Source organism: Moraxella bovoculi (genome assembly GCF_000988745.2).
GTDB lineage: Bacteria > Pseudomonadota > Gammaproteobacteria > Pseudomonadales > Moraxellaceae > Moraxella > Moraxella bovoculi.
In genome coordinates, this window is record NZ_CP011381.2 from 230,687 (window position 1) to 461,372 (window position 230,686).

At 45.1% G+C, this 230,686-nt stretch carries 211 protein-coding genes, 4 tRNA genes, 3 rRNA genes, 1 other RNA gene, 5 pseudogenes and 1 CRISPR repeat array (2 of these 225 cut by a window edge); of the genes and pseudogenes, 125 read left to right on the forward strand and 99 right to left on the reverse strand.

Features of this window, described 5'->3' with window-relative positions; translation table 11 throughout:
- The 12 genes from AAX10_RS01065 to AAX10_RS01120 all read left to right on the forward strand — a co-directional run.
- Positions 1 to 255: the 3' end of a pyridoxal-phosphate-dependent aminotransferase family protein gene (locus AAX10_RS01065; RefSeq protein WP_036366693.1), read on the forward strand. Its footprint begins 873 nt before the window's first position; the window shows 255 of its 1,128 coding nt (coding positions 874–1,128); the start codon falls outside the window, past its left edge; the stop codon is at positions 253 to 255.
- A gap of 245 nt (positions 256 to 500) precedes the next feature.
- On the forward strand, positions 501 to 3,251 hold the full coding sequence (gene glnD / locus AAX10_RS01070) for a [protein-PII] uridylyltransferase (protein ID WP_080946965.1): 2,751 nt from the start codon (positions 501 to 503) through the stop codon (positions 3,249 to 3,251).
- Between the two features lie 39 nt (positions 3,252 to 3,290).
- On the forward strand, positions 3,291 to 4,064 hold the full coding sequence (locus AAX10_RS01075) for a WG repeat-containing protein (protein ID WP_052585405.1): 774 nt from the start codon (positions 3,291 to 3,293) through the stop codon (positions 4,062 to 4,064).
- Between the two features lie 82 nt (positions 4,065 to 4,146).
- Positions 4,147 to 4,505, forward strand: a transfer-messenger RNA (tmRNA) gene (ssrA, locus tag AAX10_RS01080).
- A gap of 68 nt (positions 4,506 to 4,573) precedes the next feature.
- Complete coding sequence (locus tag AAX10_RS01085; protein ID WP_036366663.1) at positions 4,574 to 5,194, forward strand: DedA family protein; 621 nt, start codon at positions 4,574 to 4,576, stop codon at positions 5,192 to 5,194.
- Positions 5,195 to 5,247: 53 nt separating this feature from the next.
- Positions 5,248 to 5,338 (forward strand) — tRNA-Ser (locus AAX10_RS01090).
- A 616-nt stretch (positions 5,339 to 5,954) separates the two neighbouring features.
- A complete protein-coding gene (locus tag AAX10_RS10225) occupies positions 5,955 to 6,296 on the forward strand; it encodes a hypothetical protein (RefSeq protein WP_226997785.1) in 342 nt (113 codons plus the stop codon).
- Positions 6,297 to 6,568: 272 nt separating this feature from the next.
- Positions 6,569 to 8,980 (forward strand): DUF262 domain-containing protein, encoded by a 2,412-nt coding sequence (locus tag AAX10_RS01100; RefSeq protein ID WP_046699604.1) that lies wholly within the window; start codon positions 6,569 to 6,571, stop codon positions 8,978 to 8,980.
- On the forward strand, positions 8,968 to 11,130 hold the full coding sequence (locus AAX10_RS01105) for a DEAD/DEAH box helicase family protein (protein WP_046699605.1): 2,163 nt from the start codon (positions 8,968 to 8,970) through the stop codon (positions 11,128 to 11,130). Before AAX10_RS01100 ends, AAX10_RS01105 begins: the two co-directional genes overlap by 13 nt.
- Positions 11,123 to 11,353, forward strand: a complete 231-nt coding sequence (locus tag AAX10_RS01110; protein WP_046699606.1) for a hypothetical protein — start codon at positions 11,123 to 11,125, stop codon at positions 11,351 to 11,353. The genes AAX10_RS01105 and AAX10_RS01110 overlap by 8 nt, the downstream gene beginning before the upstream one ends.
- A 9-nt stretch (positions 11,354 to 11,362) precedes the next feature.
- A complete protein-coding gene (locus AAX10_RS01115) occupies positions 11,363 to 13,393 on the forward strand; it encodes an AAA family ATPase (RefSeq protein ID WP_046699607.1) in 2,031 nt (676 codons plus the stop codon).
- A complete protein-coding gene (locus AAX10_RS01120) occupies positions 13,390 to 13,881 on the forward strand; it encodes a DNA phosphorothioation-associated protein 4 (protein WP_080946966.1) in 492 nt (163 codons plus the stop codon). Before AAX10_RS01115 ends, AAX10_RS01120 begins: the two co-directional genes overlap by 4 nt.
- A 3-nt stretch (positions 13,882 to 13,884) precedes the next feature.
- Here the strand turns inward: AAX10_RS01120 and AAX10_RS01125 are convergent, their stop codons facing one another.
- The 3 genes from AAX10_RS01125 to AAX10_RS01135 are packed head-to-tail and all read right to left on the reverse strand — an operon-like array spanning position 13,885 to position 19,177.
- Entirely contained in the window at positions 13,885 to 14,721 is an 837-nt protein-coding gene (locus AAX10_RS01125) for a phosphoadenosine phosphosulfate reductase family protein (RefSeq protein ID WP_046699608.1), read from the reverse strand.
- Positions 14,722 to 14,733: 12 nt separating this feature from the next.
- Positions 14,734 to 18,135: a eukaryotic translation initiation factor 3 subunit J gene (locus AAX10_RS01130; RefSeq protein WP_046699609.1), complete on the reverse strand. Its 3,402-nt coding sequence runs from the start codon at positions 18,133 to 18,135 to the stop codon at positions 14,734 to 14,736.
- Between the two features lie 28 nt (positions 18,136 to 18,163).
- Positions 18,164 to 19,177, reverse strand: coding sequence for a DUF4007 family protein (locus AAX10_RS01135; protein ID WP_046699610.1), 1,014 nt, complete (start codon positions 19,175 to 19,177; stop codon positions 18,164 to 18,166).
- 114 nt (positions 19,178 to 19,291) lie between these two features.
- Between AAX10_RS01135 and AAX10_RS01140 the strand changes: the two genes are divergently transcribed.
- Positions 19,292 to 20,458 carry a cysteine desulfurase family protein gene (locus tag AAX10_RS01140; RefSeq protein WP_046699611.1) on the forward strand — a complete coding sequence of 389 codons (1,167 nt, stop codon included), beginning with the start codon at positions 19,292 to 19,294 and terminating at the stop codon, positions 20,456 to 20,458.
- 64 nt (positions 20,459 to 20,522) lie between these two features.
- Here AAX10_RS01140 and map read toward each other — a convergent pair whose 3' ends face one another.
- Both map and AAX10_RS01150 read right to left on the reverse strand, forming a co-directional pair.
- Positions 20,523 to 21,314 (reverse strand): type I methionyl aminopeptidase, encoded by a 792-nt coding sequence (map, locus tag AAX10_RS01145; RefSeq protein ID WP_046699612.1) that lies wholly within the window; start codon positions 21,312 to 21,314, stop codon positions 20,523 to 20,525.
- A gap of 87 nt (positions 21,315 to 21,401) precedes the next feature.
- Entirely contained in the window at positions 21,402 to 21,752 is a 351-nt protein-coding gene (locus AAX10_RS01150) for a protein tyrosine phosphatase family protein (protein WP_036366671.1), read from the reverse strand.
- A 201-nt stretch (positions 21,753 to 21,953) separates the two neighbouring features.
- On the opposite strand from AAX10_RS01150, the gene AAX10_RS01155 reads away from it, so the two are divergent.
- Positions 21,954 to 24,104 (forward strand): FAD-dependent oxidoreductase, encoded by a 2,151-nt coding sequence (locus tag AAX10_RS01155; protein ID WP_046699613.1) that lies wholly within the window; start codon positions 21,954 to 21,956, stop codon positions 24,102 to 24,104.
- 69 nt (positions 24,105 to 24,173) lie between these two features.
- Here AAX10_RS01155 and AAX10_RS01160 read toward each other — a convergent pair whose 3' ends face one another.
- The 3 genes from AAX10_RS01160 to AAX10_RS01170 form a co-directional block, all read right to left on the reverse strand.
- Complete coding sequence (locus AAX10_RS01160) at positions 24,174 to 24,704, reverse strand: lipocalin family protein (protein WP_046697760.1); 531 nt, start codon at positions 24,702 to 24,704, stop codon at positions 24,174 to 24,176.
- Positions 24,705 to 24,943: 239 nt separating this feature from the next.
- Complete coding sequence (gene glyA, locus AAX10_RS01165; RefSeq protein WP_046699614.1) at positions 24,944 to 26,326, reverse strand: serine hydroxymethyltransferase; 1,383 nt, start codon at positions 26,324 to 26,326, stop codon at positions 24,944 to 24,946.
- Between the two features lie 180 nt (positions 26,327 to 26,506).
- On the reverse strand, positions 26,507 to 26,959 hold the full coding sequence (locus AAX10_RS01170; protein ID WP_046699615.1) for a chorismate--pyruvate lyase family protein: 453 nt from the start codon (positions 26,957 to 26,959) through the stop codon (positions 26,507 to 26,509).
- Between the two features lie 439 nt (positions 26,960 to 27,398).
- On the opposite strand from AAX10_RS01170, the gene AAX10_RS01175 reads away from it, so the two are divergent.
- On the forward strand, positions 27,399 to 29,000 hold the full coding sequence (locus AAX10_RS01175; protein ID WP_036363470.1) for an isocitrate lyase: 1,602 nt from the start codon (positions 27,399 to 27,401) through the stop codon (positions 28,998 to 29,000).
- 92 nt (positions 29,001 to 29,092) lie between these two features.
- On the forward strand, positions 29,093 to 31,255 hold the full coding sequence (locus tag AAX10_RS01180; protein ID WP_046699616.1) for a malate synthase G: 2,163 nt from the start codon (positions 29,093 to 29,095) through the stop codon (positions 31,253 to 31,255).
- Between the two features lie 93 nt (positions 31,256 to 31,348).
- Here AAX10_RS01180 and leuE read toward each other — a convergent pair.
- The 3 genes and pseudogenes from leuE to nagZ form a co-directional block, all read right to left on the reverse strand.
- Positions 31,349 to 32,001 (reverse strand): annotated as a pseudogene (gene leuE / locus AAX10_RS10575) (leucine efflux protein LeuE).
- 11 nt (positions 32,002 to 32,012) lie between these two features.
- Positions 32,013 to 32,990: a manganese-dependent inorganic pyrophosphatase gene (locus tag AAX10_RS01190; protein ID WP_046699617.1), complete on the reverse strand. Its 978-nt coding sequence runs from the start codon at positions 32,988 to 32,990 to the stop codon at positions 32,013 to 32,015.
- A gap of 9 nt (positions 32,991 to 32,999) precedes the next feature.
- Positions 33,000 to 34,076, reverse strand: coding sequence for a beta-N-acetylhexosaminidase (gene nagZ / locus AAX10_RS01195; protein ID WP_046699618.1), 1,077 nt, complete (start codon positions 34,074 to 34,076; stop codon positions 33,000 to 33,002).
- Between the two features lie 169 nt (positions 34,077 to 34,245).
- Between nagZ and AAX10_RS01200 the strand changes: the two genes are divergently transcribed.
- Entirely contained in the window at positions 34,246 to 36,420 is a 2,175-nt protein-coding gene (locus AAX10_RS01200; protein WP_046700534.1) for a carboxy terminal-processing peptidase, read from the forward strand.
- A gap of 62 nt (positions 36,421 to 36,482) precedes the next feature.
- Here AAX10_RS01200 and AAX10_RS01205 read toward each other — a convergent pair whose 3' ends face one another.
- The 3 genes from AAX10_RS01205 to AAX10_RS01215 form a co-directional block, all read right to left on the reverse strand.
- Complete coding sequence (locus tag AAX10_RS01205) at positions 36,483 to 38,027, reverse strand: sensor histidine kinase (protein WP_046699619.1); 1,545 nt, start codon at positions 38,025 to 38,027, stop codon at positions 36,483 to 36,485.
- A gap of 58 nt (positions 38,028 to 38,085) precedes the next feature.
- Positions 38,086 to 38,808: a response regulator transcription factor gene (locus AAX10_RS01210; RefSeq protein ID WP_036363481.1), complete on the reverse strand. Its 723-nt coding sequence runs from the start codon at positions 38,806 to 38,808 to the stop codon at positions 38,086 to 38,088.
- Between the two features lie 199 nt (positions 38,809 to 39,007).
- Positions 39,008 to 40,084 carry an efflux RND transporter periplasmic adaptor subunit gene (locus tag AAX10_RS01215; protein ID WP_046699620.1) on the reverse strand — a complete coding sequence of 359 codons (1,077 nt, stop codon included), beginning with the start codon at positions 40,082 to 40,084 and terminating at the stop codon, positions 39,008 to 39,010.
- A gap of 170 nt (positions 40,085 to 40,254) precedes the next feature.
- Between AAX10_RS01215 and AAX10_RS01220 the strand changes: the two genes are divergently transcribed.
- The gene (locus AAX10_RS01220) at positions 40,255 to 40,791 is read left to right on the forward strand and encodes a cytochrome b (RefSeq protein ID WP_149038821.1); all 537 of its coding nucleotides are present in this window, start codon (positions 40,255 to 40,257) and stop codon (positions 40,789 to 40,791) included.
- Between the two features lie 60 nt (positions 40,792 to 40,851).
- Here AAX10_RS01220 and minE read toward each other — a convergent pair whose 3' ends face one another.
- From minE to AAX10_RS01245, 5 genes are all read right to left on the reverse strand, one after another.
- Positions 40,852 to 41,127 (reverse strand): cell division topological specificity factor MinE, encoded by a 276-nt coding sequence (gene minE, locus AAX10_RS01225; protein WP_036363487.1) that lies wholly within the window; start codon positions 41,125 to 41,127, stop codon positions 40,852 to 40,854.
- 1 nt (position 41,128) lies between these two features.
- Complete coding sequence (gene minD, locus AAX10_RS01230) at positions 41,129 to 41,944, reverse strand: septum site-determining protein MinD (RefSeq protein WP_046696044.1); 816 nt, start codon at positions 41,942 to 41,944, stop codon at positions 41,129 to 41,131.
- A gap of 206 nt (positions 41,945 to 42,150) precedes the next feature.
- Complete coding sequence (gene minC, locus AAX10_RS01235) at positions 42,151 to 42,903, reverse strand: septum site-determining protein MinC (RefSeq protein WP_036363494.1); 753 nt, start codon at positions 42,901 to 42,903, stop codon at positions 42,151 to 42,153.
- A gap of 127 nt (positions 42,904 to 43,030) precedes the next feature.
- Positions 43,031 to 44,137, reverse strand: a complete 1,107-nt coding sequence (locus AAX10_RS01240; protein ID WP_046699621.1) for a hypothetical protein — start codon at positions 44,135 to 44,137, stop codon at positions 43,031 to 43,033.
- 34 nt (positions 44,138 to 44,171) lie between these two features.
- Entirely contained in the window at positions 44,172 to 45,134 is a 963-nt protein-coding gene (locus tag AAX10_RS01245; protein ID WP_046699622.1) for an acyltransferase, read from the reverse strand.
- A gap of 499 nt (positions 45,135 to 45,633) precedes the next feature.
- Here AAX10_RS01245 and AAX10_RS01250 point away from each other — a divergent pair, with 499 nt between their 5' ends.
- Together AAX10_RS01250 and AAX10_RS01255 are read left to right on the forward strand one after the other, a co-directional pair.
- Positions 45,634 to 46,293, forward strand: a complete 660-nt coding sequence (locus AAX10_RS01250) for a YiaD family glycine zipper/OmpA-like lipoprotein (protein ID WP_036363500.1) — start codon at positions 45,634 to 45,636, stop codon at positions 46,291 to 46,293.
- A gap of 93 nt (positions 46,294 to 46,386) precedes the next feature.
- A complete protein-coding gene (locus AAX10_RS01255) occupies positions 46,387 to 47,040 on the forward strand; it encodes a M48 family metallopeptidase (protein ID WP_226997788.1) in 654 nt (217 codons plus the stop codon).
- 6 nt (positions 47,041 to 47,046) lie between these two features.
- On the opposite strand, the gene AAX10_RS01260 is transcribed toward AAX10_RS01255, so the two are convergent.
- Complete coding sequence (locus AAX10_RS01260; RefSeq protein ID WP_046699624.1) at positions 47,047 to 47,955, reverse strand: hydrogen peroxide-inducible genes activator; 909 nt, start codon at positions 47,953 to 47,955, stop codon at positions 47,047 to 47,049.
- 194 nt (positions 47,956 to 48,149) lie between these two features.
- On the opposite strand from AAX10_RS01260, the gene ahpC reads away from it, so the two are divergent.
- Positions 48,150 to 48,716, forward strand: a complete 567-nt coding sequence (gene ahpC / locus AAX10_RS01265) for an alkyl hydroperoxide reductase subunit C (RefSeq protein ID WP_036363509.1) — start codon at positions 48,150 to 48,152, stop codon at positions 48,714 to 48,716.
- A gap of 113 nt (positions 48,717 to 48,829) precedes the next feature.
- Here the strand turns inward: ahpC and AAX10_RS01270 are convergent, their stop codons facing one another.
- The gene (locus tag AAX10_RS01270) at positions 48,830 to 49,051 is read right to left on the reverse strand and encodes an HP1242/YdcH family protein (protein ID WP_046699625.1); all 222 of its coding nucleotides are present in this window, start codon (positions 49,049 to 49,051) and stop codon (positions 48,830 to 48,832) included.
- 288 nt (positions 49,052 to 49,339) lie between these two features.
- Between AAX10_RS01270 and ahpF the strand changes: the two genes are divergently transcribed.
- Together ahpF and AAX10_RS01280 are read left to right on the forward strand one after the other, a co-directional pair.
- Positions 49,340 to 50,896: an alkyl hydroperoxide reductase subunit F gene (ahpF, locus tag AAX10_RS01275; RefSeq protein WP_046699626.1), complete on the forward strand. Its 1,557-nt coding sequence runs from the start codon at positions 49,340 to 49,342 to the stop codon at positions 50,894 to 50,896.
- A gap of 79 nt (positions 50,897 to 50,975) precedes the next feature.
- Positions 50,976 to 51,431: a DMT family transporter gene (locus AAX10_RS01280; protein ID WP_046700536.1), complete on the forward strand. Its 456-nt coding sequence runs from the start codon at positions 50,976 to 50,978 to the stop codon at positions 51,429 to 51,431.
- Positions 51,432 to 51,465: 34 nt separating this feature from the next.
- Here the strand turns inward: AAX10_RS01280 and AAX10_RS01285 are convergent, their stop codons facing one another.
- The 3 genes from AAX10_RS01285 to AAX10_RS01295 all read right to left on the reverse strand — a co-directional run bounded on the left by AAX10_RS01285 (position 51,466) and on the right by AAX10_RS01295 (position 55,256).
- Positions 51,466 to 52,701 (reverse strand): aminotransferase class V-fold PLP-dependent enzyme, encoded by a 1,236-nt coding sequence (locus AAX10_RS01285; protein WP_080946968.1) that lies wholly within the window; start codon positions 52,699 to 52,701, stop codon positions 51,466 to 51,468.
- A 73-nt stretch (positions 52,702 to 52,774) separates the two neighbouring features.
- The gene (locus tag AAX10_RS01290; protein WP_052585271.1) at positions 52,775 to 53,410 is read right to left on the reverse strand and encodes a 2OG-Fe dioxygenase family protein; all 636 of its coding nucleotides are present in this window, start codon (positions 53,408 to 53,410) and stop codon (positions 52,775 to 52,777) included.
- Between the two features lie 175 nt (positions 53,411 to 53,585).
- Positions 53,586 to 55,256 (reverse strand): electron transfer flavoprotein-ubiquinone oxidoreductase, encoded by a 1,671-nt coding sequence (locus AAX10_RS01295; RefSeq protein WP_046699628.1) that lies wholly within the window; start codon positions 55,254 to 55,256, stop codon positions 53,586 to 53,588.
- Between the two features lie 259 nt (positions 55,257 to 55,515).
- On the opposite strand from AAX10_RS01295, the gene AAX10_RS01300 reads away from it, so the two are divergent.
- The 3 genes from AAX10_RS01300 to AAX10_RS01310 all read left to right on the forward strand — a co-directional run bounded on the left by AAX10_RS01300 (position 55,516) and on the right by AAX10_RS01310 (position 57,265).
- Positions 55,516 to 56,133 carry a DUF1285 domain-containing protein gene (locus AAX10_RS01300; protein ID WP_046699629.1) on the forward strand — a complete coding sequence of 206 codons (618 nt, stop codon included), beginning with the start codon at positions 55,516 to 55,518 and terminating at the stop codon, positions 56,131 to 56,133.
- Complete coding sequence (murI, locus tag AAX10_RS01305) at positions 56,126 to 56,989, forward strand: glutamate racemase (protein WP_046699630.1); 864 nt, start codon at positions 56,126 to 56,128, stop codon at positions 56,987 to 56,989. Before AAX10_RS01300 ends, murI begins: the two co-directional genes overlap by 8 nt.
- A gap of 102 nt (positions 56,990 to 57,091) precedes the next feature.
- A complete protein-coding gene (locus AAX10_RS01310; RefSeq protein ID WP_226997789.1) occupies positions 57,092 to 57,265 on the forward strand; it encodes a hypothetical protein in 174 nt (57 codons plus the stop codon).
- A gap of 90 nt (positions 57,266 to 57,355) precedes the next feature.
- Here the strand turns inward: AAX10_RS01310 and AAX10_RS01315 are convergent, their stop codons facing one another.
- A complete protein-coding gene (locus AAX10_RS01315) occupies positions 57,356 to 58,798 on the reverse strand; it encodes a lytic murein transglycosylase (protein WP_046699631.1) in 1,443 nt (480 codons plus the stop codon).
- Positions 58,799 to 58,924: 126 nt separating this feature from the next.
- Positions 58,925 to 60,301, reverse strand: coding sequence for an MATE family efflux transporter (locus tag AAX10_RS01320; protein ID WP_226997790.1), 1,377 nt, complete (start codon positions 60,299 to 60,301; stop codon positions 58,925 to 58,927).
- Between the two features lie 382 nt (positions 60,302 to 60,683).
- Here AAX10_RS01320 and moaA point away from each other — a divergent pair, with 382 nt between their 5' ends.
- From moaA to AAX10_RS01370, 10 genes are read left to right on the forward strand one after another with little or no spacing between them, the layout of a single operon-like run.
- The gene (gene moaA, locus AAX10_RS01325; RefSeq protein ID WP_420812467.1) at positions 60,684 to 61,688 is read left to right on the forward strand and encodes a GTP 3',8-cyclase MoaA; all 1,005 of its coding nucleotides are present in this window, start codon (positions 60,684 to 60,686) and stop codon (positions 61,686 to 61,688) included.
- A 48-nt stretch (positions 61,689 to 61,736) separates the two neighbouring features.
- Positions 61,737 to 62,438 (forward strand): MOSC domain-containing protein, encoded by a 702-nt coding sequence (locus tag AAX10_RS01330; RefSeq protein WP_046699632.1) that lies wholly within the window; start codon positions 61,737 to 61,739, stop codon positions 62,436 to 62,438.
- Between the two features lie 34 nt (positions 62,439 to 62,472).
- Positions 62,473 to 63,039, forward strand: coding sequence for a molybdenum cofactor biosynthesis protein B (moaB, locus tag AAX10_RS01335; RefSeq protein WP_046699633.1), 567 nt, complete (start codon positions 62,473 to 62,475; stop codon positions 63,037 to 63,039).
- Between the two features lie 3 nt (positions 63,040 to 63,042).
- Positions 63,043 to 63,735 carry a molybdenum cofactor guanylyltransferase gene (gene mobA / locus AAX10_RS01340; protein WP_226997792.1) on the forward strand — a complete coding sequence of 231 codons (693 nt, stop codon included), beginning with the start codon at positions 63,043 to 63,045 and terminating at the stop codon, positions 63,733 to 63,735.
- Positions 63,732 to 64,205 (forward strand): cyclic pyranopterin monophosphate synthase MoaC, encoded by a 474-nt coding sequence (gene moaC / locus AAX10_RS01345; protein ID WP_046699634.1) that lies wholly within the window; start codon positions 63,732 to 63,734, stop codon positions 64,203 to 64,205. Before mobA ends, moaC begins: the two co-directional genes overlap by 4 nt.
- Positions 64,195 to 64,464 (forward strand): MoaD/ThiS family protein, encoded by a 270-nt coding sequence (locus AAX10_RS01350; protein ID WP_046699635.1) that lies wholly within the window; start codon positions 64,195 to 64,197, stop codon positions 64,462 to 64,464. The genes moaC and AAX10_RS01350 overlap by 11 nt, the downstream gene beginning before the upstream one ends.
- Before the next feature lies 1 nt (position 64,465).
- On the forward strand, positions 64,466 to 64,954 hold the full coding sequence (locus tag AAX10_RS01355; protein WP_046699636.1) for a molybdenum cofactor biosynthesis protein MoaE: 489 nt from the start codon (positions 64,466 to 64,468) through the stop codon (positions 64,952 to 64,954).
- Between the two features lie 35 nt (positions 64,955 to 64,989).
- On the forward strand, positions 64,990 to 65,733 hold the full coding sequence (modA, locus tag AAX10_RS01360) for a molybdate ABC transporter substrate-binding protein (RefSeq protein ID WP_080947176.1): 744 nt from the start codon (positions 64,990 to 64,992) through the stop codon (positions 65,731 to 65,733).
- Between the two features lie 25 nt (positions 65,734 to 65,758).
- Positions 65,759 to 66,442, forward strand: coding sequence for a molybdate ABC transporter permease subunit (modB, locus tag AAX10_RS01365; protein ID WP_036363539.1), 684 nt, complete (start codon positions 65,759 to 65,761; stop codon positions 66,440 to 66,442).
- A gap of 3 nt (positions 66,443 to 66,445) precedes the next feature.
- Positions 66,446 to 67,057, forward strand: coding sequence for an ATP-binding cassette domain-containing protein (locus tag AAX10_RS01370; RefSeq protein ID WP_046699637.1), 612 nt, complete (start codon positions 66,446 to 66,448; stop codon positions 67,055 to 67,057).
- Positions 67,058 to 67,070: 13 nt separating this feature from the next.
- On the opposite strand, the gene can is transcribed toward AAX10_RS01370, so the two are convergent.
- Complete coding sequence (gene can, locus AAX10_RS01375) at positions 67,071 to 67,694, reverse strand: carbonate dehydratase (RefSeq protein WP_046699638.1); 624 nt, start codon at positions 67,692 to 67,694, stop codon at positions 67,071 to 67,073.
- A gap of 158 nt (positions 67,695 to 67,852) precedes the next feature.
- Between can and AAX10_RS01380 the strand changes: the two genes are divergently transcribed.
- The gene (locus AAX10_RS01380) at positions 67,853 to 68,677 is read left to right on the forward strand and encodes a Crp/Fnr family transcriptional regulator (protein WP_149038822.1); all 825 of its coding nucleotides are present in this window, start codon (positions 67,853 to 67,855) and stop codon (positions 68,675 to 68,677) included.
- Between the two features lies 1 nt (position 68,678).
- Here AAX10_RS01380 and narL read toward each other — a convergent pair whose 3' ends face one another.
- On the reverse strand, positions 68,679 to 69,338 hold the full coding sequence (gene narL, locus AAX10_RS01385) for a two-component system response regulator NarL (protein WP_036363547.1): 660 nt from the start codon (positions 69,336 to 69,338) through the stop codon (positions 68,679 to 68,681).
- Between the two features lie 81 nt (positions 69,339 to 69,419).
- The gene (locus AAX10_RS01390; RefSeq protein WP_046699639.1) at positions 69,420 to 71,396 is read right to left on the reverse strand and encodes an ATP-binding protein; all 1,977 of its coding nucleotides are present in this window, start codon (positions 71,394 to 71,396) and stop codon (positions 69,420 to 69,422) included.
- A gap of 314 nt (positions 71,397 to 71,710) precedes the next feature.
- Between AAX10_RS01390 and AAX10_RS01395 the strand changes: the two genes are divergently transcribed.
- Complete coding sequence (locus AAX10_RS01395; protein ID WP_046697788.1) at positions 71,711 to 72,973, forward strand: MFS transporter; 1,263 nt, start codon at positions 71,711 to 71,713, stop codon at positions 72,971 to 72,973.
- A gap of 222 nt (positions 72,974 to 73,195) precedes the next feature.
- On the forward strand, positions 73,196 to 74,542 hold the full coding sequence (locus AAX10_RS01400; RefSeq protein ID WP_046699640.1) for a NarK family nitrate/nitrite MFS transporter: 1,347 nt from the start codon (positions 73,196 to 73,198) through the stop codon (positions 74,540 to 74,542).
- Positions 74,543 to 74,635: 93 nt separating this feature from the next.
- On the opposite strand, the gene AAX10_RS01405 is transcribed toward AAX10_RS01400, so the two are convergent.
- Both AAX10_RS01405 and AAX10_RS01410 read right to left on the reverse strand, forming a co-directional pair.
- Entirely contained in the window at positions 74,636 to 75,778 is a 1,143-nt protein-coding gene (locus AAX10_RS01405) for a glutathionylspermidine synthase family protein (protein ID WP_046699641.1), read from the reverse strand.
- Positions 75,775 to 76,380: a hypothetical protein gene (locus tag AAX10_RS01410; RefSeq protein WP_226997794.1), complete on the reverse strand. Its 606-nt coding sequence runs from the start codon at positions 76,378 to 76,380 to the stop codon at positions 75,775 to 75,777. Before AAX10_RS01410 ends, AAX10_RS01405 begins: the two co-directional genes overlap by 4 nt.
- A gap of 210 nt (positions 76,381 to 76,590) precedes the next feature.
- Here AAX10_RS01410 and AAX10_RS01415 point away from each other — a divergent pair, with 210 nt between their 5' ends.
- From AAX10_RS01415 to ccmE, 3 genes are read left to right on the forward strand one after another with little or no spacing between them, the layout of a single operon-like run.
- A complete protein-coding gene (locus tag AAX10_RS01415) occupies positions 76,591 to 77,391 on the forward strand; it encodes a heme ABC transporter permease (RefSeq protein WP_046699642.1) in 801 nt (266 codons plus the stop codon).
- 18 nt (positions 77,392 to 77,409) lie between these two features.
- Positions 77,410 to 77,643, forward strand: coding sequence for a heme exporter protein CcmD (gene ccmD, locus AAX10_RS01420; protein ID WP_046699643.1), 234 nt, complete (start codon positions 77,410 to 77,412; stop codon positions 77,641 to 77,643).
- Between the two features lie 36 nt (positions 77,644 to 77,679).
- Positions 77,680 to 78,189 carry a cytochrome c maturation protein CcmE gene (ccmE, locus tag AAX10_RS01425; RefSeq protein WP_036363567.1) on the forward strand — a complete coding sequence of 170 codons (510 nt, stop codon included), beginning with the start codon at positions 77,680 to 77,682 and terminating at the stop codon, positions 78,187 to 78,189.
- A 103-nt stretch (positions 78,190 to 78,292) separates the two neighbouring features.
- Here the strand turns inward: ccmE and AAX10_RS01430 are convergent, their stop codons facing one another.
- The 4 genes from AAX10_RS01430 to AAX10_RS01445 all read right to left on the reverse strand — a co-directional run bounded on the left by AAX10_RS01430 (position 78,293) and on the right by AAX10_RS01445 (position 82,078).
- Complete coding sequence (locus AAX10_RS01430; protein ID WP_036365776.1) at positions 78,293 to 79,132, reverse strand: MetQ/NlpA family lipoprotein; 840 nt, start codon at positions 79,130 to 79,132, stop codon at positions 78,293 to 78,295.
- A 166-nt stretch (positions 79,133 to 79,298) separates the two neighbouring features.
- Positions 79,299 to 79,961, reverse strand: coding sequence for a methionine ABC transporter permease (locus AAX10_RS01435; RefSeq protein ID WP_226997795.1), 663 nt, complete (start codon positions 79,959 to 79,961; stop codon positions 79,299 to 79,301).
- Between the two features lie 16 nt (positions 79,962 to 79,977).
- Positions 79,978 to 81,039, reverse strand: a complete 1,062-nt coding sequence (gene metN, locus AAX10_RS01440) for a methionine ABC transporter ATP-binding protein MetN (RefSeq protein ID WP_275540220.1) — start codon at positions 81,037 to 81,039, stop codon at positions 79,978 to 79,980.
- Between the two features lie 91 nt (positions 81,040 to 81,130).
- On the reverse strand, positions 81,131 to 82,078 hold the full coding sequence (locus tag AAX10_RS01445; protein WP_046699645.1) for a D-2-hydroxyacid dehydrogenase: 948 nt from the start codon (positions 82,076 to 82,078) through the stop codon (positions 81,131 to 81,133).
- A gap of 261 nt (positions 82,079 to 82,339) precedes the next feature.
- On the opposite strand from AAX10_RS01445, the gene rapA reads away from it, so the two are divergent.
- The 3 genes from rapA to AAX10_RS01460 all read left to right on the forward strand — a co-directional run bounded on the left by rapA (position 82,340) and on the right by AAX10_RS01460 (position 87,250).
- A complete protein-coding gene (rapA, locus tag AAX10_RS01450; RefSeq protein WP_046699646.1) occupies positions 82,340 to 85,201 on the forward strand; it encodes an RNA polymerase-associated protein RapA in 2,862 nt (953 codons plus the stop codon).
- A 33-nt stretch (positions 85,202 to 85,234) separates the two neighbouring features.
- On the forward strand, positions 85,235 to 85,588 hold the full coding sequence (locus AAX10_RS01455) for a 5-carboxymethyl-2-hydroxymuconate Delta-isomerase (protein ID WP_046699647.1): 354 nt from the start codon (positions 85,235 to 85,237) through the stop codon (positions 85,586 to 85,588).
- A 162-nt stretch (positions 85,589 to 85,750) separates the two neighbouring features.
- Positions 85,751 to 87,250 (forward strand): YifB family Mg chelatase-like AAA ATPase, encoded by a 1,500-nt coding sequence (locus AAX10_RS01460; protein ID WP_046699648.1) that lies wholly within the window; start codon positions 85,751 to 85,753, stop codon positions 87,248 to 87,250.
- A gap of 31 nt (positions 87,251 to 87,281) precedes the next feature.
- Here AAX10_RS01460 and AAX10_RS01465 read toward each other — a convergent pair whose 3' ends face one another.
- Positions 87,282 to 87,956 (reverse strand): phosphoglycolate phosphatase, encoded by a 675-nt coding sequence (locus AAX10_RS01465; RefSeq protein WP_046699649.1) that lies wholly within the window; start codon positions 87,954 to 87,956, stop codon positions 87,282 to 87,284.
- A 517-nt stretch (positions 87,957 to 88,473) separates the two neighbouring features.
- Between AAX10_RS01465 and AAX10_RS01470 the strand changes: the two genes are divergently transcribed.
- Complete coding sequence (locus AAX10_RS01470) at positions 88,474 to 89,013, forward strand: porin family protein (RefSeq protein ID WP_046697802.1); 540 nt, start codon at positions 88,474 to 88,476, stop codon at positions 89,011 to 89,013.
- Between the two features lie 124 nt (positions 89,014 to 89,137).
- Here the strand turns inward: AAX10_RS01470 and AAX10_RS01475 are convergent.
- Positions 89,138 to 89,213, reverse strand: a tRNA-Phe gene (locus AAX10_RS01475).
- 181 nt (positions 89,214 to 89,394) lie between these two features.
- On the opposite strand from AAX10_RS01475, the gene AAX10_RS01480 reads away from it, so the two are divergent.
- Positions 89,395 to 90,336 carry a polyprenyl synthetase family protein gene (locus AAX10_RS01480; protein ID WP_046699650.1) on the forward strand — a complete coding sequence of 314 codons (942 nt, stop codon included), beginning with the start codon at positions 89,395 to 89,397 and terminating at the stop codon, positions 90,334 to 90,336.
- A gap of 76 nt (positions 90,337 to 90,412) precedes the next feature.
- Here the strand turns inward: AAX10_RS01480 and mutY are convergent, their stop codons facing one another.
- Positions 90,413 to 91,576: an A/G-specific adenine glycosylase gene (gene mutY, locus AAX10_RS01485; protein WP_226997796.1), complete on the reverse strand. Its 1,164-nt coding sequence runs from the start codon at positions 91,574 to 91,576 to the stop codon at positions 90,413 to 90,415.
- 133 nt (positions 91,577 to 91,709) lie between these two features.
- Here mutY and AAX10_RS01490 point away from each other — a divergent pair, with 133 nt between their 5' ends.
- The 3 genes from AAX10_RS01490 to AAX10_RS01500 all read left to right on the forward strand — a co-directional run bounded on the left by AAX10_RS01490 (position 91,710) and on the right by AAX10_RS01500 (position 93,408).
- Positions 91,710 to 92,645: a DNA/RNA non-specific endonuclease gene (locus tag AAX10_RS01490; RefSeq protein WP_080946970.1), complete on the forward strand. Its 936-nt coding sequence runs from the start codon at positions 91,710 to 91,712 to the stop codon at positions 92,643 to 92,645.
- An 8-nt stretch (positions 92,646 to 92,653) separates the two neighbouring features.
- Entirely contained in the window at positions 92,654 to 92,908 is a 255-nt protein-coding gene (locus AAX10_RS01495) for a hypothetical protein (RefSeq protein ID WP_046699651.1), read from the forward strand.
- A 128-nt stretch (positions 92,909 to 93,036) separates the two neighbouring features.
- Positions 93,037 to 93,408: a DUF2147 domain-containing protein gene (locus tag AAX10_RS01500; RefSeq protein ID WP_036365809.1), complete on the forward strand. Its 372-nt coding sequence runs from the start codon at positions 93,037 to 93,039 to the stop codon at positions 93,406 to 93,408.
- 53 nt (positions 93,409 to 93,461) lie between these two features.
- Here AAX10_RS01500 and AAX10_RS01505 read toward each other — a convergent pair whose 3' ends face one another.
- Positions 93,462 to 93,800 (reverse strand): P-II family nitrogen regulator, encoded by a 339-nt coding sequence (locus AAX10_RS01505; protein ID WP_046699652.1) that lies wholly within the window; start codon positions 93,798 to 93,800, stop codon positions 93,462 to 93,464.
- 139 nt (positions 93,801 to 93,939) lie between these two features.
- Here AAX10_RS01505 and murD point away from each other — a divergent pair, with 139 nt between their 5' ends.
- The gene (gene murD, locus AAX10_RS01510; RefSeq protein WP_046699653.1) at positions 93,940 to 95,340 is read left to right on the forward strand and encodes a UDP-N-acetylmuramoyl-L-alanine--D-glutamate ligase; all 1,401 of its coding nucleotides are present in this window, start codon (positions 93,940 to 93,942) and stop codon (positions 95,338 to 95,340) included.
- Positions 95,341 to 95,521: 181 nt separating this feature from the next.
- Positions 95,522 to 96,685: an FtsW/RodA/SpoVE family cell cycle protein gene (locus AAX10_RS01515; RefSeq protein ID WP_046699654.1), complete on the forward strand. Its 1,164-nt coding sequence runs from the start codon at positions 95,522 to 95,524 to the stop codon at positions 96,683 to 96,685.
- 46 nt (positions 96,686 to 96,731) lie between these two features.
- On the opposite strand, the gene gluQRS is transcribed toward AAX10_RS01515, so the two are convergent.
- From gluQRS to AAX10_RS01545, 6 genes are all read right to left on the reverse strand, one after another.
- On the reverse strand, positions 96,732 to 97,721 hold the full coding sequence (gluQRS, locus tag AAX10_RS01520; protein WP_046699655.1) for a tRNA glutamyl-Q(34) synthetase GluQRS: 990 nt from the start codon (positions 97,719 to 97,721) through the stop codon (positions 96,732 to 96,734).
- 3 nt (positions 97,722 to 97,724) lie between these two features.
- Complete coding sequence (dksA, locus tag AAX10_RS01525; protein WP_036365821.1) at positions 97,725 to 98,138, reverse strand: RNA polymerase-binding protein DksA; 414 nt, start codon at positions 98,136 to 98,138, stop codon at positions 97,725 to 97,727.
- Between the two features lie 260 nt (positions 98,139 to 98,398).
- Complete coding sequence (locus AAX10_RS01530; RefSeq protein ID WP_080946971.1) at positions 98,399 to 99,196, reverse strand: metallophosphoesterase; 798 nt, start codon at positions 99,194 to 99,196, stop codon at positions 98,399 to 98,401.
- A gap of 5 nt (positions 99,197 to 99,201) precedes the next feature.
- Entirely contained in the window at positions 99,202 to 100,005 is an 804-nt protein-coding gene (locus AAX10_RS01535; protein ID WP_046699657.1) for a metal ABC transporter permease, read from the reverse strand.
- Positions 100,006 to 100,011: 6 nt separating this feature from the next.
- Positions 100,012 to 100,749 carry a metal ABC transporter ATP-binding protein gene (locus AAX10_RS01540; protein ID WP_046699658.1) on the reverse strand — a complete coding sequence of 246 codons (738 nt, stop codon included), beginning with the start codon at positions 100,747 to 100,749 and terminating at the stop codon, positions 100,012 to 100,014.
- Positions 100,733 to 101,245, reverse strand: coding sequence for a Fur family transcriptional regulator (locus AAX10_RS01545; RefSeq protein WP_046697813.1), 513 nt, complete (start codon positions 101,243 to 101,245; stop codon positions 100,733 to 100,735). The genes AAX10_RS01540 and AAX10_RS01545 overlap by 17 nt, the downstream gene beginning before the upstream one ends.
- Positions 101,246 to 101,540: 295 nt before the next feature.
- Here AAX10_RS01545 and AAX10_RS01550 point away from each other — a divergent pair, with 295 nt between their 5' ends.
- From AAX10_RS01550 to AAX10_RS01605, 12 genes are all read left to right on the forward strand, one after another.
- Positions 101,541 to 102,410 carry a metal ABC transporter substrate-binding protein gene (locus AAX10_RS01550; protein ID WP_080946972.1) on the forward strand — a complete coding sequence of 290 codons (870 nt, stop codon included), beginning with the start codon at positions 101,541 to 101,543 and terminating at the stop codon, positions 102,408 to 102,410.
- Positions 102,411 to 102,642: 232 nt separating this feature from the next.
- Entirely contained in the window at positions 102,643 to 103,038 is a 396-nt protein-coding gene (locus tag AAX10_RS01555; protein ID WP_036365837.1) for an ATP synthase subunit I, read from the forward strand.
- A 393-nt stretch (positions 103,039 to 103,431) separates the two neighbouring features.
- Positions 103,432 to 104,325 (forward strand): F0F1 ATP synthase subunit A, encoded by an 894-nt coding sequence (gene atpB, locus AAX10_RS01560; protein WP_036365840.1) that lies wholly within the window; start codon positions 103,432 to 103,434, stop codon positions 104,323 to 104,325.
- A 51-nt stretch (positions 104,326 to 104,376) separates the two neighbouring features.
- Complete coding sequence (gene atpE, locus AAX10_RS01565) at positions 104,377 to 104,622, forward strand: F0F1 ATP synthase subunit C (RefSeq protein ID WP_036365843.1); 246 nt, start codon at positions 104,377 to 104,379, stop codon at positions 104,620 to 104,622.
- A 106-nt stretch (positions 104,623 to 104,728) separates the two neighbouring features.
- Complete coding sequence (locus AAX10_RS01570; protein ID WP_036365845.1) at positions 104,729 to 105,199, forward strand: F0F1 ATP synthase subunit B; 471 nt, start codon at positions 104,729 to 104,731, stop codon at positions 105,197 to 105,199.
- Positions 105,200 to 105,211: 12 nt separating this feature from the next.
- Positions 105,212 to 105,760 carry a F0F1 ATP synthase subunit delta gene (locus tag AAX10_RS01575; RefSeq protein WP_036365848.1) on the forward strand — a complete coding sequence of 183 codons (549 nt, stop codon included), beginning with the start codon at positions 105,212 to 105,214 and terminating at the stop codon, positions 105,758 to 105,760.
- Positions 105,761 to 105,793: 33 nt separating this feature from the next.
- Positions 105,794 to 107,338: a F0F1 ATP synthase subunit alpha gene (gene atpA, locus AAX10_RS01580; protein ID WP_036365850.1), complete on the forward strand. Its 1,545-nt coding sequence runs from the start codon at positions 105,794 to 105,796 to the stop codon at positions 107,336 to 107,338.
- Between the two features lie 70 nt (positions 107,339 to 107,408).
- Complete coding sequence (gene atpG / locus AAX10_RS01585; protein ID WP_046699659.1) at positions 107,409 to 108,284, forward strand: F0F1 ATP synthase subunit gamma; 876 nt, start codon at positions 107,409 to 107,411, stop codon at positions 108,282 to 108,284.
- 27 nt (positions 108,285 to 108,311) lie between these two features.
- Positions 108,312 to 109,736, forward strand: coding sequence for a F0F1 ATP synthase subunit beta (atpD, locus tag AAX10_RS01590; protein WP_036365855.1), 1,425 nt, complete (start codon positions 108,312 to 108,314; stop codon positions 109,734 to 109,736).
- A 112-nt stretch (positions 109,737 to 109,848) separates the two neighbouring features.
- Positions 109,849 to 110,265 (forward strand): F0F1 ATP synthase subunit epsilon, encoded by a 417-nt coding sequence (locus tag AAX10_RS01595; protein WP_036365863.1) that lies wholly within the window; start codon positions 109,849 to 109,851, stop codon positions 110,263 to 110,265.
- Between the two features lie 49 nt (positions 110,266 to 110,314).
- Positions 110,315 to 111,043, forward strand: coding sequence for a response regulator (locus AAX10_RS01600; RefSeq protein ID WP_046697818.1), 729 nt, complete (start codon positions 110,315 to 110,317; stop codon positions 111,041 to 111,043).
- A 71-nt stretch (positions 111,044 to 111,114) separates the two neighbouring features.
- Positions 111,115 to 112,800: an ATP-binding protein gene (locus tag AAX10_RS01605; RefSeq protein ID WP_036365868.1), complete on the forward strand. Its 1,686-nt coding sequence runs from the start codon at positions 111,115 to 111,117 to the stop codon at positions 112,798 to 112,800.
- Positions 112,801 to 112,877: 77 nt separating this feature from the next.
- Here AAX10_RS01605 and AAX10_RS01610 read toward each other — a convergent pair whose 3' ends face one another.
- Positions 112,878 to 114,284: an ATP-binding protein gene (locus tag AAX10_RS01610; RefSeq protein ID WP_046699660.1), complete on the reverse strand. Its 1,407-nt coding sequence runs from the start codon at positions 114,282 to 114,284 to the stop codon at positions 112,878 to 112,880.
- A 258-nt stretch (positions 114,285 to 114,542) separates the two neighbouring features.
- On the opposite strand from AAX10_RS01610, the gene rpsP reads away from it, so the two are divergent.
- The 4 genes from rpsP to rplS all read left to right on the forward strand — a co-directional run bounded on the left by rpsP (position 114,543) and on the right by rplS (position 116,782).
- Positions 114,543 to 114,788, forward strand: a complete 246-nt coding sequence (gene rpsP, locus AAX10_RS01615) for a 30S ribosomal protein S16 (protein WP_036365874.1) — start codon at positions 114,543 to 114,545, stop codon at positions 114,786 to 114,788.
- 125 nt (positions 114,789 to 114,913) lie between these two features.
- A complete protein-coding gene (gene rimM, locus AAX10_RS01620) occupies positions 114,914 to 115,468 on the forward strand; it encodes a ribosome maturation factor RimM (RefSeq protein ID WP_046700546.1) in 555 nt (184 codons plus the stop codon).
- A gap of 15 nt (positions 115,469 to 115,483) precedes the next feature.
- Positions 115,484 to 116,245 carry a tRNA (guanosine(37)-N1)-methyltransferase TrmD gene (gene trmD, locus AAX10_RS01625; protein ID WP_046699661.1) on the forward strand — a complete coding sequence of 254 codons (762 nt, stop codon included), beginning with the start codon at positions 115,484 to 115,486 and terminating at the stop codon, positions 116,243 to 116,245.
- A 168-nt stretch (positions 116,246 to 116,413) separates the two neighbouring features.
- Positions 116,414 to 116,782: a 50S ribosomal protein L19 gene (gene rplS / locus AAX10_RS01630; RefSeq protein ID WP_036365879.1), complete on the forward strand. Its 369-nt coding sequence runs from the start codon at positions 116,414 to 116,416 to the stop codon at positions 116,780 to 116,782.
- 73 nt (positions 116,783 to 116,855) lie between these two features.
- Here the strand turns inward: rplS and AAX10_RS01635 are convergent, their stop codons facing one another.
- Positions 116,856 to 117,407, reverse strand: coding sequence for a DUF4442 domain-containing protein (locus AAX10_RS01635; RefSeq protein WP_046699662.1), 552 nt, complete (start codon positions 117,405 to 117,407; stop codon positions 116,856 to 116,858).
- Between the two features lie 133 nt (positions 117,408 to 117,540).
- Here AAX10_RS01635 and uvrC point away from each other — a divergent pair, with 133 nt between their 5' ends.
- Both uvrC and AAX10_RS01645 read left to right on the forward strand, forming a co-directional pair.
- Positions 117,541 to 119,409 carry an excinuclease ABC subunit UvrC gene (gene uvrC, locus AAX10_RS01640; protein WP_046699663.1) on the forward strand — a complete coding sequence of 623 codons (1,869 nt, stop codon included), beginning with the start codon at positions 117,541 to 117,543 and terminating at the stop codon, positions 119,407 to 119,409.
- A 79-nt stretch (positions 119,410 to 119,488) separates the two neighbouring features.
- Positions 119,489 to 120,115: a DUF6198 family protein gene (locus tag AAX10_RS01645; RefSeq protein ID WP_046699664.1), complete on the forward strand. Its 627-nt coding sequence runs from the start codon at positions 119,489 to 119,491 to the stop codon at positions 120,113 to 120,115.
- A gap of 29 nt (positions 120,116 to 120,144) precedes the next feature.
- Here the strand turns inward: AAX10_RS01645 and ubiM are convergent, their stop codons facing one another.
- From ubiM to AAX10_RS01680, 7 genes are all read right to left on the reverse strand, one after another.
- A complete protein-coding gene (gene ubiM / locus AAX10_RS01650; protein ID WP_046699665.1) occupies positions 120,145 to 121,335 on the reverse strand; it encodes a 5-demethoxyubiquinol-8 5-hydroxylase UbiM in 1,191 nt (396 codons plus the stop codon).
- A 29-nt stretch (positions 121,336 to 121,364) separates the two neighbouring features.
- A complete protein-coding gene (locus AAX10_RS01655) occupies positions 121,365 to 121,799 on the reverse strand; it encodes a hypothetical protein (protein WP_046697823.1) in 435 nt (144 codons plus the stop codon).
- Between the two features lie 115 nt (positions 121,800 to 121,914).
- Positions 121,915 to 122,955 (reverse strand): FAD:protein FMN transferase, encoded by a 1,041-nt coding sequence (locus tag AAX10_RS01660; protein ID WP_036365896.1) that lies wholly within the window; start codon positions 122,953 to 122,955, stop codon positions 121,915 to 121,917.
- Between the two features lie 105 nt (positions 122,956 to 123,060).
- Positions 123,061 to 123,573 (reverse strand): dihydrofolate reductase, encoded by a 513-nt coding sequence (locus AAX10_RS01665; RefSeq protein ID WP_046699666.1) that lies wholly within the window; start codon positions 123,571 to 123,573, stop codon positions 123,061 to 123,063.
- A gap of 1 nt (position 123,574) precedes the next feature.
- Positions 123,575 to 124,417, reverse strand: coding sequence for a thymidylate synthase (locus AAX10_RS01670; protein ID WP_036365901.1), 843 nt, complete (start codon positions 124,415 to 124,417; stop codon positions 123,575 to 123,577).
- A gap of 9 nt (positions 124,418 to 124,426) precedes the next feature.
- The gene (lgt, locus tag AAX10_RS01675) at positions 124,427 to 125,302 is read right to left on the reverse strand and encodes a prolipoprotein diacylglyceryl transferase (protein WP_046699667.1); all 876 of its coding nucleotides are present in this window, start codon (positions 125,300 to 125,302) and stop codon (positions 124,427 to 124,429) included.
- Between the two features lie 136 nt (positions 125,303 to 125,438).
- Complete coding sequence (locus tag AAX10_RS01680) at positions 125,439 to 125,945, reverse strand: RNA pyrophosphohydrolase (RefSeq protein WP_046699668.1); 507 nt, start codon at positions 125,943 to 125,945, stop codon at positions 125,439 to 125,441.
- Positions 125,946 to 126,243: 298 nt separating this feature from the next.
- Here AAX10_RS01680 and AAX10_RS01685 point away from each other — a divergent pair, with 298 nt between their 5' ends.
- Positions 126,244 to 126,660 carry an OsmC family protein gene (locus AAX10_RS01685; RefSeq protein ID WP_080947178.1) on the forward strand — a complete coding sequence of 139 codons (417 nt, stop codon included), beginning with the start codon at positions 126,244 to 126,246 and terminating at the stop codon, positions 126,658 to 126,660.
- Positions 126,657 to 127,088, forward strand: a complete 432-nt coding sequence (locus tag AAX10_RS01690) for an MAPEG family protein (RefSeq protein WP_080946973.1) — start codon at positions 126,657 to 126,659, stop codon at positions 127,086 to 127,088. Before AAX10_RS01685 ends, AAX10_RS01690 begins: the two co-directional genes overlap by 4 nt.
- A 45-nt stretch (positions 127,089 to 127,133) precedes the next feature.
- Here AAX10_RS01690 and AAX10_RS01695 read toward each other — a convergent pair whose 3' ends face one another.
- Entirely contained in the window at positions 127,134 to 127,853 is a 720-nt protein-coding gene (locus tag AAX10_RS01695; RefSeq protein WP_046699670.1) for a type III pantothenate kinase, read from the reverse strand.
- A gap of 8 nt (positions 127,854 to 127,861) precedes the next feature.
- A complete protein-coding gene (locus AAX10_RS01700; RefSeq protein WP_046699671.1) occupies positions 127,862 to 128,704 on the reverse strand; it encodes a biotin--[acetyl-CoA-carboxylase] ligase in 843 nt (280 codons plus the stop codon).
- A 72-nt stretch (positions 128,705 to 128,776) separates the two neighbouring features.
- Between AAX10_RS01700 and AAX10_RS01705 the strand changes: the two genes are divergently transcribed.
- On the forward strand, positions 128,777 to 129,583 hold the full coding sequence (locus AAX10_RS01705; RefSeq protein ID WP_046698868.1) for a sulfite exporter TauE/SafE family protein: 807 nt from the start codon (positions 128,777 to 128,779) through the stop codon (positions 129,581 to 129,583).
- 1 nt (position 129,584) lies between these two features.
- On the opposite strand, the gene AAX10_RS01710 is transcribed toward AAX10_RS01705, so the two are convergent.
- The 3 genes from AAX10_RS01710 to AAX10_RS01720 are packed head-to-tail and all read right to left on the reverse strand — an operon-like array spanning position 129,585 to position 132,270.
- Positions 129,585 to 131,087: an RNA-directed DNA polymerase gene (locus AAX10_RS01710; protein WP_046699672.1), complete on the reverse strand. Its 1,503-nt coding sequence runs from the start codon at positions 131,085 to 131,087 to the stop codon at positions 129,585 to 129,587.
- The gene (locus AAX10_RS01715; protein WP_046699673.1) at positions 131,084 to 131,404 is read right to left on the reverse strand and encodes a single-stranded DNA-binding protein; all 321 of its coding nucleotides are present in this window, start codon (positions 131,402 to 131,404) and stop codon (positions 131,084 to 131,086) included. Before AAX10_RS01715 ends, AAX10_RS01710 begins: the two co-directional genes overlap by 4 nt.
- Positions 131,405 to 131,412: 8 nt before the next feature.
- Entirely contained in the window at positions 131,413 to 132,270 is an 858-nt protein-coding gene (locus AAX10_RS01720; protein ID WP_046697833.1) for a hypothetical protein, read from the reverse strand.
- 175 nt (positions 132,271 to 132,445) lie between these two features.
- Between AAX10_RS01720 and smc the strand changes: the two genes are divergently transcribed.
- Complete coding sequence (smc, locus tag AAX10_RS01725; RefSeq protein ID WP_046700548.1) at positions 132,446 to 136,009, forward strand: chromosome segregation protein SMC; 3,564 nt, start codon at positions 132,446 to 132,448, stop codon at positions 136,007 to 136,009.
- A 53-nt stretch (positions 136,010 to 136,062) separates the two neighbouring features.
- Here the strand turns inward: smc and msrA are convergent, their stop codons facing one another.
- Complete coding sequence (gene msrA / locus AAX10_RS01730) at positions 136,063 to 136,581, reverse strand: peptide-methionine (S)-S-oxide reductase MsrA (RefSeq protein WP_046699674.1); 519 nt, start codon at positions 136,579 to 136,581, stop codon at positions 136,063 to 136,065.
- A 71-nt stretch (positions 136,582 to 136,652) separates the two neighbouring features.
- On the opposite strand from msrA, the gene cmoA reads away from it, so the two are divergent.
- Together cmoA and cmoB are read left to right on the forward strand one after the other, a co-directional pair.
- On the forward strand, positions 136,653 to 137,432 hold the full coding sequence (cmoA, locus tag AAX10_RS01735; RefSeq protein ID WP_046699675.1) for a carboxy-S-adenosyl-L-methionine synthase CmoA: 780 nt from the start codon (positions 136,653 to 136,655) through the stop codon (positions 137,430 to 137,432).
- 6 nt (positions 137,433 to 137,438) lie between these two features.
- Positions 137,439 to 138,449, forward strand: coding sequence for a tRNA 5-methoxyuridine(34)/uridine 5-oxyacetic acid(34) synthase CmoB (gene cmoB, locus AAX10_RS01740; RefSeq protein ID WP_193550991.1), 1,011 nt, complete (start codon positions 137,439 to 137,441; stop codon positions 138,447 to 138,449).
- A gap of 17 nt (positions 138,450 to 138,466) precedes the next feature.
- On the opposite strand, the gene AAX10_RS01745 is transcribed toward cmoB, so the two are convergent.
- Positions 138,467 to 138,688 (reverse strand): DUF2788 domain-containing protein, encoded by a 222-nt coding sequence (locus tag AAX10_RS01745; RefSeq protein ID WP_046697835.1) that lies wholly within the window; start codon positions 138,686 to 138,688, stop codon positions 138,467 to 138,469.
- 261 nt (positions 138,689 to 138,949) lie between these two features.
- Between AAX10_RS01745 and AAX10_RS01750 the strand changes: the two genes are divergently transcribed.
- Positions 138,950 to 139,591, forward strand: a complete 642-nt coding sequence (locus tag AAX10_RS01750; protein WP_158580278.1) for an SPOR domain-containing protein — start codon at positions 138,950 to 138,952, stop codon at positions 139,589 to 139,591.
- Positions 139,592 to 139,648: 57 nt separating this feature from the next.
- On the opposite strand, the gene AAX10_RS01755 is transcribed toward AAX10_RS01750, so the two are convergent.
- A complete protein-coding gene (locus AAX10_RS01755) occupies positions 139,649 to 140,575 on the reverse strand; it encodes a DUF808 domain-containing protein (RefSeq protein ID WP_036365930.1) in 927 nt (308 codons plus the stop codon).
- Between the two features lie 253 nt (positions 140,576 to 140,828).
- Between AAX10_RS01755 and AAX10_RS01760 the strand changes: the two genes are divergently transcribed.
- Both AAX10_RS01760 and rpsU read left to right on the forward strand, forming a co-directional pair.
- Positions 140,829 to 141,149: a hypothetical protein gene (locus tag AAX10_RS01760; protein ID WP_046699677.1), complete on the forward strand. Its 321-nt coding sequence runs from the start codon at positions 140,829 to 140,831 to the stop codon at positions 141,147 to 141,149.
- A 221-nt stretch (positions 141,150 to 141,370) separates the two neighbouring features.
- On the forward strand, positions 141,371 to 141,586 hold the full coding sequence (rpsU, locus tag AAX10_RS01765) for a 30S ribosomal protein S21 (RefSeq protein WP_036365938.1): 216 nt from the start codon (positions 141,371 to 141,373) through the stop codon (positions 141,584 to 141,586).
- A gap of 115 nt (positions 141,587 to 141,701) precedes the next feature.
- On the opposite strand, the gene AAX10_RS01770 is transcribed toward rpsU, so the two are convergent.
- On the reverse strand, positions 141,702 to 141,989 hold the full coding sequence (locus tag AAX10_RS01770; protein ID WP_036365942.1) for a hypothetical protein: 288 nt from the start codon (positions 141,987 to 141,989) through the stop codon (positions 141,702 to 141,704).
- Positions 141,990 to 142,206: 217 nt separating this feature from the next.
- Between AAX10_RS01770 and efeO the strand changes: the two genes are divergently transcribed.
- The 5 genes from efeO (at position 142,207) to AAX10_RS01795 (ending at position 146,717) form a co-directional block, all read left to right on the forward strand.
- Positions 142,207 to 143,106, forward strand: a complete 900-nt coding sequence (efeO, locus tag AAX10_RS01775) for an iron uptake system protein EfeO (protein WP_046699678.1) — start codon at positions 142,207 to 142,209, stop codon at positions 143,104 to 143,106.
- 211 nt (positions 143,107 to 143,317) lie between these two features.
- On the forward strand, positions 143,318 to 144,574 hold the full coding sequence (locus AAX10_RS01780; protein ID WP_080946975.1) for a Dyp-type peroxidase: 1,257 nt from the start codon (positions 143,318 to 143,320) through the stop codon (positions 144,572 to 144,574).
- Positions 144,575 to 145,292: 718 nt separating this feature from the next.
- Complete coding sequence (locus AAX10_RS01785) at positions 145,293 to 145,619, forward strand: hypothetical protein (protein ID WP_149038824.1); 327 nt, start codon at positions 145,293 to 145,295, stop codon at positions 145,617 to 145,619.
- A complete protein-coding gene (locus AAX10_RS01790) occupies positions 145,522 to 146,106 on the forward strand; it encodes an FTR1 family protein (protein ID WP_149038825.1) in 585 nt (194 codons plus the stop codon). Before AAX10_RS01785 ends, AAX10_RS01790 begins: the two co-directional genes overlap by 98 nt.
- A 98-nt stretch (positions 146,107 to 146,204) precedes the next feature.
- Positions 146,205 to 146,717 carry a c-type cytochrome gene (locus tag AAX10_RS01795; RefSeq protein ID WP_036365952.1) on the forward strand — a complete coding sequence of 171 codons (513 nt, stop codon included), beginning with the start codon at positions 146,205 to 146,207 and terminating at the stop codon, positions 146,715 to 146,717.
- A gap of 57 nt (positions 146,718 to 146,774) precedes the next feature.
- Here AAX10_RS01795 and AAX10_RS01800 read toward each other — a convergent pair.
- The 7 genes and pseudogenes from AAX10_RS01800 to AAX10_RS01830 all read right to left on the reverse strand — a co-directional run bounded on the left by AAX10_RS01800 (position 146,775) and on the right by AAX10_RS01830 (position 154,061).
- Positions 146,775 to 148,048, reverse strand: a pseudogene (locus tag AAX10_RS01800) (O-acetylhomoserine aminocarboxypropyltransferase/cysteine synthase family protein).
- A gap of 125 nt (positions 148,049 to 148,173) precedes the next feature.
- The gene (gene nqrF, locus AAX10_RS01805; RefSeq protein WP_036365955.1) at positions 148,174 to 149,406 is read right to left on the reverse strand and encodes an NADH:ubiquinone reductase (Na(+)-transporting) subunit F; all 1,233 of its coding nucleotides are present in this window, start codon (positions 149,404 to 149,406) and stop codon (positions 148,174 to 148,176) included.
- Positions 149,407 to 149,415: 9 nt separating this feature from the next.
- Positions 149,416 to 150,024, reverse strand: a complete 609-nt coding sequence (gene nqrE / locus AAX10_RS01810; RefSeq protein WP_036365958.1) for an NADH:ubiquinone reductase (Na(+)-transporting) subunit E — start codon at positions 150,022 to 150,024, stop codon at positions 149,416 to 149,418.
- Complete coding sequence (locus AAX10_RS01815; protein WP_036365960.1) at positions 150,024 to 150,686, reverse strand: NADH:ubiquinone reductase (Na(+)-transporting) subunit D; 663 nt, start codon at positions 150,684 to 150,686, stop codon at positions 150,024 to 150,026. Before AAX10_RS01815 ends, nqrE begins: the two co-directional genes overlap by 1 nt.
- A gap of 2 nt (positions 150,687 to 150,688) precedes the next feature.
- Positions 150,689 to 151,498 (reverse strand): Na(+)-translocating NADH-quinone reductase subunit C, encoded by an 810-nt coding sequence (locus tag AAX10_RS01820; protein ID WP_046699682.1) that lies wholly within the window; start codon positions 151,496 to 151,498, stop codon positions 150,689 to 150,691.
- Positions 151,482 to 152,711 (reverse strand): NADH:ubiquinone reductase (Na(+)-transporting) subunit B, encoded by a 1,230-nt coding sequence (locus AAX10_RS01825; protein WP_036365967.1) that lies wholly within the window; start codon positions 152,709 to 152,711, stop codon positions 151,482 to 151,484. The genes AAX10_RS01820 and AAX10_RS01825 overlap by 17 nt, the downstream gene beginning before the upstream one ends.
- Positions 152,712 to 152,714: 3 nt before the next feature.
- Positions 152,715 to 154,061: a Na(+)-translocating NADH-quinone reductase subunit A gene (locus AAX10_RS01830; RefSeq protein WP_046697843.1), complete on the reverse strand. Its 1,347-nt coding sequence runs from the start codon at positions 154,059 to 154,061 to the stop codon at positions 152,715 to 152,717.
- A 454-nt stretch (positions 154,062 to 154,515) separates the two neighbouring features.
- Here AAX10_RS01830 and hisA point away from each other — a divergent pair, with 454 nt between their 5' ends.
- Positions 154,516 to 155,241 (forward strand): 1-(5-phosphoribosyl)-5-[(5-phosphoribosylamino)methylideneamino]imidazole-4-carboxamide isomerase, encoded by a 726-nt coding sequence (hisA, locus tag AAX10_RS01835; protein WP_036366017.1) that lies wholly within the window; start codon positions 154,516 to 154,518, stop codon positions 155,239 to 155,241.
- A gap of 43 nt (positions 155,242 to 155,284) precedes the next feature.
- On the opposite strand, the gene AAX10_RS01840 is transcribed toward hisA, so the two are convergent.
- Both AAX10_RS01840 and rnr read right to left on the reverse strand, forming a co-directional pair.
- A complete protein-coding gene (locus AAX10_RS01840; protein ID WP_052585352.1) occupies positions 155,285 to 156,520 on the reverse strand; it encodes a hypothetical protein in 1,236 nt (411 codons plus the stop codon).
- Between the two features lie 180 nt (positions 156,521 to 156,700).
- The gene (gene rnr / locus AAX10_RS01845) at positions 156,701 to 158,932 is read right to left on the reverse strand and encodes a ribonuclease R (protein ID WP_046699683.1); all 2,232 of its coding nucleotides are present in this window, start codon (positions 158,930 to 158,932) and stop codon (positions 156,701 to 156,703) included.
- A 93-nt stretch (positions 158,933 to 159,025) separates the two neighbouring features.
- Here rnr and rimI point away from each other — a divergent pair, with 93 nt between their 5' ends.
- Positions 159,026 to 159,487 carry a ribosomal protein S18-alanine N-acetyltransferase gene (rimI, locus tag AAX10_RS01850; protein WP_036365976.1) on the forward strand — a complete coding sequence of 154 codons (462 nt, stop codon included), beginning with the start codon at positions 159,026 to 159,028 and terminating at the stop codon, positions 159,485 to 159,487.
- A 97-nt stretch (positions 159,488 to 159,584) separates the two neighbouring features.
- Here the strand turns inward: rimI and AAX10_RS01855 are convergent, their stop codons facing one another.
- From AAX10_RS01855 to thrS, 3 genes are all read right to left on the reverse strand, one after another.
- Positions 159,585 to 159,944: a hypothetical protein gene (locus AAX10_RS01855; protein WP_046699684.1), complete on the reverse strand. Its 360-nt coding sequence runs from the start codon at positions 159,942 to 159,944 to the stop codon at positions 159,585 to 159,587.
- Between the two features lie 146 nt (positions 159,945 to 160,090).
- A complete protein-coding gene (gene infC, locus AAX10_RS01860) occupies positions 160,091 to 160,588 on the reverse strand; it encodes a translation initiation factor IF-3 (RefSeq protein ID WP_046697846.1) in 498 nt (165 codons plus the stop codon).
- A gap of 131 nt (positions 160,589 to 160,719) precedes the next feature.
- Entirely contained in the window at positions 160,720 to 162,648 is a 1,929-nt protein-coding gene (thrS, locus tag AAX10_RS01865; protein ID WP_036365986.1) for a threonine--tRNA ligase, read from the reverse strand.
- 364 nt (positions 162,649 to 163,012) lie between these two features.
- Between thrS and AAX10_RS01870 the strand changes: the two genes are divergently transcribed.
- The 22 genes and pseudogenes from AAX10_RS01870 to ftsZ (AAX10_RS01975) all read left to right on the forward strand — a co-directional run bounded on the left by AAX10_RS01870 (position 163,013) and on the right by ftsZ (AAX10_RS01975) (position 186,697).
- Positions 163,013 to 163,948, forward strand: a complete 936-nt coding sequence (locus AAX10_RS01870; RefSeq protein ID WP_080946977.1) for a metal ABC transporter substrate-binding protein — start codon at positions 163,013 to 163,015, stop codon at positions 163,946 to 163,948.
- A gap of 223 nt (positions 163,949 to 164,171) precedes the next feature.
- Entirely contained in the window at positions 164,172 to 165,191 is a 1,020-nt protein-coding gene (locus tag AAX10_RS01875; protein ID WP_080702217.1) for an ATP-binding cassette domain-containing protein, read from the forward strand.
- The gene (locus AAX10_RS01880; protein ID WP_275540221.1) at positions 165,188 to 166,069 is read left to right on the forward strand and encodes a metal ABC transporter permease; all 882 of its coding nucleotides are present in this window, start codon (positions 165,188 to 165,190) and stop codon (positions 166,067 to 166,069) included. Before AAX10_RS01875 ends, AAX10_RS01880 begins: the two co-directional genes overlap by 4 nt.
- Before the next feature lies 1 nt (position 166,070).
- Positions 166,071 to 166,922, forward strand: coding sequence for a metal ABC transporter permease (locus AAX10_RS01885; RefSeq protein ID WP_036365990.1), 852 nt, complete (start codon positions 166,071 to 166,073; stop codon positions 166,920 to 166,922).
- 73 nt (positions 166,923 to 166,995) lie between these two features.
- A complete protein-coding gene (locus AAX10_RS01890) occupies positions 166,996 to 168,027 on the forward strand; it encodes a threonine aldolase family protein (RefSeq protein ID WP_046699685.1) in 1,032 nt (343 codons plus the stop codon).
- 584 nt (positions 168,028 to 168,611) lie between these two features.
- Positions 168,612 to 170,142 (forward strand): 16S ribosomal RNA (locus AAX10_RS01895).
- Between the two features lie 61 nt (positions 170,143 to 170,203).
- Positions 170,204 to 170,280: transfer RNA gene (locus AAX10_RS01900), tRNA-Ile, on the forward strand.
- 9 nt (positions 170,281 to 170,289) lie between these two features.
- Positions 170,290 to 170,365 (forward strand) — tRNA-Ala (locus AAX10_RS01905).
- Positions 170,366 to 170,623: 258 nt separating this feature from the next.
- Positions 170,624 to 173,482: ribosomal RNA gene (locus AAX10_RS01910) — 23S ribosomal RNA — on the forward strand.
- A gap of 117 nt (positions 173,483 to 173,599) precedes the next feature.
- Positions 173,600 to 173,713: ribosomal RNA gene (gene rrf, locus AAX10_RS01915) — 5S ribosomal RNA — on the forward strand.
- The 16S, 23S and 5S rRNA genes sit together here with 2 tRNA genes alongside, the layout of an rRNA operon.
- Positions 173,714 to 173,847: 134 nt before the next feature.
- Positions 173,848 to 174,306: a pilin gene (locus AAX10_RS01920; RefSeq protein ID WP_036366854.1), complete on the forward strand. Its 459-nt coding sequence runs from the start codon at positions 173,848 to 173,850 to the stop codon at positions 174,304 to 174,306.
- Between the two features lie 220 nt (positions 174,307 to 174,526).
- Positions 174,527 to 175,342, forward strand: coding sequence for a 30S ribosomal protein S2 (gene rpsB, locus AAX10_RS01925; protein ID WP_036366856.1), 816 nt, complete (start codon positions 174,527 to 174,529; stop codon positions 175,340 to 175,342).
- Between the two features lie 77 nt (positions 175,343 to 175,419).
- A complete protein-coding gene (gene tsf, locus AAX10_RS01930; protein ID WP_036366858.1) occupies positions 175,420 to 176,298 on the forward strand; it encodes a translation elongation factor Ts in 879 nt (292 codons plus the stop codon).
- 137 nt (positions 176,299 to 176,435) lie between these two features.
- A complete protein-coding gene (gene pyrE / locus AAX10_RS01935) occupies positions 176,436 to 177,086 on the forward strand; it encodes an orotate phosphoribosyltransferase (protein ID WP_036366862.1) in 651 nt (216 codons plus the stop codon).
- A gap of 3 nt (positions 177,087 to 177,089) precedes the next feature.
- Complete coding sequence (gene gshB, locus AAX10_RS01940) at positions 177,090 to 178,040, forward strand: glutathione synthase (protein WP_036366864.1); 951 nt, start codon at positions 177,090 to 177,092, stop codon at positions 178,038 to 178,040.
- A gap of 211 nt (positions 178,041 to 178,251) precedes the next feature.
- Positions 178,252 to 180,366 carry a PhoX family protein gene (locus AAX10_RS01945; RefSeq protein WP_046699686.1) on the forward strand — a complete coding sequence of 705 codons (2,115 nt, stop codon included), beginning with the start codon at positions 178,252 to 178,254 and terminating at the stop codon, positions 180,364 to 180,366.
- A 239-nt stretch (positions 180,367 to 180,605) separates the two neighbouring features.
- Positions 180,606 to 181,691: an undecaprenyldiphospho-muramoylpentapeptide beta-N-acetylglucosaminyltransferase gene (gene murG, locus AAX10_RS01950; RefSeq protein ID WP_046699687.1), complete on the forward strand. Its 1,086-nt coding sequence runs from the start codon at positions 180,606 to 180,608 to the stop codon at positions 181,689 to 181,691.
- Positions 181,692 to 181,721: 30 nt separating this feature from the next.
- Positions 181,722 to 182,258, forward strand: a complete 537-nt coding sequence (locus AAX10_RS01955; RefSeq protein ID WP_046699688.1) for a GNAT family N-acetyltransferase — start codon at positions 181,722 to 181,724, stop codon at positions 182,256 to 182,258.
- Positions 182,259 to 182,489: 231 nt separating this feature from the next.
- Positions 182,490 to 182,822, forward strand: a complete 333-nt coding sequence (locus AAX10_RS01960; RefSeq protein WP_046700885.1) for a hypothetical protein — start codon at positions 182,490 to 182,492, stop codon at positions 182,820 to 182,822.
- 37 nt (positions 182,823 to 182,859) lie between these two features.
- On the forward strand, positions 182,860 to 184,299 hold the full coding sequence (gene murC, locus AAX10_RS01965) for a UDP-N-acetylmuramate--L-alanine ligase (RefSeq protein ID WP_046699689.1): 1,440 nt from the start codon (positions 182,860 to 182,862) through the stop codon (positions 184,297 to 184,299).
- A 36-nt stretch (positions 184,300 to 184,335) separates the two neighbouring features.
- Positions 184,336 to 185,253: a D-alanine--D-alanine ligase gene (locus AAX10_RS01970; RefSeq protein ID WP_046699690.1), complete on the forward strand. Its 918-nt coding sequence runs from the start codon at positions 184,336 to 184,338 to the stop codon at positions 185,251 to 185,253.
- 312 nt (positions 185,254 to 185,565) lie between these two features.
- Positions 185,566 to 186,697: pseudogene (gene ftsZ, locus AAX10_RS01975) on the forward strand (cell division protein FtsZ).
- A gap of 386 nt (positions 186,698 to 187,083) precedes the next feature.
- Here the strand turns inward: ftsZ (AAX10_RS01975) and AAX10_RS01980 are convergent.
- The 4 genes and pseudogenes from AAX10_RS01980 to AAX10_RS01995 form a co-directional block, all read right to left on the reverse strand.
- Positions 187,084 to 189,684: a prolyl oligopeptidase family serine peptidase gene (locus tag AAX10_RS01980; RefSeq protein WP_080946978.1), complete on the reverse strand. Its 2,601-nt coding sequence runs from the start codon at positions 189,682 to 189,684 to the stop codon at positions 187,084 to 187,086.
- 84 nt (positions 189,685 to 189,768) lie between these two features.
- The gene (locus AAX10_RS01985) at positions 189,769 to 191,034 is read right to left on the reverse strand and encodes a porin family protein (protein ID WP_046699691.1); all 1,266 of its coding nucleotides are present in this window, start codon (positions 191,032 to 191,034) and stop codon (positions 189,769 to 189,771) included.
- Positions 191,035 to 191,056: 22 nt separating this feature from the next.
- A complete protein-coding gene (locus AAX10_RS01990) occupies positions 191,057 to 192,283 on the reverse strand; it encodes a porin family protein (RefSeq protein ID WP_149038827.1) in 1,227 nt (408 codons plus the stop codon).
- Between the two features lie 419 nt (positions 192,284 to 192,702).
- A pseudogene (locus AAX10_RS01995) lies at positions 192,703 to 193,473 on the reverse strand (5-(carboxyamino)imidazole ribonucleotide synthase); the annotation flags it as partial.
- Positions 193,474 to 193,583: 110 nt separating this feature from the next.
- On the opposite strand from AAX10_RS01995, the gene AAX10_RS02000 reads away from it, so the two are divergent.
- The 6 genes and pseudogenes from AAX10_RS02000 (at position 193,584) to AAX10_RS02025 (ending at position 198,961) form a co-directional block, all read left to right on the forward strand.
- Entirely contained in the window at positions 193,584 to 193,826 is a 243-nt protein-coding gene (locus tag AAX10_RS02000; RefSeq protein WP_149038828.1) for a hypothetical protein, read from the forward strand.
- Positions 193,804 to 194,373 (forward strand): annotated as a pseudogene (locus AAX10_RS02005) (ATP-grasp domain-containing protein); the annotation flags it as partial. The gene AAX10_RS02000 and the pseudogene AAX10_RS02005, both read left to right, overlap by 23 nt.
- A 183-nt stretch (positions 194,374 to 194,556) precedes the next feature.
- A complete protein-coding gene (locus AAX10_RS02010; RefSeq protein ID WP_046697857.1) occupies positions 194,557 to 195,330 on the forward strand; it encodes a cell division protein FtsQ/DivIB in 774 nt (257 codons plus the stop codon).
- Positions 195,331 to 195,540: 210 nt separating this feature from the next.
- Positions 195,541 to 196,836, forward strand: coding sequence for a cell division protein FtsA (ftsA, locus tag AAX10_RS02015; protein ID WP_046699694.1), 1,296 nt, complete (start codon positions 195,541 to 195,543; stop codon positions 196,834 to 196,836).
- A gap of 39 nt (positions 196,837 to 196,875) precedes the next feature.
- Entirely contained in the window at positions 196,876 to 198,024 is a 1,149-nt protein-coding gene (gene ftsZ / locus AAX10_RS02020; protein WP_036361673.1) for a cell division protein FtsZ, read from the forward strand.
- A gap of 58 nt (positions 198,025 to 198,082) precedes the next feature.
- Positions 198,083 to 198,961 (forward strand): PHP domain-containing protein, encoded by an 879-nt coding sequence (locus AAX10_RS02025; RefSeq protein ID WP_226997800.1) that lies wholly within the window; start codon positions 198,083 to 198,085, stop codon positions 198,959 to 198,961.
- Here the strand turns inward: AAX10_RS02025 and AAX10_RS02030 are convergent.
- From AAX10_RS02030 to trmB, 3 genes are all read right to left on the reverse strand, one after another.
- On the reverse strand, positions 198,958 to 199,896 hold the full coding sequence (locus AAX10_RS02030) for a regulatory protein RecX (protein WP_046699695.1): 939 nt from the start codon (positions 199,894 to 199,896) through the stop codon (positions 198,958 to 198,960). The two genes, AAX10_RS02025 and AAX10_RS02030, sit on opposite strands and share 4 nt — an antisense overlap.
- 44 nt (positions 199,897 to 199,940) lie before the next feature.
- A complete protein-coding gene (gene recA, locus AAX10_RS02035) occupies positions 199,941 to 201,029 on the reverse strand; it encodes a recombinase RecA (protein ID WP_036361692.1) in 1,089 nt (362 codons plus the stop codon).
- 661 nt (positions 201,030 to 201,690) lie between these two features.
- Positions 201,691 to 202,515: a tRNA (guanosine(46)-N7)-methyltransferase TrmB gene (gene trmB, locus AAX10_RS02040; RefSeq protein WP_046700555.1), complete on the reverse strand. Its 825-nt coding sequence runs from the start codon at positions 202,513 to 202,515 to the stop codon at positions 201,691 to 201,693.
- Between the two features lie 94 nt (positions 202,516 to 202,609).
- On the opposite strand from trmB, the gene AAX10_RS02045 reads away from it, so the two are divergent.
- Both AAX10_RS02045 and AAX10_RS02050 read left to right on the forward strand, forming a co-directional pair.
- Positions 202,610 to 203,551: a DUF2628 domain-containing protein gene (locus tag AAX10_RS02045; protein ID WP_036361694.1), complete on the forward strand. Its 942-nt coding sequence runs from the start codon at positions 202,610 to 202,612 to the stop codon at positions 203,549 to 203,551.
- Between the two features lies 1 nt (position 203,552).
- Entirely contained in the window at positions 203,553 to 204,284 is a 732-nt protein-coding gene (locus tag AAX10_RS02050; protein ID WP_046699696.1) for a TraX family protein, read from the forward strand.
- Here AAX10_RS02050 and AAX10_RS02055 read toward each other — a convergent pair whose 3' ends face one another.
- From AAX10_RS02055 to lipA, 17 genes are all read right to left on the reverse strand, one after another.
- A complete protein-coding gene (locus AAX10_RS02055) occupies positions 204,285 to 206,567 on the reverse strand; it encodes a primosomal protein N' (RefSeq protein ID WP_046699697.1) in 2,283 nt (760 codons plus the stop codon). It lies immediately after the preceding gene.
- 43 nt (positions 206,568 to 206,610) lie between these two features.
- A complete protein-coding gene (locus tag AAX10_RS02060; RefSeq protein WP_046699698.1) occupies positions 206,611 to 206,994 on the reverse strand; it encodes a RidA family protein in 384 nt (127 codons plus the stop codon).
- 47 nt (positions 206,995 to 207,041) lie between these two features.
- A complete protein-coding gene (locus AAX10_RS02065) occupies positions 207,042 to 207,221 on the reverse strand; it encodes a hypothetical protein (RefSeq protein WP_036361702.1) in 180 nt (59 codons plus the stop codon).
- Between the two features lie 97 nt (positions 207,222 to 207,318).
- On the reverse strand, positions 207,319 to 209,520 hold the full coding sequence (locus AAX10_RS02070) for a RelA/SpoT family protein (protein WP_046699699.1): 2,202 nt from the start codon (positions 209,518 to 209,520) through the stop codon (positions 207,319 to 207,321).
- Positions 209,521 to 209,753: 233 nt separating this feature from the next.
- On the reverse strand, positions 209,754 to 210,023 hold the full coding sequence (rpoZ, locus tag AAX10_RS02075; protein WP_036361719.1) for a DNA-directed RNA polymerase subunit omega: 270 nt from the start codon (positions 210,021 to 210,023) through the stop codon (positions 209,754 to 209,756).
- 87 nt (positions 210,024 to 210,110) lie between these two features.
- Complete coding sequence (gene queE, locus AAX10_RS02080) at positions 210,111 to 210,830, reverse strand: 7-carboxy-7-deazaguanine synthase QueE (protein WP_036361722.1); 720 nt, start codon at positions 210,828 to 210,830, stop codon at positions 210,111 to 210,113.
- Between the two features lie 114 nt (positions 210,831 to 210,944).
- A complete protein-coding gene (gene dapD, locus AAX10_RS02085) occupies positions 210,945 to 211,763 on the reverse strand; it encodes a 2,3,4,5-tetrahydropyridine-2,6-dicarboxylate N-succinyltransferase (protein WP_046697869.1) in 819 nt (272 codons plus the stop codon).
- A gap of 57 nt (positions 211,764 to 211,820) precedes the next feature.
- Positions 211,821 to 212,780: an alpha/beta fold hydrolase gene (locus AAX10_RS02090; RefSeq protein ID WP_046699700.1), complete on the reverse strand. Its 960-nt coding sequence runs from the start codon at positions 212,778 to 212,780 to the stop codon at positions 211,821 to 211,823.
- 279 nt (positions 212,781 to 213,059) lie between these two features.
- Entirely contained in the window at positions 213,060 to 213,368 is a 309-nt protein-coding gene (locus AAX10_RS02095; protein WP_149038830.1) for a hypothetical protein, read from the reverse strand.
- Between the two features lie 380 nt (positions 213,369 to 213,748).
- Positions 213,749 to 214,159 carry an acetyl-CoA carboxylase biotin carboxyl carrier protein gene (locus tag AAX10_RS02100; RefSeq protein WP_158580280.1) on the reverse strand — a complete coding sequence of 137 codons (411 nt, stop codon included), beginning with the start codon at positions 214,157 to 214,159 and terminating at the stop codon, positions 213,749 to 213,751.
- A gap of 2 nt (positions 214,160 to 214,161) precedes the next feature.
- Positions 214,162 to 215,343, reverse strand: a complete 1,182-nt coding sequence (locus tag AAX10_RS02105; protein ID WP_046699702.1) for an NRAMP family divalent metal transporter — start codon at positions 215,341 to 215,343, stop codon at positions 214,162 to 214,164.
- 68 nt (positions 215,344 to 215,411) lie between these two features.
- Entirely contained in the window at positions 215,412 to 216,164 is a 753-nt protein-coding gene (gene pxpA / locus AAX10_RS02110; RefSeq protein WP_046697874.1) for a 5-oxoprolinase subunit PxpA, read from the reverse strand.
- Between the two features lie 30 nt (positions 216,165 to 216,194).
- Positions 216,195 to 217,118, reverse strand: a complete 924-nt coding sequence (locus tag AAX10_RS02115) for a 5-oxoprolinase subunit C family protein (protein WP_046699703.1) — start codon at positions 217,116 to 217,118, stop codon at positions 216,195 to 216,197.
- Between the two features lie 18 nt (positions 217,119 to 217,136).
- Positions 217,137 to 217,829 (reverse strand): 5-oxoprolinase subunit PxpB, encoded by a 693-nt coding sequence (gene pxpB, locus AAX10_RS02120; RefSeq protein WP_046697875.1) that lies wholly within the window; start codon positions 217,827 to 217,829, stop codon positions 217,137 to 217,139.
- An 8-nt stretch (positions 217,830 to 217,837) separates the two neighbouring features.
- Complete coding sequence (gene accC, locus AAX10_RS02125; RefSeq protein ID WP_046699704.1) at positions 217,838 to 219,217, reverse strand: acetyl-CoA carboxylase biotin carboxylase subunit; 1,380 nt, start codon at positions 219,215 to 219,217, stop codon at positions 217,838 to 217,840.
- 9 nt (positions 219,218 to 219,226) lie between these two features.
- Positions 219,227 to 219,700 (reverse strand): acetyl-CoA carboxylase biotin carboxyl carrier protein, encoded by a 474-nt coding sequence (gene accB, locus AAX10_RS02130; protein ID WP_080946980.1) that lies wholly within the window; start codon positions 219,698 to 219,700, stop codon positions 219,227 to 219,229.
- 478 nt (positions 219,701 to 220,178) lie between these two features.
- The gene (lipA, locus tag AAX10_RS02135) at positions 220,179 to 221,243 is read right to left on the reverse strand and encodes a lipoyl synthase (protein ID WP_046699706.1); all 1,065 of its coding nucleotides are present in this window, start codon (positions 221,241 to 221,243) and stop codon (positions 220,179 to 220,181) included.
- Positions 221,244 to 221,486: 243 nt separating this feature from the next.
- Positions 221,487 to 222,626: a CRISPR direct-repeat array (repeat unit 36 nt; unit sequence GTCTTAATCCCTTTTATAACAGGGAAGGTTTTGAAC).
- Positions 222,627 to 223,293: 667 nt separating this feature from the next.
- Here lipA and AAX10_RS02140 point away from each other — a divergent pair.
- The 9 genes from AAX10_RS02140 to cmr6 all read left to right on the forward strand — a co-directional run.
- Complete coding sequence (locus AAX10_RS02140) at positions 223,294 to 223,536, forward strand: hypothetical protein (RefSeq protein WP_046699707.1); 243 nt, start codon at positions 223,294 to 223,296, stop codon at positions 223,534 to 223,536.
- Positions 223,530 to 223,832, forward strand: a complete 303-nt coding sequence (locus AAX10_RS02145) for a hypothetical protein (protein ID WP_046699708.1) — start codon at positions 223,530 to 223,532, stop codon at positions 223,830 to 223,832. Before AAX10_RS02140 ends, AAX10_RS02145 begins: the two co-directional genes overlap by 7 nt.
- Before the next feature lie 76 nt (positions 223,833 to 223,908).
- Positions 223,909 to 225,051 carry a CRISPR-associated ring nuclease Csm6 gene (csm6, locus tag AAX10_RS02150; protein WP_046699709.1) on the forward strand — a complete coding sequence of 381 codons (1,143 nt, stop codon included), beginning with the start codon at positions 223,909 to 223,911 and terminating at the stop codon, positions 225,049 to 225,051.
- 4 nt (positions 225,052 to 225,055) lie between these two features.
- The gene (cmr1, locus tag AAX10_RS02155; protein WP_158580282.1) at positions 225,056 to 226,303 is read left to right on the forward strand and encodes a type III-B CRISPR module RAMP protein Cmr1; all 1,248 of its coding nucleotides are present in this window, start codon (positions 225,056 to 225,058) and stop codon (positions 226,301 to 226,303) included.
- Between the two features lie 10 nt (positions 226,304 to 226,313).
- Entirely contained in the window at positions 226,314 to 228,128 is a 1,815-nt protein-coding gene (gene cas10, locus AAX10_RS02160) for a type III-B CRISPR-associated protein Cas10/Cmr2 (RefSeq protein ID WP_046697880.1), read from the forward strand.
- Entirely contained in the window at positions 228,128 to 229,303 is a 1,176-nt protein-coding gene (locus AAX10_RS02165) for a type III-B CRISPR module-associated Cmr3 family protein (RefSeq protein ID WP_046699710.1), read from the forward strand. The genes cas10 and AAX10_RS02165 overlap by 1 nt, the downstream gene beginning before the upstream one ends.
- Positions 229,304 to 229,342: 39 nt before the next feature.
- A complete protein-coding gene (cmr4, locus tag AAX10_RS02170) occupies positions 229,343 to 230,221 on the forward strand; it encodes a type III-B CRISPR module RAMP protein Cmr4 (protein WP_036366567.1) in 879 nt (292 codons plus the stop codon).
- 1 nt (position 230,222) lies between these two features.
- Complete coding sequence (gene cmr5, locus AAX10_RS02175; RefSeq protein ID WP_036366568.1) at positions 230,223 to 230,579, forward strand: type III-B CRISPR module-associated protein Cmr5; 357 nt, start codon at positions 230,223 to 230,225, stop codon at positions 230,577 to 230,579.
- A protein-coding gene (cmr6, locus tag AAX10_RS02180; protein ID WP_080946983.1) for a type III-B CRISPR module RAMP protein Cmr6 crosses the window boundary here: on the forward strand, positions 230,576 to 230,686 show its start. It continues 1,011 nt past the right edge of the window; 111 of the gene's 1,122 nt are visible here — the first part of the coding sequence; its start codon is at positions 230,576 to 230,578; the stop codon falls past the right edge of the window. Before cmr5 ends, cmr6 begins: the two co-directional genes overlap by 4 nt.

The following is a 230,686-nucleotide window of genomic DNA, read 5'->3' on the forward strand; positions in this document are numbered from 1 at the left end:
GGCATCCAAAGCGTCGCCCATCCTGGCTACCAAGCACGCGGTGTTGTGGTGTGTCATGCGCCAAACGAGGCGATCCATAAAGGCACAGCATTTGCAGAGCAAGGGCTGCAAATCGCTGCTGGTACGCCGCTACAAGTTGGCGAACCTGAGGGTTATCAGAGCTTTAGAATCGGGCTGTTTGGGCTAGATAAGCTAACCGATGTTGATGGTGCGATTACACGATTTAAGGCAGCTGCTGATAAAGTATTTGGCTAATAAAATAACCCCTTGATGATTCAAGGGGTTATTGATTTGGCGGGAGTTTTTTTGCAGGAAAATTGAGTGAGCTGACCTTAAATATATAGCAACTTTTTATTTTTGGGTTTTGGAAATTTGACTACCTTTAAAACAGCCGCTCTTTTGATGTTAGGTGAAACCATAAAAATTATGCTATCATTTAAAACATACCAATCTGAAGATTGTAACCCTTCACATCAATCACCAAGCTTGTGCCAAATACTATGATAAATCTACCTCCCTTGCCATCTTTTGACCCCATCTCCTATAAAGGCTATCTGACTGAATTGAATGCTCAGATTGATCGTCGTATCACAGATTTGGGATTAGGCGCGCTTGATGTGATTGAGGATTATGTTGCACTAAGAACGCAGGCGATGGATCGGGTGCTTGCTCGTATTTTTGATGAGATGTTGTCTGATGAGCTTGGGCTATTTGCCATCGGTGGCTATGGTCGTGGTGAGCTTTTCCTATGCTCTGATGTTGATATTCTGATTCTTGCTGATGACCTTAATTCACACATCAAAGGGATTGAGCAATTCGTGGCAACTCTATGGGACATTGGCATCACCCCCGCCATCAGCGTGCGCGATGTAGCAGATACGGCGATTGCTGTGACCGATCATACGGTTGCGACTGCGCTTTTGGAGGCGCGCCTGATCGCAGGCAACGACGCACTTCGCCATATTCCAACCGAATCGGTAAAAAACGCATGGAGTGCTAAGGCGTTTTTTATCGCCAAAACTGGAGAATCCAAGGCGCGCTACCTTAATCATAACGCCACCGAATACAACTTAGAGCCAAACATCAAATCCGCCCCAGGAACATTAAGAGACTTGCACATTTTGGTGTGGTTGGCGAAGTTTTATTTTGATGATGTCAAAGAGTTAGGCGATTTATCAGGTGTGGGATTTTTGAGTCAAGACGAGCTTAACGCCCTACAAAGCGCCAAAAAATTCCTATGGTGTATTCGCCATCATCTGCACGCTCTGACAGGCCGCTGCGAGGATAGGCTACTGTTCGACCATCAAAAAAACATCGCCAAACGGCTACACCTAATACAAGATGATGCTGATGCAGGCACGCTCACCGCCGCACTTGAGGCGATGATGCGTACCTATTATCGTCACGCGATACAGGTTGCGGCGTTGTCTGAGATGCTGTGCGCCTACTATAACGAAAGTTATCTTGAGCCTGAATATGAAGCGGTCGAGATCGACGAGGATTTTCTCCAAATCACCCAAAACGAAACCCCCATCGATTCTAGCCTACATGTGGACGGCGTGGCAGAAGAGATTCAGATTCGAGATGGTAAAATCACTCGCCAAGATGCTCAGATCTTCGCCAAAGACGACGATATTTTTATCAAAAAACCTGAAAACTTATTACGCATTTTCTTGATTATGGGTCAGCACGGCATCAAAAAAATTGCCGCCAGCACTCTACGCACATTATATCTGTCAAGTCATTTGATTGATGATGCTTATCGCGCTAACCCTAAGCATCGCGCGCTATTTTTGGCAAATTTACAAGAAAATAACTACCTATATCAGCGCTTACGCATCATGAAGAGATATGGCGTATTGGGAGATTATCTACCTGCCTTTGGGCAGATCATGGGGCTAATGCAGTACGATTTATTTCATCGTTATACGGTGGATGCGCATACGCTGCTGCTGATCCGAATTTTGCACCGATTTGGCGATACGACGAATGCAGAATACAGTCAAAAATTCGACTTGGTCAGCGAAGTCTATCAAAAAATCAACCGCAAAGATTTGCTGGTCATCGCGGCATTATTCCATGACATCGCCAAAGGGCGAGGTGGAGACCATAGCCAGCTTGGTGCGCAAGATGTGTATGAATTTGGGCGTTCGCATGGGTTGGGCGATGAAGATATCGAGTTCGTGGCGTGGCTTGTGCGTGAACATCTCACCATGTCGCTAACCGCCCAAAAACAAGATATTTATGACCCTGAAGTCATCGCAAGCTTTGCTGAATTTACAGGCACCATCGCACATCTAAACCATCTGTATGTGCTTACTGTCGCTGACATGAACGCCACGAACAGCCAGCTGTGGAATACGTGGCGCGCCAGCCTTTTAAAGCAGCTGTACATCAGCACGCACCGAGTTCTTAGTCTGGGTGCATCTGCTGCCGAAATGAATGCGGTCATCGCCAATCGCAAGGAAAAAGCCAAGCAATTACTCACGGCTATCTCTACTACTGATATCGATGCGTTATGGCAAGATTTTGGTGATGATTTCTTCTTAAAGCAAAAACACCATGACATCGCATGGCAGACCTCTGAGATACTCGCCAATAAGTCCACATTGGCTGATAACAAGCCCGTCATCGCTCTGCGCGCGCATTCCGACCTTGCGCTGAACGCTGTACAATTATTCATCTGTACCTACGATCAAGACGATTTGTTCGCCGCGACTGTGGGCGTGCTTGATCACATGGGGCTGTCCGTATTGGATGCGACCATCTTGACCGCTGACATCGATGGCAAGCCTGCGGCGCTAGACTCGTATGTCGTCATCGATCGCTACGCCATCCAAGGTGCTGAACGTGATGACATCTTGACCAATGACATCAGGCGGCAGACACTCACTGCCAGGCTAATGCACGCCTTAAAGAGCGGTGAGAGCCAAATCTCTGCACGCAATTTCACCCTAGATGGCCAGCTTAAGCACTTCACTGTGCCCACGCAGGTGCAGTTTAGCGAGGCGACTTCGGTGGCGCGCACAGGTCATCACATGATGTCCTTGATCACCAAGGATAGACCGGCGTTATTGGCGCGCCTTGGGCTGATATTTAGCCGTCTGGGCATCGAGGTGCATGGCGCGCGCATCACCACCTTAGGAGAGCGTGCCGAAGACGTGTTTTATTTAAGTGATAAAGACGGTCAAACGCTAAGCGCTGACAAATTAAATACATTAAAAATTGCTGTGATCGAAGCTTTGGCATGATACAATAGTTAGATTTTTGGTTATTTTGTTCAATTTATCATGAAGTTAGCATACATTCCTTGTCTCATCGCGCTGTGCTGCACAGCTGCGATCGCCCAAGACGCGAAAACCTTCGACCTAACAGAAGAGTTTGTTTCTTGTGAAAGCAGAATCAGCTTGCCAGAAGGTTATCATTTCGCCAAAGAGAGCGAAGACTGTCAATACAACGAAAACCTAACCGTCGTCACCAAAGATGGCAAATATGGCTATGCCAACACCCACGGCAAAATCATCATCGAGCCAACGTTCGATATGGCGGAGAATTTCGATGATGGCATGGCACTCATCAAGCAAGGCAAGCGATACGGCTACATCAATCCCAAGGGCAGAATCGTCATTAAGCCGCAGTTCACTGGCGCTTGGGGGTTTTGGGAAGGTCGAGCCAAGATTGAAAGCAATGGCAAATACGGATTCATCGACAAAAAAGGTAAAGTTGTCATCAAGCCCATCTATACCGATACAGGCGACTGGTTCGAGGGTGGTCTGGTGCGCATAAAAGTAGATGGCAAATGGGGCTTTATCGATAAGAATGGTCAGCAGGTCATCGGACCAACTTATGATGTCGCTGAAGACTTCTCTGAGGGGTTAGCATCCGTTGGCATCAAAGGCGACGACGGCTATAAATATGGTTACATCAACCCCAGAGGTGATCTGGTCATCCAAGCCATCTACGACACACCTGCCAACTTTATCGAGGGAATCGCCTACGTCATCCATGATGACCACGCGCATTACATCGACAAAAACGGCAAAGAAGTCGCCTTTCGCCACTGATGAACAAGCAAAACATGGATACAAAATATAACATTGCATGCATTGCGGTTGATGGTGTTATTTGTTACAATGTTGTCATCTAGGGGATGTTCTGGCTTCGACGCTGGTGATGAAACCTAATGATGCACGTCAAGAGCGTATGCCTCTTGTAAATCAACATACATTTAAAATAGTCGCAAACGACGAAACTTACGCACTAGCAGCCTAAGGGCTACTTGGGTCGGCACAGATTGCCTTTGGTCTGGTTGCTCACCCCGATGCGAACGCACAAAGGATAGCATCTGTTAGCGTTGCGATGACAGGTGCGAAACTCTTAGCAAATCGTCCAATCCACCCTGACTGTCGGGTCGGTGCGGATTAAAGCCAAAGACAGACTCTAAGCGTGTAGAGTCATGGGCGTAGTGCTGGCGGACGCGGGTTCAACTCCCGCCATCTCCACCAATTTTATTATAAAAATTTCAATAAAACCAATCACTTAGGTGATTGGTTTTTTACTTATCGGGTGTATTATGGACACGATCAGCCAGTGGGTGCTCGTCATGATGGACAAGCTGGGTCTGTTTGGTGTGACGTTAATGATGTTCTTGGAGAATGTATTTCCACCCATTCCTAGCGAGCTTGTCATGCCTGCTGCCGGCTTTGCTGCTGCCATGGAACAAATGCATCTCATCGCTGCCATCATCGCAGGCACGTTGGGGTCGGTGCTGGGTGCGCTGCCTTTGTATTATCTGGGCACGATCTTGGATGAGAGACGTCTATATCACTTTGCTGAGAAATACGGCAAATATTTTTTGATAAAGCCCAAAGACGTTACCAGTGCACAGCGATGGTTTGATGAATATGGCAAATCTGTGATTTTCTTTGGACGTATGATCCCCGGCATTCGCTCACTCATCTCCATCCCTGCTGGCATGGCACGCATGCCAATATTGCCATTTTTGACGCTTACTGCTTTAGGTTCTGCAATCTGGACGACGCTACTTGCGTATGCTGGCTATGTGCTGGGCGCCAATTATGAAGCAGTGGCTACATTCATCGAACCCATCAGTAAAATTGTGGTCATCGTTGTGCTAGTGATCGCGGTAATCGTGATAGTCATGCGCGTCAAAAAGGTATTTTTTGCGAAATAATTTTGAATAAAATTTAGGACAAAATCCGAAAGTTTTGTTATAATAGAAAAATTGGAGACGTGGCTGAGTGGTCGAAAGCGCACGCCTGGAAAGTGTGTATACGTTAATAGCGTATCGAGGGTTCGAATCCCTCCGTCTCCGCCAGATTAATAACCCCTTGAATCATCAAGGGGTTATTTTATTGGCCAAATATTTATTAAGAGTGACCGATATTTTTAATAAGAAATTATTAAAACCCCTCCAAATCTCATAATTTCGTGGCTCTTGATTTCCGTCAAATCCGACAATCACGCGTGATTTTGCCATAAATACGCTCGTAATGTGGTGATCCCCACCTGTATCTAATAACTTGCTTGCTGTTCATGGTATTTTGGCTATATATTAATAGGTTGTACTGTTATATCGCTTGATTTGCTGTTTATGGCAATCTATCACCAAATGGACAGAGGTGGAATTATCCATGATAGAAGATCTACAACACCAATTTGTTCACAACAAATCTACATATCCTGATCAGCTTAATTTGCGCTTACATCGCGCACTAAGTTGGCTACAAAAATCACAAGAGACACAAGATGACTTAGACATGCAATTCATCAGCCTGTAGATTAGCTTTAATGTCATCTATGCTAAGGAGATGAGTGAGCGCAGCCCCGATAGAACAAATTTCTTGGAATTTTTAAACCTTATTTGTAGATTGGATTCAAAGGATATTATCTACCATATCATCTGGCAAAAATTCCCTCAAAGTATTCGTGTTATGCGAGACAACCGTTACGTTTTTCAGCCTTTTTGGGATTATCATAATGGTAAGATTAGTGAGGTGGCATGGCTTGAGGATTTTGATAAATCGAACAAAAAAGCCTACCAAGCCTTAGCGGACAAAGATACTCACGCGATACTTATTGTTGTCTTTGATAGGCTTTATACATTGAGAAATCAAATCGTGCACGGAGGTGCAACGTACAACAGCAGAGTCAATCGTAAGCAGCTACAAGATGGCTGTCAGATACTACTGGCCATCATTCCAGCCATTATCCAAATTATTTTGGATAATCCTGCCCACAGCCTAGGCAAACCATTCTACCCTGTGGTGGAGTGAGGTTTTTCCTTAATATTTGATGGTTGATATCAGTTTATAAATAGTTAGGGGTTTGCTAATTTCATTCTTATGATGAAATATGCTTGATGGTTCATCAATAGAAGGTGAGCATTCATGGAGGGATTGTAGAATAATTGTAGAGTATAAAATAAAGGTTAAGGATAGGTGTTTTACAGCTTTAACAATGAAAGTTTAATAATGGTTTCAATTAGTGTATTTTTGTTGTATATTATGTTAATTTATACTATTAATTTTCAATTGGGATCGATATCATGGCTGTAGATGCAAATTCAATTTTTAAAGCAGTTTCTAAAACTCCGCAAGAGTTATTATCTGATACTGGTTTAGGGTTATATATTCCTTCTTATCAAAGACCGTATAGTTGGGATAAGAACAAGGTATCAAGACTAATTGAAGATCTGGGACATGGTGTTAAAACATTATTAAAACACGATGATAGTTTTACTTTTTTGGGAACCGTCATTACTATTCACGACACTAATAATGTTACTGTCCAACCTATTGTTAAGGAAGATGTACCTAGCAAGGTATTAACTGTCATTGATGGCCAGCAAAGAATGACAACTTTGTTAATCTTATGTTTGGCACTACATAATCAGATCCAACTGTTTCAAAAAACATTTTTAAGAAAAATGAAACAGATTGAAAAAACGTTAAATGGAGAAGGGGAGAATCTCCTAATAAACTTCGGTGAAGAATTCTATGACGAAATAAGAGATAAGTTAGATGCTTATGAATGGCTTGATGGACAGGTAAGCGCTGTTCTTGACCTACTTTCCAAGACTTTTTATGAAAAGCAATCCTATGGAAAATGCCCGCTCTACCCTAGAATGATTCGCTCACTAGATGATCAGTGGTCAAAAAATGATAAGAATAAAAAATATGATTCCCCGGTCGCTAATCTGATATTTAACTACATTTGCACCATTAATGAAATAGACTATACCGCAGTGGAATATAAGCCAGCCAAGCGTGAAGGGAGTATTGAAGGTGAAGATGCGGTAATTGATAGATTTTTGCAATTATCTAGACTCATCGCCTCTTTGACTGGAAAAAAATCAACTAGTAGTGAAATGGAAGAAGTCCCAAGTATTGAAGAAATTTATGAATCAGAGCAATTTCAAGAAAGTCTTTTCGGTTACTCCATTCAAAAAAGATTTTTAGAATGTTTGCACAATGAGGAAAAAGCTGTTTTTGACGATATGTTAGTATTGGTATTGTACGCCAATTATGTCTTAAAAAGAGTGGTTTTAACTGTTGTGCAAGGCAAAAATGAGGATTATGCCTTTACAATTTTTGAATCGTTGAATACCACGGGTGAACCACTGACTGCATTTGAAACCTTTAAGCCTAGGGTGGTAAGCGCTGTAGGACTTGAAAATTATAGCGAATCCGAAGAAAAAAAATACATGGATGAAACCGCCAGCTACCTTAGCGAATTCAATGTTGGCGAAGGTTTGCAAAAGGCTACTAAGGAGCTTTTAATTCAGTTTTTAGGGGCATACGCTGGTGATAAAGTTTCTGGTAGATTGGCGGAACAAAGAAGTAAGTTAAAAGCGTATTTTGAGGAGTTAAGAACGCCGGAAGATAGAATGTTATTTATCCGCACCTTAACCCATTGCGCAAATTTCAAAAAAGATTTATGGCATTCCAAGCACAATTATGAAAATCTCAGCACTTATTTTGGTTCTAATCAACTTTCACAATCTGGAAAATTGTGTTTGAAATTTCTAGCGGATATCAATCACAGTGTTGTTCTTCCTGTTTTGACCATATTTTTTAAACAGGTTGTCGAGGAAAAAGATGTTGAGTTAAAAAAACAACGCTTTGATGAGTTTGAGGAAATTCTAAAAGCGATAACTGCATTTAGTTTATTGTGGCGATCGTCTCGTGAGGGAACGGCAGGTATTGACAATGAGTACCGGGAATTACTAAGCAAGAAATCGGAATTTACAGATTTTTCACCAATAGCGATTCGTTTGAATAAATATGGTAATGTAGATCCAAATAGCTTAAAGGCGGAGCTTAAATCAAGATTACAAGATTCTAATAGAAAAGGTAAAATTGGCGACAAAGAGTCTTTTATCCAAAACTCTTTTACAAGACCTATTTATAAAAAAGCACCAAAGGTTGCTAAAGTATTATTACTCGCTGCTCATCATGACAGTATTGAACCCGATGATAACTCAGGTCTTCTCGTAAAAGGTAAGATGGCCACTAACGATTGCTTAACTTATGATAATTATATCGATGACACAGCGATGTCATTAGAACATATTGCCCCTCAAAATAATGCCAAAAATTGGGATGGTGCCATTTATGAAATAGCCGATACAGTGCATGCGCTTGGCAACTTAACACTCGTTTCACACCCCTTGAATTCTGCCTTATCTAATAGAATGTGGGCGGAAAAGCAGGTCTTTTATAAGGTGATTGGAGCAAGAACACACCAAGAAGCGGCTGAAATTTTAAGACATGCTGCTGAATCTCATGGTATTAGCTTTAAAGAACATTCTCAGGAGATTTTAACAAATCATAAGTACATGCCTAATTTGGTGGCACTGGGTGATTATGCGGGAAGCTGGACAAAAGAATTTGTAGAAAAGCGATCTAAGCACCTTTATGGGCTTGCTTGGGATGAGCTTATTAAATGGCTGGAATAAAAGTGCAAGAAGATTTCTTAGGATTAAATCTAAAAACGGTATACAGAACGGGCGATGATGACTTATATCATGGTTTTTATCGCCCTGTGTTGGAACGCTCTGTTCGTTATGATAGAGCGGTTGGTTTTTTCTCATCCGAGATACTAAGCATTAATTTAAAAGGGTTATCTCAAATTCTTAGAAATAAAGGAAAAATGAGACTAATCATCGGAAATCCTCTTACTGATGACGAATACAAGGCCATCAGAAATCATGAAAATAACATTGTCGATGATTATATTGATAGATTAATTACAATGATTGATGATGAAGAAAAATATCCTCGTCTACAAATTCTTTCCTATTTGCTTTATTCTGGATCGCTTGAGATTAAGTTCGCCCTAAGACGACAAGGTATGTATCATGAGAAAATAGGTATTGCTTATGATAAAAGCAATAACTGCATTGTTTTTCAAGGTTCTGCCAATGAAACCCCTTCTGCACTCATGGAAAGCTTAAATTCTGAATGCCTAAGTGTATATAAAAGTTGGGATAATCAAGTTTTTTCAGCTTATGGAATGGAATATGTTAAAGCCTTTGATAATTTATGGCTAGACAGACAGAGAGATACCATTGTTTTAGATGTATTATCGAAGCATTATGCGAAAATACATCAATCTATCCAAAATAAAAGCAAGGAAAGAAGAAAGGCTATTGATATAGATAAAATACGCCAAGAGCTGGTAGCTCAAGAGGATATGTCTGAGATAACAATAGAAAATAGGAATACACCAACATTACCAAAATACATCAATAATTCCAAATTTTCTATTCGCAACCATCAAAAAGAAGCTTTACGTCTATGGGCTAAGAATGACTATAAGGGCATACTTCATCACTCAACGGGTTCTGGTAAGACCATTACTTCAATTTATGCCATTACTCGCCTATTTGAAGAAAAGCAAAAAAGAAATCAACCATTGATTTGTATTATCAGTGTGCCCTATATTGATTTAGCCAAGCAGTGGATTGCAGAACTTAAAAACTTTAATATCTCTCCTGTGGAATGTTTTGATGGCAAACATAAGTGGAAGGATAGTCTTGAAAGAAATCTATCATTGTTTTTTGCTAAGAGACTTAACTTTCTTTGTTTGTTGGTGGTTAATAAAACCTTAATATCGGACGATTTTCAACATCTGATCAGGCAAATACCAGCCGATCATCTATTTTTGATTGGAGATGAGTGTCATCGTCATTCTGCAAACGGCATATACCACGCATTACCTGATGCAAGATTTAGACTGGGCTTATCAGCAACTCCATTTCAAGACGATGATGATGTAGGTCAGCTATTTCCGAATATTGCTAAAGACAGATTATTAAGTTATTATGAGCAGATTGTGCACGAATATTCTTTGGAAGATGCTATCTTAGATGGTGTTTTGACACCATATAATTATCATATTACACCTGTTTACCTCACAGAAGAAGAGCAGTTAAGATATGATGAATTATCTGAGATAATTACTAAAATTATTGTAGAATCAGGTGGAAAACTATCGCAGTCAGAACAGGATAGACTGATGATTAACACTTCTGAACGTTCCCGATTATTGGGTCGTGCCAGCAATAAACTGATTAAGCTTAAAGAAATTATTTCCAAAACACCTGTGCATCAAAGAGATTTTAGTCTATTTTATGTCGGCGAAGGGAAAAGCGATGATGAAAACACTAAAGTCATCGATGAAGTGTCTAAAATACTGCAAGAACATCGATGGAAAACCGCCCAATTTATCGGACAAACTTCAGGTCTTGAAAGAAAAGAAATTTTGGAGAGCTTTAAATTAGGTATCATACAGTCATTAGTAGCTATGAAAGTGCTAGATGAAGGCATTGATGTCCCTGCATGTAGAACGGCTTATATTTTGGCAAGTAGTAAAAATCCAAGGCAATATGTTCAAAGAAGGGGGCGGGTCCTGCGTAAATTTAAAGGTAAGGATCGAGCGGATATTTATGATTTTGTCACCTTGCCTAATCCTAGCATTCATTCTGAATATGCAAAAAAATTAATCAACTCTGAGTTTGAACGGATTAGGGATTTTAAGTTTTTAGCGATGAACAAGCTTGAAATTGAACAAGTTATCAATGAATTAGGAATAAGAGATGAGTAATCTTGACGAAAATACACACACATTTGAGCACCAAAGATTAATAGAAAAAGCCTTAGAAGATGCCAAAAAGCTTTCTAACACGCCATTACGTCGGCTTGTCCGAAAAATCATGAATGAAGAAAGAAAGTATTTATTTTCTGATCAACGTTCTGGTCAAAGACGAAAGAATATTAAAGAATTTATTGATGAAGCGCGGGCATCTGGCGAAGATTTTTCTAAATAGGAGGGAATAATGAAGCTACTAACTTTAACCTTAAATAATTTTCGGCAATTTTATGGTCGTCAAGAGATAAGATTTTCTACAGATGCTGAGAAAAACATCACTTTAATTCATGCTGAAAATGGTGTAGGGAAAACGGCTTTATTAAATGCGATACGCTGGTGTTTATTTGAAGAGACAACAGATAATTTTAGAGATCCAAAAAATCTATTGAATCATGAAGCGTGTGATGAAGGAGAATACCATTATTCAGTAGAGATTGAGTTTGAAGAAGATGGTAGCAATTATTCTTGTGCAAGAGGGATTAATGCAAAGAATGAACCTTATTTTAAGGTTCTAAAAGAGGCATTAACAGGATATCAATCCGTGCCTGATGCTAGCTTATTTGTCAACAGTATCATACCAAAAAATATGGCATCTTATTTCTTTTTTCAAGGAGAAGGGGTAAGTAGCTTTGCTAGAACAACATCAGGAGCTAATCACACTGTTAAGAATGCCATTCATGATGTATTGGGTTTTAAGATTGCCCAGCAAACATTAGGTGATTTAAATATCATTAAGAGTGAATATCGCCGTGAGATCACAACCAGAGATAAAGGCGGAGAAATAGGCAAAGCCAATGAACAACTGTCTCGTTATGAGAATGAAAAACTGCAACTGTCTAAAGATATAAGCAGTTGTAGTGAAACCATATCTCTTTACGAGAGAAAAAAACAAGATGTTGATGACAAGTTAAAAAACAGCAATGCTGATGTTATTAAGCAAAATCATTTAATGCGTGCTAACCTAGAATCAAGAAAGCAAAAATTAGAAAAAGAAATTACTCAATATGAACAAAAAACTAGAAAGTTACTTGGCAAATATTTAAGCTCAATTTTTGCCAGCAAACTTGCCAGTGAGGCATTAGATTTTATTAATGAGGAGGAATTTAAGGGAACAATACCTGCCCCTTATAATGAAAATCTAGTTAGAGACATATTAGAGCAGGCAACTTGCATCTGTGGTGCAGATATTCACGAAGGTAGCCAAGCCTTTGAGAATATCCAAAAATTACTTGCTAAGGCAGCAGATCCTTTACAAGGAGATCGAGTTACACGAGCAAGAGAGACTTTAAAAGCTATTAGAATTTTAAATAAAAATGCTTATAGTGATATCAATGACAACAATAATAAGCTGTATGAAAGTAGAAATCAGTTAGAAGAAGTTAAAACAGAGTTGGCTCAGATAAGTTTTAAGATAGCCAACAGCAATATCGATGACATTAAAACACTTGAAGCTGATAGAAAGGATTATGAAAAGCATATATCTTATGAAACACGCAGACTTGGGCAACTAGAAGCCAAACTTGAAACCAATAACAATGAAAGAAGAAGGCTTGAATTAAATATCAATCAACTTAGTGCCCTATCAAAAGGTCTTGAGTCCTTGCAAGAATCTATTAGCATAATAGAAAATATAGAGAATTTGCTATCTGATACTTTAACTCGGGCAGAAAAGAGTGCTTTATTAATCTTGCCAACCATGATAAATGAAGTTCTATCTAAATATGTTAGACAAGATTATCGCGCTAAATTATCAAAGGATACTTTTAATATACAACTAATAGATAGGTCTGAAAGAGTTGTTGCTGAAAGTGATGGACAGCAGTTGCTCCTAAGCCTGACTTTTATCTCCAGTCTAATCAAATTCGCCTCTCAACGCAAGAGTGCGCAAGGTGAGATATTAATGCCTGGTGCCATTGCTCCATTTGTGATAGATGCACCCTTTGGTGTACTTGATAATGCATACAAGGGTAATATGGCAAAATACATTCCTGAATCGGCAGAACAGGTGGTCTTCTTGCTATCGTCTAGTCATTGGGAAGGTGCAGTTGAAGAGAACATCAGAAAGCGTGTTGGGGCTGAATACAACTTGGTTGCCGAAGTCAGTACAGAGCAAGGTGAGAAAGAACACAAGCCAATTATTGTTTGTGGCAAAACCTTTGAAACAGCACGCTATGGCTGTGAAAAAGACCGAACTGTGATAGAGGAGATAAGGTTATGAAAGCAAGCACTGTAAATGAAAACTGGCGTAACATACAAATTAATCGCGATAGAAAGCATGAAAACCTAGTACATCATTTGGTTGAGAATCCAAATACCGCTATTTTTAACTTTAATAAAGATTTAATGGTATTTGCCGCAATGCTAGGGTATCATTATGGAATCAAACGCCCGCTATCATCAGATACCATTCAAATTGTTTTACAAACCTACCACAGCACAGAGGATGATGGCTACATCTATCTTTTAGCCCTGTTAGAAAATAAAAACGCAACTTGTCTAAAAAATGAAAATCTCATAGAAAGTAAAAAGATTTTTGAAGAGTATTGCAATGGAGGCTTAGAGCTGTTGCAAGATTGGTTTGACAGTAATCCTGCTGATGTAGAAAAAGTTGATACACTTCAACAAAAAGTCGAAGAGCATATTCGTCAAAACCTAATCCTTAATCAGCAAAATGAAACTGCTGATTTTGGGGAGATTGACTTTTAGCCTTCATTTATGACACATCACACAAACCTTACCCACGCCATAAATATCATCCATGTCTAATTCTGGACTACCGTCAGGACGTAGCGGATTAACTTTTATCCGCTTTTTCATTTTTTCGAGACGTTTCTCATGATCAGCTTTAATTTGGGCAACACGTTCAGGCTGACTCAATTGCTCTAAAGATTCTCTCTCTGACCAGGTGAATGGAGTTTGGTTTTCTAAGGCTTCTTTCTCATAGAGCATTGCTTCATAAAATGCCTCTGGATGGCGTTCTAATAAACCTACCCATTCAATCTTTCTTTGAAAGAAGCAAAATGTACAACCACTTCTGGTTCGCCACTCATAATACTTTGGTAAGCCCACACCCGAGTTTTCAAGAATCTCCATAACTCCAGCTTTATCTATGCCGTCTTCACGAAAGGGTAACTTAATAATCAAGTTGTCATCATTGGAATCGTATCCTGTCCGATAAGGTTCATCAGCTCGAATGGCAACATAAGAGTGAACCTCGTAGCCATCATCAAGAAAAGTTTTTACCCACTCTTGAAAAGGTTTCAATTTCATCTTGATTGTACACCAGCGAGCTTGTGGCGATGGGAGGTAGTCATTATGCTGTTTAAGCCAAAAATCAAAATCTCGATCCGGGTTAATATGCTGAATGGGCTTACCTAGATAGCCTTCTAGGTAAGTTAAATATTCATAAACTTCATCTAGTTCCTTGCCTGTATCCGTAAAGAAGTACTCAACATCGATTTCTGGATAGTTATCACGCATGTAAATAGCAAGAGCAGCGCTATCTTTTCCGCCTGATACCCCTAGCACATGTTTGATCTTCTTCATAATAATAACTCCTTATACTTCATTGGCTAACTGTTGAAATAATTTAGCCAGGGTAGCTATCTTATCATTACTGTCCAGTCTTCTAAATGACTCTAATGCATTTATTTGAGCCTGAATCTTTTCGATAATCTCAAGGTTTTCTGGGACAATATGGGCATTTCTCTTTATTTGATCTTCAGTTTGAGCTTCAAAATGAGAAACTTCACTAGGTGATTTTAATATAACAGAGACTTTATAACGGTTGCTGGATGCAGATGAGCTAGTATTGACTTCTGCTTCTAAAAATTTGAAGCTTAAAGTATTTAACTGCTGTAGTGCCTTATGAATGTCTTGATCAATCCAGCTTTTTGCAGGCTTGTTGTTAGCTAAAATCCCTATTAGCCCCTCTGCTTCTGAAGGAGTGCCGCGGTAAGTACGAAGACGTGTAATAAATGGTTCGAGCAATAAATCTCCAGTTTTTTTCCAGATCGCATTGGCGCGATTGTTGATAATATCGAATAGGTTGCTATCATGAGGGTTGATGATGTCATATGACTGAACTAACTTCAAATTAATAAAAAGTTGACTATTAATTTTATCGACAAGGTCGGGATATTTTTGATGCATTTCTTTTAAGGCGCTAATAATTTTCTCGGCCTTTTGCTTATCAGTGTCTTGAATGTCAAAAAACCTCGGTAGATCGTCAAACAATAATTTGTTAGGGTCGTTGGAGTGTTTTAAAATATTACGCAATTGTTTGGTGTTTGATTCGAGTTCATTCGTACGCTGCAGCCAGCCTGGCAGTCTATCAAATACAGAAATTAGCGCCTGAGCAATTGGCAGAGGCTCATCATCAATATGATTGTTAAGCAATGTAGAAAACTCTAATAACAACCCCTCTTTTAACTCATAAATCCAAGGTTGTTGATCTTTTAAGCTTGCAACCTCTCGAATGCCGACATTTTTTGGTGATTTTAATAAATATTCAGCTAATAAATACTGTAAACTTGGCTTATACTCTCCTTCGATGTAGTTCGCTAAATCGCCACTTCTTGAAATAATGTAGGCAATATACAAAATGTCGCATAATCCGGCTTTAACACCAAAAGGCTTGGATTGCCATAACTGATAAATCTCATTAGCGGTAACTAAATCACCTTGTTTTTGAGAGATGAATTCATCGGCTTGTTTCCAGATTTGATAAAAGCTGGACTCTTTATTGGGATATGTAAAATAAAAATTGTGACCGTCATCACTGCGATGAATCCCATTATTTTTTAGTACAGACTCATAAATGGCCCTCTCTGGAGGGAACTTTTCAATACCTAGGGTCGGCTCTTTGCTGTTCTCAATCATACGTTTAACTAGTTCTCTGATTGCACCTTTAGCACTGGGTGAAGGGAGGTTTCTATTGATTAATTCATTGTGGCAATGGATAGCTTGAGAAACCTGATCTTCTGCAATGTTAGAAACTAAACTGGACAAGGAAAAACTATTTAATCTTTTTTCTTCGCCAAGTCTCTGATTGTACCATTTCGAGTTAGTTAATAGGTTTTGAAGGTATCTATTGATTTTATCTTCAAGATACAGGAGTTGATTCTCAGTTTCTTGGCGAGCAATCTTGTCATTAATTAGCCTATTATCAGATTTTAAGATTTCTTTGATGGCAAAAGAGTCCTTTAATAGGTCAATAAATGTGCTGTAATTATCGATTACAGTAACAGCTAAATTACGGTACTTGTTCACGATACTAGACAAGCTTTTGCTTATCTCTTCATACTCATCTTTATTGGTAGGCACTAATACGCAAAGATATGCAATGCAAGAGGCATTAGTATTTTCATCCAGTTCTTTTAAAGTAGCTTCAAAGTTGTTGGAATGCAAGGAGATTAATACCACTTCTGCCCATCGTAAGCTCCCTGTATATTGGTAGTGCCGCTTGGCAATTACCGGGTTCAATTTTTTTAGATTGCTAAAAGACAGCTGATCAACCTCAGGAATATATTCCTCTATGGCTTTTCTTAGGTTAAAATCGCTGCCTTCGTTCAGCATGTAGGCCTGTTTGAATTTGCTATAAAAAATTAACCCTGACGCCTCTAATTCAGACAAAGTGGTTTGTATTTTTTTGGCATCTTCTTGTAATAGCATGGATAATAGGGTGGTATCACCATGTACGCCTGTGTCATTAGATAGCAAAGAAAGCAGCGATATGATTTTTATTAATTTTACTGCCATTCCATCATTGCGCGCTTGATAGCGAGATACCGCCATTTGGGACAGCATCCAGGTTTTGGCATATTCACTTGCTAAGATCATACTACCTAAATTGCTGTCAATATATTCCCAGAATAAATCAGGCGAATAAACATCAAACTTTGATACAGGGGTTTGTTTGAGATAATCCCCAAAGCCATGAGGTTCGGCTGACATCAAAAATGAGAAGATGCTTCGTTGATTTTGCCCGAAATCTTTCTTGGATAGCTGACAAAGTAGTATGCCAACCAAAGGATGTAGAGGAAAGATATTTGTTAGTACTGAGCTAAGCTTTTTTGCATTTGTAGGTTTATTTTCACTGATATTGCTTACTAGCGCATCTATGGCAGACTGATTCTTTAGAAGTTTCTGCTTAAAAATATCATTGTTTTTATTAATTTTAATAACTCTTGATATAAGGTGTAGCTGCTCATCAACAGAAAGTGTGATGGCGCAATCTATAAATCTACCTTGGATTTTCAACCACTCATTATAAATCTGTTTTTTTGCTTGGCGTGCGTAGGCTGTGAAGGATTGGTGTAGAATGCCAATAAGTAAAATCTTGCCTTCGCTGCGATTGACAAACTCTGCGAGTTGTTGCAAAAAATAGATATCTTCGGCTTGTTCGCCGCGATTAACGGCTTCGAGTATTTTACCTAACTCATCAATAAATATGATGAGTTTATTATCGCCTTTAACGATATCAGATAATGCTTGAAAAATATCTTGAGTTGAAACTTCAGACTTATTAAACAACTCCTCTTTAAAAAGTTGCTCAGGGCTAACACCTTTGCCCACCAAATTTAGCACATGCCAGTTATAACTTGAGTTATCAAAGAATTCTGTAATGACCTCAAGATTTTGGGGGCTTAACTTTTCTTTTGCAAGTCTGCTTAATTTATTGTCTGGACTAATGAGAGCCTGCAAAAATAATGCTAGGCTCGACTTTCCTGAACCATAAGAGCCTGTCCAGGTAAAGGCGAGCTGAGTAGCTTGCGATCCAAAATTAGCCATTCTAACCAATACTTGCTCATATGAGATAGGGCAGTAAAAGTTATCAATAATTTGCCTAAGATTTGTATCAAGGTCGATATTGATTGAGCGTTGAAAATAATCGTTTCTTTCAACGATTTCAGATAAATAATTGACATTAGAATAATTTGGTAGGACGTCGGTTGTCATAATTATTAGCTGCTATTTGGTTGAGTGGTTATCGAGTATAATCATATTTTTTCATGTTATTAATACTGGCATTAAAAGCATCGCTTAGTGTTTTGCCTTGTATTAATTGAAACTGCCGAATGCCCGCCGATTGAGTCCATACAAGAGGGTATTCAAAAGCCTCTAATTGCTCAGCATAATCAATAAGGTTTTCCTCATCCAGCATAAATACTCTTCCTACGGAGCATTCATCATAAGTTGCCATTTCAAGTGATAATGAACCAGCGCCATCATTGAATTTTTTCCAGAATTGTATTAAGCAGTAAACAAAAGCATGTATACTCAATGATGCTTTCTGACCGCGATGTGCGCGAATTTGTGTCTGATTGGGTCTGGAGATAAGCCCAAGCTCCACCAAAGGGCTTTCGATCGCGCTCTCCGCATCTTCGTGCTCTTTTTGGTGTTTGGAGCTATAATTTAAGATAAAGCAATCAATATCTTTTTTAAGTGTTGAGTCTGAAGGTAGCTTAATCTCGGGATATTTAGCCAAAAAATCCTTAATCTGCTTCATAAAGTCATCTCGTGAAAGTTCGGACTTCGTGTTGATATTGAAAAACCAGTAATAAGTAATTAAACTAGGTTTGGTTGCTAACGCCCAATGGAAAAGCCATAAGGTGGTGGGAGATTCCAAATAGGGATCAAGACCAATTTCATCATCAAAAAACTGTTCGGCATGATAAAAAGAGTTGTTAGAAGTGATGCCTGTCTCTTCCAAGGGTTTTTGATGCTCTTGGCAGACAAGGTTGGTATTAAGATAGCTGTGTGTACGATTATCACGTGCAATTAGCCCTAAATGAAACGACCAATGTCGCATGGCATTCAACATGTTTTTACCGACACCAAATGTTGCAATGGCGGACTCTTCTGAAAAAACATTTTTATTATCAGTTACTTGCTCAATTCTATCGTAAACTTTTTTTGACCAACCATATCGAAGAGCAAAGGTGTCATGCCCTGAAAGAACGGGTTTAATTTTGTGACTTATAGAATTAAAATAATGCATCATCATACCTTGTATTATTCAACGCTTTGGAAGAGTTCTCCAAACGGATAGTTTATGCTAAAATACAAAAAAAATCCATGCCTGTTTTGATATTCTTTATTATAAAGATTGAAAATGAGAAATATTTATTTAGATTATAATTCCTCTACTCCCTGTGATGAGCGTGTTGTTAAAGCTATGAATCCTTATTGGTCTCAATTCGGAAATCCTCACTCGCATCATTATTATGGTAAGCACAAACAGATGTTAATTGATGGGTGTCTGGAGAGATTGAGTGGGATTTACAATTGCTTGCCTGAGGATATTATTTTTACTTCGGGAGCAACTGAGGCAAATAATTTGGCAATTTTTTCAGGAATTAGGCTGGCACTGCAGCGCAATCCGCACAAAAATGTTATTTTAACCAGCCATCTAGAGCATAAATCTGTCCTGAATCCATTGAGGTGTATTGCTAATGAGCTTGGCTTAATCCTTGTGTTTGTTAAAATAACTACCGATGGGGTGCTTGACTTGATGGACTTCCATGAGAAGTTAAGTTCCTATTCTGTTCTCTGGTTGTCAGCATGTATGACAAACGGGGAAATAGGAACTAATCAGCCTATTAGAGAGCTAGCTGTGGCCTGTAATCAATATGGTGTAACCATGCATGTGGATGCTTCACAGGGAGCATACTGCGATATTGACTTCGATGCTTTAGAAATTGATTATTTGACAATTTCTGGACATAAGATATATGGACCATGTGGCATTGGTCTATTGATTTCGCGAAACTTACAGGAAGAGTTGTTTTCCCCGATGATTTATGGAGGAGGTCAGCAAAATAACTTTCGATCTGGGACGCTGCCAGCACCTCTTATTGTTGGATTGACAAAGGCGATTGAAATTCTGAGCATGATAAAAGAGCAGGAAAAAAGGCGATTACAAGAATTAAGAGATTATTTATTGCATAAATTGCAAAAAGAGTTTGTAATTTCGGTGCATGGAAATCTAAAAGATCGCCACCCTGCTAATCTATACATCTCTATTCAAGGTGTGGATGCTTTGCAGCTTTTAAATAACATGCAGTCTGATGTGTCGTTTTCTTTGGGGTCAGCTTGCAACGGCATGATGCGCGAGCACTCCGACCTAATGAAATCATTGGGGGTTACTAAGGAGGAGTCGGAAAGCTCGTTCCGTATGGCAGTGGGTAGATATACCACTAAAGAAGAGATTGATTATGTTGTTAAGAAGTTTGTGCTCGCTGTAAAGTCATTAAAAAACATTTTTTGGGGCTGCGCTTAGTGGGTAATCACCATCATCAAAATAAAAAAGGACAGTCATTATCTGTCCTTTTTGTGTATCGTGGTTAGCTGTTTAAAAAGCTTAAATCTTCACCTTCTCGCTGAGTGGTGACGATGCAGCCATCATCGGTAACGATGAGTGTGTGCTCCCATTGGGCGGAAAGCTTACGATCCTTGGTGATGGCAGTCCAGCCGTCTTTCATTATTTTGGTTTGCCATACACCTTGATTAATCATGGGCTCGATGGTGATTGCCATGCCTGTTTTTAGTTGAACGCCGGTGCCTTTTTTGCCGTAGTGTAGTACCTGCGGTTCGCAGTGGAATTCTTTGCCCAGTCCGTGCCCGCAGAATTCGCGCACGATGCTAAAGCGTTCAGGCTCGACCACTTCTTGGATGGCGGCGCCGATGTCACCAAGATAAGCACCGTCTTTGACGACTTTCATGCCAGCGTATAGGGCTTTTTGGGCGACGTCGCAGATGCGATTTGCCATTACAGAACCTTCACCAACGACCCACATGCAAGAGGTGTCGCCATAATAGCCGTCTTTGATGACGGTTACGTCGATATTGATGATGTCTCCGTCTTTTAGTAGGCGTTCATGGTCGGGAATGCCGTGGCACACGACATGGTTAATCGAAGTGCAGATGGATTTTGGAAAGCCGTGATAGTTTAGGCTGGCGGGCGTGGCATCTTGGACTTCGGTGATGTATTTATGCGCCAGATCGTTTAATTCGCCCGTGCTAACCCCAACCTTAACATGCTCATCGAGCATCTCTAGAACTTCAGCCGCCAGGCGACCTGCGATTTTCATTTTTTCGATGTCTTCAGCGTTTAGGATGGGAATATTCTTGCTCATGGTATGCCTTCATTGTGATTATATAAAAAATAGGTGCTCAATCAATGGCACCTATTTTACTAAAAATCAATCAAATTCGCACGGTTTTTATTCTTCATCAAGCAGATCTTGTTCGCGCGCGGCTTGTAAAATCACGCTCGAGCGGTTGCCAGTGCGGCAAAAGATGTGCAATGGGCGCTCTGTTTGGTTATAAAAATCAGCGAATTCTTGAACATGATTCATGTCAAGCATGCCTGATGAGAAGGCGATTTGCTTATAGATGATGCCGTGCTCAGTGCAGGCAGCTTTGATCTCATCTGAGGTCGGCTGACCTGGCTCTTCGCCATCTGGGCGATTATTAACGATGGTTTTTACGCCTTGTTTGGCAAGTTCTGCCACATCAGCAGGGGTGATTTGACCTGATAGTGTGATGCGAAATTCAGGAGCAACGTCGTGCATGGGTAAATCCTTAAAATATTGAATAATGGTGTGACTAGCTTACTCGGTTTTTGTACTTTTGGCAAATTTAATTGGCTAAATCCAAGATTTGGGCGCATCAATGACCATGCAGTCAAGATGTCAAAAATGTTAAGCCCCATATCAAGGCTTATGATAAAATTAAAAAAACAGCAAGCCATCGCAAGCTTATAAGGAATTAGGATGAAGACGTTTTTTAAAGAGCGCTTGACGAAGACCGCCAAAACCGTCAGTGATAAATTCAAAAAAACACCGCAGACACCAGAGTATGACACGCCTTATCCGCATCTGTTTAAACCGCTGGATCTTGGGTTTACACGTCTAAAGAACCGCGTGGTCATGGGGTCGATGCATACCGGTCTTGAGGACAGATTTTATCATTATGGTAAATTGGCGGCGTACTTTGAGGCGCGCGCTCGAGGTGGTGTGGGGCTCATGGTCACAGGTGGCATCTCACCCAACCGCGAAGGCTGGCTGACACCTCTGGGCGGTACATTAAACCGCAGCGCCGACATCGTGAATCACGCTCGGGTTACGCGTGCAGTGCATAAGCACGGCGCGAAGATTCTGCTGCAGATTCTGCATTCGGGGCGTTATGGTTATCATCCTTTTGTGGTGGCGCCCAGCGCGATCAAATCACCCATCTCGCCATTCAAGCCGCGCCAGATGAGCATTAAGAACATTCAGGCGACGATAGAAGACTTCGCTCATACGGCAGCACTGGCAAAAAAAGCCGGCTACGATGGCGTAGAGGTGATGGGCTCAGAAGGGTATCTGATCAATCAATTCTTATCAAGTCGAACGAACCGCCGAACTGACGAATATGGCGGCAGCCTAGAGAATCGCGCAAGATTCGCCATTGATATTGTCAAGGCGATACGTCAGACGGTGGGCGATGAATTCATCATAAGCTTTCGGCTGTCGATGGCAGAATTCGTCGAAGATGGCGCGGTGATGGATGAAGTGGTGACTGTCGCTAGATGGCTTGAGCGGGCAGGTGTGACCTTGATTAATACAGGCATCGGCTGGCATGAGGCGCGTGTACCGACCATCGTCACCTCTGTGCCACGCGCAAGCTTTGTCAGATTCACCAAGACGATTAAGGATGCGGTGAGCATCCCTGTCATCGCTGCCAACCGAATTAACATGCCCGATACCGCCGAAGAGATTTTGGCGACGGGGCAAGCGGACATGGTGCAGATGGCGCGACCATTCTTGGCGGACAGTGATTGGGTGGAGAAAGCCAAACAAGGCAAGGCGCATCTGATTAATACCTGCATCGGCTGCAATCAAGCCTGTCTTGATCATACCTTTGAGAATAAGCGAGCAAGCTGCCTGGTGAATCCTTTGGCGTGTCATGAGACCGAATACGACATCAAACCTGTCAAAAAACCCAAGCGTGTCGCGGTCGTCGGTGGCGGAGTGGCAGGCATGACCGCAGCGCTTACGGCAGCACGTCGTGGGCATCATGTCGTGCTGTTCGAGGCAAAGGAAGTGCTGGGCGGTCAGTTTAATTATGCTAAGGTAATCCCGGGTAAAGAAGAGTTCTTTGAGACGATTCGTTATTTTCATGAGCAGCTGGCATTACATCGGGTGGACGTGCGCCTAAGTACATCTGTAACGCGCCAGATGCTCGATGAGATGGCGTTCGATGACGTCATTGTGGCGACAGGCGTGATACCACGTGCGCTGAACATTGATGGGGTGACACTGCCGCAAGTCATCAGCTATGGCGAGCTGTTATCAGGGGTCAAGCAGGCAGGCGAGCGCGTGGCGGTGCTGGGTGCAGGCGGTATTGGCTTTGATGTGGCGGAATTCTTGGTGCATGGCTCTGATGTATCGAGTGAGGTTAATTTGCGGGATTATCGTCCTGATGCGCAGTCGGCTGATGCATTTTTTCGGCAGTGGGGCGTGGATGGTGATTCCAATTACACCACTAAGGGCGCATTGGTTACGCCAATCCACGCTAGGCCGCATCGTCAATTATATCTGTTGCAGCGCAGCGAAGGCAAACTTGGCAATAGCCTGAATAAGACAACAGGCTGGGTGCATAAAGCTGCCATCAGACAGGCTGGCGTGAAGCAGATTAGCGGCGCATCTTATGAGAGTATTAGCGATGAAGGGCTATGGATCACGGTGGGTGGTCAGTCGCAGCTGCTGCGTGTGGATACGATCGTGGTCTGCATCGGACAAGAATCCGTCAATGAGCTCATGCCGAACGTTGGCGAAGCGCCACGCGCCCAGTATCACGTCATTGGCGGTGCCAAAAAATCTGAACGCCTAGATGCTAAGCGCGCCATCAAAGAAGGTTTTGAGATTGGACTTTTGGTGTGATGGATGTATTGATACGATAACCACAAAATAAGCCCGATAATGGGCTTATTTTTATCAGTGAATGAACCGTTATTGTGCGGTTTTGGTGAAATTGGTTAGGTCGTAGCCGTTTTGTTTGGCGATACCAAGATAGCGATCATAGGTAGTGGCATCTAAGGTCTTGTCTCGTGATAGGATCCATAGATATTTATTATTTGGTGTGCCGACGAGTGCTGATTGGTATTTGCCATTTTGCTTTTCGCCCAATGCCAGCACCCAGTAGTCAGCCTGCCCAAAGGGGAGCTTTTTTAGGATAGATGGCAGAAATGATACCTTTAATTTACTGTTGGTCTGATCGATGGCGTAAGCCTCGCCGGTTGCGTCTGTCATTTTGCCTGACTGAGTTTTGCATTCGTTTTTGATGGTGATTTTACCATTCGATTTTAGGGTATAGGTGGCTTTGACGTCAGAGGCGCATTTATTTTGAAATGACATCGGTAGTCGTCCAATCTCGTACCATGTGCCAAGATAGCTGTTCAAATCTACCTGCGGCACGGTGGTGGGCGCAGCGTGAACGATACTGCTGAACGCTAGGGCGGTGGCGAGAAGATATTTTTTCATAGTATGTCCTTGTGTGGTGTTGGGTGGAATGATTGGCAATGAAGCTTGTTTATTTTATTTAAAATCTACATCTGAGCCATTCATCAAAGATCGCTCATTTCTAATGTATCGCATCACCACCCAAAAAGATGTACAGATTTTGTATCTGAATGTGCCTAATCTTTCGGATCGTTAGTTTGACCCAATAAAAAAGCCACACCGAATTCGGCGTGGCTTTTTTATTGGATTGAGTTTAGTGATTAAGCCTTGTTGATTTTTTGCATGGCTTTTTCATATAGGTCGCCGAATTTTTCTTTGGCGGTGTGTACGAATTCATGATCGGCTTGCTCGTCGATCATTGAGCTGATTTTGGTGAACAGCTCTTTGGTTTTTGATTTTTGATACACAGGTAGGCGTTTGCACACTTCTGTGACTTTCTCGCGAACTTCTGCCAATACTTTCTCGTCACCTTTGGCATCTAGGATGTCGCAGATCCAACCTGCCAGCTCAACGCACTCAGCTTCTTTGAAGCCGCGCGAAGTAACAGCAGGCGTGCCTAGACGGATGCCTGAGGTCACGAATGGTGATTTAGGGTCGTTTGGCACAGAGTTTTTGTTCACGGTGATGTGAGCATCGCCAAGCCATTTGTCCGCTTCTTTGCCTGTGATGCCTTGCTTGATTAGGCTGATCAGCATTAGGTGGTTTTGGGTGCCGCCTGATACCACGTCATAGCCACGATCGACGATGGTCTGCGCCATGGCTTGTGCGTTTTTGACGACTTGTTGTTGGTATTCTTTGAACTCTGGTGACATCGCTTCTTTGAAGCAGGCAGCTTTCGCGGCGATGGCGTGCATGAGTGGACCGCCTTGCGAGCCGGGGAATACCGCTGAGTTTAGTTTCTTTTCGATCTCTTCGTTGGCTTTGGCCAGGATTAGACCTGAACGCGGACCGCGTAGGGTCTTATGGGTTGTGGTAGTGACGACGTCAGCGATTTGAATGGGGCTTGGATATACACCAGCGGCTACCAAGCCTGCCACGTGCGCCATGTCAACGAATAGGTATGCGCCTACTTCGTCTGCGATGTCGCGAAATTTTTGCCAATCCATGACTTGTGAATAAGCTGAGAAGCCTGCGATGATCATCTTTGGCTTATGCTCACGAGCCAGACGCGCCACTTCATCATAATCGATCAAGCCATTATCATCGATGCCATAATGCACCGCATTATAGGTTTTGCCTGAGAATGATACGCTGGCACCGTGAGTTAGGTGACCACCGTGAGCCAGGCTCATGCCAAGAACGGTATCGCCTGCTTCTAGTAGTGCAAGATATACCGCAGCGTTCGCGCTAGAGCCCGCGTGAGGCTGTACATTCGCGTAGTCTGCACCGAACAGCTCTTTGGCGCGGTCGATGGCGATCTGCTCGATCACGTCCACGTGTTCACATCCGCCGTAGTAGCGCTTACCTGGGTAGCCTTCGGCGTATTTGTTGGTCAGTGATGAACCTTGAGCTTCCATAACAGCAGGAGAGCAGTAGTTTTCTGATGCGATCAGCTCAATGTGATCTTCTTGGCGCTGACTTTCAGCATCGATGGCAGCGGCAAGTTCTGGGTCGTAAGCGTGTAGTGAGATGTCTTTAAACATGGATATACCTTTTAAAGTGTGGGGAATAAAAAAATCCCCATTAGTGTATCATAATTTGCCAAAAATAACACAGCTGTTTACCGCTTTTGAGCATCAATCTAGCGATAAAATTCATACCATATTGGTGATATCGGTATCATACATTTGCATACCAATCAGCAGCAAATAGACTTTGTATTTTTATTGATGAAATGCATCCAAAAAACGCTCTTCGATTAATAGCTTCCGACCTTGCCAGTCATAGACGGTTGCCCGACCATACCGCCCATCATAATAAAAAATATGCCGATCATAGGGTAGTTTGCGGTTCTTTTTGAACATCACATAGCCGATGGGGGTGCGTTTTAGGTGGCGTAAGCGCTTGGCATCACCAACTAGGCTATTCACAGGAAAGACGCTCTTGGCGCGCACCCATGCAGCTTCGCTGCTGCCGAATAACAGCACTTCACGCACCCAAGCCAAGGCAGGGCGATGAGAAGGTAAGTTTAGTGATTTTTTATAATATAAATCAATGGCTTGATAGCCTTCTTTGATGACTTGCACGCGCAAAGGCTGCCCTGACTTTGCTTCTAGCAGGGCGGTCAATGAACTTTCGGCGGTCAAATAGGGTATCAAATAATCTGGCGGATTCATTTATAAAACAGATCAAAAATATGCAAAAATTTTAGCATAAAAGTGGATTTTTTGGCAGAAATGGCGATTTTTTAAGATAAATTGTTACAAATTTAGGTTAATTTAGGGTTAATTTCTTAAAAATTTTAGGGAATATTTTGATGGTTTTTGTGGGGTTTCACATAACTGACACATGAGAAATTTTGATAAATATTTTGAATTTTCATGAAGTTGCACAGAAATATGATTGAATAATCATCATTTGATGTAATGAAAATTGGTCTATCATTTATTTTTAAAATACCGAACATTATGGTCGCCTATTGGATAAACGCAAAACTTTTGGGTATTCTGTACCTTAAGAATCGCAGGCAACTAATTACCCATCGGTATAGGCAGTGATTTGGTTAGTGCAGCGGGCGCTGTACTGATGACAATCCACCATGGAATCTAGGAGACTATCATGACTTATCAATCAGCTTTAGAACACGTTCGCAGTGTTAAAGAAAAATTGGGTGGCACTTGGGACGCTATCCGTCCAGAAGACGCTGCTCGTATGATTGTTCAAAACCGCTTCAAAACAGGTCTTGACATTGCTAAATACACCGCTGCCATCATGCGTAAAGACATGGCAGAGTACGATGCTGACAACACCAAATACACTCAATCACTAGGCTGCTGGCACGGTTTCATCGCTCAGCAAAAAATGATTGCTAACAAAAAATACTTCGGCACTACCAACAAGCGTTACATCTACCTATCAGGCTGGATGGTTGCTGCACTTCGTTCAGAATTCGGTCCATTACCTGACCAATCTATGCACGAAAAAACCGCTGTGCCTAAGCTAATCGAAGAGATCTACACTTTCCTACGTCAAGCTGACGCAAAAGAGCTAAACGATCTATTCCGTGCCCTTCAAAAGGCTGAAGAAGCTGGCGACAGCGCAAAAGTTAAAGAAATCGAAAGCCAAATCGACAACTTCGAAACTCACGTTGTACCAATTATCGCTGACATCGACGCAGGTTTTGGTAACGAAGAAGCGACTTACCTACTAACCAAGCAAATGATCGAAGCGGGTGCATGTGCAATCCAAATCGAAAACCAAGTATCTGACGCTAAGCAGTGTGGTCACCAAGCTGGTAAAGTAACTGTGCCACACGAAGACTTCCTAGCTAAGATCAATGCAGTACGTTACGCGTTCCTAGAACTAGGCGTTGACGAAGGTGTTATCGTAGCACGTACTGACTCAGAAGGTGCTGACCTAACTCAAAAAATCCCAGTATCTCGTGAGCCAGGCGACCTAGCTTCTAAGTACATCAGCTACCTAGAAACTACTGAAATCGACATCGCTGACGCAAAAGAAGACGAAATCCTAATCAAGCGTGACGGCAAGCTACACCGCCCAACTCGCCTAGCCTCTGGTCTATATCAGTTCCGCGAAGGCACTCAGCACGACCGCGTTGTACTTGACTGCGTAACTTCGCTACAAAACGGCGCTGACATGATCTGGATCGAAACTCCAACGCCAGACGTAGCAGGCATCGCAAGCTTCGTAAACGACATCAAAAAACAAGTTCCAGATGCAAAATTGGTGTACAACAACTCACCATCATTCAACTGGACCATCAACTTCCGTCAACAAGCGTACGATCGCTGGGTTGCTGAAGGTAAAGATGTATCAGGCTACGACCGTGCTAAGCTAATGGACGCACAGTACGACGATTCAGAGTTGGCTCGTGACGCTGACGAAAAAATCCGTACTTTCCAAGCAGACGCAGCTCGTGAAGCAGGTGTATTCCACCACCTAATTACACTACCAACTTACCACACTGCAGCTCTATCTACTCACGAGCTAGCACAAGGTTACTTCGGTGATGAAGGCATGTTGGCATACGTAGCAGGCGTACAACGTAAAGAAATCCGCGGCGGTATCGCTTGCGTGAAACACCAAGCAATGGCTGGTTCTGACATCGGCGACGACCACAAAGAGATCTTCTCTGGTGAGAATGCTCTTAAAGCTGGCGATGCGAGCAAGAACACCATGAACCAATTTGGCGGCTAATCATTCGCTGTCTAAATGACTAATCCAAACGGTGTTCTGCTGTCAAGGTAGAACACCGTTTTTGTTTAAATTTTGATTTTAAGGATAAAATTATGGCTACTACTCGTATTACCAAAGGCGCTCTTGCCATCGATAAGATTCTATTTGATTTTATTGAGAATGAGGCTTTGCCAGCTGCTAAGCTTGACAGCGACGCTTATTGGAAAAACTTTGAACAAGTTGTTCTTGACCTAACCCCAAAAAACAAAGCACTACTTGCTCGCCGTGAAGAGCTACAAGCCAAGATCGATGACTGGCACAAGAATAATCCCTATGAGCTTGGCGCCTATAAGAATTTCTTGACTAAGATTGGTTATCTTGAGCCTGAAGTTGCTGACTTTGAGATCACCACGCAGAATGTGGATGATGAGATTGCGACCATCGCAGGCGCTCAGCTTGTTGTGCCTGTGCGTAACGCACGTTATGCATTGAACGCTGCTAACGCTCGTTGGGGCAGCTTGTATGATGCTCTGTATGGCTTTGATGTGATTTCAGAAGAGAATGGTACAGAGAAAGGCAAAGGCTACAACCCTGTGCGCGGCGCCAAAGTCGTTGAATTCGCTAAGAATTTCTTAGATGAGACATTCCCGTTACAAAGTGGCTCACACGCAGATGCGACCGCTTACACCATCAAAGATGGTCAGCTATCAGTATTATTAGGCGATACCAAGACCACATTAAAAGACAATAAACTTGCTGGTTTTAATGGCGCGACTGACGAGCCAACCGAAATTATCCTAAAAAATAACGGCCTACACGTCATCATCCAAATCGATCCAAATAGCCCGATCGGTAAAGACGACAAAGCAGGTGTTAAGGATGTCGTTCTAGAATCGGCCGTTACCACGATTCAAGACTTAGAAGACTCAGTTGCCGCTGTCGATGCTGAAGAGAAAGTAGAAGGCTATCGCAACTGGCTAGGTCTAATGAAGGGTGATCTATCGGAAACTCTAGAAAAAAATGGCAAAACCATCACTCGTACACTAAACGCTGATCGTACTTATACCGATTTGTCGGGCAACACTCAGACGCTACACGGTCGTTCGGTCATGTTGCTTCGTAACGTGGGTCACCTGATGACGAACCCTGCGATTTTGGTGAATGGCGAAGAGATTTTTGAGGGTATCATGGATGCGCTTGTCACGCCAATGCTGACTGCCGTGGACATCCGTGGTGAGAACACGCTGCGCAACTCTCGCACAGGTTCGATGTACATTGTGAAGCCAAAAATGCATGGCTCTGATGAAGTGGCATTTGCAGTAGAGCTGTTCGAGCGTGCCGAGCAAGCAATCGGCCTGCCTAAGAACAGCCTAAAAATGGGCATCATGGACGAAGAGCGTAGAACGTCTGCCAACCTTAAAAACTGTATCGAAAAAGCACCAGAGCGCACCATCTTTATTAACACAGGCTTCATGGATAGAACAGGCGATGAGATTCACACCGCCATGCATGCAGGCGCATTTGTGCGTAAGGGCGACGTAAAAGGTCAAACTTGGTTCGGTGCCTACGAAGAGCGCAACGTGTCTATCGGTCTAAAAGCAGGGCTTCGTGGCAAAGCGCAAATCGGTAAAGGCATGTGGCCAAAACCTGACGAGTTGGCTGACATGTACCGCGCTAAGATCGAACACCCACAAGCTGGCGCGAACTGTGCTTGGGTACCATCACCTAGCGGTGCGGTAATCCATGCTATCCATTACCATCAGTGTAATGTCATGAACCGTCAAGAAGAGCTTGCCAAGCTTGCCACGCCAAGCCTTGATGATCTTCTGACCATTCCACTTGCCACCGATACGAACTGGACAGCAGACGAGAAGCGTCGTGAGCTTGAGAATAATTGTCAAGGCATCTTGGGCTATGTTGTGCGCTGGGTTGATTTGGGTGTGGGCTGTTCAAAAGTGCCTGACATCAATAACGTCGGTCTGATGGAAGACCGTGCGACCTTGCGTATCTCGTCGCAGCACGTTGCCAACTGGTTGGCTCACGGCGTCGTAACGTCTGATGAGGTGATGGAAGTGTTAAAACGCATGGCGAAAGTTGTGGATGAGCAAAACGCAAGCGATCCTGCGTATCGTCCGATGGCGGATGACTTTGATAATAACATCGCCTTTAATGCTGCTGCTGACCTAATCTTCAAAGGCGCGACACAGCCGTCTGGCTACACTGAGCCATTGCTGCACAAGGCAAGATTGAAACTTAAAGGCTATCAAGGCGACTGATATAAGTTACCTAAATAGCTAACAAAACCCCAAACTTAGGTTTGGGGTTTTTGGTTTAAATGTAGGTTATTTCTCGTTAAGTGGTAAGCTTAATCACAACCTTACCAACCACAAATTCATCCTAAAACCAACAAATAAACACCCCACGCCAAACATGGCGAGCGTCATAATGAACGGACGAGATCCGAATATATCCGCCAGTTTTTTGCCGCTAAATACCAACAGCAGCAAGTACAAAAAGCTGATAAGTTGCAAAATCACTGCTAATACAAAAAACGTCAAAAACGGCTTGTCGTAAGTCGGACTAACAAACTGCACAAAAAAACGACAAGAAAAACAAAATTGCCTTAGGGTTGGTCAGGCTGAGCGACAACGATCGGTGAAAGTAGTTTTGATTTGCCACTTTTGGTGGGTTAAAGCTTTGATTGGCGATGAGATGCCTGTTCTTAAATGTGTGATAAGCCCCGATGATTAGGCGTATCCCAAGGTATGCCAAATAACAGCCGCCAATAAGCTTGATGACATCAAACACGCTGGGGGTAGAGCTTTAGTAGTGTTCCCGCTCCGAACACGGTCGCCAGTATCAGTATTGTATCACCCACCAAGATTCTTGCCATGGTCTGTCCGCCGGCTTTTTTGCCACGAGATGCTGCTACCGATAGACAGTACAGACTGTTGGCGCCAGGCAAGGTAATGATGATGATCACGCCGATGAGATAAGCGGTCAGGTCTGTGATGCCGAACACGGGTTTTCCGTCTAGTTGTGATATACCTCAAGAGCGGGGACGATTTGTTTTTTGCGGCTGACGATGCCTGTTAGGCTAAATAGACCGTCTTGGGCGGCGGTGTTAAATGCCTTGGATAAAATAGTATTTTGAGTATCATCGTAAGCGATGGCATAGCCTGTTCGCTGTGCGATGTCCACGATGGCTATCATCAGGTGGTCAAGTTGCTTTTCTTGTTTTAGGGTTTGGGCGGTCGTGATGAGATCGTCCATTCGTCCGATGATTTGAGGCAGATTCATGGTCTCGATCCCTGCGATGCCCCATTTGCTCGTGCCGAATTGATATTCTTTGTAATCCATCAGTAGGATGTCGCGGGCAGATAGGTGGCTGACGTCACTTTTTGCTAAGAACATGGCTTGGGCGAAATCATCCTTTTGCGATTCGCTCATGTTGGCGATAGCAAGTAGCTCTGCTGCCACCATGCGATCATCATCTGTGGTGGTGGGGCTGTTTAAATTAAGGGTGTCTGATAGAATCGCAGACAGCATGAACGTCGCCAGCAAGGGTGTGATGGTGATGGACTTTTGGATGAACATCTCATACAGGATCGTGCAGGTGCAGCCCACAGGGTAGATGCGAACGTAGGCGGGTTTAGGCGTTGATATGCCTAGCTTATGATGATCGATGATGTATCTGATATCAAAGTCTGCCAAATGCGCAATCGATTGAGTAGGTTCATTATGATCGGTCAAGCCAATCAAGTCGCCCAGGCTTAATGTGCTTAAGGGCTGATTGGGGTCTAAGTAAGGCAAAATCTCAGGTGTCAAACCAGCTAATTCATCAGAATAATGCTGCCAAAGATAATCCAGCACAAACTTCGTCTCAAGGTTTGGCACGCCAAGTCGATAGGGTGTGGCGGCGATGTCTTGAGCATTTAACCAATGAGCGAACGCGAACGCAGAGGCGAACGCATCGGTATCAGGAGAAGTGTGACCAAAAATATGATGCATAATAAGCCTTTATGAATTCGTGCTGTAGTTGGTAGGGTCTTTACCATCTTTGGCGGTGATCGCCTCACCAAAGAACGCCTTCATGACGTTGTCTTTGGCGGTGTTGTAATGCGCGAAGGCTTGGCAGGTGCTGATGAGATCGCCTTGCCATGTTGGGATGATGCTTTTCATTTTGCTGAATCGGTTTACCACCTCAGGCATGGTCTTGGCAAATTCCACCGCGCGCATGGCATCATCACGGTTATTGCAGACCAGCACCATGTCGCAGCCCGCTTCGATGGCGGACTTGACGCGAGCGGTGACATCGCCTGCGACATGAGCAGCTTTCATTGATAGGTCGTCTGAGAATAGCACGCCATCATAGCCTAATTGCTGTCTTAGAATGTCTTGTAGCCAGACTTTTGAGAAGCCTGCTGGCTTGTCATCGATTTGGCTAAATATCACATGCGCAGGCATGAGTGCATCGAGTTTTGATAAGTTATTTTTGAAGGTGATGAGGTCGCAGGTCCATATTTCATCAAGGGTGCGCTCATCCACCGCGTCCGAGACGTGCGAGTCAGGGGCGATGGAGCCGTGACCCGGGAAGTGTTTGCCGGTGGCTTTCATGCCTGTATCATTCATGCCATCGATAAAGCGCGCTGATAGAGCGGTGACAGCCTCTGGGTTGGTATGAAAGGCGCGATCACCAATAACCAGACTGCAACCATCAATGTCCATGACAGGCGCAAAGCTGATATCCACGCCCACCGCGAGTACCTCGCACGCCATTAGGTAGCCCGTATCATAGGCGAGCGATAAGGCAAGCTCTTGATTGTCATCATAAATCTCTCCGAGTCGTCCCATCGCAGGCAGGGGTGTAAAACCATCGCGAAAGCGCGCCACTCGGCCGCCTTCTTGGTCGGCGCTGATGATAAGATTGGGATTGATGGCTCTCATGCTGTCAGTTAAGGCGCGCACTTGGGTAGGGTCTGCCACGTTACGCTTAAATAAAATCACGCCGCCCAATGCGTTATTTGCTAAGAAGTCCTTATCATCGCCGGTTAGGGTCAGACCATCCACGTCCGCCATGATGATGCCAGTTGCCATAACTTACCTTAATGTAGTGAAATAAATTTGCTTATTATACGATGAATTTGGACAAATGTATCAATCGGTAGAAATTTACTCACAAAAACCATCACACAAGCAAGGTTGAGTATGGTAAGATAATGCGAATTTTTCTTAATTTCACCGATTGATAATAACATTGGAATATATTATGAAACAGCAATTTTTATTGTCGGGTGTGGCGACCGCTGTGGTGGGTGTGCTGCTTGCTCAGAGCGTCAGCACTGTGGCGACAGCTTCGGACAAACAAGGCTTTGAGCCAAATGTCGAACAAAAAGTCACCGCCCGTCAGGTGTCGTTGTTGCTCGATCGTGCGCATTATCTAGATCAGCCACTAGACCGCGAAATGGGCAAAAAAATCCTTGAAACTTACTTTGATAATTTAGATGCATCACGCACTCTACTGCTACAGTCGGACGTGGATGAATTCATGGCAAAATACGGCGACACCTATGCTGAGCGCCTAAAACGTGGCGATCTGACAGCAGGTATTGAGATTTTTGAGCGTTATCGCACGCGCGCCAATGAATACTATGATACCGCCAAAGAGATGCTGGCAAAAGATGTTGACCTTCGCACGAATGAGTCCATCATTCTAGATCGCGAAGAAGCGCCACGTTTCGCCAGCAAAGAAGAACAGCTACGCTATTGGCAAAATCAAACCACTTATGCACTGATTAACATCACCTTAAACCAAGAAGATGATAGAGCCAAGGATAAGGCATTTATTGATAATCCTGAACTGTCTCGTGGTCAGGATTTGGTTAAAGGTGAGAAGCGTACGCCGAACGAGATTTTATTAAATCGTATCAATCGTCAGCAGCAGCAGTTGGCGCGCCTAAAAGATGATGAAATCATGGAGGGCGTGCTAAATGCAGCGATGATGGCATACGATCCTCACAGCAACTACTACGCGCCAGTGCAGGCGAACGAAATGCAGATTCAGTCCAATCTACAGTTAGAGGGCATTGGTGTATCCATTCGTCCCGATCGTAAGAACCCTGATTACACGCGTATCATCAGCTTGGTCGATGGCGGCCCTGCCCAAAAAACAGGTCAGATCCGTGCCAATGATCTCATCCTAGGCGTGGCTCAAGATGGTGAAGAGATGATGGATACCATCGGCTTTAGCACGCGTGAGATAGTGGCACTCATCCGCGGCGCAAAAGGCACAACCGTCACCATTAAGGTCAAGCAGCCGAATACGCCTGACAGCTCAGCGCGTAATGTCACCATCGTGCGTGATGTCATCAAGCAAGATGAATCAGGGGTGCATCATCGTATCGTTGAGATGCCGTATGAGGGCGGCGTCAAGCGCGTTGGCGTGCTAGAGATTCCAAGTTTTTATCTTAATTTTCAGGCGCGACGCAGTGGCCTAAGTGCTGATAATTATCGTTCGGTCAGCATCGATACCGAAAAAGCCCTAAAAGCCTTAAATCAAGAGAACATCGATGGGCTTGTGGTTGATCTGCGCAACAACCCTGGTGGTTCACTGGATGAAGTTGCCAAGATGATGGGCTTATTCATCAAAGAAGGCCCACTGGTGCAGATTCGAGATAACCGCGGCAACGTCCAGATTTACGCCGATAAAGACGGCGGTCGTCAGCTATATGCAGGCGATATGTCTGTGTTGATTAATTTAGGTTCAGCATCGGCGTCAGAGATTTTCTCCGCGGCGATCCAAGACTATGGACGCGGTCTGGTGGTGGGTAGCACCACCACAGGTAAGGGCTCAGCTCAGGCGCGACGCGACGATCTGGCGCTTGGTACAGCAGCGATTACCCAGCGGAAATTCTACCGCATCAATGGCGGCAGTACTCAGAATAAAGGCGTCGTGCCAGACATTCCGTTGGTGAACATCTATGAGGGCATTGAATTTGGCGAACGCGAATACAAGAACCCACTTGAGTGGGATACCATTGCAACTACTCAATATACTCCTGAGGGTAAATACAGCCAAGCGTTAATTGAGCGCCTAACCAAAGAATCCAAGGTGCGCCAAGACCAAGACGTGCAGTTTAGATACCTAAGCGAGCTCAATGCCATCCGTGCACTTGATGATGACAAAAAATCTGTCGCTGTGAACATCGATAAGCGCCGAGCTAAAGCCAAAGAAATTGAAGCTTTGACATTAAGAGCTGAGAATGCACGTCGTCAGGCAACGGGTGAGACGCCTTATACTGATTGGGCAACCTATCAAGCAAGCGTCGATGCCTTGGCTGAAGAGCGCGGCGCAATGAAAGAGCATGAGCGCCCAAAATTGCCTGAAGAAGAAGCTTATATCTTTGAGGCGGCGCGCTTAATGTTCGATGCCAAGAAATAACACAAAGCAAAGAAATAAAAAGCCATCATCGTGATGGCTTTTTATTTGGGATTGCAAATGATTTATGACTTGGTTGTGTTCTGAGCGTCTTTTGTGGCATCTTTGCCTTTGATGGGCAGCACAACTAAAAATCGAGTCTTGCCTTGCCATGTGTCTGTGCTAATGTGTCCGCCATGGGCTTCTACAATTTGGGACACTAGGGATAGACCAAGACCTGAACCTTTTTTCTCCTGCTTTAGGCGCACAAAGGGGCTAAAGATGTCTTTGCGCTTATCTTCTGGAATGCCACCGCCCTGATCGATAAAGGCAAGCACCGCAAAGTCTGCTTCTTTTGGTGGTGCGTCTTTTTGGCGAGAGAAACGCAGCAAAGGTTTCTTGGCTGGCTTGGTTGTTTCGCTATTAATCTCAGGGGTAATCTGGGTAAGATTATCTGGAATGTTCTGCGCGCTTGATAAATCTGCCGCTTCGTACAGATAGACTTCAATGGGCGGCACACCATGAATCATGGCGTTATTTAGAAGATTTCTTACCAGATGGGTGAGTAGCTTGGGCTGCGCGATGATGGTCATGGCTTCGGCGGTCAGAGTCACCTCGGGGTAATGCTGACACTCTGTGCGCACCAGATCATACAGATCAACCTGTTCGGCAGCTTGCAGGGCGTGACCTGCATCAAGGCGCGACACCAACAGAATGCTCTCGACCAGATCATTAAGCCCTGTCAGATCTCGATTGATGGCTGCGGCGCGTTTGTCAAACTTTGCCTTATCATTATCATTTAGCTTATGGGCGAGCATGTCCATCATCTCAATCTGCAATCGAATGCGCGTGATGGGCGTGCGAAATTCGTGCGATGCATGAGCAAGCAGAAGGTTATTGGCGTTGATGAGCTGTTCGATTTTTTTGGCGGATTGATTGAAACCGCGTGCCAATGCTGCAATCTCATCATTGCCGTCTTCATTCACGCGCACACTAAAATCGCCATTACCCAGCTTGTCCATCTCTTGGCTCATCTGATTGATTCGCTTTGTGATATTGCGTGCAATCCACCACAGCACCGCCGCCATCATGATGATTAATAGGAGTGTGCCTGTAAATAGGTTTAGCAGACGAGAGAATGGACGTTCTTTTGGTAGGATACGGCTTTCATACCACACCTGATAGCCTGCGCTGTTCTTGATGGTGATGTGGTGGTGCGCAGGAGAGAATATCCCAGGGGCGACATTGTCAATCCACGTGCGTTCTCCGATAAGCTTTGGAGGTAGATCGCTGTTCTCGGTCTGCAGGATGAGCTCTCCTGTGGGGCTGTACAGACCGATTTTGGCATTTAGGCTTTCATCAAAGATGTCAAAGCTTTTTTTGACCACGGCTAAGATGAAACGTGCTTTTAGTAGTTCGTTTTCTTTGGTTAGGGCTTCAGCTTGGGTCACCAAAGGGTCAATCTGTGTGACGATCTGCTCGGCAATGGCGCGCGATCGTACGCTGTCGGAGTTGTTATGCACAAGCTGAGACAGGACAATCATGGCAATGGCAAAAGCCACAATTGCCAAAAAAACGCTAATAAATAAGCGAGCGAAAACAGAGTTTGGGGCGAATTGAAATTGCTTCATAAACTTTAAAAATCACATAAAAAAGACCATCATGGCGATGGTCTTTTATCGGACAGACCTATACTTGGTCGGTCGCGAACTGGTAACCCACACCGCGCACGGTGATGATGCGTTTAGGCTGACGCGGGTTGTCTTCGATGAGTGCGCGCAGGCGTGAGATGTGCACGTCGATGGCACGATCTATATTCTCTGAGCTGTCATCGTTTGGCATGGCTTGCCAAAGTTGTTCGCGATTTAGCACCTTGCCAGCATGGGTTGCAAAGTAATGCAGTAGCTGGAATTGGTGCGTGGTCAGACGTACGATCTTGTCATCAATGGTCACTTCGTGGCTGTCAGGAAATACAGTTAAGCGACCAAATGTTAAACTGCCAGAGTGTAGGTCGGCTTGGTTTGGCGTCTCGTGACGGCGAAGTACCGCACGGATACGCGCAAGCAATTCACGCGGCTCAAATGGCTTAGAGATATAATCATCAGCACCCATCTCAAGGCCTAACACGCGGTCAGTGGTATCACCTTTGGCGGTGAGCATGACAATTGGCACTTTATTGATGTGTAGGTTCTTAGAGCCACGAACTTTTTGGCAGACTTGCATGCCATCCATGTCAGGCAGCATCAAGTCTAGCACGATTAAGCTGATGTCGCGTTCTTTGGCATCTAGTAGGTCAAGTCCGCCTTGGCCTGTGGCGGCGTGATGTACTTCATAGTAGTTCATTGACAGGTAGTCGCTGATTAATTCTGCCAAATCTGGATCATCTTCGATAAGTAAAATTTGTTTATTCATGGATTATCCTAGTTGAGTAAGCTATTTCAAAAATTAAATTAAAATCTAGTGTGTATATCTTGCCAATGTTTGCGTGGCTTGACAAGTGTTAATTTGTAGCAAATAACCCTTTTTATGAAAATTTGCGTAAATTTTCCAAGAATCGCGTAAAACTAAGCGGCTTTTGAAAATTGTCAGTAACAATTCGCATTATCGTGTATTAATCGACGACCACGCGCTTGCCATCGGCTTGCATCGGTAGTTCGACCAAGACAATTAAGCTGTCTTCGGTGATGCCTGATGCCAAGAATCTGCGCGATTCTGGCAGGTATTCGATGATGTGCACGCGCGACAGCGTAAGGCTGGCATCTTGCTTGACCACCCAGATATTCGCGGCGATGGGCGCTTGCGGCTTGTGGGGTGGGGCGTGGAGCTTGGTTAGATCAAGTGGTGATAAGTTGTCATCAACGATGGCGAACTTAGGCACGAGTGCGCCAACGCTAATCTGACCGTATTCCACGATGCCTTTGGCGAACTGTCCTGAGTTGAGTCTGTTGGCGCTGTCTTTTTTTGGTGAGATTTCAACGCTGACATCAATCGTGCTGAATGATTCTGGGCTTTTGGTCACGTGAGCGATTTGTCCGCTAAATGGCGCATCATCAACGCTGATGTCGACGGTTTTTCCGATTTTTAGATGTGGCTTTAGGTAGGCGGGCAGACGGCTGATGAACTGATATTTTGATTCATCAACGAGGGTTAGTAGAGGTGTGTTGGCTTTGATGGTCATGCCAGTATTTAGGCGTAAATTATCCACCACCCCATTAAAAGGCGCGGTCAGTGTGATGATTTGCTCATCTTTTGATGCGCGACTGTCTTGCTCTTGTTCCGCCTCTTCATTGATCGTATGTATTGGCGCTGGTTGAAGATGAGCGAGTATGTCGCCTTTTTTGACAGCGTCACCTGATTTGACAAGAACATTAACCACTGTGATGTCGATCGGCTGAACGAGATTGGTTCTTTGGATGGGTGCGATGATGCCTTGTAAGCCAAAACTGGGCTGATAGCGCGACATCTTGACCGAGGATAGATGTACGCCATTGAGAATAACCTCTTCACCGTCGAAGCGTACGGGGTGGGCGGTAATGTCGTCTTGTAGGAGTTGGTCGCGCTTTTTGGCGGCGGATTCATCGCGGTTGTCGATTTTATTGTCCAGATGTTCTGCCAAATCCGCGCTGTCCATGTCTTGGCAGCCGATGAGTAATGCAAAGAAATAAGGTAAACAATAAATAGCACGCATGATGATTGGTAAGACATGGAATTTTGGATTATCTTAGCATGTTTTTTTATAAAAAATGAGATTTTTTGAAAATGAGAGACGACTGGCGAAATAATAAACGAAAAACTCATGGATTTTTTTTGAGTAATCCGTTAGGCTACAAGGGTGTTTAATTTAACGTGGGAGATTTTATGAGTTCTGCACATCACAAGCTTAACGCCAGTTCTATGCAACCTGTACAAAAATATGCACTTGCCGTGCGTATCTTTCATTGGGCGGGGGCGTTGCTGATCTTGGCAGCATTCATCACCATTAACCAAGGCGATGATTTTATTGGCGTGCATAAATCCATCGGAGCTAGCTTCTTGATTTGGACAATTCTTCGCATCATTACCCGCTTTGCCACCAAAGCGCCAGCGCCCGTACCAGCACCTGCGTTTCAGACGTTGGTTGCGCATTTGGTGCATCTGGCATTATATGTGGTGATGCTTGCCATGCCAATCACAGGCGCACTGATGTCAATGTATGGCGGTCGCGGCGTGAGTGTATTTGGGCTATTTGAGCTGCCGATGATCGTTGGCGTGGATCGTGATATGTCAAAACTCATGAACCTTTGGCATACTGAATTTATCTGGACGGCGATGTGGCTGCTAATCGTGGCGCATATCGGTGCGGCGTTGTATCATCAATTTCTCGTTAAGGATAATCTCATCGCCAGAATGCGCTGATATGCCCTTAGACAACAAAAAACACCCAAATCAAATTTGGGTGTTTTTTGTTGTGAGATATTATTTGCGATCAGGTAGGCTGATGCTCATCTCAAGCATGTCAATATGATCTTCGTGGTGATGGTTGATGTTAACATTGTCTATTTGTACGCCGTTGACATATTTATTGACCACTTCTAGGATCTCGCGCTTCATCTGCTCGATACGATCAGCTGTTAGGCGAGTATTTAGGCGATCAGAGCTTGCCACAATGACCTTTAGGCGGTCTTTGGCGATGTCTGCGCTGCTAGGTGTGTCATTACCCCCAAATAGGGATGCCCAGAATCCTTTTTTCATATTAGCCTCCGAACAGTTTTGCAAAGAAGCCTTTTTTCTTCACGTCTAGGTGGCGCAGTGGGCGCTCTTCACCTAAGAAACGTGCAACGATGTCATCATAGCACTGACCTGCCGCTGATTCAGGGTAGTGAATCACAGGCTGACCGTGGTTAGATGCTTCTAGCACAGCGTTACTCTCTGGGATCACACCAATCAACGGCACGCGTAGAATCTCGTTCGCGATGGTGTCGATGTCCATCATCTCGCCTTGAGCGGCGCGCTCTGGGTTGTAGCGAGTGATCACTAGGTGTTCACGTACGCTACCACCTTCCTCAACTCTCTTGGTGCGAGACTGTAGGATGCCGATGATGCGGTCAGAGTCACGTACGCTAGATACTTCTGGATTGGTGACGATTAGGGCTTCGTCCGCATGATACATGGCAAGCTGTGCACCACGCTCAATACCTGCTGGGCTGTCACAGATGATGAAGTCAAATGCTAAGTCTTCTGACAGTTCTTTCATGACAGCAGCAACGCCTTCGTCAGTCAGTGCGTCTTTATCACGAGTCTGTGAAGCAGGTAGAATGTACAGATTCTCTAATTGCTTGTCTTTAACCAATGCTTGGGTCAGTTTGGCATTGCCGCTAATAACGTCAACAAAGTCATATACGATGCGGTTCTCACAGCCCATGATAAGGTCAAGATTACGCAAGCCCACATCAAAGTCGATGATGACAGTCTTATAGCCACGCTTGGCCAGGCCTGCACCAAAAGATGCGCTCGTGGTGGTCTTGCCAACACCGCCTTTACCTGAAGTTACTACGATGATTTTTGCCACAATGGCACTCCTTAGTTAAATACAATCATTTTATCTATTAAGTTATGCTAATAAATAAAACAAATGCAAATTTATCAAAAAATTATTTAATAAGCATAACATATTTTACCAATTTATGAATAATTTTGCGAAAAATTATAAGTAGTTTCATCAGTAAATTGATAAAAAATAAACAGGTTTTTATTTTTTTTAAATAAAAATGACAATTAGGTATCAATTTTGGTAAATACTAAGCCTTCTTTTTCGTCATAACTGACTTGTACCGCCTCATCGATCATCTCGCTTGGGATGTCTTCTGACAGGCAGTAAGTGCCTGCGACAGACACCAATGTTGGGTTGAATTTCTGGCAGAAGATACGAGCGTCCTTATCGCCTGTCGCACCCGCCACCAATCGACCCAGTCCGCGACCATAGATGTGCAGGTTGCTGTCAGTGATGGCTTCAGCGCCTTGATTCACCCCGCCGATGATGGTGAGGTCGCCACCGAAGTGATGAATACTCTGACCTGAGCGCACCATCTGTGCATAGGTACTGCTTGGCTGAGGCTGGTAGGCGGGTGCCTGTACTGGTGTGCCGACGACTGTGTTGGTATTGTTGTTGGAGTTGCTGTCAGGCTTATTAATCACCGCAGACTTGACAGGACGATCTTCTTTGGCTTGGATGCGTTCAAGTCGTTTGCCATCAGGAGGCAGGATGGCAAGGCGAAGTTGTTTGGCTTGGGTGTTGAGTGCGCCATCGACCACGCCAATCGGCTGCAAACCAAGCTGCCACAAGGTGTCCAGCAGTACTTCTAGGTCTAGATTGACATCGCTGTCGATCACGACGGGGATGTTCGCGGTTGCTGAATTACCTGACAATGCATCGGTCAATTCAGCCTGAATGTCGCCTAGATTATCTGTGGTGATTTTGATTCGGCTGAAGGTCAGCATCTTGCCGAATAACTGAATGGCTTTACTCATGATAATAAACCGTCTCAATGAAATAAAATAAAACGCTAAGATTGTAGCATTTTTTTGGCGTCGAAAGAACACCGCTTTTCTTTAATTGCTTGAATTTCCAACAATATCTATCGCAGTTAGCCTTAGGCTATTGATGTTCTGATACCGCTGCTTTGATTTGTGCGCTATGTTTCCATTGCTGAGCTTTAATTTGTTGTTCAAACGCACTCAGCGCATCTTCGACCACATTAGCAACGAGTTTTTGGAGTGCTGGGCGATCGGTGTTGATGCTTGCCACGCCTTTGGCGATCTGTACCATGAGCGCATCTAACGTCTTATCATCGAACAGGTGCGAATTCACCGAAGTGGTGACATTCTCCCCGATGTTCTTGCCAATGGTGGTGATTTGATTTTCGATGAGATTGCCTGCGATCGGGATGAGTTTTAGGTATTTTTTGAGCTCTGGGGTGTCAATGAGTGCGCGCTCAACCGCAGTCCCGATGTCAGATGAGAGCTGTTCGCCAACTTGATTGTTAAAAGCTAAGCTTAGCTTTGGGCTAAGTTCTGCGCGTAGAAGCTCGAGTATGGCATTTTCAAAGGCGTCACGGTTTTTGTCGATGGTGTCTTGGATGAGCTTGTCGTGAGTCTTGGAGCGTTTGATTTGTTCGCGGATGTTGTCGGTGGCGGTTAGAATCACTCGATCTGACAGTTCTTCCAAAATTACGCCATAGTAGAATCTGGCTGAATTGATCCAACGCTGTGGAATGACCTTGATGCCCACTTCGTGCAGGCGCTTAATGATGATGCCAGCGCGGAGCAGTCTGAGCGCACGCAAGGCAGGGAAACACGCCAACACTTCATACCAATGCACAAAAGGAAAGAAAAACCATCGATGATAAGTGTGGTTCACGATGGCAAGCACCCAGCGTACCGCAAGCTCTGCCACCCACAGTAGCGTAAACATACCCCCAACTGCCGCAAGCGTCTCATGATACTGGTCTTGGTACACCTGCAAAGGTGCGCCAAAGTTCATCCATTCTGCGAGCTTCTCGACGAGCGCACTCATCAGAATGTTATCTATAAAGATTAGTGTCAAGTCCACCACGAGCAGACCGAGCATCAGGATGTCGTAGCCGATTTTAAGTTTGCTTGGCTGATGATCGTCTGAATCACTGCCAAATAAAGGCACGACGTCATTAGGTACTTCGTGAGATTGTGGGATGCTTAGCTCGTCTAGGTCGGGTGTTTGTCGCATAGAATTATCATAAATTAAAAGTATTGGGCTGTTATTATGGTGCTTGGTCAAATTCAGCCAGCATCTCATCGATGCGAGCATCTTTGGCTTGCCAAATCTCATCCAGCCATGAGAACAGTTTGGCTTTTACGTCATCATTGCTGTCGTATTCACCATTTTTTAGGGCGTTAAATAGGTCGTCTTCCATCTTGATGTGGCGAATGTCGACGCCCAGACGGGTAAGTTTGCCCTGCCAAAGATCACTGTATTTAGGCGCGCCATCAGGATAGACGAGCGTCATGTCTAAGATGCCATCTATTTGCTTACCAAGGCTGCTGATGGCAAGTGCAAAACCACCTGCTTTTGGTTTTAGTAGGTGCTTATAAGGTGATTTTTGGGCGGCGTGTTTGGCTTTGGTGAAGCGCGTGCCTTCTAGATAGTTGAGTAACACAAAAGGCTTGTCAGCGAGCAGTCCGCACGCACGTCGTGCTTCGTCTAAGTCGCGTCTGGCAAGCTCTGGGTTTTTGGCGATTTGCTCTTTTGAATGGCGTTTCATCATCGGAAAGTCCAAAAAATAAAACGTCTGACCCACAACAGGGATGTATATCAGCTCATGCTTGGCAAAAAAACGCGTGATCGGCAGGCGACCTTCGCTGGCGTACTGAATGATGCTCGTGTCCACCCATGATTGATGGTTGCAGATGAGCAAATATTTGCCATTTGGGTTTAGGTTTTCAGGCAGGCTGATGCGCCAGTCTTTGGTGGGCAATACCTTATCAATCATGAAATTATTCGAGCGAATCCAATAATCTGCCATGCCGATGACCACTTTGTCGGCGCGCTTTGATTTGCCGAACATCTTAGCAAGTCCGGCCGTGTAAAGTGGCGCTGACAATGCTAAGCTATTGGCTGCGATGCTGCCTGTGCCGATTGCAAAGGAGAGTTTTTGGGCAAGTTTCGGCTTGGTTTCGTGTAATTTTTGAAAAAAAGGCAAGGTCTTACGAGAATTTGCGCTCATGACTGATCCTAAAAATCTTATTTTTAATCAATAAAAGAGGTTCTAAATTGCGCAGGTGGTACAAATTGTGTAACAAAATATGAAAAATTCTGCGAAATTCAAAAATTTAAACGCATTTTATCAAATTTTGATAAAAAAACGGTAAATTTGTCCGAAAAAATCCATTGAAATCTAATTTTTGAAAAATTTTGATACAATATTACTCAGCATTTGTTTCCAAACGACCAAAATTTGAAAGGTAGATTATTGATTCTGGTGAAAAATATTGCGATTTTGGCTACTTGTTGGGTAGCTTTAGGGAATTTCGGTAAAAATCTCCTAAAATTACGGTGAATCTTTCAAGAAAGATAATCAAAAGTACACTGATGAGATACACACTTACAACAGATAAGTAAGTTTTTTCATTCATAATGCAATCAAAGCAAGCGAATTAGTCACCTAATCTGCTTGAGATAACTTCAAAAATTTTAAATTTTATAAAAGACTTAGGGAGTTTAACATGAAAATCAAACTACTTGCTGTAACAGCATTGGCATCTAGCATGGTTATCACAGGCTGTGCGACCACTGGCGGTCCAGTTGTCAACGATCAAACCAAAAAAGCCGGTATCGGCGCATTGGCAGGCGCACTAGGTGGTGCTGCCATCTCTAAAGCGACTGGCGGTGAGAAGACTGGTCGTGACGCAGCGATCGGCGCAGTATTGGGCGCAGGCGTTGGTGCGTACATGGGTCGCCAAGCTAAGCAAATCGAACAACAAATGGCAGGTACTGGCGTTGAAGTACGTCAAGACTCACAAGGTAACATCAACTTAGTAATGCCAGGCAACATCACGTTCGCTCATGATGATGCAACCATCAATTCCTCATTTTATAACAGCCTAAACCAATTGGCACAAACAATGATCCAGTATGATCAAACCACCATCGTCGTGGCAGGTCACACTGACAGCACAGGTGCTGCATCTTATAACCAAGCACTTTCACAACGTCGTGCGGCAGCAGTATCTGACTACCTGGTATCTCGTGGTGTACCAGCATACCGCACCAGAATAGTAGGCTATGGTCAAACTCAGCCTATCGCAAGCAACGCGAACGAGTCAGGTCGTTCTCAAAACCGCCGCGTAGAGCTAACCATCAACGCACCACAAGAACTCCGTTAATTCTTAGCGTTGATCATTAAAAAACAGGTTGGATTATCCAGCCTGTTTTTTTGTGTTGATTTAATTTTTTATGCGGATGATGAGACTGCTATAATGACTTATTTATCCCAAAGAGTAAATACGCTCATGCGATCAGAGCAGTTATTAAGACTACACCAAGACTTTGCTGAACAAGGAATCATTCTAAGCATCACCAAAAAATCAGTAAAGAACATTAACTTTCGCATGAAAGCGGGCGAATGTCATGTCAGCGTGCCAAGATGGGCATCTGAGCGTGCTGTCATAGAGGCGGTTCGAGCGCGGTTGTCTTGGGTGTTTCAGGCGCATCATAAACTACAACAAAAAGCGCATTTTCGCCATGCTTATGAGCGAAGATTATGGGGTGAGAGTGTGGATTTGCCCGCTGATGAAAGTCAGATTTTACGAATTTATCGGCAGGCGTTGTCTTCTCGGTTACCTGATTTGATTGCCAAATGGCAACCCATCGTCGGTAGGGTCGCCAGAGAAGTGCGCTTAAAGAAAATGAAAACTCGCTGGGGTACATGTAATACTCGTGAAGGTAGAGTGTGGCTGTCGGTATATTTGGCGGCATATCCCTATGAATGCACCGAATATGTGTTCGTGCATGAGCTTTGCCATCTCATTCATGCCAATCACAGCCCATTATTTTGGGCGGAAGTCAAAAAAGCCATGCCAGATTATAAAAAATGGCATGACCTTCTAAAAGCGCGTGATGAAAGCTTGTAAGGGCGGTTATCTGTACTTTTTGGCGTCTTCTGTCATGGCTTGATGGAAGACCTCGCTTAGAATGCGCACATCATCAACGCGTGCGTAGTTAAGGCGTGTGATGAATGCCAGTCGACGATGTGGCCCGGGTTCTGACAGTGGTATAGAAGTTAGGTCATGGATGGTCGATAGCTGATCAAGTGCCATCTTAGGCACGAGCGTCGTCCCCATGCCAGACAGCGCCATCTGAATGATGGTGTTGAGGCTGGCGTCAGAGAATCCTGACTTGATCTCGCTTTTGTTCATTTGGCATACAGACAGTACTTGATCGGTCAAGCAGTGACCTTCACCCAGTAATAGTAAGTTAGTCTTAGATAGCTCGCCACTGGTGATGTGCTTGGAGCTGTCGTGTTCGTCCTCTTTTGGGAAAATCGCAAAAAAATCTTCCGCCCAAAATTCAAAGGTATGCAGACCTTCCACGGGGTATGGCAGGGCGATGATGGCGGTGTCAATGTGTCCGTAGCGTACCTGATCGATGAGGCGCTCGGTTTGTTTTTCAGTGATGGACAGCTCAAAGTTGGGATAGCTTTTCTTTAGGGTAGGCAGCACCTTGGGCATTAGGTAAGGCGCGACAGTTGGGATGATGCCGATCGTCATCGGGTAGGCAAGTGGCGTCTGATGATTGTGCGCGCGTGTGACCAAATCGCTGATCTCGCTAAAAACGCGCTGCGCTCTGTCTAGAATCTCTTCGCCGATTGGGGTGATGAGTACTTGTTTGTTATTACGCTCAAAGATCTGTGTGTCAAGCTGTTTCTCAAGCTCGGCGATGCCAAGGCTTAATGCAGACTGTGAGATATTGCATTCTTCGGCGGCGCGCTTAAAGTGCTTGTGTTTGGCGACCGCCAGAGCGAATTCCAACTGACGTAAAGTAATCATAAAAGTTATCCCAATTCAAACATAAAATTATGACCCCTATTTTACACCTAAGTTTTATAAAACAAAACAGGATAATTAAAAGTTTTAAATGTATAAAAGCGGTATTTTTGTTATGATAGACGGGTAGGACAGTTTTGGGCGAGGGTTCATCGTCCAGCTGTACAATTTCCATCCATTAACATATAGGTGTAATTATGACCGCAATCATCAACCAACAGATTCCTGAATTTACCACCGAAGCATTTGTAAACGGTGAGTTCAAAACCATCTCTACACAAGACACCAAAGGCAAGTGGTCTATCTTCATGTTCTACCCACACGACTTCACTTTCGTGTGCCCAACTGAACTTGAAGACATGGCTGATCACTACGAAGAGCTAAAAGGTCTTGGCGTAGAAGTATATGCAGTATCTACTGACAGCCACTTCGTACACAAAGCATGGCACGATTCATCTCCTGCAATCGGTAAAGTAAAATACCCAATGCTAGGTGATGGTACTGGTAAAATCACTCGTGGCTTTAACATCATGATCGAAGACGAGCACGCGGCACTACGTGGTACTTTCCTAGTAGATCCAGACGGCTTCATCAAAGTAGCTGAGATCCACGACCTAGGCATCGGCCGTTCTGCTAAAGACATGATCCGTAAAGTAAAAGCAGCTCAATACGTTCGTGAAAACGACGGTGAAGTCTGCCCAGCAGCATGGGAAGCAGGTCAAGAGACCTTGAAGCCAAGCCTAGACCTGGTTGGTAAAATCTAAGCTCTAAGCTAATCTTAAAAAAACCATCCAATCTTGGGTGGTTTTTTGTTTGCTAATATATAAAAAAACACAAGCCCAAAAGACTTGTGTTTTTAAAGCGAATAATCTTACAATTATGCTTTGGTCAGTAGATACTGATATAGTTCGTCTTTTAGGGCAAGTTTTTTGCGTTTTAGACCTTCGATTTCTTCAGCGCGGCTGGCTGCAGCAACTGGGTCGTTCTCTAGGTTGGTGATTTCTTCATCAAGTTTGTTGTGCTCGTCAAATAATTTAACGAAATGTAGGTCGTTATCAGTTTTTAGTTTGGTGATTAGTTCGCGGTATTCTGGAAACATAGAATTCTCCTTTGAGTTTGGTGTCATAATGACGAAATTCACCACATAAGAATTATTCTGTGGCTAAGATTATCTTACCAAGAATGATGAGTCTTAGCAAGCAATAAAAATAAGCGTCATCCACACAATTGCAATATAATAACAAGCAGTGATATTGTTTGATTTAAGTGGTTGAGCTTTAGCAATACGAATGTTCAAAATTCTCAAATTTGCATTATCCTGCCATCGGCTTATAATGACATCATACATTCTGATTTATTTATTTTATTTAGTTTTAAGGTGATTATTATGTTAGACCAATCATTATTAGATGCTGTTAAAACGTACAGCGCCAACATGACTCGTCCGATTCAGATGATTTTAGGTCAAGGTGAGCACACCAAACGTGCTGAGCTGATTGATTTTCTTGAAAAAATCGCCAGCACCTCTGATAAGATCGGCTTTGATAAGAGTGTTGTGGATACCGACCTATCTGCGATGAGCTTTAAAATTGCCACCGATAATCGCGATACTGGTATTGTGTTTAGCGGTATCCCTGGCGGTCATGAATTCACGTCACTACTGCTTGCGATTTTGCATGCTGGTGGTCACACCATGAAGCTAGACGAAGGCATTCAAGAGCTTGTTAAGCGAATCCAAAAACCATTAAAATTCCAAACTTTCGTATCGCTGTCTTGCCATAACTGCCCAGATGTCGTACAGGCATTGAATCAGTTTGCCGTACTCAACGATGGCATCGAAAACGAGATGATTGACGGCGGTGTGTTCCCAAAGCTTGTAGAAGCTAACAACATTCAAGGCGTGCCTGCGGTATTCCTAAATGGCAAACCATTCTTAAACGGTAAAGTGGACACCGCGCGTATCATCGATAAGCTACAAGCTAAATACCCTGATCTGCTGTCTGAGGGCGTGGCCGAAGAATTAAAAACCCAAGACGTGACCGTCATCGGTGGCGGTCCTGCAGGTTCGGCAGCTGCTATCTATACCGCTCGTAAGGGTCTGCGCGTGGCTCTAGTGGCTGATCGTATTGGCGGTCAGGTTAAAGACACTCAAGACATTGAGAATCTAATCTCAATCCCATTAACCAATGGCAATACGCTAGCTGGCAACCTATCCACGCACATCAAAGAATACAACATCACCGTCAAAGAGCACGTGAGCGTATCAAGTATTGAAGAAGTGAAGGATGGCTATCGAGTTACCCTAAACACGGGTGCAAGCTGGACGTCACGCACACTAATCATCGCAACAGGCGCCAAATGGCGTAAGCTTGGCGTTAAAGGTGAAGATGAGAACATCGGCAATGGCGTGGCGTACTGTCCACACTGTGATGGCCCATTCTTCAAGGGTAAGCCTGTGGCGGTTATCGGCGGCGGCAACTCTGGCGTTGAAGCAGCGCTTGACTTGGCGGGTATCGTTGAGCATGTGACCGTACTAGAGTTTGATGATAAGCTTCGTGCTGACCAAGTACTGATCGATAAAGCTGAAGCGCGTGATAATATCACTATCATCAAAAATGCCGCCACTCAAGAAATCACCGCTAATAGTGGTAAAGTGGATGGCCTAATCTATCAAGACCGAGCGAGTGGCGAGAATGTGACGTTGCCATTGTCAGCGGTGTTTGTACAGATTGGTCTGGTGCCAAACTCTGATGTGGTTAAGGACTTGGTGGATGTGACAGCTCATGGCGAGATTGAGATTGATGCCAAATGTCGCACCAATAAGCCGGGCGTGTTCGCATGTGGTGACGTGACAACCGTACCATTTAAGCAAATCAACATCGCCATGGGCGAAGGTTCAAAAGCAGGCTTGGCAGCGTTTGAATATCTGATGATGAATTCTTAATTTATTGTGATGTTCAATATCCAAAAAACACACTCTATGATAAAGTGTGTTTTTTATTGCGTATGTTGTGGAGACGGTTATGTGGTATTTTTTGATGGCGTTTGGGATTGGCATGGGCATCGCTGTGCAGGCGGCGATTAATTCAAGCCTTGCCATTGGTCTGGGCAGTCGGCCATTAGCGGCGGCATTTTTCTCTTTTGCTATTGGTACGCTGTGCTTGGGGTTGGTTATGATGTGGCAGGGCGACTGGCAAAGTGTCTTAGACAACATCACCGATCAGCCTTGGTGGCGCTGGGTTGGTGGGGCGATCGGTGCGGTATTTGTATTTATTACGGCATTTTTGGCGCCGAAGATTGGGCTTGTGAACATGGCCTTTCTAATCATCTTAGGGCAGCTGATTGCAGGCATGGTGATTGATCACTTTGGGCTGATTGAGATGCCTGTTCGTTCGTTAGGCTTGCATAAATACATTGGTCTTGGCGTGATGCTGATTGGACTGACCTTTTTTATGTTTGGCGATAAAGTTTTTAAATAAAAAACACGGCGCATTGCTGTGTTTTGTTTTATGTTTAGATGGACTGCACATATTCGTCAAGCAGCTCGAACAGTCGATGAATCTCATCTGCTGTCGAGTAGTGCAAAAATCCTACACGCAAGAATCCCGTCTCAACCAGATCTAAATGACGCACCACATCCAGCGCATAAAAATTACCCGATGGCAAGGCAACGTTGCGCTCGCCAAACCACTTAGCGATGTTGGCAGGATCTAGGACTTTGCCATCTTTGACAAGGTTAAAGGCGAACGTAGGTGTGCGCCCCTCGGTGGTGTTTTTGCCGTATAGGATAAAATAAGGTCGCTGGTTGGCGTATTCTAAGAATAACTTGGATAACCCTTGCTCGTATTGTTGTACGATGGTGTATGCTTGCTGTAGTCGTTCATCTAGCGTGCCATCTATACCACCTAGATTCGCCCAATACTCAATCAATGCAATCATGCCTGCCTTTGCCTCGAATGACTGTGTGCCTTGTTCAAAGGCAAAAGGGCGAATCTCAGTGGCAGGCTCCACTTTATAAGCGGGTAAATCCAGCACGCGATTAGAGGCGTAAGCCATGCCAAGGTGAGCACCGCCAAGTTTATAGCTGGAGGCGAAGAGTAGATCGCAGCCCATCTGAGTGGCATTGACTTTCTCGTGTACGATAGCGTGCACCGCATCAACAACCATGAATGCGCCGACAGCCTTGGTGCGCTCGATGATCGGACTAATGTGAGTCCTTGTTCCTAGCACATTCGACGCCAATGACACCGCCACCAGACGGGTGTTCTCATCAATGAGCGTCTCTAGTGACTGCAAGTCAAGTGTGCTGCCATCAGCAGTCAAAGGAATGCGGCGAATCTCTACGCCCTTATCAATGCCGGCGGTTTGCCATGATGAGACGTTCGAGAAATGATCAATCGAACTTAGGACGATGTTATCACCTGCTTGCCAATCCCGTGATAAAACTCGCGAGAACTGAAACATCAGACTGGTGGAGTTTAGCCCAAAAACCACCTGTTCGGCAGGACAGCCAAGCCAAGCGCCTGCCATCTTACGCGCAGTAGCACTAATGGTGCTGGTGCGTCTGCCGGCATCTGCATGACCACCCATGTTGCTGTTGTAGCAGCCCAGATAATCGCCCATCGCTTGGATGACCGCCTTAGGCACTTGACTGCCACCAGGACCATCAAAGAAAATCGGGGTCTGTCCCTGCTTATCCTTGCAAGAAAATGCCAAAAACTGCTCACGAATCTTGGTAACGTTGTACATGATTTTTCCTAAATCTAATAACGGAAAATAATGCCAATTGATGAATTTGCGTTAAAAATATGCTCAAAATAGCTTACTGCATATTGGCTGTCAATACGAACAGATCCCAAAAGCCCGATTCGCCTGTGGTGCTAAGCTCATTGGCATAGTGCCAAAGCTTGCTGTCATCCATCACGCAATATACGCCCGTCTCGCTTGGTAGTCTGACCAGCATGCTGTCTGGATCGTTCGTCTGATAAGCGCACAGATCACCGCCCTCTACATCTTGACGGCTGACGGTAAACATGCCAATGCGATCAAAGCCGTCTTGGTGCAGACCTTCTGGCGTGGTGATGGTGGGCTTGGCAGGGTCCTTGGAGACGATGCGCATCTGATGAACTTCGATGGTGGCATGGTTAGGCAGTCCGCCTTGCTTGGCGAAGGTATCAACGATGGTTAAGAACCCCTCGGTCTGTAGCAACTCATCACTTACGTCGTCATATTGACGAACCACGTCGCCTTGGAATTTATTTAATTCGCTACTTTGGACGAATTGGCTACCACGAATCAGCTCGATATCTTGACTGTCTTGGTTGTAGGTGAATTTAGAATAGCGGCGCAAACGATAACTACCGTCCTTGTATAGGCTGGGCGTTAAGCTGTCAAAATCAGTACGAAGTGGGGCGATGATGTCGGTAGGCAGATTACCTGTGTGTAGAAGTGCGCTCATGATATGTCCTTATATTGGCGTTAGGAGTCTGCATAATATAACAGAAAGTTATTTTGGTAACAAATAAAATTTATTTATAAAAATCCAATGATAAAAAACCATATTATCGTGATGGCTTATTCGAACAATAAAAAAGCCAAACGCTTGATCGTTTGACTTTTTGGGCTTGATAATATTACATGTTTGGGTAGTTAGGACCGCCACCACCTTCTGGCGTTACCCAAGTAATGTTCTGCGATGGATCTTTGATGTCGCAGGTCTTGCAATGGACACAGTTTTGGCTATTAATGACAAAGCGTGCGCCATGTGGTGCGTTATCATCTGCCACCACTTCGTACACACCAGCAGGGCAGTATAGGCGCGCAGGCTCGGCATACAGTGGTAGGTTCTTGGTGATTGGCACGGTTGGATCGGTCAGCTTTAGATGGCATGGCTGATCTTCGGCGTGGTTGGTGTTTGAGATGAACACGCTTGATAGCTTATCAAAGGTCAGCTTGCCATCCGGTCTTGGGTAGTCAGGCTTGTAGGCGTGATCTGCCTTATCAAGCTGTGCATAATCATAAGCATTGTCATGCACGGTAAATGGAATCTTACCGCCCAGCAGATTCTGCTCAATAAAGGTAAACGCACCGCCCATCCATTGACCCATGCGGTGCATGGCAGGCGAGAAGTTGCGTGCGCTGTGTGCGTCTTCAAATAGCCATGAATTCTCAAAGGCGGTCTGATATTCGGTCACTTCATCGTGCTGACGACCTGCCTGTAGCGCCTTAAAGATACTCTCGGCGGCCAGCATGCCTGACTTCATCGCAGTGTGCGAGCCTTTGATTTTGGCAGGGTTTAGGAAGCCTGCATCATCACCCACCAATACGCCACCAGCAAAGCTAAGCTTAGGCAGGCTGTTTAGACCGCCTTTGGTTAGGGCGCGTGCGCCATAAGATAGGCGTTTACCGCCTTCTAGGATTGGGCGAATCAGCGGGTGAAGTTTTAGACGTTGTAATTCGTCAAATGGCGAAACGTATGGGTTGTGATAAGACAGATCCACCACCAGACCGAAGCTTACTTGATTGTCTTCAGCGAAGTATAAGAACCAGCCGCCTGTCGTGCCAGTTTCGTTCAATGGCCAGCCAGAGCCGTGTAAAATCACGCCTTCTTCGTGCTTGTCTGCATCGATTTCCCAAAGTTCCTTTAGGCCGATGCCGTAGTGCTGTGGATCTTTGTCTTTATCAAGGTGGAAGCGGCTGATTAGGCGTTTGCCTAGATGTCCACGGCAGCCTTCGGCAAAGACGGTGTATTTGGCAAGCAGTTCATAGCCTGCCTCAAAAGATGGCTTAGCCTCGCCGCGCGCATTAACACCCATGTCACCTGTTAAGATGCCGCGTACTGAGCCATCCTCGTTATATAGTATTTCGCTTGCGGTAAAGCTTGGGAATAGCATGATTTCCATCGCTTCGGCCTGCTGTGCTAGCCAGCGTACGACGTTGCCCAGTGAGACGATATAATTGCCTTCGTTGTGCATGCTGCTAGGGACGATACCATTTGGTAGGCGTTTTGTGCTGTTCTTACCAAGCATATACACGCGGTCTTCTTTGGCTTTAACGGTGATGGGTGCGCCCATCTCTTGCCAGTTAGGGAATAATTCATCAAGCGCACGCGTCTCAAGAATCGCGCCTGAAAGCGTGTGTGCGCCAAATTCCGAACCCTTCTCGATGACGCACACCATGAACTCATCCAAACCTTGCTCATTGGCGAGCTGCTTTAGACGGATGGCAGTGGCAAGTCCTGCAGGACCGCCACCTACGACGACGACATCAAATTCCATGGATTCGCGCTGAATTTCATTGTGCATATACATTCCTTAAATCGCTTGTGGGCAGGGGCTGCCAACTGGCTTTTATTGATTAAAAATAACAAAATAGGGGAAATTTCATTATTTTACCAACATCAGATTTTTAAGCAAGTCAATTTATCCAATTAATCAGAGATTTGCGCGCATGCGATGATGATTTTATAAAAAATTGTGGCGAATGATCGTTGGGACGATTGATTTTTTGGGGTTAATTCAGATACAATTAATCCAAATCTAGCCTAATGATTCAGGTGATATAATGACAGATAATAATACACAAATTAATAATAAAAACAATGTCTTGCAGGATATTCTTAGTCATTCATCACCTCAAAATAACCGCAAAATTCCCCCGCTTGAGAAATGGTCACCCGCGCGCATTCACGACTTTGATATTTTTATCGCGGATAATGCAGAATGGTATCATGAAGGCGATAAGATGACTCGTCAGTCATTGGTTGATTTATTTGCCAGCGTACTGTGGGGTCAGGTGGGTGATGATGGCGTGAAGTGTTATTTTTTGAAGACGCCCAGTGACATGTATCAGATTAAGGTGTTCGACGCGCCGCTACTGATTAACACCGTAGATCAAATCGAGCAAGATGGCGTGACGTGGATTGAATTTGGCACGACTAATGGCGATAAGATTATTCTTAATGGTAGTCCATTGTATTTTAAAGAATTTATCAAAGATGGCAAAGCAGAAGATCGTTTGTACATTGACACACGCCATCAGTTGACGGCACGCGTGGGCGCTAATGTGCTCTATCACCTTATACAGATGGGTGAGCTGTCCGAAGAGGGCGGGCGGACGATGCTTACGCTCACAAGCGGTGGACGCACACACCGCGTGGTAACTGAGGTGAGCCATGATTAATCAGCATCCTGATTATGTTAATGATCCAGAGAATGCGCCGATTGGCATGTTTGATTCAGGTGTTGGCGGGCTGTCGGTCTATCGACATCTAAAGGCGTTACTGCCTAATGAGAGATTCATTTATTATGCCGATACAGCAAATGTCCCGTATGGCAATAAGTCTGCCGATGAGATTCTATTGCTAACCATGCAAGCAGTGGCAAGATTATGTAAACGCGGCTGTAAGCTCATCGTCATCGCGTGCAACAGCGCATCAGCGAACGCACTGCCCACCATCAGAAAGCGATGCAGTGTGCCCATCGTAGGTCTGGTGCCTGCTGTGAAGCCTGCATGCGCCAAGACCCAAACAAACAAAATCGCTGTACTGGCAACGCGCGCCACATTGTCGGGGCATCTGTTTAATGACGTTATCGATGAAGTGGCGACCCCAAATGGCATCAAGGTACAAAAGCACTTCGAACCGATGCTCGTGCCATGGGTGGAAGGCGGCATGCCCATCGACAGCCATGTGGCAGACCTACTCATCGAGCAGATGCGCCTGTGGTCAGCTGATGGTGTGGATGTGGTGGTGCTAGGATGTACGCACTATCCATTTTTTCGAGAGTTTTTACAAGCCTATATCGACAAAAACAACCTTAGCGTGCATCTGATTGATTCGGGCGCTGCCATTGCCCAGCGTGTCAAATCGCTGCTGAGTGCTTATCAGGTTAGTGCCAATTCACCCAAGAATCTACCGCTGACTTTGTACGCCAGTCATTTCGATGAGCAGCTGGCTAGAACCGTGGGCGGTCTGATTGATGATCAGGTGAAATTCGTAGGTTATGATTTTTTGCCGTTGGCTGATGATGTGCTGTAAGCCAAATGTAGAAAAATGTAAATATGCATGGATTGACATTGTCAAAGCGTTCAAAATTTGGTCTAATGGTATCAGACCAAAACAACCAAAAAGGAGATGACCATGTCAGAATCAAAGCTAAATGAACAGATCAAAAAATTCGATGAGCTGCAAGACAGCATGCACGAAGCTGAAAAAAACCGCACGCTAGAAGAGCAAGTAGCCTACCTAAAGTCACAAGGCATTGACCCATCGAAATCCTATGCCAAATGGGACGACGACCAAGAAGAGGAGTAATGTCTTACCGTCTGGTGCAATGAGTGTATAATTCTAAATTCGATATAAAAAGCCCAATCGTAGTGATTGGGCTTTTGTCTGTCTTTTAGATTAGTTTGGTACTAATGAAATGGTGCCATCAGCATTCACCACACGGCGATACGTCTTAGGTGCAACCGTCTGAGCTGGTACTTGAATGGTGCGTACAGGCGCATAAGTCGGCTGAGCTGGACGCGGCTGAGCTTGTGCAGGCGCGACCGATGGTGCTTGTTGTGCGACAGGGAGTACTACTTGAGCAGGCTGGGCGACTGGATTGACTTGAGCTGCGTTAGGGCTAGTGCTGACGCGGCTTGTGATTAAGCGATGGAATTTTTGACCTGCGCGACCATCTGGACTAACACCCGCTTGTCTTTGATAATCCATGATGGCGCGGCGCGTATTATCACCGATGATACCATCGACTTTACCGATGTCGTAGCCTGCATTTAGAAGTGCTTGCTGAATTTCTTTGGCTTCACGGCGGCTGATGCCAGGATCGTCAGTTGGCCAAGGGGTGGCAAAATTGGTATTCGTATCAGAATTCTCAATCAACGTCGATAGATGAGCGATGGCAAGTGCATAGCTCTCTGATGCGTTATAAGAATAGAAGGTATCGAAGTTCTTACCAACCAAGAACGCAGGACCTTGGCGACCTGCAGGCAGTAGCAGTCCTGCCGATGCCATGTTGTTCGGTAATGGGCGACCATCTGGTAGGGTGATGCCTTGATTCTGCCAGTGGCTGATGGATTTTTTGGCAGTGCGTCCGCTTGAACCTGTGTAGCCGTTTAGGCGGACTTCATAGCCCCATGGCTCGCCTGCACGGTAGCCACGTTTGTTTAGGAAATTGGCGGTACTGGCAAGCGCGTCTGCCTTAGAATTCACCAAGTCCTTACGTCCATCGCCGTCAAAATCCACCGCCAATTCCAAAAAGGTGCTCGGCATGAACTGCGTCTGTCCGAATGCACCTGCCCATGAACCTGTCATGTCAGATGGGCGGATGTCGCCGTTTTGGACGATTTTGAGTGCGCTGGCAAATTCACCGCGAAAATAGCTCTGACGACGATCAAAGCAAGATAACGTCGCCAGGCTGGTAAATAGGTTCTTGCCACCTAAGGTCTGACCAAAATTACTCTCAACGCCCCACACGCCAAGCACGTGTTCAGGCTTCACACCATAGCGCGACTCGATGCGGCGCAGCACATCGACCTGCTCAGCACGAGCTGCCAGACCATCTGCCACACGCTCACTGTCAACAAGTGATGCGTGATAATCCCACGGGTCTTTTTTAAATTCAGGTTGATAGTTTAGTGAGCGGATAACGCTTGGGTCAGGTTCGCTAGGTCGATACATCTCAAAGGTGCTGCCAGAGATGCTGCGAAAGGCAGATGAATGCTTTAGATTATCTAGGCACTGCTGGAACTGTGCATTTGACAGATAAGGTAAATCATTGGCCTGCACGCTCGAGAATGCGCCGATGCTTGTTAAGGCAAGGCTGATTTTGGCTAAGGTTTTCATAATTGTCCTAAAAATGGCAAAAGTAGCTATAAAGTACGTAATTTTTGCCCATTAAAAAAAGTAAAATTGATAAAATCAACCGACGGGCAAGATTTGAGTAAGGTATCGGCTGATTTTTGAGCTTGTTTAGAGATTTTGTGCGATTTTTTGGCTGTGGCGTTCAAGGTACCACAACAAGAAAACCGCCGCCACCGCCAGAGAAATCACAAGCGCCGTCCAGAATCCATAGATGCCCATGCCATAATGAAATGCCAAAAAATACCCTGGAATCAGGCCACAGCCCCAGAATGCGATGAGATGGATCACCATCGGAACGCTTGTGACCTTGTAACCGCGCAGGGCATAGCTTGCCACGCATTGAATGGCATCGAACAGCTGGAATGCCGCAGCGAATAAAATCACGGTCGCAGCGATACCAATCACCGTCAGATCGTCGGTATACATGTCTGCCAATGGATAACGTAGAACAATCAAAAACGCCGCCGTGACGAATGAGACAACGATGGCAGATGAGATGGCGACACCTGAGACGTAGCGTGCGCGTTTTGGTTTTTGTTGCCCTAGATAGTAACCGGTGCGTACGGTCGAGGCGATGCCCATGCTCTGAGGCAGCATAAAGATAAGACTGGTCAGGCTAATCACGATCTGCTGGGCAGCGACATAGTTCTCTGTATCGCCACTAAGACGCGCTACCAAGAACATGATGCAGGTAAATAAGCTGACTTCAATAAAAAAAGACAAACCAATTGGTGCGCCTAGGCGGGTAATCTCGATGAAGGTTTTTAGGTTGGGAGCGGTGATTTTATCTGTTAGACCAAATGGCTTAAAATACACGTCTTTGGCGATATAAATAGCCAAAACGATGGCATTCACCCAAAATACGACCGCAGTCGCCAAGCCGCAGCCAGCACCGCCAAGCGCAGGCATGCCAAATTTACCATACACAAAAATCCAATTCAAAGGAATGTTAAGTGCAAAGCAAATCCAGCTGACGATCATGATTGCACGAGGGCGATTAAGACTAGACGCATAAGCATGTAGCGCACGATGCACCATGGCGGCAGGCATGGCAAGCCCAATAAACCAAATATAGATCTCGGTAATGGCAAGCGTCTGTTGACTTAAATCAAAAAACGCCTTAAATGGCGCGATCGCCACCCACATCGCCAGCATTCCAATGATGCCCATCAGTAGTCCGTACCACAGACCTTGACGTCCCATCTCACCGATCTCATGAGTGGCTTTGGCACCGTGCTGCTGAGCGATCATGGGGTTAAGCGCGGTCATCACGCCCATCAAAGTCACATAGACAGTAACGAACAGGCTGCTGCCTAGCGCTACCGCCGCCAAGTCGCTCTTGCCTGCACCACCTGCCATAACGGTATCGACGAAACTAGTGCCGACTTGGGCAACCTGAGCCAGTAGCATAGGTAGGGCGAGAGCGATGAGGGTTTTTAGTTCTTTTTTGTAGGTGCTGATAGAATTGGCAGTGACGTCTAGCATGATGAGCCGAATGTGATGAATGGGGTGAATTTCGCCAATACAGATCAAAAAAACAGATGAAATTCGTTGGTATGTATTATAAAGAAAAACGCCCAAAAAGTCCACGTAAAGCCCAGTCGTATCTATGATAAATAAATACAAAAGTAGGGCAGTATATCCATCTTAAAATCATACGCTGGCACAATGGGCATGAATAGAGTCAAATTTGAATTGATTATTGTCAATTTATACTTCTAAAGTAGTATGCCACGCCCTATTAGATGGATGACGATTGCTGTTTGTTTTGTTAGACTTAGATTACACCCATAGCCGAGGCAACGCCCAGCCGATTAACATGAAAACGTCCGTCCCCACCTACCACGCCAAAGCCCCCTTTGCTGACATGGGCGGGCAAGGCTCACACACCCAGCTTACCCCCACCCCACTTGTGGACGGATTTAACAGACAGCTGACCTATCTACGCCTATCCGTTACTGACTTTTGTAACTTTCGCTGTGATTACTGCTTGCCGAACGGCTATCAAGGCAAACGAGCTGATGACGAGCTGACACTTGCCGAGATTGACACGCTTTTTGACGGCTTTGTCAGTCTTGGTACAAAAAAATTACGTCTGACAGGCGGAGAGCCATCCGTTCGTCGTGATTTGGCGGACATCATCGCCCTTGCCAAACAGCATGGCATTGCCAAAATCGCCATCTCATCAAACGGCTACAAACTTGCCAAACATCTATCATCTTGGCAAAACGCTGGACTTAACCAATTAAATCTTAGTATTGACAGTTTTGATAAAGACATATTCAAAAAAATCACAGGCTTTGACATATTGCCCACGCTATTAAATGATGTGGATGAATTATTACAAACGACCGACATTAAATTAAAGATGAACGGTATTTTAATGCACGATACCGCTTATGATAATTTATTATCCGCCCTTGATTTTGTCAAAGAGCGTCCTGTTACTTATCGCTTTATTGAATTTATGCAAACCAGTGATAATGCCGATTTGTTTTTTGCTCAAAATCAAACCGCCCAGTTTATCAAAGACTACCTTGTTACACATGGCTGGCAACCCAAGCCTAAAGCCCAAGACGATGGACCTGCTATTGAATATATCCACACTGATTATGCAGGCAGTATTGGCATTATTGAGCCGTATGCCAAAAACTTTTGTGATAGTTGCAATCGCTTAAGAGTCAGCAGTCTTGGCAAAGTGCATTTGTGCTTATTTGATTCTCAAAATTATGACATTCGTCCTTATCTTGCCACACAAGATAAAAAAGGGCTAATGACAGCACTAAAAGGCTTAATGCCAATCAAACCTGAACACCATTATTTAGACAGTCATAGCGGTATTATGAATAATTTATCGCTGGTGGGTGGTTAGTTATATCTTATGATATGATATGGCTTTTAATGCATAAGGTGTTCAATCATGACCGCAGAGACAATCACACAAGCAGATGATTTGCCCAGATTTATCGGCACATTAACCGATGTACGAGCAGGCAAGGTAGAGCCGTTCGTGCGTGGCGTGAGTGCCATTAACAAAATAGCGATTGACGGTAGCATGACGGTAAATCTGCTGGGTCTGTCCGAGGATGAGCAGGCAGAACATAAATTTCATGGTGGACATCTAAAAGCCCTGCATCAGATGCCCATCACGACCTATGACGCCATCAATCAAGAATTTAATTTGAACGCTCCCATCGGTTCATTGGGCGAGAACCTAACCGTGGTGGCAGCAGGCGAGCCGATGTGCGAGGATAATGTCTGCATTGGCGACATTTATCAGTTTGGCGAGGGCGATGACAGCGTACAGGTGCGTCTGATACAGCCACGTCGCCCCTGCTATAAGATTAATGATAAGCTTGGCAACGCAGGCGTGTCCTATTTCGTGGCACGAGAGGGCATTGCAGGGTGGTATTATCAGGTGGTGCGAACTGGGGTGCTTCATGCGGACATGCCTGTTTATCTCATTGACCGCCCTTATCATTTTGCTAATTTGACAGCGTTATGGTCATTGATTAACCAAAAATCTGGCATTGAGACACAGACGGCGGATAAATGGCTTGGTATTGACTGTCTAGAAATCAGCTGGAAAAAGAAAATCCACGACAAACGTAAAACTCATTGATATTTTATTTATTTTAATTTACAAGGGTAATCCTATGTGCAAGCTTTGCAATAATCCCAATCACATCGCCCCGCCAAAAGCGGACAAACCATTTATTCCGCTCAACATCGCCGTGCTGACCGTCTCCGACACCCGCACGCTGGACGAAGACACATCAGGGCAATATTTGGCAGACAGTATCGTCAAAGCAGGGCATACGCTCATCGACCGCAAACTCACAACAGATGACATCTACCAAATCCGTGCCGTGATGAGTGGGTGGATTGCTGACCCCAATGTTCATGCCGTCATCAGCACGGGCGGTACGGGCTTTTATCATCGGGACAATATGCCAGAGGCGGTGTCGGTGCTGTTTGACAAAGAAGTGGCAGGCTTTGGCGAGATGTTTCGCCTACTCTCCAAAGATGACATCGGTATGTCCACCTTGCAATCTCGGGCGGTGGCAGGTATGGCGAACAGCACGGCGATTTTTTGTTTGCCGGGTTCGACAGGGGCGTGCCGTACGGGCTGGGAGGGTATTTTGTTAGAACAGCTTGATAACCGCACACGCCCATGTAACTTTGTGCCACATCTTATGCGTCAAAATCCCACGCACGGCTAAGCGATGGGCAAAGCCATGAGCGTGATTGGTCTATTGATTTTGACAGGGGGTAATTCTCGCCGTATGGGTTCGCCCAAGGCATTATTACCTTTGCCAAATCATCAGACATTGCTTGATTTTCACATCAATAATGCCAATATGTTAAATCTGCCGATATTACTTGGTGATAATGACAAGGGTTTTTTGGACAAATCTTTTTTTAAAAACGCCAATCCAATCAATTCATCGCTCATTGTGATTGATGACTATATCAAAAATGCAGGGGCGTTATCGTGTCTTTTATCGGCTTTTCATTATTGTCAAACTCATTTTGTTAATCAAGATGAAACAATGGACAATAATTTATCCGATAAATTTTTGATGGTAATTAGCTGTGATAATTTGATTGATGTTAGCCAAATTTTTAATTTATTAAAAAAGTCTAATTTAAAAAATTATCATGGGGCATATTTAAAAGACACATCGGGCGATAAAGATTATCCGTTATTAGGCTGTTATTCGTTGTCTTTATATGATGAATTAAAAATATATTTGGATAAGGGCGAGCGGTCTGTGATGAAATTTTTAAAGGATAAAGCCATTTATCAAACACGCATGCCAACAGATTGGCGAAATCTTGCCAATTTTAATACGCCCGATGAATTTAAATTGGCATTGTCGTATTTTAAAAACAACCCACAAAAAGAGCAATCATGAACCTTACCCATTTAGACAAAGACGGCAACATCACCATGGTGGACGTGGGCGACAAAATCGCCACCGCACGCACCGCGAGTGCACAGGGCAAGGTGGTGTTCACCCCTGACGTGTACCGCCGCATCAAAGACACAGACGGCATGACCAAAAAGGGCAATATCATTCAGACCGCCCACATTGCAGGGATTATGGCAGGCAAAAAAACACATGAGCTGATACCCTTATGCCACGCCTTGCCCCTTGACACCATCAAGATGAGCTTTCGTTATGCCGATGATGAGTGTGCCATCGTGGTGGGGGCGACCGCCAAAGTTACCCATAAGACAGGCGTTGAAATGGAAGCCCTGACCGCCGTGTCGTTGGCGTGCCTTACCATCTATGACATGACCAAGGCAATCAGCCATGACATCATGATAACTGATATTCATCTTATCCAAAAAACAGGGGGAAAATCCGATTATGACAAATAACAATCAAACGCTTGATACGATAAGCCTTACCGTGCTGTACTTTGCCAGCCTTGCCGAGCAGGCAGGTAAGGATAGCGAGACTGTGCAGACTGATAGTGATGATTTGGCGATGATTTATGCCAAATTGTCCGCCAAATACGGCTTTGATTTAAACCAAGACAAAGTGGCGGTTGCCATCAATCACGAGTTTGGCAGTTGGGGTGATAAGGTCTCATCAGGCGATACGATTGCCTTTATTCCACCTGTGGCAGGGGGCTGATATGAAAACGGTTCATGATAATGCGTTAATCACAAGCCTGCCCAAGGATGAAGCCTATGAGCTTGCCCGAGTGGACGGTTTTGCTTTGTCGGATTGCCCCATTGATGATAGATTGTTAAAATCGTATCTACTAAATGACACGGCGGGGGCGCTCGTCACGTTTGAGGGGTGGGTGCGTAACCATAATAATAAGCGAGCGGTGAGCCGTCTGACTTATTATGGCTATGAACAGCTTGCCATCAATCATGGGGCGAAGCTCATCCGTGAAGCCAAAGCCAAGTTTGACATCACGCACGCAGTCGCCATTCATCGCATTGGCGAGCTTGGCATTGGCGATATGGCGGTGTGGGTTGGGGTGTGTGCGTCTCATCGTACGCCTGCATTTGATGCCTGCGAGTGGCTACTGAACGCCATCAAAGCCGACATTCCTGTGTGGAAGCAGGAATTTTATGATGACGACAGCAGTTTTTGGTTGTCTAATAATGGCTAGGGGTAGTTGGGGTGAATATGACAAAATTTAGCCTAATGGCGTGTGGTATGCTACTTTTGACAGCTTGCCACGATGATAACAATGCCACACCTGCCTCAGCTGATACCATCATGCTCTACGCCGCCATTAGCGTGAGCGATGTGATGAATGAGCTTATCAAAGATTATGAAACCGCCCATCAAACCAAAGTTAACGTCTCTTATGCGGGGTCATCAACCCTAGCCAAGCAGATTGAGCAGGGAGCAGGGGCGGATATCTTTGTATCGGCAGATATGGAGTGGGCAGAATATCTTGTTAAAGCCGACAAAGCACAAGCAAGTACACCACTCCTAAACAACCGCCTTGTGCTTATCTATCCCAAAAATATGCCCATCACAATCGACATGACCGCACAGACATTGGATGGGCAGTTTGATGGCAAGCTCTGCACAGGGCAGACCGACAGCGTACCTGTGGGCAAATACGCCAAGCAAGCCCTAACCGCCAAAAACTGGTGGCAAGGCATGCAAGGCAGATTGGTGGAGACGGCAGATGTACGCACCGCCCTAAACTTTGTTGCTCGAGGCGAATGTGTGCTTGGGATTGTCTATGCCACCGATGCCAAGATGAGCGATCAGGTGGGCATTGCTGGCGAATTTGCCACAACCGACCACGCACCCATCGTCTATCCTGTGGTGCAACTTACCCAAAGTACCAACGCCCATGCCTTTTATGACTACCTACAAAGCGACACCGCCAAAACGGTGTATCAAAAATACGGCTTTGGTGTGGTAGAATAGAGCCTTTGATTAACCGCCATTATCCATGCTAACCCCTGATGAAATCGCCATTTTGACCTTATCATTCAAGGTTGCTTTTTGTTGTTTGCTTATCAACATCGTGCCTGCCGTATTGGTGGGCTATTGGCTTGCTCGTAAGGAATTTTGGGGTAAGTCGCTTGTTGAGACGGTAATTTTTTTGCCCCTTGTGTTGCCCCCTGTTGTGCCAGGGTATATTTTGCTTGTGCTGTTTGGCAATCAAGGGATAATTGGCAAGCACCTATCGGCTTTGGGGCTAGAATTTGCTTTTAATTGGAAAGGGGCGGTGCTAGCAAGTGCGGTGATGGGCTTTCCGCTTATGGTGCAGTCGGTACGCCTTGCCATGCAGATGGTGGATAGGCGACTTGAAATGACCGCTCGCACGCTTGGGGCATCTGATGTGGCGGTATTTTTTGGGATAACTCTGCCCCTTGCGTGGGGCGGGATTTTGGTGGGGGCGATATTGTCCTTTTGTCGCAGTCTTGGCGAATTTGGGGCGACCATCACCTTTGTGGGCAATGTGGCAGGCGAGACTCGCACGTTGCCCCTTGCCATTTATGGCCTACTCCAGCAAGCCGATAGCGACCATGCCATCATGCGACTTTTGATTTTGTCGGTGGCGGTGGCGTTTTGTGCGTTGTGGTTTTCGCAGTGGTACATCCGCCATCAGTCCGCCAAATTACAAGGATAAGCCATGTTTGATTGTCAATTTCGCCTAAGCCTTGGCAAAAAAATGCTTGATATCCACCTTGTCAAATCCGCCCCTGTGGTGGGTATTTTTGGACGGTCGGGAGCGGGCAAAAGTAGCATTTTGCACGCTTTGGCAGGGATTATCACGCCCACAGAGGGATATATTATCATTGATGGGCAGGTGTGGTTTGATGATAAGACCAATCTGTCACCCCAAAGTCGGCGTGTGGGGCTTGTCTTCCAAGATGCCCAGCTGTTTCCGCATAAATCGGTCATAGATAATCTGCTGTTTGGCTACAACAACATCACGCCAAGTGATAGGCGATTTAACCCTGATGAGATTATTGAATTACTAAAACTTGATACCCTAACCCACCGCCACCCAAAAAACCTATCAGGAGGTGAAAAACAACGTGTCGCCTTGGGGCGTGCGTTGCTATACTCGCCAAAGCTCCTGTTACTCGATGAGCCATTATCCGCCTTAGACCGTGAGCATAAGGATGAGATTTTACCGTTTTTTGAACATATTCGTGATACGCTGGCTATCCCTATGCTGTACGTTAGCCACGACAAAAGCGAGATTGAGCGATTGACAGATGAGATGCTTTATTTATAAAAGTTTTGGTCAATTACATCTCATACACAAACGCATCTGCCAGTTTGTCAAAGCCATTGACGCTGACCTTTAGGTCATGAATCAGCCCATCTTCTAGCCCATAAATCCAGCCGTGTATGGACAATTTTTGTCCCCTGTGCCATGCGTTTTGGACGATGGTGGTGTGGCAGACGTTGGTAACTTGGCGTTTGACATTGAGCTCACAGAGCAGGTCAGTCTGCCCATCAAGAGTAAGATTGGTAAATTTATCCAAATACTGATAATGAATGCCTTTGAGTGAGCGTAGCCAATTGTCAATCAGCCCAAACTCTTGGTGCGACAGTGCTGACCGCACCCCACCACAGCCATAATGCCCACAGACGATGATGTGTTCAACCTTTAGCATATCCACCGCATATTGTAGGGCAGATAGTAGATTCATGTCGGTGGCGACGACCATGTTCGCCACGTTGCGATGGACAAACAGCTCCCCTGGCATCAGTCCCACCACTTCATTGGCAGGCACGCGACTGTCAGAACAGCCAATCCAAAAATACCTGGGCGACTGCTGGCGGGCAAGGCGTGGAAAATAATCAGGGTCTCGGGCGGACAGACTCTCTGCCCAGAAACGGTTGGATTCTAGTAGGTCGGATAGCATGATGAATACCAAATAAAGCCAAATTATGACTTTAAAATAGCACACCCGCCTAAATCTACCATACCAAATACAGGCAGGATGGCTTAGCCAAAGGGGGTAGTTTTGGTGTGGAGATCAGCACTTTTGGGGAATGTGGTTTTTGGGATGATTTGGCTAAGATGGCACAAAATAGCCATACCAATAACATCATGAAATTAAATGACATATCTCATCAGGCGCATCTATTAGCGCTAGAAAGCCATCCCATCTTTGCGCTGCTGCCAAATACCCAGCAGGGCATTGATATCAAAAAATCCCTATTGTCGATGGTGTCTATCCATGAATACACCAAAGGCGAGATTGTGTTCTTGCAGCATAGCCCTGTGGTGAATTTATATTTTTTATTGGATGGGCGAGTGGATTGCCATCGGCAGCTGCCCAGCGGCCAAGAATCGCTCATCGCTCAGTATGACAGCATCGGACTTATTAACGAAAGCGTGCTTTGGGATTGGCAAAAGACCGATCGTGAAGACTTATCTGCACTTCAAAACAAAGAAACCATCGCTGCTAAGCATTCGGCGCTGCTTAGCACCAAAGGCGGTATCCATCAGCTCACTGCCACCAGTTGCGGTACGTCACTCGTGGCAAGCCTGTGCGTGGAGAGTTATTTTAAGACGCTTGATGAGTTTGAGCTTGGTGGGCTGTTAAAATGGTTCTGCGAATGCATCAGCAAGCGATTGCATCATCACATTGTCAGCAGTGATTTACTGGCTTTCGTGCAGGCAAAATCTAAGCTAAGCTATTATTTTATCACGCATTATCCGATTGATAAGCCTTTTAAGCTGCTATGCACCCAAAAGCAATTGGCGGGACAAATTGGTCTGCGCCCAGAGACTTTATCGCGCACCTTAAAAGAAATGATGGCGGCAAACCTCATCAAAAAAGAAGGCGCCACCTATCAAATCATCGACATCGAAGGGCTGCTGGCTCTTGTTAGCGAATAAGCTAGCTTGGTAAATGATTAACCGCCCACACGGCAGCTTCCACGCGCGTGCGAAGTCCGATTTTTGCCAATATGTGCTTAACGTGTACTTTGACGGTGGATTCGGCAATACCCAGCTTATTACCGATCATCTTATTGCTCATGCCGTCTTTGATCATGTGAAGTACTTGTAATTCTCTGTCGGTAAGGTCTAGCGTGGCTTCTGATTGGTTGGGCTTTCTCATGGCAGCCGCTAGGATGGGCGCAAGTGCAGGGCTGATCACCAGCTCACCGCGCAGGATTCGGCGAATATTACCGATGATTTTCTCTGGCTCCATGTCCTTTAATAGATAGCCATCAGCACCCAGCTCTAGCGCGTCTTGCACATCTTTTAGATTGTCTGACACTGTGAATAATAGCACCTTTACACCAATCTCGCGTTCGCGCACGGCTTTTAGTGTCTCAATGCCATTCATGATGGGCATGTTGTGATCTAATACGATAAGATCGACATCGTGCTGGGCTAAGAAGTCAAGCGCTTCACCACCATGATTGGCTTGTCCTATGACACTAACGTCAATCTCTAGATTTAGTAAATCAGACAGTCCGCGTCTTAGCATCGGATGATCATCGACGAGCAGTAGTTTGGCGGGATTTTCGGCGGTGTATATCTTTTGACTCATGAGTTACCTTTTGGCTGATATTGCAATATTGGCTTTATTAATTTAATTGGTCACTTGATGATTTAATTCGTCATCGAGTGCCTAAGTTAGAGTGTTGATTTCGTCATCGCTCCAGCTGTTTAGTTTGGTTTTTGGGGGTGGTGATTTGGATTGTTTTAAGAAAAACTGCGGCATGAATCGTACCGAGACTTGTGTGCCGTGCGGTACGGCGTTAGAGATATCAATCATGCCGCCAAGGTTTACGGCGCGCTCACCCATGGTGCTAAGCCCGTAATGACCTTGTTTTTGTTTGTCGCTTTGTTCGATGCCGATGCCATCGTCTTTGATTATCATGACGACATCTTGGCTGGCGCTGTCTTGGCATAGTGCTAGGCTTACGTGACTGGCCCTGGCGTGTTTTAGGATGTTGGAGAGTGCCTCGCGTATGATCTGCAGTAGGTCAATCTGCTCTGAAGCGGACAGATGCACGGTTAGAATCTGATTGTCAAACGCGGTGCTAAATCCGCCTTTTTGGGCAAATTCATCCATCGTTGCAGACAGAATCTCATTAAAATCCCCGCCATCGATGCGCAGGCGGAATGTGGTCAATAGATCGCGAAGCTGTCCATAGGCGGCATTTAGCCCTTCGGTCATCTGAGTGAGTAGCTGAGCCTGTTTGGCATGTGATTCTGATAGAAAGGCGCGAGTCCCATCATCAAGCGAGTTTTGGCTTTGCTGCATGAGTGTTTTTAGCATGCTTAGCTGTATCTTTAGATATGATAATGATTGAGCGATGGAGTCGTGCAGTTCACGCGCTAGGGTGTTGCGTTCTTCTGACAGTAGCAGCTCTTGTTCTTGTTTCTTCTTTTCTTTTGAGACGAGTGCCAGCGCAACCAAGTTGGCCAGTGCAATCAATAAATCCTCTTGAGGTAAGAATTGATTGTCGTCCAGATTCACCACGTCGATTTTTAGTTGGCTTTCTTTGGCGTTATTGACGAGCAGCTCGCCCCAGCGTCTGCCCGATGCTTCGATGGGGATGATGCGTGTGTTGCTGTGCGCTTTTAATTGGCATTCATCGCAATCCTCAGGAGTACAAAACTCAGGAATCTCTTTATCTGACAGCGATAGGATGATGTTGTTCTGATTGTCTTCTTCGTGTAGGCACAATGACATCTCGCTGTTGGGGAGCAGAGCGGAGAATTCTTTAACTAGAGATTGAAGTTGTAGGCTGGATAGGTTGCCTGTGACGATTTTTTGAGCGAAGTTATACAGCGCATAGATCGCCTGATTGGCCTGCGTAAGGTGTGCGGTAGTGCGGCGAACCTCGCTTTTTAATTGGCTTTGATGCGTGTTAATAGTGCCAAGCATCGCACTCATCGCATCGGAGAGCTGATTGATTTCTCGGTAGCCCTTGACTGACAGATTGCTACTGGCAAGCTTTAGGCTGCCTTGCCTGTAGGAGTTGGTGGTCTCGGTGAGTCGTTTTAGGGGGATTAGGGCGTTTTTATTTAGCTCGTGCATGCCGATGATCATGGCGGTCAAGATCAGCAGTAGCGTACCGATGTGCAGGTATTGCTGCTGCTGACTACGCACTTCGCTGCGTTTTTGAATGTCTAGCACGAAGTTATTAACTTTGGTCAGATAAACCAGCGACGATTCATAAAAGCCGATATTATCTTCTGATAGCAGGCGTGGTTGTAGATTGTCATGCCATAGATTTTCTATTTTTATTAAGGATTGATCGATGTTGTCATGTTGGTTGCCGGCTAGGGATTGGTAATTGCGTAGCTGTGACAGGCGCATCAGCATGTCTTCGTTCAATGCCTGAACGTCAATGGGTGTGCCTTTGGCATCGATGCTTAGGGCGTGACTGATGCGGTAAGTTGCCATGCGAATGGCACCGGCTTGGTTGATGGCTTGGGCGTCCGCCTTGGCGACTTTAGATAAAGAAAAACTCATCGCGCCTAAGATTGCGATGATCAGCGTAATAAACATCACCATCGTCCACGCACGCGTGACAAAGGAATGATGAAAATCAAATCGCTTCAAGATACCGTTCATCATGTCATTATTCGCCATGATACCCCTAAAGAATTGCCATGATGAATTGGAGTTGATTTTTAGCAATTATTCCAAAAATCCTGCCAGAATTCATCTTTTAAATCCATGAAAAATATGGTGTTTTTATAATATAATTCCGTATTTTTTTCCATACCACTAAAGTATTAAGCATGCATCATAACAAAAAATAACCAAAGGAAAAATTGATTAGAATCAATTTTTTTAGAATAAATATTTCTTATCATAAGACTAATAAATGTTCAGAGTTTATAAGGCTTTGGCAATAATTTTCTTAATCTTAATAACGCCAACCTTCTGACAAGGAGAAGATGATGGCAACAGAAGCAACCAAACAAAATCTCGTGCTGGCGTCGTCCACGATCGCATTTACTGTATGCTTTATGATTTGGATGATGTTTGCGGTCCTGGGGATTCCCATCCAAGAAGCGCTTGGATTAAATGAAACTGAATTCGGTCTGCTGGCGGCGACACCAGTATTGACAGGCTCTCTCATTCGTCTGCCGCTGGGCATGATGACGGATAAATATGGCGGACGCATTGTGTTTTTTGTGCTGATGATGGCGACCGTTGTGCCGATTTTCTTGATGAGTTACGCCACGCAGTATTGGCAGTTTTTGATCTTGGGTCTGTTTGCAGGTCTGGCAGGCGGTTCGTTCTCGGTGGGTATCGCCTATGTCGCCAAATGGTTCAAGCAGGAGCGTCAAGGCTTTGCCATGGGTGTGTTTGGTGCGGGTAATGCAGGTTCAGCACTGACTAAGATGGTAGGCCCTGCGATCATTGCGTATGGTGGCTGGCAGTTCTTACCAAAAGTCTATGCAGGCATTATGCTGATCACTGCCATTGGTTTTTGGTTCTTATCATTTGACAAAAAAGAACACCACACCGCAAGTAATGTCAGCGTGGCCAGCCAATTGGCGGTGCTAAAAGACCCGAACGTATGGCGTTATAGTCAGTACTATTCTATCGTGTTCGGTGGTTATGTCGCCCTTGCTCTGTGGATGACCAAATACTATGTCAATGAGTATGGATTTACACTTCAAACAGCGGCATTCCTAGCAGCGTGCTTTAGTTTGCCTGGTGGTGTGCTGCGGGCGCTGGGTGGCTGGTTGTCGGACAAATACTCAGCCCATACTGTAACATGGTGGGTATTGTGGGCGTCATTCTTGTTCTTGTTCGTTCTGTCTTATCCGCAGACAAGCCTTATCGTACAAACCGTCGATGGTGAGCGCGCCTTTAACATCGGCCTAAATTCTGCTGTCTTTACCGTCTTAATTTTCCTGTTAGGCATTGCCTTTGCCATCGGTAAAGCGTCCGTGTTCAAATACCTATCGGACGAATATAAAGACAACATGGGTGCGGTCTCTGGCGTGGTCGGTCTGGCAGGGGGCTTGGGCGGATTCATCTTGCCCATCATGTTCGGCGTGGCGGTGGACATTACAGGCGTTCGTTCATCAGCGTTTATGATCATGTTTGGCGTGGTATGGGTGAGCTTGATCTGGATCTACATCTCGGAAGTTAAGCCTAAGATGGAAGAAGGGCATCAAGCCATGCTAAAAATGAAAAACCAAAAATGAGCATGACTGATATAGGCAGACAATCTTTATGGATTGTCTGTTTTTTATTGTCTAAATAAATTCATCTACCCCCAAAGTATCATAGTTGGCTGGGTTTGTCAGTCATTAGGATAAGCGAAATTTTGCGCAAATCTGTCTACAATGTCAATCATCAAAAATCCTTAACTTTAATCAATCCAAGTGAGTGATCTGCAGATCGCATCATTCCTAGAAGGGGGAGATATGACAAATAAAGAACTAAAAGGCGGGGGCGTGATTCACGACTGGCGACCCGAAGATGATGAGTTTTGGGAAAATGGCGGTAAGCAGACTGCCAGTCGCAACCTATGGATTTCTATTCCTGCTCTACTGCTAGGCTTTGCGGTATGGGTGATTTGGTCGGTGGTGGTCGTGCGTATGCCTGATGCTGGCTTTAATTTTACCAAAGACCAACTATTTTGGCTTACCGCCTTACCTGCCTTATCAGGGGCGACTTTGCGGATTTTTTATTCGTTTATGGTGCCTGTGTTTGGTGGACGGCGGTGGACGGCTCTGTCCACGGCAAGCCTGCTTGTTCCCATGCTGTGGATGGGATTTGCTCTACAAAACCCCAATACGCCATTTGGTGTCTTTGTCATCATCGCCCTGCTTTGCGGATTGGGTGGTGGTAACTTCTCGTCTAGTATGTCCAACATCTCGTTTTTTTATCCCAAATCCAAGCAAGGCATGGCTTTGGGTCTAAACGCAGGGCTTGGCAACTTGGGCGTATCTACCGTGCAGTTTGTCGTGCCTGCGGTCATCGGCTTGTCAGTCATTGGCACGGTTGTTACGCTTGATAACGGTAAGACCCTGTATCTGCACAACGCTGCCTTTGTATGGGTGCCGTTTATCGCTTTGATGGCGACACTTGCGTGGTTTTTTATGAATGACTTATCGTCCGCCAAAGCGTCTTTTAAAGACCAGTCTGTCATTTTCAAACGCTATCACAACTGGGTTATGTGCATCCTATATCTTGGCACGTTTGGCTCGTTCATCGGCTTTTCGGCGGCGTTTCCCATGCTTATCAAGCAGTCTTTTGCTGATGTTGACCCGCTAAAAGTCGCTTTTTTAGGACCGTTAGTGGGGGCGATGTTCCGTCCTGTTGGGGGTTGGCTCGCTGACAAGATGGGCGGGGCTAGGGTGACGTTTTTTAACTTCATTGTCATGGCGGCAGCGACCGTTGGCGTGATTGTCTTTTTGCCAAAAGATGGCACAGGCGGTAGTTTTGCAGGGTATTTTGCGTGCTTTATGGTGCTATTTATTACCACGGGTATCGGCAACGGCTCGACATTTCGCATGATTCCTGTCATCTTTCGCACCCTGCATGAACGCAAAAACTCGCCCGACCTTATCAATGTCGCTCGCAAAGAATCGGCGGCGGTGGTCGGCTTTACAGGGGCGTTCGCTGCTTATGGCGGGTTCTTTATCCCTAAGATGTTCGGCTGGTTTGGGGCGAACAGCACGCTTATCATGCTCATCGTTTTTTATGTGCTTTGCCTTGTGATTACATGGTGGTATTATAGCCGTAAAGGGGCGGAATATCCGTGCTAATCGCACCATAAAAGCGTCAAAAACAGCTCTTCATGGGCTGTTTTTTGTTGCATTAAAGATATAAAACAAATCTTAAAAAGATTTATAATATCGTCATCTAAACACATGTGGCACGAACAGGCTCGTGTCCTTGGTTATGGCGGTGTAATCTTCGCGCACTCCGATGCCTGCGGCACTATGTCCGACGATCCAGCTGCCGATGAGCGTATGCATGGTCTGACCTCTGGCGTTGACGAAAGTCGGTAGAGCATGCGCCTGCTGATAGACGTGACCTTCTTTACCGTAGATGCCATCGGTGGTCTCGATGCCTGCCGAGGTGTGCAGGCTGACGTTTGCGCCTTCACGAGAGAAGAAAGGTTTTTTGACAAAATCCCCAGATAAGCGACCCTCATCCAGATAGGCAGGCAGTAGATTTGGGTGGTTTGGGAACAGCTCCCATAGCACCGCAAGCAAGGCTTTATTGCTAAATAATAGCTTATAAGCAGGCTCGATAAACTGCGTGCCACTACCTAGGATGTGCTTACCAAAGTCTTCTTCAACAAGCCATTCCCACGGGTATAGCTTGAACAGCTGACGAATTGGCGCATCATGCAAATCGACGAATTTACCATCTGATGTGCGATGACCGATGTCATGAATGTCAATAAAACGCGTATCAAGACCAGCTTGTACCGCCACGTCCTGTAGGTAGCGCGTGGTGATGTAGTCTTCTTCGTTGCTTGCGACAGCGGTGAAGTATAGAGGGCTGTCGCCTTTTAGTGCCTTGAATTCGACCATCAGCCTTTCATGGATGCTGTTAAACTGATCAGCATCGGCAAGCTCGCCATTTCTGGCTTGTAGCCAGTACCACTGCGCGACACTGCCCTCAAACAGAGAAGTTGGCGTATCGGCATTATACTCGTACATCTTGGGCGTGTTCGTGCCATCATAGCACAAGTCAAAACGCCCATATAAAGTCGGCTCTTGTGCCTTAAAACTCGACTCAATCAACGCGGCTGCGACATCATTTACCCCAAGGCGGGCATAATCGCCTGTCTGCACGACGTGTCTGGTCGCGGCAAAATACATCTGATGCAGCTCTTCGGTAACGCGCTCAATCTCATCAATCTGCGCTTCGCTAAAGACATAACAGGCATCTTCTTGCCAGTAGTTGCCATCGACACTGTGATAATCAAAGCCGATGCGAAGCATCTCATCTTGCCAATTCTGACGTGGGGCGATATTAACTCGCTTCACGAAGTCGCTCCCACGCTTGATGATTTGGCTGTGCTGCCAAAACCACTGCGGTTGGTGGTTTGGTTTTGATTTTGTGCTTGATTGCTTTGATAGTTTTGGGTGCTTTGGGCGGCACTTTGACGCGCGCCAGCTGCTTGACCACTCTGAGCAGATTGCGCTTGGTTGGTGGCGGCTGGCTGCTGTGTCATGGTGGGGGTCTGCGCGTTTTTTGATGCATTTGCCACACGGTTATTGGCGGCCTTGGTGGCAAGATAACCCGCCGCTGCACCTGCTGCTGCACCCGCTAAGAGTGCGCCACCTGCGCCCATACCACCCTCAGCGCTCGCTTCACCTTCGACGGCTGCTTGCTCATCTAGTATGGCAGTCGCATCGCCTTCAAGCTGTGCAGCGGCGTTGTTGAGCTGTTCTGCTTCTGCTTTGGCTTGTGCGGCGGCCAGACGTTCTTGGGCAGCGATAAGTTCACGCTCAGCATCTGCCAAGGACTGCTCGCTGGTCTTAGGTGCTTCACTTGGTGCAGGCGCACAGGCGGACAGACCTAGCGCGCCAACACCTAGAAGTACCAGTGAGATATTTTTGGATGATTTACGAGTTTTGTGGTTCATTGAAATGGACTGCCTTAGTTGCCAGAATTTAAAAGGGGCGATCAAATCGCACCGGTAATGATTATTATGCGGATAAATGAGTGATTTTACAAGGAATTTTTGGCATAAATGCTGTCTGCTGATTGCCAATATATTTCCCAAAACGCCAAGTCATGCTATAATCTAGCTGATTTATGTTTTTAATTTAACCCCTTGATGCGGTAATATCTCATGCCTGATACTCATTCCAAAAATGTCGCCAAAGTAGGTTTTTTTGGTCGTCTATGGCAAGGTTTTTTGACGACGGTCGGCACAGAGCGTTTTTTTAATATTTTCTCCCCATGGGTGAAATGGCTTGCGCTTATCGCTGCGGTACTGCTTGGCATTGGTACGGTATGGGGTTTGGGATTTGCACCACCTGATTATCTGCAGGGCAACAGCTATCGTATTATTTTTATTCATGTGCCGGCGGCCAGCCTTGCCATGAGTATTTATTTTGCGCTCGCGGTGCTTGGGGTGATTTTTTTGGTGTGGAAAATTAAGACTGCCAACATCGTCGCTCAGGCGATCGCCCCGATCGGCTTTGTGTTTTGTATACTTAGTCTTTTGACAGGTTCGATTTGGGCGAAGCCAACTTGGGGAACGTACTGGGTGTGGGATGCGCGATTGACCTCGATGCTGATTTTGGCGTTTTTGTATGTTGGGGTGATGGCGCTGTTTTCTGCCTTTGAGCACAGTCAGAACCGCGGCAAGGCAGCAGCGATTCTATCGATCGTGGGTGCGGTGAATCTGCCCATTATCAAGTACTCGGTGGAATGGTGGAATACGCTACATCAAGGCGCGACTTTTACCGTGACGAATGCGCCAAAGATGTCAGCGAGTATGTGGGTGCCATTGCTTATCATGCTGTTTGGCATGTACTTCTTGGTGGCGGCACTTGCCATCTATCGCACCAATTCACTGATCTTGGCTCGTGATTATAATAAATCATGGGTGCAAAAACTCATTAACAAGCCAGCCAACCCAAACTAAACAACAGGGGAGCAAGCGATGAAACCATATTTTTCTAATGTCAGCGACTTTGTGCAGATGGGTGGTCATGGCGCGTTCGTATGGGCGTGCTACAGCATCACCTTTGTGGCGATCGCTGTGTTGATTTGGCATGCGATCTCTGAACGTACGTCAACCATCGTTCGATTGCAGCGCCAAGCCAATACCACCAAAAAAACCAATCGCCTAACCAATAAACAGCGCAAAGAATTAGGCACTGGTACACCACGCTAACCACCTTTTAAATACACTTATAAAGACAAAGAAATCATGAATAACGTTCGACAAAAAAAGCTCATGTGGGTCATCGCCATGCTCGTTGGCGCGGTGATTGCCGTTGGTCTGATTCTGTACGCCATTCGCCAGCAGACGGATTATTATTTTGACCCGACAGCCATCGCAGCAGGTAAAGCCCCTGAAGAAAAGCGCATCCGCGCGGGCGGTATGGTCGTTGCAGGTAGCGTTAAGCGAGATCCTAGCGACCAGCTTAACGTTCAATTTGAGATCACGGACTACAAAGAAGTCGTGCCTGTGACTTATCGCGGCGTATTGCCTGATTTATTCGCTGAGAATTCAGGCATTGTGGCGACTGGCGAGCTAAAAGATGGCGTGTTCGTTGCATCTGAAGTACTTGCCAAGCATGATGAGAATTACATGCCGCCAGAAGTCGCCAAATCGCTCAAACAAGAACACGCCGAACGTGGTGCAGATGTGAGCGGTGAACAGTTCACGCCTGCTGTGCCGATGTCGGAGATTGATGAGCGTAACGCTCAAAAATAATGCACTTAAAAATCGTAATGATATTAGTTGTGAGGATTTAACCATACCAACAAAAAACCCTTTGATGATCAAAGGGTTTTTGTTGTGATTAAAGCTTGGAGAATTACCAGCCTTTAACCACACCGTCTTTAAATTGTTTCTTAGCTTCGGCTTCTACTTCGTCAGTTTGGTATGCTTTGACGAAGTTTTGGACGGCTTCTGAGTCCTTGTTGTCGCTGCGTGCTACGATGATGTTCACATACGGCGAGTCTTTAGCTTCAACGAATACGCCATCTTCAGCAGTCAGACCTACTTGACCTGCGTAGTTGTTATTCACAACCGCCAGATCCACATCGTCCAGTGCGCGCGCGGCCACAGAGGTATCAACTTCTTTGATAACAAGGTTTTTTGGGTTTTCAACGATGTCAAGCGAGGTTGAGAATAGATTGTTGATGTCTTTTAGCTTGATTAGACCTTGTTTTTCAAGCAAAATCAACGCACGAGCTAGGTTTGATGGGTCATTTGGCACAGCGATGGTAGCGCCGTCTTTTAGCTCATCTAAAGATTTGATTTTCTTGGAGTAGCCTGCCAATGGGTACACGAAAGTATTGCCCACGATGACCAGATTGTCCAGCTTCTTCTCGGAGCTGTCTTTGTCAAGATAAGGCTTGTGCTGCATGGCGTTCGCGTCTAGATCTCCATTTGATACCGCGGTGTTCGGTAGGGCGTAGTCGTTGAATTCTACATATTCAACGGTCAGACCGTATTTTTCTTTAGCGACTTTGGCGGCAACTTCTGCCACTGCGTGCTCAGGGCCGCTCATGACGCCTACTTTGATGGTTTGTGCGACTTGGTCAGTGTCAGCAGGCGCTGCTGCTTGCTCTGCTTTTTTGTCGCCGCCACAGCCTGCAATTGCGATACTAGAGGCTAGAACACATAGACCGAAAAATTTATTTAATTTCATGATGATACTCTTTAATTCACGATGGATCGGTTAAACTGAGGTTGAATGAAATAAGGCTGCATATACAACTATGTGCGTATTAAACCATAAATTCGCTTAATAATTCAATATGCACCGATAGCTTAATTTAGAAATTTATTATTCCATTTTGGAAAATAGTCAGCATTTATCGATGATCGACTTTCTCAGCCAATACATCGCCAGCTTTTTGGCAAATCATCACAATCGCTACGATGATGATGGTAGCGATCCATTTAACATAAATCATACCACGATGTTCGCCGTAGCTGATGGCGAGATTACCAAGACCACCGCCGCCGACCACGCCTGCCATCGCCGAGTAGCCGATGAGCGAGACGAGCGTGAGCGTGATGGCATTGATGATCATCGGCAGGCTCTCTGGCAAGTAGTATTTGCTGACGACTTGCCAATGCGTCGCCCCCATGGATTTGGCAGCTTCAGTAAGCCCTGTAGGGATCTCAGTAAGCGCATTGGCGGTAAGCCGCGCAAAGAATGGTATCGCCGCCACGCTCAATGGAACGATCGCTGCAGTCGTGCCAAGGGTCGTACCCACGAGTAGGCGTGTCACAGGTAGTAGGATGATCAGCAGAATGATAAATGGCACAGAGCGACCGATGTTAATGATGACATCCAGAATGCGAAATAAAGTCGTGTTCTGTAGAATGCGACCTTTGCCTGTCAAAAACGCCAGAAATCCGAGCGGTAAGCCCACAACCACAGCAATCAACGTCGCGGCCAGCCCCATATAGATGGTCTCATAGGTCGATTTGGCGACCATCTCCCACATCTTAGGATGTAGTTCGGTCATAAAATCCGTATAAATCTTATCCCACATAACCCAATACCTCCAGATTCACGCCGTGCGCCGCTAAAAATTCATTCGCCTGCATGATGGCGGTGGGACTGCCCATCACCTCGCAGATGGTAAAGCCAAACTTGACACCGCCCACATAATCCATCTGCGACGTAAGAATGCTAAATTCCACGCCGTAAGATTTGCTGGCTTGTGAGAATAGTGGTAAATCGACCGAGTTGCCGCTGAATTCATACTTGACCACAGGGTAAGATTCTTCGTGGGTAGGTGTATCGGTGAGCGTTGCCATGAATTCATCTGGCAGGCCGATATGAAAAGTAGAATTGATGAATGCTTTAGCAAGTTCAGTCCTGGGATTAGCAAAAATTTCACTCACTTGACCTTGCTCGACCAACACGCCGCCATCAATGACAGCCACCCTATCACAGATGCGTTTAACCACGTCCATCTCATGTGTAATCAGCAAGATGGTAATGCCAAGCGTTCTGTTGATCTGTTTTAGCAGTGCTAAGATGGCCTGTGTGGTGGCGGGATCCAGCGCGCTCGTCGCTTCATCGCACAGCAGAACCTTAGGGTCTGATGCTAGTGCGCGTGCGATCGCAACTCGCTGTTTTTGACCGCCTGATAGATTGGCAGGATAGACATCGTGCTTATCCGACAGCCCCACAAGTGCGGTCAATTCATTTACCTTCTTATGTATGTCGGCCTTGGGTGCGCCTGATAGCTCAAGCGGTAGAGCGATGTTATCGAACACCGTGCGCGAGTGCAGCAGATTAAAATGCTGAAAAATCATGCCGATATTACGACGCGCTTTGATGAGTTCGTGCTCGGATAATGCCGTCAAATCCTGTCCGTCTAGTACAACTGTACCTGTGGTGGGACGCTCTAGTAGGTTTACACAGCGGATCAGCGTGCTCTTGCCTGCGCCAGATGAACCAATAATCCCAAAAATCTCCCCTTGGTTGATGGTGAGATCTGTGGGTTGCACGGCGGTGAATTCGATATCCTTGCCGTCTTTTTGGGTGTGAAATACTTTACTGACTTGGGTCAGCTGTATCATGGATGTTGTCATGTGAATGCGATGGTTAAAATAATAAAAAATGTGTTAAATATTGTATTTTAACACATTTTATAAAGAGAATTTATGAAATCATCAATCTAAGCTAGTTGGTGTAATTTTGGATAAAATCATCTATCTGATCGCTTAGAATTTGCCAAAGTTTGTTTTGCGCGTGCAAACTGCCCCAAGCGTTGTGCGGTGTAAAAAACACTCGTGGATGGTCTCTTAGGGCTAATAACGGATCGTCAGCGGAGAATGGTTCAGCCTCGAAGACATCTGAGCCATAGCCTGACAGACTGCCATTGGCGATGGCATGGGCGATGGCATGACTGTCCACCACCGCACCGCGAGCGACGTTAATGATGATGGGGTTTTTTGTCATTTTGGCGATGGTATCTGCATTAATGAGGTGGGCGGTCTCCTCGGTTAGTGGACAATGCAGGCTGATCACATCGGAGGTGGCTAGAACTTCATCAAAATCAGTATAACTGTCATCTCGCGGTGCTCTGCCTTGGCGTTCAGCGAGCAGCACCTTCATGCCAAACGCACGCGCGATGCGAGCGACGTTTTGCCCGATGTTGCCTGCGCCAATGATGCCCAAGGTCTTACCATGTAAATCAAAAATCGGCTCACTCAACAGACAAAACCGCCCATCTGCCTGCCACGTGCCGTCAGTCGCCTGTGTGTGATAAAAAGCAGCGGCGCGCATGACATTAAGCATGAGCATAAAAGTATGCTCTGGCACGCTTACGGTTGAGTAGCCTGCCACATTCATGAGTGTGACACCGCGCTCCTTGCACGCGTCGGCATCGATGTTGTTGATGCCTGTGGCGGTGACGTGGATGAGCTTGAGATTGGGTAGGCGTTCGATGACATCGCGGCTGATGATGACTTTATTGGTGATGATGATGTCAGCATCACGGCAGCGTGCGACGATGACATCGGCGCCATTGGGCGTGCTGTCATGGCGTTCATAATGGCTGACACTGCCAGGTAGGGAAAGGTCGGTTTGACTTGAAAAGGTGTTGGCGTCTAAGAATACAGCTTTCATTGTGTTCTCATGCTGATAAATATTTGCCTTAATATAGCACAATTACCACACCCATGAAGTGCAAATTCTTACCTGAATACAAAATTATCTTATCAATATTGGTTGATGTCGCCCAAATAATGCTTGGCAAAATTGACCACCTTGAAAAGTGCCAACATAGCCACCATCAAAAAGAGGGTGCGAAAATTAAGTTTTTTTAGTAGAATAATAGGTTTTTATTAAAAGTATTAAATCCATCTTTGGATAAATTAAGAGTGTTTTATGAGTCAATTTGCCATTGGTCAGCGTTATTTGTCCGATTCTGAAAGTAATCTTGGGCTTGGAGTTGTCATTGGTATGGATGATCGCTGTGTCTCGGTGTTGTTCCCGCAGTCTGAGGAGACGCGAGTGTATGCCAAAGCATCTGCCATGCTATCTCGTGTGGTGTTCTGCGTCGGGGATACGGTAAGTGACCAAGATGGCAATCGGCATATCGTGGCGCGCTGCGAAGAGGTGTCGGGCGTGATGCGCTATCATCTGACGTGTGGCAAGTCACTCATGGAGACGCGTCTGGCGGCGAATATCACACTTGCCAAGCCATTAGAGCGTCTATTGGCGGGGCGCATCGAGAATAATGAACGCTATGATCTGCGACAAGACGCTCTAAAGCTACAAGCCATGCTGTTTCGCCATCCCTTGCGCGGTCTGATCGGACCGAGAGTGGATATTATTCGCCATCAGTTGTATATCGCTCATGAAGTAGGCAAACGCCTTGCGCCACGTGTTCTTTTGGCGGATGAAGTGGGGCTTGGTAAGACCATCGAGGCGGGGCTGATTATTCACCAGCAGATCATCACTGGTAAGGCGAATCGCGTGCTGATCTTGGTGCCGGACAGCCTGCAATATCAATGGATGATCGAATTAAGACGTCGATTTAATTTGGATTTTGCGATTTTTGATTTGGTGCGTACGGCATCCATCAAAGAGCACAACCCTGACCAAAATGTCTTTGCAACCGAGCAATACATCATCGCAGGCATTGACTTGCTGCTTGACCATCATGACCTATATGAGCAGGCATTCACGGCGGGCTTTGACCTGCTCGTGGTGGATGAGGCGCATCATCTACAATGGGATGAAGAACAAGGCGGCAATGATAAATACGAACTGGTGGCAGATTTTGCAGCGCATACCCAAGGTGTGTTATTACTGACTGCAACGCCAGAACAGCTTGGCGTGGAGAGTCATTTTGCACGTCTAAGACTGCTTGATCCACATCGTTTTGATGATTTGGATGATTTTATTGTAGCTCAAGAGGCCTTTGGGAATGTGGCGATGGTAGCGACTTTGCTCATCGAGGGCAAGGCATTATCTGATAAGCAAATCAATGCCGTGGCAGGATTGCTTGGCTTTGGCGTGGATCAGATCGTAGATATTAATGATAATGACAAACTTCGCACCCACGTTATTAATGAGCTGCTAGATCGACATGGTACGGGTCGTGTGCTGTTTCGTAATACGCGTGACAGCGTGGATGGATTCTATGGGCGTACCAGCATCCCTTATCCGCTGCCGCTGCCGAGCGCATGGCAAGGCACGCATTATATGCATGGTAAGCTACGCGAACAGCTGTGGGGTGAGGAGAATTATCCCGATGGTTCTTGGCTTGAGACCGACCCTAGGGTTAATTGGCTCATCAACCTATTAAAAGAACCCTTAAAGCACAAAAAAGTGCTGCTCATCGCCAGAAGTGGCGCGACTATTGAGAGCCTTGAGGCGGTGTTAAGATTGCATGCTGGGATTCGCACGGCTATCTTTACCGAGCAAATGAGTCTGCTTGAGCGAGATCAGGCGGCGGCGTACTTTGCTGATATTGATGGCGCGCAGATTCTGCTGTGTTCTGAGATTGGCTCAGAGGGGCGTAATTTCCAGTTCGCTCAGGATTTGGTGCTATTCGATCTGCCTGCCAACCCCGATACGTTGGAGCAGCGCATCGGTCGCCTTGATCGCATTGGGCAGATTGCCAAGATTCAGTTGCACGTGCCATTCGTGGTGGGGACTGCCCAAGAACGTCTGTATAATTGGTATGATGGTGCGCTGAATATCTTTAATCAAATCAGCCCAACCGCGCAGAATGTCCAAGAGCATTTCATCGCTGACCTAAAACCACTACTAGAAGGTGAGAACAGCGAAGAGAATCGAGAGGCTTTGGTGAATCTTATCGCCCAAGGGTCGCTGCTGCGCGCCGAACTAGAAGAAGAGCTGCAGGCAGGACGAGATAGGCTGCTTGAATATAATTCCTGCCGTCCGAATGTCGCCAGTCGTATCGCTCAAGCCATGAGTGAGCTTGATGATGGTAAGATTCTGCCGATGTTCCTTGATCGCTACTTTGAGGCGGTGAGCATTGATTATGATGTTCAGCGTGATTATTCTTGGGTGGTGCACCCTATTGATGCGCAAGAGGTGGACATCGAGGGCATTGAATCTTTGCCTTTTGATGAAGATGGCATGACATTAACCTTCGATCGCGCTCAGGCGTTGGCTCGTGAAGACATGGATTACATGACTTATGAGCATCCGCTCATCACCAGCATTCTTGAGATGGTGACGTCTGGCACTTTTGGCAATACGCAAGTTGCCATGTTAAAGTCATCCGCCATGCCTCAGGGTATGATTTTGGTAGAGAGTCATTTTCGCGTGGAGGCGATCGCACCCAAGCATTTGAATTTGGCTGCTTATCTGCCGCAGCAGGTATTAAGAGTGTTCCTAACCGAGCGTGGCGATGATCTGACTAAGGTCGCCACCAGTGATAAGATCATGCCGATCATTGAGCGACTTGATAAAGCTCGAGCCAGACAGGTGGTCAAGGCGCGTGCAGCACTTATCGAGGCGCAAGCCAATAAAGCCAAAGACATCGCACAGGCTCAGCTGTCTGACATCAGCGCGCAGGCGGTGACACAGTTTAGTGATTATCTTAATAAAGAAATCAGCCGCCTAAAACGCCTACAGGCCATCAATCCGAACGTAAGAGATGATGAGATCTTAGCGCTACAGAAGATGCTTGACCAAGGTATTTTGGCATTAGGCAACTTATCGCTCGTTCCTGACAGCATTCGCGTGCTGGTCTGCGTCAAGCCAAATTAACTTAAGCATTTTGAATATTTATAAGGAAAAATCATGCCGCACATCACCGTAGAGCTTAGTCAAGGTGTTAATATTGATGAGGCTGAGCTTCTGTCTAAGCTGAATCATGCCTTATTCGCCACAGGCCAATTCAAAGAAAGTCGAGACATCAAGGGGCGCGTTCATCGCAGCGATGCCAGCTTGATTGGACTTGGTGCAGAAGATGGCGAGCATTTCGTGATTGCGCATCTTGCCATCATGCAAGGGCGCACCGATGAGATTAAGTCGGATTTGGTCTCAGTGGTGATGAACGTGCTACAGCAAGTGGTCAGCCCTAAGCTAACGGGCGTTCAATATGCCGTGAACCTGACTGAGCTGTCTTACGTCTATCAAAAGGCGCTGGTCTGATCGATGCTCAAGAACCGATATTTGTCGGTTCTTGTTTTTATTACGATGTCAAAGATAAGTTCGGTTAAATTTAAAATGGCGCATCACTTTTAATCTGTGTTATAAAGACATCACGCACTCTATGTCACTATCCAAAATGATTAAAAACTAAAAAGGATTTCCATGTCATTTGCCAAGATTTTTACTCGCTCTGTGGTTGGCTTGCACGCGCCATCGGTGTTGGTGGAGGTGCATTTATCACAAGGCATGCCGTCTTTGACCATCGTTGGCTTGCCCGAGGCGGCAGTGCGAGAGAGTAAAGATCGCGTCCGCTCAGCGCTCATTAACAGTGATTATGACTTTCCCAGTCGCCGTCTAACCATTAACCTTGCGCCTGCCGATCTACCAAAAGACGGTTCGCGGTTGGATTTGCCGATAGCGATGGGTATCTTGGCAGCGAGCGGCCAAGTAGACGAAAGTGCGCTTGATGGGTTTGAATTCGTCGGCGAACTGGCGTTAAATGGCGATCTGCGTCCCGTCTCAGGCGCGTTGTCAGTTGCTCGCGCTGTCAAGGTGACAGGGCGAACGCTTATCTTACCCAAAGAGAATGCAGCAGAAGCGGCGCGTGTGGCAGGGGTGAAAGTCATCGGTGCGGACAGCTTGGCTGCGGTATGTCGCCATTTAGATGTGGTAAGCGGTGTTAGCAATAATCAAGCGGATTTAATTGCGCTTAGCGAATCAGTATCCACGACAGCACAGGCAAGCTATAAGCTTGATTTGTCCGATGTGAAAGGACAGTATCACGCAAGGCGCGCGCTTGAGATCGCTGCGGCGGGCGGGCATTCGATGTTATTCAAGGGATCTCCGGGCTCAGGCAAGACGTTGATGGCAAGCCGTCTGCCGAGCATCTTGCCGCCATTGACCGACGATGAGGCCTTAGAGGTGGCAAGTATCTATTCGGTGGCGGGCGTAGCTTATGAATTTGGTGTGCGTCCGTATAGACAATGTCATCACACAATGAGTGCGGTAGCCTTGTCTGGAGGGGGTTCACGCCCAAAACCTGGTGAGATTAGCCTTGCCCATAAAGGCGTTCTCTTCTTAGATGAATTACCCGAGTTCGACCGTAAGACATTGGAGGTCATGCGTCAGCCGATCGAGTCAAAGGAAATCGCCATCAGCCGTGCCAATGCACAAGTGACCTATCCAGCAGAGTTCCAATTGATTGCTGCGATGAACCCCTGTCCATGTGGATATCATGGCGACCCATCCAATCGTTGCCGCTGTAAGCCTGACCAAGTACGTCGTTATCAAGATAAGATATCAGGACCATTGCTTGATCGCATTGACTTACATATCCATGTCCCTGCCATGCCACTAGAAGACTTGCAGAACGCACCACAAGGCGAATCATCGGATGTCGTGCGTGAGCGTGTGATCGGGGCGCGTAATTTTGCGCTAAGGCGTCAAGGTAAGGCTAATAACGAGCTAAGCCCTAGCGAGATTGATATACATATCCCGCTAGGTGCGACACAGAAGCAACTGCTTACCACTGCTCAGTCGCGCCTCAACCTATCGGCACGTAGCTATCACCGAATGCTAAGAGTAGCACGTACCATCGCTGATCTGTCAGGTGCAGAGCGGGTAGGAACATCGCACCTAGCAGAAGCGCTAAGCTATCGCTAATAGCAAGTGCATCAACGATAGGATTCAGAGCTCAATCTTTGATAATAAACGCGACCAAATCTCCAAACTCATCAAACACCGCATCAGGATGGTGATTGGTGATTGGTTCGCCATAATTATAACCATAGCTTAGGGCAAGGGTGGTCATGCCTGCACTCTTGCCCGCTAGGATGTCGTTCTTTGAGTCGCCAACCATGATTGCCTGTGATGGATTAACGCCTAATTTCTCGCAGATGTGCAGTAGTGGCACAGGGTCTGGTTTTTTGACAGGTAGGCTGTCGCCACCAATGACGCAGCTGAATTTATCTTCCCACCCCATCTTTTGTAGTATCTTAGGTAGGAATTGACTTGGCTTATTCGTACAGATGGCAATCTCAAACCCGCAGCTAATTAATCGCTCCAGCCCTTCACTCACGCCATTATAGGCGACCGTACCATCGTGACAATCGGCATACTCCCTTAAAAATACTTCATGCGCATCATTTAACTTATCATTATCTAACCCCGCCCACTCGATCGCACGCGCCACGAGCTTCATAGAGCCATTGCCAATCCAAGTACGTACATGATCGACTCCTGCAGGCGGCTTGCTAAAGTGCGCCAAAGTCTTATCAATCGCGGCTGCCAAGTCTGGTACGCTATCGATGAGTGTACCGTCTAAATCAAAAATAATCAGTGATTTGGCTAATGCGTCTGAATTTTGCATGAATTTTCCTTATTTTCATTTAAATTGAGCAAAAATTTTCTAAAAAAGATTGTAACACAGCCCCGAGATTTTAGGATAATTTTCTAGAAACTGTAACAAATTATGATTTTATGCCAAAATATTACCTTAAATCGCTGTTAAGATAAAATATTTTTGGCTGTTTTCATTGCAAATTTAAAAAATTATCGAAAGAATCAGCATTTTTTTTAAGATTTTCAAAGAATCTTTAAAAAATCTCTCTGATTTGATGGTGCAAAATGTTGCCAAATTTGATTTTTTGGATAAAAAACAGCGCAGTTTTTGAAAATACCAACAAAAAATTGCAAAAATTAGCCGAATGTTTTTAGAGGTGGGCAGATTTTTGCAAAACTTTACATTTCACTCCACAAACACGCACAGTTATTAAGAAATATTTTGTTACTATGACCTCAACACAAAGAGCAAAGCAAAAAAACTCTTTGGGTCATTAAACAAACGACAAAGCAAGCGGTGCTTAACCGCATTTTAGGAGAAGTATATGAAAACTCTAAACAAAGCAATCCTAGCTCTAGGCGCATCATCAGTACTAGCAATGAGCGCAAACGCTGCCATCACTTATGGTTCGGCAGCAGCTGGTCAGCCATACATAGGTGTTAAAGTTGGTCAAATCGACGCCGACAAAGCAAAAAATGCAACTGCCTATGGCGTGTACGCGGGTTATAACTTTGACCAAAACTTCGGTGCTGAAGTAGAGTACATGGGTTCTGAAGATAAGAGCTACACAACTAATGGCGTAGACCGTAAGTTTGATGCCAAAACTTATGGTGCATACGGTACTTATCGTCATAACTTCAACAACACTCCAGTTTATGTAAAAGGTAAATTAGGTATTGCAAAGACTGAAGTAGAAGACCGCCGCGTTGATGGTAACTCTATCATCGAATCAGATAAAATCAGTCTAGCGGGCGGTGCAGCTGTTGGCTTTAATGCAACACCAAACGTAGGTCTTGAAGCTGGTTATAACTACCTAAACAGCGACGCTACCATGTGGGGCGTGGGTGCACACCTAAAATTCTAATCTAACTTAAAATTAGTAGAATAACACATAGAATAGCCGTCCATTTGGGCGGTTGTTTTTTTGTTTAAAATGAAATCGCGGCAGATAAAAAAAACACTCAACCGAAGTTGAGTGTTCTTAAATATGGTGGCGTGGGGCAGGATCGAACTGCCGACACACGGATTTTCAATCCGTTGCTCTACCGACTGAGCTACCGCGCCAAAATTTTGATTAGCTTTATTGGCTAAGTGGTGCGTATTATATATGATTTATAGAACTTTGCAAGCACTTTTTGCACAAATTTGCAAAATTTTTAAAAATTTTTCCATTCTGGGGCAAAAGTACTGATTTTACGATTTTTTTTGGGTATGATAGGGTGTTTTGAGTGGCATGAGACATAAGATGAATCAGTTGAGCGTGAATTTTAATAAATTAGATGCAAATAGGTTGGCGAGTGCGCGTGATTTTGTTTTGGATTGCTTAGCGGCAGATTTTAAGCTGGTCTTTGAACAGGTACGATTGCCAAATCCGTTGGGAGGGGCGTCTGTTTATGCCTTATCAAACGGTGGCAAGCGAGTGCGTCCGCTGCTTGTATTGGCGACTTTTTTGACAGTATGCGAAGAAGGGTTGGATTTGGCAGGTGGGGCGGATTTTAATATGGTGCGCCGTGCCATGCTTGCCATTGAGATGATTCACAGCTATTCTTTGGTTCATGATGACCTGCCGTGCATGGATGATGATGACCTGCGCCGTGGCAAACCGACCTGCCATGTGGTCTATGGTGAGGCTACCGCGATGCTGGTAGGGGATGTGCTACAGTCGCTTGCCTTTGATGTGCTGGGCGGCGATTATTGGGGTGATACGGATGATGTTAAATTCGCCAAACTCACCAAAATTCTAGCATCCAATGCCAGACGAATGGTGGCAGGGCAGCAGGCGGATTTAAATGGTGAACAAAAACAGCTTAACCAAAACGAGCTAGAAGCCATTCACAAGGACAAAACAGGGGCGTTAATCGTGGCGAGTGTTCTTATGGGGGCGGTGTGTGGCGGTACGTCTGATGAACGCATGGCAAGTCTTGGCGAGTATGCACGGCTTATCGGGCTTGCCTATCAAGTGCAGGACGATGTGCTGGATGTGGTGGCAGATACCCAAACGCTGGGCAAAATGGCAGGCAGTGATGAAAAACTGGACAAATCCACCTACGTCAAACTGCTTGGCGTGGACAATGCTCGTGCCTATGCCGACGAGCTCTTTGATAAGGCAAGAGAGCAAGTGGCAGATTTGGGCGATGACAATCTACTTTTGCAAATGGTGGATTGGCTACAAAAAAGAGATCATTAAAAACAGGATTTTGATGTTTGGAAAATATAAAATCGTCAGTTTTGTGATTTAAAAATTGATAACTGATTATAACTGATTATAACTGATTAGAATTTACCCCCACCAATTTCCCCATCGCCTTTGGTACGCCCAGCCCATCACATCCTTTTTGCCAAACGAAATCGGCATGAATGGCGGTTAGGGCGTGGTTGATGTTGTTATAAAGTGTTTTATCAATATTTATATAAACCAATGACAAATGCCAATGAAAATGCGTAAGTGTGTGTCTGATGGTTTTGAGATGATTGATGGCAATGTTTGGCAAATTATCCAAAATTTGACGCTCAGCAAGGCTTAGGCGTTGGGCGTGGGTGTATTTATCGTGCATGGTTTTGGCATGATGTAAATCATGGAGTGCATCGTCTTGTTTGTCATTTATCATCAGCATGGGCAAGGCATACAGTCCGTCCCAAATGCCTGTCCCTGTGTCGCTTTGGCGTTTTATCCATAACAGTTTATCATCATATATCAGAGCAAACACGAGCGAATGGCGGTGGGGTTTGTCCGCCTTTTTGGCTTTGACAGGATAGGCGATGGGATTGCCGTCCTTATGGGCGGTGCAGTCGTCCGATAGCGGGCAAGAGACGCAAGCGGGGCGTGTGCGAGTGCAGACGGTCGCCCCCAAATCCATCATTGCTTGGGCGAACTTACCGCTATCATCTTTGGGCGTGAGTTTATCGGCAAGCTCCCACAGTACCTTGTCGGTGGCGGATTTGGTGATGTCGCCGTCTATGCCTGCCCAGCGTGTCAGCACCCGTTTGACGTTGCCGTCGCATATCACGCCACGCCCACGCACGCCCATCGCCACTATCGCTCCTGCGGTGGAGCGTCCCACGCCACGCACGTTTTGCCATTCGTCCACCGTCTTTGGAAAATGCCCATGCGTGGTGATATAGTCCGCCACTTGCTTTGCCCCTGCGTGTAGATTTCTTGCCCGAGCATAGTAGCCAAGCCCTGCCCATAGGTTTGCCACATCGTCCCAGTCGGCATTTGCCAAATCTTGTACGGTGGGAAATGTATTCATAAACCGCCCAAAATAACCCAAAACAGTGGCGACTTGGGTTTGTTGAAGCATGATTTCAGACAGCCAAACGGCATAAATGTCAGACGTGTCGGCATGATGATATTGCCAAGGCAAGTCATGACGACCGTGCGTGGCAAACCAAGTAAGCAGGCGTGGGGCAAAAGTAGCGTGGTTCATGAGATGACCTTTTTTATCAAAAAAAACCTTCATGGGGATGGTGCGCCAATTTTCATCAGGTGAATGGAAAATTTTTGAAATTTCAATCAGATAAGTCCCATGTTTAGGTGTGAACTTTGGTATAATATCAGGCATGAGACATGTATTTTTTGTGATTGTATTTTTGTTGTTGTCAAGTCATGCGCTGGCGAATGTGGCAAGTGTGCAGGCGAGTGGGTTTTTGCAGGGCTTTAATGATGTTTTTGGCGAGTGTCGTGGGCATTTTTATGATGGTCAGGCACCCATGCTGACCGGCACACGTGGTCAGAACTTGAATAGGGAGTTGGATGCGCTGTGCTTTGAAGGTTTTGCGGTGCTGCATTCTGGCGTGTCGCGTACGCCGCTTTGGTCGGCAGAACGCTTGACCAGAGAGCGTATTCAAAATGCCAGAACCTTGGCGCGGACGGACAGTTTTCGCAGTGAGAGCCGTTTGCCGCATGGCAGACGTGCCGAGCTTTCTGATTATAGTCGCTCTGGGTTCGATCGTGGGCATCTGTCACCTAATGGCGATATGGCAAATGCCAATACACAGTACGAGAGTTTTAGCTTGGCTAACATCGCGCCGCAAAATGGCAAGCACAACCGCAATGTGTGGCGGCACATCGAGACCATCACGCGCAACCTAACCACCAAATATGGCGACGTGTATGTGGTGACGGGCGTGGTTTTTGCCACCAATAAAGTTGAGCGTATCGGCGGACGCGTGCTGGTGCCGAGTCATTTTTTTAAGGCGGTTTATTTGCCAAGTCTGAATCAGGCTGCGGTGTATTATTCTCCCAATGCCGAAAGTCCAAGCTATGAAGTCATCAGCTTAAGCGAGCTGACACGGCGTACCGGTATGAATGTGTTTCCTGCGTTGCCGATCCCTGTGCAGGACTACGCCTATGATCTGCCACGCCCTAAAGAAAAAGGCGAGATCGCACCAACCGGCATTGATATGGATAAGATTGATCTGACGACTGGCAGTGGCTGGCTGCTGCTTGGACTTGAGATTTTTAAATATTTTATTAGCAGCATCAACCAAGCTTAGGAGGATTGATGGATATTTTTAATAATAATCATGAGGTGCTAAGCGTGGGCGGTCTGACCATCGAGAACCACGTTGGACAAATCACCATCTATGGCGATCTAAACATCGCTCCTAATGAGGCAGGGCGCAAGCAGGCTCAGTTGCTTGCGGATTTTTTTGGTAAGCTTGCTCAGTCGACCAAGGATTTTGATCGTGACGACAGCTTAAATTCTAATCTGACCGCTCAATCCACCGAGAAAGTAGATAATCCTTTCATGAGCTGATGGCATAACAGTTATAAAAAACCAACAAAAACGCCAATCGCCTACAGATTTAGTGTTTGCTTTTGATTTTTGGCTTGGTTATAATGGATTTACACTTGTACTTTACGGTGTTTTAAAGGAGAATTCTTATGAGACTAATGACTAAATTCATCGCAGCGACCGCAGGTCTGACCTTAGCGAGTATGGCTTTTGCCGCTGATCCTATCGTTGGTAATTGGCAAATGAGTGAGAGCGGTCAACCAAAAGCCGTCGTAAAAATCACCGAATCGGGCGGTAAGTTTTCAGGCGTGGTCATCTCAGGTCAAACTGAAAAAGCCAAACAATACGTTGGCAAAACTGTCATCCTAAATGCCGAAAACCTTGGCAGTGGCAAATACAAAGGCAAAGCCAAAGACCCACGTTGGGGCATAATTCCTGCTGTTAATGCGGACATCACTCTAAATGGCAACAAGCTAACTCTAAAAACACTAAAAGGCTCTCAAGTCCTAACGCGCAAATAATAGCTTTCGCCCATAAAAAACGCACTTAACTCAAGTGCGTTTTTTTTGTTTATTTATAGTGCATTCTCGTCAAGTTCGCCGGTGCGGATGCGTACGACATTCTCAAGCGGTGTTACGAAGATTTTGCCATCGCCAATTTTACCGGTATTGGCAGCCTTAATGATGGCTTCAATGACCGAATCGACCATATCATTAGTGCAGGCGATTTCAATTTTAATCTTTGGCAAAAAATCAACCACATATTCTGCGCCACGATACATTTCCGTATGGCCTTTTTGGCGACCAAAGCCTTTAACTTCAGTGATGGTGATGCCATTAACACCAATCTCAGAGAGAGTTTCGCGGACTTCGTCTAACTTAAAGGGCTTGATGATTGCCGAAATTAATTTCATGATAAATCCTTGACGGTCAATGCTGTGTTAGTAAATGATGGGTGAATTATAACGCTAAATTTCATAAAAATCCAATGTTCATCGCGCCAATTTCTGCTACAATAAGGGATAATTTGGACTATCAAATAGAGACGTTGTGATGCAACAAGCGAATTCTTTAGATGTGATTATCGGGCTTGGCGGTTCAGGTTTGTCCGCCGTGAACTTTTTGTGTGCCGAGGGGCGACGTGTGGCGGTGACGGATGAGCAGCCCGCCCCAAGCCTCGCTCCAAAGCTGCCTGAAGACGTCCAGACAGCATTCGGTGGCATCGATGAGACGTTGTTGCTATCTGCAAATCGCATCATCATTAGCCCAGGGGTCGATCCTCGCCATTCTGCCATCCAATCGGCAAAATCCGCAGACATTCCTGTGCTAAGCGACATTCAACTGTTCTGCGATGCATTACATGCGCGTGATGAACGTACGGGCAAGCATACGCCAATCGTTGCCATCACAGGCTCGAACGCCAAATCAACAGTAACCACCCTAGTCGGCGAGATGGCCAAACAGACCGGTAAAGTCGTTGGCATAGGCGGTAATATCGGCACACCGGCACTTGACTTGCTTGCCATTGACGGCATGGATCTGGCGGTGCTTGAGCTGTCTAGTTTCCAGCTAGAGCACGTCAGCCATCTGGGTGCATCTGTGGCAACCATCTTAAACATCTCTCCAGATCACTTAGATCGTCACGGCGACATGACGGGTTATTTGACTCAGAAATTGCGAATTTTTGACGATGCTCGCGCGGCGGTCATCTGCCTAGACGATACACAATTACAGGCGTCTTGCCAGCAAGTATTGAGCGATCATGGCATATCTGAGGCAGCTGTGATTACCACGAGCGGCGTTATCGATTGTGACTGTCATGCTGATTTTTGTTTGGTGAAATCAGAAGGGCGGATTTATCTGTGCTGCCGAGGCGAACGTTTGCTGTCTGCTGATGAGCTATTCATCAAAGGTAAGCATAACCTGCTAAATGCGCTGTCAGCACTGGCACTAGGTCAAGCGGTAGGTCTTGATATGCCAAGCATGATCGCAGCATTGAAGGCATTCAAAGGACTGCCTCATCGCTGCGAGTATGTCGATGAGGTGGCAGGTCGAGCTTATTTTAATGATTCAAAAGGCACTAACATCGGTTCAACGCTGGCCGCCATTGATGGCTTGGGTGCGGTCTATGGCGAGCGTTCATTAGCGATTATCTTGGGTGGTCTGGGTAAGGGTCAGGACTTTAGTGAGCTTGGCGCAGATATTGACAAATACGCGCATTCGGTCTACCTGATCGGCGCAGATGCAGGCGTGATCGAAAAGGATCTGTCAGCGACTTCAGGCTTATCTAAGCGCATTCAGCAACTTGGTACATTGCAGGCAGCGGTGGATCTAGCAAGCCAAAGCTCGGCCAAGGCAGTGCTGTTATCTCCAGCTTGTGCAAGTTTTGACCAATTCAAAAGCTATGGCGACCGCGGTGATAAGTTCGTCTCGATGGTTAAGGCTTTGGCATAACCAGTGTTGCCGGTACAGCCATCCTTTGGGGTGGCTTTTTTTTATTTTTCATGACTTGCAGCTTGTAATTTTAGAACTTTTGTAACAATTCATAAATTTGATGAAATTTTCTTTGATTCATCAAAAAGTGGTTTATAATAATACGTTTAATTTTTAGATCTAAAATCACAAAGTAGCCGCCATGCCCCAATATGTCCAAAAACTACTGTCACTCAACCTACCATCAGCGCGCACGACGCTACTGGTCAGCCTAGGATTGTTATTAACGCTGTCCTTGTTGATGATTGCTTCAGCTTCCATTCCTTTTGCGCTTGCCAAAGATCTGTATCCGATGCGATTCTTTTGGTCGCAGCTTTTGTATATCGGTCTTGGTGTGGCGGCGGCTTATGTGGTGTATAATCTGCCTTTGCGGATTTATTGTAAGTTTAGCAATGTTTTGGCGCTTTGGCTTGGGGTGGTGGCGCTCCTGATATTGACGGCAATATTTGCGGTGCCGATCAACGGCTCTAAGCGCTGGCTGAACATTGCCGGCTTTAGTCTGCAGTCGGCAGAACTTGCCAAGATGGTGATGGTCATGGTGGCGGCTGAATACGTGGTTCGGCGCTCGGCGGACATGCGAGGCAGCCTATGGGGTGGCTGGCGACTTCTTTTGTGGTATTTACCCATTGTGACTTTATTGGTTCTGCAGCCAGACTTTGGTTCGACAGCGGTGATTGTGGCGACATTATTGGCAATTGCCTTTATTAGTGGTGCTCCATTAAGGGATTATGCGTTTATCACGACAGTTATTGGTGTAACGATGGCTGCTGGAATGGCTTTTGCAGACTATCGACGTGAGCGATTGATGTCTTTTTGGGATCCGTTTGATGACATTCAGGATACTGATTATCAGTTGTCTAGAAGTTTGATTGCCTTTGGTCGAGGTGAATTTAGCGGTGTGGGTTATGGCGACAGTGTTCAGAAGTTATCGCATCTACCCGAGGCGCATACGGACTTTATCTTAGCGATTACCGGTGAGGAATTGGGCTTTATTGGTGTGTCATTCGTACTGCTGCTAGGAGCGCTCATTGTCGCTGCGATTATGCACATCAGCTATGCCACTTTGAAGCGCCGTCAGTTGCGTCTAAGCTATATGGTGTTTGGATTCGCTACAGTAATTTTTGGTCAGATTTTTATTAATGCTGGCATGAACATGGGTATTCTACCAACGAAGGGCTTGACGCTACCGTTTTATAGTTTTGGTGGTTCGGCACTGCTTGTGAACATGATGATGATTGGCTTTATTCTTAAAGTCGATAAAGAGAGTGAAGGCATCGATCGTATGGGGTTGAGCCGTAATTTCTAAGATTTGTAGATTACAAAGCAAAAAGTCAGCCAAAGCGTTAGCTTTTTTATTGGCTGTCTGATGCGATACCAAGGCTGTTTTGGTTCATGAGTGGTGCGTTATCCCAGTGTTTGATGGCAAATGTTAGGATATCATCGACGGTGCCGTCCTGCATGTCGTCAGCGATGGGTTGTCTTAATAAACGCAGCGCATGAATAAGCAATTCGCTTGGGCATTCATTTTTGATGGACTTGGCAAGGTTTTGCTTGGATAGCTTTTGACCGTCGTTATTGTGTAGTAGTGGCAGATGATAAAAATAATCGGCATGCGGCAGTTGGCAGGCTTTATTGATGAATAGCTGTGCGGCTGTCATCGGCATGATGTCAAGCCCACGCATGATGTGGCTGATGTTCTGTAGCCCGTCATCAATGGTGCAGGCAAGGATGTAATTAATCATGCCATTTTGGCGTTTGATAACGACATCGCCAAGACTCTTGGCAGGATTATCCCAAATAACCCCTTGGATACCATCATAAAAAGCTGTCGCCACGTCAGGCAGGCATAGGCGAATCTTACTGTCAGGATGCTGACCGTCATGCGACTGATGCAGGCATAAGCGCGGATAGATGGGAGGAGCATTAAGATCTTGGGTTTGGTTTAGGTTTTGCAGGGTGTGGCTTAGGGCAATGGGCGGTGTTGCCTTATTGGGATGTGTGCCAAAATATTCACTAAGCTGCTTTCTTGAACATTGGCACGCATAGCTGATGGCTGATAGATGGTCGTTGATGAACTCATCATAGATGGGCTGTCTGTGCGACTGATAGATAATCTCGCCATCCCAATACAAGCCCAGTCGGGTTAGATCGTCCAGTATTGAGTGACTGTATGCTTGTTTACAGCGTTCAAAATCAACATCTTCGATGCGCAATAGCCACTGCCCGCCCAACGCCTTAATATGACAAAAGCTCGCCACAGCAGTCGTGAGCGAGCCTAAGTGTAAGTGTCCCGTCGATGATGGTGCGAACCGTCCGATGATGGGGCGTTTGGAGTCTGACACACCTTATCCTAGGTTTTGCTTTTCTTTCATTTCAGATAAGGTCTTGCAGTCGATGCACTGCGTGGCGGTCGGTCTTGCCTCTAGGCGTTTTAGTCCGATTTCGGTGCCGCAGGTCTCGCAGTAACCATAATCGCCCGTGTCGATCTCAGCGATGGATTTGTCGATTTTGCGAGTCAGCTTGCGCTCACGGTCTCGAGTGCGTAGGGCGAGCGCGAACTCTTCTTCTTGAGTGGCGCGGTCGTTGATGTCTGCCATCGCGCTCGTTTCTTCGTTGATGTAATCTTTGGTGCGCTCAGCTTCAGACATTAGCTCGCCTTTCCATGCCAACAAGAGCGAACGAAAGTGCTCAAGCTGCTTGTCTGACATGTATTCTTCGTCTTTGGCAGGCTCATAAGGGGCGAAAGTTTTGTTGTTCATGCGCTGATTTATCCTTCAAAATGCGCCTTAAGCGACTTGGTGAATGGCGATGTGAATAGCGCAAATACACCGCCACAAAAAATGCCACAGCGTCGGAAATCATCCAACCAAAAAGCATCCTCTAAGCAAAACTAAAAAATGACCAATTTAAGCTATTGCAAGTCCATAAAGCCCCATAGTTTGCCAAAACATTGCAAGAATTACAAGTGTTTCTTGTGGGGTTGGTGGGTTATTTATTAATTAAGCCGTAAAATTCGCGCCTAATTTTGCACTCTTTTGACTAAAGTTGCTAGTTTTTCTTTGTTATAAATGTGTATCAGGCGCAAACCCTCAGGTACATCATCTAGCTTAAAGTCACCATAATGCGGTAAAAACTGCCGACTGGTGGCAGGGCAGGTATATAGTGTCGCAGGGTATGGTGTCGGTATGGGCAGCTCATGAGCTTGATGTACATGACCGCATAAGATTGCTTTTGTATTAGGGTGAGGCGTGAGAGCCTGCCAAAAATCATCATGGTTCTGAAGGATGTGACCATCTATCCAAGCCGAGCCTACAGGCAGTGGATGATGATGCATGGCGATGATGGTGGGCAGCTCATTAGCCAGATGTGATCTTAGAAAGTGCAGTTTGTCATCATCTAGATGACCGTAAATCTGCCCATGAACGGCAGAATTTACTGATAAAATTTGCCAGCAGGCATCAGGCAGTTCAATAATAAGACGGTGTGTGTCCACCAGCCTAGCATCTGCCTGTATGGGTAGAAATTGGCGTTCGTGAAATGGCAAATCATGCCCAATCTCATGCGTTATGTCATGATTGCCTGCCAAGCAAACAAAAGGAATGTTAATCTTTTGAAGCTCATCAAATAACCAATCATAAAGATGAGTATCGCCATCATTCACCAAGTCGCCTGTCAGGAGTAATAAATCAGGCTTATACTCTAAGGCAAGCTTGAGTACCGCCAAAAATTTATCGGTGTAAATAGGTTTGTGCGCAGATAAATGCAAATCGCTGATCTGAGCGATGGTGAAAGTATCTAAGTGATGGCGAATGTGCATGATGGTTAGGCTTGAGCTTTGGTGAACTTATGAGTGATATAAATAACAAAAAACACCGCTGCCAAGGTCAGCACGATGGCAAGCCCGGTCTGCACATCAAGATAAACACTACCCCAAATCCCTGCCGTCACCCCAACCTGAGCTAGGACAAGCGCGATGATGACCATTTGGCGTGGCGAGGCAGCCAGCAGGCGTGCACTCAGAGCGGGCAAAATCAGCAGTCCGCTAATGAGCAGACTGCCCACCGCTTGCAAGGCAATAGCACAAAAACCTGCCAGTAGCCCCATAAAGAAGACCTGCTGTTGTATTGGGCTGATGCCAGCGATACGTGCCAAAGGTTCTGACGTGGCAAGCTTCACCTGCTTGCTCCAGATCCACATTAAAAATGCACCGCCCATCGCTACCGATACAGCTAAGCGTGGTAGATCTGCCCAGTTCACATCAAGCAGATTGCCGAATAAGAACCCAAGGACGTTCGCCTGCTGCTGTGTCAGTTGGGTTAAGGTTAATAATCCCAAGCACAACAGCATGACCGCCATGACGGACAACGTGGCATCGTTAGGTAGGCGTTTATCATTCATAAAGACAAGCGCTGCCACGACAAGCATGCTCACCAAGATGATACCAATGTCAGCAGGTAAGCTAAGCCATGCAGCAATCGCCACGCCAAGCAATGCCCCGTGCGCCAGTGTATCGGCAAAAAAAGCCATCCGTCGCCACAGCACTAAACATCCAAGCGGTGCAGATAATAAAGCCAATAATGCGCCTGCAATCCAAGCAGGTGCGATGATGGGAAGCCAGTCGGTCATGCTCGGTTATCCGTGATGTTCGCAGCTGTCATTGTGATGACAGTGATCATGATGGTGAATGTAGGCTTGGTAATGCCCAAACAGTCTGGTGAATTCAGGTGCGATGGCAATCTGACTGGGTTCACCCTGACAGCAGATGTGTTTATTTAAGCAGATGACACGCCGAGAGCCTTTCATGACCCAGTGCAGATCGTGAGACACCACCAGCATCGTACAAGCTAGAAAATCAGGCAGTTCATCAATAAAGTGATAAAGCCAGCTTTCTGTCTCAGGATCAAGCCCTTGCATCGGCTCATCTAAGATGAGCAGGTCGGGCTTGTCCAGTAATGCGCGCGCCATGAGTACGCGCTGAGTCTCACCGCCTGACAGATGGCTCATTTGTTTATGGATGAGTGGTTTGATAGATAGCTTATCAAGTACGAAGGTCTTTTGATCGCAGGTAAGCTGCTTTGGATTGGCTTGAAACAGCAGGTCTTGTACGCGGAGCGGTAGAATCTCAGGCACGCTAAAGCGCTGAGGTACATAACTCAGCGCAAGCGCTTGACTGTCTATACTTCCAGAAGTGGGCTTTAACAGACCCAATATCAGCTTGACAAGCGTTGATTTGCCCGCGCCATTTGGACCGATGAGGCTGACCATCTCGCCTGGATACAAATCAAGAGAGATGTCGTGTAATAAGGTGGCATCACCAACTTTATAACCGATGTCTGTCAGGCTTAATAAAGGTTCAGCCTTGGCAGTCACGGCAGATGCCTTTTAGTTCGATGACGGTGTTTTCGACATTGAATCTGGCGTCATTCTGTGCAAAGTCCATGATGTTATCGACTGACAAGTTACTGCACTCTTCAACGCTGTTACAAGATTTACAAATCAAAAAAGCCGCCGCATGCTTAGAGCGCGGATGACAACAGGGCACATAAGCATTCAATGAGCTAAGCTGATGAATGAGCCCTTCGTTCAACAAAAATTCCAAAGAGCGATAAATCGTCGGCGGTGCGATGTTTTTGCTGGCGGCGTCGGTATTTTGGCGGCTAAGCTGTAATGCGCTGATCAGATCATAAGCGCCAAGCGGCTTATCCGATTCTAAAATAAGAGCATAGACTTCTTCGCGCAGTGGTGTAAAGCGAACGCCTTGTGCTTCGCAATGCGCCTTGGCTTCTTTGATGCATTCTTCGATATCGTGATGATGGACATTATGATGATGGTCGCATGAGCAGTGATGGGTGTGTGCATTAGTCATAATCGGATCTTTTGGCTGTATTGTTCGTGTTATGATGATGGCTATAGGGAAATTGGCGCTGTTTTTGAAGGAAAATCACAAATAAAGCATTTATTTTAAAGGCTATTATACCTTATAATGTAACTGCTGCCCATAGACAAAGTTTTTCAATCTGTTAAAAAATTGTCAATAATTTAGCGACAAAATCACCAATTAATGTTATATTATAACTAATTTTAAACTAAGCCAGCCATCGCTAAGCTAAGTTTCTACGACCTATTTTTAAGAATTTAAAGTTATCACAAAAGGGTGCTTCATGTCATTTAATTCAATCATTAAGAATATTACAAAAACCACCATTGCCGTGTCTTTATTGGCGGCGGGCACTGCTCATGCAGGTATGGTCAGTGTGAGCAATTACCCATTGGCACTACTTTCTAATGCAGTCACCAAAGACGCTGCACCTGCCAAGGTTCTACTTAATGCTGGTGATGTGGGACATCATGGCGAGCTTAGCCCAAGCGCCAAAAAACTGGTCGTGGATAGCGATTATGTTGTGTGGTTTGGCGGGGCGCTTGAGCAGAATTTGGTAAATACGCTGTCTGATGCGCCGAATGCAATTTCGCTGTTTGATTTTAATGCTTTTGAGCGTCTACCGCTTCGCAATATTGATGGTACTGTCCAACCCGGCAGTTTCGATGCGCATATCTGGCTGGAGCCCGAGAATGCCAAAGCCATCGTGCGTGCGTTGGCTGTGGTGCATTCGCATGCCAATCCTGAGCATAAAGAAAAATATGCGCAGAATGCTGCGGACTTCCAAGCACGCATGGACGATGCCGTCGCCAAAGTGAATCTAAGCGCCAAGTCATTGCCTTATTGGGCATATCATGACGCTTTTCAGTATCTAGAGCGTAGTGCCAACCTTAAATTTGCTGGTGCACTGACGCCTGATCATCACTTATCACCTAAGGTAAGCCAAATTCGTCTGCTCTCCCAGTCACGCCCACAGGCTGGCATGTGTATCGCTTCGCAAGGCAGGGTATCAGATGGCATTGTCAATAAATTAGGTAATGTGGGAACTGTTGTCCGTCAAGAGGATATGAGCGATGGCACGGATTTTATCGATGCGTGGCAAGAGTTGGCACTGACCATTCGTGACTGTGCGTCAAGCAATGCCAAACAATGAAAAATTAGATTTAATTTCAGAAAATGGCTAAAAGTTTGATTTTATGTTTGTATTTTTATAAGAAATAATGATAATTTTTCGCAAAATTAGCCGTTTACCCCCTTGTTAGTATTCAAAAAAGTTTTTATAATACAGGCGTTTACGCACACAATATTTTTGATTTTATTTGGTGTGCGTTTATTTTATTTGTTGGGCAGTGGTATGCCAAAATAACTCAAAAAAGCTGATTGACATGAGCCGTCCAGCATCACGCACGCAAAAGAAACAAATCTACACCGCGCAAGCTCGCCAAATATGGCTAGTGCTCCTTTTGACAGGGCTTGGCGTGATTTATGACATGACTCAGGGTGCAGGCTTCATTGCTACGAAGAGTGTTTTTGTTGGTGCGTTATTACACTTTTTAGCTCAAAGTGTGTTTACTTTTTTTGCTTATCGTGCCGAGGGCACAAGAGCAAGACAGCAAATCATGCTGAACATGTACTTGGGTCAGATGCTTAAGTGGCTCATCAGCTTATTGGGATTTGCATTGATTTTTATTTATCAGCAGCCAATAACAGCGGCGTTGGTAATTATTGGTTATTTTATCATGCAGCTTTACCACATTATTAGCATGTGGCGATTGCGCTAACGATTAAAATAAAAGACGATTTTTACCAAATTGATATATACACTAAAATATGTATTTTTTTGAAAAAATTCATTTGGGTGTAAAATTTTGGTAAGAAAAGTCATATTTTCCCTTTACATATAGCCCCGACTGAAGTAAGATACTCAGTTAGCTATGAATGTAAATTTTTGATGCGATTGTTAAGAGTCGTTTACAGGTTTGATTGATTTTTGCTAAGTTTGATTGCAGCAGGGATAAGACCATCAGACCTTGGCTTTATAATGGTGTCATAAATTCATAAGACAAGTGAGGTAAGCTAGTTTTAGTTGCCTTTTGATGTTTATCATGGATTTTCAGTTCTGATTAGGTGTTTATCACCAAATCTTTTGTTTGACTTAAGATAAGAAGCTTATTATGGCAGCCGAACAGACATCTTCAGATTATATTGCTCACCACTTAACCAACTGGACGTTCGGACATCATCCAGAGCATGGTTGGAAAGTGGCTTATGATGCCGCTGAAGCCTCAGAAATGGGTTTTAAAGCCATTCACTTGGACTCAATGCTGTGGTCTATCGGATTGGGCATCTTTTTTTGTGCGCTGTTTTGGGTAGTAGCTCGTAAAGTAACTTCTGGTGTACCGACCAAGCTACAAGCCTTCGTTGAGATGATTGTTGACTTCATTGATAACAGCGTTCGCGAATCTTATAAAGGTCCTTCAAAGCTCATCGCGCCATTGTCTTTGACGATTTTTGTCTGGATTTTCTTGATGAACTTGATGGATTTGATTCCAGTAGACTGGATTCCTTACGCCGCCCAAGTTGTTGGTTCTAATGTATTTGGCTTAGATCCACACCATGTTTACTTCAAGATTGTACCTAGTACCGATCCAAACATTACGCTTGGCATGGCATTAGGTGTGTTCTTACTAATCATCGGTTTTGGTCTAAAATACAAAGGCATCGGTGGATTTATCGCTGAATTTACACTACATCCATTCAGCGCGAAAAATCCAATTTTACAAGCGATCCTTATCCCAATTAACTTGGTACTTGAAATTGTAACTTTGCTTGCAAAACCGATTTCATTGGGTCTGCGTTTATTCGGTAACATGTATGCCGGTGAACTCATCTTTATTCTGATTGCACTTATGTATATGGCAGACAGCTTCTTTATCAAGGGCTTAGCTGTACCATTACACCTAGCTTGGGCAATCTTCCATATTTTGGTTATTACTCTTCAGGCGTTCGTGTTTATGATGTTGACGATTGTTTATCTATCGCTCATCTCACAAACAGCAGAACATTAATTTGAAACCCTTTAAACTTTAACCCTTCATATAGGTCATTAAGGAGACATCATGGATCCAGTTATCGTACAGTACACTCTAATTGCAGTGGCTATTCTAATCGGTCTTGGCGCACTAGCTACCGGTATCGGTTTTGCTCTACTAGGTGGTAAATTCCTAGAAAGTACAGCTCGTCAACCAGAACTAGGCTCACAACTTCAAACTCGTATGTTTATTGTGGCAGGTCTTCTGGATGCTATCCCAATGATTGGTGTTGGTATCGCAATGCTACTATTGTTCGCAAACCCATTCGCATAAGCTGAAACCGTCAGTTTAACGCCCATTTCTGGTCGCGGAGTTGTTCTGCAATGACGCGATCTAGAATTGGCTATCACCTGACTTTCACTAACAACGAGGTGATTGGATGAACATTAATGCTACATTACTTGGTCAGTTAGTTGCTTTTGCGATTTTCGTGTGGTTTTGCATGAAATTCGTATGGCCGCCACTGATCGGCGCTATCAATGAGCGTCAACGCAAAATCGAGGAAGGCCTTAGCGCCGCCGAGAAAGCCAAAGAAGATTTGGCTTCTGCTGAACAGCAGGTAGAACAAGAATTTGCCGCCGCAAAAACTGAAGCCGCTTCTATCATTGAACGTGCGAATAAAACCGCTAACCAAATGATTGAAGATGCTAAAGCTCAAGCTCGTGTAGAGGGTGAGCGTATCATTGCCCAAGCTCATGCAACTGTTGAGCAAGAAGCTGCTCAAACTCGTGAACAACTTCGTTCTCAAGTTGCTCAATTGGCAGTTTTAGGCGCAGAAAAGATTTTGCAAAGCAAAGTCAATGAACAAGAACACGCTAACATGCTAGACCAGTTGGCGGCTAAGCTGTAATTAGAGGAAATCATGGCTGAACTATCCACCTTAGCAAGACCCTATGCCAAAGCGGCATTTGACTATGCTAAAGAGCAAAATGTAATCAATGACTGGGAAAATTTCCTATTGATTGCAAGCAGTATTGTGCGTGATGAGTCATTTTCTTCATTACTAAGCAATCCAGCCATTTCTGCAGAGCAAAAGACTGCCGTCTTGATTGATATCTATGGCTCACAAACGGCAGATCAACCTTCTGACGCATTGGTTAACTTTACCAAGCAGCTATCAGAACATGACAGACTGGCTTTATTGCCTGAGATTCATACTCATTACAGCAAACTAAAATCACAAGAGCTAAAACAGGTTGACGCTTACGTTACTTCAGCCTATCCATTAACCGAAGCCCAGCGTGAAACATTGCAAGCGCGTCTTGCAATCTCCACAGGTTCGATCGTCATTTTGCATGAAGCAGTAGATCCAGAGCTTTTGGGTGGCGCAACGATTAAAGTGGGCGATAAGTTTACCGATGGCTCAGTGCGTGGTAAGTTAAAACAATTAAAGACTCAACTGACTGCGTAAGCATGAAGTTGGCATTTTAAAGGAAACAAGGCAATGCAACAATTGAATCCAGCCGAAATCAGCAATCTGATTAAGCAGCGTATTCAAGACCTTGACGTAGGCGCAACTGCAAAAACTGAAGGCGTTATCGTCAGTGTTTCTGATGGTATTGTGCAGATTCACGGTCTAGAAGAGGCTATGTATGGTGAGATGATCGAGTTTGAGGGCAATGTTTATGGCATGGCACTTAACCTTGAGCAAGACTCAGTGGGCGCGGTTGTCCTAGGTGACTACCTAAGCCTACAAGAAGGTCAAAAAGCTTACTGTACAGGTCGTATTTTGGAAGTTCCAGTAGGTCCTGAACTACTAGGTCGTGTCGTTGATGCGCTAGGCAACCCAATTGACGGTAAAGGTCCTATCAACGCCAAATTGACTGACAAAGTCGAAAAAATTGCCCCTGGTGTTATCGCACGTCAATCAGTAGATGAGCCAGTTATGACTGGTTATAAAGCTGTTGATACGATGATTCCTATTGGTCGTGGTCAGCGTGAGCTTATCATCGGTGACCGACAAACAGGTAAAACTGCATTGGCAATCGACGCCATCATTGCTCAAAAAGACTCTGGCATTAAGTGTGTGTATGTAGCAATCGGTCAAAAACGTTCGACCATTGCTAACGTTGTACGCAAGTTAGAAGAAACTGGTGCATTGGCATACACAACTGTTGTTGTTGCCTCAGCATCAGAGCCTGCAGCACTACAATACATCGCGCCTTACTCAGGCTGTACCATGGGTGAATACTTCCGTGACCGTGGTGAAGATGCATTGATCGTGTATGATGATCTGTCTAAGCAAGCAGTTGCTTATCGTCAAATCTCACTACTACTACGTCGTCCACCAGGACGTGAAGCATACCCAGGTGACGTGTTCTATCTACATTCACGTCTTCTAGAGCGTGCATCGCGCGTTAACGCTGACTATGTAGAAGCGTTCACTAATGGTGAAGTGAAAGGTAAGACAGGTTCACTAACTGCACTACCAATCATTGAAACACAAGCTGGTGACGTATCAGCATTCGTACCTACCAACGTAATTTCTATTACTGACGGTCAGATTTTCCTTGAATCTAACCTATTTAACTCAGGTATTCGTCCTGCAGTGAACGCTGGTATCTCAGTATCGCGTGTTGGTGGTGCTGCGCAAACCAAAATCATCAAGAAGCTATCAGGTGGTATCCGTACCGCACTAGCACAGTATCGTGAATTGGCAGCATTTGCTCAGTTTGCATCTGACCTTGATGATGCTACCAAACAACAGCTTGAGCACGGTGAGCGTGTAACCGAACTAATGAAGCAAAAGCAATATGCCCCAATGTCAATCGCTGACCAAGCGGCTGTTATCTACGCTTCTAACGAAGGTTACTTAGCTGATGTACCTGTTGAGAAGATTGGTGCATTCGAAGAAGCACTTCTACGCAATCTACGCGCAGATCATGCTTCACTGATGACTGAAATTGACCAAACTGCTAACTATAATGATGACATTGAAGGTCGTCTAAAAGCAGCTATTGAGTCATTCAAAGCATCAAGTAGCTACTAAGCGACATGAATGGTGTGTCAATCATTGGCACACCAAACCCTATTTAAGATAGTCCAGTATTGGAACAACTATGGCAAGCTTAAAAGAAATACGTGCAAAAGTAACCAGCATTAAAAGCACTCAAAAGATTACGCGTGCAATGCAAATGGTGGCTGCCAGTAAAATGCGCCGAGCTCAAGAGCGCATGGAGATGGGTCGTCCTTATGCCGAAAGTATGTCCCGAGTGATTACGCATTTGGTACAAGCACAATCGGATTATAAGCACCCATACATGGTGAGCCGTCCCGTCAATCGTGTGGGTTTTATTGTTGTTACTTCAGATCGTGGCTTGGCGGGTGGTCTAAACATTAACTTGTTTAAAAATCTACTAAAGTCGGTCAAACAATACCAAGATCAATCTGTTGAGATTGAATTTGCTGCTATCGGTTCTAAGGGCGTAAGCTTCTTTAAGAATTTCGGTGGCAAAGTAAGCTCAGTATTAACAGACTACGGCGATAGCCCAAGCTATGAACAGCTAAGCACGCCGGTACAAGTGATGCTAGATGATTATAGCGAAGGTCGCTTGGATCGCATCTATTTAGTTTATAACAAATTTATCAACGCCATGACGCAAAAACCTTCTGTGACACAGCTTGTGCCACTACCAGAAGGTACATTTGCTGATGATGAAATGAGTGTGTCACACAGCTGGGATTACATCTATGAACCAGATGCTAAGACCCTCATTGATAGCCTTATGGTGCGTTATATTGAGTCTATCGTTTATCAAGCCGTGCTTGAAAACATTGCCTCAGAGCAATCAGCGCGTATGGTGGCGATGAAAGCTGCGACGGATAACGCTGGCAACTTAATTAAAGATTTACAGTTGGTTTATAACAAGCTGCGTCAAGCGGCGATTACCCGAGAAATTTCGGAAATCGTTGGCGGTGCTGCCGCTGTTTCTTAGCCGAACAATGAATTATAGGAGAACGCAATGAGCGGTCGTATTGTGCAGATTATTGGCGCGGTAATTGACGTTGAGTTTAGCCGTGGTCAAGTGCCTCAAATTTTTGATGCACTAAGTGTTGATGGCACTGAAACAACTTTAGAAGTACAGCAGCAGTTGGGTGATGGCGTGGTACGTACCATTGCCATGGGTTCAACTGAAGGTTTGAAGCGCGGTCTTAGCGTATCAAACACTGGCGCACCAATCTCTGTGCCAGTAGGCCAGGCGACTTTGGGTCGTATCATGGACGTATTGGGTCGCCCAATCGATGAAGCTGGTCCTGTAAACGCTGCAGAAAAATGGTCTATTCACCGTGAAGCACCAAGCTATGATGAGCAATCTAACTCAACTGAACTACTAGAAACTGGTATTAAAGTTATTGACTTGCTATGCCCATTCGCAAAAGGTGGTAAAGTTGGTCTGTTCGGTGGTGCTGGTGTTGGTAAGACCGTTAACATGATGGAGCTTATTAACAACATCGCATTGAAGCACTCAGGTCTATCAGTATTCGCGGGTGTTGGTGAGCGTACTCGTGAGGGTAACGACTTCTACCACGAGATGCAAGAAGCTGGCGTTGTAAACACCGATGACTTCACTAAGTCTAAAGTTGCGATGGTATACGGTCAGATGAATGAGCCACCAGGAAACCGTTTGCGTGTTGCCTTGACTGGTTTGACCATGGCTGAATATTTCCGTGACGAAAAAGACGAAGCTACTGGTAAAGGTCGTGACGTTCTATTGTTCGTTGACAACATCTATCGTTATACACTTGCTGGTACTGAAGTTTCGGCACTACTAGGTCGTATGCCTTCTGCGGTAGGTTATCAGCCTACATTAGCAGAAGAGATGGGTATCCTACAAGAGCGTATTACCTCTACTCAATCAGGTTCGATTACTTCTGTACAAGCTGTATACGTGCCTGCGGACGACTTGACTGACCCATCACCAGCTACGACGTTTGCTCACCTGGACGCAACAGTTGTACTTAGCCGTGACATCGCATCTCAAGGTATCTATCCTGCGGTTGACCCACTAGACTCAACATCTCGTCAGCTTGATCCACAAGTTATTGGCGAAGAGCACTACACTGTAGCCCGTGGTGTGCAAGAAGTCCTACAACGTTATAAAGAACTAAAAGACATCATCGCCATCTTGGGTATGGACGAATTGTCTGAAGAAGATAAGATGGTTGTTTACCGTGCACGTAAAATCCAACGTTTCTTGTCTCAACCTTTCCACGTTGCAGAAGTATTTACAGGCGCGCCTGGTAAATATGTGGCATTACGTGACACCATCGCAGGCTTTAAGTCGATCATCGAAGGTGAGTACGATCATCTGCCAGAACAAGCATTCTATATGGTTGGTGGCATTGATGAAGCGATTGCTAAAGCTGAGAAGCTACAAGCGGCATAAGTTTAATGATAAGCCAAACCAGACCTTAGGGTTTGGTTTGGTGAGCTAAATTAGTGGCAATTTTTATATATCTTGAAATTGCCATCATTAGACTTAACATTAGGAGAGTATAATGGCAACTTTTAAATGCCGAGTGGTAAGTGCTCGAGAAGAGTTGTATGCTGGCGACATCAGCGTTCTAGTGGCAGCTGGTCACGATGGTGAGATTGGTATTCTTGCGGGTCACACCCCTTTGATTACCCTGCTAAGACCAGGCACTTTACGCTTAAAAAATGCTGAAGGTGCAGAAGAGATCATCTATGTATCTGGTGGTGTTCTAGAAGTGCAACCAAGCATCGTAACTGTTTTGGCAGATTCTGCTGAACGCGCACATGACCTAGATGAAGCAAAAATTGCTGAAGCACGCCGCGCAGCTGAACAACTATTGGCAAATCAAAACAACACCGTTCAGACGAACGCTGCACTGGCTGCATTGGCTGAGTCCGTAGCGCAGCTACAAACCATCCAAAAATACAAAAACCGTGCTTAATCGGTTGGTATTTTATAAAGCAATCGTATGATTTAGCTTAAGGATAACCATGACAACGAATACACCAACACCTGAAAAAGAAGACATTCCTAGAATCTTGATCGTTGAAGATGATGAAAGATTGGCAATGCTAACCCAAGATTATCTAAGACGTAATGGCTTGGATGTCGCCATTGAGACTGATGGCACGCGTGCGATTCGTCGCATTGTCAGCGAGCAGCCAGATTTAGTGGTGCTAGATGTCATGTTGCCTGGATCTGATGGTTTGACAGTTTGCCGTGAAGTACGACCAAATTACCAAAATCCAATTTTGATGTTAACGGCTCGTACCGAAGACATGGATCAGGTATTAGGCCTTGAGATGGGTGCGGATGACTATGTCGCCAAGCCTGCCCAGCCAAGAGTATTGCTAGCGCGTATTCGTGCATTGCTTCGCCGTTCTGAGACCGCACCTTCTGTAGATTCGCCACAACGCTTAGAGTTTGGTGATCTGGTGATTGATAATGGTGGTCGTTCTGTTACTTTGAATGATGAATTGGTTGATTTTACTAGTGCGGAATATGATTTGCTGTGGCTATTAGCTTCGAATTCAGGTCGAATTTTATCCCGCGAAGATATTTTTGAGCGTCTGCGTGGTATTGAGTACGATGGTCAAGATCGTTCGATCGATGTTCGCATTTCGCGCATCCGTCCAAAGATTGGCGATGATCCAGAGAATCCTAAGCGCATCAAAACCGTGCGTAGCAAGGGTTATTTGTTTGTCAAAGAAGGCAACTAATGATGTATCCAAAAATAAAAGCTGGCTGATGCTGGCTTTTATTTTATTTTTTTGATGATTGTTGGTTTTTTATGGCGCTAATTTCTTTAACTGAACGCAGTATCTTTTTTCGCATTTATGCAGGGCTTTTATTGGTGTGCCTTGCAGTGGCTTTTTTCGCCTATTTGCTTGTAGATACCATCAACCAAGAGCGTATCCAATCCTATCGCGAGAAAGCCTCTACGGGCGCTTTCTATCTTATCAGTCAAGGCGTGGCGCATCAACAAGAACCAAGTCGTCGTCAGTATTGGCTGTCAGATGCCAGTCGATTGTTTGGTGAGAGTTTCTCAGTTGTTCCAATGAACACGGTTGAATTTAAAGGTCGTGAAATCAGACGTCTCAACGAAGAAAAAACCGTGGTTCGTTATGACTCCGCCACCAAAGAATCAACCATGTATCACCGAATTGCTGGCGAAGATAATCTATTAACGGTTAAGCTGTCCCAAGTTGGTGAGCGTCAGGTGCGTGCATTGACGATTTTCTTGTTGGATGATTTGTCTTATTATCCAACTATTGAGGCTAAGACAGGGCGCTTGCAGTTTTTAAGCCAAAAATTTTCTTACCCTATTCAAATTAGACCCATAGATTCGGTGGGTCTTGATTCTAGCCAGATTGCCCGCATTCGTCGTGATGAGCCAGTCATTCTCTATAAAGACGGCGATGGTATTCAAAACTCATTGATCTCATTTGTCGTGGCATCAGAAGTTGATACTTCGGTTATTGTCATTGGTCCTATTGATCTTTTTAATTGGTTTCCGCTGAATCTGATTGCCAGTGTGGTTTTGATTTGTTTATTGCTCATTAGTTTGGGTGTTTATGGTTTGATTTTCCCGCTTGAGCGCAGATTACAGTTGCTACAGGCGGGTTTAAAACGTGTCATGCAGGGCGATCTAAATACTCGTGTGCAGGTCGTGGGGCATGATGATGTTGCGCGTCTTTCATCTACTTTTAATGCCATGACGCAGCACATCAAGCGTTTGATCGAGGCGCAAAGGGAGCTGACGCGTGCGGTGTCGCATGAGCTTCGTACGCCTGTTGCGCGTATTCGCTTTGCGGTGGATATGCTGGCTGACGAAGATGACCATGAGTCAAGACAATTTCAAAAACAATATATCGATGAAGACATTGAGTCTTTAAATGAGTTGATTGATGAGATCTTGACCTATGCTAAGTTGGAGGAAGGTTCGCCGAAGCTTGAGTGGGAATTGGTCGATTTGGGTGATCTGGTGAAGCAGGTTGAGCGTGAGACGAATGCCCTTGGTAAGGACATTAAGGTTCTAGTGAATATCACTTCGCCTAAGGCGCAGGCGATGGCAGACAAGCGTTATTTGCATCGTGTGGTACAGAACTTGGCAGGTAATGCCATGCGATATGCTGAGAGCAGCATTATCATTAGTACAGGCGTTGTGAAAGGGCGCGCCTTTGTTAGTGTTGAAGATGATGGGCAGGGCATCAAGGAAGAGGATCGTGAAAAAGTCTTTGTGCCATTTGCGCGTCTTGATGACAGTCGTACTCGCGCATCAGGTGGTTACGGTCTTGGGCTGTCCATCGTCTCACGAATTGCCTTTTGGTTCAATGCCAATCTAAAAGTTGATGAAAGCCCTGATCTAAAGGGCGCAAGATTTATTATGGATTGGCCAGCTAAGCAAACGGGCGTGTATATCGTTGCTGATGAACTGACCCAAGCCAAAAGCGATAAAGTGCTGATTGGTGATTAAGTCTTTTATGACTTGATTGAGTTAGTAATAACATAAAACCACCTAAGTGATTTTAGGTGGTTTTATGTTATTTTTGGCTATTCTTCGGTATCGTCATTGATAACGACTTGAGTGATAAGTGGGATTTTGATGCAGACATATAGCCCTCCCTCAGGATGATTCATCGCTTCGACCTCGCCTTGGTGTAAGCGTGCGATTCGATTGACGATGGCAAGACCTAACCCGCTGCCTTGAGTGGTGCGTGCTGTCTCTCCGCGCTCAAATGGCTGCATGATGCGCTCTAGCTGATCATCGGCCACACCTTCTCCCTCGTCTTTGACATGAATGATGAGCTTGGGGAATTTGGCATGCGGATCAGTGAGCTCCAGACCAGCATCCTCAACAGTGGCAGGCGGTAAGATCGATGCACCAATATGAATAGGCTCACGACCATAACGAATGGCGTTATTCACCAGATTGATGATGAGGCGCTTGATTGACAGCGGGCGAACAGGCACATCGTGGCTGACATCACTTTCATAGATAAAGCGCGTATCGGTAAACTGCACCATAATTTCCTTAAAAATCGTGTCTAGATTTGTCAAGCGTACAGGCTCGTCTGAGCCATCCTTCATGAATGAAATGAACTGCTCCAAGATGGCATCCATGTCCTCAATATCATAAACCAGGCCTTCGCGGAAAAACTCATCGGGCAGCATCTCCGCCGTCAGACGCATTCTGGTCAATGGCGTGCGCAGGTCATGACTGATGCCTGCTAGCATGATGGTTCGTTCCTTTTGGGCTTGGTTTAGGGTGGTGAATAAGCGGTTAAAAGCAGTATTAACTTGGCGAATCTCTCGCGGACCCTTGTTGGTGGCGAGCGTGGTGGCGTGTCCTTGTTGAATGTAGTCTGTGGCGGCGCGTTCTAGTTTTTTAAGTGGGCGATTTAATCCGCGCACCAGCATCCAGATGGTTAATAAAGTGATGAACGGCAATCCAAAGGCAAAACCTGCTAACACGCCCGTGCTGTACTGAGAATAGTAAGTCACAGGCTCGCGCAGCCATCTGTTGGGGTATTTGCTGTCTTGTACCCATAATTTGGGTTCTGGCTTGAATTTAAAAAACACTTTAACTTCACGCCCAAGCTCACGCCCGATCTCGCTTGACAATATGTCAGTTAAGTCGCTTACGAAGAATTTATCGGTCACATCAGGAAACCGCTTGGGATCATCGATGATCTCAACATGACTGTTATCAATCAGCCACGCCATCATTTTAGGATCATCTTGCCAAGTGGTGCTGGCACTGTCCATAAGCCTAATTTCACTGGTCAGATAACTTGCGTGGTTCTTTAATTCAGGTAGATACAGACTGCGCCAAAATAGCCATAAAGACAGCCAAACACTGGCAAATACGATAAAAATCACCACCAAGATCGTCTGCCAAGTGTTAGAATATAGGCGATGGCGCAAATGGGCAAAAAAATGGCTTAGGCGATGACTCATGGGCTGCTCTGGCGTTCATTGAGGTTATGATGCGGAAAATTGTATCACAGCTTCGCGACTTTTCGAAATGTTGATAAAAATTTGCCAAAAATACGATATTTTTTAGATTTTACTTTGAAAGGCGGGCAAATTTTGGTATAATTGAAGTCTTTTTAATGGTTCTGTTTTGTCATCGGCTCATCCTCAACTCGGACGACAGGATTATTAACCTAATTCTTGCAACAAACTTTTTTACTTAATTTCTTAAAGAGAGTTATCATGGTTGTTATTCGTCTAGCCCGTGGCGGCGCAAAAAAACGTCCTTTCTATCAAGTAGTTGTTGCTGACAAGCGTGCTGCACGCGACGGTCGCCACATCGAAAAAATCGGTTTCTTCAATCCACTAGCGCGTGGTCAAGAAGAGGCTTTCCGCATTGACCTAGATACTTACAATGCATGGATCGCTAAAGGTGCACAGCCTTCTGATCGTGTAGCTCAGCTAGTAAAAGCTAAGCAAGCTGCTTAATACTTATTGGTGGCTTTGACGCACGCCAAAAGTTAAAACAAAAAATCGGTTTGTGTTGTTCATAGAACTTCTTCGCAAGCCGATTTTTATTTTATCCATTTTTAGATGATGAAGATATGATCACCATGAAGCCAAATTTACGCCGCGATGTACAAACACCCAATGCCGATGAATTAATCAAAATCGCCACCTTAAAGAAGCCTTATGGCATCAAAGGCTGGCTTTGGGTATTCAGCGAGACGGACAATCGCGCTGATGTTTTTGCCATGAAGCCTTGGTGGATGAAGACAGCGACTGGATTTAAGCCGCTGACGGCGACGAATTGGCGAGAGCAGGGCAAAGGCTTGGTGGCGAGTTTTGCTGAGGTTCCTGACCGCAATGTCGCTGAGACCATGAATGGCACAACGGTTTGGGTGCACCGAGATAATCTTCCTAGTCTTGATGAAGATGAGTATTATTGGTCTGATTTGATTGGTCTTACTGTGATTAACGAAGAAGGCGAGAATCTTGGCATCATTAAAGAGATGTTCGAGACAGGCGCACATGAGATCATCTCTGTCAAAGCGACCAAAGACAGCATCGATACCGAGGATAGACTGATTCCATGGCACAAAGAGATTGTGCTTGCTGTGGACCTAGAAAAGCAAACCATGCTCGTAGCATGGGGCGCGGACTACTAGCGGATCGGATTTGGTATGTTTTTTGCGGTTGTTAGTATCATGCCAGAGATGTTCGGCGCGGTGCGTGATTTTGGCATCACAGGACGCGCAGTGACGCGTCAGCAAACTGTCATTCATGTGATTAACCCTCGGGATTTTACCACAGATAATTATAAGCGCATCGACGAGCGAACCTTTGGTGGTGGACCGGGTATGGTCATGATGGCAGAGCCATTGGAGCGTGCGATTTTACATGCCAAAGAGCAGGCCGCGAATCATCTTAAGGATAAAGGCATCGATGATCCAATTTGTCCTGTTGTCTATATGTCGCCGCAAGGTAAGACTCTGGATGAGTCAAGTGTGGTGGAGTTTGCTAATTATGATGGCATGATTCTACTGTGTGGTCGTTATGAAGGCATTGATGAGCGTCTGCTGGAATGCTATGTCGATGTTGAGGTGTCGATTGGTGATTATGTATTAACAGGCGGGGAGCTGCCTGCGATGGTGCTGATGGATAGCGTCATTCGGCGCATTCCTGCCGTGATGGGTGACGATAAGTCAGCGGTCGAAGACAGTTTTGTGGATGGACTGCTTGACTGTCCGCATTATACTAAGCCGATCGAATTTCAAGGTAAGGCAGTGCCAGACGTGCTACTGTCAGGTCATCATGCCAATATCGCAAAATGGCGATTCATTCAACAAGTAAAACGTACCAAAGCGCGTCGCCCCGACCTGTGGGAGAAATTCACCCCGACCAAAGAACAGGCTAAATGGCTAAAATCTCTGGATGAGGAGTGATAAAAACTGCTTTTGTTCTTGAATGCGAACAAAATATCTAGTAAAATAGTCAAGTTTTTGCCCATGTGGTTTGGGCTTGCAGTGATTCACTGCTGATCATGTTACGATATGCGACCTCTTAACCACACACAAGAGGTATCAGCCTATGTCGTTAGATTGGAGATTGCCATGAGCAACAAACATCCCCTAGTTCAACACATCGAAAATTCACAACTTAAAGAGCACCCAGCTTTTGCACCAGGTGACACTGTTGTGGTACAAGTAAAAGTTCGTGAAGGCGACCGTGAGCGTCTACAGGCATTCGAAGGCGTGGTTATCGCTAAGCGTAACCGTGGCTTGAACTCTTCTTTCACCGTGCGTAAAATCTCAAGCGGTATCGGTGTAGAGCGTGCATTCCAACTACATTCACCACTAATCGACAGCATCAGCGTGAAGCGTCGTGGTGACGTACGTCGTGCGAAGCTTTACTACCTACGTGATCGTTTTGGTAAATCTGCACGTATCAAAGAAAAATTGGGTGCAAGAAAAGAAGCTTAATTCTCCTTTTCTCATCTCAAAAAACCCTGTCATTAGACAGGGTTTTTATTTTGTGCGCTTTTGTTGTTCAAAATTATTCAAAGCGTGCGGTTTGCGCATGAGATTTGCTGTGGCTTCGTAGGCGGATGTATAAGGTCTTATCAACTTTGGCGATGGTTTTGCCATGCTCATCGGTGATGTCTACTTGATAGTCGCGGAATACAGGTTCGCCGGACTTGGCAAGGCTGATAATGGTATTAATCTCTTCGGTGTCTATCTTCATGCGTGCGGTGACTTTGCTGTCGGCGGCTTTGATGAAGTCGATGGTGGATTTTTTATCCCAGACGACATAGTCTTTACCAAGTCGCGCCATGAGCATCATCATAAAAAACGGATCGGTCATCATGAATAGGCTACCACCGAACTGTGTTCCGACGATGTTTTGATTGAGCTTGGTCAGTGGCATGCTAACGACGCACAGACTGTTATCAAGGTCCATCACTTCCACACGAATGCCTGCGCCCACGAGCGGTGCATAGGTGGCAAGCCTTACCTTTAGTAGGTGTGGCATAAGCTGAGGATAGGCGATTTTGCGACCTTTTTTGATGAGTTTGTCAAGGCGATCTTTGGCGCTTTGAATGGTCATGACGTTCTCTGGGTATAAAATGAATATTTTGCCATAGATTTGTCATTTGATAAAGGATAAATGTGGGCGAACATCTTGCAAATGCTAAAATTTGCCTTATTATCAATGCTAAATGACGATAAATTTAACAGACATGAATGATACGCCAAATCCCCCCAATCTTGATCAAGGTCAATCCAACGAAAAAGACAGAAAATCTCACATCAGCCACTTATTAAAATCCCTACCGAACCTGCCTGGGGTGTATAAGATGCTTGGCAAGTCAGGCGAGATTCTGTACGTTGGTAAAGCAAAATCCCTAAAAAACCGCGTCACCAGCTACTTCGCCAAGACTGTAGAGCACCCCAAGACGCGAGCACTCGTGCAGCGTATCTGCGACATCGAGATCATCATCGTGCGCGGTGAGACAGAGGCACTGCTGCTTGAGCAAAACCTCATCAAGGTGCACAAACCACCGTATAACATCATTCTGCGTGATGATAAGTCCTATCTGTATGTGTTCATGTCAACTGATCGATTTCCAAGATTGGGATTCGGACGAGGCAAGGGGAATCACGTCGAAGGAAGGTTCTTTGGGCCGTATCCATCTGCAACAGGCGCAAAAGAAGCATTGCTGCTCATGCAGAAGCTTTTTATGATTAGAAACTGCACCAACAGTTATTTTAATACGCGAAAACGACCTTGCCTTGAATATCAGATCAAGCGATGTAAGGCGCCTTGTGTGGGCATGGTTAGCCGCGAAGAGTATTTGGATGATGTTAATAGCGCGCTATTGTTCCTAAGTGGGGAGAATGCCCAAGTCCAAGAAATGCTGGTCAGCAAAATGGAAAGGGCAGCAGAGGAATTAAACTTCGAGCAGGCGGCATTTTATCGTGATCGAATCACCATGGTCAGCGAGATGCAGGCGCGCCAAGCAGTGTTTCGCCTAGAGGGGGAGGCGGATGTCTTTGCCGTCGATCACAAGGCGGGCGTGACGAGCATCCATGTGCTGACCGTTCGCGGCGGCAAGGTACTGGGCGGTAAGAATTATTTTCCCGATGAGATTGTGCTTGCTGAGCAGAATAATGCTGAGCGTCTGGCGGAGTTTATTTTGTCGTTTTATTTTCAGGTGAGTGATGATTTGCCCGCTGAGATCATTGTTAGCGAGCATCTGCCTGATGCTGATACCATCGCAGAGCTATTAAGTGAGCAATTTGGCAAAAAAACACAAATCAAACACCGCGTCCAAAAGCATCGCAGTGAATGGCTAAGTCTGGCGGTGTTAAATGTTGACAACGCCCTTAAGGCTAAGATGACAGATTATTATGAACTAAAAGCGCGCTTTAATGCCTTAAAGTTAGTGCTTGAGACGGTATCGCCACGAGCCATTGATCGCATTGAGTGCTTTGATATCAGCCATACGATGGGCGAGGCGGCGGTGGGATCTTGCGTGGTGTTCGACTCTGGCGGCTCTCGCAAGCGTGATTATCGCCAATATGCCATCCACGACATCACAGGCGGCGATGACTATGCGGCTATGCGTCAGGTGCTCATGCGTCGATATGCCAAACATGAATTGCCTGATTTATTGTTAATCGATGGCGGTAAAGGGCAATTAAACATCGCCAAAGAAGTGCTAAGCGAATTAGGTAAGTTAGATGATACGCTGCTGGTCAGCGTGGCAAAAGGCGAAGGGCGTAAGGCGGGGCTTGAGATGCTGCACTTTATCAATCATGAGCCGATCGACCTGCCCATGGACTCTAAGGCACTGCATCTGATCATGCATATTCGAGATGAGGCGCACCGCTTTGCCATTACCAATCACCGTAAAAAACGCGACAAAGCTCGTGGGTCGTCAGTGCTAGAAGTCATCCCAGGCCTGGGCGAGAAAAGACGGCGTGAACTACTCAATCACTTCGGCGGTATCCAGCAGCTCATCAGTGCATCCGAGCTTGAGATCGCCAGTGTTAAAGGCATTGGTAGGGTCTTGGCGAGTACGATTTATAAGGCGCTGCACGATTGATGACTATAAGGTTGGATTGGTCTTTACTGTCTTAATGGTTACTGTGTTATAATTTTACTTTTTTAGTCATTGATGTGTCATGTCGATAAAATTACTCCACGTCAAGCCAAAAGGCATTCAGCATACGCCTTTTGAAGATTTTCTTGCGGTGCTGATTGGGACGTTTGTTGTGGGCTTTGGCGTCATGCTTCTAAAGCAAAGCGCCATTGCTCTGGGCGGTACGGTTGGTTTATCCATGATGCTGCATCATACGACAGGCGTTGCCTTTGGCGTGTGGTTTTTCGTGGTGAATTTGCCATTTTACCATTTGGGTTATCGTAGACTTGGCGGTAAGATGATTGTATGCACAGCGGTAGCTGTTGCGCTGCTGTCTGTGATGACCGAGATACACCCTTATTTTATAGATGTCGCACAGCCTAGCCCCGCATACGTCGTGATCTTGGCCAATATTCTGATTGGAATTGGGCTTTTGATATTATTTCGCCATCGTACGACGCTTGGTGGCTTTAATTTGCTTGCGCTAGACGTCCAAGACCGCCATAACATTCCAGCTGGTAAAGTCTTAATGGTGATGGATGGGGCGGTGTTATTGTTGTCATTATTTTATCTAAATCTGCAGACCTTCATCTTATCAATCATGGGTATGCTGATTTTAAATGCGATATTGGCGATGAATTTTCGTAAAGACAGATATGTCGGCAGCTAAAAAAACGCACCAATGGATGCGTTTTTGATTTATTTGCCGGTTAATTGTCCAGCAATCCAGCGCTTAATCGGCGGGAAATTGTTACTGGCGCGAAGGGCGACATCGCGCAGTATGCGCACAGGTCTTGAGTCATTGGTGAACATTGATACCATCGCATTCGTGCCATGATAGAGCGGTCTGGTGTGACGCTGATGGTGTAGATTGTAGGTATGTAGCAGCTTGGCGCTGCCGATGTCGCCATTCTTGCGGTGGGCATTCATAACAAGACTACCCAGAATATCAACGCTGATCAGACCGAGGTTATAGCCATGTGCAGTGACAGGGTGCATACCAACAGCGGCATCACCAATCAGTGCGGCGCGCTCTGCGATGAAAGTCTTGGCATGAACGCCCATAAGCGGGTAGTGATGAACCGTGCCTGCGATTGTGCATTCACCCAGCTTGTCGCCCATCATGCGCTGCGCTTCCTTGGCAAGTTCGTCAGCAGTCATGGCGAGTAGCTCAGCGACCTGTGTGTTATCCAGTGTGATGACGCAGTTGGTTAGGTTGTCGTGCAGTGGCAACAAGGCAAGGGTGCGCCCATAGAAGAAACATTCTTGGGCGGTGGCGCCATTAGATATAGGGTGGCTGACCCTAAAGACAATCACCGTGCGCCCAAAATCGTTCATCTGCGCCCCGATGCCAAGTGTGCGACGTACGAATGACAGGCGACTGTCTGCACCGATGAGTAGGTTGGCGGTTAGGGCTGAGCCGTCATCTAATGTAACGATGGCTTGCTGAGAGTTGGTCTCGACGGATGTGATGGTGCTGTCTGTCAATAATGTAACATTGGGTAGATCTTTAACTTCATCGTACAGTGCTTGTCTGATGTTGCGGTTTGAGATGAGATTGCCTAATCTGTCCAATGAGTTGAGTATTTTTAGGTCAGTTGGTACCTTAAAATGCAAAGCATAATCAGAAGTGCCGCTATACACCTTAGCATCTCTTAATGGATAGATGTCATCGGTGCTGAAACGTTGCCATGCGCCTAGGTTTTGTAAGATTTCTTTTGAGCGGTGTGTCAAAGCGATCTCACGCCCATCATAGGCAGGATTTGCGATGCTGTCTAGGCTTGCCTTTTCGACGAGGGTGATGTTTAGGTCGGTGCCTTTAAGATATCTGGCAAACGCAAGCCCTGCTGGACCTGCGCCGATGACGATGATGTCGCTATGACGGCTCATGATGATCTCTTTATGTTATTGTTTTGGTTTTATTGATTTGATTTATAATCTGCCAGTTCGTTTCTGACCGCAGTGCTTACCCATGCCTTTAGATCACCAGACAGATGCACCATGTGCTCGCCCAAGAAATCATCTAACTGCGCTGATAATTTTGCACTGATGCGCGCTTCAACATCGGACAATTCTTCTGGGCTAAATTCGCCGTGAGTCTCTTGGATGAGTGGCGTGGTGTCGATGCTATGTACCAATTTAATAGGCTCCTTCGATTCGCCTTGGTGCGTGCTTAGTAGCTCAGATACTGCGCCGCCAAAATCGTTATTCGTGAACTGATAATCCTTGGCGGCGATATCGCTACCGAGCATGTGAATGATGTCGTCTAGTTCTTGATGGAAAGCTTGCTTGACAGCATTTGGGGTGGCAAGCCAGCGTTTGGAGAATTGTAGGGTTGGTGAGAAAGTCGCCATGTGTCATCCTTATTTTTTAAATCTGATTGTCAAAATAACTACTCATAAGCATTGTAAAACAAAACCCACGCCAAATAAAGTCCCAAAAAGAAGTAGTGCTGTGCCTCTGGCCTATTTATTTGGCATCGAACGTGGTGAGCGCGTCTGATTTAACCAATTTAAAGCCTTTGCCATCTGTATTCTCGATGATGAATAATGCTTTGATGTGATGGTCGTTTGCCATCCGCAGCGCATTGTCATATGGTACGGCGGTCAGTGCTGTTGCCCAGCCGTCTGCCAGTGCGGTGCTGTCATGCAGAACAGTGACGCTAGGTGCTGAGCCTGCCACAGGTTTTGCGGTGGTTGGGTTGATGGTGTGGCTGTAGCGTACCCTGTTAAATTCCACCGAATTGCGATAGCCGCCAGACGTTGCCATGTGTAGGGTTTGCCCTGATTTTTGGGTGATGGTGGTGATGGTCTCTCGACTGGCAATAGAGCTGTCAATCACGGGCGAATCGATGGCTAGTGTCCATGCACTGCCTTTGGCATTCACGCCTTTGGTGGCGACTTCACCGCCAATCTCTACCATATAATCGGTAATCTGATAATCATCGGTAAGGACGCGCGCGATGGTGTCCACGCCATAGCCTTTGGCGATCGCTGAGAAGTCTAGACCTACCCCATCGTGTATCTTATGGATGCTGTCATTGGTTAGAATGACTTTATCCAGACCGATTTTGTCTTTGATGGCGTTTATTTCATTGTCTGTGGGTGGTGATTGCAGTCGCTCGACGCTCATCTTCGAGCCAAAGCCCCACAGCTCCACCAAAGGGTAAACCGTCGGATCAAAGCTACCACCGCTCGCCTGATAAATGGCACGACTGTCGCCAAGTACTTGCAAGAAATCCTTATCCAGCGACATGGGGTGATTGCTCGGCAGTCGATTAAACTTTGAAATTGCGCTGTCTTCGATGTAGGTGGACATGCTTTGATTCACTTCTTCAAGGCGTGCATCAATGGCGGCTTGAATGTCTGCGCTGTTTTGGTTGTTGTTTTTGAAGGTGATGTGATAAGTTGTCCCCATCGTTTTGCCTTCGATGCTTTGGTAATCGCTCTTTGGCGAACAAGCGGTCAAACAAACGGCAGGTACAGCGAGCAAAAGTAGTAAGTGGCGCATGTCATTCCTAAATGATAGATAAGCTGTCGGTTATTTTAGCATTTTTTGATGGATAGATAAAACAAAACCGCCAAAGAGCGGTTCGTTGATAATGAGAACGATGGATTAAGATTGGCGTTGCCAAGTGGTGAATTCAAAAGCAATGCCGCTCTTGTCATCGGTTTGTTGCTCTGAACGCCAGATTTCCTTGAATTCATTGCCGATGGCAGGATAATGCGTGTCACCTTGCACGTCCAGATCGACTTCGGTGATTTCTAAGATATCCGCCATGCTTAGGCTTTGGCGGTAAATCTCGCCTCCGCCAATAACAAAAATTCTATCTTTACCCAGTCGCGTCGCGTCAGCTTTGGCACTCTTGATGGCGGTTGGCAAATCATGAGCGACCGCCACACCGTCTGCTGTCCATGCCGTATCTCGTGTAATGACGTGATGTGTCCGATTGGGCAAGGGTCGACCGAGCGACTCAAAGGTCTTTCGCCCCATGACAATCACGCCCCCTGTGGTAATCTCTTTAAAATGCTTTAAATCAGCAGGGATATGCCAAGCTAGGTCGTTGGCTTTGCCTATGCAGTTTTGGCGGTCTTTGGCGACCACATGGATGATCTTGATGTTATTCATATCACACCGCCACGTCCGCTTTGATGCGCTCATGCGATTGGTAGTTTTCGATGCTGATATCATCAAAACCAAAGGCAAAAATATCCTTAATTTTAGGATTTAATTTAAGCTGACAAAGCAGCAATGGCTCGCGGGTTAATTGTAATTTTGCCTGTTCAAAATGGTTATGATACAAATGCGTATCGCCGCCCGTCCACACAAATTCGCCCACGTCTAGCCCGCACACTTGAGCGATCATATGGGTAAATAGGGCGTAGCTTGCGATATTAAACGGCACGCCTAAAAACACGTCCGCACTGCGCTGATACAGCTGACAGGACAGTTTGTCATTCACGACATAGAACTGAAACAGCGTATGACAGGGTGGTAGGGCGACTTGGCTGGCTTCATTGGGATTCCAGCCTGAGATGATGAGACGGCGAGAGTCGGGATTGGTTTTGATTTCGTTGATGAGCCATTTGATCTGATCAAAGCCGTCTGTCTGATACGAGCCGTTAGCGTTTTTGGTCGCTCCAAAGTTACGCCACTGATGACCATAAACAGGGCCCAAATCACCTTCTTGACGACCGAATCTTGCTGTCTGCTCCGCGGTCGCCCACTCGTCCCAAATGGTTACACCATTGTCCTGCAAATATTTGACGTGAGTATCGCCTTTGATGAACCATAACAGTTCGTGCGTGATGGATTTCATGTGTACTTTTTTGGTGGTAAGTAGGGGAAATCCATCCGTCAAATCAAATCGCATTTGATAACCAAACACCGAACGAGTGCCTGTACCGGTGCGGTCAGATTTGTCTTGTCCTTTGTCTAGGATGTGTTGTAATAATTCTAGATATTGTTTCATGTCCGTGCCTTAGGCTTTTTGCCAATCGTAGATGTTCTTTTTGTAGGCGAGCACCATCAAAATCAAGCCAGCGATGATCATCGGCGAGCTGTATAGTTGCCCTTTGCTCATCCATCCAAAGATCAGCTCATAGCCAACATCTGGCTGACGGAAAAATTCGGTAATAAAACGGCTGCAACCATAACCCAACAAGAACAGCGCAGATACAGCATAGCGCGGACGTGGCTTGGCGCTAAACCACCACAGCAATATGAACAGTAATGCGCCTTCGGTCAGTGCTTGATATAACTGGCTTGGGTGGCGTGGCAGTAGGAAATAATCGCCCATCTGCATCGCGATATTGTGTAGGCTTGGGTCGGCGTTGATGAGCTCATGGTCGGCGTGAACTGCTTGGGGAAAATACATCAGATGAGCATAATCGCCGTGCGATACGCGCCCCCACAGCTCGCCATTAATGAAGTTGCCCAGTCGCCCAAACAAAAGCCCCGTTGGCACGGCAGGCGCGATAAAATCCAGCACGGTAAAGGCGTGTTTTTTGTATTTACGTCCAAAAAAATACATAGCAAAAAGCACACCAACAAAGCCACCATGAAAGCTCATGCCGCCTTCCCACACACGCAGTAGGTAGGCAGGATTGGATAAAAATTCGCCAAAATTGTACAAAATCACATAGCCGATACGACCGCCCAAAATCACACCCAGCGCCCCATAAAATACCAAATCTGAGACCATTTCTTGAGTGAAGTCGCCGCGTTTTTTGGCGCGATAGCTTGCCAAGCCATATGCGAATAAGAATGCAAGCAAGTACATAAGCCCATACCAATGCAGCTCAATAAAGCCTAAATCTAGGGCGACAGGGTTAAATTGGGGGTGGATAATTGCCATGATTGTCCGAATTTTTGAAATGATTAACCGCTCATTATAGCGAAATTTTTGATTTTTATCTAAGTTTTATTGGTTGGTTTTTGTGAATATTTCTGTGAACAAAAAAAAGACCAAGCGACTGCTTGATCTCTTTTAGTTAGTACTTGGAGGGTGGTAGAATCAGCTCGCTTTTTAGGGGGAGTCGTTCTATCAGCTCTTGCAATGCCTTTTGATAGACGCCGCGCTTAAAAGCGACGACTTGATTTAAAGGATACCAATAGCTGACCCATTGCCACTCATCAAATTCGGGTTTTGAAGTATCAAATCGAATGTGTTGGGCGTTGTTTTCATCTAAGCGGAGCAAAAACCATTTTTGTTTTTGCCCAATACACAAAGGCTCTTGGTTGGTGCGGACATAACGTTTTGGTAAGCGGTAGCGTAACCAATCTTTGGTAACCGCAAGCAATTCCACGTGCTGTGGATAAAGTCCGACTTCTTCATGTAGCTCGCGGTACATCGCATCAAGTGGAGTTTCGCCATAATCGATCCCCCCTTGTGGAAATTGCCAGCTGTCGTGTCCGATGCGTTTTGCCCAAAGCACTTGACCTTGTGTATTTGCCAAGATGATACCGACGTTGGCTCGAAAGCCGTCTGAATCAATCATGACTAAACTCATTATTTAAAATTTATAAAAATTCTACCCAAAATAATGGGCAGATAACTTAATGACTATTAAAACAAATTTTCACCAAAAAGTGTAATATTTTTTTGAATAAAAATGTTTCTAGATGGTTTTTGGGTTGATCGCTAACTTTTGGCTTGCTTTATTGTCATATAAAATGAAACGACCAACTGATTACACCTTGAAAATCCTGCAAAAAACCGCCATAGTGTAGCTGTTTTCATGTATTATATTAATAACCTAATAATCATCTAATAAATTGGAGTGCTGTATGTCTGATATGAATGCCTGTGTGTCATGGCTAAAAAATGACGTGATTAATTTTAGTGCCAAAAGTGGCTCAGGTCATGAGGTGATTATCGATTCTGCTCAAACATTGGGTGCTAAGCCGATGGAGTTGATTTTGATGGGTTTGGGTGGCTGTGCCAGTTATGATGTCGTGAGTATTCTAAAAAAATCTCGCCAAGCGATTAAGGATGTCCGTTGTGAAGTCTCTGCCAAGCGTGCTGATGCCACACCTGCAGTATTTACTGACATTCATCTACACTTTGTTGTCATTGGAACTGATATCAAAGCATCTCAGGTTGCCAAAGCGATCGAGCTGTCTGCGACCAAATACTGCTCGGCATCAAAGATGCTGGCTGATGGCGGTGTGAACATCACTCATAATTATGAAATCATCGAAGTTGCGTCATGAATAGCATCATGATGTTCGTCGCCAATTTCTCATCTGACATGGACATTGCCATCAAGGCGATGTTGGTGGCGTGTCTGCTGCCTTTGGTGTTTGCCATGCTTGCCAAGGCGACAGGCGGGTTTAAGATGTCGGATAATGCCAATCCAAGACAGTTTCTTAGTCATGTGACAGGGCTGTCAGCGCGCATGAATGCTGCTCAGCAGAACAGCTTTGAGGGGTTGCCGATTTTCTTGGCGGCTGTGATCGTGGCGATGTATTGTTTTGTGCCACAGAATGTGATCAATGTGCTGGCGTGCCTATATGTACTACTGAGAATTGGCTACGGTGCGGCGTACGCCTTTAATATGCCGTTGGTGCGCTCGGTGCTGTGGGTGCTTGGCTTATTGTGTTGCGTGATGCTCTTTTATTTTGCGATTTTGGTTGTTTAAGTGACCGATACTATGCTGATCGCTAAAGATTATTTAGCGGTTTTTTTAGCGATTAAAATACCGTTTTAGACCGATGAGCAGCAGTTCTTTTTCTACCTTTAGGGCATCATCAAATTGCACATTTATCATATCCGCCCCGCCCCCTGTGAGCGTAATCTTAAAATCAGGGTAGTCTCCTTGCAACGCACGCACCGCCCCCACCACGCCAAACAGTACGCCATGATTGACCGCATCAAAGGTCGTTTTGCCCAATTCGGTGCTGTCAAACCGCCCAGCCTTCACCGCAATCTGCTGAGTGCCTGCATACAGGGCGTGGCGTTGCATATAGACGTTAGGTAGGATATATCCGCCCAAATGCGTACCGTGTTCTATCAAATCAATCGTTAAAGCCGTGCCACAGCCCACCACGCATTGTTTTTTGGTGTTATCCACCACGCCAAGCATTTGTAGCCACCTGTCCACGCCAAGCTGATTGGGGTCGTAGTGGCTTGCCAAAAGGGGGTGTGTGGCATTGACTTTGGCAAATTCAAAGGGTACGGCAAAGCCTTGCAAGGTCTTGTCAATGGCGGTGTTAATCTTATCGCCAAGCACGCTAGAAATCCCCACAAATTCAGGCTCAAAGCTCGCCAATGTGCCAAGCAGTCCAAGCAATAATTCATTGGGGGCTTTTAGGTGTTCTTTTGCGTCATGGGCGATAATGGTGTCGTTATCTACAATCCAATATTTTAAGCGGGTGTTGCCCAAATCCAGCCAAAGTTTTTTCATGATTTTCCTTAGTTTGTAACGATTTTTGCCATACCTGCAAATATCCGATTAATATTGCCATTGTCATTTAATAACAATTCGCCTTGATTGCCAATGCCGATACATCTGCCTTTGGCATAAATATCCGTCATATTATTTTGCATAAAAATATGAATGAGTTTATCGGTCAAAAGATGACTGGCGTTAAATTTATCAATAAAATTTTGCAGATACATGGGTTCTTTACAATGATTGCAAATTTCTACCGCTTGAAAGATTGCATTTGCCATTGGGATATATAAATCTTGGGCGGTTGTTTTTATGTCTGATAATTCTTTTAAACACGTCGCTTGATAAAGACCGTCTTTTATCACAGGCGAATTATTGACATTTAACCCCACGCCAATCACCACACCCACAAGCGTATTTTTATCCAATTTTTTAAAAACAGGTTCAATTAAAATGCCAGAGAGTTTTTTAAAAAATCCTGCCTTATCATCATAAAATCCCACATCATTTGCCCATTTGACGCCAATGGGGGGTAGGCTAGCCGTCTGGCGGTGGGTGTTGATGTTTTGGATAATGGGCAAATTAGCAAGCTCATATCCGACAGCAAGCGAAAGCAGTCCCGACAATGTGTTTAGCTCATATGCTCCATTTCCGATGGGGATATATAGGCTTAAAAAAACATTGTCCGCACCGCTCACCCACGTCCGCCCATGCTGTCCACGCCCTGCCGTCTGGTGGCTTGCCGTGTATAGGTGGGGGGTAATATGGGAGTGCGCGCCGTCTGTGATGGCGTGGATAAGCTGGGTGTTGGTGCTGTCCGTGCTGTCAAAATGGGTGTGAAGCGTAGATGTAACAAAAGCCATAATTTTGGTTTTTTAAAATGAGTAAAATTGGGCTATAATAGCACAATTTTATTAATTGATGAGTGTGTCATTATGATGTATCTGTGGTTTGTGGTCGCAGGAGCGTTTGCGGGTGTGTGTGCAGGGCTGTTTGGCGTGGGCGGTGGTCTGATCATCGTGCCTGCGTTGGTGTGGATTTTGGGGGCGTATGCTTTCCCGAGTGAGATTATCCCGCATGTGTCGGTGGGGACGGCACTGGCAACCATCATCATCACTTCTATCAGCTCGCTCACTGCTCATAACAAAAAGGGAGGTGTGCGCTGGGATGTCTTTAAGAACCTAACCTACGGCTTGGTCATCGGCTCGCTGTTCGGGGCGTGGGTGGCAACGCTGATTCAAGGTGATTATTTGCAAGGTCTGATTGGTGTGTTTGCCATCATCATGTCTATTCAGATGTTCATGAAAAAGGCGGATGAGAACATCAAGCCCCTGCCTAAGCCGATGAGCCAAAGCGTGGCGGGCGGTGTCATTGGCATGGCTTCGGCGATTTTTGGGATTGGCGGTGGCAGTCTAAATGTGCCGTATCTTACCCACGCGGGTCTGCCCATGAAACAAGCGGTCGGGACTTCTGCAGCGTGCGGCCTGCCGATTGCCATTGCTGGCGCACTTGGCTTTATGTGGTTTGGTAGCAGCCATGTGGCGAATATGAGCGAGCCTGTGGCAGGACTGCTTGGCTTTGTACATTTGCCTGCCTTTGTTGCCATTAGTGTGGCGAGCTTTATTACCGCCAAACTTGGAGCAAAAATCGCCCACAAACTGCCTGCTGCCACACTCAAAAAAGCCTTTGCGTGTTTGCTGATTGTGGTGGGTTGTCAATTGGTTTGGGGTGCGGTGGTTTGAATTATTTTTTCTTAGCTGATTTAAAAAATAAGTTTACTTCTTTATCACTAAGTATTTGTTCTTTATTATCAATTAAATCAAAATCCATGATGGGGGTGTTTAATATCTCTTTCATGGATTTGTTTTCGACAAACGAAAAATTCCACAAATCATGATTGTTTTGATGATTGATATATTGGGCGAGTAGATTATTAAACGTTAAATCAAAAAGCGTGTTATCAAGACCATAAATAAAACGTTGTACCCACAAAATAACTGAACAGTCGGTATTGTTGTGAATGAGTTTTTTATGGACAATTTTTGCCAGTTTCTCGTATTGATTTTCATTGATATAAACAGATAAGCAGTCAATAATCTGCAAACAATTTGCTGTCCAACGTGGATTGCTTTTGGCAATATCAAGAGTAATGGCGATTATTTGCGTTAGGTGTTCTTTATCCACAAAGTCCAAATCTTGTTTGAGCTTTTGATAAACGATTTGTAAACCACGCTGTACGCCCGATGTATTGGGGTAGTTTCTGCCGTATTCTTTGATGATGAGTAAAATTTTATGGGTGGCGGTGGTTTTGGCATCGTTTTTTAATAAAATATCATTGTCTAGCCATGCGTGTTTGTCGTGTTTAATGGCGTGATAAATGATGTCATCATAAACACCTGTTTTTTGTTCGTTATGTGCTAAGCCTAATGAATATAACGTTTCTTTTAATAGTGCTAGAATAATATCCGCTTGACTTTTGTCATTGGTAAATATGCGATAATCATCTCTATAACGCAAGATTTGGTAACCTTTAATGCGATGTTTTTTGATTTTTCCATGTAATATTTTATCGGCATTAAGTAATACGGTATCTGCCAAAAGATGAAATAAATTATTGCTTTGTGGTAAGCCTGTTTCTTGACAGGTATTTAAAAATTTTTCGCATAAATCTGCAAAATCCATTAAATTCTTGCTTTTAGATTGAGCTAAAGATGTTGTAAAAGAATGATTGGTAATGCTGGGATAAAAATTTTGAATGTCGGATGCTGCCATGTAGTTGTAAATCAGGCTCAGTTTTACACTTGCTTGCTCAAAATTATCATACCAATTCATAATTTGGCGGGCTTTATAATAGGCAAATTTGCGATATCTTGAGATGATGGGTAAGCTATGGCACTTTATGTTGTCTTGTTTTTCATAAAAATCAAATAACCTAATAAAATCCTGCCAAGTATTTTCTTGGGTTAATTTTTTGGCTAATAAAACGTGCAGAACAGGATTAACCATGGTTAAAGGTCGTTTGGTGCCATTGGATTTGTGTGTGTATAAAATAAGATGTGTTTTGTCTTCATTTTTGATTTTATTAAATAGTAAATTTGGGTTTTTAATATCAATGATGTTAATATTTTTTAATAATTTTGAAATATTAAAATAAATGGGTAGTGATACGTCAAAATAATTTTCATGCTCTAAAAAGAAATTTAGGGCTTGTTGGTGGCTTAATGATAATAGAGTATCTTTTGTCATAGGGAATATATCTGTTTGGCTTGAATTTCGGTATAATACATTTCTACATTCTGTTGATTGCGATATTTTTTATAATGAAGAGAGCCTTCTATATATACTAAATCACCTTTTTTGAAATCTTGAAAAGCAATTTTTGCAAGAATGTGGTTTGCAACAATATGGTGCCATTCGGTTTCTTGTATTCTTGCGCCAGTATATCTATCGTTCCAATATCTAGAAGTGGCGACAGAAAATTTGGTAATAAAAGAACCATTTTTAAAGCTATATAGCTCAGGGTCTTGCCCTAGTCTGCCAACAAGAATGATTGAATTAATCATAACCAACCTTATTTATTTAGCATTTCCATTAGTGCTATTGAACTGCAATGCGAACAAAATCTAAATCCCAATGCATCAAGTACTTTTTGATTGAGGCTATTTTCATCAAACTTATGAATAAGTATTAGCTGATTTATTGCTAGTGATAGGATTTCTTTTCTTAGTTTTTGCATTTGGAGAACATAGAATTTTTCATCATCGTTTTTATTTTTATACATTTTTAATATATCTTTGTTATTGATATATCTTGCATGATATATATTTTTAATTTGTGGGTTATCGCTGTTTTTGATATTATCTAAAAATTCTTTGTACTCATGTATTTTTCCATTTAAATCCATCACTGTACTTGCATTAATAGTATCTGTATGTTTTCTTGAAATAACTTCAAAAATTTCATGCTCGCTAAGTTCAATGCCTTTATCTAAGTAGTACGCTCGAACAGCGTTGGCACCAATCTGAACTTTTTGCATTTTTATCTCATCACTATCATTTGGATTTTGTGCTGGAAAAAAACTGCGATATTTTTCCATTTCTTCATCGCCTAACATTCTTATTTTCTCTGGTATAAGTACATTTATGTAGTTGTTGCTTAATCTAGGGCATCGATTATTTGTGTGATAGTAGGGTGTGGAATTTTGGTATACATAGTTGGTATTATTGTAATTTTTTAATGCCTTTATGCGTAGTATTTCCAATATTGTATCGCCAGCAACTATAGCTTCAATGGCAGTTAGTTGCTTTAATTCAGGCTCTGATAACAGTTCGTGTAGTTTAGGGTGTGATGATAGGAGTTCTTGAATGCCAATAGTATTGCACGTTACACTGTCAAATAATCTGTTTAGATTTGCTTGTGTGATGTACATAGTAAGTACCTCCTTTTTTATAAAATCCCAAGATATTATACTTTATCTTTTTTGGGCTTTTCAACGCTCTTGCAATCCGCTATTTTATTTTAGGTTATATTTATTGTAAATGACTTACGAAAAAAACTATTTTTTGCTAAAATGCCCACCTTTACCACACCCAATCCTAATCATCATGCGCCTAAAATCCCTAAAACTATCAGGCTTTAAATCCTTTGCCAATCCCACCACTTTTACCTTTAAGCACGACATTACTGCCATTGTCGGGCCGAATGGTTGTGGTAAGTCGAACGTGATTGACGCGATTCGCTGGGTGCTGGGTGAGACGAGCGCCAAACAGCTTCGTGGCGGGGCGATGAGTGATGTGATCTTCGCTGGGGTGGAAGGTCGAGCGGGCAAATCTTTGGCAAGCGTGGAGCTGACCTTTGAGCATACTCAGGATGAGACGAGTGGCATTCGCCACGCACTGAATCTGTATCAAGAATTGACTCTGCGCCGCCAAGTGACCAAAGATGGCAAGTCTGATTACTTCATCAATGGTCAGCGAGTGCGTCGCCGTGATGTCGTGGATGTGTTCTTGGGTACAGGTCTGGGTGCGCGTAGTTATGCGGTGATCGAGCAGGGGATGATTGGGCGAATCGTGGATTCTAGCCCGATGGAGCTACGTTCGTTCATCGAGGAGGGGGCAGGGGTGTCTCGCTATCAGGCGCGCCGTGACGAAACTCAAAAAAAGCTCGACGAAGCCCGTGATAACCTAGAGCGATTATCCGACCTACAAGGCGAATTAAAAAAACAACAGCGCACGCTCATGCGCCAAGCCGAATCCGCCAAAAGATATCAAGAGCTCTCTGATGAGCTTGCCAAAATTAATAAAGAAGATCTATTAAAGCGCATCTTTGAAGCATGGCAATACCACGAACACAAAAAAATACAGCAAGTCAGCTCATCAGAGACTCTGAACGCACTTGAAACTGTGGTGAATAAAGCCAAAGTGGAGCTTGAACGTCTGTCTAATAAGGTCGCCGAGGGACAATGGCTAAAAGACGACGCGCGTGACAAATACCATAATGCGCAGATGGCAGAGCAGACCGCTCAGCATAATTTTTATACCTTAAATCAAGAGCTTAGCCAAGCCGATGATAAAATCCAAAGACTAACACTCATCAAAACCGAAGCGCAAGATGGCATCGAGCACGCCAAAAAAGAGCTGACCAAGCTAAACGAAGAGCGTGCAAGCATTGAGCCATCATTAAAAGTGTTGGGCGATCAACTTACCCAAAAACAAGCTGAACTTAAACAACTTCAGGGCAATTGGCAAAGCATCCGAGACGATGTGAACACACTTCAAGCTCAAAAAAACACCCTAGAAAATGCCCAAAAACTTGCCGAATCTCAAAAAAGCCGCGTGCTGGCCAATCGCGAAAAATGGATAAAAAAACACAATGAGCTGGTGTTGTCTTTTGAGTCTATTGGCAAAGAAAATAGCGCTGATGCTGATGAATTGAATCGCTTGGCAGGCGAGATTAAGACGCTAAGCCTACGCCAAGAATCTTTGGCGGACGATGATGATAAAGACAAGCTTGACGAGATGACCAAGACGGTTCAATCGCTACAATCATCTCACGCCACCCTTGAGAAGCGCCATACCGCCTTGGCGAGTGAATACGACATTCTACATAAAATGGTGCATGCCAAACCAAAGGTAGAAGAGACATCAGCCAAGGCCGATGATTTTTCGCATCTGACACGCCTAAAGGACGTGGTGCGCCTGAGCCGTCAGGGTGAGAGCTTTGCTGGGGTGCTGGATGAATTCTTGGGGTTTTGGATGGATGCTAAGATCTTTGATGATTTGGCATTAAAGGCAGCTTTGGCAGCGCCGAGCACCAAGGATAAACAAGCGAGCCGAGCCATCTTTAAGACAGGCGGCGGCTATGGCGTGAATGATAGTAATCTCATTGCTTTTGGGCAGTTGTTCGACGCGCCAAGATTAAAGCTGTTCGATGCTTGTTATTTGCTGGACGAAGAGCTTGATGAGCAGGCTTTATCTCGGCTGAGCGATCAGATCACAGATGGTCGATTAATCTTGACCAAGACAGGCTGGTTGATTGGCTCGTTCGGTGTGATTCATGGCTCAAGCTTTGGCGCAGAGTCGTCACTACTTAGCCAAAAAGCTGAACACAGCAAGCGTCTGGGTCAGCTAGAAGATGAGCTGGGCGCATTAGAAGATGAGCTGGAGCAAAGCGAAAAAACACTAAAAACTCACACCATACAGCTTGAAGCGCTCAAAATCGCCCAAGATGAGAAAAGCGCGCAGATGGCCGTCGTGCTCTCAAGCCTTCATAAGGTACAGCAGGCGCATACGATCTTGCAGGCCAAAATCCAAACTGACGCCATCAAGCGAGAGAATTTCGCCAAGAATAAAGCCGCTCTGGATGAAGAGAAAGAAGAGATCGGAAGCGAGCTTAAAGTATTAGAAAGTCAAATAGCTGATGGCATTCAGCAGTTGAGCGAGCATCTGCCGCGTTTTGAATCGGCACAAAATACGATGACGGCCATGACCAAAAGCATGGATGAATTAAACGCTCAGGTTAAGGCACTGACAGATGAACATCAGGGACTTCAGCTAAAAAACAGCACGCTCACCCAAGCTCTCACTCACACCCAAAGACTGCTTGAGCTTGCCCAAAAGAACCTAAGTCAGGCTGAGACCGACATTCAGGCTGTCAAAGACAACGAAAAAAATCTCAGCGCCAAGCTGCCACAGCTTGAGGCAGCATTCAAAGACGCCAAAGCTCAGACCGCCGCGCTTAAGATTATCAGCGAAGAGCATGAGGCGGCCGCCAAGGCATTGCAGCTCATGCAGGTAAAACTCCAAGAGAACTTGACTGAGGCGCACACGAATTTTGCCAAGGCTCAGACAGAGGCTGCACAAATCACAGCAGATACTGCGGTGGGCGAGAGTCGCTTGATTGACTTGGGTGATGAGATGATGCGCATTGATGAAGGCTTTAATTTGCCTTCGATGTTGGCAGATTTTCGAGCCAAAACACCAAAATTCAAAGACAACACCGCTCGTATCGATACCATCAAGGCAGACATCGCCAAGCTGGGCGCGGTGAACCTTGCGGCCGCCCAAGAGCTTGCCGAGCTTGAAGAGCGTGTGTCGCCCATGGATATTCAGATTAACGACATCACAGAGAGTATGGCGAAGCTAAAAGACGCGATTTCTGCCATCGATGAGAAGACCAAGGCCTTATTCCTGTCTGCTCTGGATGCCGTGAACGCTGAGCTTAATTCGTTATTTACCAAAGTATTCGGTGGTGGTCAGGCGAGTCTTGCGCTGATTAATGATGAGAATCTGTCCAAAGCAGATAAATGGCGAGCAGGATTGGTATTGATGGCACAACCAAAAGGTAAAAAGAACAGCCATCTGGCGGTGCTCTCTGGCGGTGAGAAAACTTTGACTGCGCTAAGCTTGATTTTTGCGATTTTTAAACAGCATCCTGCGCCGTTCTGTGTGCTTGATGAGGTGGATGCACCGCTTGATGATGCTAACGTGGGACGTTTTACCAGCTTGATTCATGAGCTTGCCGATAGCGTGCAGTTTATTTTTATCAGTCATAATAAGCTTGCCATGCAGATCGCCGATGAATTAAAAGGCATCACCATGCCAACCGCGGGCATCTCAAGTCTTGTAACGGTCAATCTAGAAGAGGCGGAAAAATACATCGAGAGCTAACGGTACGCCAATAAAAATCCACCAAACGGTGGATTTGTGCTTTGCTCTTTATGTTATTTTAAATATTCACTAAAGTTGGCGCGCAGTTTGGCAAGCTTTGGCGGAATGGCAAAGCTACAATACGACTGAGTCGGGTTCTTAGCGAAGAAGTTTTGATGATAGTCTTCTGCTTGATAGAACTCGGGTGCAGGGCGAACTTGGGTTACGACCGCGATGCCATCTGCCTTTAAGCTGACGATCTTGTCATGAATCATATCAAGCTGAGCGTCATCGGTATAAAAAATTACCGAGGCGTACTGTGCGCCGATGTCATTGCCTTGACGGTCTAGGGTTGTGGGGTCATGCGTGGCAAAAAACACATCCAAAATCACCGAAAGATCAATGACATTCTCATCAAAAGTCACATCGATGACTTCCACGTGACCTGTCCGCCCTGTACAGACCGTCTCATAGTCTGCGGTCTGAGCCGTACCGCCTGCATAGCCTGATACGACAGATTGCACGCCTTTTAATGATAAAAATATGCTCTCTGTGCACCAAAAACAGCCACCGCCCAAGATGATGTGTTGCATAATTTTTCCTTAGTCTGCCAAAAAAATGATAGAATAATACGTTTATATAGACAAATATCACAAAATCAACCATGAACGATGATACTAAGCCTAATACGGGCAGTGACACGCTATTCACCACGCCGCTGGACAAGCATGCGCGTTTTAGTTTTGATGAAGAAGTGGTGGCGTGCTTTCCTGACATGATTCGCCGCAGCGTGCCAGGTTACGGGCAGATGCTTGCGATGTTGCCGATCTTTGCCAAGCGTCATTTATCCTTCGGTCAAATCAATGAATCCGGCAAAAAGATCAGCCGCATTTATGATTTGGGCTGCTCTTTGGGTGCGGTAAGTTTTGCCTTAGCGGATAAATTTGATGCCGACGACATTGAGATTCACGCCATTGATATCTCAGCGCCGATGATTGAGCGTGCCAAATCGGTGCTTGTTGAGCATTATCCTGATCATGATATTCGCTTTGTTTTGGCGGATGTGTGCGAGATTGAATTTGAGCCATGTGATATGATTGTGCTGAATTTAACCTTGCAATTTTTGCCGCCTGATGTTCGTTTGTCACTACTACATAAATGCCACGCTGCGCTGAACGAGGGTGGTATCTTAATCCTAACTGAGAAGACGCACCTAGTCGATGAGCAGGATGATGCTTGGCAGGTAGAGCGTTATTATGATTTTAAGCGCGCTAATGGCTATAGTGAGCTTGAGATCAGCGGTAAGCGTAACGCTCTGGAGAATGTGCTGATTACTGATACCTTGGATGTGCATCATGAGCGACTGGCTCAAGCTGGCTTTAGTCGTAGCCTGACATGGTTTCGGTTCTTGAACTTTGTATCGATGATTGCTTTTAAACAATAATTTATCATGAATAATACGATTTTTAATGCTGAGCGGGCGCTATATATGCACCTGCTGCAGATGAGCAAATATCACCTAAAAGCAGGCGAGTGGATCGCTGCCATGCCCAGCTGGCTGGCTGCCATCAAGGATAAACGTCGCTATGCACATGCGCCATTTTATGCCTCTGCCATTGAGCGCTTGCCGGTAGTGCCGGCCATCAGCACGAATTTGAACGATAAAGTCGAAGCTGTACTAGATTGGCAAATGGCTGATTTTAAAAAGACGCAAAGTCTGCTCATAAACTTAAAGCCGTGGCGAAAGGGTCCGTTTTTCTTGTCATCTGATGACGAGAATAAGAGCATTCACATTGACACAGAATGGCGCTCAGACTTTAAATGGGAGCGTGTAAGGTCGCATCTGGATTTACAGAATAAACGGATCTTGGATGTGGGTGGCGGCTCGGGTTATCATGGTTTTAGAATGCTTGGTGATGGCGCCAAATCGGTGATTGTCATTGACCCGTCTTGTCTGTTTTATCATCAGTTCATGGCGATTAAGCACTTTATGGGCGTGGATTTGCCTGTGCATTACATTCCTGTACCGCTTGAGAGTCTGCCCAGCGACAGTGCGCTATTTGATGTGGTGTTTAGTATGGGGGTATTGTACCACCGCGCATCACCGTTTGAGCATTTTGAGCAATTAAAAGGTCAGCTACAAAAGGGCGGTACGCTTGTGCTTGAGACCTTGGTGATGGATGGCGATGAGCATACTGTGCTGGTGCCAGATGATCGCTACGCGCAAATGAATAACGTGTACTTCTTGCCAAGCGTGCCTGCTTTAACCAAGTGGCTTACCAAGGCGGGCTTTAGCGATGTTCGCTGTGTGGATGTGGATGTGACTTCAACCGATGAGCAGCGGGCGACAGCGTGGATGGATTATCAGTCTTTGACGGACTTTTTGGATAAAAACGACCCAACTAAGACAGTAGAGGGATATCCTGCACCAAAACGCGCTGTCATGATCGCAAAAAGGTAAAGGTCTTGGTCAGATGGTTAAATGAACCATTTGCCAAGCACCCATTCGATCACGAGTTTTGCCAAAAATCCAAAAAAACCCATACCTAAGGCGACAAAAATCCAAAAGGTGCCTTGTTTGCCTGCGTTCGATTTTTTGGAGATGTCCCACATGATAAAGAACAAAAACGCAATAAAAATCGGCAGTAGGATGTATAGACCTGCGGCGGTGATGGTTTCTTCTGAGATAGCTAGAATCATGGCGGTTGTCTTTTTTATTATTGACTTTATTCTATTATAGCATAATTTTAGATGAATGAATTGAGCCAAATATGCCAAAATTACTGACCTAAGCGCGTAAAATTTTCCACTTAATCCAAAAAACTTGCTACAATATCGCATTTATGGATTTAATTTCATTAAATTTTAACTAACATGATAAATAAACAAAAACCGTCTGCCGTCTATAAAGAAACCGAAGTCCGAAAAAGCTCAGGGCTTTTGAGTTTGTTTTGGATGCTTTTGGCAATTGCAATTGGTGCGGTGATTGCTGTGCTGATTTATCGTTCACCCATCTTTGATGACAAACGTGCGACTGCGGTGCAGATCCAAGCAGAAGATGACATCTTTCCACAGGCCAATGCTGGCGCTGCTTCTGCCCCTCTGGGTAGTGCGACGACTACCTCTTCTGAGCCGATTAACTATGAGTTTCATGACCTTCTGTCCAAGCAGGATTTTCGTAGCGTGCCTGAGGGTGTTAGCGTCCAAGAATCAAATGCCAATAGCGACCGAGTGGTGGATGCCGATGCCGTCGTTCAAGCCAAAGACGAGCCAGGAGCGAAGATTGAGATTGTAGAAGAGGATGCCACCTATGATGGTGACGATGCAGCGACAGACTCGGAAGAAGATGCCAAGCCAGCAGGGACGACTTATATTCTGCAGATTAGAAGTTATTCTGATGCAGCAGCAGCAGATGAGAAGCGTGCTCAGGTCATGCTGGCAGGTGTGGATGCAGTGATTCTGCGCCGTGTGGACAGCGCAACTCAGGCGACCTTTTATCAGGTGGTATCAGCGCCCATGTCGAGCCGTGCTGAGGTGAGTGCCGCTGCGCAAAAACTAAGCAGCAATGGCATCGATGTAGTCATCGTAGAGCAAAGACGCTAATTCATTAATCATAAAAATAACCCCTGCTAAGCCAGGGGTTATTTTTATGAGCTAAAATCAATGAGCGGTTTTGCCTGTCATTTTTTTGAGCAGTACATAGAACGCAAGGACGATCAATCCAGCTAATAGACCGACGATACCATTATAGGCAGTTTCGGTTAATCCGCCAAACACACCTGAGAGCGCTGCCAGGTCTTCGGCTTGATGATGTAGGATGTCGATGCCGTGTACCAAGATACCACCACCGACCAAGAACATGGCAAGCGTCCCAGCGATGGATAAGAATTTCATGAGTTTCGGGGCAAAAGCTAGCAGACCACGACCAAGTTTTTGACTGCCTGCGCCAGGCTTTTGAGTGAGGCTTAGACCGACGTCGTCAATTTTTACGATCAGTGCAACCAGACCATAAACACCCGCTGTCATCAAGATGGCGATGGCAGATAAGGCCAGAGCTTTGGTTTGTAATGTGCTGGCAGTCATGACGCCAAGCGAGATAACGACAATCTCAGCAGACAAGATGAAGTCAGTACGAATGGCGCCTTTGATTTTTTCTTTTTCGAGTGCAACCAAGTCAACTGATTCATCAGCGTTCGCTGCCAAGCGTTCGGCATGCGCATCTTCGTCATCTAGGTCATGAGGCAGCAGTTGAGGTGCGAATTTATGAACGATTTTCTCAGCGCCTTCAAAGCACAAAAACAAACCGCCAATCATCAAAAGCGGTGTAATTAACCAAGCCGCTACCGCACTGATAATGAGTGCAGCAGGTACCAAGATTAACTTATTGACGAACGAGCCTTTTGCCACCGCCCAGACAACGACCAGCTCGCGATCTGCACGCACGCCGGTTACTTGTTGGGCGTTTAGTGCTAGGTCGTCACCCAATACGCCTGCAGTTTTTTTGGTGGCAAGTTTAGTCATCGTTGCCACGTCATCTAGGATGGTACTGATGTCATCAAGTAACATCAATAAACTGCCACCAGCCATAGGAACTCCAAATTGTTAATTTTTTAAGGTTATTTTGGTTAAAATTTGACACATTATACTCATCTTTTGTTAAAAAATTTGTAAAGTTTGGTAGTCGTGCATTGATGTCGATATATTTTAATGAAAATTTTTAATATGTGATTTAATTCTTATGAAAATTGTGGGATTTTGTGGCATAATAAGCCGATAACTGCGATTATCTGGCTGAGATTTTTGGCCTGATCTTGATGTTTTAATATTATTTGGAGATATTATGAAAGTTCAAGTTTTGGTAGCGGCATTAGCTGCAGCGGTACTGGTATCAGCGTGTGGTGACAAGCATGAAAAAGTTCATGCTGTTGATAAAGTGGCAGAGGCAGAAGCGACCGCCATCGAGAAAGCCCCAAAGGCTGAAGAAGTGAAGTTCGACGACCACGGTCAGCCAACATTTGCTGAAGCATCTGGTGCGACCACTACAACGCCAACAACTGATTCAGACACTAAAGCTGCTGATGCTTCTCCTGCAGCAGATGCAGCAACAGCTGAAGCTGACAAAGCTGCTACAGATGCTGCCGCTACTACTGAAAGCAAATAATAAATTGTTCTAATTTATCCAAATTATGCGCAGATTTTGATTGTATTTTGTCTGTGCATCATTTATAATATTGCGCTTGTCTTAGCTTGATTTTGGCTAGACAATCCGCCCAGCGGAAATAACCATCCCGATTTGAGCTGATGCCCACGCCCAAGACCGTGACGCTATACAATATAATACAGCCTGATCGATGCCATCCGTCTTGTTATTAGGAGTGTCCCATGCCTTTAGTTAAGGTTAAAGAGAACGAACCAGTTGATATCGCTATCCGTCGCTTCAAGCGCGCGTGTGAAAAAGCAGGTGTATTGGCTGACGTTCGTAAAAAAGAATTCTTCGAAAAGCCAACACAAGAACGTAAGCGCAAAAAAGCCGCTGCTGTTAAGCGTTACAAGAAAAAAGTATGGCGCGAGCAAGTTCGCACAGTACGTAAATACTAATCTATATAACAAGATTTTTATTGATAAAACCTCGAATCAGTTCGGGGTTTTTTTGAGTAGATTGAATGCTAAATAAAAAAACCTGCCATTAGGCAGGTTTTTTTGAATGCCATGATTATTCGGCAGCTGCTTCAGCAGGCTGTGCGATCTCGTCATGCTTAACAGTAGAGTCAGCAGTTGGACGCTGTGCGCCAGCTTCTTGAGTTTGTTGCATGTCAGCCAAGGCTGCTTCATGTTTTGCTTCGTGGTCATATTCTGGACCTTCACCTACTGGATATTCGGTGCTTTCTACTTGAGAGAAATTGCTTTGTTTGTAGAAAATTTTGTCAGAAGCTTTGGTCATTGCGTTACAGCCAGTCAGTACAACTGCAGTACAGATTGTGCTTAGAGCTAGTAGTTTCATGGGTTTGATTCCTAAAAATGGATGAAAAAGGGTTAATTAAAAGGATTATAGCAAAGTTTAAAATCATAGAAAAGATACAGATACGTTTTTGATACAAAACTTTAATCTAAGACTTGATTGCATAAATTTTACAAAGATTATTGATTGCCCTGCAATTTGGGCGTATAATTTAAATAAGAATTGTTATCAATATTATCTATTTTTTATGGGAGATTTTATGAAAGCATCAATCCGCCTGTCTGTTCTGTCTTTAGCGTTGACCCTTGCCCTAACCGCCTGCCAAAAGCCTGCCGAACCAAAAGCTGAACAACCCGCCCAAACGACCGACACTAAAGCCGAGCAACCTGCTGAGCCTGCCAAAACCGAACAAACTGCCGAGTCCGCCCAAGTGGACTTATCTGCCGAAACCGCCGAATACAAACAATGGGTAGAAGGGCAAATTGACAATCTGCTTGCCGATACCGAAAAATTTGTCGGCTTTTTAAAAGAAGGTAAATTGGACGAAGCCAAAGCGATTTATCCCTTGGCTCGTATGTATTTTGAACGCAGTGAGCCGATTGTCGAGAGTTTTGGCGACTTAGACCCACGCATTGATAACCGTGAAGCCGACCTTGAGCAAGGCGAAAAATGGACGGGCTTTCACGCCATTGAAAAAATCCTATGGACACAAAACACCACCCAAGGTACCGAAGAGCTTGCCGACCAGCTCATCGCTGACATCAAAGAGCTAAGAGCTAAAATTCCCACCGCCGAAGTTACGCCCGAGCTTATGATTCAAGGGTCGGTGGATTTGTTGAATGAAGTTTCCACCACCAAAATCACAGGCGAGGAGGAGATTTTTTCAAAAACCGACCTTTATGACTTTAAGGCAAACGTTGAAGGGGCAGAAAAGATTTTTGAAATTTTAAAACCCAAACTTACCGCCAAAAATCCTGAACTGGTTAAGACCTTAGAGGAGCGGTTTAAAGCGGTGAATGATTTGTTGGATAAATACAAAGTGGACGACAAGGATTATAAGCCTTATACCGACTTAACTGATGAGAACACCAAAGAGCTTGCCGAAGCAGTGAACAAACTTGGCGAACCACTTGGGCAAATGGGCATTGTCATGGAATAATCCACAAGCCACAAAAAGCACCGATAAGACATGGGTGCTTTTTGTATTTTTATACACCTAACGAATTTGATATTTGCCACAGGCTTTGTAGGGACTGCTTCGATAACATACCAATTTTTATAGGAGTGCACAGCACGCCCCTACACCCAAACATTATTACATTTGTGGTAATTTTAAAGTTTCTTGGGTACAAATGACAAAAGGAGCAATCATGACCAACCGCCGAGCTTTCTTGGGAAAAATGGGAGCGACTGCCTTGATTGGGGCAGGGGCATTAACCGCTTGCAACAACGCACAAAACCAAATCACTGCCCCCACCGCTAAGGGCAATCCTGACAGCCAAACACCGCCCAATCCATTTGCTGAAATGACTTATGATTTTTATGGCACGCACCAAGCAGGCATTACCACGCCCGTTCAGCACCATGCGTATTTTTTGGTGGCGGAGTTACACAGCACCAATGTTGATGAGATTCGCCAAATGTTTAAGGATTGGACGGAGTATTCTGCCAAATTGACCCAAGGCAAAAACATCAAACCCTATGACAAAAATCCCCACTTACCGCCTGCCGACACAGGCGAAGCGGACAGCTTGGGGGCATATGGGCTGACTTTGACGTTTGGGATAAGTCCGTCATTTTTGGAGAAATTGGGTTTGTCGGACAAGACACCGCCAGAATTTAGCGACTTGCCCAAATTCCCCCGAGACCAGATCCGCCCTGAGTTGTCAGGGGGCGATATTTGCATACAGGCGTGTAGCGAGGACCCGCAGGTCGCCTTTCATGCCGTGCGTCAGCTTGTCCGCCAAGCTCGTTCGCTCATTACGATGAAATGGTCGCAGTCAGGCTACAACAGCTTTGATAATGGGGCGGATACCCCACGCAATCTGTTTGGCTTTAAGGACGGCACCGCCAACAAAACCACGTTGGATGATACCGACAAATGGCTGTGGGCAAAAGGCTCGGACAAGACCGCATGGTTTGACGGTGGGACGTATCTTGTGGCACGGATTATCCAAATGCACTTGGAGACGTGGGACAGAACGAGCCTAGTCGGGCAAGAGAACACCTTTGGCAGACACCGAGACACAGGGGCGAGCATTGGCAAAACGGGTGAGTTTGATGAGTTTGATGTTAATGAAAAAGACGATAGGGGTAATTTTGTCATTGCCGAGCCGACTCACATGGGGCTTGCCAAACGCACGGGGCTACAAATGCTTAGACGTTCGTTTTCGTACAGTAGCGGTATTGATGTCAAGACAGGGCAGTTTAATGCAGGGCTACTTTTTATCTCTTTTCAAAAATCGCCCATGCAGTTTAGCGTGATTCAAAATGCGTTTGGCAATACCGACAAAATGACCGAATACACCACGCATATCGGCAGCGGATTGTTTGCGTGTTTTGGTGGGGTAAGGCAGGTGAGTATTTGGGGCAAAGGTTGTTTGGGGGTTAAATTTATTGAAAAATAGGTATTATTCAATCAAGATGTATCCTAAAGTTTGGACGTGTAGGGGCAATTTATTCGCCCAGAAATCAACGCTTTAACAGGGTAAATGTAATTTACCCCTACAAATCTACCTAAAAGTATAGTCAATTAACAATGCCAAAAAAGATTAGGGTAATTTATTTGCCCTTATCTTTAAAATCCGATAAACCATTTGAATGTTATTAAAAAAGGCAAAACAATGAAAATTTATCAACCATTATCCATTTTTCTGCTTTTCTTTATTTGTCCCCCCTAATCTCTTATACCAATGTTAATAATGAAAAATTAAATTTCTCCCCTTTATTTATTCCATGATCGGATGCCATGGGAGCGGTAAAACAAAACAATACCTAACAAGCCAAAGATGATTTGATTGTTATAGAAAAAGAATTGGCAAATATCGGCAAAGACACCAACCGCCAAAGCATATTATATCAAGAAACAATCACCGCCTTAAATCACGCCAAAACCAATCCCAATAATGACACCCTAAAATAACTATCCATAAAACTCTATGCTTATGAAAAAGAGCAAAACCCCCTGGATTATAGCGTCAAACGCCGTCAATTTGCCAAAAATATCACGCCTGTCTTAAATAAGTTGGATAGCGCCATTCAAGAAATGGGCAAGGGTGGCGATATTGACAAAGTCAAATCGGTTCATCACACCTTTAATAAAACGTGGTCGCCAATGAAAGGGTGGTGAGAAATACCAGCATGGCTCATTATGGCAAAATAGAAACCGCCATGGCAATGATACGAGTGGGGATAGAAAATAATCCGCCCAATATCGCCATGATGACGGATAATATGGCAATGTTAAAGGCGACAATTGACAGTTATAATCAAGGCGATGAATTGACCGAAGTTAAAAATGACAAAGTGGATTTGGCGTATGGAGTAGAGTTATTAAAACAAGGTTTACTTGACGGTGGTAGGACAACCCAAAGGCAAAAAATGGGTCATGACAGGGGCGGTGTGGGGCTGGTGGCGAGCCTTATGGGGGCGTGGGGCGTGGCTACATTCTAAATCGTCCGCCAAGGCGTGGAATGCCTACATTAACAAACACATGGGCGTGGCATTATCCACAGGAAGCATGGCAGGGCTGTTTGGCTTGGCGTTTTTGTCGGTGTTTCGGGAGGGGGCGGAGACGGTGCTGTTTTATACAGGGATTTTGCCAAGCATTGCCATGAGTGAGTTTGTGCTGGGGATAGCGGTGGCATTGGGCGTACTTTTTGCGGTGGCGGTTATCATGGCAAAAACGTCCGTTAAATTGCCCATTCCGTTATTATTTAAAATCTTAAAGTGGCTTATCTATGCCTTAGGATTTAAGATTTTGGGTGTGAGTATTTTGGCACTGCAACTGACTGGACATTTGTCCAGAGACGTCGTGGATGTGCCTAGCGTGGCGCTTTTGGGGACTTATCCGAGCGTACAAGGCTTGGTGGTGCAGGCGGTGTATGTGGCAATATGTGTATTGGTGTGGCTGATATCTGTGCACAAATCAGTTAAATAAAAGCAGTCCATCGCAACAATATGAAAATTTAACTGTAAAACCATAGAAAAATTAGGTATATTATCAATAAACTTATAACTAATAATTAGCGAGGCAACATGCAATACCCAGCTAAAAAAATCTCTCTTGTAACCGCCTTAATCTTCGCACTAAGCGCCTGCGGTGGTGATAAAGCTCCTGAAAAAGCACCAGAGCCTACCAAAGTAGAAACCGCACCTGCTGCTACAGCAGAGGTACCTGCGGAAAATAAAGCAGAAGTCATCCAAGAGCCGGTCAAGGAACCTGCCAAAGAAGCAGAGTTAGCGCAAGCACCAGAGCCTGTGGCTGAGGCGCCTACTGAGACAGCTGCTGCGCCTGTTGAGGCGCTATCTATCGAGCAAGGTAAGGAGCGTTACGAGCAAACCTGTAAGGTTTGCCATGATCAAGGGCTGCTTGATGCGCCGAAGCTTAGCGATAAAGCAGAATGGGCAAAACGCCTAGAAAAAGGCGTTGATAAGTTGCACGAGCATTCTGCTAAGGGCTTTAATAAGATGCCTGCACAGGCAGTAGGAGCTGTCACAGAAGCAGAAGTATATGCAGCAGTTGATTATATGCTAGAGCAAGCTAAGTAATCATTTGTATTAATTAATAATAAAAAAACCACGTCCTAAGACGTGGTTTTGTTTGTTTTAGACTTTATCCAGCGCCTGTTCTAAGTCAGCAATCAAGTCGTCAATGTGCTCAATAATAATCGACAGTCGAACCATGTCTTCACTAACGCCGGCTTTGGCAAGCTCCTCTTCGCTTAGCTGACGGTGCGTGGTGGAGGCAGGGTGGCACGCTAAGCTCTTGGCGTCGCCAATATTAACCAAACGCGTGAACAATTGCAGAGCGTCGATAAAGCGGGTACCGCCAGCACGACCATCTTGCACACCAAAAGATAGAATGGCCGATGGCTTGCCTTTTAGGTGTTTTTTGGCGAGGTTATGTTGTGGGTGCATGCTTAGACCTGCGTATTTCACCCAGTTTACCTTTGGATGGTTTTATAGATATTCTGCGATTTATTGGGCGTTTCCGGTGTGGCGCTCCGTGCGTAGCGATAGTGTTTCTAGTCCTTGCAGGATTAAGAATGCGTTCATAGGGCTGATTGCGCCGCCTGTGTTACGAGTGGTACGACGCGCGCACGCCCAATGAGGGCTGCCGCACCAAGCGCTTCTACATAGTTTGCGCCATGATAGCTTGGGTCAGGGGTGTTTAGAGATTTGAAGCACTCAGCGTTATCGCCCCACGGAAATTTGCCACTATCAACGATGATGCCGCCTAGGCTTGTGCCATGACCGCCGATGTATTTGGTTAAAGAATGCACAACGATGTCAGCACCATGTTTAAATGGCTTTACTAGCGCAGGCGTGGCGACAGTATTTTCCCGAAGACAGGTACACCGTATTCGTGAGCGATGTCGCTGATTGCTTCTAGGTCGATGATGTTACCCAGTGGGTTACCAATGCTTTCAATGAACACAAGCTTGGTTTTGTCATCGATTTGATCGTATAGGCTCTTAGGATTGTCGCTATCAAAAAATCTTACGTCGATGCCTTGCTTGGGTAGGGTATGGGCGAATAGATTGTAGGTGCCGCCATAGCGTGTAGAGACTGATGCGATGTTGTCACTTGATTCAGCCAATGCCTGAATGGTGTAAGTGATCGCTTTCATGCCTGATGCGACGGCTAGAGATCCGATGCCGCCTTCTAATGCAGCAAGACGCGCCTATAATACGACCGTGGTTGGGTTCATGATGCGGGTGTAGATGTTGCCCTGTACTTTTAGGTCGAACAGATCAGCACCATTGGGTGTCGTCAAAGGCGTATGAGGTGGTCTGATAGATGGGTGCGGCGACCGCTTTGGTGGTGGGGTCTAGGCTAGAGCCTGCGTGAATGGCTAGGGTTTCGTCTCTATGGGTCATGATAATCCTTATGATTGGTGATAAAATTCAAGCAATATCATAACAAAATATCAAAAAAGACAAGGCGGGATTGTTTATAAAGCAAAAAATCCACTCGCATGGAGTGGATTTTTTGTTGGTTGGGATTAGCCACCGAAGTCATCAAGTAAGATGTTTTCATCTTCCACGCCCAAATCTTTGAGCATCTTGATAACCGCAGCATTCATCACCGGAGGACCACACATATAGAATTCACAGTCTTCTGGTGCTGGGTGGTCTTTTAGATACTCTTCATAAAGCACGTTATGAATGAATCCGGTGTAACCTTCCCAGTTATCTTCAGGCTGTGGGTCAGACAGGGCAACATGCCATTCGAAGTTGTCGAATTCTGCTGCCAGACCGTCATAATCTTCAACGTAGAACATCTCACGCTTAGAACGCGCACCATACCAGAAGCTGATTTTGCGATCTGATTTTAGGCGTTTTAATTGATCAAAGATGTGTGAACGCATCGGTGCCATACCTGCACCACCACCGATGAACACCATCTCAGCCTTGGTGTCTTTGGCGAAGAATTCACCATAAGGACCTGATACGGTAATCTTGTCACCTGGTTTTAGGCTAAATACATAAGATGACATCTGGCCTGGTGGGATACCTTCTGGGCCACGTGGCGGAGGACTTGCGATACGAATGTTAAACTTGATGATACCCTTTTCTTCTGGGTAGTTGGCCATCGAATAAGCACGAATCACGGGCTCATCAACCTTAGAGGTATAACGCCATAGGTTAAAGTTATCCCAATCTTCATGATATTCTTTGGCGATGTCAAAGTCTTTATAGTGTACTTCATGTGGTGGCGCTTCTAACTGCACATAACCACCTGCACGGAACGGTACAACTTCACCCTCAGGAATCTTCAAGGTAAGCTCTTTAATGAACGTTGCTACGTTTTCGTTAGAGATAACCTCACATTCCCATTTTTTGACATCGAAGAATTCAGGATCGATCTCGATCTGCATGTCTTGTTTTACCGCAACCTGACATGCCAAACGCATGCCTTCACGGATTTCACCTTGAGTAAAATGACCTTCTTCGGTAGGTAGGATTGAACCACCACCGTCAAGTACTTTACAACGACACTGACCACAAGTACCACCGCCACCACAAGCTGATGATAGGAAGATGCCTTCGCCAGCTAGGGTTTGTAGTAGTTTGCCACCTGCAGCTGTGGTGACGTTGTTGTCAGGATTGTCATTGATATTGATCGTTACCTTGCCTGAACTGACAAGGCGCGAGCGTGCTATCAAAATCACCACCACCAAGCTCATGATAATGGCGGTAAACATGGCGACACCGCCTAATGCTGTACCAAACATGTTCTCTCCTTATAAACTCATACCGCCAAACGACATGAAGCCAAGCGACATCAGTCCGACAGTAACAAAGGTAATGCCAAGACCACGAAGTGGGGCAGGGACGTCTGAGTATTTAAGTTTTTCGCGAATACCTGCTAATGCAGCAATCGCCAACGCCCAACCCAAGCCAGAACCTACGCCATACACGACAGATTCAGCGAAGTTATAATCACGCTCTACCATGAACAGTACACCACCCATGATGGCACAGTTTACGGTGATCAACGGAAGGAATACACCCAGAGCGTTATATAGAGCAGGTACAAATTTATCTAAGAACATCTCCAGAATCTGTACTGTCGCTGCAATCAGAGCGATATAGCTGAGCAGACCTAGGAATGACAGATCGGTATTCGGGAAACCTGCCCACGCAAGCGCGCCATCTTTAAGAAGGAATTGGTAAAGTAGGTTGTTTAGCGGTACACAGATTGCCATTACCACGATAACAGCGATACCTAGACCGATGGCAGTTGAGACCTTCTTGGAAACTGCCAAAAACGTACACATGCCCAAGAAGAAGGCAAGTGCCATATTCTCAATAAAGACAGATGTAATAAATAGGCTGATATAGTGTTCCATTAGTGACCTCCCATGCCTTTAGATTGTGGCTTCATCACAAATTCTGCTGGCTCGTGCTGATCTTTTTTCCAAAGGCGAACCAATGCAATAAAGCCTGCAATGACAAAGAATGAAGAAGGCGGTAATAGCAAAAGACCGTTAGGGATATACCAGCCGCCCTCGGTTACTTTTTCAAGTAAAGTAATACCAAACCAGCTGCCATTACCGATGATTTCACGGATCGTCGCAACGAAAATCAATACTGCTGAGTAGCCCAAGCCATTACCAATACCATCTAAAAAGCTAGGTACAGGCGGATTACTCATGGCAAATGCTTCAGCTCGGCCCATAACGATACAGTTAGTGATGATCAGACCGACGAATACCGATAACGAACGGCTGATTTCATAAGCGAAAGCTTGCAAAATCTGATCAACCACGATGACCAATGAAGCAATAATAACCATCTGTACAATAATACGAATGGATGAGGGAATTTTATTACGGATGATCGAGATAAAAAAGCTTGAAAATGCCGTAACTAAGGTTAGTGCGATACACATAACCAAAGCGTTTGCAACGCTTGTGGTGACCGCAAGTGCCGAGCAAATACCCAAAATCTGTAGTGCAATTGGGTTATTGTCAAAAATTGGCGTCGTTAAAATGCTTTTGGTATCAGCCATGATTACACTCCTTCACCATTGCCTGCTTGACCAGCTTTTAGATTATCCAAAAATGGCTTATAACCATCTTCACCAATCCAGTACTGTAGTAGATTGTTCACACCGCGAATGGTCAAAGTTGCACCACTAATACCATCAACTTGACCTTCACGCGCTGTACCTGCTTTGACAACGGCGATTTTTCTAGAACCATCTTCGTTATATAGCTCTTTATCCACCCAGGTCTCTTGCCACTGAGGCTCTTCAATGCGCGAACCTAGACCCGGAGTTTCTTTGTGTTGATAAAAATTCACGCCTTTGACAGTGTTTAAATCTTTATCCAAGGTCAAAAGACCAAAAATCGGACCCCACAAGCCAGCACCGTGAATGGGTAGAACGATTTGATCGATCTCACCATTGGCGTTTTTTGCCAAATATACTTTCGCAAAGTTAGGCTTACCACCAATTTTGGCGATGTCATCCGCTAATGAGGTGGATAAATAAGGCGTGCGTGCTGCTTTTGACGCATCATAGCCATCCACATCATTGATGCCGGCGGCTGAAATTTCTTGATCAGTGGCAAATTTACCAGTTTGTAAGTTCACTAAGCGGACATCAAAGTCGGCAAAACGCTCTGGAATGACACTAGAAGAATCTGTTTCAGGGTCATACATATCTGCTGCCATCAAGATATTTTTGTTCAAATCAAGACGGGCATTTTCTTGTTGCTTTGATTTTAACCCAACAGCAACCGCAGAAACCATCACCGAGCATACCAAGCACAAAATCAGTGCTGTGACTGCGGTGCTAACATTACTATTTTTGGCTGACATGACGCAATCTCCGTGCTGTTTGACGTTTGATATTGGCTTGTTTGACGAAGTAGTCAAATAGTGGGGCGAACAAGTTGGCGAATAAGATGGCCAGCATGATGCCTTCTGGGAAAGCAGGGTTTACCACACGGATAACCACAGTCATAAAGCCGATCAATAGACCATAGCACCAGCGACCTGTATTGGTATGTGCTGCTGATACAGGGTCAGTTGCCATAAATACCGCACCGAACATGAAGCCACCAATAACTAGGTGCCAATGTGGCGCAAGGCTCATCATTGGGTTTTCGCCGCCGATTAGGTTGAAGATGAATGCAGTCACCACAAGACCAATCACAGAACCTGCGATCACACGCCATGAAGCGATCTTCGTCCATAGTAGGCCTACCGCGCCAATCAAGATGGCAAGGGTTGATACTTCACCGATAGAGCCTTGCATGTTACCCAAGAATGCATCTGTCCAAGTGATCACTTGACCATAGGCGTTCACGAACTGATCAGGGCTTACGCCAGCTGCTGCTAGACCTAATGGTGTTGCGCCACTAAATCCGTCCACCGCTGTCCAGACCGCATCGCCAGACATATAAGCAGGGTAAGCGAAATATAGGAACGCACGACCAGCAAGGGCAGGGTTAAGGAAGTTCTTACCGGTACCGCCAAATACTTCTTTGGCAACAACCACACCAAAGCTAATACCTAGGGCAACTTGCCACAGTGGTACGTCTGGTGGTAGTGATAGGGCAAATAACACAGAAGTGACGAAGAAGCCTTCGTTCACTTCGTGTCCACGCACGACAGCAAAGATGATTTCCCATAGGATACCTACTGCAAAAGTTACCGCGTAGATGGGTAGGAATTGCATCGCGCCATAGACGAAGCACGCCCAGATGCTATTAGGATCATAGCCTACCATGCCGGTGATGGCTGTGCGCCAGCCTGTTGGTTCAAGACCAAGTTGGCTAATGGCAGTTAGCGCTTGAAAACCGACGTTGTACATACCCCAAAACATCACAGGGAAAGTACATAGCCATACGGTAATCATGATACGCTTTAGGTCGATACCATCACGCACGTGAGAGGCGCTGTACGTCTGAGAGCTTGGTTGACGGAAAAACGTGTCAAACATCTCAAAGACGGCGTAATATTTTTCGTACTTACCACCTTTTGTGAAGGATGGCTCCATACGGTCAAAGATATTGTGAATAAATTTCATCGTTTAGCCTTCCTGCTCAATACGGGTCAAGTTATCACGCAAAATATCACCAAATTCGTATTTACCAGGTGACACAAAGGTGCATAACGCCAAATCTTCTTCATCAAGCTCAAGCGCACCAAGCTCTACTGCTTCGATGATGTCGCCTACGATGAGTGAGCGAAGTAGCTGAGTTGGCAGGTAGTCTTGTGGCATGACTTTTTCGAATGAACCGATTGGTACCATCGCACGAGGTGAGCCATTGGTAGATGTGGTAAAGTCATATTTTTTGCCACCGAAGAACTGCGAGATGTAGATTGGTAGCATGGAGAAGCGATTTGCACCCAGGGTAAAGAAGTGCAGGGCAGGGCGTTCACGACCTTCGGCAAGCACTGAAACTTGGTTGTGAAAGCGACCCAAATAAGCAATTTTTTCATCTGCTTTACGACCTGACAACACCGACCCAGAAATGATGCGATTGTCATTACCTTTAAGCTCGTTGGCGGTCAATTCTGCCAAATCAGCACCGCGAGTGGTGCGGATAAGACGCGGGTTATTAACCGCAGGACCTGCAAGGCTAATCACGCGGTCGGTGTGGATGCGACCAGTAGTGAATAGCTTACCGATGGCGATCACGTCTTGATAGCCGATTGTCCATACACTTGCGCCGCGTCCTAGTGGGTGCAAAAAGTGAATGTGCGTGCCTGCGTTACCTGCTGGGTGCTTACCTGTAAAGCCTTCATAAACGGTGTCGTTAGCGACGTTCGTTGCTTTGGCAGGTGCTGTTTCGCCATGGCAGACATAAGTCTTTGGCGACAGCGTTGAGATAACTGCCAAGCCATCATTGAATGCATCGATGCTGTCATTAATGATGCGCGCAGGATCGGTGGCTAGAGGGTTGGTGTCCGTAGCGGTTACAAAAATCGCTGAAGGCACGCTGTTGATTTCTGGCGTGCGACTAAAAGGACGGGTGCGGAATGCTGTCCATTCACCTGAAGCCACCAATTGTTCTTTCACTGCTTCACGATCAATAGACGCAAGGTCTGCAGCTGCATAGGCATTAAAGGTAACTTCATCTGCTGCGCTAGGGTTAGCAGCGATGACGATGCTTTCAAACACACGGCGTTCGCCACGATTCACAGAAACGATGCGACCGCTCACAGGGGCAGTATATTTAACACCCGCGCGTTTTTTGTCTTCAAACAACACTTGCCCTTTGGCGACGGTATCGCCTTCCTTTACACTCATGGTTGGACGCATACCGATATAGTCATAGCCGATAAGCGCAACGTGAGTTGGCGTGTGTTCGCTAATCTCGTTGGCGGGTTCGCCCGAGATGGGCAAGTCCAAGCCTTTTTTGATGGTAATCATAAGCGGATACTTAAATTAAGACCAAAACACACCAGCGCGGGCAACCCTAAGTTAAAACGTGGCTACCTGAACGGCTGGCTACCAATTTTCCAAGAAACATCCAAAACTTACTGGCGTGGCATCGCCAACTGGTAAGTTGCTTTTGTCCAAAGGAATTTATACAAACGCCGCTTGGCATATCACAACTATGTTGCTGTTATTTTACCAAATCTGCTAAGCGTGCAATAAACCTTTCTATTATACGCTAAATTGACAAAAAATTACAGACTTTTCGGCAAATTAGCTAATAAAAATAAGGTTAAGTGAATGATTTTAATTGTCTTTTTGAATGACTGAGAAATGATTTGATATTTTTTTAAAAATGTTGCCAAATTTTGTGGGGAATTTGTTAAAATCCTTGAGTAACTCTTGAAATGATTTATTGTTAATTTATATTAAAAGGTATGTTATGTCAATGTTGATTATTCCTGCCATCGACCTAAAAGATGGCAAATGTGTACGTCTAAAACAAGGACGCATGGAGGATGATACGGTATTTAGCGATGACCCTGTGGCGATGGCGACTCAGTGGGTGGAGCAGGGTGCTAGACGTCTGCACTTGGTGGATTTGAATGGAGCGTTTGATGGTGTACCTGTTCATAAAGACGTGGTAACAGCAATCGCCAAAGCTTATCCAGATTTGCCCATTCAGCTGGGTGGTGGGGTGCGCAGTTTATCAACAATCGAGCATTATTTGTCAGCAGGGCTAAACTACATCATCATCGGCACTAAGGCTTTGGAGGAACCTGGTTTTGTCGATGAGGCGTGTAAGGAATTTCCAGATGCCATCATTGTGGGCATTGATGCAAGTAACGGCTTTGTGGCGACGCATGGTTGGGCGAATGTTACTGACACTCGTGCCACCGACCTTGCCAAGCGTTTTGCTGATGCGGGTGTGTCGTCCATTGTTTATACCGACATCGCCAAAGATGGCATGATGGCGGGTGTGAACATCGATGAGACGGTTAATATTGCCAAAGCGTGTGGACTGCCTGTCATTGCATCAGGCGGCGTTACCAACATGAGCGATGTTGAGCAGCTAAAACCTTATAGTGAATATCTTTTGGGGGCGATTACAGGGCGTGCCATCTATGAAGGGACGCTTGATTTGGCAGAAGCACAGGCGTATTTGGATCGGTAGTTGTCATAAAAAAGAGCGAGATGATTCGCTCTTTTTTATCGGTTTAAAGGTCATGTTGATGACCTAATGTCCAAATCATACCATTGCTAAGCAGTAAATGGATTTTTTTGCCATTGGATAGGGCTTTAATTATCGGTGCTGGTAACTTGTTGGGCAAAGGCGTAATTTCACTTTCAGTGGTCAGCACGCTTACTTGTCGATGGTTCTTATTGGGAATTGTGGCAAAGCCGTGGCGACCTGCGACCAAATTAGTGTCGAAACTACCAATGGCATGATTAGAATGACTCTCGGCCAATACTTTTTCATGCAGTTTATTACCAGCTTGTATGTACTCCACCAGTCGTCCCACCAAGTGCGGCATTTGTATGGCATAAAGTTTGTTCTCAAACACGAAAGGTGATTGCCAGCGATTGTTTGGCAAAGGCGTGCTTTGGGCAATGATTTTTAGCTCATCATCTATATTATCAATGATGATTGTGCTTGCCCCATGACCGCGACCTGACATGGTTGTTACTAAGTGATTTCCTTTATCATGGGGTAAAACCTCCAAGGTGTTCGCTTCGAATACTAACCCCTCAATGGATAAAGGCTTAGCAAGTGGTTTTAAACTGTGTCGCTCTAAAAATTGTACCTGACTTGCTTCCATGTCATCGCCCAGCACCCCATGCTGATAAGTCGTGTTGTCAGGGTGGGAAAGTACGGCGATATGTCCGTTATCATCACCTGAAAAATCGACCTGTATGGGGCGAGCATCTGGCAAAATGGAATCAAAACGAGCAACTGCCTTTACGCCACCATCTAAAACTTCAAGACGAACCAAGCTTGACGAGCCATCATCGTTGGTTTGTACCACAATGGTGGCAAATGGGAGCATGAGCATGGCAGAATGGGGGGATGGGCGAATGGCTGAACGATAAACTTGCCCATGTTGGATTAGGGTAAAATAACCATCTTTATCAGCAAAAGCCACTTTGCCAAAACTTGCCACCGGAGTAACGCTTGATGACACGCTGGTAGCGAGTTTGGTGGGCTTGTCAGAGTGTGGTATTTGCCACAGCTCACCTTTGTCATTGATGAGCATGAGCCAGCCCATATCGTCAAGGGCGATTTGTTTGGCAGGTCCGACTTTTGACAAATCAAGTTCTTGCAATTCATAAGACTTTTCATGAACGGTGTGTCGCTGTGCGGTGTAATCAGTACTGGGTTTGGCACAGGCAGACAGGCTTGCCCCAAGTAGGGCAAGGTTTAAGATGAAGGTGAGTTTGAGTGCTGTGATCATAAATTAAGCGATTGGTTAAAAATTTTGAATATTGTGCGTGATTTGATTGAGATGAAACCCTGTAAATAACTTATTGATGAATATGATTTAATAAAGACTGTGAAGCAAAAAATTGGATATGGCGGTTCGCCATAACGCATAAAGATTGACCTTGGTTACAAATGCTTGATTTACTTGCGGTTATTTACTCCTCTTACCCTTAGTCTTGTTAGGTGTTTCGTCCAATTTTTCTACCAATGCAAAATCTACCTGTAATAAATCCATATTCACGCCAGCGACTTGAATCAAAAGCTGTTCGCCCAGTTTAAAGATGCTGCCACGCTCACCCATCAACGCTTGCTCTCGCTCATCGTATTCAAAATATTCTTGGCTAAGGTTAGATATGTGAATCAAGCCATCAATGAACAAATCATTGAGTGTGATGAACAATCCAAAATTTGTTACGGTGGTGATTGTCCCTGCGAACTTTTCGCCTAGATGCCTTTGCATATAATGACATTTAAGCCAAGTCTCAACATGTCGGCTTGCCTCTTCGGCACGACGCTCTGTGATGGAAGTTTGCTCGCCTGCTTCTTCCAAATTCTTATAAACTTGCTGTACACTTTTTTGACCAGTAATCTTATCTTTGATGGCGCGGTGCAGCATCAAATCAGGATAACGGCGGATTGGACTTGTGAAATGACTGTATTCGTCATATGCCAAGCCAAAATGACCGATATTATCAGGGCTGTAATTTGCCTGCATCATCGAACGCAGCAGCATTGAGTGAATACTTTGGGTGTCTGCTCTTCCTTCAGTTGCCTTGATGATGCGTTGATAGTCAGTATGGGTCGGGTTTTCGGTTGGGAAGGATAAACCAAACGATTTGACATATTCAGCCAGTTTGCTTGACTTTTCATCTGATGGCTTGTCATGATTGCGATATAAGACAGGCAATTCATGTTTGAGAGAAAAATTGGCAGCACAAGTATTGGCAAGTAGCATCATCTCTTCAATGAGTTTGTGAGCATCACCTCGAGTGCGTTTTTTGATGTCTTTGATGTCGCCATCTTCGCCAAAGACGATGTAACTCTCCGCCGTCTCAAATGCCATTGCCGCACGCTCTTCACGTCTTTTGTCAAGAATTTGATAAAGCTGATACAAGGTATCTACCGATTTGCACACGTCAGGATTTTTAACCAAATCATCAGGCAGAGTTTCATTCGTAGGGTCGTCAAGATAGGCGTTTACTTGGTTATAAGTCAGGCGAGCCTGTGAGTGCATGACCGCAGGGTAGAACTCATAGCCTGTAACCTTGCCCAAACGAGACAGCTTAATATCCGCCACCATACAGAGCCGATTTACGTTTGGGTTAAGGGAGCATAGTTCGTTGGATAACGCCTCTGGCAACATGGGTATGACACGGTGTGGAAAATAGACACTCGTGCCACGCTCATAAGCTTCTAAGTCAAGCGGGCTATGGGGCGTGACATAGTGACTGACATCAGCGATTGCAACCACCAATCGATAATTCCCCCCTGTGCGTTTACAAGCATATACCGCATCATCGAAATCTCGAGAATCCTCTCCGTCAATCGTAATTAACGGCAATGAGCGTAAATCCACACGCCCTTTAAAGTCTGTTTCGGTCGGTTCGCTGTACTTATTGACCTGTTTAAGGACGGCTTGGCTGAATTCATGGGGGATGCCATGATTTAAAAGGGTGGTTTCAATGATGAGTTCACGGTCATTAAGATTGGTTAAAATCTCTGTGATTTTACCAGTGGCGTATTCTTGATAAGTTGGCATGTCAATGATGGCGACTTTGACGCTATCGCCCACGCCCGCCCCATGATGAGCCACGTCATCATCGCTTAGGGTAATAGGCTGATGAGCATTCGCCCCTGACAGACGCACAAAATAGCCCTCATCATCGCTGTCAATCACGCCCACAAACTCAGTGCTGGCACGGTGTAGCACGGTTTGAATACGGGCTTCGGGCTTGCCACGAAACTCGGTGGCGACCGCTTCTACCGTATCACCATCAAAGACCACTCGCATTTGCTTTTCGTGAATAAATAGGTCGGGCATATCGTCAAGCACGACAAAGCCAAAGCCCTTGGCATTTGCCGACACCTTGCCTGTTACGGTGGTCGGCAGGGGGGCAATGCTAAAATGAATGCCGTCTGTGCGTTCTAATTGGTTGTCTCTTAGCATGGCTTTTAGGCGGTTGGTTAGGGCAAAAAATCGCTCATCATCGCCCAAAATCTCAAAATGCAGTCCCAAACTCTCCGCTGTGGCAGGTTTGCTGTCATTATTCATTTGGGCGACAGTTTGTAGGATAAGCAGGCGTGAGGGAATGGGGTTTTGGTATTTATTGGCTTCATCGGTGGCGTTGGGGTCGTTCCACGTTGGTGTTTTTTTCTTTGACATAAGTATTCTCTATATTCTCTTCAAAATTATATAAAATATCGTTCAATCTAGGTTATCATATCACATTTGTTGATGATTTTTGGGTGAAATTTTATGAATGTTTCGTTAATAGAAGGCAGTTTGGTTGCTAAATATTATTTGGAGAAACTGGCGCGTCTAGAGTCCGAATTATTCAATGATGCTTGGGATGTGCTGGCGATTTCTTCGGTGTTATCTGGGTTTGGTGCTGGAGTGATTGTGGTCGAATCTGATCAAGAGGTTCTAGGCTATTGTATCTATCAGGCGGTATTTGAAGTCGCGGAGATCTTACGCATTGCTACAGCTAAGCATTGTCAAAAAAACGGCATTGGAAGTTTAATTTTAAATCATCTTGCCCGTCATTGTATCGAAAAACAAGCAGAGAGAATTTTGCTTGAGGTACGAGCGGATAATCTTGCAGCGATTGCGTTATATAAAAAATTCGATTTTCATCAAATTGACACAAGAGCCAGCTACTATCAAGACAAAAAAACGCACCAAAAAATTGATGCGTTAATTTTCCAAAAATTGCTTTAGGGCTTGATTAACAGCCATCATCAACAATAAGTATGGTGGTTTTGCCAACTCTTTTAAATCGTGCTATATGGCGTGGATCGCCGCAGATATCCCCTTCTTATTTAAACTTGACCTTCTTAACTAAAGAGTTGTGCTGAGCGAGTGTCATGGGTGCAAATGTAGCATAAAAAGAAGTGTTGTCGCAATCATGGCAGTATGGATCATAGTTTAGACTTTCTAGGGGATAGCCGTATAAGGTGGTATTCTTTAACGGAACGATGCCTTTTAATATCGGACCCTCGTCTTCTTTACCCTTGATGAACTTCGCAGGCATCATGTCTTTTCGATAAGGCTTTGGAATAGAAGTATAGGTGCCTTGTCTGGCTTCTTTGGTTAGAGGATTGGGTTTGGGGGTGTCTTCAAAGATGCTTTGTCTTATTGTCCATGTTATGTCATTATCATTGTCGTTTTTGCCCACTTGTAAATGTTCAAAGACAGGCGTCTAGTCAGCGGCTTGGGATGATGTGGCGGCAGCCAAAGCCACCAATAAAAGATAATTTTTCATGATAATCCTTGCTCATTAAATAAAAAAGTAGCTCATGCTGATGAGCTACTTTAGATAAATTATTTTTTCTTGGCTGGGCCTAGTAACATGCCCATTTGACGACCTTCAACCTTTGGTGCTTGTTCAACACTTGCAATCTCTTCAGTGTCTTGAATGATGCGCTCAAGCTGTGCTTTACCGATCTCTTGGTGAGCCATCTCACGTCCGCGGAAACGGATAGAAACTTTAACTTTATCCTTGTCTTCCAAGAACTCAAAGATTTTGCGAAGTTTAACTTGATAGTCAGCTTCTTCTGTGCCAGGGCGAAGTTTGATTTCTTTAACTTGCGTCTGTTTTTGGTTCTTTTTGGCTTCTTTTGCTTTTTGTTTTTGGTCGTACAAGTAGCGCTTGTAGTCCATGATTTTGCAAACAGGCGGCTTGGCATCAGCAACGATTTCTACCAAATCAAGATTAGCGTCACCGGCAGCTTGTAAGGCATCTGCCAAACTAACTACTCCAAGTTGTTCGCCGTCTTCTTTGACCAGACGGACTTCTTTAGCGCGAATCTCTTCATTCACATTTAAGCGGTTGGACGGTTTAATGGGTCATACTCCAAATAAAAGATAATTTTGTATTCTACTTAAAAAGTGTGTGGATTTCAAGGGGTGTATTAATAAAACCCATTCGGTTTCTTGAATGGGTTTTTAGATTACTCAGCCTTAGCTTCAACTCTGCCTCTTAAGGCAATCACGCCTTCAAGGTGTTTGATGAAGTCTGTCACGCTCATGCTACCTAGGTTCTCGCCTTCGCGGGTACGCACATTAACCGTGCCAGTTTCAACTTCTTTGCCGCCAAGCACCAGCATGAATGGAATGCGTTCTAGAGTGCGTTCACGAATCTTAAAGCCGATTTTCTCGTTACGAAGGTCGCTTACCGCACGGAATCCTGCCGCTTTAAGCTCATCTACGACGCTCTCACAGGCTTTGGCTTGCTTGTCGGTGATGTTCATCACGACTGCCTGAGTAGGTGCAAGCCATGCTGGGAACCAACCTGCATAATGCTCTATCAAGATACCAATGAAACGCTCGAACGAACCTAGGATAGCGCGGTGCAGCATGACAGGGCGTTCACGCTCACCTTGTTCATTGATGAACTCGGCATCTAGGCGTTCAGGCAAATTAAAGTCAAGCTGTAGCGTGCCACATTGCCATTCGCGATTTAGGCAGTCTTTTAGGGTGAATTCGATTTTTGGGCCATAGAAAGCGCCTTCGCCTTCTTGTAATTCCCATTCAAGTCCTGCAGCGTCTAGCGCATCACCAAGGTCTTTTTCTGCCAGATCCCAAAGCTCATCAGAACCGACGCGTTTCTCTGGACGAGTGGAGAGTTTCATTAGGATATTGTCAAAGCCGAAGTCCTTATAGACGTTCAAAGTCATCTTGATGAAATCAAGAGCTTCGGTGCGAATTTGGGCATTGGTACAGAAGATGTGCGCATCGTCTTGGGTGAAGCCGCGCACACGCATGATGCCATGCAATGCACCAGATGGTTCATTGCGGTGGCATGAGCCAAACTCGGCAAGGCGTAGAGGTAGATCACGATAAGATTTCAAACCTTGATTAAATACCTGTACGTGACATGGGCAGTTCATCGGCTTGATGGCGTAATCACGGTTCTCTGATGCAGTGGTGAACATGTTTTCTGCATAGTTTTCCCAGTGGCCAGACTTCTCCCATAGGCTTCTGTCCACGACTTGTGGGGTTTTGATCTCAAGGTAGCCGTGGTCTTGTTGAACTTTACGCATGTACTGCTCAAGCACTTGCCAAATGGTCCAGCCGTTCGGGTGCCAGAACACCATGCCAGGTGCTTGTTCTTGTAGATGGAACAGACCCAGCTGCTTACCGATTTTACGGTGATCGCGTTTTTCGGCTTCTTCGATGCGTTCAATATAGGCTTTAAGTTCTTTTTTGTCCGCCCATGCGGTGCCATAGATGCGCTGTAATTGTTCATTCTTGGCATCGCCGCGCCAATATGCGCCACTCATCTTGGTAAGTTTGAATGCTTTTAGGAATCGAGTGTTTGGCACGTGTGGGCCGCGGCACATGTCGATGTATTCTTGATGATAGTACAGACCCATGTGTGTCTCATCGGGCATGTCTTCTACTAGGCGAAGCTTGTAGGTTTCATCGCGTTCAGAGAAGGTTTTGATGACTTCATCTCTTGGGGTTATTTTTTTGATGACGTCATAATCTTGGTCGATGAGCGTCTTCATGCGTGCTTCGATGGCTTGCATGTCTTCAGGTGTAAAAGGGCACTCACTGTAGATGTCATAATAAAAGCCATCTTCAATGACAGGGCCGATGACCATTTTTACTTCAGGATATAACTGCTTAACAGCGTGACCTAGAAGGTGAGCGCATGAGTGGCGAATGATTTCAACCCCTTCAGCATCTTTAGCGGTGATGATTTGTACGGTCGCGTCCGTCGTGATCGGATCGCTTGCGTCCACTAATTTGCCATTAACACGCCCTGCGATGGTGGCTTTGGCAAGCCCTGCACCGATGTTTTGAGCGATTTGCATGACAGTAGTTTCACCGTCAAACTCTCTGACGCTGCCGTCAGGTAGGGTAATTGCAACCATAAAATTTCCTAAATAATAGTCAGGCTAAAATAATAAAAACATTTTATTATATCAAAATTTATGCCCAACACCAAGATAACTGACATTGATTTAAAAAATTGTACTCAATCTTTATGTATTAAATGACCGCCAATCATTTACAATCGGTGTGCTTTTTTGTATGATGCGCATTATAACCATGATAATTCAATGGGTATGATGTATTAATATAAAGTAACTTGACAGCGTTTATTATAATGAGTATCATTATCATTTTATAGTTGAGTGAGTTTTTCGGTTAATATTTTAAATCTTATGCTCAGTTGCTATTATTAAACCATTGTTGGTTATTGTATTCTTGAATTTTATTTTAATGGATGTGGTTATGAAAATTTTTAAAACTTTGGCAGTGTGCTTTGGGCTTTGCGCTGCTTTGACGGCGTGTGATAAGCCTTCTGATGAAGTGGTATCTGCGCAGACTTCAGCCGACAAAATGACGGTGGTAACGACCTTTACCATTATTGAAGACATTGCCCAAAATGTCGCAGGGGACGCAGCAGACGTTCATTCCATTACCAAAGCAGGGGCGGAGATTCATGACTATGAGCCGACCCCAAAGGACATTGCTAAGGTCAAAGAAGCCGATTTGATTTTGTACAACGGCATGAATTTGGAGCGTTGGTTTGAAAAATTCTATGCTGATGCCAAAGATACCCCTGCGGTGGTGGTAACGGACGGTATCACGCCCATACCGATTAAGGCAGGCTCATATAAGGATTTGCCAAATCCGCACGCTTGGATGTCCACGTCTAACGCCCTGATTTATGTGGAAAATATCAAAAACGCATTCATCAAACACGACCCAAAAAACAAAGACGTGTACATCAAAAATGCCGAGGAATACGCCCAAAAAATTAAAGCCATGGACGAGCCACTTCGTGCCAAACTTGCCCAAATCCCTGAAAATGAGCGTTGGCTGGTTACCTCAGAAGGGGCATTTAGCTACCTTGCCAAAGATTATGGGCTAAAAGAAGCCTATCTGTGGGACATTAACGCCGAGCAACAAGGCACGCCCCAGCAGGTCAAGGCTCTGATTGACACGGTTAAAGCCAACAAAATCCCTGTGGTATTTAGCGAAAGCACCGTTTCGGACAAACCTGCCAAACAAGTCGCCAAAGAGGCAGGGGCGTATTATGGCGGTGTCTTGTATGTGGACAGCCTAAGCGAAAAAGACGGGGCGGTGCCAACGTATCTTGACTTACTTAATATAACGGCAAGTACGGTGGTTAAAGGGTTTGAAGACGCAAAAGCTCAAAAATAATTGACAAGGCGATTTGGCAAGATAAAATACGGTATCTTGCCAAATTTTTGATTTAAAAAATATGGGAATATAGTGTTTATAAATTAGGCGGTAGGGGCGAATACAACGCCTAAATGCTAAGGGTTTTGTTGGGCAAATTGCAATTTTCCCCTACAAATCCACCATTGATTTATTGTGCTAATTTCAAAAATTTCTATCTTTTTTAAATCAATTTTTCACAATTATGACACACATTCACGATTTAACCGCCAGTATCAGCGTTCAGGGGTTGTCCGTGCGTTACGCCAACGGTCATCACGCCCTTTTTGACATGAATTTTACCTTAACAGGCGGGACAACTTGTGCCTTGGTGGGGGTAAACGGCTCTGGCAAATCCACGCTGTTTAAGTCCATTATGGGACTGATTAAACCCCAATCAGGGCAGATTTTGCTCTGTGGCTTGCCCATTAACACCGCCCTAAAACAAAACCTAGTCGCATACGTTCCCCAAGCCGAAGAAGTGGACTGGCAATTTCCTGTATCGGTTTATGATGTGGTGATGATGGGGCGGTATGGCTATATGAATTTTTTGCGACTGCCCAAGGCAGTCGACCGCCAAAAGGTAGCAGACGCCATGGCTCGGGTGGATATTTCTCATCTAAAAGACAGGCAAATCAGCGAACTGTCAGGCGGTCAAAAAAAACGAGTGTTTTTGGCTCGCTCGCTTGCCCAAGAAGGCAAAATTATCCTGCTTGATGAGCCGTTTACAGGCGTTGATGTCAAAACCGAAAAGGCGATTATGGCTCTGCTTGACGATTTACGAAGCGAAGGGCATTTGATTTTAATCTCCACGCACAATCTGGGGACGATTCCAGAATTTTGCGACCAAGTGGTGATGATAAATCGCACCGTGCTGGCAAGTGGTACAACCAAAGACACCTTTACCCAAGAGAATTTGGAGAAGGTGTTTGGGGGAGTGTTACGGCAAATTCGCTTGGCAGGCAAGGACTTGCACGATGACGATGACAGTCGTGCGGTTACGATTTTGGCGGACGATGAAGTGCCTGCGGTGTTTTATGGGGTGCATGACGGCACGCCCGAGCGTAGCCACTGCGATAAGATCGCACAGGCGAGCCGTGTGGGGCAGGTCAATATGAATCAAAAACGGGCAAAAGATGACGACGTACAACTGTACAACCCTAAAACCGACACCACAACGCCCAGCCCCACACCAAATTTAAACCCAAATAAGGACATGCCATGAGTGAGCTGTTTGCACTGCTTGCCGAACCATTCGCTTATGAATATATGGTAAAAGCGATGGTGCTGTCGTCTGTGGTCGGTGGTGTGTGTGCGTTTTTATCGGCATATTTGATGTTAAAGGGTTGGTCGCTTATTGGCGATGCCTTGTCCCATGCGGTCGTCCCTGGCGTGGCGATTGCGTACGCACTCGGCTTACCTTATGCGATTGGGGCGTTTTTTTCGGGGATATTGGCGTCTTTGGCGATTCTGTGGGTTAAATCTTTGACAAACCTAAAAGAAGATGCAGTGATTGGCTTTATTTTCACCACGTTTTTTGCGTTGGGGCTGTTTATCATCTCTATCAATCCCACGTCTGTCAATGTTCAAGAGATTATTTTTGGCAATATTTTGGGCATTAGTGATACCGACATGATACAAGTGGGCATCGTCATGGCGGTGTCCCTTGGTTTTTTGCTCGTTTTTTGGAAAGATTTGCTTTTGGTGTTTTTTGATGAAATTCACGCCAAATCGGTGGGGTTGTCGCCCAAAGTGTATCAAGTGCTGTTTTTTAGCCTGCTGTCTGCGTGCGTGGTGTCGGCACTGCAAACGGTGGGGGCGATTTTGGTGATTGCGATGGTCATCACCCCAGGGGCAACGGCATATCAGCTCACCGACAGATTTCGTCCGCTTATCCTAATCGCAGGATTGTTGGGCGTAACCACAAGCGGGCTTGGTGTTTATCTAAGCTACTACCTAGACGGAGCGACAGGGGGTGTGATTGTGTCCTTGCAGACAGCATTGTTTGTGCTGGCGTTTTTGTTTTCGCCGAAGTTTGGGATAATCACCCGATGGGTAAAGGCAAAGCGTTTATCCGTCCAATTTGACAACCATAGATTTTAGTATGCAACTTCTTAACTTTCTCACCGAACCCTTATCCCACACCTTTATGCAACACGCCCTATTGTCATCGGTCGTTGTTGGGGCGGTGTGTGCGGTGCTGTCGTGTTATGTGGTTTTAAAGGGTTGGTCTTTGATGGGCGATGCGATTAGCCATGCGGTGTTCCCGGGGGTGATTGTGGCGGTATGGCTTGGGGTGCCGATGTCGCTTGGGGCGTTTGTGGCAGGGCTGTTTTGTGCCGTATCGGTGGGTTTTTTAAAAAACAACACCCGTATCAAGGAAGATACGCTTATGGGCATTGTCTTTGCAGGAATGTTTGCAGTGGGGCTTGTCATGTTTACCAAAATGGACACCGATCAGCATTTAAAGCATATTTTGTTTGGCAATCTGCTTGGTATCAGCCGCGAAATGCTTATCCAGACCATGATAATTTGTGGGGCGATTTTGGGGGCGGTGCTGTTAAAGGGTAAGGATTTGCTTTTGTACTGCTTTGACCCAAGTCATGCCCGTGTGGCAGGACTGTCGCCCAAAGTTTTGCATTATGGACTGCTTATCCTGCTCTCTGCGACAATTGTGGTTGCCATGCAAGCGGTTGGCGTGATTTTGGTGGTGGCCATGCTCATCTCCCCTGGTATCACGGCATTTGTCTTATGCAGGCGATTTCATACCATGCTGGCTGTGGCGGTGGTAAGTTCGTGTTTGACGAGTTTTTTAGGCGTGATTTTAAGTTATCATCTGGATTCGGCAACGGGGGCGACGATTGTGCTTTTGCAAGCAATCACATTCATGGCAGCAGTTTTATTTGCCAAATTCAAACACAGACTTGGCAATACCAAAATGACCGCGACAGCTTAAAGAGATATCCAAAACCCTTTCCCCTTTAATCCATTCCAGGTATAATAGTCAAAAAAACCAACCGAGGAAACAAATGCAGACTCCAACAGCTAAAAATTTCGCTTCAGATAACTATTCAGGCGTGCATCTTAAGATTATGGATGCTTTGAACCTGGCAAATGGCGGGCATGTTCCTGCTTATGGCTATGATGAATTTACAGAAGAATTGCAGACTATTATCCGTGCGCATTTTGGCGATACAGCTCACGCTTATCCGATGTTTAATGGCACGGGTGCGAATGTGGTTGGGCTGCAGGCAATAAGCACTCGTTGGGGTGCGGTAATTTGTACCGAGTCGGCGCACATTCATCAAGACGAAAGCACTGCGCCGCAGGTTGTAGGCGGGCTTAAACTATTGGCGATGCCCACCGAAGATGGCAAGTTGATTCCCGATATGATCCTCTCTCAGCTTTATAATATCGGAAGCGAACATCGTGCTCAACCATCCGTTGTCTATATCAGTCAGACCACCGAATACGGCACTTGTTATAGCATAGATGAGATTCGCGCGATTTGTGAGACTGCGCATGCGCATGGCATGAAGGTATTTGTCGATGGCGCAAGATTATCCAATGCTGCCGCTTATCTAAATGCCACATTTAAAGAGATGATTCTTGAGACCGGTGTGGATATGGTGTCCTTTGGCGGTACGAAGAACGGCATGATGATGGGTGAGTGTTTGATTGTCTTTGACAAAGAGCTTGCCAGCTCACTGCGTTTTTTGCGTAAAGTGGGACTTCAAACCGCTTCAAAAATGCGCTTTATCTCCGCTCAATTCATAGCGCTATTATCAGATAATCTTTATCTTAATAATGCACGGCAAGCCAATGCGATGGCAAAGCAGTTGGCGGATGAACTTATCACGCTGGGTATTCAACCGATTTATGACGTTCAGTCTAATGGTGTCTTTGTTAAATTACCTAAGAAAGCAGTTGATGCCGCCCGCCAAAAATACGCCTTTTATAATTGGGATACCGAAGGTACTGTGCGCTTAATGTGTAGCTTTGATACTACTGCTGGCGATGTGTCGGACTTGGTAGGATTGATTAAGTCCAATCTGAATTAATATAAATAAGACGCTGTTATAAAAGGCAATCAATCAACGATTGCCTTTTTAAAATAAATCCCCCACCAAATCAACCACTTACAAACTTTCTAAACTTTTTCTTAAATTCCCCCTTGACCAACCTCATTCCTCCCCCTATAATACGCACCACTCAAGCACAGCAAGTCATAAAAAACTTGTTTAAATTCAATAAGTTAAAGAATTTGAGACGAGAATTAACAAATCTCAAAAAAACTTTAAAAATTTTGAAAAAAACGCTTGACATTAAATTTTAAAAGCGTATAATACGCACTCATTCGCTGGACGACAGACGAATACACTATTTAAAATCCAAACTAAAGAACAACTTGTGTGGATTTTTGTCAATACAAGATAATTCAATAAATAATATATAAATATTCATTTATTAGTTATTAAGACAAAAATACTCAAAGTTAATTCATTTACACGATGAGCGGATGCTTGTTTCTTAATTTAATAAATTAAGTCATTAAGTATCAAATTTTGCTAGTAATATAATAAATGAGCCAAGTCCTAACTTATCTTAGTTTACTAAGATACTTAATAGGCATCTTAAAAAGATTAAACTGAAGAGTTTGATCATGGCTCAGATTGAACGCTGGCGGCAGGCTTAACACATGCAAGTCGAACGATGACTATCTAGCTTGCTAGATATGATTAGTGGCGAACGGGTGAGTAATGCTTAGGAATCTGCCTATTAGTGGGGGATAACCATCCGAAAGGATGGCTAATACCGCATACGTCTTACGAGAGAAAGGGGGCTTTTAGCTCTCGCTAATAGATGAGCCTAAGTCGGATTAGCTAGTTGGTGGGGTAAAGGCCTACCAAGGCGACGATCTGTAGCTGGTCTGAGAGGATGATCAGCCACACTGGGACTGAGACACGGCCCAGACTCCTACGGGAGGCAGCAGTGGGGAATATTGGACAATGGGCGAAAGCCTGATCCAGCCATGCCGCGTGTGTGAAGAAGGCCTTTTGGTTGTAAAGCACTTTAAGTGGGGAGGAAAAGCTTGTGGTTAATACCCACAAGCCCTGACGTTACCTACAGAATAAGCACCGGCTAACTCTGTGCCAGCAGCCGCGGTAATACAGAGGGTGCAAGCGTTAATCGGAATTACTGGGCGTAAAGCGAGCGTAGGTGGTCATTTAAGTCAGATGTGAAAGCCCCGGGCTTAACCTGGGAACTGCATCTGATACTGGGTGACTAGAGTAGGTGAGAGGGAAGTAGAATTCCAGGTGTAGCGGTGAAATGCGTAGAGATCTGGAGGAATACCGATGGCGAAGGCAGCTTCCTGGCATCATACTGACACTGAGGTTCGAAAGCGTGGGTAGCAAACAGGATTAGATACCCTGGTAGTCCACGCCGTAAACGATGTCTACCAGTCGTTGGGTCTTTTAAAGACTTAGTGACGCAGTTAACGCAATAAGTAGACCGCCTGGGGAGTACGGCCGCAAGGTTAAAACTCAAATGAATTGACGGGGGCCCGCACAAGCGGTGGAGCATGTGGTTTAATTCGATGCAACGCGAAGAACCTTACCTGGTCTTGACATAGTAGGAATCCTGCAGAGATGCGGGAGTGCCTTCGGGAATCTACATACAGGTGCTGCATGGCTGTCGTCAGCTCGTGTCGTGAGATGTTGGGTTAAGTCCCGCAACGAGCGCAACCCTTTTCCTTAGTTACCAGCGACTCGGTCGGGAACTCTAAGGATACTGCCAGTGACAAACTGGAGGAAGGCGGGGACGACGTCAAGTCATCATGGCCCTTACGACCAGGGCTACACACGTGCTACAATGGTTGGTACAAAGGGTTGCTACACAGCGATGTGATGCTAATCTCAAAAAGCCAATCGTAGTCCGGATTAGAGTCTGCAACTCGACTCTATGAAGTCGGAATCGCTAGTAATCGCAGATCAGAATGCTGCGGTGAATACGTTCCCGGGCCTTGTACACACCGCCCGTCACACCATGGGAGTTGATCTCACCAGAAGTGGGTAGCCTAACGCAAGAGGGCGCTCACCACGGTGGGGTCGATGACTGGGGTGAAGTCGTAACAAGGTAGCCGTAGGGGAACCTGCGGCTGGATCACCTCCTTAACGATATTATCTGATTGGCAAGAATTCACAACAAGTTGTTCTTTAGTAAGATGTTTAAAACGGGTCTATAGCTCAGTTGGTTAGAGCACCGTGTTGATAACGCGGGGGTCATAAGTTCAAGTCTTATTAGACCCACCATTAACAAATGGGGTTATAGCTCAGTTGGTAGAGCGCCTGCCTTGCACGCAGGAGGTCAGGAGTTCGACTCTCCTTAACTCCACCATTATTAAACATCAAAAGCATACATAAGCAATTTAAATAAGATTTCTTATTTATGCTTTAACTTTATAAACTGACGAAGTTTATATCACTATTTAACAACGTATATATGAGTCTGGGTTAATTATTTAATTCCAACAAATAATTAACCATGGTGATTGTACCCAATACAATCACCTAAAGTAAAGAGAACTGAATCAAGCGTAAACATAGGTGAATCGTTACACATTACCCATACATTAAAGACCCTTTGGGGTTGTATGGTCAAGTAATGAAGTGCACATGGTGGATGCCTTGGCAGTCAGAGGCGATGAAAGACGTGATAGCCTGCGATAAGCGTCGGTGAGGTGGCAATATCCTGTGACCCGGCGATTTCTGAATGGGGAAACCCAGCCAACATAAGTTGGCTATCCTAACCTTTGGTTAGGAGGCGAACCGGGAGAAGTGAAACATCTCAGTACCCCGAGGAAAAGACATCAATAGAGATTCCCCAAGTAGCGGCGAGCGAACGGGGAGTAGCCGATCAAACTTGTAGTAGCAAAATGGCGTGGGAAAGCCAACCATAGTAGGTGATAGTCCTGTATGCGAAACTGCAAATGCGACATATTAAGTAGGGCGAGACACGTGAAATCTTGTCTGAAGATGGGGGGACCATCCTCCAAGGCTAAATACTCCTGACTGACCGATAGTGAACCAGTACCGTGAGGGAAAGGCGAAAAGAACCCCTGTTAGGGGAGTGAAATAGAACCTGAAACCGTGTGCATACAAGCAGTCGGAGCCCACTTGTTGGGTGACGGCGTACCTTTTGTATAATGGGTCAGCGACTTATATTCTGTAGCAAGGTTAACCGTTTAGGGGAGCCGTAGGGAAACCGAGTCTTAATAGGGCGAATTAAGTTGCAGGGTATAGACCCGAAACCGAGTGATCTATCCATGAGCAGGTTGAAAGTGCCGTAACAGGCACCGGAGGACCGAACCCACTGTCGTTGAAAAGCCAGGGGATGACTTGTGGATAGGGGTGAAAGGCTAATCAAACTCGGTGATAGCTGGTTCTCCCCGAAAGCTATTTAGGTAGCGCCTCGGACGAACACCATTGGGGGTAGAGCACTGTTTCGGCTAGGGGGTCATCCCGACTTACCAAACCGATGCAAACTCCGAATACCGATGAGTGATATCCGGGAGACAGACGGCGGGTGCTAACGTCCGTCGTCAAGAGGGAAACAACCCAGACCGCCAGCTAAGGCCCCAAATTCCTAGTTAAGTGGGAAACGATGTGGGAAGGCACAGACAGCTAGGATGTTGGCTTAGAAGCAGCCATCATTTAAAGAAAGCGTAATAGCTCACTAGTCGAGTCGGCCTGCGCGGAAGATGTAACGGGGCTCAAACTAGGAGCCGAAGCTGCGGATTTAATTGTTTCAATTAAGTGGTAGGGGAGCGTTGTGTAAGCCTGTGAAGGTGTATCGTAAGGTATGCTGGAGGTATCACAAGAGCGAATGCTGACGTGAGTAACGACAAAACGGGTGAAAAGCCCGTTCGCCGGAAGACCAAGGGTTCCAGTCCAACGTTAATCGGGGCTGGGTGAGTCGACCCCTAAGGCGAGGCCGAAAGGCGTAGTCGATGGGAAATCGGTTAATATTCCGATACTTGTTTATGATGCGATGGAGGGACGGAGAAGGTTATGTCAGCCTGGCGTTGGTTGTCCAGGTGGAAGGATGTAGGTAGGTTTAGTAGGCAAATCCGCTAGACTATTACTGAGATCTGATAGCAAGCCAGTTTACTGGCGAAGTGGCAAATACCCTGCTTCCAGGAAAAGCTTCTAAGCGATAGTCATAAACAAATCGTACCCGAAACCGACACAGGTGGTCAGGTAGAGAATACCAAGGCGCTTGAGAGAACTCTGCTGAAGGAACTAGGCAAAATGGTACCGTAACTTCGGGAGAAGGTACGCTGCCGATGGTGATGGAACTTGCTTCCTGAGCTGTTGGCAGTCGCAGATACCAGGCTGCTGCAACTGTTTATTAAAAACACAGCACTCTGCAAACACGAAAGTGGACGTATAGGGTGTGATGCCTGCCCGGTGCTGGAAGGTTAATTGATGGGGTTAGCGTATGCGAAGCTCTTGATCGAAGCCCCAGTAAACGGCGGCCGTAACTATAACGGTCCTAAGGTAGCGAAATTCCTTGTCGGGTAAGTTCCGACCTGCACGAATGGCATAATGATGGCAGCGCTGTCTCCAGCAGAGACTCAGTGAAATCGAAATCGCAGTGAAGATGCTGTGTACCCGCGGCTAGACGGAAAGACCCCGTGAACCTTTACTACAGCTTTACATTGAACTTTGACCTAACTTGTGTAGGATAGGTGGGAGGCTTTGAAGTGGCGACGCCAGTTGCCATGGAGCCATCCTTGAAATACCACCCTGGTTATGTTGGGGTTCTAACTTGAGATTAACAGATCTAAGGACAATGTATGGTGGGTAGTTTGACTGGGGCGGTCTCCTCCTAAAGAGTAACGGAGGAGTACGAAGGTGCGCTCAGAACGGTCGGAAATCGTTCAAAGAGTATAAAGGCAAAAGCGCGCTTAACTGCGAGACCCACAAGTCGAGCAGGTACGAAAGTAGGTCTTAGTGATCCGGTGGTTCTGTATGGAAGGGCCATCGCTCAACGGATAAAAGGTACTCTGGGGATAACAGGCTGATACCGCCCAAGAGTTCATATCGACGGCGGTGTTTGGCACCTCGATGTCGGCTCATCTCATCCTGGGGCTGAAGCAGGTCCCAAGGGTATGGCTGTTCGCCATTTAAAGAGGTACGCGAGCTGGGTTTAGAACGTCGTGAGACAGTTCGGTCCCTATCTACCGTGGGCGTTGGAAATTTGAGAGGATCTGCTCCTAGTACGAGAGGACCAGAGTGGACGAACCTCTGGTGTTCCGGTTGTTTCGCCAGAAGCATCGCCGGGTAGCTACGTTCGGATGGGATAACCGCTGAAAGCATCTAAGCGGGAAGCCCACCTCAAGATAAGATTTCCCTAAAGAGCCGTTGTAGACTACGACGTTGATAGGTTGGGTGTGGAAGCATGGTGACATGTGTAGCTAACCAATACTAATTGCTCGTTTGGCTTGACCATACAACACCCAAGTGGTTTAGTATGAGATAAGTGTAAAGATTTTACCTAACAAGCTTGAATCAATCTTGAATAAAAACAAAACAACAGACTCATAAACAGCGTTGTTAATCCTTTTACGCTGACGACAATAGCAAGATGGAACCACCTGATCCCTTCCCGAACTCAGAAGTGAAACGTCTTAGCGCCGATGGTAGTGTGGTTCGCCCATGTGAGAGTAGGTCATCGTCAGCATCTTATTTGAGGCCCCTTCATCAGATGATGGAGGGGGTTTTTTTGTGTGGGGTTACATAAATATAAAGATATTGATAATATTGTAAAAAAGTGGCATAATTGATTCTAATTTGTTTGGGTTAAAGGTTTTATTTATGATTACTCAGAAAGGTTTTACCTTAATTGAGCTATTGATAGTTATTGTCATCATTGGGGTTCTTGCGATGTTTGCCATTCCGCAGTTCCAAAGTCGAACGGCAATCGCTCAGGTTACTCGTGTAACAATGGAGACAAGCCAGCTTAGAAGTACGATAGATATTTGCTTGATGCAGGGAAGTAATGGCACTAAATGCCAGTTGGGATGGTCAAAGAGTAATTTATTGCAAGACAGTGGCGTTGCCCCAGCTGCTACTGAGAATAATCCTGCAACTGGACAATCTGGTCTGATTGTTACTTTAGGTGAAACATCAACCATTGAGGCAACCTTGGGTGGTGACGCTGCTCGGTCCTTACATGGCAAGAAAATTACTTGGAAGCGTGATGGTCAAGGTGTTTGGGCTTGCACAACCGATGTTGATGAAGACTTGCGAACGCAAGGATGTGGTGCAGCGTAGAGTAGATAATATAATTGCTTTTTCATTCTTTATTTGATACAATAATATGTCTATTTTTAATAGGCGTATTTTTATCAACACTACACACACAAAAGCTATATGAAAAAGATGGCAGGGTGTTTGAAGGTTTGATTAATCTGCTGTTCGGCAGATGCGTGCCTTCGAATTTGCTATTCTTACTTTTGTGGAGGCGTAACCCAACTTATTTTTAGGAATTTTTATGTCAGATAAAAACCCAACTCAAATTTCAATGCGTGATTTGCTAGAAGCGGGTGCTCACTTTGGTCACCAAACTCGTTTTTGGAACCCAAAAATGAACCAATACATCTTTGGTGCACGTAACCGCATTCACATCATTAACCTTGAACACACTGTTAAGCAATTCAATGAAGCATTGACTTTTGCTAACCAACAAGCTGCTAACCGTAACAAGATCCTTTTTGTTGGTACTAAGCGCGCAGCAAGTGGTGTAATCCGCGAACAAGCACAACGTGCTGGCATGCCTTACATCGATCACCGCTGGTTAGGTGGTACTTTGACTAACTGGAAAACCATTCGTCAGTCAATCACTCGCCTAAAAGAGCTAGAGAAACAAGCTGAAGATGGTACTTTTGCAAAACTTACTAAGCGTGAAGCTCTTGAGCGTACCCGCGATATGGAGAAACTTGAGCGCGCACTCGGCGGTATCAAGGACATGGGTGGCTTGCCAGATGCATTATTCGTAATCGACGTTGATCACGAAGCAATTGCTATTAAAGAAGCTAAAAATCTAGGTATCCCTGTTATCGGTATCGTTGATACTAACTCTAACCCAGATAACGTTGATTATGTTATCGCCGCTAATGATGATGCGATTCGTGCAGTAAGCCTATATGCAACTGCCATGGCAGATGCCATCATCGCTGGTAAGGAGTATGCGAAGACTCAAGCTGGCAAATCTGAATTGGATGACGATAAAGCTGCCAATCGTGAGAATGCCACAGCGGAAGTTGAAGATACAGTTGACCAAGCAGGTCAAGTTGTGAATAACTACTAATTTGGCAAAAATTTTAGACTTATTATTCACTGATGAGTCTATTTTCAAAAATATTCAATTAAGAAAAGGCTGTAATTATGTCTCAAGTATCTGCAAAAACCGTTAAAGAACTTCGTGACCGTACTGGTCTTGGCATGATGGAATGTAAAAAAGCGCTAGAAGAAGCTGGTGGCGATATCGAACTTGCCATTGATAACCTACGTAAATCAGGTCAAGCTAAAGCTGCTAAAAAAGCAGGTAACATCGCTGCTGATGGTGCAATCGTTATTGCTCAAGCTGCTGGTAAAGCACTGCTATTAGAAGTAAACTGCCAAACTGACTTCGTTGCTAAAGACGAGAGCTTCACTGCATTCGCTAACAAAATAGCTGATCTTGCGCTAGCTAACAATACAACTGATGTTGAAGCGATCTCTGCACTACCTTATGGCGATGGCACGACTGTTGAAGAAGCTCGTATCGCATTGGTACAAAAAATCGGCGAAAATATCCAAGTTCGCCGCGCTGAAATCATCGAAGGCGCTAACCTTGCTGCATACCGTCACGGCATCCGTATCGGTGTTGTGGTATCAATGGAAGGTGGTTCAGAAGAGCTTGGTAAATCTGTTGCGATGCAAGTAGCTGCATTCAACCCACTGGCGGTTAATGAAGAAAGCGTACCTGCCGACATCCTAGCGCGTGAAAAAGACATCATCGAAGCTAAAGCTAAAGAATCAGGTAAGCCCGAAGCGGTTATTGAGAAGATGATTACCGGTGGTGTTCAAAAGTACCTAAACGAAGTAACGCTTGTAAATCAGCCATACGTTATCGACAATGAGAAGAAAGTTGGTGATGTACTGAAAGCTGAAAATGCAACTGTTCTAAGCTTTAAGCGTCTTGAAGTTGGCGAAGGCATCGAGAAGAAGCAAGAAGACTTCGCTGCTGAAGTTGCTGCTGCTCAAGCTGCTGCACAATCTTAATTCTTATTTGATTAAGATAGAACGCACTGATATTCAGTGCGTTTTTTATTGAAATTGAGCAAATCGTAAATTGATAAAAATAAAGTATGGGAGTACAATAGCTTTTTTTTATTTGCATATTAATTTAAAAATTGGAGATGTTCATGTTTAATAAGAATGAATTTATTCAGCTGTTGCTTGATTATGGCGTACTAAAATTTGGCGAATTTACCTTAAAATCAGGCCGAGTCAGTCCATACTTTTTTAATGCTGGATTATTATCAAGTGGTAAGGCGCTTGATATGCTATCAAAAGGTTATGCTCAAATCCTTGCTAATGAATTAAAAAACACCGAAAGTCCTACCATCTTCGGCGCGGCTTATAAGGGCATTCCTTTTGTGGCGACTACGGCACAGACTCTATGGCAATCTCATGATATTGACGCTGCTTGGGGCTATAACCGCAAAGAAGCTAAGACACACGGCGAGGGTGGTAACTTAGTCGGCGCAGATCTAACTGGGAAGTCAGTATGGGTGATCGATGACGTCATGACAGCTGGCACAGCGGTGCGTGAGGTGGTTGAGATTCTAAAAAATGCCGGTGCAAATCTTGCGGGAATTGTCATTGCACTTGATCGCAAAGAACGTGGGCAGGATGAACGTTCAGCAGTGCAACAGATCAATGATGACTTTGGCGTGCCTGTTCATGCGCTTGTAGATATCGATGATATTATTGCGTTTCTAGAAGCCAAAGGTGAGACCGAGCATCTGGCAAAAATGCAAGCCTATCGCCAGCAATATGGGATTTGAGCCATGAAAAAATTAAACTTTCTAATTGTCATGGATGATATTGCCGCCATCAGCTATAAAAAAGACACATCTCTTGCGATGATGTGGGCAATTAGCGAGCGTAATCATGGTTTGGCGTATTGCGGTATTCATGATCTGTGGCTTGATAAGGGTGAGCTTTGTGTGGATAAGCAGGATCTAAGAGTTTTTAAAAATCCTGAAAAATTTTACGAGCTTGATGAAAAAACCACCGTTAAGGCCACGGACTTTGATGTGATCTTGATGCGTAAAGATCCGCCATTTAACATGAACTTTTTGTATGCTTTGCATTTATTAGAATATGCCAAGCGCGCAGGGGTGCTTGTGGTGAATGATCCTAATTCAGTGCGTGCGTGCAACGAAAAGCTATTCGCGACGCAGTTTAGTGAATACATGAGCCCAACCATTGTCACTGCCAAGCAATCACACATTCGTGAATTCATCAATGAGTATGAAGATGTGATTGTCAAGCCACTAGATGGCATGGGCGGTATGGGGATTTTTCGGTTGACGGCAGACAGTCCGAACATCGGTTCAACCCTAGAGATGCTGACCCAGATGGAGAGCTTGCCCATCATGGCACAAAAATATCTACCAGAGATTAAAGAGGGCGATAAACGCGTGCTGATTGTTGGCGGAAAAGTGGTGCCGTATTGTTTGGCACGCATCCCACAAGGGGGCGAGACTCGTGGTAATTTGGCCGCAGGTGGTCACGGTGTTGCCATGCCACTGACTGATGCTGAGCTTGCTGTCGCCGAAAAAGTCGCGCCAACATTATTACAAAATGGTCTGTACTTTGTCGGGCTTGACCTAATCGGTGCAAAAATCACAGAAATTAACGTAACATCGCCAACTTGTGTGCGAGAGATTGATGATCAATGTGGCACGCAGATCGCGGTTGATTTTATCGAATTCATAGAGAAATTGGTAGATTGATATAGTATCCACATGGCAATAAGACGGTTATTTACCGTCTTATTCTTTATTATCTAATTGCAATTTTCATTCATGAAATTGTCATAAATATATCTTATCCTATGCATACCTTTTAATGGTTTGTTAATTTGAAAGTGTCCGATACTCACCGCAGTGTTAATCACACTTTTGGATTAATTTAACTGTATTTTTATCGTATTTGGAGTATGCCATGCTATCGCACAGCCCTAGTGAGTTAGATTTTGAAGATGAAGAATTTGTAGAGGATTCCAACTCAACAGACAACCCTGAATTTGCATCGATGATGAATTCTGTGCATCGCCGCAGCGTTCTAAAAGGCGGCGCTGGTCTGACTGCCGCAGCGTTTTTTGGTAGTTTCCCGTTGTCGGCGCTGGCTAAGCCATCAGCCAACACCGTCAAAAATTTACAACGTCCAGACTCGCTAAAATTCACCGCCGTGCCACACTATACAGGTGGCGACATGGTAGTGGCTGAGGGTTATCGTGCTGAGTTGATTTTGCCGCTGGGTACGCCACTGGTCAGTGGTATCGATGACTGGACGGATGATCGCATGGTGGTGGGCGAATCGTTCAGATACCGCATGGGCGATAACCACGATGGCATGTGGTTTTTTGGTCTAAAAAATGGTCAGTATGCGCCTGAAGTTTCGGAGCGTGGACTACTTGCCATGAACCATGAATATACCAATCCAAACCTAAACCCGATCGAAAATTATAAAGAAGAAGATCCAGGCGCAACCAAAATTTATCAAAAAAGAAAGCTAGCAAACGATGTTCGCCGTGAGATTCACGCGCATGGCGTGTCTGTGGTTGAGCTAAAGCGTACACCGACAGGTTATGAATTGGTTAAAGATTCTCCGTTTAACAAGCGTTATACCAGCGGCACGACAACCAAAATTTCAGGCGTCGCCAAAGGTAGTGAATATCTACAGACGAAAATCGACCCTAAGGGTTTAACCAGTGTTGGTATTAATAACCAGTGTGGCGCCGGATTGTCACCATGGGGAACGTATCTGACCACAGAAGAGAACTTTTTAAATGTATTTGCTCGTGGTGCGGACAAACACATCATTGGCGATGATAATGATAAGCGTGCTGCTCGTTATGGACTGAAAGAAAATAAGATTGGCGATCCTTCTTATTCATGGCACACACCTGCAGATGGTCATCAAGGCGAGTTCGATCATTGGGATGTGACCGCCAAACCTGACTCCAAGAAGCCTACCGACGATCATCGTAATACCTTCAATACCTTTGGCTATATCACCGAGATTGACCCGTTTAATCCAAAAGCACAAGCGGTGAAACGCACAAGTTTGGGTCGTTTTGCGCATGAGAACTGCGCTTTTGTGCCGCCAGAGCAGGGTGAGAACTTAGTGTTCTATATGGGTGATGATGCGCGTGGCGAGTACATCTATAAGTTCGTCTCAGATGCCAAGTGGTCAAACAAAGACATCGGCGGTGGTCTAAAAGCGGGCGATAAATACCTTGATAAAGGCACGCTATATGTTGCGGTGTTTAATGATGACGGCACGGGCGAGTGGCGTGAATTATCAAAGAAAAACCCTGCATTGACCGATTTTAAAGATGAAGCTGAGATCGCTGTCTTTGCTCGTTTGGCTGCTGACAAATTAGGCGCAACCAAGATGGATAGACCAGAATGGGTGTCGGTCAGCCCAATCACAGGCGAAGTCTATGTTACCTTAACCAATAACTCTAAGCGTAAAGAAGAAGATGTGAATGCTGCCAACCCTCGCAGCTACGATGGCAAAGGCAACCAGCATGGACACATCATCCGCTTTGCAGAATTGGCGGGCAATACAGGCGATAAGTTCCGCTGGGACATTTACCTGTTCGCCTCTCCACATGATAAGGCTGAGCAGAATCTATCTAAGCTAACCGCTGAGAACGATTTGTCAGCTCCAGATGGTCTGTTCTTTGATCCGCGTGGCGTCCTGTGGATTCAGACGGATGATGGTGCTTATACCAAGACTACCAACTGCATGCTGCTGGCAGCACTGCCGAATAAGATTGGTGATGGCGAGACCATCTCTACTACTGCCGGCAAGATGACGCACGTCGGGGCGACCGCTACGCCTGACACCTTAAAGCGTTTCTTTGTAGGTCCTGCTGGTTCAGAAGTGACGGGCATCACCATGACTCCTGACTTTAAGGCACTGTTCATCAACATCCAGCATCCAGAAGGAACTTTTGCTGCGGTGGCAGGTGGCAAGACACCCCGTTCGGCTACCGTAGTGATTACCAAAAAAGATGGTGGTGTGATATTGGCTGAGTCGTTTGCTTAATAATAACGGTACTGACAGAGTGATTAAGAGTGGATTTTCCACTCTTTTTTATTTTAAAAAATTTATCAAGTTGTAAAAAATGTTTTAAAAAATCTCTTCGATAGATTTCTTGATGGCGAATGTTTGATGGATTTTTGTAAGGTGTATAAATTTTTCTTGTAATTATTTAAAATTTATTTCAAAATATTGTATTGACTGGTTTTTTTTGCCAGTTGATAGCAATGTGTGAGGAATAAAATATGAATGTGTTGATGATGGCAGCAGGGACAGGTGGGCATGTCTTTCCTGCTTTGGCGGTTGCAGATGAGCTGACCAAAAGAGGTGCGGCGATACATTGGCTTGGGACGCCAAATGGCATGGAAAATGATTTGGTTGCTAAGCATGGGTATGTCATGCACCACATTCAAATGCAAGGTTTGAGAGGTAAGGGTTTGGCACGCATGATAAAGCTGCCTTTCATGCTTTTAAAATCGGTCATCGATGCTCGCAAGGTCATTGCAAACGAACGGATTGATGTCGTGGTAGGTTTTGGTGGTTATGTAACAGCACCAGGGGGGCTGGCAGCAAAACTTGCCAAAAAGCCACTCATCATTCATGAACAAAATGCCATTGTTGGTATGAGTAATAAGAATTTGGCTCGTCATGCTGATGTGATCTTGCAAGCATTTGATGGGGCGTTTGTCCATACGCATAAAGAACGCTTGATGACAGTGGGTAATCCTGTGCGTACAAGCATTGCGAATATTGAACCGCCTGCTTCTCGTTATGAGTGTCATGATGTCTCGCCGTTAAAGGTGCTGGTGGTGGGCGGTTCGCTTGGTGCAAAAGCAATCAACACCGCTATTGTGGATTTGTTAAAGCTAAGCGATAAGCCTTTATCCGTCAAGCACCAATGTGGCAAGGATAACTTTGATGAAATGCTGGTTGCCTACTCACAAGCAGGCATTGATATGAATAAGTATGCCGTACAACCGCTTGCCTTTATTGACGATATGGCGGCCGCTTATGCTTGGGCGGATGTGGTGGTGTGTCGTGCTGGAGCGTTGACCGTTACTGAGATTGGCAATGCTGGTGTGGCGGCGATTTTTATCCCTTTACCGACTGCGGTAGATGACCATCAAACCTTTAATGCCAAGTCCTTAACCGATAAGGGAGCGGGGATTTTATTACCTCAAAGTGAGCTATCAGGGGAGAAATTGGCACAGATTCTGGGTGATTTGACCCGTGAACAATGTTTGGCAATGGCACAAAAAGCCCATTCAATGGCAAATCCAAAGGCAGCTGAACAAGTGGCGGATATTGTGGAGAGTGCGGTTAAAAAATAGTTTTGATGGTCTTGTGATGAGGTAATAAAAATGTTTCACTATAAAATCAACGACACATTAAACCTGGCCTTGGTGCATTCATCATTTGCCAGTCAAATGAATGGCATCGTTAATGTGCAAAAAGACTACTTGGGTGAATGGCTACCATGGGCGAATGACTTTAGCGAAAATAGCTATTGTGAATTTGTCAAATTTGCTCTACATCAATATGCTGAGAATAAAGCCATTCACACCCATGTTATTTATGAAGATAAAATTATTGGTGCGGTGAGCTTAAATAATATTTATCATCATCTAAAAAAGGCGGAAATCGGCTATTGGCTACGCCAAGATTATCAAGGGCGTGGCATCATGAGTCTTGCGGTGCGTGCCATTATGGATATTGCGAAAAATACCTACGGCATGGAAGTGGTGGATATTAAAGCGGGCGAGCACAATATCCCAAGCCGACGAGTTGCTGAGCGACTGGGATTTGAGTTTTGTGGGATCATTGCCAATAATGAAAATGTTAATGGCGATATCATTAGCCATGCGGTTTATACTTATCAGTTGAGTGCAAAGACTTGAATTTGAATGGTTGATAATGGGTGTGTCTAATTAAGACCATTTGGGCAAGAGTTTTAAAATTGATACCTAATTGATGATGTTATTATTTGATGCCATCGAACACTAATTTACGAAAATGATTGAGCTAAATTCACTCATCAGACTTGCTTGGCAAAAAAATTGAAATTGTCAAAAACAGTGAGCCTTTCAAATTAAATGCCATTTGTGCATTCGATTTATTTACACAGTATAATGAAAATGTCAACAGTTAGTTTACTTATTAGCCATACCGCCATTCACGACATTGAAAAAAGTCGTTATTTTAAGCACTATTTAATTGCCAAAGAGCCTTTTATTTATAGCAGAATGGCAGGCAATACAATGGTTGATGACAAAATCAATGGTGAGTTCTTAAAATTTTTAAGAAATTTGAATAAGCCCATTTATTTTGTTACTGGCGAATTAAAACATCGTCAAGGTGAATTGGATTTTGCCTTGCAATTATTAAATGACAATGATTTAAAAAATTGCAAAACATTGAATGATGATTTGTTAATTTTACCCAACCAATTTTATGGCGTTTAACTGGCTAAATGTCGCTTTTATTTTAAAGGAACAACAAATGACCAATCCCAAACAACCCCTACCCAAACAACTTATCCAAATCCCAGAAATGCGTCGCATTAAACACATTCATTTTGTCGGGATTGGTGGGGCGGGAATGTGTGGCATTGCCGAAGTGTTATTTAATCAAGGCTATGGCGTATCAGGCTCGGACATCAAGCAAAGTCAAGTTACTCAAAGATTGCGAGCATTGGGTGTGACCATTTTTATTGGGCATAGTGCCGACAATATCAAAAACGCCGATGTGATTGTGGTATCATCTGCCATTGACAAAAATAACCCAGAGATTAAATCAGCCCTGCAAGCCCGTTTGCCTGTGGTTCGCCGTGCCGATATGCTGGGCGAGCTTATGCGATATCGCCATAGCATTGCGGTGGCGGGCGCTCACGGCAAAACCACGACCACAAGCCTTTTGACAATGATGCTGACCGAAGCAGGCTTTGATCCCACTTATGTGATTGGCGGTAAATTAAACGCATCGGGTAAGAACGCATCGTTGGGCAGCTCTCGATATTTGGTGGCGGAAGCCGATGAGTCGGATGCCTCATTCCTGTCGCTGCGTCCGATGGCGGCGATCGTGACCAACATCGATGAAGATCACATGGAGACCTATGGCGGCAGCTTTGATAAGTTAAAGCAGGCTTATATCCAATTCCTGCAAAATATGCCCTTTTATGGATTGGCGGTAATTTGTGGCGATGATCAAGAATTGTCTGGCATGATTGATGACATTGCGCGCCCTGTACTAACTTTCGGTTTCGGTTCGCATAATGACGTGCAGGCGACCCACCTAGAGGTGGAAGGTACACGCACGCATTTTACTGTACTGCGCAAGGATCGCGAGCCACTTCGCCTGACTTTAAACATCCCTGGCGAGCACAACGTCCTAAATGCACTGGCTGCCATCACTCTGGCGACTGATGAAGGCGTGGATGATGAGGCGATCGTTCGTGCGGTGAGTAAGTTTGCAGGCGTGGGTCGCCGCTTTGAACAGCAGGCAGACATTACTGTAGATGGCGGCAATGTACTACTGATTGATGACTATGGGCATCATCCAACCGAAGTGCTGGCCACCATCAAGGCAGCTCGCCAAAGCTATCCCGAGCGTCGCTTAGTGATGATGTTCCAGCCGCACCGTTATAGCCGTACTCGTGACTGCTTTGATGAGTTTGTTGAGGTGTTGTCGAATGTCGATGAGCTGCTTTTGTTGGATGTGTATCCAGCAGGCGAGGCGTTGATTGTGGGTGCCGATACTAAGTCATTGGCGCGCAGCATTCGCCTACGTGGACAAGTCGAGCCAACGCTCGTGGATAAAGAAAATCTAGCACCAGTCATGCAGCGCGTCCTAAAAGCCGGCGATCTTCTAATCACTCAAGGCGCGGGCAATGTGGGGCAGATTTGTTTGGATTTAAGAGATAACGAACTGTATCTAAAATAATTCATAGATAAATAATTAGACCATTTGAGAGATAACATGACAAAGATTGATCCAACTGCTTTTGGTAAAGTGGCTGTTGTTTGTGGTGGCACGAGCAGTGAGTGCGAAGTTTCATTAAATAGTGGCAAGGCGGTGCTAAATGCATTGCTTTCAAAAGGTGTGGACGCGCATCATTTTGACCCCAAAGAGACCGACATCTCGAAGCTGCGTGACTATGACCGTGTGTTTAATGTACTGCATGGTACATTTGGCGAGGATGGCAGCTTACAAGGCGTGCTGGATGGTTTTAATATCCCATACACAGGCTGTGGCGTGCTGGCTTCTGCTGTTGCGATGGATAAATTTCGCAATCGCTTATTGTGGCAGTCATTGGGGCTTCCGAATGTGCCTTATGTAGTCTTAAATGACGACAGTGATTTTGAGCAAGTAGAAAAAGAGTTGGGCTTTCCTTTGTTTGTCAAACCGGCAGCTGAGGGTTCTAGCGTTGGCGTGATGATGATTGAGAGGGTGGGCGATTTGGCAAAAGCATACCCTAAGCTTAAGCAGTATCACGGCGAGATTCTTGCAGAAAAAGCAATCACAGGCGGTGAGTACGCGTGTTCGCTGCTTGGCGATACGGTGCTGCCAAGTATTCGCATCATCCCTAAGGGTAAGTTCTATGACTATGATGCCAAATATCTGCGCGACGACACGGTATATCAATGTCCATCAGATCTAACGGATAAGCAGGAGCGTGAAATGGGCGAGCTTGCGCGACGTGCCTTTAGCGGCATTGGTGGTCGTGGTTGGGCGCGCGTCGATTTTCTAAAGTCTGACGATGGTAAATTATACCTATTAGAGATCAATACTGTGCCAGGCATGACGGATCACAGCTTGGTACCGATGGCGGCAAAGCAAGCGGGAATTGATTTTGCAACCTTATGTGTGACCATCTTAGAGCAGACCTTGTCTTAATATTAAATTCAATAAAAAAGCCGAAACGTGATTCGGCTTTTTTATTGTCTAAGGACAAGCGATGATTGCAGATTTAAACTGTAACTTATTGTCTTAATAAATGACCATATCAAAGGCAATAAGTTGCATACGGCAATCGGTGCATTACTATATCAAAATAGCGAGCAGTTTTTACGCAATGGTCATGATGATTCGCCAGTTCAGAGCGACCTGGTGAATAAAATTTCTAAAGCTTGGCAGTCATTTGCTAAGAGCGTTAAAAAGTGGTTTTGATGTCTTTTTTTGAGTCATTTTTACTAATTTGGAGGAAATATGTCGGCTTATAGCATGTCAGACGACACGCAACTTGATACAGACGGACAAGCGAAATTCATTGTTTTTTGGAGTAGGCGGTTGCGGAGGCAATGCGGTTGAGCATATGGTTCGTCAGAATGTTTCAGGTGTGACATTCGTGGCGACCAACACTGATGCTCAAGTCCTTGAGCATTTATCAGTACCTAATAAATTTCAATTTGGCGGGGCGGGCTTAGGTGTGGGCGGTCGTCCAGCTCAAGGGCGTGAGTTGGCAGAGCAAAACGGAGAAGAAATTCGCTCGTTATTGTCAGGCTATCACATGGTATTTATTACCTCAGGCATGGGTGGTGGCACAGGCACAGGGGCGGCTCCTGTCATTGCTCGCATTGCTAAAGAAATGCAGCTTTTAACGGTAGCGGTAGTAACGACACCATTTAAGTTTGAGGGCAGTAAACGCACGAAGATTGCTAAAGAGGGTATTGCTGAACTGTCCCAACATGTTGATTCTATCATCACAGTGCCTAACGAAAAATTACGCCAAGTTTATAATAATATTTCCATCGCAGACGCCTTTAAAAAAGCAGATGATGTGTTGTTATTTGCCGTCCAGGGAATTATTGAGACCGTGCGTTGTCCAGGTCAGGTCAATGTGGACTTTGAAGATGTTTGCACCGCCATGCAGTCTCGTGGATATGCGATGATGGGTATTGGGCGTGCCAGTGGTGATGATCGTGCCAAACAAGCCACTGAAAAAGCAACTCGCTCACCGCTGCTAGATGATTTGCGTCTTGACAATGCTAAAGGATTGATTGTTAGTATCAAAGGTATGCAGGAATCCATGAATTTAAGTGAGGCAGATGAAATCGGTGGGCTGCTTTCAAAGATTGCTGACTTAGATGAGGGTGATATTTTCTGGGGTTTTGTGTATGATGATACGATGGGTGATGAATTGCAAGTAACTGTGATTGCAACAGGGCTGACCTTAAACGAGAGTGCACAACCTCAATCATCTGGACAGCAAGCACCAGCAGGTCATGCCAGTGCCATCAGTCAACAAGGTTCTCAGCAATCAGCAGAGTCGTCATCAGGGCCTGTTCGTAGGACTGTTCAGCCAATCCATGTTGGTGATTATCTAAAAAGACAGCAATAGGATAATAATGAGCGATCCTCTCTTTGTTACCACAAAAAACCCATGTCGTCGCATGGGTTTTTTGTGGAGATGACTTGGTCGGATGAGCATATGTTCAGCCCATCATCTTACCCTTGCTATATTATTCACCTGAATTAAACGCCATTGAGCAGACTTGGGCAACCATTAAGAAATGGCTTGGAAGTCATTTATCAAAGTTTGAGGGTATTCAGCAAGGGTTGGTGGGTTATTTTGGGGTTAATTGAGTATATTGTTCCAAGCTAATGTCTTTTGTTTGGGTTTATTGAATGTGCGGTAATGGTGGTGTGGATTGTGATATTTTAAAAATGGATTTGGTATAAAAAAGGTCTTTAGTTAATCTAAAGACCTTTTTGAATGATGATGGCTTACTTATTGACTTTTTCTTTTTGTTGCTTTTGACGCTCAGCTTTCGCTGCATCTTCAGCACGCCATTTGTCCGTCTTCATTTCATCTGCTGTTGGGCGTTTTTCAAGATTTGGTACGCTCTTAGCCCCCAGCTCTTTGAATGCAAAAGCAATCGTCATCAATTCGTTGTTTTTACGCTCAGCATAGATATTTGAACTGTGACCATGGTTTTCAGATGCATATAACAATGCTGGACGACCGCAACTCTCAATCTCTTGAAGTTTAGCCACAAACTTATAAGAGTGCGATGGTACGACACGGTCATCTCGTTTTGATGTTTGAACCAAGGTTGATGGATAGCATGTGCCAGACTTTAAGTTGTGATAAGGCGAATAGCTCATCAAGACATCATAAACATGACGACCTTCAGATGGCACGCCATACTCCTCCATCCAGTATTGGGTGATGCCCATGTCTGATTGGCGAAGCTGATCTAGTACTGCGACTTGCGGCAATGCTACTCGGTATTTTTCTGGATGTCGAACCATTGCTGCTCCGACCAAAAGACCGCCATTTGATCCGCCCATGATGCCCAGATGATCGGGATCGGCATAGCCTGCTTGGTTGAGGTAATCGGCTGCTGCAGCAAAATCGTCATAGCCTGTCAAGCGATTGGTGTATTTTGCGGCATTTTGCCATTCTTCGCCGTACTCACCACCACCACGAATGAAGGCATGAGCCCATACGCCACCATTTTCTAGCCAAGCGGTATTTGCAGGGAAGCCGAATGCTTGATCATAAATGACGCCATAACCACCGTAGCCATACAGTATGGTTGGGTTTTTGCCATCTAAGACGATGCCTTTTTTGTAGCTGATGTTCATTGGAACTTTTGTGCCGTCATAAGAGGTATAAAATACCACTTTGCTTTCGTATTGAGTTTCATCAAAAGGCACCAAGTCAGAACGACGAATATCTAAATACTCATCTTTGGCAATGCTGTACTTATATTCTGTCTGAGGGAAAGTGGGATTTTCAAAAGAGAATTTGATGTAGTTTTCATTCGCTTCTGGATCGTCGTCTTTGTTTTTATCCTTGTCTTTATCAGACTCTTTGCCCACAACATTGCCAGAAAGGTCGGAAATATATCCAGCACCTTGTGGCGGAGTTAGATCTTTTAGGAACTTTCCTGTGGTGGCATCTACCAGTTTTAGACGGCTGACCCCATCTTTGAGATAGGTAACCAAGAAATAGCCATCACCCTCTTCGTGATAATAGGCATCACGCATTAAGTCTAAGTCTTCTGGAGTGGTAACCACAACTTCTCGTTTTTTAAGATTATCCAAGTTGGTTTTGATGATTTCACCTTTGCGATTATTCTCGCCACTGATGAGCCAAACATCACGGGTTTTGTCATCAAAGTGAACCAATTCAGCTAAGACATTGTTATTAAATGCAATTTTATAGCGAATGGCTTCATCAAAGAATTTGGGGTTATGTAGGCGATAGATGTCTCCTGTTTTGCGATCTTTGATAAAGGCGGTGTTTGTACCGAAGGCTATGGCGTTCATGACCAAGTAACGATCGTCATCGCCTTCAAAAGAGATGCCAGTAACTGCACTGCCTCCGAGATGTAAGTAGCTGACTTCAATAGGATCATTAAAGCGCTCTTTGCCAATATCACGACGATAAATGGCAAGTTGTGGAGAGTTGCCTACATAAAATAAAGTGTCATCATCCAGCCATGTGGCTTTCATGATGTCTCGTCTAATGTTTTTGATGACAGGCGTAGCAAGCTTGCCTGTGCGAGTATCAATGACATGTAAATATCTTGGGTCAATGTCAGCAGAGCCTGAGCGGACGAAGAAAGAGATGTAGCTGCCATCTTTACTCACTTTGACACCACGAATGTCGGCTTTGCCGTTTGGTTCGGCCTTGCCATCTGGTGAGATGTTTGCTTCATTAAGCAGCTCGGTACGAGTACCATCTGGTGCAATCTTCTCAATGCGATCATAGCCGTCCGCATGACGATAGTAACGGATTTCACCGATGCCATCACGATTGGTGTGACTGATGGTGTGCTCGACGCCTTTTAAGGCTTCGTAGTTGCGTTTTAATTGTTCATAGAAAGGTGAATCTTTGACATATTCTGTGGACAGTGCATTTTGAGCATTGACCCAGTCATTGACCTCACTAGATACTTTTGGCTGAACGGTTTGTAGGTATTTGGTGGTTCTGGCTTCAAGTGGATGATCGTCCTCAAAACGAGTGCCGATCATGTTGCGTTGGCGGTCATCACTGGTCTCATTGGCGACATAAGCATCGATGTTGTCATACTCTTCTAGCCAACGATATTTATCGACAATCGTGCCACCGATATAGTGATCAATGCCATCATCGGGAATGTTTTGAGCGTTGTCATATCGTGCGTTTTTGATGTCCGCTGTATTGGCAGACATGCCAAATTCACCGCTTAAAAATGGATCGTAGCTGTCTTGGTGTACACGAGTTTTTGGATAATGTAATTTGTCTTTATTGTCTCTGCCATCATCGGCATATGCCGCTGTCATGCAGACAGACGATGCTACTGCCAATGCCAGTGAGGTAAGTTTTAGTTTCATATGGTATCCTGTTTATGATTGTATTGCCACAGATGGATTGAATTGCTCAATCCATCTGAACATCCATTAAGTGGCCGTATTGGTTTAGAAATTAAACACAACGCCAGCACGGATATTGTCATCGCTGATTTTGCTGGTGTTGGTTGAGCCTAATTTAAATTTTGTTAATTCGGTGTCGTAGCGACCATAGATGCGAACATTTGGGCGAGCCATGTAGTCTAGCTGCACATAAGCTTCTTTGGTATTGGCTTTGTCATACAGATATTGCTCTTTGGCATCGACATAAGAAAGTATTTGTAGTCCGCCTGTCTGCTGACCGATTGTATTTAAGGCATTGGCATCATTGCTTAGTGGTGCCGCACCTTTTTTCAGCTTAGTCTCTGCCTTTTTGGTGCCGTAGCCTGCACTGACTTGAAAGATTGGGTTGATGTCATAGGCGACTTTCACACCCAAATAATCAGTATCTCGCTTATCTAGTGGGGTAAAATTGCTTTCAGACATGGTTTCTTGTTTGCGACCAATATCAGTAGCTACCAAGAATTTGCCTGCTTGATACTCCAATGATGCTGCCAAACCGTCTGTCTTACTAGGATAGCGGTTTAGGGTGTTTTGATTGGCTTTCCAGGTATCCCCATTAATGCTAGTTTCAGGATTGTAATCACTGTGTGTGTATCCTGCCGCCACTCTTAGCGTTTGACCTTCTGCCACTGGGAAGCGATAGCTTGCTGATGCCCCATAGCCTGATTTTACAGCACCGTTGTTTTCTTTGGTAACATCATTATACCCTGCAAGACTGTAATAAGCACTGGCTTGTAAGCCCTTGATGCCATAGTAATCAAAGCGTAAGGCACTGGTGCTAAAAATATCCAATGGGGTGTCTGTGCCTGTGCGATTGACATAGTTGGTGTGTAGATATTGACGACCTAGGCTGATGGCACCCACATTTTTTTTATCCAATGACAAGCTTGAATTGGACAAATAAAAATTACTGCCTCTGATATAGCCAAGACCGATATTTCCTGTTGCACGCCAGTCGTTTGGCAATTCTTGTGAGCTACGGAAATCAATATAAGATACGCCATGATTTTGGCTTAGGCGAGGCTTTTTATCTGTGGTTGATAATTTGGTACCTGCTGGTTGTAATTCCGGATTTTCGACTATTTTGTTCATTGGGCTTTCAAGGGTGAATTGTCGGTCTTGCTTGGTGAGTTGAATGTCAACTTGACCGCCAATATCTAAAGTCAAACCGTCTTTTTTGTATAGATTGTAAACAGCATGGGCATTGGTAGCTACGATGGCAGTACCAATCAATAGGGCGATTTTGGTTAGCTTAAAAGTTGGAGTGTTCATAAAAAATCCTTATTTAAAAAAGTTAGAATGAGAATGATGCACCAGTACTGAAGGTCAAATGCTTACGATTACTGAATTCGCCTTCATCGGTATAGTTTCTGGTTTTTAGATTGGTGATGGAGCCTGTTAATGAAATGCCTTGATAAAGCTGATAGGATAGTTCCGCACTGTAACGATCTTTCTTAACTTCATGGAAGAACAATGCTTCTTGATCGCCCTGAGGCTCTAATCTTTTTGATGATACTAATCTTTGCACTGGAGCAGGTGATTTGTTATCTGTCTGACTGCGTCCATAGCTGATGCTCCCTTGTAGGCGTGGTGTGAACTCATAATTGACTTTGACGCCATAGGTATCTTTATCAACACCATGTGTTACGGCACCATTGTAAGTTTCATTTCTTTTGCCATAGTCTAAGCCGACCGTCAAATCGTTATGTTGAAAACTTACGCCAGCCAAATACGCATTGGCTTTTTCAGAGGTGTTAAAATATGCAATTTGATCATGACCTTTGCTTTGGCTATAACCGCCTGCCAAGCTTAGGGTTTTGCGTGGAGCGAATTCAAAATCGTATTTGGCAGCGATACCATTACTGTCATGCCAGCCTGTCTTCGTATTGTCATTGATGTCGGCAGACTGGCTAAACATATGATAAGCAGATAGCGTAAGGTTAGGTATGCCCATGTATCGACCGTTGATGTTTGTGCCGCCATCGGTTAGGGTATTTACGATGCCAATGCCAGTTTGGCTAACACCCAGACCATTGTTCTGACCACCGATGGTAATGCGACCTTTTTCACCGTAGGTGCCAAAGTCAAGCCATGCACCCCAGTAAGCACCCCAGTTATTGACATAACCTTCACCAGCTTCTATGACAACAGAGGCGTTGGCAGTCATTTTTGGCGTGATTCTTTGCTTGGCACTGACTCCTAGCATTGTCCAGTTAACACCGTCAAGTCTGAGTTGTTCATCGCTGTCTTTACGATCTTGATTCACCAGTACATCAGCGAGGGTGCCATTGCTACCAAAGATTTTTGGATCGCCATAAGTATAATTAAACTTATCGTATTCTGTGGTTAATCTTGGATTGGCACTGCCATTTATGCTTAAATTCAGGCCGTTTTTAACTGCAGGTATCTCAAAGGTTGCTGCCGATGCGGTCGTCGCCAACATCATTGTTAGTATTGATAACGACAGTGCCTGGCATGACTGCCTTTTAGGTAGGCGTTTGGTAGGGGTTAGCTTATTCATGAAAAACGGGTTCTCCTTAACATTGGATTCGACCCAGCCAATCCATTCATCGTATTGTACTAAAAACAAACAAATGGCTTACTAGGACTTAGCTGGCTATTGGTGTCATGTTTATAACATATATAACTAAATTTTATCATATGTAAAAAAATGATACAAAAATTTAGTCTTAGTAGACTAATAGTAATGTTTGTTATTGTCAAGTATGTCATATGTATTTTATTGAAATTATTTTTTGTTAAGGTTATCTTGTTTCAATGCGTGTCTTTATGGTGGAATCTTTTTGAAAAAATGGGCTGTTGTCTTAAATATGATGACTAATCACCCATTTTTTTGGTGCTTGATGTGTCTGATTAAAGATGGGGTAAAAAAGCCACAAAAGTTTGCTGAACTTTTGTGGTGAAAATGTGATTAGAGGTTTATAAACCCAATCTGTTTGGCAGACACTCAATCGCTTGATTAACGGCGTCATTGAGCAATTCATCACCTGTCATGATGGTGATATGCCCAATCTTTCTTCCTGCTCTTTCTTCTTTGTGGTAATGATGAAAATGCACGCCAGAAATGGCAAGGAGTTGGCTGGGGTCTGGAAATTGACCAATGATGTTGATCATGACAGATGGCTGTGTGATGTCGGTGCTACCTAGTGGTAATCCCGCCACTGCTCGAATATGATTCTCAAATTGACTACACACCGCCCCTTCAATTGTCCAGTGTCCAGAATTATGCACTCTGGGTGCGATTTCATTGGCGATCAAACCTGCGTCAGTGATGAATAATTCTAAGGTCATCACGCCAACATAATCTAAATGCTCTAAGAGCTTTTTGATGTTTTGTTGGGCTTGCCAAGTTAGGTGGTCGCTGTTTGGTGCAGGAGCGACTGTCTTGACCAGTATGCCATTGCTGTGTGTATTTTCAACCAAAGGATAGTAGCGAATTTCACCTGTTTGCGATCGCACAGCGATGATTGAAACTTCTCGACTAAAATCAATGAAACCTTCGGCAATCAATGGGGCGATTTTCGTTGCTTCACCAAGTTCATCCCATGCAGTAATGATGTCATCAATCGTCCTAATGACGAATTGACCTTTGCCATCATAACCACCACGAGAAGTCTTTAAGACGAGTGGTAAGCCGAGCTGTTGGCAGGCGTGTCTAAGTCCGTCCAAGTCATTAACTGACAAAAATGGCACAAAAAGCCCATTCAATGGCAAATCCAAAGGCAGCTGAACAAGTGGCGGATATTGTGGAGAGTGCGGTTAAAAAATAGTTTTGATGGTCTTGTGATGAGGTAATAAAAATGTTTCACTATAAAATCAACGACACATTAAACCTGGCCTTGGTGCATTCATCATTTGCCAGTCAAATGAATGGCATCGTTAATGTGCAAAAAGACTACTTGGGTGAATGGCTACCATGGGCGAATGACTTTAGCGAAAATAGCTATTGTGAATTTGTCAAATTTGCTCTACATCAATATGCTGAGAATAAAGCCATTCACACCCATGTTATTTATGAAGATAAAATTAGTAGTCTTAAATGACGACAGTGATTTTGAGCAAGTAGAAAAAGAGTTGGGCTTTCCTTTGTTTGTCAAACCGGCAGCTGAGGGTTCTAGCGTTGGCGTGATGATGATTGAGAGGGTGGGCGATTTGGCAAAAGCATACCCTAAGCTTAAGCAGTATCACGGCGAGATTCTTGCAGAAAAAGCAATCACAGGCGGTGAGTACGCGTGTTCGCTGCTTGGCGATACGGTGCTGCCAAGTATTCGCATCATCCCTAAGGGTAAGTTCTATGACTATGATGCCAAATATCTGCGCGACGACACGGTATATCAATGTCCATCAGATCTAACGGATAAGCAGGAGCGTGAAATGGGCGAGCTTGCGCGACGTGCCTTTAGCGGCATTGGTGGTCGTGGTTGGGCGCGCGTCGATTTTCTAAAGTCTGACGATGGTAAATTATACCTATTAGAGATCAATACTGTGCCAGGCATGACGGATCACAGCTTGGTACCGATGGCGGCAAAGCAAGCGGGAATTGATTTTGCAACCTTATGTGTGACCATCTTAGAGCAGACCTTGTCTTAATATTAAATTCAATAAAAAAGCCGAAACGTGATTCGGCTTTTTTATTGTCTAAGGACAAGCGATGATTGCAGATTTAAACTGTAACTTGATGTAAAAAATCATGCTTTGGTTGATATTTTGCTTGGTGTTATCGGTAAAATGCGTTACTATATAGAAATTTATCGTATTTATCGCAAATTCCCCATGAATTCCCAAGTCAATACTAAAAATGCGCGTCGAGTTCTAAAACTATGGCAGATTTTGCTTATGGTAGCCATTGTACTTGGCGGCTTGATTGTTGTAGCGATGAAGGGTATTGAGCAGGCGCCAAAACGCCCACTTGTCTTAGAATTGAGTAATTTGACCGAATCTCAGGCGAATTCGCTAAAAACCGCGACCGCACCATTTGGGCGGGTTCAGTTTTTTGGCGCGGATTTGATGGGTATTCATCAAGTAGTGTCTAGCCTGTCGTGGGTTGAGAGTGCCAGCGTTAAGCGCGATTGGCAGCAAGGCGTTATTGTCTCTGTCGTGCCGCGACGTGCGGTGGCTAATTTCGGTAGTCAGCATCTGCTTGATGCCAATGGTGCGGTGTTCGTGCCGGCTGATGAGCACGAGCTAATGGATAAGAATCTGGTTCATCTGTACAGCGGTCACACCAATGATGCAACGGACATGATGCGCCAGATGCAGCGAGTCAATGAATGGTTCTCTCCGCTTGGTATAACGGCAGAGGACATGACATTAACGTCACGCCAGACTTGGCTGATCCGTTTTGATAACGGGCTTCGTGTGATTGTCGATCATGAGAACACCGAACAAAAACTGTTTAGTTTGTCTTCACTTTTGGCGGGCAGTCTTGCTAAAGAATTGCCAAAAATTCAGTCGGTAGATTTGCGCTATAAAAACGGTTTTGCCATTGCTTGGAAAACTGCTGGAATACCTCAAAAACCGTCTGATTTAGGCTTGAAAACTTCTTGATGAAGAATGTTTTTTTAAAAAGCGTTTAATTTCGATTGATTTTTGCTCAAATGGGAAATAAATCCCTGATTTTTTATGGGCTTTGCTCTTTTATAAAATCATCATCAATGCTAAAATATTACAAAGCTTGTACGTGCGACGTAAGTCGATGGTTATTGTGGTTTTTTGAGATTTTTTTTGTGGCGTTTTGCCGGTTAATTGAGGGTAGTTATGTCAGACCTACAGGTTGCGTTGCATTTGAGTTCAACTGCTGTTTACACAGTAGTCGGCTATGCAACAGGTACGCCTGAACAGCCAAGGATTAAGGTCTCGGCGGTGGGTCTGGCGCGCACAGATGCATTCGTTGGCGGTAAGATCGAACGTCGTGAGCACTTATTAAGCGCGGTTTATAAGTCTCTGCAAGAAGCCGGCGACATGGCAGGGGTGAATATCCATGAGGTGTGCTTATCGTTTGCATCGCCCCTCATGATCTCAATGAACGACATGCAAAAGCTTAGCTTGCACAAGAGCAGAGCGCACACCACAGTTCAACAAAGCGATCTGTATCGCGCCAAAGAGCTGATTGCTGATAAGCTGCGTGCTGAAGATTATACGTTATTGCAATCATGTCAGCTGCTAAGTTATCTAGACGGCGTCCAAGAGGTTAAAGATCCAATTGGCATGCACGCCAATGAGATTAGCGTAGCAAACCATGTCATGGCGCTGCCTGCCAATTACCATGCGCAGATTCTTGATGTGGTTAATTCAGCAGAGGCATCGGTAGGGGTGACCTTGTTTGATGGCGTGGTCAGTGCTGAATATGCCCTAACCAAAGAAGAAAAAGAGCGCGGCGTTTGTTTTATTGACATTGGACTGGGTACGACGAAAGTTTGTGTGTATCGTGGTGGTTCGCTCTTGTTTTCCGATTGTTTGGACGTGGGTGGTCAGACGGTCACTTTTGACATTGCGACAGAGCTTGGCTTGTCGGTGTCTGAAGCTGAGAGTCTAAAGCATCAGCAGGGCACTGTTCAGCTCGACCCTGCCAAGCGTGCAGCTTTTGTAACTCTAAAGCGTCGCTTGGGAGGAGAATCAACGGTGAGCTTGCGTCGATTGAGTAGTGTGATCGCGGCGCGTTATGATGATATTTTCATGCGCATCAGTAAGCGTCTTGATGATTTGGGCCTGTCATCGCAGATCGAAGCGGGTGTTGTCTTGGCAGGCGGCGCCACTCAGATTGACGGGCTTAGCTATTTTGTGGGTCGTCAATGGGGTCTGCCGGTTCGTATGATGACCACGAATGGATGCGTCAGCATTTGTCCAAAAAATCTAACCGATGACAATATTGCGCTACTTAATGGTTATCTAAAAGATAATAAGCTGCACAGCGTGATAGGTTCGCTACTTTATCAGAATGGCGAACAATTCATCAAAGACAGCTATGGCGAGGTTTCAGCTCAAAACAAGCTGACGAATAAAGTTTCTGAAGGTTGGCAGGTATTCACCAACCAAATCAAAAAATGGTTTTAATGCCTTTGGGCGATGATTTTCAAATTCTTGGAGTAAGTTATGGTTAAGTACAGCATGTCAGATGACACACAGTTTGATTCAGATGGACAAGCACGTTTTATCGTTATTGGTGTTGGCGGTGGCGGTGGCAACGCAGTTGAGCACATGGTAAATCAACACGTTACAGGCATCAATTTTGTGGCGGCAAACACTGACCGTCAAGCACTTGGCAAGCTTACCACGCCAAACAAACTACAACTTGGCAGCGAGCTAACTCGTGGCTTGGGTGCCGGCGCTAACCCTGAAGTGGGTCGTGAAGCAGCTGAGAGTGACGAAGCTGAAATTCGTGCGCTACTTTCTGATTATGACATGGTGTTCATCACTGCTGGTATGGGCGGCGGCACAGGCACGGGCGCAGCTCCTGTGATTGCTCGTATTGCCAAAGAAGAAGGCATCTTGACCGTTGCAGTTGTGACCACACCATTTAAATTTGAAGGTGGTAAGCGTGCTAAGCTTGCTCAAGAGGGTATTGATCAGCTGGCTCAGTACGTTGACTCAATCATCACAGTGCCAAACGAAAAACTACTACAAGTCTATCGTGGTCTGACCATGAAAGATGCATTTGCCAAGGCGAATGACGTTCTACTGCAGGCGGTTGATGGCATCACTCGCACGATTCGTGAGCCTGGTGTGATTAACATCGACTTTAATGACGTGCACACTGCCATGACAGCAAAAGGCCATGCAATGATGGGTATTGGCCGCGCCAGTGGCGAAGGTCGTGCGGCAGAAGCGGCAGAAAAAGCAATCCGCTCCCCACTTCTTGACGATCTATTACTGAAGAACGCTCAAGGCGTGATTATCAATATCGTGGGTGCGAACATCGGCATGAGCGAACCGTATGAAGTTGCCGAAGTGGTTAGCCGTATTGCGAACATCGATGAGGGCAACATCTTCTTTGGTGCTGTGGACGATGAGTCAATGGGTGATGACATCTATGTAACAGTGATTGCAACAGGTTTAACAGTGGACGAGCGTCCTAAAGCCCAGCTAGCCAATCAACAATCTGCACCTGCAGATCATGTAAGCGCGATTGCCAGCCAACAGCCACAACAACAAGCTGCGCCTCAAGCTCAGCCACGCCCAATGACTAAGCCAATCAGTGTGGGCAACTACCTACAACAGCAGCAGCAAAACAAAAACGACTAATCAATGTCAATGCAATCGCCCTATACCATGTATGGGGCTTTTGTTTTTGGGAATAGATATGATAGATCTACATAGCCATAGCACAGCATCAGATGGCACCAACACACCTGCCGCTCTGGTAAAAAAAGCGTTTGATGCTGGCATCAAGACTTTTGCGCTGACAGATCACGATACCATTGCAGGCGTGGCAGAAGCGAAGCAAGCCGCAGAAGAGTGCGGCATTCGTCTGATTACTGGTGTTGAGATCAGTTGCGCACATGCTCTGGCAGGAGGGTATGGCAAAAATAAAGAACTACAAAAAATCATCCATGTCGTCGCATTGAATTTCGCCGACACTCAAAGAATGCATGAAGCTCTTCAGGCGCTACAAGATAGCCGCCATCATCGCGGGCGGCGGATGATTGAGAAATTGGGCGAGATATTAACCGATGATGACAGTGAGGCGCTCACCGAGACTTTGTGGCAGGCAGTATTAATCAAAGCAGATAATAACCCGCGAGCCATTGGTCGAGCGCATATCGGACAGGTGCTGCATGAGCTGGGATTCGTCCACAGCGTGCAAGCTGCCTTTGATAAATATCTGGCGGATGGCAAATGCGCCTATGTCGAGATAGAGACCATGACCATGGCAAGGACGATCAAGCTGATTCATGAATGTGGTGGCTTGTCTGTGTTGGCGCACCCGACTCGCTATGGACTATCAGCGACACGTACGCGAAGGCTGATTGAGGATTTTGCTCAGATGGGCGGCGATGGGTGCGAATTGCCAAATAATGAGCCAATGAGTCTGCGCGCAATGATTGATCGATGTATCGTCGAACAGGGACTTATGGTATCAGTGGGTAGCGACTATCATGGTGATAATATGCCTTGGCGCAGGCTTGGGGTGACTGCTAAGCCTAAGCCAGATCAGATCGCTGTGTGGGAGCGTTTCTAGATCAGTTCATCCAAATGATCAAGCGTGTATTTAAGTGCATCAAAACATACTCCCATCTCAAAGCCTCGATATTGCAAAAATCGCAATTGACGGGCTTTTTCTTTTGGGTCTTTTGGGGTGGTATTGCCGTATTTTTTGCAGCGAGTTTCTATGGCGAGTTTTAGCCAATTGATCTCGCTTTGAGCACTTGTCTCATCGTCTAAGATGGTGCCGTCACTGATGCTCTCTATGCCTGCTTGATCGATGAGCTCATCAAGCGAGTAGGGCAAGTCTATGCCGGCTTTTTTTAGGCTTTGACTGATGTGTCTTTTGCCACGTCCACGGCGCACACTTTCGCGGATCAGCATGTGGGCGCAGCGTTCATCCGATTGATAGCCTTTATCAGCAAACTCATCTAATAAATCCGAGACCATGTCAGGGTCGCAGTCTTTATCGAGCAGCTTTTGACGCAGCTGTTTTTGTGATAATTCACGATTGGACAGATAATAAAAAGCAAGCCATCTTAGCCGGTTAACTGTTTTATCGTTTTGGTAAACTGGCTCAATGTCAACTTTTTGAAGAGCTTGGATGGTGCTCTCATCCAAAATGGTTTGATTATTATCTGCCAAGACATGAGTCATGTTTGGCTGTGGGACCGCTTTGGGCTTATTGCGAGACTTGTGTTTTTTGGATGTATTGGATGGGGTTGGCAGATCAGGTTCATTAATTGCATCATCGTCTGACAATCGGGTTTTCTTAGGTTCTGATAATGTCAATTCATGAAAATCCTGCCAAGGGTTTTGGGTTGACTTCCTGGCGGTTGGATTATCCGATTGGGTAGATTGTGTTTTTTTGATTTTAGTTGATGGTTGGTGGGTATTACCATCAGATGAATCAGCGGATACAGGTTCGCCCATATCCGCCAATATTTCTGCCAATGTTTTGATGGTGGTCATACTAAGATGTTACGCCAAATCGAACCTTAAAACAGGTCGTCATCTTACATGCCTTCGATGAATTCAGGTGGCTCACCATCATCAGCGTGAGATTCGTTGATGGGTGCGGTATTGCCCATTTTCTCTTGGCGGATTCTGTTTTCAATCTCTTGTGCGACTTCAGGATTCTCTGCCAAGTATTTGACGGTATTGGCTTTACCTTGACCGATCTTGCCTTCGCCATAGCTGTACCATGCGCCAGATTTGCCAACCGCACCGATATCTACGCCCAGATCCACAACTTCACCTAGGCGGTTGATGCCCTCGCCATACATGATTTGGAATTCGGCTTGGCGGAATGGAGGTGCCATTTTGTTTTTAATGACTTTGACGCGGGTTTCTGAACCGACGATGTCCTCGCCTTCTTTGATTTGGCCTGTGCGACGAATATCCAAACGCACCGAGGCGTAGAATTTAAGCGCGTTACCACCTGTCGTGGTCTCAGGTGAACCGAACATAACACCAATTTTCATACGAATCTGGTTAATAAAGATCACCATGCAGTTGGAGCGCTTGGCGTTGCCGGTGATCTTACGCAGTGCCTGACTCATCAGACGTGCCTGCAGACCCATGTGGCTGTCGCCCATCTCGCCTTCAATCTCAGCTTTTGGGGTGAGTGCTGCCACAGAGTCCACGACGATCATGTCCACCGCGCCAGAGCGCACCAGCATGTCGGCAATCTCTAGGGCTTGTTCGCCGTTGTCGGGCTGTGAGACCATCAGCTTATCAATATCCACGCCCAGCTTGCGCGCATAGATTGGGTCTAGAGCGTGCTCAGCATCAATGAATGCACAGGTGCCGCCTTGCTTTTGGCATTCGGCGATGGTCTGTAGGGTGAGGGTGGTTTTACCAGAGCTTTCAGGGCCGAAGATCTCAATGATACGACCTTTTGGTAAGCCGCCGATGCCCAATGCGATATCAAGACCTAATGAGCCTGTGGAGACCACATCCACGTCGATTTTTGCTGACTCGTCACCAAGGTGCATGATGGTGTTTTTACCAAAGCTTTTCTCGATCTGTGCAAGTGCCGCCTTGAGTGCTTTTTCTTTATTTTCATCGACGCTGGTGGTCGCATCCTTCGCTTTTGTGCTCATATATTTTGCCTAATTGATATTAATAAGTAAGATGTTAAACATCCAATAAATTCTTGTTTATTATAACATAATTTTGTTCGTAAATTACGATTTATCGTAGTGTTTTTATGCCTGAAGTTTGCATTAAATATGGGATGATAAAACTTAAATTTGGGACTAATATAATCACCAAAAATAAAAGTTATCCACAAGTTCCACATCAAAAAATACAACAATTTGTGGAACATTGTACAGCCTAATAAAATGTATTATTATGAAAATAGATTTGTCAATATCTAATTTTATAAATTCATAAGTTATTGATTTTATTTATAAAATAAAATTTATCTACAATAATTGTGGATTTATGACAGCACGGTTAAAGCGCCTATTTATATAGCGTTGCTCACCAAAAGTTCACCTTTTCCACAAAGTTATCCACAGTTTTTGTGGATAATATTTCAAGCCCAACAAACTCAAAGGATTGCACGCATGAGATTCAATTTTTAGCTGATTTTTAAGATTTTTTTAAAGGATAAGTTTTGCGCTAAAATCAGCATGTTTCACAAATATGACAAAGGTAATTTTTTGTGAAACAGCATGATTTGGGTGAAATTTGATCGTTGATGTGATGGATAAAAAAGACGACACTAAATGCCGTCTTTGAGGTGATTTTGGGATTTTATACTCTTTGGTAGATGAGATCCCAAGAGCTGCGCCCATAATCAAAGCCGCGCTTTTCAAATTTGGTATAAGGGCGAAAATCTGGGCGCGGGATGAAGTTACCTTGACCTGCGGTATTACCAAAAATAGGCATATTATCAAGCACTTCAAGCATCCATAGGGCATAATGCTCCCAGTCGGTGGCTGCGTGGAAAGTACCGCCTACCTTTAGCGTGCGAGCCACGATTTCCATGCGGTGCGTGGTGACGAAGCGGCGTTTGTAATGGCGCTTTTTTTGCCATGGGTCTGGGAAGTATAGCTGAACGGTATCAAGGTGATTTTCGGGCAGATTCGTCAGTAGCTCGATGGCATCACCGCTTAGTACCTTGAGGTTGGTCAGTCCAAGCTCGTGGGCGATGTAGGCGGTGCGCCCGATGCCGGGTTCGTGCACTTCGATGCCAACGAAGTTGCGCGTTGGGTCGTTCTTCGCCATCTCAATTAGGCTGTCACCCATGCCAAAGCCAATTTCTAGCGTGATGGGCGCATTCTCGCCGTTTGGCGTGTCTTTAAAATAAACTCTTAGATTGTGAATATCGTTGACATCACCCAATTTGCCAAGCTCAAAGCCTTGATTGATGATATAAGGTGCGTACTCATCAGAGGTTAGGGCGATTTCGCTTGATTGGCTCATGTGCGTGCGACGCTTCATGAACGTGTCGATTTGACGAAATTGTTCAGGGGTTTGGTTTAGGCGGCTGATCTGTTCGCTGATGGTGTCGCGGTCTGTGTCGGGGGTTTGGCGATCACCGCCAACAGGTGCGAGAAATTCTGCTTTTTGGGTCATGGTATTATTGGCAAAAAAGTCGTAAAATGATAGGTTAAACTCGGTAATTATAAGCCAAGCCAACCATAACCGCAAACGATTTTGTGATAGATGTATGATTCGCCTGCCATTTTTAGAAGATACCACGCCACCGCCATTTTATCAGGCGCATCTGACGCCTAATGAGCGCACTCAGCTTGACAAATGGTTCATCGGGCTGCGTTCTCAAAAGTATTACCTAAAGCGCTTCGAGGAATTCGATCATGCTGGTAAGCTGCATGCGCGTTGGCATTGGGCGGCGTTCTTTTGTACCTTTGGGTGGCTGCTTTATCGCAAGCGTTATCTGGACTGCGTGGTGTACTGCGTGGCAGGCTGGTCGTTCATTAAGGTGAATATCGCCATTATATTAGCGGTATTTGAATTTACGGTGATCGGGTTTTTGCCCGAAGAATATCAAATGTGGGCGCGCGTCATCGTAGGTGGCTCTGTTTGGCTGTTCTGGGCGTCCATGGTGGCCAGATGGGCAGATGCGTACTATTATCGCATGGCGCGCCGAGAGATCGCTGATGTGCTGGACTTTTATCCGCGCAATCAAGAATCTCAAAAAGCACACCTAAAGCGTGAGGGTGGCACCAGCCTTGTGGGCATGAGTATCGCCTTTGCCATATTTGGAGTGATGCTCTCAATCATCATCGGTCAGTTCGTTCCGATCATCACCATGCAAAAAGAACAAGAAGTCATCTTTGAAAGCTATCGTTCTGCCAACGCTGTACAAAAACGCGTCGCAGCGATCTACGATGCCAGCCATCAATGCCCTGTTAATCTGCCCGTCTCTGCTGACAATCAGCGCGTCTCCATGGTGGTAACAGATCGCGTGGCAGGCGTGCAGACGGATTGTGCAATTGTCGCCACTGTATCGGGTGCGAATTATCCAGTGCGTTACCTAAATGGTGAGACCTTAGTCATCTATCACACCAAGAATGACCAAGGACAGCACATATGGCGATGTCAAACATCGCTAAACAAAAAGCGCCACCCAAAAAGCTGTGTTGGTTAGCATGTCAGATAGGGTATCTGGAGGACTAAATGCCTTCGTGATTAAGTGTCTTGCCATGCTGGCGATGACGCTTGATCATGTGGCGTGGGCGTTTTTAAAGGTGGATAGCCATCTGTCCGAATGGCTGCACTTCATTGGCCGTATGGTTGCGCCCATCATGGTCTATCTGCTGATAGTGGGGTATTATCATACGCATGATGTCGTGGCTTATGCTAGGCGGCTATTGGTCTTTGCGTTGATCGCGCAGCTGCCTTATTGGATGTTTAGCCTGTCCATTGAATCGATATTACAAGGCGTGCCATGGCAGGATTATGGACATGGTAACGTACTATTTACCTTGTTTTGTGCGTTAATGGCGCTCATCGTCTATCATAGCTCTCACAGCACAATCGTTAAACTTGTGTTGATTGTGCTAATGCATCCTGTTGTGCAGTTATTTGATTATGGATTTGCCTTGGTGGCGATGGTGCTGCTGTTTGCGTATTTTTATCATGACACAAGAAAGCTCATCATCGCCTACGTGCTGGCTTGTCCTGCGTTTTATGTGTTGACCTATGGATTTGAGCGGACGGTGGGTCTTGGCTACATGCATTTTGGCATGCTGCTGGCTGCTGCGATGATTTATTATTCTAATGATGAAAAAGGATCAAGCTTCGGCGGTAGGTATTTGTTTTATTGGTTTTATCCGGTGCATCTATTAATCATCGCACTGCTGGCTTATGCCTTGGGGTGACTACCAGCCCATTGGGTCGATGTCGAGAGTGGCTTTGACGCCTTTAACACTTGGTAGATTGAGTAGTCGTTGCCAATGTTCTGATAAGACGCCATGAAGTGTCTTTCGGTCTTTTGCGAGCAATAACAACTGCGTGTGATGGCGGTTGTTTTTTTTGCTCATGGGTGCATCGATGGCGCCACTTTTGGCAAGATTTGGCGTGTCGGGCAGCTCTCTTGCGATCTGGCTGATGGCGTCGCGGGCGCGTGTCTGATCATGACTTTCTACACGGATCAGTGCGGCGTGACTGTACGGCGGCAAGCCCAACAGTTGACGCTCCTTTAATAGCGTGTCAGCGAATGCCAGATAGCCGTGCTTGATGAGGGTTAGCAGTAGAATGTTATCAGGTTGGCGTGTCTGAATGATGACGTTGCCTGGTTTGTGGGCGCGCCCTGCACGTCCTGCCACCTGAATGATGCGCTGGGCGGTATGCTCTGGTGAGCGAAAATCAGGCGACAAAAACCCCAAATCCGCATCAATCACAACCACCAGTGTTACATTCGGAAAGTGATGTCCCTTGGCAATCATCTGCGTGCCGACCAATATCGCAGGCTCGCCTGTCAGGATTTGTTGATACATCGCCTCCCAAGCGCCTTTTTTGCGCATGGTGTCGCGGTCAATCTGCCAGATGGGATAAGTTTGGTGGTTCGTCTGTGGATTGCTAAATAGGGCGTGTAGCTGCTCAGACAGCTTGCTCGTGCCTAGCCCTAATGTCTGCAGGTTGCGACTATTACAATTTGGGCAGGTCTGTGGTTCGTGCGTCTGATGGCCGCAGTGATGGCATTTTAAGTGATTAAATGGATGCTTATGTACTGTTAGATGTGCATCGCAGTGCGGACAATCCGCCTGCCAACCACAGGCATCACACATCAAGATAGGCGCGTAGCCACGACGATTCAAAAAAATCAATACCTGCTCACCAAGCTCAAGGCAACGCCTGATATGCAGAATGCTGTCATCAGGCAATAGGGTCTCTTGTGGTGTGCCGTCAGTCTGCACGATCGAGCGAGTGCCAAGACGAATGTCAACCAAGCGCATAACAACCTCGGTAGCAGCCCCTGCACGCGTGGGTAGCTTGTACTCTGTGAGCTTACCATCTTTGGAGAGCTTTAGCTGCTCAAGGCTGGGTGTGGCGGTGCCTAGAATCGTTGGGATCTTATGGTGAAAACCGCGCCATAGAGCAACATCAGAAGCATGATAGCGAAGATGGTCTTGCTGCTTATAAGAGCCGTCATGTGCTTCATCGATGATGATAAGACCGAGATTGGCAAAGGGGTAGAGGATGCTCGATCGGGTGCCAATGATGATCTGAGCGCGCCCTGAGTTGCAATCTTGCCAGCCCTCTAGGCGTTCATCATCATTCATACCAGAATGCAAAACACAAATCTGAGCATCAAAACGCGAGCTAAATCGTGCCTTGGTCTGTGGGGTTAGCCCGATTTCGGGGACTAAGATCAGCACTTGCTTGCCCAGCTGTAGTGCATACCACATCGCATGTAGATACACTTCTGTCTTGCCCGAGCCTGTGATGCCATTTAATAACACACCCTGATAAACGCCATCATCGATGGCTGAGCGAATACCATCAAATGCCAACTGCTGCTTGGCATTTAAAGTGAGCGGTTCACCCAGTAGGGCAGGCGCTTTGGGCAGGGGTGTCTCATCTCGTGTGAGAATGAAAGAACGAATCAGCCCTTTGTCTTTTAGGGTGTTTAACTGGGCTTTGGTGGCGCCTAGCTGTAGCAGCTCCGCCTCGTTAATACTGGGCGTGCTGTCTTTAATGGTGTTAAAAATATGCCATTGTTTTTTGGCGGTTTTACTGATATTGGCTGTGACAAAATCATCATCCATCGCCGAATCAGCCAGCTGCCAGAAGGTGAGTTTTTGCGTGAGAGATTTGCCTTGATTAATCAAGCTTGGCAACATCACAGACAGGGTGTCACCCAGTGGATAATGATAATAGGTAGAGAGCCAATTTGCCAAATCAAGCAATGTATCATCTAAGATGGCGTGATCATCTAGACACTCGTAAATGGCTTTTAGCTTATGATGTGGGACGTCAGTATCCGATGGATCGATGTGCGCAATGACAATGCCGACCAAGTCTTGGCGGCCAAAAGGCGCACGCACGCGAGAACCGATGGACGGTAAATTACCATCTATGAGGTGTTCGTTGGGACATAGGTAGTCAAATAGCCGATACAAAGGGGTCGACAGGGCGATGCGCAATAGGGTATGATGCATAAAACAAAGGCTTAGCGATGACCAAGCCCGATGTTATCTTAGGTTAAATGTCTAGATGTAAGATGGCTTCGATCTCAACCACACCACCTTTTGGTAGAGCAGCCACTTGAACCGCGGCACGCGCAGGATAAGGCGAGATTAATCTGTCATTAAATACTTCGTTCAGCACAGCAAAATCATTCAAATCAGTCAAAGATACGTTAAATTTAACTGTGTCATTCAATGAGCCACCCGCAGCCTTGGCGATGGCTGCTAGATTATCAAAAGCCTGCTCAGCTTGCGCACGAAAGCCGTCTTTTAGTTCCATTGACTTAGGATCTAAGCCTAACTGACCTGAGATGTAGACGGTGCTGCCTGCTTTCACTGCTTGGGAGTATGTGCCAACTGCTGCTGGTGCATCATCTGTATGAATGATTTGTTTTGCCATGAGATTTCCTTGATTTTTAATAACTTATGAGCAATCAATCGGGATAATTAGGCTTTGGTGCGCCTAAAATAAGCAACCAACTTATCAAACAAGCTCATCGCAGGCTTGTCCGTATAGACGATATTGCCTGCCACATTGTCAGCAGTCTTAGGTAAGATATTTGGTTCGCATTTACCCAAAAAATGCGCCGCTTCTGCTTTAGAATTAAGATCGATATTACAGCACATAATACACCTTCTGTATGGTTAATTACTTATCTTTATCATAAATCAATTGCCACCTGTAATTCAAGTGGTTTTTGAATATTGCCCAAAAAAGCCTAAATTACTGGTATAAGCGCATGATGTTCGGATAACCTAGAATCTGACGCAATCTTTGGATACCTTCTTCTAGGTGGGTTCGTGAGCGCACGACCACATTTAAGGTGGTGGTGCCGACTTTACTGTTCTTGTCTTTATCATCGGCTTTGACAGAAGTATTCTCAACGCCGATGTTAAGTGCACGCAGCTCGTAGATCGCCTGACTGATCTGTTCTTCGTTGAGCATCGCGAACACTCGCAAAGTCGCTGAGAAATGCAGCTGGTGCGCATTATGATCGATCTTCACGCCACCTTTCCAGTGAACTTGGATGATCTGGTAGGGGTTGTCTGCGCGGATGGCATCTAGCGAGTAGCATTTGTGGCGGTGGATCACCAAGCCTTGACGTGCTGACAGATGTCCTACAATATGGTCGCCATAGATGGGGTTGCAGCATTTGGCAAAGGTGAGCTCCACGCCTTTTACGCCTGCGATCAGGTGCTTGGATTGGGTGATCTCATTGCCATCAGCGATGTCTACTTCTTCGCTAAACAGTCGAGACACCACCAGCTGAGCCAATAGCGAGCCAGTCGCAATCTGCAAAAATATCTCACGCTGATTGGACACGCCACGCCACGCCAAGATATCAGACCATTCGTGTTTGGTGATGTCATCAATCGACTTGTCATAGGCGCTTAGGGCGCGCGTTAGGGCTTCTTTGCCTGCGTGTTCTTTTTGATCTTCTGGCAGGTGTTTTAGGAATTTTAGAATTTCGCTACGTGCTTTGTTGGTGGCGACAAAGCCCAGCCAGTCGGCTCTTGGCATGGCGTTCTTGTCTGTGTCAATATGCACCGAGTCACCATCGGCCAGTACCAATCCCAATTTACCATGCTCGCCGTTAATGTCTGCACCTGTGGCGATGTTACCGATGGCAGGACCGACCGCATAGGCGAAGTCTAGCGCCGTGGCACCGCGCGGCAGCTCGTAAGCGCGGCCTTGCGGGCTGTAGCAGACGATCTTGCGTTCATGTAGGTAATTAAGCAGCTCGTTAATGATGGCGACAGAGCGCTCCGTGTCTTCTTGGCTGCCTTGGCCGGATTTGCTGTTTGCCAGATCGCGCATGTTGCGAAGACTTGCTTGGATGACCGATTGGCTGATGTCGCCTTTGTCGTTACTGATGATGCCAAGACGGGCAGCTTCTTGCATGCGTTTGGTAAGTAGGGTGATTTTGATGTGACTATAATCACGCTCATAGATCAGCGTTAGTGATTGATTGCCGCCCGCTTGAGGTTTGCGGATGTTATCACGAATCTGGTCGTTGCTGATTTCGTATTTTTGCACCAAATAGAACGCCAATTTATCGCACGATTCGATGTTATCTAGCACCACTTCAAAGTCGTATTGGCGAATGAGTCGGTTAATCTCGCCGCGGTTTTTGAAAAATTGGCGATACATTGAGGTGCGGTTATCCAGTACCTGAACGTGACCGCTTAGGTTTAGATGGCTAAGTAGATTCTGCAGATAGGTACTGATTTCGATTTTTTGGAAGTTGCGCCCAAGCCCGTGCTGTAGTAGCTTATCGGTGAACTTGGTGTACATCTCGGGGTTTAGGTTGCGATAACACAGCAGCTCAATGTAGTCGGCGATGTCGTTCAATCCCATGATGCGCGCGAACGGAATATAAAAATCAAGCGTCTCGCTGGCGGTGCGTTTTTGTTTCTCTTCGCTGACAGCGTCAAGGGTTGACATGTTGTGCAGTCGGTCGGAGAGTTTGATGATTAGGACGCGCGGATCGATGAGTGTTGCGGTTAGAATCTTATGGAATGTCGCAGCTTGGCTTTGCTGCTTATTCATGCTTGATGATTTAAGCTTAGTTACGCCATCTACCAAGCGTGACACCGTCTCGCCAAATTCCTGAGTGAGCATCTCATCCGTCACGTCGGTATCTTCGACCGTATCGTGTAAGATGGCAGCGATGATGGTATCGCGATCTAGGCGAAAGCCTGTCAAGATCTCAGCCACGGCGATCGGGTGGGTGATGTACGGCTCGCCTGATTTACGCTTGTCCTTGATGTGCGCCACGTCACCAAAATGGCAGGCGCGCAGGACGTCTTGGCGTTCCACCTTGTCCAAATAACTCACCGAGCGCATCAAGCTGTCACGTGATTCATCAACCAAGGGATGGCTTAAATGGGTGGGGATGTCATGCGGGCGGTAGTTGGCTAGCATAGGTACTCTTAACTCGTAAACAAAAGGGTGCAGACGCGACCATAAAACCATTATAAATATCAAGTATTGACCATATTGTCAATAGCTTGATTTATTGATTTTTATCATTGTGGCATTCAGCTTATTAATGAATGTCCAGTGGGTGTGATAAATGATTGATTTATCATTAAAAAAAACCGCATTTTGATGATGCGGTTTTTGATTTTTAATTAAATCAATGGTTGTGATTAAAATTAAAAATCAGCAGGAGTCAGCTTGGAAAAATCCATCAGCTCAGGAACTTTGATGACGATTTCTTCTTCTGGCTCATCTAGGATGTCGCGCGTTACGTTGCCGGCGGCGATTTCGCGCAGGGAAAGCACGGTTGGCTTATCGTTATCAACCGCAACAGTAGGCTCAGCGCTACCCTTGGCAAGCTGACGGGCACGTTTGCTTGCCACTAAAATTAGCTCAAAGCGATTATCAACATTATCAAGACAATCTTCAATGGTCACTCGTGCCATGGTTACTCTCTTTTAATTGGATGAATTTGGAAAAATAAACGCTTATTGTATCAAATTCAATTCAGCTTTTAAAGTATTTTGTCGGGCTTATTTGCCCTTAGCGTCCGCCCAGATGATTTTGTGCAGTTGCAATTGAAAGCGCACAGGCAAACCGTCCGCCAATATCCATTCGGCAAGCTCTACTGCCAAATTTGGCACGTCCGATTTACGCTCGTCTATGTTAAACATGGGCGAAAACCACACCACACCGCATTTTTTATCAAGCTCGTATTTTTGTAGCATTTCTTTTGCCCAGTCATAATCGGCACGGTCGGCAATGACGATTTTGATTTGGTCATTGTTGGTGAGATATTCTAAATTCTTCCACAGATTTTTACGCACTTCGCCCGATGACGGGCTTTTTAGATCCATTACCTTTGACACCGCTACTGGCACGTCCTTGACCGACAACGCCCCTGCGGTTTCTAATGAAATCTCATAACCATTATCAAGGAGCAATTTCATCAAGGCAATGGCGTTGGGCTGGGCAAGTGGCTCACCCCCTGTTAGGCAAATGCGTTTGCAAGGGTATTGTTTGATATATTCCAAAATCGTATCGAGCCCCCAACGCTCGCCCCCTGTAAATGAATAAGTCGTGTCGCAATAGACACAGCGGAGCGGACAACCTGTCAGGCGAATAAAAATGGTCGGCAAACCCATCGCTAAGGCTTCACCCTGCAAGGAATAAAAAATCTCCGTCAAACGAAGACCTGCAGACGGGTCGGTGGTGGGGATAAAGGTATTGCGTAAACGGGTGGAATTTGGCATTGATATTAAAATTGGCAAAACTTAATATTATAAGGGATTTTTATGATTAATGCTATGAACTGTATAAAAAACCGCCCTTAAAAAAGGACGGCTTTAATTTTTAAATCTTAAAAATTACTCGGTGCGAAGCAAGTCGTTTAGGCTGGTCTTAGCGCGAGTTTGAGCATCTACTTTTTTGACGATGATGGCAGCGTATAGGCTGTATTTTCCGCATGGGCTTGGCAAGTTACCTGGTACGACAACCGAACCTGCTGGCACACGTCCGTAGTGGATTTCACCTGTTTCACGGTCGTAGATTTTGGTAGATTGACCGATATACACACCCATTGAGATGACCGAGCCTTCTTCAACAATCACGCCTTCCACGATTTCAGAACGAGCACCGATAAAGCAGTTATCTTCAATGATGGTCGGGTTTGCTTGTAGGGGTTCTAGCACACCACCGATACCCACACCGCCTGATAGGTGGACGTTTTTGCCGATTTGGGCACATGAGCCAACGGTCGCCCAAGTATCCACCATGGTGCCTTCGTCCACATACGCACCGATGTTGGTATAAGACGGCATTAGCACGACATTTTTGGCGATGAATGAGCCTTTACGAGCCACCGCAGGCGGAACGACACGCACGCCTGCGCTTTTGAAATCTTCTTCCGTCCAATCGGTAAATTTGGTATCTACTTTGTCAAAAAAGCGTAAATCGCAAGACTCAATCGGCTTATTATCATTGATTTTGAATGACAATAGTACGGCTTTTTTGACCCATTGATGAACCACCCATTCGCCGTCAATTTTTTCGGCAACACGAAGTGAGCCATTATCAAGACCTGCCAAGACTTCTTCAACGGCAGAACGCACGTCTGACGGGCAGTCGGTCGCGCCGAAGTTAGCACGGTTGTCAAAGGCAGTTTCGATGACGTTTTGTAAAGACATAATAATTTCCTAAGTGAAGTAAAAAAACATTTTATTCTAGCACAATTTAAACTGATTTTATTGAGGTTTTTGATTGGCTTTGTCAATGGTGTGATTTTTTAGCCACGCCAAAATATCCCCATACACCCTATCTTTATCCGTCTCGTGTAGTGGCTCGTGTCTCATGTTGGGATATAGGTGCGTGCAGACGTTTTGTCCTGCACGGATAAGCTCGCTTTGAAGTTCATCAATGTCTTGCCCCATGCGTCCAACCGGGTCGTCTTTGCCACTGACGAGTAAAATGCGAAAATCTGTGGGCGTGTGGGCATACCATGTGGGCGATGTGGCTTTTTTGATAAGGGCTTGCAAGGCGACAAAGCCATTATTGCTAAATGCAAAACCGCATAAGGGATCAGCTTCAAAGGTTTTGATGCTGTCGGTGTTTTCGGCCAGCCATGCAAAAGGCGATGCCGATATGGGTGAGCGGATTTGCGAGAGCAGATAGTGGTTTAACAATGTGGCAAAGCGGGCGTTGGGGCGTTTTGGGTTTATGTAATTCATCGCCCCAAGTGCGATTAGAGCAAAGCGGTTGATAAGCCCAAAGCTGTTGCCCGTCCCCATAATAATCGCCCCGTCAAAGCTTGTGGCGTGGTGGGTCAGCACCGTCCGCACGACAAACGACCCCATAGAATGTCCCATGATGTAATGAGGCGTGGGGCGGTCGGTCAGCGTGCGTGCCTTGTCTTTTAGTTTATCCGCCATGATAACCACGTCTTTGCACAGGGCTTGGATGGGGTGTTTTTCGTCAATGAAACCAAGCTCGTATTTGTCCTTAACTGTCTGCCCATGCCCAAGCTGGTCATAAGTCGCCACCAGCACGCCATTATCCGCCAGAAACTGGGCAAAATCTGCATAACGCCCACTATGCTCGCTCATGCCATGCACGATAAGCAAGGTGGCGGTGATATTTCCTTTGGGGATAAAAAAAGTGTGATGCAGGCGGTGAATGCCGTTTGATGAAAGAATGGTTTGGGTCATTTTTGTGTACAGTTGTTAATTTTTATTATTATACAAAATTTTTTACCGACGTGTTGGGTTTTTTGCGCTTGGTGTTGGTGCCGACATGAGCGTGTAAGTGTTTGGTATGGTCTATTGTTTGTGGCATCAATCATAAAAATGAACAACCATGCCTACAATAATTTTTCAACCACTTCCCAGATATAATCCCGCATCAAGTCTTTATAATACAAAGTAATGTCTTTCTTTCTGATAAAATAGGCTTTAAAATTTCGCTATTTTCACGCATTTGTCTTAGTTCTAATGTGCATAATCGCTCTTGGGAAATTCACAATTATTATACCACAACGCACACAATGCTTTGACAACCACCGCCTTTTTGGAATTTGGAAAATTTTTATCATCAATCGCCCTTAAAAGCATTGGCAAATACTTCATCTCGGCAAGGTCTAAATCTTCATAAAATCCTTCTGAAAATTGATAATCAGGATTATTTGTCCAAATATTAAAAAGCTCATCAGTAATTTCAAAATTGGATTTTGACACACTTTCTATTTTACCACCACAAATCGCACAAGGTGTATCCCAAAGTTTATTTTTGTCAAACAAATCAAATGCCACTTCCAATAAAGTAAGAGAGATGTTGCTTTTGTGATTTTTTTTGCACAATGGGTTGTTACGGTATAGATTTTGTTATTTTGCATGGTTGATTGGTTTTTTATCATTTAATATTGGTGAATGTGGGATTGTGATACGCTCTTAAAAACCCAATGCCAAACGAACCGCTTTTATTTCTTAATTGTAAAATAAAAACCGACATAACTTATTATATCGGTTTTTTGTTATTTAAAACAAAAGTGTATTTTTGCTTTAATTTTCTGGGAGTACCTTTTGTTTGTCAATCAGGATTTAAGAAATTCTCCCGATAAAGCATTCAAACAAATGGTGTGATGTTTTTAAATTTAATGTCGGCATTTGTGATTTCAATGCTAGGCCAGATCAATCACTGCCTGCCCCCATTCTACCTTATCGCCTTCATTGAGCAAAAATGATTCAATGACGCCTGCCTTGTCCGCCACAATCGGTGTCAAAACCCCAAGTGCCAACACACCTGCCACAGTATCGCCCACATTGACGGTGTCTCCTGCTTTTAGGGCAATGCCATCAAGACACAAAACACCCACCGCCTTTGAGACGATGGTGTTTTGATTGATTGCTGGGCTTGGGATTTCGTGACTTGGCGTAGTCGGCATAGCCACAGCACAAGGTGCTTGTAGGGTGGTCAGATGATTGACCGCCTTAAGTTTGCTTGTGCCATGACTGATTTCAACTTCTGCCAGCGTGCTTTGTGAGACAAGCGTAACAAAGCGTTGTACATCATCAAAAGAAATGGAATTCATCATTATCCTGCCAAATATTTAAAAATGGTAATCACACTTAGGATTGACATGGCAACCGCCACAATCCAACCAAAGACAGCTATCCAAACAGGGTGCTTATAATCGCCAATGATATTTTTCTTGTAAGCGGCAAGCAAAATCACCACCAAAGCAATCGGCAAGACCAAACCGTTTAGCGTGCCAACCAAAACAAGCACTTGGGCGGGTCTGCCAATCGTAGCAAAGACCAGTGTTGAGACAGCAATAAAGCCAATGATAAAATAACGGCTATGTTTGGCAATGCCTGCATGGAAATTGGTCAAAAACGACACCGAAGTATAAGCACAGCCAATCACCGAAGTGATGGACGCTGCCCAAATTACCACGCCAAAAATCACACGACCTGTGTCGCCAAGTCCGTGAACAAAAGGTGTCAAGGCAGGATTATCTGTCATCATGGCAACGCCTGAACTCACCACACCAAGACACGCCAAAAATAAAAACACACGAATCACGGACGCTGCCAAGATGCCATTGATGGAGCTTTTTGAGACGGCAGAAAGATTTTCTTTGCCTGTAATGCCTGCATCAAGCAGACGATGCGCCCCAGAAAAGGTAATATAACCGCCGACCGTACCACCGACCAAAGTTACAATCGCCATCGCATCAATTTTTTCAGGAGCAACCGTACGAACAACCGCCTCGCCAAAAGGTGGATCGGTATTAAAAACCACATAAATAATCAGGGCAATCAACACAAAGCCCATCAATTGAGCAAATTTGTCCACCAAAGAGCCTACCTCTTTGCTCAAAAAGATTCCCACTGCAATCACGCCAGAGACCAACGCTCCGATAACAGGATCGATGCCAAAGACCGATTGCACACCAAGACCTGCACCGCCAATGTTGCCGATATTAAAAGCAAGTCCGCCCATAATAATCAGTCCTGCCAAAACATAGCCCATGCCAGGTAGGACAAGGTTGGCAATTTCTTGAGCTTTCATTTTTGAAATGGCAATCACTCGCCAAACATTGAGCTGTACGCCAATATCCATCAAAATAGAGACCAAAATCACAAAGCCGAAACTTGCCCCCAGCTTTTCGGTAAAGGTGGCGGTTTGGGTCAAAAATCCAGGTCCGACCGCAGAAGTCGCCATCAAAAAGGCAGCGCCTAAGATGGCGGATTTTTGGGTAGTGTTTTTCATAAAATTTCCTTATAGCCTCAATTAAAAGAGATGACCGATGAAGTATCGGCGTTGATTTTTTTGATAAATCAATTATTTGTCATAAACGATGTAATGGCAATACCTTGTTGTTGCAAGGATGCTTTGATTTTTTGGGCAAATACCAAGGCGTGCTTGCCATCACCATGCAAACAAATGCTGTCCACTTGTAAGTCAATCACATTGCCATCAACAGCCACCACTTGCCCATCTTTTACCATACGGACAACTTGGGCAATCGCCTCATTATCGTCTTCAATCAGGGCGTCTGGCAGGGTGCGAGACACCAAAGTGCCATCGCTGTTGTAGCGTCTGTCGGCAAAGGCCTCACAAATCACTTTTAGCCCAAGGGCTTTGCCTGCCTCGACAAGCTTACCACCAGACAGCCCCATCAATGCCAGCTTGGGGTCAAAATCATAAACCGCTTGGGCGATGGCATGGGCAAGGGTCGCATCGGTGCTGGCTTGATTGTACAAAGCCCCGTGTGGTTTGACATAGCTTGGTTTTAGTCCCAAAGTCTGGCAAACGGACACAACCGCCCCCATTTGATAAGCCATCAATGCTTGTATTTCGCTTGTTGGCAAATCTTGATTGCTCCGCCCAAAATTGGCACGGTCGTCATAGCTTGGGTGAATGCCAATGCTGACATTGTGGGCTTTGGCATAAGCAAGCGTTTGTATCATTTGGCGAACCCCACCTGCGTGCAATCCTGCACAGATGTTTGCTGAGCTGATGATGGACATCAAGGGTTGGTCAAATTCAAAGCCTTCTGCCACATCGGCATTTAAATCAATGTGTGCCATTGTTTTTCCTTTATTGGTTTAAAAATTACTTTAAAAACGCGTTGCCATCTTTGCTATTTGCGCAAGGTGGGTGGTGTAATGAGCTTGTTTTTGTAGGGCAGTTGTGCCATTGACATAGTTAAAGCGAATTTTTTTGCCAAATTGCACCTGTGCCAATTTGCCCAAATCCGCCCCAATTACCGCTCCGATTTTGGGATAACCGCCGGTGGTCTGAGCGTCCGCCATCAACACGATTGGCTTACCATCGGGGGGAACTTGTATCATGCCAAAATCCACGCCGTGCGAATTCATTTCAATGGCATCAAATTGCAAGGGCGTGCCGTCTAAGCGGTAGCCCATACGGTTGCTGTTTGGCGACAAGGTAAATTCCTGTTTACAAAATGTGTCTATCGTCTGTACAATGCGGTCATATTCGCTGCTTTTGATGACATCAATCACAGTCACAGGCTCAAAGCGGTACAAATTTGCCACGCCCATCGCACTCATTGGAATGCCTGCTTGATAAGGCAGTTCATCGCCTGCCATCACAAAGCGTCCAAGCCCGCCAAGTCCTGTTTTGGTGTCGGTGCTGGCAGAGCCAAGCTCCTTGGCAAAATCAAAGCCACCTTGTACGCACAAATAGCTGTGCATGCCTTTTGTTTGGCGTTTTAGGGCAAGGGTTTGTCCAGCTTGGGCAAAATACCGATAGCCTGTGATGATGGGTGTTTCGTCAAGGTTGCCATCAACAACCGCCCCTGTCAGACAAAAAGCGGTGTCCTTGCCAAAAGTGGCGGTCAGTCCGCCAAGGCTAATTTCAAGGGCAGGCGTGTTGTCATCATTACCAAGCAGAGCATTGCCAAGCCGAAACGACAAAGGGTCAATCGCGCCACAACGCCCAATGCCAAGCCCCAAATAGCCTTCACGCCCCAAGTCTTGAATACTGGCAATGGCGGATAAGTGAGTGATTTTTAACATAATTGCTCCTTATTATCCTTATGCCAAAATTTCCGTTGCTACAAAGCGTAAGGTATCGCCTGCTTGTAGTAGTGTTGGTGGGTTTTGGCTTTTATCAAATAAAGGCAAAGTGGTACGCCCTAAAAGTTGCCAACCCCCTGGGGATTCAAACGGATAAATGCCTGTTTGCCCGCCGCCGATACCGACCGAGCCTTGGAGAACTTTGGTTCGGGGCTTGGCGTGGCGGGGCAGGTGCAAGGCTTTAGGTAAGTCACCAAGATAGGGAAATCCTGCCTGAAAGCCAATAAAATACACCGTATAAAGTGGGGCGGTGTGCTGTTTGACCAGTTCGTCCACGCTTATGCCAAGCGTTTTGGCACTGGCGACCAAATCCACGCCACACTCTCCCCCGTAAATCACAGGAATGTCAATGTGCTTGCCTTGAATGCCTTGCAAATTATCCAAATTTTGGGCAAAGTCGTGTGTTAGCTCATTGAGCAATCTTTCGCACACCGCTAATTGGCTAGGGTCTTGGTACAACGCCTGTTTATCCAAATACACCGTTAAGGCATTCATGCCAACCACCACTTCACGCACGCCAAGCGTATTGTCGGCTCTTAAGTGATTTGCTAACGCCCAGCACAGTTTTTGTTTATCAAGGCTAATTTCCCCACCTAAAAATAGCACAAGTGTACTTTCTGATGAGCATTGCCAAGTGGTATTAATGTCCATCTTGCCCCCTAGTGTTTGTGATTGGGCTGATTGTTGTGATGATTGTCAAGCCAATGGGTCAAATAATGAATGCTGACCCCGCCTTGACAAAAAGATTCATTATCAAACATGGCTTGATGTAGGGCTTTGTTGGTTTCTACGCCTTGAATGTCAAGCTCTGTCAGGGCGGATTTCATTTTGGCAATGGCAAGCTCACGGGTGGGGGCATGAATGCATAATTTGCCAATCAAACTGTCATAATAGGCAGGAATTTGATAGCCTGTATACAGATGGCTGTCCACCCGTGTGCCATAGCCTGCAGGCAGATGACAATAGCTCACTGTCCCTGCCGATGGCATCAGGCTAAAAGGGTGTTCGGCATTGATACGGCATTCAAAGGCGTGCCCTGTCAAGCGAATGTCGTCTTGGCTAAATTGCAAAGGATAACCTTCGGCAACTCGGATTTGTTCGGCAATCAAATTCACGCCCGTTACAAGCTCGGTAACGGGGTGTTCTACTTGAATGCGGGTGTTCATTTCAATAAAGAAAAATTCGCCATTTTCATACAAAAATTCAAAAGTCCCGACCCCACGATAGCCCATATCCAAGCAAGCCTTGATACAGGCTTGTCCGATTTTGTCTCGCTCATCTTGGCTGATAAAGGGGGCGGGGGCTTCTTCGATGATTTTTTGATGACGGCGTTGCATAGAACAATCTCGCTCGCCCAAATGAATGGCATTGCCATGCGTATCAGCAATCACTTGAATCTCAATATGACGAGGATTTTTTAGATAGCGTTCCATATAGACCACAGGGTTACCAAAGGCGCTCATCGCTTCTTTTTTGGTCATAGCGACCGCTCCTAGCAGCTCGTCCATACTCTCAACCACACGCATACCCCGTCCGCCGCCACCCCCTGAGGCTTTGATGATGACAGGTAAGCCAACTTGTTTGGCGATGTTGATGATTGCTTCATCGTCATCAGGCAGCGCCCCATCAGAGCCTGGAACGCAAGGCACGCCTGAGGCAAGCATGGTTTGCTTGGCGGTAACTTTATCGCCCATCATACGAATGTTTTGGGCGGTAGGACCGATAAAAACAAAGCCTTGCTCGGTAACAAATTCAGCAAAATCGGCATTTTCGCTCAAAAACCCATAACCAGGGTGAATGGCGTCCACGCCCGTCAATTCTGCTGCTGCCAAGATGGATCGCTGATTCAGATAGCTGTCTTTGGGCAAATGACTGCCAATACAAACCGTCTCATCGGCAAGGCGAGCAGGCAGGCTGTCCTTATCGGCGGTAGAATGCACCAACACCGAACCAATGCCAAGCTCACGACACACCCGAATGATTCGCAGGGCGATTTCACCACGGTTGGCGATGAGAATTTTTTTAAATTTTTTGCTCATGTTCTTATCCTATTCAATCACAAACAAAGGCGAGTCGTATTCCACCATTTGACCTTCGTCCACCAAAATCTCACGCACCACCCCTGCCTTGTCTGCCTTGACTTCGTGCATGATTTTCATGGCTTCCACAATACACAAGGTATCGCCTGCTTTGACGGCATCGCCAATTTCAACAAAATTGGGGCTATCAGGAGCGGATTTACGATAAAAAGTGCCAAGCATAGGTGAGGTGATGGTGTGAAAATTGGTGGGTTCGGTGGGTGGCGTAGTTGAGCTGATTTGGTTTTGGGGTGTGTCTGACAGGTCTTGGAGCGACATTTGGGCTAAGGTGTGAGGCGCAGCCTGAGATAACACTTGGGGCAAAGGTTGGCTTGGGTTGGTCAAAATAACCGTCTGCGTGCCATCTTGAATGTGAAGTGAGTGAATCTTGGCGGTTTCGGTCAACTGAATGAGGCGAGCCAGTGTATCAAAATCAATGTTCATAACGATATCCCTAAAATTTAAGTTATGGGCAGGGTGCGATTATATAACAAATGATTGGCGACTGTCTATGACACTTGATGGTCTTTGTGGCGTGATGTGTTGGATTAAAAAAGTCCAGGTTGCAATGCCGCTTCAACCAGTTTCTAAATACAATCCTGCATTAAATAGTCATCATGCAGAATAATTTCTTTTCTTGCTAATAAGGCAGGTGTTGTTTTGTGATTGCTTGCACCATGGGCCATTGTGGCTGGTTTTTATTTTTTTTACGGCTGATTTGTTTTTATAATTTCATATTGGCAAATCTAGAGCTGTGTTGCATTCTTAAAAGTTTGGTGCCAAAAAATACGGCTTTTATCCCTTATTTTAAAGTAAAAAACAGCAGGGTCTTTGACATTGCCTTTGTTGTATCAAAAAATAAAACGACATTTTAATAGTAAAAACAGGGGCGAATATTTGCCCCTGATTTGTTGTGATTTGCTTAAAAGCACCCAGTTTTCTCGCCTTTTTCGGCTTTTGCCAACTTCTCTTCGGCAAGTGCCTTAGCTGAACGTACAGGCGGTGGGCAGTCTTCGCCATAGTATTGGCGGTCGGCAAAGTAGCTTGAGCGCACCATAGGATTCGCCCAGATGTTAAAAAAGCCCAGTTTTTTGCCGTATTCGGTATAGCGGGCAAACTCATCAGGGTGGACGTATCTGTCCACAGGGGCGTGGTTCTTACTTGGGGCTAGGTATTGCCCGATTGTGATGATGTCCACGTCATGGGCTTTTAGGTCGTCAAGCAGGGCATAGACTTCTTCTTCGGTCTCACCAAGCCCCACCATAAATCCGCATTTGGTGGCAACATCGGGACGGCGTGCCTTGTATTCTTTTAGTAGGTTTAGTGAGTGCTGATAGTCCGAGCCGGGGCGAAATGCCTTGTATAGGCGTGGCACGGTCTCGATGTTGTGGTTAAAGACATCGGGAGCGGTCTTGGCAAGTAGGTCAATGGCGATTTTTTCACGTCCACGAAAATCAGGCACAAGAATTTCAATCAAGCAGTTGGGGCTTAGGGTTTTGGATTCTTGGATAACTTCCACAAAATGCCCTGCACCGCCGTCTTTTAGGTCGTCTCTGTCCACGCTTGTGATGACGGCATATTTTAGCCCAAGCCCAAGTATCGTCTCAGCGGTGTGGCGTGGCTCGTCCACATCTAGAGGGTTGGGTCTACCGTGAGCGACTTCACAGAACGGGCAACGACGTGTACAGATGTCGCCCATAATCATAAAGGTCGCTGTCCCGTCGCCAAAGCATTGGGGCAGGTTAGGGCAGGCGGCTTCTTCGCAGACGGTGTAGAGCTTTTGTTTGCGTAGCGTGCCTTTGATACGCTCCACTTCAGCAGGGCTGGATAATTTGACACGAATCCAGTCGGGCTTTTTGGGGGTTTCTACGGTGGGAATGACCTTAATGGGAATGCGAGCGACTTTATCATAGCCACGCAGTTTTTCGCCCTGAATGGCTTTTTTTGGGGCGGGGCGGGCTTCTGGGGTGAAGGTTTGGACAGTCATGGCTTTGCCTTTTTTTATAATATTAAATAAGCGAAAAATAAATGGAGGTATTTTACCTTATTTCAAGACAAAAAGCGATGCGTGATTAATGCGGGCTGTGTTTGGTAGTAGTGGAAAAGGTGAGTTGATGCTGGCGGGTGTGTGGTGATCAAGGTTGGATGATGGTGCGGTGAAGAGTATAGATTCAGCCGCACCTACGCATGCCAGTCCTACACTTCATCGGAATGGCATGGGACATCCAAAATTGAAATCCCTTTTATAACAGGCAAGGTTTTGAACTTTGAAGGCTGGATCAAGGGCAACCTTGGTAAAGTCTTAATCCCTTTTATAACAGGGAAGGTTTTGAACGTACAAGATGCAGGTATTCGCCAAGAGCGTGCGTCTTAATCCCTTTTATAACAGGGAAGGTTTTGAACCTCGCAAATTAGTGAGGTGAATGAAATCTCACCGTCTTAATCCCTTTTATAACAGGGAAGGTTTTGAACTCTTAAAAACTTCCTATACCGTATTCATAATAGGTCTTAATCCCTTTTATAACAGGGAAGGTTTTGAACATCAATTCTGTATGCACCCTAGTAAAAAGGAAGTCTTAATCCCTTTTATAACAGGGAAGGTTTTGAACAAAGGTGAGATTCTTACTTATTCACGAGGTAAAGGTCTTAATCCCTTTTATAACAGGGAAGGTTTTGAACGCTCACAGCTGTACCAACAAGAAGGTAAAGTAAGGTCTTAATCCCTTTTATAACAGGGAAGGTTTTGAACGGCAAAAGCCGAGAAGTGGGTCGATGAACTCGAGTCTTAATCCCTTTTATAACAGGGAAGGTTTTGAACTAACCTCGCCCACCTTGGGGATAAAGCCATCAAGTCTTAATCCCTTTTATAACAGGGAAGGTTTTGAACGGATGTTTGACGCTCCAAGCTCCAATCTTTGGCGTCTTAATCCCTTTTATAACAGGGAAGGTTTTGAACGCCTTAACAGTATTTATCATCGTGGGCTTGCCCGTCTTAATCCCTTTTATAACAGGGAAGGTTTTGAACCAATACCAGTACCGCCTGCTATATAAGTCTTAGGTCTTAATCCCTTTTATAACAGGGAAGGTTTTGAACAGCCTACCCAGAACACAGTAAAACAACAACAACAGTCTTAATCCCTTTTATAACAGGGAAGGTTTTGAACCTAATAAGAGTGAAATCAAAGAATTACTAACCTGTCTTAATCCCTTTTATAACAGGGAAGGTTTTGAACATATACGAGCGAGACGGTCGTAAGTATTATGTGTCTTAATCCCTTTTATAACAGGGAAGGTTTTGAACGGAGCAAAGGCGAGGTACAAGAGTTGTTGGATTGTCTTAATCCCTTTTATAACAGGGAAGGTTTTGAACTGCACTCATTTAAAAATAACGAGTAAAATCAAACGTTTGCAGATCAAATTTTTGTTCAAAAATTGTTTAATAAAAGTTAATGTAGATTAAGGAAATCTAAATAATTAAATATCCTTAAAAAACAATAACTTATAAATTTGACACCCATTAGGATTATTCAAAAAAAACAAGCTATTAAATAATCAAGCGGCATCTTGTCGTCCAAGACGATATGGTTATTTTAATGATTTTTTGCCAAATTGCAAATGCTTTTTGCGGCTATGACTCCGATTGACGTCAGTCGAGATAAGCTTACGAAACCACTCGAGAAATTCATTCAGATGTATCATACAACAGATCAAGATTGGTTGGGTCGTTTGCTGATAGTGATTTTTAATTTGTGGGCAGATGTTGATTTGTCTTGTGATTAAATAAGTTTAGTGAGTATGCTCACTTTTGTAGGCTTATCAAACCCCAAATTAAGAGACTTTGTTGTCATAATGCTAACATCAAATAAGTTAGATGAATAGGTGCTATTATGAAAAATCCTATCAATGTAATCGATGCTTTGTCTGCAACCACTGAGGTGGTGAAGGCTGTTGGCGAAAGATGAAAGATATGGGCAACGCATGGCTCAAAAGCACGAACTGGTAAAATCAATCAACAATATCAACAAAAGAGAATAAATATGCAATTAATGGTCGCAGACACATTCGCAGCAGAAGCAGTAAAATTGGGCACAAGCATCATGGCGCACAATCAGGCGCGCAAGAGAATAGATGCTGAGCTTGCCACCGCGACTCAAGGGCATGAGCGTCAAAGGCGGCGAATGACAGCGTGCGCTTTCAGAAGTACATCGTCTTATACAGCGCATCCATTGAGCAATCAAAAAGCCAATACCGAGACTATGAGGTGTATAAAAGAATGGTAAAAACCTTTAAGACCAAGCGTGATGAGATTGGTCAGAGAATTGGTGAGCTAAAGGCGCAGCGAGACACCACCAAAGGCGAGGCTCGCCAAGTGATTCGTGATGAATTGGCAGAGTTATATATATGGCTGGACGAAACTAAGCTGGAGTTGGATCGCTTATACCCTAAAAAAGCAGAGTTTTTAGAGATGCTTCGTCAGACCAACCAGAATACCCGTGAGCTAAAAACCACAATCCGTGATAAATGCGGACGTGGCGGCAGAATGTGGTATGAGCGCAAACAACTTAAGGCAGTATAAAAATTCTGTGATGATATATTGTATTTTTGTAACTGCTGTCCTACAATGATAACGATAGAAAATAAGGAATGATTAGATGAAAAATGTACTTTTTCTAGTAACGGGCATGACCCCGCAGATCATCACCGAGACGGTGTGGGCGTTGGCGTGCGACCCTAATTTGGCAGATGATGAGCGATTTGTGCCTGATGAGATTTGGGTGCTAAGTACTGATGACGGACTAAACCAAATCAGGGCGACACTGTTTGACGAAGGGGTTTTTGAACAATTCAAAAAAGACTACCCCATCATCGCAAAGGTAGCATTTGACAAAAATCATCTGTGCGTTATCCAAAAAGACGGCACGCCACTAAAAGACCTAAAAGCACCCGGTGATAATGAACTGTCCGCCAATCTAATCTGCCAACAGGTGCGTAATTTTACCCAAGATGATAATGTTCGTCTGCACGTCTCTATCGCAGGCGGGCGCAAGACAATGGGGTTCTATGCTGGCTATGCTCTGTCCTTATATGGTCGTGTCCAAGACAGCATGTCTCATGTGTTGGTGGATAGCGAGTTTGAAAGTGCGATGGGTTTTTATTACCCAACGCAGACGGATTATTATGTAACCCAAAGACATACAGGCAAAAAACTCAATGCCAAAGACGCACAAATTTGGCTGGCTAATATTCCGTTTGTGCGGATGAGCGAAGCCATTTCTGATAAGCACCAATTAAAACAAGGGGTGAGGTTTAGTGAGGTGGTTGATTCTATCAACGAGTCCTTTAAAGAAATTCAACTAACCGTAGATGTACCCAACAAAAAATTGGTCGTTAATGGCAAAGAAATAGACGCATTAGATGCAAAGCATTTTGCTTTCTTTTATTGGTTCGCCGATTTGACCAGAAAAGAGCAGAATATATCAGCACCAAAAGCAAAAATGAAAGACCCTAATGTTAGTCCAGAAAATTTAAAAGTTATTCAGACATTAACTCAGGATTTTAATATTTATTATCAGACAATCAAGAAAAAAGAAGTGTTTGATATAGAAGATGTAGATATTATTGATATTGATAAAGGACAGTTTAATAGTGCAACCAACCATGTCAATTCAGTTTTGATTCAAGAGTTGGGTTTGGAAATTGCCAAAAAAATAAAAATTGCCAATATTGATGGTAAGCGTGGCAAACCTTTTCATTTAAATGTTCCTGCAAAAAATATCACGATTATTGAGGAGTAATAAAATGGTTAGAGATGTACCTAAGACGATAGAAGGTCAAGAAATTGTTTTGTTGACCGAAGAAGAGCTAAATCAACAACCAAATCCACTCACATGGCACACCTTAAACTGTGAGCTGATAACCCCCATGTATGGCGGTGGCGTGGAATCCACAGTTGTGGATAGACATATGCCGATTCGCACCAGTAGCATTCGTGGGAATTTGCGTTTTTGGTGGCGACTGCTTGCCAAATATAAATGGAAACTTGATGACATTGCCACAAAAGAAAAGGACATTTGGGGTGGTATGGGCAACAGTGATGACGAGGGTAAGGCAGGGAAGGTTCTACTTAAAGTTATCAATCTATCCAAAAAGCGTGTCGGTGATAATGATTTGATTGCTTATGACGATGGGTCATTGAGTGGTTTGCGCTATGTGTTATTTCCTGCTTACAATGAGACTGATGACAGCAAAAAACCACATAAGTTATTAAAATCAGACAATGTTAAGCTTGATTTACAAGTGGCATTCGCTCCACAAATTGCCAATGATGACACCATTAAAAATCAAATCATTGAAACCTTGCAATGGTGGGCGAATTTTGGTGGATTGGGTTTTCGCAGTCGCAAGGGCTTGGGAGCAATTTGTGTGAATGTTTGCCAAGATTTTCCGCAAATTTGCCATGCCTTAACGAATGATGATGTACAGCAAGCGGATTGTCGTTTGGTGGTGCGTAATAGTAACAGTTCAACAGGTACACAAGCATTGGCGGCAGGTATTCAAAAATTATCTGATTTTCGCCAAAAGGCAGGCGTGGGGCGTAATGAGCCGTCCGATGAAGCCAAAAAAATGAAAAAACCCGCAGGGCGTAGCCGTTTTCCAGAGCCTGATGCTCTAAGACGTATTCAACGTAATTTGGGTTATGATAAAAAACACGAGCCTGTACATCAGGCAGGGAATATGTTTCCAAGAGCGTCATTTGGCTTGCCAATTTTATTTCACTCACACCAAGAAAAAGCGGTAAAAGCAACGGTCAATCCTGCCATTGGCGAACGTCTAGCCAGTCCGCTGATTATCCGTCCACGCAAAGTTGGCAGTCATTATCAGGTGATGGCATTGGTGTTGCCCTATAAGGATATTTTAAAAATGAAAGTTGAGATAAATGGGATGGAATACCCGATTTGGGAGCAGGACAAAGCCAAGCATATTCACCCAATCCAGGAAAATGGCAATGACCCATTAGACGCTTTTTTAAACTATTTTATAAAATAAGGAATAACTAATGTCAAAATATGTCGTGATATTTTCCATAGGGCCCGTGCAGACGTTTATTGCGTCCGCTCGCCGTAGTCGTGATTTGTGGAGTGGGTCTTGGTTGTTGTCCGAACTTGCCAAAGCCTGTGCCAAATCATTAAAAGACAGTCAGGCAGAACTTATTTTCCCCTATGTGGAAAATGATGATGATTTAAAAGAAAACTCTGAATTTTCGGTGGGGAATAAAATCCAAGCTGTCATTACCGCTGATAATGAAGAGCGGTTAAAATTGGTGATTGACGAAGCTAAGGACGCAGTAAATGAGCGTTTTAAAAATGAAGCAGATAATGCTTGGCGTGATTTGCCTACTGCTGATAAAGATTTAAGAAAGGACATTTGGGATAAACAAATAGGTGATTATCTAGAAATTCAAACCGCTTGGGTGAAAATCACTGATGATTATATCAGTGCTACACAAAAAGCAGGTCAGATTTTGGCAAGTCGTAAAGCAACCCGTGATTTTAATCCAAGTGCCATAACGCCTTATGATAGTCAGTTGATGATTCCAAAGTCATCTTTGGACGGCATCAGAGAAACGGTACTAAAAGAAGATGACTCATTAAAAAACCTAACTCGCCTAAAATTATCCTTATCCAAATCCGAACAATTAGATACGGTGGGCGTGATTAAGCGTTTGGGCTTTAAAGAAAAAGCGGAGCAATTTACGCCCATCAGCCGTGTTATGGCGGACAGTTGGATTGAGCGACTGATTGCACACAATGAAGATTTGTCCAAAGTTAAGGAAAATTACGAAGAGTTGGAAAACCTTGGTGTGGCAACTCGTGTAAGGGGCAATGACAAGATTTACCAAAATTTTGCTTATGACGGTCAGCTACTGTACTCATCTCGTATTGATGCGTTAATCCGTGAATGGCAAGGTAGCGATGATGCGATTGTGGATTGGGCGAATGAATTAAAATCCGCCTTAAAACCATTGTGGCGAAAATATGGCGAACCGTATCGTTATGGCGTGTTGCTACGGGCAGACGGCGACCGTATGGGCGAGTTGCTGGATAAAGCCAAATCTCAAAAAGAACACCAAGCGATTACCCAAGCTTTATCTGCTTTTGCTGGTGGGGTGAGTCAGATTATGCGAAATCATCGCGGTCATTGTATCTATGCAGGGGGCGATGATGTGTTGGGCTTTGTACCGTTGGATAAGGCGTATGAGTGTGCCAACGATTTGCAACAATCATTTTTACAAAGCTTGGCAGAGATAGCAGGTCAGCTGAATGTGGATAAAAGCCCAACATTATCAGTCGGTTTGGCAATTTGTCATATCATGACGCCGCTGAGTGTGATTCGTGAGCTTGCCAGTCAAGCTGAAAAACATGCCAAAGGCGACCATATTGAAAATGAAACCTCAAAAATTAACGAACGCCGTGATGCGTTGGGGATTTTGCTGTCCATTCGTTCGGGTAATGATACCAAACTTCGCTATAATTGGAGTGATGAAAAGGGGCTAAAAGTATTTAAGGAATTTATTAAGTTTTATCGTAAAAAAGAAATTCCAAGCCGTATCGCTTATGACATTCGTGCGATTTATTTGTGTACCAAAGATTTTGCCGAAGGCAATAAAGACTTATTGCAAAACATTCAAAAAGCCGAATTAACCAGAATGCTAAAACAAGCTCGTACCGATAACGGTCAAGAGATCAAAAAAGCGATTATTGATGAATTGGCAGAGCGTGGCGAAGTCATTGGTTTGGACAAATTGGCAGATGAATTGATTGTGGCTCGTTGGTTCTCCGCCAAAACACAAAAAGATTTAGGAAAAGAATGATGAACAGTTATTTAATAGAATCGCTTGCCCCATTGGTGTTTCGTTCGGGCAAACCATTTGCCAGTCAAAGCTCCGCCCAAGATGTGATTTTCCCTTTGCCAAGTGCGGTGGCTGGTTTGGTGCGTGCAACCGCCATTGCCCAAAAGAAAGTGGATTTTGATAAAAACAGATGTGGCATTGATGACCCTGATTATAAAAAGGTATTGGATATTAAAAGTCAAGGCATTTATTTGACAAGGGTCAATCAAAACAGCATTGATATTTTGGTGCCAAAACCTGCCAATGCTCTGTATGTAGAAGACAAAGAGCAAAAAGGCAAAATTGATCTGGTACGTCTTGCCCCTGCTGATATTGAGCCTGATTGCGGTAGCGATTTGCCAAAGAGCTTACAATATGTGCAAACCGTTGATATAAATGGCAAACCGATAAGTATAAAAGGCAAACCAAAATCAGGGGTAAATTTTTGGCATATTGATGATTTAATCAAATGGCAAAATAATAAACCATTGACCTATGATGACATTAAAAATAATGGTTTAGCAAGTATCCCAACCAACATTCGTACGCACGTTGCCATAGATGATATGACAGATTCATCAGAAGACGGTAAGTTGTTTCAGACGGCAAGTTTTGATTTGTCCTATCAGCGAGAAGATAAAGTGTTTGAAGAGCATCGTTTGGGATTTGTGATTTTATCCGAGCAGACCCTAGATGATGATATGGTTGCTTTTGGTGGTGAAAGACGGCTATCGTATTTTAAATCAATCAAAAGTGATGTTGGTTTTATCAAGCCAAGTCAAGCTCTGTTGGATAGTATCAACCAAGCAGGTGGTTTTAGCCTAACATTTTTAACGCCGTGCGTGTTTGCCAAAGGTTATTTGCCAAGCTGGATTGATGAAAACACGATGACAGGTGAACTGCCTGATAGTAAAGTTAAAGTGCAATTACAAGCGGTGGCAGTGGAACGCTTCCAAGCAGTGTCAGGGTGGGATAGTTTGTTATGGCAACCCAAAGCCACACGAAAAGCCGTGCCAGCAGGTTCGGTGTATTGGTTTAAATGTTCTGACAAACTGGATATACCGACATTACAGCGACTGTGTCAATCGCTTGCCGATGACCGTTACGACCAAAACGACGGTTTTGGTATGGCACTGATTTCTCCATTTACCATTTGATATTCACGTTTAATTTTTATTTTTTAACAAGGATTTATGATGCAAACTCGTATTTTTTATTTACAAAATTTATCTGCTCTACACGTTGGCACAGGTCAAGGCGTGGGCGTGGTGGACTTGCCAATTATGCGTGCTAAGGCAACCAATTTACCGATTGTGGCAGGCTCTGCCATCAAGGGCGTATTACGTGATGAGCTAAAAGCACAATGCAAGATTAGCGATAAAGACATTAACACGCTGTTTGGTAAAAACGAAAATGCCGACCACGCAGGGGCGATTGCGTTTGGTGATGCTCATTTATTATTGTTGCCGATTCGTTCATTTGCAGGGACGGTAGCATATGCAACCTGCCCATTTGTGTTGCGTCAATATCAACGTGATGTCGGTGTTGATTTGGATATTCCAAACATTAATGACAATCAGGCGTTAATTACTAGTAGTACATTATTAATTGGCAATCAGATCGCCCTAGAAGATTTGGATATTGAGGCTGTTCAAAATGAAAAAGCTGGAAAGATTGCCGATATGATTGTTAATGCCTTATATCCAGATTTGGTATTAAATGCTGATGGATGGCGTAATGCGGTCAAAAGCCGTTTTGTGGTTTTGCCTGATGATATTTTCTCATTTTTGGCAGATACAGCGACTGAGATTCGTACTCGTATTCGTATCAATCGTGAAACTCGTGTGGTGCAAGACGGTGCATTATGGACAGAAGAAAACTTGCCTGCCGATAGCGTGTTGTGGGGTGTATTGGGCGTAAGTCAATCTCGTGATAAAGATAATAAAAAAGACGCAACTGAATTAGCGGAATTATTGCCAACAGATGAATTAAACATTCAAGTGGGCGGTAAACATACCGTAGGGCGTGGATTGTGCCGTTTGCTCATCAATGAAATAGCCAAAAAAGGAGCGTGATATGCAAACTCGTACCCAAAAATATGCAGAGCCTGCTTATCCTTTGGTTGATAGCTTGAAAGGTAATGACATAGAAAGCAAATATCGCACACTTGCTTTAAACTTACCTACAATGATTTTGCAAGCAGGATTAACACAAGCGATTGGTTTTTTAATGGCAAAAAATGAAAGTCATCATCAACTGATTTTGGCACATTTGGCGGAGTTATTGAATTATAAAGATAAAGAAAAAGAGTTTTATCAAAAAATTCTACAATCCAATGTTCAAGAATATCAGCTTTTAAGCCGTAAAGCCATTGAAGCATCTGGTTGGTTAAAACGTTATACCCAAGCCTTGTTAAAAGGGGAGAATAAATGACAGCGTTAATGCGACAAAATTTAGCCAGATTATATCCTGATTTTCGCACGGCTCACGCAGGACTGCTGATTCAGCGTGGGCTGCGAAAGTGGGACGATGACAGCGAA

What these genes read in the sequence shown, in the direction of transcription:
- ccmD (WP_046699643.1), top strand. Translation starts at nt 77,410, where the DNA reads ATGAAACCATATTTTTCTAATGTCAGCGACTTTGTGCAGATGGGTGGT.
- trmD (WP_046699661.1), top strand. Translation starts at nt 115,484, where the DNA reads ATGTTTTTTGCGGTTGTTAGTATCATGCCAGAGATGTTCGGCGCGGTG.
- AAX10_RS01570 (WP_036365845.1), top strand. Translation starts at nt 104,729, where the DNA reads ATGAACATTAATGCTACATTACTTGGTCAGTTAGTTGCTTTTGCGATT.
- nqrE (WP_036365958.1), bottom strand. Translation starts at nt 150,024, where the DNA reads ATGGAACACTATATCAGCCTATTTATTACATCTGTCTTTATTGAGAAT.
- csm6 (WP_046699709.1), top strand. Translation starts at nt 223,909, where the DNA reads ATGAAAAATGTACTTTTTCTAGTAACGGGCATGACCCCGCAGATCATC.
- AAX10_RS01535 (WP_046699657.1), bottom strand. Translation starts at nt 100,005, where the DNA reads ATGACCGACTGGCTTCCCATCATCGCACCTGCTTGGATTGCAGGCGCA.
- glyA (WP_046699614.1), bottom strand. Translation starts at nt 26,326, where the DNA reads ATGTTTAAAGACATCTCACTACACGCTTACGACCCAGAACTTGCCGCT.
- AAX10_RS01160 (WP_046697760.1), bottom strand. Translation starts at nt 24,704, where the DNA reads ATGAAAAAATATCTTCTCGCCACCGCCCTAGCGTTCAGCAGTATCGTT.
- rpsU (WP_036365938.1), top strand. Translation starts at nt 141,371, where the DNA reads ATGCCTTTAGTTAAGGTTAAAGAGAACGAACCAGTTGATATCGCTATC.
- AAX10_RS01430 (WP_036365776.1), bottom strand. Translation starts at nt 79,132, where the DNA reads ATGAAATTAAATAAATTTTTCGGTCTATGTGTTCTAGCCTCTAGTATC.
- AAX10_RS01300 (WP_046699629.1), top strand. Translation starts at nt 55,516, where the DNA reads ATGACAGATAATAATACACAAATTAATAATAAAAACAATGTCTTGCAG.
- AAX10_RS01460 (WP_046699648.1), top strand. Translation starts at nt 85,751, where the DNA reads ATGTCATTTGCCAAGATTTTTACTCGCTCTGTGGTTGGCTTGCACGCG.
- rplS (WP_036365879.1), top strand. Translation starts at nt 116,414, where the DNA reads ATGAGCAACAAACATCCCCTAGTTCAACACATCGAAAATTCACAACTT.
- AAX10_RS02030 (WP_046699695.1), bottom strand. Translation starts at nt 199,896, where the DNA reads ATGACCACCATCAAAACATTGGCAGAAATATTGGCGGATATGGGCGAA.
- AAX10_RS02025 (WP_226997800.1), top strand. Translation starts at nt 198,083, where the DNA reads ATGATAGATCTACATAGCCATAGCACAGCATCAGATGGCACCAACACA.
- AAX10_RS01490 (WP_080946970.1), top strand. Translation starts at nt 91,710, where the DNA reads ATGAGACATGTATTTTTTGTGATTGTATTTTTGTTGTTGTCAAGTCAT.
- pyrE (WP_036366862.1), top strand. Translation starts at nt 176,436, where the DNA reads ATGTTCATGTTTAATAAGAATGAATTTATTCAGCTGTTGCTTGATTAT.
- AAX10_RS01180 (WP_046699616.1), top strand. Translation starts at nt 29,093, where the DNA reads ATGGCTACTACTCGTATTACCAAAGGCGCTCTTGCCATCGATAAGATT.
- AAX10_RS01250 (WP_036363500.1), top strand. Translation starts at nt 45,634, where the DNA reads ATGAAAATCAAACTACTTGCTGTAACAGCATTGGCATCTAGCATGGTT.
- AAX10_RS01695 (WP_046699670.1), bottom strand. Translation starts at nt 127,853, where the DNA reads ATGAAAAAACTTTGGCTGGATTTGGGCAACACCCGCTTAAAATATTGG.
- modB (WP_036363539.1), top strand. Translation starts at nt 65,759, where the DNA reads ATGCTAACCCCTGATGAAATCGCCATTTTGACCTTATCATTCAAGGTT.
- AAX10_RS01745 (WP_046697835.1), bottom strand. Translation starts at nt 138,688, where the DNA reads ATGATTCTAGCTATCTCAGAAGAAACCATCACCGCCGCAGGTCTATAC.
- AAX10_RS01170 (WP_046699615.1), bottom strand. Translation starts at nt 26,959, where the DNA reads ATGAATCCGCCAGATTATTTGATACCCTATTTGACCGCCGAAAGTTCA.
- AAX10_RS02140 (WP_046699707.1), top strand. Translation starts at nt 223,294, where the DNA reads ATGCAATTAATGGTCGCAGACACATTCGCAGCAGAAGCAGTAAAATTG.
- AAX10_RS01635 (WP_046699662.1), bottom strand. Translation starts at nt 117,407, where the DNA reads ATGACCATTCAAAGCGCCAAAGATCGCCTTGACAAACTCATCAAAAAA.
- AAX10_RS01215 (WP_046699620.1), bottom strand. Translation starts at nt 40,084, where the DNA reads ATGCGTGCTATTTATTGTTTACCTTATTTCTTTGCATTACTCATCGGC.
- AAX10_RS01455 (WP_046699647.1), top strand. Translation starts at nt 85,235, where the DNA reads ATGCCGCACATCACCGTAGAGCTTAGTCAAGGTGTTAATATTGATGAG.
- AAX10_RS01530 (WP_080946971.1), bottom strand. Translation starts at nt 99,196, where the DNA reads ATGCACATTCGCCATCACTTAGATACTTTCACCATCGCTCAGATCAGC.
- AAX10_RS02065 (WP_036361702.1), bottom strand. Translation starts at nt 207,221, where the DNA reads ATGTGCTGTAATATCGATCTTAATTCTAAAGCAGAAGCGGCGCATTTT.
- AAX10_RS01600 (WP_046697818.1), top strand. Translation starts at nt 110,315, where the DNA reads ATGACAACGAATACACCAACACCTGAAAAAGAAGACATTCCTAGAATC.
- AAX10_RS01395 (WP_046697788.1), top strand. Translation starts at nt 71,711, where the DNA reads ATGGCAACAGAAGCAACCAAACAAAATCTCGTGCTGGCGTCGTCCACG.
- can (WP_046699638.1), bottom strand. Translation starts at nt 67,694, where the DNA reads ATGCTATCCGACCTACTAGAATCCAACCGTTTCTGGGCAGAGAGTCTG.
- msrA (WP_046699674.1), bottom strand. Translation starts at nt 136,581, where the DNA reads ATGCAACACATCATCTTGGGCGGTGGCTGTTTTTGGTGCACAGAGAGC.
- thrS (WP_036365986.1), bottom strand. Translation starts at nt 162,648, where the DNA reads ATGGTTGCAATTACCCTACCTGACGGCAGCGTCAGAGAGTTTGACGGT.
- AAX10_RS01685 (WP_080947178.1), top strand. Translation starts at nt 126,244, where the DNA reads ATGAATGCCTGTGTGTCATGGCTAAAAAATGACGTGATTAATTTTAGT.
- AAX10_RS01760 (WP_046699677.1), top strand. Translation starts at nt 140,829, where the DNA reads ATGAAAGTTCAAGTTTTGGTAGCGGCATTAGCTGCAGCGGTACTGGTA.
- efeO (WP_046699678.1), top strand. Translation starts at nt 142,207, where the DNA reads ATGAAAGCATCAATCCGCCTGTCTGTTCTGTCTTTAGCGTTGACCCTT.
- AAX10_RS01795 (WP_036365952.1), top strand. Translation starts at nt 146,205, where the DNA reads ATGCAATACCCAGCTAAAAAAATCTCTCTTGTAACCGCCTTAATCTTC.
- AAX10_RS01240 (WP_046699621.1), bottom strand. Translation starts at nt 44,137, where the DNA reads ATGCGACAAACACCCGACCTAGACGAGCTAAGCATCCCACAATCTCAC.
- AAX10_RS02105 (WP_046699702.1), bottom strand. Translation starts at nt 215,343, where the DNA reads ATGAAAAACACTACCCAAAAATCCGCCATCTTAGGCGCTGCCTTTTTG.
- AAX10_RS01085 (WP_036366663.1), top strand. Translation starts at nt 4,574, where the DNA reads ATGGACACGATCAGCCAGTGGGTGCTCGTCATGATGGACAAGCTGGGT.
- AAX10_RS01495 (WP_046699651.1), top strand. Translation starts at nt 92,654, where the DNA reads ATGGATATTTTTAATAATAATCATGAGGTGCTAAGCGTGGGCGGTCTG.
- AAX10_RS01435 (WP_226997795.1), bottom strand. Translation starts at nt 79,961, where the DNA reads ATGACCGAACTACATCCTAAGATGTGGGAGATGGTCGCCAAATCGACC.
- AAX10_RS01960 (WP_046700885.1), top strand. Translation starts at nt 182,490, where the DNA reads ATGAAAATGTCAACAGTTAGTTTACTTATTAGCCATACCGCCATTCAC.
- AAX10_RS01270 (WP_046699625.1), bottom strand. Translation starts at nt 49,051, where the DNA reads ATGTTTCCAGAATACCGCGAACTAATCACCAAACTAAAAACTGATAAC.
- AAX10_RS01720 (WP_046697833.1), bottom strand. Translation starts at nt 132,270, where the DNA reads ATGTACATCACACAAGCAAATCTAAACAGATTATTTGACAGTGTAACG.
- AAX10_RS01280 (WP_046700536.1), top strand. Translation starts at nt 50,976, where the DNA reads ATGTGGTATTTTTTGATGGCGTTTGGGATTGGCATGGGCATCGCTGTG.
- AAX10_RS01310 (WP_226997789.1), top strand. Translation starts at nt 57,092, where the DNA reads ATGTCAGAATCAAAGCTAAATGAACAGATCAAAAAATTCGATGAGCTG.
- hisA (WP_036366017.1), top strand. Translation starts at nt 154,516, where the DNA reads ATGTTGATTATTCCTGCCATCGACCTAAAAGATGGCAAATGTGTACGT.
- AAX10_RS01670 (WP_036365901.1), bottom strand. Translation starts at nt 124,417, where the DNA reads ATGAAACAATATCTAGAATTATTACAACACATCCTAGACAAAGGACAA.
- AAX10_RS01285 (WP_080946968.1), bottom strand. Translation starts at nt 52,701, where the DNA reads ATGTACAACGTTACCAAGATTCGTGAGCAGTTTTTGGCATTTTCTTGC.
- AAX10_RS01410 (WP_226997794.1), bottom strand. Translation starts at nt 76,380, where the DNA reads ATGAACCACAAAACTCGTAAATCATCCAAAAATATCTCACTGGTACTT.
- AAX10_RS02165 (WP_046699710.1), top strand. Translation starts at nt 228,128, where the DNA reads ATGAACAGTTATTTAATAGAATCGCTTGCCCCATTGGTGTTTCGTTCG.
- AAX10_RS01500 (WP_036365809.1), top strand. Translation starts at nt 93,037, where the DNA reads ATGAGACTAATGACTAAATTCATCGCAGCGACCGCAGGTCTGACCTTA.
- AAX10_RS01820 (WP_046699682.1), bottom strand. Translation starts at nt 151,498, where the DNA reads ATGTCAGCCAAAAATAGTAATGTTAGCACCGCAGTCACAGCACTGATT.
- AAX10_RS01920 (WP_036366854.1), top strand. Translation starts at nt 173,848, where the DNA reads ATGATTACTCAGAAAGGTTTTACCTTAATTGAGCTATTGATAGTTATT.
- AAX10_RS01245 (WP_046699622.1), bottom strand. Translation starts at nt 45,134, where the DNA reads ATGAGCGCAAATTCTCGTAAGACCTTGCCTTTTTTTCAAAAATTACAC.
- AAX10_RS01290 (WP_052585271.1), bottom strand. Translation starts at nt 53,410, where the DNA reads ATGAGCGCACTTCTACACACAGGTAATCTGCCTACCGACATCATCGCC.
- AAX10_RS10225 (WP_226997785.1), top strand. Translation starts at nt 5,955, where the DNA reads ATGCGAGACAACCGTTACGTTTTTCAGCCTTTTTGGGATTATCATAAT.
- AAX10_RS01830 (WP_046697843.1), bottom strand. Translation starts at nt 154,061, where the DNA reads ATGATTACCATCAAAAAAGGCTTGGACTTGCCCATCTCGGGCGAACCC.
- atpA (WP_036365850.1), top strand. Translation starts at nt 105,794, where the DNA reads ATGCAACAATTGAATCCAGCCGAAATCAGCAATCTGATTAAGCAGCGT.
- queE (WP_036361722.1), bottom strand. Translation starts at nt 210,830, where the DNA reads ATGCCAAATTCCACCCGTTTACGCAATACCTTTATCCCCACCACCGAC.
- rapA (WP_046699646.1), top strand. Translation starts at nt 82,340, where the DNA reads ATGAGTCAATTTGCCATTGGTCAGCGTTATTTGTCCGATTCTGAAAGT.
- cmr1 (WP_158580282.1), top strand. Translation starts at nt 225,056, where the DNA reads ATGGTTAGAGATGTACCTAAGACGATAGAAGGTCAAGAAATTGTTTTG.
- pxpB (WP_046697875.1), bottom strand. Translation starts at nt 217,829, where the DNA reads ATGGACATTAATACCACTTGGCAATGCTCATCAGAAAGTACACTTGTG.
- AAX10_RS01320 (WP_226997790.1), bottom strand. Translation starts at nt 60,301, where the DNA reads ATGCTAGACGTCACTGCCAATTCTATCAGCACCTACAAAAAAGAACTA.
- tsf (WP_036366858.1), top strand. Translation starts at nt 175,420, where the DNA reads ATGTCTCAAGTATCTGCAAAAACCGTTAAAGAACTTCGTGACCGTACT.
- rimI (WP_036365976.1), top strand. Translation starts at nt 159,026, where the DNA reads ATGAATGTTTCGTTAATAGAAGGCAGTTTGGTTGCTAAATATTATTTG.
- AAX10_RS01815 (WP_036365960.1), bottom strand. Translation starts at nt 150,686, where the DNA reads ATGGCTGATACCAAAAGCATTTTAACGACGCCAATTTTTGACAATAAC.
- mutY (WP_226997796.1), bottom strand. Translation starts at nt 91,576, where the DNA reads ATGAACCACGCTACTTTTGCCCCACGCCTGCTTACTTGGTTTGCCACG.
- AAX10_RS01575 (WP_036365848.1), top strand. Translation starts at nt 105,212, where the DNA reads ATGGCTGAACTATCCACCTTAGCAAGACCCTATGCCAAAGCGGCATTT.
- murI (WP_046699630.1), top strand. Translation starts at nt 56,126, where the DNA reads ATGATTAATCAGCATCCTGATTATGTTAATGATCCAGAGAATGCGCCG.
- AAX10_RS02145 (WP_046699708.1), top strand. Translation starts at nt 223,530, where the DNA reads ATGGTAAAAACCTTTAAGACCAAGCGTGATGAGATTGGTCAGAGAATT.
- glnD (WP_080946965.1), top strand. Translation starts at nt 501, where the DNA reads ATGATAAATCTACCTCCCTTGCCATCTTTTGACCCCATCTCCTATAAA.
- murD (WP_046699653.1), top strand. Translation starts at nt 93,940, where the DNA reads ATGCAACAAGCGAATTCTTTAGATGTGATTATCGGGCTTGGCGGTTCA.
- ftsA (WP_046699694.1), top strand. Translation starts at nt 195,541, where the DNA reads ATGTCAGACCTACAGGTTGCGTTGCATTTGAGTTCAACTGCTGTTTAC.
- AAX10_RS01505 (WP_046699652.1), bottom strand. Translation starts at nt 93,800, where the DNA reads ATGAAATTAATTTCGGCAATCATCAAGCCCTTTAAGTTAGACGAAGTC.
- AAX10_RS02050 (WP_046699696.1), top strand. Translation starts at nt 203,553, where the DNA reads ATGTCAGATAGGGTATCTGGAGGACTAAATGCCTTCGTGATTAAGTGT.
- ubiM (WP_046699665.1), bottom strand. Translation starts at nt 121,335, where the DNA reads ATGAGCCGTCATAGCGACATCATCGTCATCGGCGCAGGTCCAGCAGGG.
- AAX10_RS01710 (WP_046699672.1), bottom strand. Translation starts at nt 131,087, where the DNA reads ATGACAAAAGATACTCTATTATCATTAAGCCACCAACAAGCCCTAAAT.
- map (WP_046699612.1), bottom strand. Translation starts at nt 21,314, where the DNA reads ATGAGCAAGAATATTCCCATCCTAAACGCTGAAGACATCGAAAAAATG.
- AAX10_RS01945 (WP_046699686.1), top strand. Translation starts at nt 178,252, where the DNA reads ATGCTATCGCACAGCCCTAGTGAGTTAGATTTTGAAGATGAAGAATTT.
- AAX10_RS01465 (WP_046699649.1), bottom strand. Translation starts at nt 87,956, where the DNA reads ATGCAAAATTCAGACGCATTAGCCAAATCACTGATTATTTTTGATTTA.
- AAX10_RS01155 (WP_046699613.1), top strand. Translation starts at nt 21,954, where the DNA reads ATGAAGACGTTTTTTAAAGAGCGCTTGACGAAGACCGCCAAAACCGTC.
- AAX10_RS01610 (WP_046699660.1), bottom strand. Translation starts at nt 114,284, where the DNA reads ATGAGTCATCGCCTAAGCCATTTTTTTGCCCATTTGCGCCATCGCCTA.
- AAX10_RS01595 (WP_036365863.1), top strand. Translation starts at nt 109,849, where the DNA reads ATGGCAACTTTTAAATGCCGAGTGGTAAGTGCTCGAGAAGAGTTGTAT.
- moaA (WP_420812467.1), top strand. Translation starts at nt 60,684, where the DNA reads ATGGGCGGGCAAGGCTCACACACCCAGCTTACCCCCACCCCACTTGTG.
- accB (WP_080946980.1), bottom strand. Translation starts at nt 219,700, where the DNA reads ATGAACATTGATTTTGATACACTGGCTCGCCTCATTCAGTTGACCGAA.
- AAX10_RS01555 (WP_036365837.1), top strand. Translation starts at nt 102,643, where the DNA reads ATGAGCCGTCCAGCATCACGCACGCAAAAGAAACAAATCTACACCGCG.
- AAX10_RS01330 (WP_046699632.1), top strand. Translation starts at nt 61,737, where the DNA reads ATGACCGCAGAGACAATCACACAAGCAGATGATTTGCCCAGATTTATC.
- smc (WP_046700548.1), top strand. Translation starts at nt 132,446, where the DNA reads ATGCGCCTAAAATCCCTAAAACTATCAGGCTTTAAATCCTTTGCCAAT.
- AAX10_RS01700 (WP_046699671.1), bottom strand. Translation starts at nt 128,704, where the DNA reads ATGGCTTTTGTTACATCTACGCTTCACACCCATTTTGACAGCACGGAC.
- AAX10_RS01680 (WP_046699668.1), bottom strand. Translation starts at nt 125,945, where the DNA reads ATGATTGATTCAGACGGCTTTCGAGCCAACGTCGGTATCATCTTGGCA.
- AAX10_RS02055 (WP_046699697.1), bottom strand. Translation starts at nt 206,567, where the DNA reads ATGCATCATACCCTATTGCGCATCGCCCTGTCGACCCCTTTGTATCGG.
- AAX10_RS01690 (WP_080946973.1), top strand. Translation starts at nt 126,657, where the DNA reads ATGAATAGCATCATGATGTTCGTCGCCAATTTCTCATCTGACATGGAC.
- AAX10_RS01120 (WP_080946966.1), top strand. Translation starts at nt 13,390, where the DNA reads ATGAAAGCAAGCACTGTAAATGAAAACTGGCGTAACATACAAATTAAT.
- rpoZ (WP_036361719.1), bottom strand. Translation starts at nt 210,023, where the DNA reads ATGGCACGAGTGACCATTGAAGATTGTCTTGATAATGTTGATAATCGC.
- AAX10_RS01780 (WP_080946975.1), top strand. Translation starts at nt 143,318, where the DNA reads ATGACCAACCGCCGAGCTTTCTTGGGAAAAATGGGAGCGACTGCCTTG.
- AAX10_RS02090 (WP_046699700.1), bottom strand. Translation starts at nt 212,780, where the DNA reads ATGACCCAAACCATTCTTTCATCAAACGGCATTCACCGCCTGCATCAC.
- AAX10_RS01205 (WP_046699619.1), bottom strand. Translation starts at nt 38,027, where the DNA reads ATGAAGCAATTTCAATTCGCCCCAAACTCTGTTTTCGCTCGCTTATTT.
- AAX10_RS01825 (WP_036365967.1), bottom strand. Translation starts at nt 152,711, where the DNA reads ATGAAATTTATTCACAATATCTTTGACCGTATGGAGCCATCCTTCACA.
- AAX10_RS01130 (WP_046699609.1), bottom strand. Translation starts at nt 18,135, where the DNA reads ATGACAACCGACGTCCTACCAAATTATTCTAATGTCAATTATTTATCT.
- AAX10_RS02010 (WP_046697857.1), top strand. Translation starts at nt 194,557, where the DNA reads ATGAATTCCCAAGTCAATACTAAAAATGCGCGTCGAGTTCTAAAACTA.
- minC (WP_036363494.1), bottom strand. Translation starts at nt 42,903, where the DNA reads ATGAGTAAAGCCATTCAGTTATTCGGCAAGATGCTGACCTTCAGCCGA.
- cmoA (WP_046699675.1), top strand. Translation starts at nt 136,653, where the DNA reads ATGAACGATGATACTAAGCCTAATACGGGCAGTGACACGCTATTCACC.
- AAX10_RS01075 (WP_052585405.1), top strand. Translation starts at nt 3,291, where the DNA reads ATGAAGTTAGCATACATTCCTTGTCTCATCGCGCTGTGCTGCACAGCT.
- AAX10_RS01970 (WP_046699690.1), top strand. Translation starts at nt 184,336, where the DNA reads ATGACAAAGATTGATCCAACTGCTTTTGGTAAAGTGGCTGTTGTTTGT.
- AAX10_RS02100 (WP_158580280.1), bottom strand. Translation starts at nt 214,159, where the DNA reads ATGAATTCCATTTCTTTTGATGATGTACAACGCTTTGTTACGCTTGTC.
- AAX10_RS01880 (WP_275540221.1), top strand. Translation starts at nt 165,188, where the DNA reads ATGAGTGAGCTGTTTGCACTGCTTGCCGAACCATTCGCTTATGAATAT.
- AAX10_RS01980 (WP_080946978.1), bottom strand. Translation starts at nt 189,684, where the DNA reads ATGAAACTAAAACTTACCTCACTGGCATTGGCAGTAGCATCGTCTGTC.
- AAX10_RS01140 (WP_046699611.1), top strand. Translation starts at nt 19,292, where the DNA reads ATGAGAAATATTTATTTAGATTATAATTCCTCTACTCCCTGTGATGAG.
- AAX10_RS01770 (WP_036365942.1), bottom strand. Translation starts at nt 141,989, where the DNA reads ATGAAACTACTAGCTCTAAGCACAATCTGTACTGCAGTTGTACTGACT.
- murC (WP_046699689.1), top strand. Translation starts at nt 182,860, where the DNA reads ATGACCAATCCCAAACAACCCCTACCCAAACAACTTATCCAAATCCCA.
- AAX10_RS02045 (WP_036361694.1), top strand. Translation starts at nt 202,610, where the DNA reads ATGATTCGCCTGCCATTTTTAGAAGATACCACGCCACCGCCATTTTAT.
- AAX10_RS01645 (WP_046699664.1), top strand. Translation starts at nt 119,489, where the DNA reads ATGTCGATAAAATTACTCCACGTCAAGCCAAAAGGCATTCAGCATACG.
- AAX10_RS01370 (WP_046699637.1), top strand. Translation starts at nt 66,446, where the DNA reads ATGTTTGATTGTCAATTTCGCCTAAGCCTTGGCAAAAAAATGCTTGAT.
- gshB (WP_036366864.1), top strand. Translation starts at nt 177,090, where the DNA reads ATGAAAAAATTAAACTTTCTAATTGTCATGGATGATATTGCCGCCATC.
- AAX10_RS01715 (WP_046699673.1), bottom strand. Translation starts at nt 131,404, where the DNA reads ATGATTAATTCAATCATTCTTGTTGGCAGACTAGGGCAAGACCCTGAG.
- ahpF (WP_046699626.1), top strand. Translation starts at nt 49,340, where the DNA reads ATGTTAGACCAATCATTATTAGATGCTGTTAAAACGTACAGCGCCAAC.
- AAX10_RS02060 (WP_046699698.1), bottom strand. Translation starts at nt 206,994, where the DNA reads ATGGCAAAACAAATCATTCATACAGATGATGCACCAGCAGCAGTTGGC.
- narL (WP_036363547.1), bottom strand. Translation starts at nt 69,338, where the DNA reads ATGAGTCAAAAGATATACACCGCCGAAAATCCCGCCAAACTACTGCTC.
- AAX10_RS01870 (WP_080946977.1), top strand. Translation starts at nt 163,013, where the DNA reads ATGAAAATTTTTAAAACTTTGGCAGTGTGCTTTGGGCTTTGCGCTGCT.
- dapD (WP_046697869.1), bottom strand. Translation starts at nt 211,763, where the DNA reads ATGTCTTTACAAAACGTCATCGAAACTGCCTTTGACAACCGTGCTAAC.
- AAX10_RS01655 (WP_046697823.1), bottom strand. Translation starts at nt 121,799, where the DNA reads ATGGCGACTTTCTCACCAACCCTACAATTCTCCAAACGCTGGCTTGCC.
- AAX10_RS02000 (WP_149038828.1), top strand. Translation starts at nt 193,584, where the DNA reads ATGTTTCACTATAAAATCAACGACACATTAAACCTGGCCTTGGTGCAT.
- AAX10_RS01400 (WP_046699640.1), top strand. Translation starts at nt 73,196, where the DNA reads ATGACAAATAAAGAACTAAAAGGCGGGGGCGTGATTCACGACTGGCGA.
- recA (WP_036361692.1), bottom strand. Translation starts at nt 201,029, where the DNA reads ATGAGCACAAAAGCGAAGGATGCGACCACCAGCGTCGATGAAAATAAA.
- AAX10_RS01755 (WP_036365930.1), bottom strand. Translation starts at nt 140,575, where the DNA reads ATGGCTGGTGGCAGTTTATTGATGTTACTTGATGACATCAGTACCATC.
- AAX10_RS01445 (WP_046699645.1), bottom strand. Translation starts at nt 82,078, where the DNA reads ATGAAAGCTGTATTCTTAGACGCCAACACCTTTTCAAGTCAAACCGAC.
- AAX10_RS01190 (WP_046699617.1), bottom strand. Translation starts at nt 32,990, where the DNA reads ATGCATCATATTTTTGGTCACACTTCTCCTGATACCGATGCGTTCGCC.
- AAX10_RS01470 (WP_046697802.1), top strand. Translation starts at nt 88,474, where the DNA reads ATGAAAACTCTAAACAAAGCAATCCTAGCTCTAGGCGCATCATCAGTA.
- atpB (WP_036365840.1), top strand. Translation starts at nt 103,432, where the DNA reads ATGGCAGCCGAACAGACATCTTCAGATTATATTGCTCACCACTTAACC.
- trmB (WP_046700555.1), bottom strand. Translation starts at nt 202,515, where the DNA reads ATGACCCAAAAAGCAGAATTTCTCGCACCTGTTGGCGGTGATCGCCAA.
- AAX10_RS01840 (WP_052585352.1), bottom strand. Translation starts at nt 156,520, where the DNA reads ATGATCACAGCACTCAAACTCACCTTCATCTTAAACCTTGCCCTACTT.
- atpG (WP_046699659.1), top strand. Translation starts at nt 107,409, where the DNA reads ATGGCAAGCTTAAAAGAAATACGTGCAAAAGTAACCAGCATTAAAAGC.
- rpsP (WP_036365874.1), top strand. Translation starts at nt 114,543, where the DNA reads ATGGTTGTTATTCGTCTAGCCCGTGGCGGCGCAAAAAAACGTCCTTTC.
- AAX10_RS01415 (WP_046699642.1), top strand. Translation starts at nt 76,591, where the DNA reads ATGCCTGATACTCATTCCAAAAATGTCGCCAAAGTAGGTTTTTTTGGT.
- AAX10_RS01115 (WP_046699607.1), top strand. Translation starts at nt 11,363, where the DNA reads ATGAAGCTACTAACTTTAACCTTAAATAATTTTCGGCAATTTTATGGT.
- AAX10_RS01545 (WP_046697813.1), bottom strand. Translation starts at nt 101,245, where the DNA reads ATGACTAATGCACACACCCATCACTGCTCATGCGACCATCATCATAAT.
- AAX10_RS01605 (WP_036365868.1), top strand. Translation starts at nt 111,115, where the DNA reads ATGGCGCTAATTTCTTTAACTGAACGCAGTATCTTTTTTCGCATTTAT.
- AAX10_RS01955 (WP_046699688.1), top strand. Translation starts at nt 181,722, where the DNA reads ATGTTTCACTATAAAATCAACGACACATTAAACCTGGCCTTGGTGCAT.
- atpE (WP_036365843.1), top strand. Translation starts at nt 104,377, where the DNA reads ATGGATCCAGTTATCGTACAGTACACTCTAATTGCAGTGGCTATTCTA.
- ccmE (WP_036363567.1), top strand. Translation starts at nt 77,680, where the DNA reads ATGAATAACGTTCGACAAAAAAAGCTCATGTGGGTCATCGCCATGCTC.
- AAX10_RS01260 (WP_046699624.1), bottom strand. Translation starts at nt 47,955, where the DNA reads ATGATTACTTTACGTCAGTTGGAATTCGCTCTGGCGGTCGCCAAACAC.
- minE (WP_036363487.1), bottom strand. Translation starts at nt 41,127, where the DNA reads ATGAAAAAAGGATTCTGGGCATCCCTATTTGGGGGTAATGACACACCT.
- atpD (WP_036365855.1), top strand. Translation starts at nt 108,312, where the DNA reads ATGAGCGGTCGTATTGTGCAGATTATTGGCGCGGTAATTGACGTTGAG.
- AAX10_RS01515 (WP_046699654.1), top strand. Translation starts at nt 95,522, where the DNA reads ATGCCCCAATATGTCCAAAAACTACTGTCACTCAACCTACCATCAGCG.
- cmr4 (WP_036366567.1), top strand. Translation starts at nt 229,343, where the DNA reads ATGCAAACTCGTATTTTTTATTTACAAAATTTATCTGCTCTACACGTT.
- AAX10_RS01890 (WP_046699685.1), top strand. Translation starts at nt 166,996, where the DNA reads ATGCAGACTCCAACAGCTAAAAATTTCGCTTCAGATAACTATTCAGGC.
- mobA (WP_226997792.1), top strand. Translation starts at nt 63,043, where the DNA reads ATGGGCAAAGCCATGAGCGTGATTGGTCTATTGATTTTGACAGGGGGT.
- moaB (WP_046699633.1), top strand. Translation starts at nt 62,473, where the DNA reads ATGTGCAAGCTTTGCAATAATCCCAATCACATCGCCCCGCCAAAAGCG.
- AAX10_RS01550 (WP_080946972.1), top strand. Translation starts at nt 101,541, where the DNA reads ATGTCATTTAATTCAATCATTAAGAATATTACAAAAACCACCATTGCC.
- rimM (WP_046700546.1), top strand. Translation starts at nt 114,914, where the DNA reads ATGAAGCCAAATTTACGCCGCGATGTACAAACACCCAATGCCGATGAA.
- AAX10_RS01100 (WP_046699604.1), top strand. Translation starts at nt 6,569, where the DNA reads ATGGCTGTAGATGCAAATTCAATTTTTAAAGCAGTTTCTAAAACTCCG.
- AAX10_RS01705 (WP_046698868.1), top strand. Translation starts at nt 128,777, where the DNA reads ATGATGTATCTGTGGTTTGTGGTCGCAGGAGCGTTTGCGGGTGTGTGT.
- accC (WP_046699704.1), bottom strand. Translation starts at nt 219,217, where the DNA reads ATGAGCAAAAAATTTAAAAAAATTCTCATCGCCAACCGTGGTGAAATC.
- murG (WP_046699687.1), top strand. Translation starts at nt 180,606, where the DNA reads ATGAATGTGTTGATGATGGCAGCAGGGACAGGTGGGCATGTCTTTCCT.
- AAX10_RS01125 (WP_046699608.1), bottom strand. Translation starts at nt 14,721, where the DNA reads ATGAAGAAGATCAAACATGTGCTAGGGGTATCAGGCGGAAAAGATAGC.
- AAX10_RS01110 (WP_046699606.1), top strand. Translation starts at nt 11,123, where the DNA reads ATGAGTAATCTTGACGAAAATACACACACATTTGAGCACCAAAGATTA.
- AAX10_RS01135 (WP_046699610.1), bottom strand. Translation starts at nt 19,177, where the DNA reads ATGCATTATTTTAATTCTATAAGTCACAAAATTAAACCCGTTCTTTCA.
- modA (WP_080947176.1), top strand. Translation starts at nt 64,990, where the DNA reads ATGGCGTGTGGTATGCTACTTTTGACAGCTTGCCACGATGATAACAAT.
- AAX10_RS01885 (WP_036365990.1), top strand. Translation starts at nt 166,071, where the DNA reads ATGCAACTTCTTAACTTTCTCACCGAACCCTTATCCCACACCTTTATG.
- AAX10_RS01665 (WP_046699666.1), bottom strand. Translation starts at nt 123,573, where the DNA reads ATGAATAACATCAAGATCATCCATGTGGTCGCCAAAGACCGCCAAAAC.
- AAX10_RS01480 (WP_046699650.1), top strand. Translation starts at nt 89,395, where the DNA reads ATGAATCAGTTGAGCGTGAATTTTAATAAATTAGATGCAAATAGGTTG.
- pxpA (WP_046697874.1), bottom strand. Translation starts at nt 216,164, where the DNA reads ATGGCACACATTGATTTAAATGCCGATGTGGCAGAAGGCTTTGAATTT.
- cas10 (WP_046697880.1), top strand. Translation starts at nt 226,314, where the DNA reads ATGTCAAAATATGTCGTGATATTTTCCATAGGGCCCGTGCAGACGTTT.
- AAX10_RS01985 (WP_046699691.1), bottom strand. Translation starts at nt 191,034, where the DNA reads ATGAACACTCCAACTTTTAAGCTAACCAAAATCGCCCTATTGATTGGT.
- AAX10_RS01150 (WP_036366671.1), bottom strand. Translation starts at nt 21,752, where the DNA reads ATGCACGACGTTGCTCCTGAATTTCGCATCACACTATCAGGTCAAATC.
- AAX10_RS02115 (WP_046699703.1), bottom strand. Translation starts at nt 217,118, where the DNA reads ATGTTAAAAATCACTCACTTATCCGCCATTGCCAGTATTCAAGACTTG.
- cmoB (WP_193550991.1), top strand. Translation starts at nt 137,439, where the DNA reads ATGAATAATACGATTTTTAATGCTGAGCGGGCGCTATATATGCACCTG.
- AAX10_RS01660 (WP_036365896.1), bottom strand. Translation starts at nt 122,955, where the DNA reads ATGCGCCACTTACTACTTTTGCTCGCTGTACCTGCCGTTTGTTTGACC.
- ftsZ (WP_036361673.1), top strand. Translation starts at nt 196,876, where the DNA reads ATGGTTAAGTACAGCATGTCAGATGACACACAGTTTGATTCAGATGGA.
- AAX10_RS01355 (WP_046699636.1), top strand. Translation starts at nt 64,466, where the DNA reads ATGAAAACGGTTCATGATAATGCGTTAATCACAAGCCTGCCCAAGGAT.
- AAX10_RS02070 (WP_046699699.1), bottom strand. Translation starts at nt 209,520, where the DNA reads ATGCTAGCCAACTACCGCCCGCATGACATCCCCACCCATTTAAGCCAT.
- rpsB (WP_036366856.1), top strand. Translation starts at nt 174,527, where the DNA reads ATGTCAGATAAAAACCCAACTCAAATTTCAATGCGTGATTTGCTAGAA.
- lipA (WP_046699706.1), bottom strand. Translation starts at nt 221,243, where the DNA reads ATGACTGTCCAAACCTTCACCCCAGAAGCCCGCCCCGCCCCAAAAAAA.
- AAX10_RS01380 (WP_149038822.1), top strand. Translation starts at nt 67,853, where the DNA reads ATGGCACAAAATAGCCATACCAATAACATCATGAAATTAAATGACATA.
- rnr (WP_046699683.1), bottom strand. Translation starts at nt 158,932, where the DNA reads ATGTCAAAGAAAAAAACACCAACGTGGAACGACCCCAACGCCACCGAT.
- AAX10_RS01210 (WP_036363481.1), bottom strand. Translation starts at nt 38,808, where the DNA reads ATGAATAAACAAATTTTACTTATCGAAGATGATCCAGATTTGGCAGAA.
- dksA (WP_036365821.1), bottom strand. Translation starts at nt 98,138, where the DNA reads ATGAACAACAAAACTTTCGCCCCTTATGAGCCTGCCAAAGACGAAGAA.
- AAX10_RS01220 (WP_149038821.1), top strand. Translation starts at nt 40,255, where the DNA reads ATGAGTTCTGCACATCACAAGCTTAACGCCAGTTCTATGCAACCTGTA.
- AAX10_RS01295 (WP_046699628.1), bottom strand. Translation starts at nt 55,256, where the DNA reads ATGCACAATGAAATTCAGCGCGAATCCATGGAATTTGATGTCGTCGTC.
- AAX10_RS01875 (WP_080702217.1), top strand. Translation starts at nt 164,172, where the DNA reads ATGACACACATTCACGATTTAACCGCCAGTATCAGCGTTCAGGGGTTG.
- lgt (WP_046699667.1), bottom strand. Translation starts at nt 125,302, where the DNA reads ATGGCAATTATCCACCCCCAATTTAACCCTGTCGCCCTAGATTTAGGC.
- AAX10_RS01255 (WP_226997788.1), top strand. Translation starts at nt 46,387, where the DNA reads ATGACTTATTTATCCCAAAGAGTAAATACGCTCATGCGATCAGAGCAG.
- AAX10_RS01315 (WP_046699631.1), bottom strand. Translation starts at nt 58,798, where the DNA reads ATGAAAACCTTAGCCAAAATCAGCCTTGCCTTAACAAGCATCGGCGCA.
- AAX10_RS01390 (WP_046699639.1), bottom strand. Translation starts at nt 71,396, where the DNA reads ATGGCGAATAATGACATGATGAACGGTATCTTGAAGCGATTTGATTTT.
- AAX10_RS01350 (WP_046699635.1), top strand. Translation starts at nt 64,195, where the DNA reads ATGACAAATAACAATCAAACGCTTGATACGATAAGCCTTACCGTGCTG.
- nqrF (WP_036365955.1), bottom strand. Translation starts at nt 149,406, where the DNA reads ATGTTTGGTACAGCATTAGGCGGTGTCGCCATGTTTACCGCCATTATC.
- metN (WP_275540220.1), bottom strand. Translation starts at nt 81,039, where the DNA reads ATGACAACATCCATGATACAGCTGACCCAAGTCAGTAAAGTATTTCAC.
- cmr5 (WP_036366568.1), top strand. Translation starts at nt 230,223, where the DNA reads ATGCAAACTCGTACCCAAAAATATGCAGAGCCTGCTTATCCTTTGGTT.
- uvrC (WP_046699663.1), top strand. Translation starts at nt 117,541, where the DNA reads ATGAATGATACGCCAAATCCCCCCAATCTTGATCAAGGTCAATCCAAC.
- nagZ (WP_046699618.1), bottom strand. Translation starts at nt 34,076, where the DNA reads ATGGCAACTGGCATCATCATGGCGGACGTGGATGGTCTGACCCTAACC.
- ahpC (WP_036363509.1), top strand. Translation starts at nt 48,150, where the DNA reads ATGACCGCAATCATCAACCAACAGATTCCTGAATTTACCACCGAAGCA.
- moaC (WP_046699634.1), top strand. Translation starts at nt 63,732, where the DNA reads ATGAACCTTACCCATTTAGACAAAGACGGCAACATCACCATGGTGGAC.
- AAX10_RS01105 (WP_046699605.1), top strand. Translation starts at nt 8,968, where the DNA reads ATGGCTGGAATAAAAGTGCAAGAAGATTTCTTAGGATTAAATCTAAAA.
- AAX10_RS01990 (WP_149038827.1), bottom strand. Translation starts at nt 192,283, where the DNA reads ATGAATAAGCTAACCCCTACCAAACGCCTACCTAAAAGGCAGTCATGC.